233 protein-coding genes, 3 tRNA genes and 1 pseudogene are annotated in these 217,832 nt (G+C 61.6%); 114 read left to right on the forward strand and 123 right to left on the reverse strand.

Annotated features, from left to right (window positions below):
- Positions 1–252: 252 nt before the first annotated feature.
- On the reverse strand, positions 253–537 hold the full coding sequence (locus tag V5N12_RS14215; protein ID WP_332899828.1) for an antibiotic biosynthesis monooxygenase: 285 nt from the start codon (positions 535–537) through the stop codon (positions 253–255).
- Between the two features lie 160 nt (positions 538–697).
- Here V5N12_RS14215 and V5N12_RS14220 point away from each other — a divergent pair, with 160 nt between their 5' ends.
- On the forward strand, positions 698–1,543 hold the full coding sequence (locus V5N12_RS14220) for an alpha/beta fold hydrolase (protein ID WP_332899829.1): 846 nt from the start codon (positions 698–700) through the stop codon (positions 1,541–1,543).
- Here V5N12_RS14220 and arcD read toward each other — a convergent pair.
- Positions 1,540–3,006, reverse strand: a complete 1,467-nt coding sequence (gene arcD / locus V5N12_RS14225) for an arginine/ornithine antiporter ArcD (protein WP_332899830.1) — start codon at positions 3,004–3,006, stop codon at positions 1,540–1,542. The two genes, V5N12_RS14220 and arcD, sit on opposite strands and share 4 nt — an antisense overlap.
- Before the next feature lie 233 nt (positions 3,007–3,239).
- Here arcD and V5N12_RS14230 point away from each other — a divergent pair, with 233 nt between their 5' ends.
- The 4 genes from V5N12_RS14230 (at position 3,240) to V5N12_RS14245 (ending at position 7,771) form a co-directional block, all read left to right on the forward strand.
- Positions 3,240–4,637, forward strand: coding sequence for an FAD-binding oxidoreductase (locus V5N12_RS14230; protein ID WP_332899831.1), 1,398 nt, complete (start codon positions 3,240–3,242; stop codon positions 4,635–4,637).
- 66 nt (positions 4,638–4,703) lie between these two features.
- Positions 4,704–5,099: a VOC family protein gene (locus V5N12_RS14235; protein ID WP_332899832.1), complete on the forward strand. Its 396-nt coding sequence runs from the start codon at positions 4,704–4,706 to the stop codon at positions 5,097–5,099.
- Between the two features lie 123 nt (positions 5,100–5,222).
- A complete protein-coding gene (locus V5N12_RS14240; protein ID WP_332899833.1) occupies positions 5,223–6,635 on the forward strand; it encodes a hypothetical protein in 1,413 nt (470 codons plus the stop codon).
- A gap of 71 nt (positions 6,636–6,706) precedes the next feature.
- Positions 6,707–7,771 (forward strand): WD40/YVTN/BNR-like repeat-containing protein, encoded by a 1,065-nt coding sequence (locus tag V5N12_RS14245; RefSeq protein ID WP_332899834.1) that lies wholly within the window; start codon positions 6,707–6,709, stop codon positions 7,769–7,771.
- Position 7,772: 1 nt separating this feature from the next.
- On the opposite strand, the gene V5N12_RS14250 is transcribed toward V5N12_RS14245, so the two are convergent.
- The 4 genes from V5N12_RS14250 to V5N12_RS14265 form a co-directional block, all read right to left on the reverse strand.
- Positions 7,773–8,618, reverse strand: a complete 846-nt coding sequence (locus V5N12_RS14250; RefSeq protein ID WP_332899835.1) for an ion transporter — start codon at positions 8,616–8,618, stop codon at positions 7,773–7,775.
- Between the two features lie 42 nt (positions 8,619–8,660).
- Positions 8,661–9,848 carry an alpha/beta hydrolase family protein gene (locus V5N12_RS14255; protein ID WP_332899836.1) on the reverse strand — a complete coding sequence of 396 codons (1,188 nt, stop codon included), beginning with the start codon at positions 9,846–9,848 and terminating at the stop codon, positions 8,661–8,663.
- 133 nt (positions 9,849–9,981) lie between these two features.
- Positions 9,982–11,304, reverse strand: a complete 1,323-nt coding sequence (locus tag V5N12_RS14260; protein WP_332899837.1) for a ferritin-like domain-containing protein — start codon at positions 11,302–11,304, stop codon at positions 9,982–9,984.
- Between the two features lie 161 nt (positions 11,305–11,465).
- A complete protein-coding gene (locus V5N12_RS14265; protein ID WP_332899838.1) occupies positions 11,466–12,980 on the reverse strand; it encodes a phosphoenolpyruvate carboxykinase (ATP) in 1,515 nt (504 codons plus the stop codon).
- A 297-nt stretch (positions 12,981–13,277) separates the two neighbouring features.
- Between V5N12_RS14265 and V5N12_RS14270 the strand changes: the two genes are divergently transcribed.
- Positions 13,278–14,417, forward strand: coding sequence for an NAD(P)/FAD-dependent oxidoreductase (locus V5N12_RS14270; RefSeq protein WP_332899839.1), 1,140 nt, complete (start codon positions 13,278–13,280; stop codon positions 14,415–14,417).
- A gap of 1 nt (position 14,418) precedes the next feature.
- Here V5N12_RS14270 and V5N12_RS14275 read toward each other — a convergent pair whose 3' ends face one another.
- Complete coding sequence (locus V5N12_RS14275) at positions 14,419–15,078, reverse strand: helix-turn-helix domain-containing protein (protein ID WP_332899840.1); 660 nt, start codon at positions 15,076–15,078, stop codon at positions 14,419–14,421.
- A 141-nt stretch (positions 15,079–15,219) separates the two neighbouring features.
- On the opposite strand from V5N12_RS14275, the gene V5N12_RS14280 reads away from it, so the two are divergent.
- Positions 15,220–16,782 (forward strand): spermidine synthase, encoded by a 1,563-nt coding sequence (locus tag V5N12_RS14280; protein ID WP_332899841.1) that lies wholly within the window; start codon positions 15,220–15,222, stop codon positions 16,780–16,782.
- Between the two features lie 18 nt (positions 16,783–16,800).
- Here the strand turns inward: V5N12_RS14280 and V5N12_RS14285 are convergent, their stop codons facing one another.
- The 3 genes from V5N12_RS14285 to V5N12_RS14295 all read right to left on the reverse strand — a co-directional run bounded on the left by V5N12_RS14285 (position 16,801) and on the right by V5N12_RS14295 (position 21,128).
- Positions 16,801–17,889, reverse strand: a complete 1,089-nt coding sequence (locus V5N12_RS14285; RefSeq protein WP_332899842.1) for a sulfite exporter TauE/SafE family protein — start codon at positions 17,887–17,889, stop codon at positions 16,801–16,803.
- A 328-nt stretch (positions 17,890–18,217) separates the two neighbouring features.
- Entirely contained in the window at positions 18,218–18,412 is a 195-nt protein-coding gene (locus V5N12_RS14290) for a cold-shock protein (RefSeq protein ID WP_332899843.1), read from the reverse strand.
- A gap of 343 nt (positions 18,413–18,755) precedes the next feature.
- On the reverse strand, positions 18,756–21,128 hold the full coding sequence (locus V5N12_RS14295) for an amino acid permease (protein WP_332899844.1): 2,373 nt from the start codon (positions 21,126–21,128) through the stop codon (positions 18,756–18,758).
- A gap of 157 nt (positions 21,129–21,285) precedes the next feature.
- Between V5N12_RS14295 and V5N12_RS14300 the strand changes: the two genes are divergently transcribed.
- Complete coding sequence (locus V5N12_RS14300; RefSeq protein WP_332899845.1) at positions 21,286–22,137, forward strand: alpha/beta fold hydrolase; 852 nt, start codon at positions 21,286–21,288, stop codon at positions 22,135–22,137.
- A 74-nt stretch (positions 22,138–22,211) separates the two neighbouring features.
- On the opposite strand, the gene V5N12_RS14305 is transcribed toward V5N12_RS14300, so the two are convergent.
- Positions 22,212–23,321, reverse strand: coding sequence for a glutamate-cysteine ligase family protein (locus V5N12_RS14305; protein ID WP_332899846.1), 1,110 nt, complete (start codon positions 23,319–23,321; stop codon positions 22,212–22,214).
- Positions 23,322–23,837: 516 nt separating this feature from the next.
- Here V5N12_RS14305 and V5N12_RS14310 point away from each other — a divergent pair.
- Positions 23,838–24,686, forward strand: a complete 849-nt coding sequence (locus V5N12_RS14310) for a type II CAAX endopeptidase family protein (RefSeq protein WP_332899847.1) — start codon at positions 23,838–23,840, stop codon at positions 24,684–24,686.
- Positions 24,687–24,921: 235 nt separating this feature from the next.
- Positions 24,922–25,362 (forward strand): NUDIX hydrolase, encoded by a 441-nt coding sequence (locus V5N12_RS14315; RefSeq protein WP_332899848.1) that lies wholly within the window; start codon positions 24,922–24,924, stop codon positions 25,360–25,362.
- A gap of 10 nt (positions 25,363–25,372) precedes the next feature.
- Here the strand turns inward: V5N12_RS14315 and V5N12_RS14320 are convergent, their stop codons facing one another.
- Complete coding sequence (locus V5N12_RS14320; RefSeq protein WP_332899849.1) at positions 25,373–26,392, reverse strand: deoxyhypusine synthase; 1,020 nt, start codon at positions 26,390–26,392, stop codon at positions 25,373–25,375.
- 87 nt (positions 26,393–26,479) lie between these two features.
- Here V5N12_RS14320 and V5N12_RS14325 point away from each other — a divergent pair, with 87 nt between their 5' ends.
- Positions 26,480–26,689 carry a hypothetical protein gene (locus tag V5N12_RS14325; protein WP_332899850.1) on the forward strand — a complete coding sequence of 70 codons (210 nt, stop codon included), beginning with the start codon at positions 26,480–26,482 and terminating at the stop codon, positions 26,687–26,689.
- Position 26,690: 1 nt separating this feature from the next.
- On the opposite strand, the gene V5N12_RS14330 is transcribed toward V5N12_RS14325, so the two are convergent.
- The 6 genes from V5N12_RS14330 to V5N12_RS14355 all read right to left on the reverse strand — a co-directional run bounded on the left by V5N12_RS14330 (position 26,691) and on the right by V5N12_RS14355 (position 32,155).
- The gene (locus tag V5N12_RS14330; RefSeq protein ID WP_332899851.1) at positions 26,691–27,452 is read right to left on the reverse strand and encodes a Nif3-like dinuclear metal center hexameric protein; all 762 of its coding nucleotides are present in this window, start codon (positions 27,450–27,452) and stop codon (positions 26,691–26,693) included.
- Positions 27,453–27,673: 221 nt separating this feature from the next.
- Positions 27,674–28,474 (reverse strand): agmatinase, encoded by an 801-nt coding sequence (gene speB, locus V5N12_RS14335; RefSeq protein WP_332899852.1) that lies wholly within the window; start codon positions 28,472–28,474, stop codon positions 27,674–27,676.
- Positions 28,475–28,852, reverse strand: coding sequence for a translation initiation factor IF-5A (locus V5N12_RS14340; RefSeq protein WP_332899853.1), 378 nt, complete (start codon positions 28,850–28,852; stop codon positions 28,475–28,477).
- A 42-nt stretch (positions 28,853–28,894) separates the two neighbouring features.
- Positions 28,895–29,962, reverse strand: a complete 1,068-nt coding sequence (locus tag V5N12_RS14345; protein ID WP_332899854.1) for an aminotransferase class I/II-fold pyridoxal phosphate-dependent enzyme — start codon at positions 29,960–29,962, stop codon at positions 28,895–28,897.
- A 162-nt stretch (positions 29,963–30,124) separates the two neighbouring features.
- Positions 30,125–31,783: an ABC1 kinase family protein gene (locus V5N12_RS14350; protein WP_332899855.1), complete on the reverse strand. Its 1,659-nt coding sequence runs from the start codon at positions 31,781–31,783 to the stop codon at positions 30,125–30,127.
- A 15-nt stretch (positions 31,784–31,798) separates the two neighbouring features.
- Entirely contained in the window at positions 31,799–32,155 is a 357-nt protein-coding gene (locus V5N12_RS14355; protein WP_332899856.1) for an Hsp20/alpha crystallin family protein, read from the reverse strand.
- A gap of 90 nt (positions 32,156–32,245) precedes the next feature.
- On the opposite strand from V5N12_RS14355, the gene V5N12_RS14360 reads away from it, so the two are divergent.
- The 3 genes from V5N12_RS14360 (at position 32,246) to V5N12_RS14370 (ending at position 35,622) form a co-directional block, all read left to right on the forward strand.
- Positions 32,246–33,463, forward strand: a complete 1,218-nt coding sequence (locus V5N12_RS14360) for a molybdopterin molybdotransferase MoeA (protein WP_332899857.1) — start codon at positions 32,246–32,248, stop codon at positions 33,461–33,463.
- Positions 33,451–35,343, forward strand: coding sequence for a molybdopterin biosynthesis protein (locus V5N12_RS14365; RefSeq protein WP_332899858.1), 1,893 nt, complete (start codon positions 33,451–33,453; stop codon positions 35,341–35,343). The genes V5N12_RS14360 and V5N12_RS14365 overlap by 13 nt, the downstream gene beginning before the upstream one ends.
- Before the next feature lie 66 nt (positions 35,344–35,409).
- Positions 35,410–35,622, forward strand: a complete 213-nt coding sequence (locus V5N12_RS14370; RefSeq protein WP_332899859.1) for a hypothetical protein — start codon at positions 35,410–35,412, stop codon at positions 35,620–35,622.
- Here the strand turns inward: V5N12_RS14370 and V5N12_RS14375 are convergent.
- The 12 genes from V5N12_RS14375 to V5N12_RS14430 all read right to left on the reverse strand — a co-directional run bounded on the left by V5N12_RS14375 (position 35,619) and on the right by V5N12_RS14430 (position 43,310).
- A complete protein-coding gene (locus V5N12_RS14375; protein ID WP_332899860.1) occupies positions 35,619–36,293 on the reverse strand; it encodes an HAD family hydrolase in 675 nt (224 codons plus the stop codon). The two genes, V5N12_RS14370 and V5N12_RS14375, sit on opposite strands and share 4 nt — an antisense overlap.
- A 40-nt stretch (positions 36,294–36,333) precedes the next feature.
- Positions 36,334–36,705 carry an LWR-salt protein gene (lwrS, locus tag V5N12_RS14380; protein ID WP_332899861.1) on the reverse strand — a complete coding sequence of 124 codons (372 nt, stop codon included), beginning with the start codon at positions 36,703–36,705 and terminating at the stop codon, positions 36,334–36,336.
- Positions 36,702–36,977 (reverse strand): 4a-hydroxytetrahydrobiopterin dehydratase, encoded by a 276-nt coding sequence (locus V5N12_RS14385; protein ID WP_332899862.1) that lies wholly within the window; start codon positions 36,975–36,977, stop codon positions 36,702–36,704. The genes lwrS and V5N12_RS14385 overlap by 4 nt, the downstream gene beginning before the upstream one ends.
- A gap of 49 nt (positions 36,978–37,026) precedes the next feature.
- Positions 37,027–37,461, reverse strand: a complete 435-nt coding sequence (locus tag V5N12_RS14390) for a CBS domain-containing protein (protein WP_332899863.1) — start codon at positions 37,459–37,461, stop codon at positions 37,027–37,029.
- Between the two features lie 102 nt (positions 37,462–37,563).
- Entirely contained in the window at positions 37,564–38,883 is a 1,320-nt protein-coding gene (gene hemA, locus V5N12_RS14395; protein ID WP_332899864.1) for a glutamyl-tRNA reductase, read from the reverse strand.
- Positions 38,876–39,532, reverse strand: a complete 657-nt coding sequence (locus tag V5N12_RS14400; RefSeq protein ID WP_332899865.1) for a precorrin-2 dehydrogenase/sirohydrochlorin ferrochelatase family protein — start codon at positions 39,530–39,532, stop codon at positions 38,876–38,878. Before V5N12_RS14400 ends, hemA begins: the two co-directional genes overlap by 8 nt.
- Positions 39,529–40,584 (reverse strand): siroheme decarboxylase subunit beta, encoded by a 1,056-nt coding sequence (gene ahbB, locus V5N12_RS14405; RefSeq protein WP_332899866.1) that lies wholly within the window; start codon positions 40,582–40,584, stop codon positions 39,529–39,531. The genes V5N12_RS14400 and ahbB (V5N12_RS14405) overlap by 4 nt, the downstream gene beginning before the upstream one ends.
- A gap of 43 nt (positions 40,585–40,627) precedes the next feature.
- Positions 40,628–42,076: a DUF7289 family protein gene (locus V5N12_RS14410; protein ID WP_332899867.1), complete on the reverse strand. Its 1,449-nt coding sequence runs from the start codon at positions 42,074–42,076 to the stop codon at positions 40,628–40,630.
- A 157-nt stretch (positions 42,077–42,233) separates the two neighbouring features.
- On the reverse strand, positions 42,234–42,632 hold the full coding sequence (locus tag V5N12_RS14415) for a DUF5778 family protein (RefSeq protein ID WP_332899868.1): 399 nt from the start codon (positions 42,630–42,632) through the stop codon (positions 42,234–42,236).
- 89 nt (positions 42,633–42,721) lie between these two features.
- A complete protein-coding gene (locus V5N12_RS14420) occupies positions 42,722–42,916 on the reverse strand; it encodes a cold-shock protein (RefSeq protein ID WP_332899869.1) in 195 nt (64 codons plus the stop codon).
- 2 nt (positions 42,917–42,918) lie between these two features.
- Positions 42,919–43,113 carry a cold-shock protein gene (locus V5N12_RS14425; RefSeq protein WP_332899870.1) on the reverse strand — a complete coding sequence of 65 codons (195 nt, stop codon included), beginning with the start codon at positions 43,111–43,113 and terminating at the stop codon, positions 42,919–42,921.
- A 2-nt stretch (positions 43,114–43,115) separates the two neighbouring features.
- Positions 43,116–43,310, reverse strand: a complete 195-nt coding sequence (locus V5N12_RS14430; RefSeq protein WP_332899871.1) for a cold-shock protein — start codon at positions 43,308–43,310, stop codon at positions 43,116–43,118.
- A 130-nt stretch (positions 43,311–43,440) separates the two neighbouring features.
- Here V5N12_RS14430 and uppS point away from each other — a divergent pair, with 130 nt between their 5' ends.
- Positions 43,441–44,364 (forward strand): polyprenyl diphosphate synthase, encoded by a 924-nt coding sequence (gene uppS / locus V5N12_RS14435; RefSeq protein ID WP_332899872.1) that lies wholly within the window; start codon positions 43,441–43,443, stop codon positions 44,362–44,364.
- 75 nt (positions 44,365–44,439) lie between these two features.
- Positions 44,440–45,327, forward strand: coding sequence for a DMT family transporter (locus V5N12_RS14440; RefSeq protein WP_332899873.1), 888 nt, complete (start codon positions 44,440–44,442; stop codon positions 45,325–45,327).
- A gap of 42 nt (positions 45,328–45,369) precedes the next feature.
- Here the strand turns inward: V5N12_RS14440 and V5N12_RS14445 are convergent, their stop codons facing one another.
- Positions 45,370–45,978 (reverse strand): undecaprenyl diphosphate synthase family protein, encoded by a 609-nt coding sequence (locus V5N12_RS14445; RefSeq protein WP_332899874.1) that lies wholly within the window; start codon positions 45,976–45,978, stop codon positions 45,370–45,372.
- Between the two features lie 98 nt (positions 45,979–46,076).
- Here V5N12_RS14445 and V5N12_RS14450 point away from each other — a divergent pair, with 98 nt between their 5' ends.
- Positions 46,077–47,396 (forward strand): DUF92 domain-containing protein, encoded by a 1,320-nt coding sequence (locus V5N12_RS14450; RefSeq protein ID WP_332899875.1) that lies wholly within the window; start codon positions 46,077–46,079, stop codon positions 47,394–47,396.
- Positions 47,393–47,800, forward strand: coding sequence for a GNAT family N-acetyltransferase (locus V5N12_RS14455; RefSeq protein ID WP_332899876.1), 408 nt, complete (start codon positions 47,393–47,395; stop codon positions 47,798–47,800). Before V5N12_RS14450 ends, V5N12_RS14455 begins: the two co-directional genes overlap by 4 nt.
- On the opposite strand, the gene dnaG is transcribed toward V5N12_RS14455, so the two are convergent.
- Positions 47,789–49,084, reverse strand: a complete 1,296-nt coding sequence (gene dnaG / locus V5N12_RS14460) for a DNA primase DnaG (RefSeq protein WP_332899877.1) — start codon at positions 49,082–49,084, stop codon at positions 47,789–47,791. The genes V5N12_RS14455 and dnaG overlap by 12 nt on opposite strands.
- Positions 49,085–49,276: 192 nt before the next feature.
- Between dnaG and V5N12_RS14465 the strand changes: the two genes are divergently transcribed.
- From V5N12_RS14465 to V5N12_RS14480, 4 genes are all read left to right on the forward strand, one after another.
- The gene (locus V5N12_RS14465) at positions 49,277–49,624 is read left to right on the forward strand and encodes a tRNA-binding protein (protein WP_332899878.1); all 348 of its coding nucleotides are present in this window, start codon (positions 49,277–49,279) and stop codon (positions 49,622–49,624) included.
- A gap of 76 nt (positions 49,625–49,700) precedes the next feature.
- Entirely contained in the window at positions 49,701–49,922 is a 222-nt protein-coding gene (locus V5N12_RS14470; protein WP_332899879.1) for a DUF3311 domain-containing protein, read from the forward strand.
- The gene (locus V5N12_RS14475; protein WP_332899880.1) at positions 49,915–51,381 is read left to right on the forward strand and encodes a sodium:solute symporter family protein; all 1,467 of its coding nucleotides are present in this window, start codon (positions 49,915–49,917) and stop codon (positions 51,379–51,381) included. Before V5N12_RS14470 ends, V5N12_RS14475 begins: the two co-directional genes overlap by 8 nt.
- Positions 51,381–52,289, forward strand: a complete 909-nt coding sequence (locus V5N12_RS14480; protein ID WP_332899881.1) for an HFX_2341 family transcriptional regulator — start codon at positions 51,381–51,383, stop codon at positions 52,287–52,289. Before V5N12_RS14475 ends, V5N12_RS14480 begins: the two co-directional genes overlap by 1 nt.
- Positions 52,290–52,299: 10 nt before the next feature.
- Here the strand turns inward: V5N12_RS14480 and V5N12_RS14485 are convergent, their stop codons facing one another.
- Positions 52,300–53,019, reverse strand: coding sequence for a DUF1405 domain-containing protein (locus V5N12_RS14485; RefSeq protein WP_332899882.1), 720 nt, complete (start codon positions 53,017–53,019; stop codon positions 52,300–52,302).
- A gap of 123 nt (positions 53,020–53,142) precedes the next feature.
- On the opposite strand from V5N12_RS14485, the gene V5N12_RS14490 reads away from it, so the two are divergent.
- Positions 53,143–53,535 carry a hypothetical protein gene (locus V5N12_RS14490; protein ID WP_332899883.1) on the forward strand — a complete coding sequence of 131 codons (393 nt, stop codon included), beginning with the start codon at positions 53,143–53,145 and terminating at the stop codon, positions 53,533–53,535.
- A 53-nt stretch (positions 53,536–53,588) separates the two neighbouring features.
- Here V5N12_RS14490 and V5N12_RS14495 read toward each other — a convergent pair whose 3' ends face one another.
- The gene (locus tag V5N12_RS14495) at positions 53,589–53,777 is read right to left on the reverse strand and encodes a hypothetical protein (protein ID WP_332899884.1); all 189 of its coding nucleotides are present in this window, start codon (positions 53,775–53,777) and stop codon (positions 53,589–53,591) included.
- Positions 53,778–53,920: 143 nt separating this feature from the next.
- Between V5N12_RS14495 and pdxS the strand changes: the two genes are divergently transcribed.
- Entirely contained in the window at positions 53,921–54,829 is a 909-nt protein-coding gene (gene pdxS / locus V5N12_RS14500) for a pyridoxal 5'-phosphate synthase lyase subunit PdxS (RefSeq protein WP_332899885.1), read from the forward strand.
- Between the two features lie 69 nt (positions 54,830–54,898).
- Here pdxS and V5N12_RS14505 read toward each other — a convergent pair whose 3' ends face one another.
- The gene (locus V5N12_RS14505; RefSeq protein WP_332899886.1) at positions 54,899–55,777 is read right to left on the reverse strand and encodes a homoserine kinase; all 879 of its coding nucleotides are present in this window, start codon (positions 55,775–55,777) and stop codon (positions 54,899–54,901) included.
- Positions 55,778–55,877: 100 nt separating this feature from the next.
- Between V5N12_RS14505 and V5N12_RS14510 the strand changes: the two genes are divergently transcribed.
- Positions 55,878–57,185, forward strand: a complete 1,308-nt coding sequence (locus V5N12_RS14510) for an NAD(P)/FAD-dependent oxidoreductase (RefSeq protein WP_332899887.1) — start codon at positions 55,878–55,880, stop codon at positions 57,183–57,185.
- 53 nt (positions 57,186–57,238) lie between these two features.
- On the forward strand, positions 57,239–57,445 hold the full coding sequence (locus tag V5N12_RS14515) for a hypothetical protein (protein WP_332899888.1): 207 nt from the start codon (positions 57,239–57,241) through the stop codon (positions 57,443–57,445).
- A 13-nt stretch (positions 57,446–57,458) separates the two neighbouring features.
- Here the strand turns inward: V5N12_RS14515 and V5N12_RS14520 are convergent, their stop codons facing one another.
- Entirely contained in the window at positions 57,459–58,049 is a 591-nt protein-coding gene (locus tag V5N12_RS14520) for a DUF6149 family protein (RefSeq protein WP_332899889.1), read from the reverse strand.
- Between the two features lie 121 nt (positions 58,050–58,170).
- On the opposite strand from V5N12_RS14520, the gene V5N12_RS14525 reads away from it, so the two are divergent.
- Positions 58,171–59,433 (forward strand): NAD(P)/FAD-dependent oxidoreductase, encoded by a 1,263-nt coding sequence (locus V5N12_RS14525; RefSeq protein WP_332899890.1) that lies wholly within the window; start codon positions 58,171–58,173, stop codon positions 59,431–59,433.
- A gap of 60 nt (positions 59,434–59,493) precedes the next feature.
- Positions 59,494–59,883, forward strand: coding sequence for a DUF7124 domain-containing protein (locus V5N12_RS14530; protein WP_442904984.1), 390 nt, complete (start codon positions 59,494–59,496; stop codon positions 59,881–59,883).
- A 27-nt stretch (positions 59,884–59,910) separates the two neighbouring features.
- Here V5N12_RS14530 and V5N12_RS14535 read toward each other — a convergent pair whose 3' ends face one another.
- The gene (locus tag V5N12_RS14535; protein WP_332899892.1) at positions 59,911–60,168 is read right to left on the reverse strand and encodes a hypothetical protein; all 258 of its coding nucleotides are present in this window, start codon (positions 60,166–60,168) and stop codon (positions 59,911–59,913) included.
- 90 nt (positions 60,169–60,258) lie between these two features.
- Between V5N12_RS14535 and V5N12_RS14540 the strand changes: the two genes are divergently transcribed.
- The 3 genes from V5N12_RS14540 (at position 60,259) to carB (ending at position 64,316) form a co-directional block, all read left to right on the forward strand.
- Entirely contained in the window at positions 60,259–60,789 is a 531-nt protein-coding gene (locus V5N12_RS14540) for a DUF5815 family protein (protein WP_332899893.1), read from the forward strand.
- Positions 60,790–60,860: 71 nt separating this feature from the next.
- Entirely contained in the window at positions 60,861–61,088 is a 228-nt protein-coding gene (locus tag V5N12_RS14545) for a hypothetical protein (RefSeq protein WP_332899894.1), read from the forward strand.
- Between the two features lie 135 nt (positions 61,089–61,223).
- Complete coding sequence (gene carB, locus V5N12_RS14550; RefSeq protein WP_332899895.1) at positions 61,224–64,316, forward strand: carbamoyl-phosphate synthase large subunit; 3,093 nt, start codon at positions 61,224–61,226, stop codon at positions 64,314–64,316.
- On the opposite strand, the gene V5N12_RS14555 is transcribed toward carB, so the two are convergent.
- Positions 64,310–65,221, reverse strand: a complete 912-nt coding sequence (locus V5N12_RS14555) for a prenyltransferase (protein WP_332899896.1) — start codon at positions 65,219–65,221, stop codon at positions 64,310–64,312. The two genes, carB and V5N12_RS14555, sit on opposite strands and share 7 nt — an antisense overlap.
- A gap of 105 nt (positions 65,222–65,326) precedes the next feature.
- Positions 65,327–66,397, reverse strand: a complete 1,071-nt coding sequence (gene carA, locus V5N12_RS14560; protein WP_332899897.1) for a glutamine-hydrolyzing carbamoyl-phosphate synthase small subunit — start codon at positions 66,395–66,397, stop codon at positions 65,327–65,329.
- A 102-nt stretch (positions 66,398–66,499) separates the two neighbouring features.
- On the opposite strand from carA, the gene V5N12_RS14565 reads away from it, so the two are divergent.
- Entirely contained in the window at positions 66,500–66,913 is a 414-nt protein-coding gene (locus tag V5N12_RS14565) for an Lrp/AsnC family transcriptional regulator (RefSeq protein WP_332899898.1), read from the forward strand.
- Here the strand turns inward: V5N12_RS14565 and V5N12_RS14570 are convergent.
- Positions 66,910–67,623, reverse strand: a complete 714-nt coding sequence (locus V5N12_RS14570) for a CehA/McbA family metallohydrolase (RefSeq protein WP_332899899.1) — start codon at positions 67,621–67,623, stop codon at positions 66,910–66,912. The genes V5N12_RS14565 and V5N12_RS14570 overlap by 4 nt on opposite strands.
- Before the next feature lie 54 nt (positions 67,624–67,677).
- On the opposite strand from V5N12_RS14570, the gene V5N12_RS14575 reads away from it, so the two are divergent.
- The 6 genes from V5N12_RS14575 to V5N12_RS14600 all read left to right on the forward strand — a co-directional run bounded on the left by V5N12_RS14575 (position 67,678) and on the right by V5N12_RS14600 (position 72,844).
- Entirely contained in the window at positions 67,678–68,574 is an 897-nt protein-coding gene (locus V5N12_RS14575) for a diacylglycerol/lipid kinase family protein (protein ID WP_332899900.1), read from the forward strand.
- A gap of 30 nt (positions 68,575–68,604) precedes the next feature.
- On the forward strand, positions 68,605–69,537 hold the full coding sequence (locus V5N12_RS14580) for a diacylglycerol/lipid kinase family protein (RefSeq protein ID WP_332899901.1): 933 nt from the start codon (positions 68,605–68,607) through the stop codon (positions 69,535–69,537).
- 23 nt (positions 69,538–69,560) lie between these two features.
- A complete protein-coding gene (locus V5N12_RS14585; RefSeq protein ID WP_332899902.1) occupies positions 69,561–70,151 on the forward strand; it encodes an NUDIX hydrolase in 591 nt (196 codons plus the stop codon).
- A gap of 75 nt (positions 70,152–70,226) precedes the next feature.
- On the forward strand, positions 70,227–70,928 hold the full coding sequence (locus V5N12_RS14590) for an SDR family NAD(P)-dependent oxidoreductase (protein WP_332899903.1): 702 nt from the start codon (positions 70,227–70,229) through the stop codon (positions 70,926–70,928).
- Positions 70,929–70,960: 32 nt separating this feature from the next.
- Positions 70,961–71,404, forward strand: a complete 444-nt coding sequence (locus V5N12_RS14595; protein WP_332899904.1) for an MOSC domain-containing protein — start codon at positions 70,961–70,963, stop codon at positions 71,402–71,404.
- A 42-nt stretch (positions 71,405–71,446) separates the two neighbouring features.
- Complete coding sequence (locus V5N12_RS14600; protein WP_332899905.1) at positions 71,447–72,844, forward strand: NAD-dependent succinate-semialdehyde dehydrogenase; 1,398 nt, start codon at positions 71,447–71,449, stop codon at positions 72,842–72,844.
- 13 nt (positions 72,845–72,857) lie between these two features.
- Here the strand turns inward: V5N12_RS14600 and V5N12_RS14605 are convergent, their stop codons facing one another.
- A complete protein-coding gene (locus tag V5N12_RS14605) occupies positions 72,858–72,971 on the reverse strand; it encodes a rubrerythrin-like domain-containing protein (RefSeq protein WP_332899906.1) in 114 nt (37 codons plus the stop codon).
- Between the two features lie 98 nt (positions 72,972–73,069).
- Between V5N12_RS14605 and V5N12_RS14610 the strand changes: the two genes are divergently transcribed.
- Positions 73,070–74,656 carry an acetolactate synthase large subunit gene (locus V5N12_RS14610; RefSeq protein WP_332899907.1) on the forward strand — a complete coding sequence of 529 codons (1,587 nt, stop codon included), beginning with the start codon at positions 73,070–73,072 and terminating at the stop codon, positions 74,654–74,656.
- On the opposite strand, the gene V5N12_RS14615 is transcribed toward V5N12_RS14610, so the two are convergent.
- Both V5N12_RS14615 and V5N12_RS14620 read right to left on the reverse strand, forming a co-directional pair.
- A complete protein-coding gene (locus V5N12_RS14615; RefSeq protein WP_332899908.1) occupies positions 74,653–74,943 on the reverse strand; it encodes a hypothetical protein in 291 nt (96 codons plus the stop codon). The two genes, V5N12_RS14610 and V5N12_RS14615, sit on opposite strands and share 4 nt — an antisense overlap.
- Positions 74,943–75,986, reverse strand: a complete 1,044-nt coding sequence (locus V5N12_RS14620) for a zinc-binding dehydrogenase (protein ID WP_332899909.1) — start codon at positions 75,984–75,986, stop codon at positions 74,943–74,945. The genes V5N12_RS14615 and V5N12_RS14620 overlap by 1 nt, the downstream gene beginning before the upstream one ends.
- A 136-nt stretch (positions 75,987–76,122) precedes the next feature.
- Here V5N12_RS14620 and V5N12_RS14625 point away from each other — a divergent pair, with 136 nt between their 5' ends.
- Both V5N12_RS14625 and V5N12_RS14630 read left to right on the forward strand, forming a co-directional pair.
- The gene (locus V5N12_RS14625) at positions 76,123–76,569 is read left to right on the forward strand and encodes an ester cyclase (RefSeq protein WP_332899910.1); all 447 of its coding nucleotides are present in this window, start codon (positions 76,123–76,125) and stop codon (positions 76,567–76,569) included.
- A gap of 50 nt (positions 76,570–76,619) precedes the next feature.
- Positions 76,620–77,273: a MogA/MoaB family molybdenum cofactor biosynthesis protein gene (locus tag V5N12_RS14630; RefSeq protein WP_332899911.1), complete on the forward strand. Its 654-nt coding sequence runs from the start codon at positions 76,620–76,622 to the stop codon at positions 77,271–77,273.
- Here V5N12_RS14630 and V5N12_RS14635 read toward each other — a convergent pair.
- Positions 77,270–77,707 carry a DUF6884 domain-containing protein gene (locus V5N12_RS14635; protein WP_332899912.1) on the reverse strand — a complete coding sequence of 146 codons (438 nt, stop codon included), beginning with the start codon at positions 77,705–77,707 and terminating at the stop codon, positions 77,270–77,272. The two genes, V5N12_RS14630 and V5N12_RS14635, sit on opposite strands and share 4 nt — an antisense overlap.
- Before the next feature lie 143 nt (positions 77,708–77,850).
- Here V5N12_RS14635 and V5N12_RS14640 point away from each other — a divergent pair, with 143 nt between their 5' ends.
- Complete coding sequence (locus V5N12_RS14640) at positions 77,851–78,333, forward strand: SRPBCC family protein (RefSeq protein ID WP_332899913.1); 483 nt, start codon at positions 77,851–77,853, stop codon at positions 78,331–78,333.
- A 43-nt stretch (positions 78,334–78,376) separates the two neighbouring features.
- Positions 78,377–79,075, forward strand: a complete 699-nt coding sequence (locus V5N12_RS14645; protein ID WP_332899914.1) for a 5-formyltetrahydrofolate cyclo-ligase — start codon at positions 78,377–78,379, stop codon at positions 79,073–79,075.
- Here V5N12_RS14645 and V5N12_RS14650 read toward each other — a convergent pair.
- On the reverse strand, positions 79,072–79,389 hold the full coding sequence (locus V5N12_RS14650) for a cupin domain-containing protein (protein ID WP_332899915.1): 318 nt from the start codon (positions 79,387–79,389) through the stop codon (positions 79,072–79,074). The genes V5N12_RS14645 and V5N12_RS14650 overlap by 4 nt on opposite strands.
- A gap of 114 nt (positions 79,390–79,503) precedes the next feature.
- Here V5N12_RS14650 and V5N12_RS14655 point away from each other — a divergent pair, with 114 nt between their 5' ends.
- Positions 79,504–80,319 (forward strand): aldo/keto reductase, encoded by an 816-nt coding sequence (locus V5N12_RS14655; protein WP_332899916.1) that lies wholly within the window; start codon positions 79,504–79,506, stop codon positions 80,317–80,319.
- On the opposite strand, the gene V5N12_RS14660 is transcribed toward V5N12_RS14655, so the two are convergent.
- On the reverse strand, positions 80,316–80,765 hold the full coding sequence (locus tag V5N12_RS14660; RefSeq protein ID WP_332899917.1) for a pyridoxamine 5'-phosphate oxidase family protein: 450 nt from the start codon (positions 80,763–80,765) through the stop codon (positions 80,316–80,318). The two genes, V5N12_RS14655 and V5N12_RS14660, sit on opposite strands and share 4 nt — an antisense overlap.
- A 91-nt stretch (positions 80,766–80,856) precedes the next feature.
- On the opposite strand from V5N12_RS14660, the gene V5N12_RS14665 reads away from it, so the two are divergent.
- On the forward strand, positions 80,857–81,528 hold the full coding sequence (locus V5N12_RS14665; protein ID WP_332899918.1) for an MBL fold metallo-hydrolase: 672 nt from the start codon (positions 80,857–80,859) through the stop codon (positions 81,526–81,528).
- Between the two features lie 3 nt (positions 81,529–81,531).
- Here V5N12_RS14665 and V5N12_RS14670 read toward each other — a convergent pair whose 3' ends face one another.
- The 4 genes from V5N12_RS14670 to V5N12_RS14685 form a co-directional block, all read right to left on the reverse strand.
- Positions 81,532–81,849, reverse strand: coding sequence for a DUF7126 family protein (locus V5N12_RS14670; protein WP_332899919.1), 318 nt, complete (start codon positions 81,847–81,849; stop codon positions 81,532–81,534).
- A complete protein-coding gene (gene guaA, locus V5N12_RS14675) occupies positions 81,849–82,766 on the reverse strand; it encodes a glutamine-hydrolyzing GMP synthase (protein WP_332899920.1) in 918 nt (305 codons plus the stop codon). Before guaA ends, V5N12_RS14670 begins: the two co-directional genes overlap by 1 nt.
- A complete protein-coding gene (locus V5N12_RS14680) occupies positions 82,766–84,406 on the reverse strand; it encodes a CTP synthase (RefSeq protein ID WP_332899921.1) in 1,641 nt (546 codons plus the stop codon). Before V5N12_RS14680 ends, guaA begins: the two co-directional genes overlap by 1 nt.
- Before the next feature lie 68 nt (positions 84,407–84,474).
- Positions 84,475–85,071 (reverse strand): alpha/beta hydrolase, encoded by a 597-nt coding sequence (locus tag V5N12_RS14685; RefSeq protein ID WP_332899922.1) that lies wholly within the window; start codon positions 85,069–85,071, stop codon positions 84,475–84,477.
- Between the two features lie 55 nt (positions 85,072–85,126).
- On the opposite strand from V5N12_RS14685, the gene V5N12_RS14690 reads away from it, so the two are divergent.
- Both V5N12_RS14690 and V5N12_RS14695 read left to right on the forward strand, forming a co-directional pair.
- Positions 85,127–85,933 (forward strand): PspA/IM30 family protein, encoded by an 807-nt coding sequence (locus tag V5N12_RS14690; protein ID WP_332899923.1) that lies wholly within the window; start codon positions 85,127–85,129, stop codon positions 85,931–85,933.
- 43 nt (positions 85,934–85,976) lie between these two features.
- Positions 85,977–87,014 (forward strand): hypothetical protein, encoded by a 1,038-nt coding sequence (locus V5N12_RS14695; protein ID WP_332899924.1) that lies wholly within the window; start codon positions 85,977–85,979, stop codon positions 87,012–87,014.
- Here V5N12_RS14695 and V5N12_RS14700 read toward each other — a convergent pair.
- Together V5N12_RS14700 and thrS are read right to left on the reverse strand one after the other, a co-directional pair.
- Positions 87,011–87,472, reverse strand: coding sequence for a hypothetical protein (locus V5N12_RS14700; RefSeq protein WP_332899925.1), 462 nt, complete (start codon positions 87,470–87,472; stop codon positions 87,011–87,013). The two genes, V5N12_RS14695 and V5N12_RS14700, sit on opposite strands and share 4 nt — an antisense overlap.
- A 79-nt stretch (positions 87,473–87,551) precedes the next feature.
- A complete protein-coding gene (gene thrS / locus V5N12_RS14705; protein WP_332899926.1) occupies positions 87,552–89,474 on the reverse strand; it encodes a threonine--tRNA ligase in 1,923 nt (640 codons plus the stop codon).
- A gap of 228 nt (positions 89,475–89,702) precedes the next feature.
- Here thrS and V5N12_RS14710 point away from each other — a divergent pair, with 228 nt between their 5' ends.
- On the forward strand, positions 89,703–91,538 hold the full coding sequence (locus V5N12_RS14710) for a threonine--tRNA ligase (RefSeq protein WP_332899927.1): 1,836 nt from the start codon (positions 89,703–89,705) through the stop codon (positions 91,536–91,538).
- Positions 91,539–91,548: 10 nt separating this feature from the next.
- Here the strand turns inward: V5N12_RS14710 and V5N12_RS14715 are convergent, their stop codons facing one another.
- The 5 genes from V5N12_RS14715 to V5N12_RS14735 all read right to left on the reverse strand — a co-directional run bounded on the left by V5N12_RS14715 (position 91,549) and on the right by V5N12_RS14735 (position 96,145).
- Entirely contained in the window at positions 91,549–92,565 is a 1,017-nt protein-coding gene (locus V5N12_RS14715; protein ID WP_332899928.1) for an NAD-dependent epimerase/dehydratase family protein, read from the reverse strand.
- A 196-nt stretch (positions 92,566–92,761) separates the two neighbouring features.
- Positions 92,762–93,799: a dipeptide epimerase gene (locus V5N12_RS14720; RefSeq protein ID WP_332899929.1), complete on the reverse strand. Its 1,038-nt coding sequence runs from the start codon at positions 93,797–93,799 to the stop codon at positions 92,762–92,764.
- Entirely contained in the window at positions 93,796–94,809 is a 1,014-nt protein-coding gene (locus V5N12_RS14725; RefSeq protein WP_332899930.1) for a DUF1611 domain-containing protein, read from the reverse strand. Before V5N12_RS14725 ends, V5N12_RS14720 begins: the two co-directional genes overlap by 4 nt.
- Positions 94,810–94,869: 60 nt before the next feature.
- Positions 94,870–95,754 carry a Vms1/Ankzf1 family peptidyl-tRNA hydrolase gene (locus tag V5N12_RS14730; protein WP_332899931.1) on the reverse strand — a complete coding sequence of 295 codons (885 nt, stop codon included), beginning with the start codon at positions 95,752–95,754 and terminating at the stop codon, positions 94,870–94,872.
- A 31-nt stretch (positions 95,755–95,785) separates the two neighbouring features.
- Complete coding sequence (locus V5N12_RS14735) at positions 95,786–96,145, reverse strand: DUF5802 family protein (protein WP_442904947.1); 360 nt, start codon at positions 96,143–96,145, stop codon at positions 95,786–95,788.
- 98 nt (positions 96,146–96,243) lie between these two features.
- Here V5N12_RS14735 and V5N12_RS14740 point away from each other — a divergent pair, with 98 nt between their 5' ends.
- On the forward strand, positions 96,244–96,870 hold the full coding sequence (locus V5N12_RS14740) for a DUF1405 domain-containing protein (protein ID WP_332899932.1): 627 nt from the start codon (positions 96,244–96,246) through the stop codon (positions 96,868–96,870).
- A 17-nt stretch (positions 96,871–96,887) separates the two neighbouring features.
- Here V5N12_RS14740 and V5N12_RS14745 read toward each other — a convergent pair whose 3' ends face one another.
- The gene (locus V5N12_RS14745; RefSeq protein WP_332899933.1) at positions 96,888–97,649 is read right to left on the reverse strand and encodes a TrmB family transcriptional regulator; all 762 of its coding nucleotides are present in this window, start codon (positions 97,647–97,649) and stop codon (positions 96,888–96,890) included.
- Positions 97,650–97,978: 329 nt separating this feature from the next.
- On the opposite strand from V5N12_RS14745, the gene V5N12_RS14750 reads away from it, so the two are divergent.
- Positions 97,979–98,641 carry an ArsR/SmtB family transcription factor gene (locus V5N12_RS14750; RefSeq protein ID WP_332899934.1) on the forward strand — a complete coding sequence of 221 codons (663 nt, stop codon included), beginning with the start codon at positions 97,979–97,981 and terminating at the stop codon, positions 98,639–98,641.
- Here the strand turns inward: V5N12_RS14750 and V5N12_RS14755 are convergent.
- The gene (locus V5N12_RS14755) at positions 98,638–99,096 is read right to left on the reverse strand and encodes a hypothetical protein (RefSeq protein ID WP_332899935.1); all 459 of its coding nucleotides are present in this window, start codon (positions 99,094–99,096) and stop codon (positions 98,638–98,640) included. The two genes, V5N12_RS14750 and V5N12_RS14755, sit on opposite strands and share 4 nt — an antisense overlap.
- 282 nt (positions 99,097–99,378) lie before the next feature.
- On the opposite strand from V5N12_RS14755, the gene V5N12_RS14760 reads away from it, so the two are divergent.
- The 3 genes from V5N12_RS14760 to V5N12_RS14770 all read left to right on the forward strand — a co-directional run bounded on the left by V5N12_RS14760 (position 99,379) and on the right by V5N12_RS14770 (position 102,504).
- Entirely contained in the window at positions 99,379–100,275 is an 897-nt protein-coding gene (locus V5N12_RS14760) for a twin-arginine translocation signal domain-containing protein (protein WP_332899936.1), read from the forward strand.
- Positions 100,276–100,363: 88 nt separating this feature from the next.
- Positions 100,364–101,605, forward strand: coding sequence for a Glu-tRNA(Gln) amidotransferase subunit GatD (gene gatD, locus V5N12_RS14765; protein ID WP_332899937.1), 1,242 nt, complete (start codon positions 100,364–100,366; stop codon positions 101,603–101,605).
- Positions 101,596–102,504 carry a GNAT family N-acetyltransferase gene (locus V5N12_RS14770; protein ID WP_332899938.1) on the forward strand — a complete coding sequence of 303 codons (909 nt, stop codon included), beginning with the start codon at positions 101,596–101,598 and terminating at the stop codon, positions 102,502–102,504. Before gatD ends, V5N12_RS14770 begins: the two co-directional genes overlap by 10 nt.
- Here the strand turns inward: V5N12_RS14770 and V5N12_RS14775 are convergent.
- Genes V5N12_RS14775 through V5N12_RS14785 form a run of 3 tightly spaced genes read right to left on the reverse strand, consistent with a single transcriptional unit; the run spans position 102,491 to position 105,210 of the window.
- The gene (locus V5N12_RS14775) at positions 102,491–102,769 is read right to left on the reverse strand and encodes a ubiquitin-like small modifier protein 1 (protein ID WP_332899939.1); all 279 of its coding nucleotides are present in this window, start codon (positions 102,767–102,769) and stop codon (positions 102,491–102,493) included. The two genes, V5N12_RS14770 and V5N12_RS14775, sit on opposite strands and share 14 nt — an antisense overlap.
- Before the next feature lie 48 nt (positions 102,770–102,817).
- Entirely contained in the window at positions 102,818–103,978 is a 1,161-nt protein-coding gene (locus V5N12_RS14780; protein ID WP_332899940.1) for a TrkA C-terminal domain-containing protein, read from the reverse strand.
- A complete protein-coding gene (locus tag V5N12_RS14785) occupies positions 103,975–105,210 on the reverse strand; it encodes a potassium channel family protein (protein WP_332899941.1) in 1,236 nt (411 codons plus the stop codon). Before V5N12_RS14785 ends, V5N12_RS14780 begins: the two co-directional genes overlap by 4 nt.
- A gap of 96 nt (positions 105,211–105,306) precedes the next feature.
- On the opposite strand from V5N12_RS14785, the gene V5N12_RS14790 reads away from it, so the two are divergent.
- A complete protein-coding gene (locus tag V5N12_RS14790) occupies positions 105,307–106,479 on the forward strand; it encodes an NAD-binding protein (RefSeq protein WP_332899942.1) in 1,173 nt (390 codons plus the stop codon).
- Here V5N12_RS14790 and V5N12_RS14795 read toward each other — a convergent pair.
- The 5 genes from V5N12_RS14795 to V5N12_RS14815 form a co-directional block, all read right to left on the reverse strand.
- The gene (locus V5N12_RS14795; RefSeq protein ID WP_332899943.1) at positions 106,476–107,957 is read right to left on the reverse strand and encodes an HPP family protein; all 1,482 of its coding nucleotides are present in this window, start codon (positions 107,955–107,957) and stop codon (positions 106,476–106,478) included. The two genes, V5N12_RS14790 and V5N12_RS14795, sit on opposite strands and share 4 nt — an antisense overlap.
- A gap of 37 nt (positions 107,958–107,994) precedes the next feature.
- Positions 107,995–108,720: a nucleoside phosphorylase gene (locus tag V5N12_RS14800; protein WP_332899944.1), complete on the reverse strand. Its 726-nt coding sequence runs from the start codon at positions 108,718–108,720 to the stop codon at positions 107,995–107,997.
- 45 nt (positions 108,721–108,765) lie between these two features.
- Entirely contained in the window at positions 108,766–109,635 is an 870-nt protein-coding gene (locus V5N12_RS14805; RefSeq protein ID WP_332899945.1) for a carbohydrate kinase family protein, read from the reverse strand.
- A gap of 38 nt (positions 109,636–109,673) precedes the next feature.
- Entirely contained in the window at positions 109,674–110,501 is an 828-nt protein-coding gene (locus tag V5N12_RS14810; RefSeq protein ID WP_332899946.1) for a DUF63 family protein, read from the reverse strand.
- A gap of 151 nt (positions 110,502–110,652) precedes the next feature.
- On the reverse strand, positions 110,653–111,612 hold the full coding sequence (locus V5N12_RS14815; RefSeq protein ID WP_332899947.1) for a ribose 1,5-bisphosphate isomerase: 960 nt from the start codon (positions 111,610–111,612) through the stop codon (positions 110,653–110,655).
- A 72-nt stretch (positions 111,613–111,684) separates the two neighbouring features.
- On the opposite strand from V5N12_RS14815, the gene deoC reads away from it, so the two are divergent.
- Positions 111,685–112,329: a deoxyribose-phosphate aldolase gene (deoC, locus tag V5N12_RS14820; protein WP_332899948.1), complete on the forward strand. Its 645-nt coding sequence runs from the start codon at positions 111,685–111,687 to the stop codon at positions 112,327–112,329.
- A 52-nt stretch (positions 112,330–112,381) separates the two neighbouring features.
- A complete protein-coding gene (locus tag V5N12_RS14825; RefSeq protein ID WP_332899949.1) occupies positions 112,382–113,635 on the forward strand; it encodes a tRNA (N(6)-L-threonylcarbamoyladenosine(37)-C(2))-methylthiotransferase in 1,254 nt (417 codons plus the stop codon).
- Positions 113,636–113,655: 20 nt separating this feature from the next.
- Here V5N12_RS14825 and V5N12_RS14830 read toward each other — a convergent pair whose 3' ends face one another.
- Complete coding sequence (locus V5N12_RS14830) at positions 113,656–114,576, reverse strand: cation diffusion facilitator family transporter (RefSeq protein WP_332899950.1); 921 nt, start codon at positions 114,574–114,576, stop codon at positions 113,656–113,658.
- A gap of 54 nt (positions 114,577–114,630) precedes the next feature.
- Positions 114,631–115,173, reverse strand: coding sequence for an HIT family protein (locus tag V5N12_RS14835; RefSeq protein ID WP_332899951.1), 543 nt, complete (start codon positions 115,171–115,173; stop codon positions 114,631–114,633).
- Positions 115,174–115,452: 279 nt separating this feature from the next.
- Between V5N12_RS14835 and V5N12_RS14840 the strand changes: the two genes are divergently transcribed.
- Positions 115,453–115,653: a DUF7835 family putative zinc beta-ribbon protein gene (locus tag V5N12_RS14840; protein WP_336360021.1), complete on the forward strand. Its 201-nt coding sequence runs from the start codon at positions 115,453–115,455 to the stop codon at positions 115,651–115,653.
- 53 nt (positions 115,654–115,706) lie between these two features.
- Here V5N12_RS14840 and map read toward each other — a convergent pair whose 3' ends face one another.
- The gene (gene map, locus V5N12_RS14845; protein WP_332899953.1) at positions 115,707–116,597 is read right to left on the reverse strand and encodes a type II methionyl aminopeptidase; all 891 of its coding nucleotides are present in this window, start codon (positions 116,595–116,597) and stop codon (positions 115,707–115,709) included.
- 343 nt (positions 116,598–116,940) lie between these two features.
- A complete protein-coding gene (locus V5N12_RS14850; protein ID WP_332899954.1) occupies positions 116,941–117,798 on the reverse strand; it encodes an isoaspartyl peptidase/L-asparaginase in 858 nt (285 codons plus the stop codon).
- 96 nt (positions 117,799–117,894) lie between these two features.
- On the opposite strand from V5N12_RS14850, the gene icd reads away from it, so the two are divergent.
- A complete protein-coding gene (icd, locus tag V5N12_RS14855; protein ID WP_332899955.1) occupies positions 117,895–119,148 on the forward strand; it encodes an isocitrate dehydrogenase (NADP(+)) in 1,254 nt (417 codons plus the stop codon).
- 342 nt (positions 119,149–119,490) lie between these two features.
- Positions 119,491–119,952 carry a putative immunity protein gene (locus V5N12_RS14860; RefSeq protein ID WP_332899956.1) on the forward strand — a complete coding sequence of 154 codons (462 nt, stop codon included), beginning with the start codon at positions 119,491–119,493 and terminating at the stop codon, positions 119,950–119,952.
- On the opposite strand, the gene V5N12_RS14865 is transcribed toward V5N12_RS14860, so the two are convergent.
- Positions 119,949–120,290, reverse strand: a complete 342-nt coding sequence (locus V5N12_RS14865; protein ID WP_332899957.1) for a cupin domain-containing protein — start codon at positions 120,288–120,290, stop codon at positions 119,949–119,951. The two genes, V5N12_RS14860 and V5N12_RS14865, sit on opposite strands and share 4 nt — an antisense overlap.
- A gap of 78 nt (positions 120,291–120,368) precedes the next feature.
- On the opposite strand from V5N12_RS14865, the gene V5N12_RS14870 reads away from it, so the two are divergent.
- Positions 120,369–120,890 carry a DUF5817 domain-containing protein gene (locus V5N12_RS14870; RefSeq protein WP_332899958.1) on the forward strand — a complete coding sequence of 174 codons (522 nt, stop codon included), beginning with the start codon at positions 120,369–120,371 and terminating at the stop codon, positions 120,888–120,890.
- Here V5N12_RS14870 and V5N12_RS14875 read toward each other — a convergent pair.
- On the reverse strand, positions 120,885–121,010 hold the full coding sequence (locus V5N12_RS14875; RefSeq protein ID WP_332899959.1) for a hypothetical protein: 126 nt from the start codon (positions 121,008–121,010) through the stop codon (positions 120,885–120,887). The two genes, V5N12_RS14870 and V5N12_RS14875, sit on opposite strands and share 6 nt — an antisense overlap.
- Before the next feature lie 112 nt (positions 121,011–121,122).
- Positions 121,123–122,334, reverse strand: a complete 1,212-nt coding sequence (gene hmgA / locus V5N12_RS14880; protein ID WP_332899960.1) for a hydroxymethylglutaryl-CoA reductase (NADPH) — start codon at positions 122,332–122,334, stop codon at positions 121,123–121,125.
- 80 nt (positions 122,335–122,414) lie between these two features.
- On the opposite strand from hmgA, the gene V5N12_RS14885 reads away from it, so the two are divergent.
- Entirely contained in the window at positions 122,415–122,921 is a 507-nt protein-coding gene (locus V5N12_RS14885; RefSeq protein WP_332899961.1) for a GNAT family N-acetyltransferase, read from the forward strand.
- A gap of 37 nt (positions 122,922–122,958) precedes the next feature.
- Positions 122,959–124,488, forward strand: coding sequence for an amidohydrolase (locus V5N12_RS14890; RefSeq protein WP_332899962.1), 1,530 nt, complete (start codon positions 122,959–122,961; stop codon positions 124,486–124,488).
- 2 nt (positions 124,489–124,490) lie between these two features.
- Here V5N12_RS14890 and gpmI read toward each other — a convergent pair whose 3' ends face one another.
- Positions 124,491–126,005, reverse strand: a complete 1,515-nt coding sequence (gene gpmI, locus V5N12_RS14895; RefSeq protein WP_332899963.1) for a 2,3-bisphosphoglycerate-independent phosphoglycerate mutase — start codon at positions 126,003–126,005, stop codon at positions 124,491–124,493.
- Between the two features lie 94 nt (positions 126,006–126,099).
- On the opposite strand from gpmI, the gene V5N12_RS14900 reads away from it, so the two are divergent.
- Both V5N12_RS14900 and V5N12_RS14905 read left to right on the forward strand, forming a co-directional pair.
- Positions 126,100–127,014 (forward strand): sodium:calcium antiporter, encoded by a 915-nt coding sequence (locus V5N12_RS14900; protein WP_332899964.1) that lies wholly within the window; start codon positions 126,100–126,102, stop codon positions 127,012–127,014.
- Positions 127,015–127,059: 45 nt separating this feature from the next.
- On the forward strand, positions 127,060–128,298 hold the full coding sequence (locus tag V5N12_RS14905) for a DNA double-strand break repair nuclease NurA (protein ID WP_332899965.1): 1,239 nt from the start codon (positions 127,060–127,062) through the stop codon (positions 128,296–128,298).
- Here V5N12_RS14905 and V5N12_RS14910 read toward each other — a convergent pair.
- Positions 128,295–128,633: a DUF7113 family protein gene (locus tag V5N12_RS14910; protein WP_332899966.1), complete on the reverse strand. Its 339-nt coding sequence runs from the start codon at positions 128,631–128,633 to the stop codon at positions 128,295–128,297. The genes V5N12_RS14905 and V5N12_RS14910 overlap by 4 nt on opposite strands.
- Positions 128,634–128,772: 139 nt before the next feature.
- Between V5N12_RS14910 and V5N12_RS14915 the strand changes: the two genes are divergently transcribed.
- Together V5N12_RS14915 and V5N12_RS14920 are read left to right on the forward strand one after the other, a co-directional pair.
- Entirely contained in the window at positions 128,773–130,563 is a 1,791-nt protein-coding gene (locus V5N12_RS14915) for an ATP-binding protein (protein ID WP_332899967.1), read from the forward strand.
- A gap of 42 nt (positions 130,564–130,605) precedes the next feature.
- Positions 130,606–131,034, forward strand: a complete 429-nt coding sequence (locus V5N12_RS14920; protein ID WP_332899968.1) for a universal stress protein — start codon at positions 130,606–130,608, stop codon at positions 131,032–131,034.
- Between the two features lie 10 nt (positions 131,035–131,044).
- Here the strand turns inward: V5N12_RS14920 and V5N12_RS14925 are convergent, their stop codons facing one another.
- The 3 genes from V5N12_RS14925 to V5N12_RS14935 all read right to left on the reverse strand — a co-directional run bounded on the left by V5N12_RS14925 (position 131,045) and on the right by V5N12_RS14935 (position 133,389).
- Positions 131,045–131,509 carry an ester cyclase gene (locus tag V5N12_RS14925; RefSeq protein WP_332899969.1) on the reverse strand — a complete coding sequence of 155 codons (465 nt, stop codon included), beginning with the start codon at positions 131,507–131,509 and terminating at the stop codon, positions 131,045–131,047.
- Positions 131,510–131,652: 143 nt separating this feature from the next.
- Positions 131,653–132,087 carry a hypothetical protein gene (locus V5N12_RS14930; RefSeq protein ID WP_332899970.1) on the reverse strand — a complete coding sequence of 145 codons (435 nt, stop codon included), beginning with the start codon at positions 132,085–132,087 and terminating at the stop codon, positions 131,653–131,655.
- Positions 132,088–132,285: 198 nt separating this feature from the next.
- Entirely contained in the window at positions 132,286–133,389 is a 1,104-nt protein-coding gene (locus V5N12_RS14935) for a KaiC domain-containing protein (protein WP_332899971.1), read from the reverse strand.
- 111 nt (positions 133,390–133,500) lie between these two features.
- On the opposite strand from V5N12_RS14935, the gene V5N12_RS14940 reads away from it, so the two are divergent.
- Together V5N12_RS14940 and mptA are read left to right on the forward strand one after the other, a co-directional pair.
- The gene (locus V5N12_RS14940) at positions 133,501–134,325 is read left to right on the forward strand and encodes an NAD(+)/NADH kinase (RefSeq protein WP_332899972.1); all 825 of its coding nucleotides are present in this window, start codon (positions 133,501–133,503) and stop codon (positions 134,323–134,325) included.
- A gap of 50 nt (positions 134,326–134,375) precedes the next feature.
- A complete protein-coding gene (gene mptA, locus V5N12_RS14945) occupies positions 134,376–135,305 on the forward strand; it encodes a GTP cyclohydrolase MptA (protein ID WP_332899973.1) in 930 nt (309 codons plus the stop codon).
- 1 nt (position 135,306) lies between these two features.
- Here the strand turns inward: mptA and V5N12_RS14950 are convergent, their stop codons facing one another.
- Positions 135,307–135,933 carry a universal stress protein gene (locus tag V5N12_RS14950; protein WP_332899974.1) on the reverse strand — a complete coding sequence of 209 codons (627 nt, stop codon included), beginning with the start codon at positions 135,931–135,933 and terminating at the stop codon, positions 135,307–135,309.
- 160 nt (positions 135,934–136,093) lie between these two features.
- Between V5N12_RS14950 and V5N12_RS14955 the strand changes: the two genes are divergently transcribed.
- Complete coding sequence (locus V5N12_RS14955) at positions 136,094–136,315, forward strand: DUF7511 domain-containing protein (RefSeq protein ID WP_332899975.1); 222 nt, start codon at positions 136,094–136,096, stop codon at positions 136,313–136,315.
- An 11-nt stretch (positions 136,316–136,326) separates the two neighbouring features.
- Here the strand turns inward: V5N12_RS14955 and V5N12_RS14960 are convergent, their stop codons facing one another.
- Together V5N12_RS14960 and V5N12_RS14965 are read right to left on the reverse strand one after the other, a co-directional pair.
- Positions 136,327–137,130 (reverse strand): TrmB family transcriptional regulator, encoded by an 804-nt coding sequence (locus V5N12_RS14960; RefSeq protein ID WP_332899976.1) that lies wholly within the window; start codon positions 137,128–137,130, stop codon positions 136,327–136,329.
- A 44-nt stretch (positions 137,131–137,174) separates the two neighbouring features.
- Entirely contained in the window at positions 137,175–138,806 is a 1,632-nt protein-coding gene (locus V5N12_RS14965) for a DUF255 domain-containing protein (RefSeq protein ID WP_332899977.1), read from the reverse strand.
- A gap of 76 nt (positions 138,807–138,882) precedes the next feature.
- Here V5N12_RS14965 and V5N12_RS14970 point away from each other — a divergent pair, with 76 nt between their 5' ends.
- The 7 genes from V5N12_RS14970 (at position 138,883) to V5N12_RS15000 (ending at position 142,805) form a co-directional block, all read left to right on the forward strand.
- Positions 138,883–139,413: an FxsA family protein gene (locus V5N12_RS14970; protein WP_332899978.1), complete on the forward strand. Its 531-nt coding sequence runs from the start codon at positions 138,883–138,885 to the stop codon at positions 139,411–139,413.
- A gap of 58 nt (positions 139,414–139,471) precedes the next feature.
- Positions 139,472–139,545: transfer RNA gene (locus tag V5N12_RS14975), tRNA-Ile, on the forward strand.
- 383 nt (positions 139,546–139,928) lie between these two features.
- On the forward strand, positions 139,929–140,249 hold the full coding sequence (locus tag V5N12_RS14980; protein ID WP_332899979.1) for a cupin domain-containing protein: 321 nt from the start codon (positions 139,929–139,931) through the stop codon (positions 140,247–140,249).
- A 38-nt stretch (positions 140,250–140,287) separates the two neighbouring features.
- Positions 140,288–140,485 (forward strand): hypothetical protein, encoded by a 198-nt coding sequence (locus V5N12_RS14985; protein ID WP_332899980.1) that lies wholly within the window; start codon positions 140,288–140,290, stop codon positions 140,483–140,485.
- 40 nt (positions 140,486–140,525) lie between these two features.
- Positions 140,526–140,963 (forward strand): universal stress protein, encoded by a 438-nt coding sequence (locus tag V5N12_RS14990; RefSeq protein ID WP_332899981.1) that lies wholly within the window; start codon positions 140,526–140,528, stop codon positions 140,961–140,963.
- Positions 140,960–141,433, forward strand: coding sequence for a pyridoxamine 5'-phosphate oxidase family protein (locus V5N12_RS14995; protein WP_332899982.1), 474 nt, complete (start codon positions 140,960–140,962; stop codon positions 141,431–141,433). Before V5N12_RS14990 ends, V5N12_RS14995 begins: the two co-directional genes overlap by 4 nt.
- A 76-nt stretch (positions 141,434–141,509) precedes the next feature.
- The gene (locus tag V5N12_RS15000; RefSeq protein ID WP_332899983.1) at positions 141,510–142,805 is read left to right on the forward strand and encodes a hemolysin family protein; all 1,296 of its coding nucleotides are present in this window, start codon (positions 141,510–141,512) and stop codon (positions 142,803–142,805) included.
- A gap of 97 nt (positions 142,806–142,902) precedes the next feature.
- Here V5N12_RS15000 and V5N12_RS15005 read toward each other — a convergent pair whose 3' ends face one another.
- The 4 genes from V5N12_RS15005 to V5N12_RS15020 all read right to left on the reverse strand — a co-directional run bounded on the left by V5N12_RS15005 (position 142,903) and on the right by V5N12_RS15020 (position 149,187).
- Positions 142,903–144,591 (reverse strand): asparagine synthase-related protein, encoded by a 1,689-nt coding sequence (locus V5N12_RS15005; RefSeq protein WP_332899984.1) that lies wholly within the window; start codon positions 144,589–144,591, stop codon positions 142,903–142,905.
- A gap of 28 nt (positions 144,592–144,619) precedes the next feature.
- Positions 144,620–146,437: a glutamine--fructose-6-phosphate transaminase (isomerizing) gene (glmS, locus tag V5N12_RS15010; RefSeq protein WP_332899985.1), complete on the reverse strand. Its 1,818-nt coding sequence runs from the start codon at positions 146,435–146,437 to the stop codon at positions 144,620–144,622.
- A 310-nt stretch (positions 146,438–146,747) separates the two neighbouring features.
- Positions 146,748–148,139 carry a helix-turn-helix transcriptional regulator gene (locus tag V5N12_RS15015; protein ID WP_332899986.1) on the reverse strand — a complete coding sequence of 464 codons (1,392 nt, stop codon included), beginning with the start codon at positions 148,137–148,139 and terminating at the stop codon, positions 146,748–146,750.
- Positions 148,140–148,548: 409 nt separating this feature from the next.
- Positions 148,549–149,187 (reverse strand): DUF7344 domain-containing protein, encoded by a 639-nt coding sequence (locus tag V5N12_RS15020; RefSeq protein WP_332899987.1) that lies wholly within the window; start codon positions 149,185–149,187, stop codon positions 148,549–148,551.
- Between the two features lie 416 nt (positions 149,188–149,603).
- On the opposite strand from V5N12_RS15020, the gene V5N12_RS15025 reads away from it, so the two are divergent.
- The 5 genes from V5N12_RS15025 to V5N12_RS15045 are packed head-to-tail and all read left to right on the forward strand — an operon-like array spanning position 149,604 to position 155,883.
- Positions 149,604–150,953, forward strand: coding sequence for a nucleotide sugar dehydrogenase (locus V5N12_RS15025; RefSeq protein WP_332899988.1), 1,350 nt, complete (start codon positions 149,604–149,606; stop codon positions 150,951–150,953).
- A gap of 2 nt (positions 150,954–150,955) precedes the next feature.
- Complete coding sequence (locus V5N12_RS15030) at positions 150,956–151,960, forward strand: glycosyltransferase family 2 protein (protein WP_332899989.1); 1,005 nt, start codon at positions 150,956–150,958, stop codon at positions 151,958–151,960.
- Positions 151,960–152,979 carry a DUF354 domain-containing protein gene (locus tag V5N12_RS15035; RefSeq protein ID WP_332899990.1) on the forward strand — a complete coding sequence of 340 codons (1,020 nt, stop codon included), beginning with the start codon at positions 151,960–151,962 and terminating at the stop codon, positions 152,977–152,979. Before V5N12_RS15030 ends, V5N12_RS15035 begins: the two co-directional genes overlap by 1 nt.
- The gene (locus V5N12_RS15040; protein ID WP_332899991.1) at positions 152,976–153,905 is read left to right on the forward strand and encodes a glycosyltransferase; all 930 of its coding nucleotides are present in this window, start codon (positions 152,976–152,978) and stop codon (positions 153,903–153,905) included. Before V5N12_RS15035 ends, V5N12_RS15040 begins: the two co-directional genes overlap by 4 nt.
- A complete protein-coding gene (locus V5N12_RS15045) occupies positions 153,898–155,883 on the forward strand; it encodes a DUF2206 domain-containing protein (protein ID WP_332899992.1) in 1,986 nt (661 codons plus the stop codon). Before V5N12_RS15040 ends, V5N12_RS15045 begins: the two co-directional genes overlap by 8 nt.
- 14 nt (positions 155,884–155,897) lie before the next feature.
- Here the strand turns inward: V5N12_RS15045 and V5N12_RS15050 are convergent, their stop codons facing one another.
- Positions 155,898–156,938, reverse strand: a complete 1,041-nt coding sequence (locus V5N12_RS15050) for a hypothetical protein (RefSeq protein ID WP_332899993.1) — start codon at positions 156,936–156,938, stop codon at positions 155,898–155,900.
- A gap of 81 nt (positions 156,939–157,019) precedes the next feature.
- Between V5N12_RS15050 and V5N12_RS15055 the strand changes: the two genes are divergently transcribed.
- Positions 157,020–157,658 carry an HAD family hydrolase gene (locus tag V5N12_RS15055; protein WP_332899994.1) on the forward strand — a complete coding sequence of 213 codons (639 nt, stop codon included), beginning with the start codon at positions 157,020–157,022 and terminating at the stop codon, positions 157,656–157,658.
- On the opposite strand, the gene V5N12_RS15060 is transcribed toward V5N12_RS15055, so the two are convergent.
- The 6 genes from V5N12_RS15060 to V5N12_RS15085 all read right to left on the reverse strand — a co-directional run bounded on the left by V5N12_RS15060 (position 157,659) and on the right by V5N12_RS15085 (position 165,370).
- Positions 157,659–158,660 carry a glycosyltransferase family 2 protein gene (locus V5N12_RS15060; protein ID WP_332899995.1) on the reverse strand — a complete coding sequence of 334 codons (1,002 nt, stop codon included), beginning with the start codon at positions 158,658–158,660 and terminating at the stop codon, positions 157,659–157,661.
- A gap of 50 nt (positions 158,661–158,710) precedes the next feature.
- A complete protein-coding gene (locus V5N12_RS15065; protein ID WP_332899996.1) occupies positions 158,711–159,286 on the reverse strand; it encodes a metal-dependent hydrolase in 576 nt (191 codons plus the stop codon).
- Entirely contained in the window at positions 159,286–160,344 is a 1,059-nt protein-coding gene (locus tag V5N12_RS15070; protein WP_332899997.1) for a DUF1616 domain-containing protein, read from the reverse strand. Before V5N12_RS15070 ends, V5N12_RS15065 begins: the two co-directional genes overlap by 1 nt.
- Positions 160,341–162,668 (reverse strand): oligosaccharide flippase family protein, encoded by a 2,328-nt coding sequence (locus V5N12_RS15075; protein ID WP_332899998.1) that lies wholly within the window; start codon positions 162,666–162,668, stop codon positions 160,341–160,343. Before V5N12_RS15075 ends, V5N12_RS15070 begins: the two co-directional genes overlap by 4 nt.
- A 156-nt stretch (positions 162,669–162,824) precedes the next feature.
- Positions 162,825–163,739 (reverse strand): hypothetical protein, encoded by a 915-nt coding sequence (locus V5N12_RS15080; RefSeq protein ID WP_332899999.1) that lies wholly within the window; start codon positions 163,737–163,739, stop codon positions 162,825–162,827.
- Between the two features lie 68 nt (positions 163,740–163,807).
- Entirely contained in the window at positions 163,808–165,370 is a 1,563-nt protein-coding gene (locus V5N12_RS15085) for a hypothetical protein (protein WP_332900000.1), read from the reverse strand.
- Between the two features lie 358 nt (positions 165,371–165,728).
- On the opposite strand from V5N12_RS15085, the gene V5N12_RS15090 reads away from it, so the two are divergent.
- Genes V5N12_RS15090 through V5N12_RS15105 form a run of 4 tightly spaced genes read left to right on the forward strand, consistent with a single transcriptional unit; the run spans position 165,729 to position 169,027 of the window.
- A complete protein-coding gene (locus V5N12_RS15090) occupies positions 165,729–166,505 on the forward strand; it encodes a DUF4129 domain-containing protein (protein WP_332900001.1) in 777 nt (258 codons plus the stop codon).
- Entirely contained in the window at positions 166,502–167,104 is a 603-nt protein-coding gene (locus tag V5N12_RS15095; RefSeq protein WP_332900002.1) for a DUF7269 family protein, read from the forward strand. Before V5N12_RS15090 ends, V5N12_RS15095 begins: the two co-directional genes overlap by 4 nt.
- The gene (locus tag V5N12_RS15100) at positions 167,094–168,347 is read left to right on the forward strand and encodes a DUF58 domain-containing protein (RefSeq protein WP_332900003.1); all 1,254 of its coding nucleotides are present in this window, start codon (positions 167,094–167,096) and stop codon (positions 168,345–168,347) included. The genes V5N12_RS15095 and V5N12_RS15100 overlap by 11 nt, the downstream gene beginning before the upstream one ends.
- Positions 168,344–169,027, forward strand: coding sequence for a DUF7519 family protein (locus V5N12_RS15105; RefSeq protein WP_332900004.1), 684 nt, complete (start codon positions 168,344–168,346; stop codon positions 169,025–169,027). Before V5N12_RS15100 ends, V5N12_RS15105 begins: the two co-directional genes overlap by 4 nt.
- Here V5N12_RS15105 and V5N12_RS15110 read toward each other — a convergent pair.
- Entirely contained in the window at positions 169,008–169,973 is a 966-nt protein-coding gene (locus tag V5N12_RS15110; RefSeq protein ID WP_332900005.1) for an AAA family ATPase, read from the reverse strand. The genes V5N12_RS15105 and V5N12_RS15110 overlap by 20 nt on opposite strands.
- A gap of 428 nt (positions 169,974–170,401) precedes the next feature.
- Positions 170,402–171,244, reverse strand: coding sequence for a DsbA family protein (locus V5N12_RS15115; protein WP_332900006.1), 843 nt, complete (start codon positions 171,242–171,244; stop codon positions 170,402–170,404).
- A gap of 188 nt (positions 171,245–171,432) precedes the next feature.
- Here V5N12_RS15115 and V5N12_RS15120 point away from each other — a divergent pair, with 188 nt between their 5' ends.
- Entirely contained in the window at positions 171,433–172,257 is an 825-nt protein-coding gene (locus tag V5N12_RS15120) for an alpha/beta hydrolase family protein (protein WP_332900007.1), read from the forward strand.
- Here the strand turns inward: V5N12_RS15120 and V5N12_RS15125 are convergent.
- Positions 172,254–173,441: a GNAT family N-acetyltransferase gene (locus V5N12_RS15125; protein WP_332900008.1), complete on the reverse strand. Its 1,188-nt coding sequence runs from the start codon at positions 173,439–173,441 to the stop codon at positions 172,254–172,256. The two genes, V5N12_RS15120 and V5N12_RS15125, sit on opposite strands and share 4 nt — an antisense overlap.
- 101 nt (positions 173,442–173,542) lie before the next feature.
- Here V5N12_RS15125 and V5N12_RS15130 point away from each other — a divergent pair, with 101 nt between their 5' ends.
- Together V5N12_RS15130 and V5N12_RS15135 are read left to right on the forward strand one after the other, a co-directional pair.
- Positions 173,543–173,740 (forward strand): hypothetical protein, encoded by a 198-nt coding sequence (locus V5N12_RS15130; protein WP_332900009.1) that lies wholly within the window; start codon positions 173,543–173,545, stop codon positions 173,738–173,740.
- Between the two features lie 41 nt (positions 173,741–173,781).
- The gene (locus V5N12_RS15135) at positions 173,782–174,039 is read left to right on the forward strand and encodes a hypothetical protein (RefSeq protein WP_332900010.1); all 258 of its coding nucleotides are present in this window, start codon (positions 173,782–173,784) and stop codon (positions 174,037–174,039) included.
- Positions 174,040–174,316: 277 nt separating this feature from the next.
- Here the strand turns inward: V5N12_RS15135 and ahbB (V5N12_RS15140) are convergent, their stop codons facing one another.
- Positions 174,317–175,354 (reverse strand): siroheme decarboxylase subunit beta, encoded by a 1,038-nt coding sequence (gene ahbB, locus V5N12_RS15140; protein WP_332900011.1) that lies wholly within the window; start codon positions 175,352–175,354, stop codon positions 174,317–174,319.
- Between the two features lie 78 nt (positions 175,355–175,432).
- On the opposite strand from ahbB (V5N12_RS15140), the gene V5N12_RS15145 reads away from it, so the two are divergent.
- Positions 175,433–176,311: an SDR family oxidoreductase gene (locus tag V5N12_RS15145; RefSeq protein WP_332900012.1), complete on the forward strand. Its 879-nt coding sequence runs from the start codon at positions 175,433–175,435 to the stop codon at positions 176,309–176,311.
- A gap of 2 nt (positions 176,312–176,313) precedes the next feature.
- Here the strand turns inward: V5N12_RS15145 and V5N12_RS15150 are convergent, their stop codons facing one another.
- Entirely contained in the window at positions 176,314–176,817 is a 504-nt protein-coding gene (locus V5N12_RS15150; protein ID WP_332900013.1) for a GNAT family N-acetyltransferase, read from the reverse strand.
- Positions 176,818–176,900: 83 nt separating this feature from the next.
- Between V5N12_RS15150 and V5N12_RS15155 the strand changes: the two genes are divergently transcribed.
- Positions 176,901–177,965 (forward strand): anthranilate phosphoribosyltransferase, encoded by a 1,065-nt coding sequence (locus V5N12_RS15155; RefSeq protein ID WP_332900014.1) that lies wholly within the window; start codon positions 176,901–176,903, stop codon positions 177,963–177,965.
- A gap of 54 nt (positions 177,966–178,019) precedes the next feature.
- On the opposite strand, the pseudogene tnpA reads toward V5N12_RS15155, so the two are convergent.
- Positions 178,020–178,467: pseudogene (gene tnpA / locus V5N12_RS15160) on the reverse strand (IS200/IS605 family transposase).
- A gap of 43 nt (positions 178,468–178,510) precedes the next feature.
- Here tnpA and V5N12_RS15165 point away from each other — a divergent pair.
- The 7 genes from V5N12_RS15165 to V5N12_RS15195 all read left to right on the forward strand — a co-directional run bounded on the left by V5N12_RS15165 (position 178,511) and on the right by V5N12_RS15195 (position 183,482).
- Positions 178,511–179,827, forward strand: a complete 1,317-nt coding sequence (locus V5N12_RS15165; RefSeq protein WP_332900015.1) for a transposase — start codon at positions 178,511–178,513, stop codon at positions 179,825–179,827.
- 88 nt (positions 179,828–179,915) lie between these two features.
- Entirely contained in the window at positions 179,916–180,431 is a 516-nt protein-coding gene (locus tag V5N12_RS15170) for a peptidylprolyl isomerase (protein ID WP_332900016.1), read from the forward strand.
- A 31-nt stretch (positions 180,432–180,462) separates the two neighbouring features.
- Complete coding sequence (locus V5N12_RS15175) at positions 180,463–180,801, forward strand: ferredoxin (RefSeq protein ID WP_332900017.1); 339 nt, start codon at positions 180,463–180,465, stop codon at positions 180,799–180,801.
- Between the two features lie 52 nt (positions 180,802–180,853).
- Positions 180,854–180,938: transfer RNA gene (locus tag V5N12_RS15180), tRNA-Leu, on the forward strand.
- An 871-nt stretch (positions 180,939–181,809) separates the two neighbouring features.
- Positions 181,810–182,175 (forward strand): HalOD1 output domain-containing protein, encoded by a 366-nt coding sequence (locus tag V5N12_RS15185; protein ID WP_332900018.1) that lies wholly within the window; start codon positions 181,810–181,812, stop codon positions 182,173–182,175.
- Between the two features lie 130 nt (positions 182,176–182,305).
- Positions 182,306–182,938: a hypothetical protein gene (locus V5N12_RS15190; protein WP_332900019.1), complete on the forward strand. Its 633-nt coding sequence runs from the start codon at positions 182,306–182,308 to the stop codon at positions 182,936–182,938.
- 43 nt (positions 182,939–182,981) lie between these two features.
- Positions 182,982–183,482 (forward strand): DUF5813 family protein, encoded by a 501-nt coding sequence (locus V5N12_RS15195; protein ID WP_332900020.1) that lies wholly within the window; start codon positions 182,982–182,984, stop codon positions 183,480–183,482.
- Positions 183,483–183,488: 6 nt separating this feature from the next.
- Here V5N12_RS15195 and V5N12_RS15200 read toward each other — a convergent pair whose 3' ends face one another.
- Positions 183,489–183,719, reverse strand: coding sequence for an Lrp/AsnC family transcriptional regulator (locus V5N12_RS15200; RefSeq protein WP_332900021.1), 231 nt, complete (start codon positions 183,717–183,719; stop codon positions 183,489–183,491).
- Position 183,720: 1 nt separating this feature from the next.
- Complete coding sequence (locus V5N12_RS15205; RefSeq protein WP_332900022.1) at positions 183,721–184,404, reverse strand: potassium channel family protein; 684 nt, start codon at positions 184,402–184,404, stop codon at positions 183,721–183,723.
- Positions 184,405–184,503: 99 nt separating this feature from the next.
- Here V5N12_RS15205 and V5N12_RS15210 point away from each other — a divergent pair, with 99 nt between their 5' ends.
- Together V5N12_RS15210 and V5N12_RS15215 are read left to right on the forward strand one after the other, a co-directional pair.
- Positions 184,504–184,734: an Lrp/AsnC family transcriptional regulator gene (locus V5N12_RS15210; protein WP_332900023.1), complete on the forward strand. Its 231-nt coding sequence runs from the start codon at positions 184,504–184,506 to the stop codon at positions 184,732–184,734.
- A 63-nt stretch (positions 184,735–184,797) separates the two neighbouring features.
- A complete protein-coding gene (locus tag V5N12_RS15215; RefSeq protein ID WP_332900024.1) occupies positions 184,798–185,118 on the forward strand; it encodes a hypothetical protein in 321 nt (106 codons plus the stop codon).
- On the opposite strand, the gene tmk is transcribed toward V5N12_RS15215, so the two are convergent.
- On the reverse strand, positions 185,115–185,696 hold the full coding sequence (tmk, locus tag V5N12_RS15220) for a dTMP kinase (protein WP_332900025.1): 582 nt from the start codon (positions 185,694–185,696) through the stop codon (positions 185,115–185,117). The two genes, V5N12_RS15215 and tmk, sit on opposite strands and share 4 nt — an antisense overlap.
- Positions 185,697–185,801: 105 nt before the next feature.
- Between tmk and V5N12_RS15225 the strand changes: the two genes are divergently transcribed.
- The 5 genes from V5N12_RS15225 to cofG all read left to right on the forward strand — a co-directional run bounded on the left by V5N12_RS15225 (position 185,802) and on the right by cofG (position 190,575).
- Positions 185,802–186,689 (forward strand): complex I NDUFA9 subunit family protein, encoded by an 888-nt coding sequence (locus V5N12_RS15225; RefSeq protein WP_332900026.1) that lies wholly within the window; start codon positions 185,802–185,804, stop codon positions 186,687–186,689.
- A gap of 169 nt (positions 186,690–186,858) precedes the next feature.
- Positions 186,859–188,034, forward strand: coding sequence for a tubulin/FtsZ family protein (locus tag V5N12_RS15230; protein ID WP_332900027.1), 1,176 nt, complete (start codon positions 186,859–186,861; stop codon positions 188,032–188,034).
- Entirely contained in the window at positions 188,003–188,782 is a 780-nt protein-coding gene (locus V5N12_RS15235) for a hypothetical protein (RefSeq protein WP_332900028.1), read from the forward strand. The genes V5N12_RS15230 and V5N12_RS15235 overlap by 32 nt, the downstream gene beginning before the upstream one ends.
- A 32-nt stretch (positions 188,783–188,814) precedes the next feature.
- Positions 188,815–189,417: a 2-phospho-L-lactate guanylyltransferase gene (gene cofC, locus V5N12_RS15240; protein ID WP_332900029.1), complete on the forward strand. Its 603-nt coding sequence runs from the start codon at positions 188,815–188,817 to the stop codon at positions 189,415–189,417.
- Between the two features lie 36 nt (positions 189,418–189,453).
- Entirely contained in the window at positions 189,454–190,575 is a 1,122-nt protein-coding gene (gene cofG, locus V5N12_RS15245; RefSeq protein ID WP_332900030.1) for a 7,8-didemethyl-8-hydroxy-5-deazariboflavin synthase subunit CofG, read from the forward strand.
- On the opposite strand, the gene cofH is transcribed toward cofG, so the two are convergent.
- Positions 190,547–191,920, reverse strand: coding sequence for a 7,8-didemethyl-8-hydroxy-5-deazariboflavin synthase subunit CofH (cofH, locus tag V5N12_RS15250; protein WP_332900031.1), 1,374 nt, complete (start codon positions 191,918–191,920; stop codon positions 190,547–190,549). The two genes, cofG and cofH, sit on opposite strands and share 29 nt — an antisense overlap.
- A gap of 148 nt (positions 191,921–192,068) precedes the next feature.
- On the opposite strand from cofH, the gene V5N12_RS15255 reads away from it, so the two are divergent.
- From V5N12_RS15255 to V5N12_RS15265, 3 genes are read left to right on the forward strand one after another with little or no spacing between them, the layout of a single operon-like run.
- On the forward strand, positions 192,069–193,088 hold the full coding sequence (locus tag V5N12_RS15255; RefSeq protein WP_332900032.1) for a phosphoribosylaminoimidazolesuccinocarboxamide synthase: 1,020 nt from the start codon (positions 192,069–192,071) through the stop codon (positions 193,086–193,088).
- A 37-nt stretch (positions 193,089–193,125) separates the two neighbouring features.
- On the forward strand, positions 193,126–193,314 hold the full coding sequence (locus tag V5N12_RS15260; RefSeq protein WP_332900033.1) for a hypothetical protein: 189 nt from the start codon (positions 193,126–193,128) through the stop codon (positions 193,312–193,314).
- Between the two features lie 48 nt (positions 193,315–193,362).
- Positions 193,363–194,277, forward strand: a complete 915-nt coding sequence (locus V5N12_RS15265) for a hypothetical protein (protein ID WP_332900034.1) — start codon at positions 193,363–193,365, stop codon at positions 194,275–194,277.
- Position 194,278: 1 nt separating this feature from the next.
- Here V5N12_RS15265 and V5N12_RS15270 read toward each other — a convergent pair whose 3' ends face one another.
- Positions 194,279–195,226 carry a formyltetrahydrofolate deformylase gene (locus V5N12_RS15270; RefSeq protein WP_332900035.1) on the reverse strand — a complete coding sequence of 316 codons (948 nt, stop codon included), beginning with the start codon at positions 195,224–195,226 and terminating at the stop codon, positions 194,279–194,281.
- Between the two features lie 159 nt (positions 195,227–195,385).
- Between V5N12_RS15270 and purS the strand changes: the two genes are divergently transcribed.
- Positions 195,386–195,637 (forward strand): phosphoribosylformylglycinamidine synthase subunit PurS, encoded by a 252-nt coding sequence (gene purS, locus V5N12_RS15275; protein ID WP_332900036.1) that lies wholly within the window; start codon positions 195,386–195,388, stop codon positions 195,635–195,637.
- On the forward strand, positions 195,634–196,305 hold the full coding sequence (purQ, locus tag V5N12_RS15280) for a phosphoribosylformylglycinamidine synthase I (protein WP_332900037.1): 672 nt from the start codon (positions 195,634–195,636) through the stop codon (positions 196,303–196,305). Before purS ends, purQ begins: the two co-directional genes overlap by 4 nt.
- A 336-nt stretch (positions 196,306–196,641) precedes the next feature.
- Here the strand turns inward: purQ and V5N12_RS15285 are convergent, their stop codons facing one another.
- A complete protein-coding gene (locus tag V5N12_RS15285) occupies positions 196,642–197,712 on the reverse strand; it encodes an archaeosine biosynthesis radical SAM protein RaSEA (RefSeq protein WP_332900038.1) in 1,071 nt (356 codons plus the stop codon).
- A 90-nt stretch (positions 197,713–197,802) separates the two neighbouring features.
- Between V5N12_RS15285 and V5N12_RS15290 the strand changes: the two genes are divergently transcribed.
- Positions 197,803–199,056 carry a M20/M25/M40 family metallo-hydrolase gene (locus V5N12_RS15290; RefSeq protein WP_332900039.1) on the forward strand — a complete coding sequence of 418 codons (1,254 nt, stop codon included), beginning with the start codon at positions 197,803–197,805 and terminating at the stop codon, positions 199,054–199,056.
- Here V5N12_RS15290 and V5N12_RS15295 read toward each other — a convergent pair.
- Entirely contained in the window at positions 199,039–199,434 is a 396-nt protein-coding gene (locus V5N12_RS15295; RefSeq protein WP_332900040.1) for a VanZ family protein, read from the reverse strand. The genes V5N12_RS15290 and V5N12_RS15295 overlap by 18 nt on opposite strands.
- A gap of 144 nt (positions 199,435–199,578) precedes the next feature.
- Here V5N12_RS15295 and V5N12_RS15300 point away from each other — a divergent pair, with 144 nt between their 5' ends.
- Positions 199,579–201,516 carry an aldehyde ferredoxin oxidoreductase family protein gene (locus tag V5N12_RS15300; RefSeq protein WP_332900041.1) on the forward strand — a complete coding sequence of 646 codons (1,938 nt, stop codon included), beginning with the start codon at positions 199,579–199,581 and terminating at the stop codon, positions 201,514–201,516.
- Between the two features lie 27 nt (positions 201,517–201,543).
- Here V5N12_RS15300 and V5N12_RS15305 read toward each other — a convergent pair whose 3' ends face one another.
- The 14 genes from V5N12_RS15305 to trmY all read right to left on the reverse strand — a co-directional run bounded on the left by V5N12_RS15305 (position 201,544) and on the right by trmY (position 212,074).
- On the reverse strand, positions 201,544–201,951 hold the full coding sequence (locus tag V5N12_RS15305; protein ID WP_332900042.1) for a hypothetical protein: 408 nt from the start codon (positions 201,949–201,951) through the stop codon (positions 201,544–201,546).
- A 43-nt stretch (positions 201,952–201,994) separates the two neighbouring features.
- Complete coding sequence (locus V5N12_RS15310; RefSeq protein WP_332900043.1) at positions 201,995–202,363, reverse strand: hypothetical protein; 369 nt, start codon at positions 202,361–202,363, stop codon at positions 201,995–201,997.
- A complete protein-coding gene (locus tag V5N12_RS15315) occupies positions 202,364–202,621 on the reverse strand; it encodes a hypothetical protein (RefSeq protein ID WP_332900044.1) in 258 nt (85 codons plus the stop codon).
- Entirely contained in the window at positions 202,621–202,902 is a 282-nt protein-coding gene (locus V5N12_RS15320; protein WP_332900045.1) for a ubiquitin-like small modifier protein 1, read from the reverse strand. The genes V5N12_RS15315 and V5N12_RS15320 overlap by 1 nt, the downstream gene beginning before the upstream one ends.
- 38 nt (positions 202,903–202,940) lie before the next feature.
- The gene (locus V5N12_RS15325; protein ID WP_332900046.1) at positions 202,941–203,327 is read right to left on the reverse strand and encodes a hypothetical protein; all 387 of its coding nucleotides are present in this window, start codon (positions 203,325–203,327) and stop codon (positions 202,941–202,943) included.
- A 36-nt stretch (positions 203,328–203,363) separates the two neighbouring features.
- Positions 203,364–203,819: a hypothetical protein gene (locus V5N12_RS15330; protein WP_332900047.1), complete on the reverse strand. Its 456-nt coding sequence runs from the start codon at positions 203,817–203,819 to the stop codon at positions 203,364–203,366.
- Positions 203,820–203,855: 36 nt separating this feature from the next.
- Positions 203,856–205,607: an archaeosine synthase subunit alpha gene (arcS, locus tag V5N12_RS15335; protein WP_332900048.1), complete on the reverse strand. Its 1,752-nt coding sequence runs from the start codon at positions 205,605–205,607 to the stop codon at positions 203,856–203,858.
- A complete protein-coding gene (gene tgtA / locus V5N12_RS15340; protein ID WP_332900049.1) occupies positions 205,600–207,105 on the reverse strand; it encodes a tRNA guanosine(15) transglycosylase TgtA in 1,506 nt (501 codons plus the stop codon). Before tgtA ends, arcS begins: the two co-directional genes overlap by 8 nt.
- A 52-nt stretch (positions 207,106–207,157) precedes the next feature.
- Positions 207,158–207,700, reverse strand: coding sequence for an NUDIX hydrolase (locus V5N12_RS15345; protein ID WP_332900050.1), 543 nt, complete (start codon positions 207,698–207,700; stop codon positions 207,158–207,160).
- A 30-nt stretch (positions 207,701–207,730) separates the two neighbouring features.
- On the reverse strand, positions 207,731–208,522 hold the full coding sequence (locus V5N12_RS15350) for an inositol monophosphatase family protein (protein WP_332900051.1): 792 nt from the start codon (positions 208,520–208,522) through the stop codon (positions 207,731–207,733).
- 38 nt (positions 208,523–208,560) lie between these two features.
- Positions 208,561–210,231: an ArnT family glycosyltransferase gene (locus V5N12_RS15355; protein ID WP_332900052.1), complete on the reverse strand. Its 1,671-nt coding sequence runs from the start codon at positions 210,229–210,231 to the stop codon at positions 208,561–208,563.
- Between the two features lie 191 nt (positions 210,232–210,422).
- Positions 210,423–211,139, reverse strand: a complete 717-nt coding sequence (locus V5N12_RS15360; protein WP_332900053.1) for a hypothetical protein — start codon at positions 211,137–211,139, stop codon at positions 210,423–210,425.
- A gap of 221 nt (positions 211,140–211,360) precedes the next feature.
- Positions 211,361–211,433, reverse strand: a tRNA-Pro gene (locus tag V5N12_RS15365).
- 44 nt (positions 211,434–211,477) lie between these two features.
- The gene (gene trmY / locus V5N12_RS15370; protein WP_332900109.1) at positions 211,478–212,074 is read right to left on the reverse strand and encodes a tRNA (pseudouridine(54)-N(1))-methyltransferase TrmY; all 597 of its coding nucleotides are present in this window, start codon (positions 212,072–212,074) and stop codon (positions 211,478–211,480) included.
- 85 nt (positions 212,075–212,159) lie between these two features.
- Here trmY and V5N12_RS15375 point away from each other — a divergent pair, with 85 nt between their 5' ends.
- On the forward strand, positions 212,160–214,472 hold the full coding sequence (locus V5N12_RS15375) for a hypothetical protein (protein WP_332900054.1): 2,313 nt from the start codon (positions 212,160–212,162) through the stop codon (positions 214,470–214,472).
- Here the strand turns inward: V5N12_RS15375 and aglM are convergent, their stop codons facing one another.
- Complete coding sequence (aglM, locus tag V5N12_RS15380) at positions 214,473–215,765, reverse strand: UDP-glucose 6-dehydrogenase AglM (RefSeq protein WP_332900055.1); 1,293 nt, start codon at positions 215,763–215,765, stop codon at positions 214,473–214,475.
- An 89-nt stretch (positions 215,766–215,854) separates the two neighbouring features.
- Between aglM and aglF the strand changes: the two genes are divergently transcribed.
- Positions 215,855–216,592 carry a UTP--glucose-1-phosphate uridylyltransferase AglF gene (gene aglF, locus V5N12_RS15385; protein ID WP_332900056.1) on the forward strand — a complete coding sequence of 246 codons (738 nt, stop codon included), beginning with the start codon at positions 215,855–215,857 and terminating at the stop codon, positions 216,590–216,592.
- A 9-nt stretch (positions 216,593–216,601) separates the two neighbouring features.
- On the opposite strand, the gene V5N12_RS15390 is transcribed toward aglF, so the two are convergent.
- Both V5N12_RS15390 and V5N12_RS15395 read right to left on the reverse strand, forming a co-directional pair.
- The gene (locus V5N12_RS15390) at positions 216,602–217,465 is read right to left on the reverse strand and encodes a hypothetical protein (protein ID WP_332900057.1); all 864 of its coding nucleotides are present in this window, start codon (positions 217,463–217,465) and stop codon (positions 216,602–216,604) included.
- 193 nt (positions 217,466–217,658) lie between these two features.
- Positions 217,659–217,832 (reverse strand): phosphate acyltransferase (locus V5N12_RS15395; RefSeq protein WP_442904985.1); only part of this gene is annotated, 174 nt, incomplete at its 5' end.

The following is a 217,832-nucleotide window of genomic DNA, read 5'->3' on the forward strand; positions in this document are numbered from 1 at the left end:
TTATTTATACTGCTGTGAGAGACGGGTGGCGGTGACGTGTCGAACTGGTGCAAACACTATCGAGTCGCCAACACACAATTCGCATTAATATCACTCACTGGTTTGCAAACCGGAACTAAATACACTGGGGTCTGAATCGCGTTGGGGAGGAACTTGCGATTGGCGACCAGGAGAATCGAGTGCCGTGGCGGCCTGTACTGGCTCCGAGCGAGTGGATGTGAACGGTGGAAAAATTCGAGTGTGGCGTAGTCACTACGATGCGAAGCGCTCTACGTGGGTGAGGTAGGAGATTTCCGGCTTCCCAACAACACCCGCCCGCTCCATGACCTGTCGCAGGTCGTCCGACTCTGCAAAGCCGCGCGCGTGGGCTTCGGTGTCGAACTCCATGAGGATGGTCACGTCGTTCGGGTCGTCGTCACTGCAGAACAGTTCGTGGCTTTGTTCCCCGTTTTTCTTGCGAGTCGCTGCGTGTTCGTCGAACGTCTTTTTCCACGTTGGATAGTCCTTCACTTGGTGATGGACGAGCATGTGTGCCATGTGGTATCACCAATAAATACTATGACGAGACGAGAGAAAAGCCGCGTTTACGGAAAGTCGGACACTCGCTACGACAAGACAGTCCACACGACACGCCGCCGCGAACCACGCACAGCGACTGCCCCCTACGCCTTTTAGCCCGTGTGACGAACACCCACGCATGCCCCGAACTGACGAGTTCGTCACGGTCGCAGACACAGAGATACACTATTCCTCGTGGGGAAATACAGACGACCCGCCCGTCGTGTGCGTCCACGGCCTCTCGCGTGTCGGGCGCGACTTCGACCCGCTCGCCCGGCGCTTAGCAGACGACTACTGGGTGGTGTGTCCCGACATGCCCGGCCGCGGCCTGAGCGAGTGGCCAGCCGACGACGCGACCTACGGCCCTGAAGCGATGGGGGCGCTCCTCGTCGCGTTCTGTGACGCCCTTGACATCGATACGATGCGCTGGGTCGGCACGTCGATGGGTGGGATGCTCGGAATCGGTCTCGCCGCAGGCCCGCTCGCAGACCGCATCACCCACCTCGTCGTGAACGACGTCGGGCCAGCTCCCAGCGAAGACGACGCCGCAGACGAGGGGTTAGACCGCATCATCGAGTACCTCACCAATCCGCCGTCGTTCTCTCGGTTCTCCGAACTCGAAGCCTACTACCGAGAGACGTACGCGACTTACAGCGAGATGACCGACGCAGAGTGGCGACGATTTACCCGCGAATCGATGCGACGGCTTGAAACGGGAGCGTTCACCCCCGCCTACGACCCGCGCGTGGTCGAACCGCTCTTGACCGCAGAACCGCCAGCAGACCCGTGGGCGATGTGGGAGACGATTGAGGCAGACTTGTTCATCCTCCGGGGGAAAACCTCGGACATTCTCGCTGCAGAAACGTTCGAGGAGATGAAAGCGCGCCAGCCGGATGCAGAGACGCTCGAAATCGACTCGGGGCACGCCCCGTCGCTGAACACGCCCGAGCAGATTCGGCCGATTCGCGAGTTTTTCAGGGGTTAGTCAGCGGGCTGAGCGGTGCCTGTTTTCGCCGTCCGCTCGGAGAGACCCCATCCCGTCGCCGCGATGGTGAACAGAATGAGCGGCGAGAGGAAGCCGAAGAAGTAGTACGGCGCGTAGCCCGCGAGGCCGAAGCTCCCGGCGAGCGTCGGCACGCCCGTCGCTTGGGCCATGAACAGCGCGCCTGCGTGCCACGGGATGAGCGCGCCGGTTGGCGTTCCGGCGGCTTCGATGGCGCGAGAGAGGTCTTCGCTCTCGAGGCCGTACTCCGCGTACACATCACGGAGGGTCAGGCCGGGGACGACGATGCTCATGTACTGCTGGGAGGTGAGCAGGTTCGTCACGATGGCAGCTGCGCCCGTTCCAGCGACGAGGCCGCCGACGCTCGTGACGCCTTTCGAGAGGTGGTAGGCGAGCACGGCGAGAACGCCCGTGCGTTCGAGCAGGCCACCAAGCGAGAGCGCGGCGACGACGACGGTAATCGTCCACGCAGAGCCGGTCAGCCCGCCGGTTGCGAGCAGGCCGTTTACGAGTTCTGAGCCGGTTTCCGGGCTCGTACCGTTCATGAATATCGTCCACGCCCCGGTGAAGGATGCGCCTTGGACGACGATGGTGGTGAACACGCCAGTGAGCACGCCCGCGACGAGCGTCGGAATTGCGGGATAGCGTTTGAGCGCGAGGCCGAAGGTGACGAGCAGCGGGAGGAACACGAAGGGGCTGAGCGAGTAGGTGCCCGCGAGCGCGCCCTGAATCTCGGCGATTTGGCCGGCGGGGATGGAGCCGTGCGAGCGCAGGCCCAAAATGGCGTAGCCCACGAGTGCGAGGCCGAACGCCAGAATCGTGCTGTTTCGCATCGCCCGGATGTGGTCGAACAGGTTCGTGTTCGTGACCCCGGCGGCGAGGTTCGTGGTGTCAGAGAGCGGCGACTGTTTGTCACCGGCGTAGGCTCCCGAGAGAATCGCGCCGACAGTCATCGGGGCGGGGACGCCAAGCCCGGAGCCGATGCCGACGAAGGCGACGCCGAGGGTGCCCACCGTGGTCCACGACGAGCCGATGGAGAAGGCGACGATGCCCGCGAGCAGCGCGGTGACGGGCAGGAAGATGACCGGCGTGAGCAGGTCGAGGCCGAAGTACATGAGCGCGGGGATGGTGCCGGCGCTGACCCACGTCGCAATCACGGCGTAGATGATGAAGATGATGAACAGCGCCTGTTTGCCCATCAGCAGGCCGCGGGTCAACCCGTCTGCGAGTGCGTCCCAGCTAAAGCCGAGGTAGAAGTGTGCCAGCGCGCCGACGAAGATGATGCTCCAGAGCAACGGCACGTGCGGTGAAAGCTGAAGCACCGCGGAGCCGATGCCAAGGAACACGAGCACGGCGAACACGGGAAGCAGCGCGATGCCGAGCGACGGTCGCAACTCGGGGTCGATGTCGTCGTACCCGAGCGGGGTGAACGATGGTGAACTCATTAGCAGGCCGTATGCAGATGGTGCATAAAATACCTTTGAAATATACACACAGGGCATGAGTTATGGTGGCACTTCTCACGAGAACGGCCGCCACGAACCACCCATATAACAAAGAAAAATCACATTTTATTCCCCAGAATACGCGGCCAGAACCGAATACTAACAGATATTCCAGATTGTATGACTAGTAAGCAACATTCTATTTCTCCGTATTCAGCGAAGTATTACGGGCTATGGCAGTTCGAGAAGTACGTATCGACGAAAGTGCAATCGAGACGCTCGCGATGGGGTTCCAAGGGGAGCTGATTCGACCGGGCGACCCGACATACGACGAAGCCCGGACGATTTGGAATGCGGCTATCGACAAGCACCCCGGGCTCATCGCCCGCTGTGCTGGCGTGGCAGATGTCATCGGTGCGGTCAATTTCGCCCGCGAACAAGACCTGCTGGTGGCGATAAAGGGGGCTGGGCACAACATCGCGGGGAACGCGCTGTGTGACGACGGGCTGGTCATCGACCTCTCGGGGATGAACGCGGTGCGGATAGACCCCGAAGCGAAGACGGCGCGGGTCGAACCCGGTGCGACGCTCGGTGATTTCGACCACGAGGCACAGGCGTTCGGGCTTGCGACGCCCCTCGGCATCAACTCGACGACGGGTGTGGCTGGCCTCACCCTCGGCGGTGGGTTTGGCTGGCTCACCCGCAAGTACGGCATGACCATCGACAACCTGCGGTCGGTCGACCTCGTCACCTCCGCCGGGACGCTACTCCACGTGAGTGAAGCCGAGCACCCAGACCTGTTCTGGGGGATTCGCGGTGGCAGTGGGAATTTCGGGGTCGTGACCTCATTCGAATTCGACCTCCACGAAGTCGGCCCAGAAGTGCTCTGTGGCCCAATCGTCTACGACGCGAAAGATGGGAAGTCGGTGATGCAGCAGGTGCGCGAGTTCAACAAGACCGCGCCCGACGAACTCTCGACGTGGCTCGTCTTGCGCCAGGCACCGCCGCTTCCGTTCATCGACGAAGCGGACGTGGGCAAGGACGCGGTCATCGTCGTTCCGTTCTACACCGGCGACATGGCCAAGGGCGAAGAACTCATCAAGCCGCTCCGTGAACTGGGCACGCTTCTCGGCGACGGCGTCGGTCCCGCTCCGTACGAAGCCTTCCAACAGGCGTTCGACCCGCTGCTCGAACCCGGGCTTCGCAACTACTGGAAGACGCACAACTTCGCCGAGTTGAGCGATGAGGTCATCGACCTCGCGCTCGACTACGCGGCAAACCTGCCGACGCCGCTGTCGGAGATTTTCTTCGGACAGGTCGGCGGCGCAATGGCACGCGTTTCGGCGGACGCAACCGCGTATCCACACCGTGACGCGAGGTACATCATGAACGTCCACACGCGCTGGGACAACCCCGCGCTCGACGACACCTGCAAGGTGTGGGCGCGCGAGTACTACAACGCCCAAGAACCCAACGCCCAAGGCGGGGCGTACGTCAACTTCATCAGCGAGAGCGAAGGCGAAGAAGCGCTCGCGTACGGTGACAACTACGACCGTCTCGCGGAACTCAAGAAGGCATACGACCCGCACAACCTGTTCCGGGTGAACCAGAACGTGAAGCCGATGGCCTGAGTCTCAACAACCATTTTCACGCCACAGCTTACGCTTATCTGCCTGCTCTGAGTTCCACCGCGTGTCATGCTCACCGACGTAACCCACGCGACCGTTCTGGTCGCAGACGTAGATGAAGCACTCGAGTTCTACACCGAGAAATTCGGCTTCGAGAAGCGCGCGGACGAGGAGTTCGCCCCCGGCATGCGCTGGGTGACGGTTGCGCCCGAAGGCGGAAGGACAGAGCTCGTCCTCCAAGAGCCAACCGAGGACTTTTTCGGAGACGAAGCCGCGAAACTCCGCGAGCGAATCGGACAGGGAACCGTCACCGTCCTCGCCACTGACGACTGCCGCGAGACGGTTGCAACGCTCGAAGGAAACGGCGTGACGGTGACAAGCGCGCCCGAAGACGTGCCGTGGGGCGTCTCTGCGATGGTCGAGGACTGCTACGGCAACCCCTACAATCTCGTCGAAGAGCGCTGAGCCGAGGCACCCAGATTTAGTCAGAAGAAAAGACAGTATTGTAAACAGTGATTTTATCGTTGTTTCCACCCTCTCTAGTGTGGTGAACTGCCGGTGAGTACCAGAAAACTCCTGAGTCTGTTGGTGGTAGGACTGCTGCTGACTGGGACAGTCGGCGCTGAAAACGCGCTCGTTGCGACCCACCGGACGGTACTCGACCCCGGCTTCGTCAAACAGAGCCTCGCAGAGGAAGGCGGCTACGACGTGCTTTCTGCCGCCGCCATCGAAACGCTCGGCGGCCCCACCGCGGGCGAGTTGAACGACAGCGAGATGGGCGTTGTCGCCTCACTCACGGCGGAAGCCTACCGCGAGGCGTTGCTCGACCCGGCGTATCTTGCGGCGCAGACGAATGCCAATATTGATGATACGTATGCGTACCTCCACGGTGATGCGACAGAACCGCGCCTCGCGATAGACCTCGCGCCAGCGCAGGCGTCGTTCGCAGAGAATCTCGAAACGAGCATCGTAGAGACGCCGACCGCAGACCTCGTGGGCGACCTCGACCTGACGGCCGCAGCCCTCCCGTTCGACACCGCCCTCCTCAAAGACGCAGAGACGAGCGAGGCGGGCTTCCTCGCCGCACGCGCGGAGGTGCGCGAAACCGTGCGCGAACAGGTGATTCAGCAGGCAGTCGGACAGGCGTTTGCTTACGCCACGGACGACCAACTACTCGCACTCGTCATCGTAAACTACGATCCGGACGACTACACCGCCACTGAGAAGGAACGAGCAGTTAGCGCGCGGCGACCGGCCATCGAAGCCGCCCTGCGCGAGCGCGTCGAGGCAGACGACGAGCGTGTCGCGGCGCTGACCGACGAGGCACTCTCCGCGGTGCAGACGCAAGCCGTCGCCGCAGTTGAGGAGACAGTGCCACCGGCGGAGATTGACCCGGCGCTGGTCTCTGCCTCAGCAGACCTCACGCTGGTCGTCGTCACCGGACTCACCGACGAGACCGTGACCTACAACGAATTTAAGACGGATCTCACGGAGTCGAAGTCAGTCCTCGCACAAACGATTGCCACAGAGATGAACGACCAGCTCGTCGCGGAACTCGGCGGGACGGAACTCGTCCTCACCGACGAGATGCCCGCAGAGTCGAAACAGGCATTCGAGAACGCCCGCACGGTCGTCACCGTCCTCGACCGCGGTGTGGTCGTCCTCGCGGGCCTCATCCTCGTGCTGGTGGGAAGTCTCTGGTTCGTCGGCCGCTCTGGCGTGACATTTCTCTCCACTATCGGCGGGGCGTTCGTGCTCGCTGGGGGCGTTTCGTTCGTACTCGGGTCAGTCGCCATCGCACAGCTCGGCGCGGCGCTTGCGGGCAGCGACGTTCCAATCCCGGCGCTCGCAGACCTCGTGGTCGCGCTCGTCGGGCGAGTGACCGGCGTGTTCACGAGCCAGTCGCTCGTCCTCGTTGGCCTCGGCTTGGTGTGCATCCTCGGGGCTGTGGTGTTGCACTATCGCGTCGATGCGATAGGTCGCTCGAACGCGGCCACGTAAGTCAGAGTACGGTGAGCAACACAGACTAGCTATTTTGCCCGTGGCAACGTTTCTCTAGGTGGGCTGGGGAAATGGCGATTGACACACCGAGTCCGCCACGAGTTGGCGACACGACGATTCCAGACGCACTGACTGCAACCACGTTCCTCGCAACGACGGACGGGGGTATCGCACGGGCCAGTTTCGAAGACCGCGAGTGGGGGGTCTCACACGAGCTTGTCACCAAAGACGTGCGCTGTCTCGCAGTAGACCCGACCACTCCGGCGATACTGTACGCCGGAACGCAGGGAGACGGGGTGTATCAATCGGTAGACGGTGGCGAGACGTGGGAGTTTCTTGGCCTCGACGGCGTGGTCGTGAAATCGCTCGCGGTGAGTCCACACGACCCGGCGGTCATCTACGCCGGGGCGAAACCCGCGGCCATCTACGTATCGAGAGATGGAGGACTGACGTGGACGAAGCCACCCGGCTTTGCGAAGATTCCCGGCCGTCGGCTCTGGTTTTCACCGGCCGAACCGCCGTTCGTGACGGCGTACGTCCAAGCGATTGCCCTGTCGCCAACCGACCCGACCCTCGTCCTCGCAGGGATTGAGTTCGGCGCGGTCGTCAGAAGCACCGACGGTGGCGAAACGTGGACTGGGCACCAGCAGGGTGCGATTCGCGACTGTCACAGCCTCGCGTTCCACGCCACCGACGGCACCCGCATGTACGAAGGCGGTGCCGGGTTACGGGGGCGGGCAGGAGCGACGAGCACCGACGGCGGAGAGACGTGGATTGCACCGACGAACGGCCTCGACCGGTCGTACGGCTGGGCGGTCACAGCAGACCCCGAAGACCCAACGACGTGGTATCTGTCGGCTTCGACCGGCCCGTTCGCGGCTCACGGCGAAGAAAACGCCCGCGCCTACATCTACCGCTGGCAGGAAAATGGGCCGTGGGAACGACTCGCCGGAGGCTTGCCACAGCCGTCGTTTGCGATGCCGTATGCGCTCTGTACGCTCCCGGGCGAACCCGGCCTCGTCGTCGCGGGGATGAGCGACGGGTCGGTCTGGTACTCGGCAACCTCCGGCGACGCGTGGGAGCGACTCCCGTTCTCGCTCGGGTCGATTCACCGGTCGCTCGTGCTCGCGCGCTGACTCACTCCCGCGAGTCGTACTGCTGGTAAATGACGTGCCCGCAGGCTTTGCAGTGGGAGGCGTCCCGGTCGTGGTAAGCAAGCCCACAGTTCTCACAGACGACGTTGACGCGCTCTTTGTACGTCCACTCTTTGATGATGCGACTCGCCTGCCACGGGATGATGGTGATGCCGACGATGATGGCAGAGACCGTCACCCAGCGCCCGGCGTCGGTGATTGGCGTGATGTCCCCGAATCCGACCGTCGTGAGCGTGACGACGACGAAGTAGAAGGCGTCGCCGAAGTTGTTGACCGTCGGGTTCAACTCGTGTTCGAAGCTGTAGAACAGCCCGGCTGAGACGAAGAAAATGGTCAGGACGGTGAGCGCGAGCTTCATCGCCCGCAACGAAGAGAGCGACACCGTGCCGAAGAAAAACTCCTCGTCTGCGGTAAACCGGTAGAAGCGAAGCGCCCGCACCACCCGGAGCACTCGCAGGAAGCCGACGTTGAACACGACGAGGTCGACGGTCGGAAACAAGAAGATGAGCAGCGTGGGGGCAATGGCGAGCAAGTCAATCATCGTGTAGGGGTTGAGCACCTCTGCGAGTCGATTTCGGGCGCTGTAGATGCGAAGCAGGTACTCACCGAGGAAGACGAAGCTGATCGCCACTTCAAGCTGGAACAAGATGGGCATGTACGGCTCTGCGAACGCGTAGGTTTCAAGGATAAACAACGCGATGAAGACGAGAATCAGTGAGAGGAGCGCGACGTCGATGGTCTTCCCGACGAGCGTCTGGTGGTCAACCAGATAGAAGCGAACCCGCTCGCGGGACGTGAGCTCATCGACAGCCGAGGCGTGACCAGCCATACCTGTCTGTAGCCCTGCGAGGGCTAAATAGCATGTTCCCGTTCAGGTGAGCGTCTCGTCAAGCCAGTCGTAGATGACGCCGTGGGCGAGCGGGAGATTCCCCAACTGACAGTGGTCTGCTGCGCCCTCGTGTTCCTCGAACACGCGCAGGGTGGTCGGCCCGGCTATCGCGTCCACGAACTCATAGACGAGCGGGAGGGGAATCAGGTGGTCGTCCTCCCCAGCGAGCGCGAGCGTCGGACAGGTGATTCGATGAGCGACGTCTCTGAGTGAGTAGGCTTTGAGCGTAGAGAGGAGGCCAGCCATGTCCGTGCCGAACACCCATTCTGCGTTCTGCCGTTGCCACCGCGACCCGGCATCGACGCGGGCAGCAAGCGCCGCGACGCCGTTTACGAGCGCACCCGGCAGGTACGTGAACAGGCTTGCAACGGCTTCCTGTCCGTAGGCAGACGCCGCCCAGAGGTCGTAGCAATGGTCGAACGCGATGCACGCCGCCACCCGGTCGTCGAATGCGGCGGCCCGAGGTGCGTAAAAACCGCCCATGCTGACGCCGAGCAGCGCAATGTTCGACGCATCGACGACGGGTTCCGTCTCAAGAAAATCGAGCACCGGCCCGACGACCGTTTCCCACTCCGTTCGCGCCCGCATCGACTCGTATCTGAGCAAGTCGCCCTGTCCGGGGCCGTCGAAGATGAAGCAGGCGTAGCCGCGTTCGAGCGCCGCGGGCACGCCACACAGGAAGTAGAGTTCTTCGGCTATCGAGTCGAAGCCGCCGAGACAGACGAGCGTCGGGCGAGGCTCTTCGCTGTCGTCGGGCGCGAACAGATACCCCGAAATCGCCGTGTCCTCGAAGGGAAGTTCGACCGTTTCGACGGGCGTGTCGAGGAAGTCGAGTGCGGCGCGGAACGTCTCACGGCTGCGGTCGTAGGTGGGCAGGCGTCGCGCGTCGTCACCCGCTAAGAAGAACTCTGCCGTCCGGTAGTAGGTGTGCGCTCGGAAGAACGCGCCGCGGGCGGTCTCGTCGCGTCCCTCGTCACGGGCGCGTTCTGCCTCGCTCGCCACCCGGTCTGCGGTGCGTCGCCACTCGGTGTGCCACGACTCGAACTCGCCCTCCTTGATGCGGTCTGCGGTGGCGAGACACTCGCCGAGCGAACTCCCCTCGTAGGGCGCGTACGCAGTGGCTCTGAGCGTCTGGTAGTCGAACGTCTCGTCGGCAAAGTGGACGCGCATACCGTACCTACACGTCACTGAAGCAAAATGATTCGTGACGGGTTTCGAGAAAAAAGTGGCGACGTGGCGTGGTGGGGGCCACGTCGCCGGAATGGCACACAGGTGGTCGCGGTGGCGACCGGGTCGGGGAGGATTACTCCTCTACGATGAATTGGCCGGCTATTTCAACCACCTCCTCCATGCCTTTTGGCTGGTCGACGGCCTCCGGGAACGGGTTCGCCACGTTGAGTTCGTTCAGGAAACTCGCGTGGCGTGCCTCGACGCTGTGGATGCCCGCGGCGGCCGCGAACACGTCGTCGTTCGAGACGGAGGTTGCTGCGCCCGCGTAGGCCGCAACGCCCGTGTTTTCGAGTGCCTTGCCTACGGCGAGGAACTCAGAAGGCGTCTCGTAGCCGAAGTCGTAGTTCGCTTCTTCGACGGGCGTCCCGCCGAGTTTCTCGATGGTGTCGGCAATCGCCGTCACGTGAGCCGCCTCGTGTTCGCCGATGGCGGCGAGGCGGTCTGGAACCGTCATGCGGAGTTCGTCGTCGTAGTCCGAAAGGACGCTCGCGTTACGGAGTTCGTCCGCGCTGAACGTCTCAAGGCCTTCGCGGTAGAAGACGGCCTCTAAGTGTTCGAGCGTGAGCGCGTAGTTCAGGATGTCCACGTCGCTCGTGCCGTCATCTTCCTTTCGCATCGGCGTCTCCATCGAGTCACCGCGCGCAAGCGCACTGCTGTCGTTCGGGTTCTCAGTGATGAACCCGCCAGCGATTTCGATGACTTCCTCCATCGACTTCGCCTCGTCTACAGCCTTCGGGAACGGGTCTTCGGAGTTGACGAGATTGAGGAAGCTCGCGTGGCGCGCTTCGACGCTGTGGATGCCGAGGGCGGCGGTGAGCACGTCGTTGTTGACGATAGACGGCGCAGCACCCGCGTAGGCCGCAACACCCGTATTTTCGAGTGCCTTGCCAACGGCGAGGAACTCAGAAGGCGTCTCGTAGCCGAAGTTGTACTCGGCTTCTTCGACCGGTGTGCCACCGAGTTTCTCGATGGTATCTGCGATGGCTGAGACGTGAGCTGCCTCATGTTCGCCCGTTGCTTTCAGGTAGTCTGGAACCTGCATCCGGAGAGTCTCGCTGAAGTTGCTCAGCGCGTCGGCCTGCACGAGTTCGTCATCCGCGAACGTATCGAGACCATCACGGTAGAACGCGTTCTCCAGGTGTTCGAGTGTGAGCGCGTAGTTCAGGATAGCAACGTCCGGGTTGGCGTCCATCGAGCCGTCTTCGGTTGTGGTCATGGTGCCGTCAGTCGTCGTCATGCCACCGTCTTCGGTCGTCGTGGTCGTTCCCTCGCCACCGGAGCTGCCGCCCATACAGCCAGCGAGGGCGACGCCGCCGATGCTGGCGATGGTGCCGAGGACAGTGCGGCGCGAACTGAGGGCGCGACGGTCAGTTGGGGTTGGGTCGGAGTCTCTCATAGTGCTGTATCAGAACGGAGCGCGAATCGACACATGAGGGTTTGCCGAACTGTGACACCACTGGGACACCACTCTCACCCAAATTCGTTTGAAACTGGCCGTAATCGACAGCGAATGCTGTCGCTCATCGGTGGGAGAATGGGAGAGATAGAGGAGGAAAGTTAGTAGACGGCGTCGAGAATCGCGTTATCGAGGTCGTCGAACTGCGTCAGGTGGGCGAGGCGCTCGCCGCGCAGGTCGACGTTTTTCTGCTCGAAGTCCTCGACGTGGTCTGGGACGTAGAACTCGGTGATGTCGATGCCCGGCACGTTCGTCGGGATAGTGAGGCCGGTTTGCTCGTCGCGCTCCCAGTCGACGGTTCCGCGAGCGATTTCGCGGAGGATGGTGACGGACTCGGTCACGCCGATGTCCTGTGCGTTCGCGCCGATGTGGCCCGTGTTGAGGACGTAGCATTCGACGCCAAGGTCGGAGACGAGTTCGCGAAAGCGGTTGCCCTCCTCGCCTTTCGAGCCGATGATGAACGGGTTAGTGCCGACGACGCGGATGGACTCGCCTGCTTTCGATGGGTCGCCCGCGCTGGTCTCGATAGACTCACCGAGCATGAACGCGACGGCGGCCTCTTCGGGCGTGAGTTTGGCGACCGGCGGCATCACGGGGTTGCGCGTGATGAAGAACACCTGGTCTACTTCGGGCAGGTCAATGTCTGCGTCTGCGGAGGCGAGTTGGTCGCGGACGATGATGGCCCGCCCGTTGCTGGTGTGGAGGTCGGAGTCGAAGTCAACCGTGCCGTCCGTGTCGACATCGACGTTTTCTAAGATGGCCGAGTCGTGGGTGACGGCGTCGTACATCGCTGGCTGTTCGGCTGCGTCCAAGCCGATGGTTTTGACGAACAGGCCGTTGCCTTCACTGCCTGCGACGGTGCCGTCGGGGAGGAGCGCACACACGTCGTCTTGGAGCATCGAGGCTTCCTCGTCGCCGTCGAGCCAGAGGCCGTGGGCGGTGAGGGTGGATTTACCCGTCGCAGAAAGCCCGAGGAACAGTTGGCCAACGTCGTTCAGGTCGCCGTCGTCGTCTTTGAGCGTGACGCGCTTGCTGCCCGCGTGGAGGCCGAGGCCGCCTGCTTTCTTCGCGTAGTACATGTGCAGGCGGAGGAACGACTTTTTCGCCTCGCCGGTGTAGTCGCTGCCGAGAACCGCGGTGACACCCTCGTCTGGGAGGATGCGAACGGCGATTTCGTCCCACTCTGGAAGCTGGATGGTGACGAAGTCGGGGTCTGCGTCGTCCGCGACGGGTTCGAACAGTTTCGCCCACGCGAGCGCGATACGGGCGAACTCCTTTTGGACGTACAGACGGCATCGGTAGGAGTGGTCTGTGTGTCGGCCCATCAGGCGGTCTACACAAATCATCGCTTCCGTTTCTGCGTAGTCGACGGCCGCATCGAGGTAGGCGTAATCCTCGTCGTCGAACTCCGCGTCAACGGCGTTTTTCGTCTTGTCTGCGTTCCGCGAGCGCTCCTCGCTCACGTAGGACGGCGACCCGAACTCGGTCGTGATTTCGTCTCCGCGCGCAAGCTCGCGGAGTTCGTCGAGCGATGGGTTGTAGAGGACGTTGTCTGCCTCTTTTGGATTCGGAAGTGCTGTTTTGAGCGACTGGGCTGATGTAGCCAGGTCCGTCATTATTCAATCAACAGGAGTTGAACGCTATAACTATACAAGGTTCACGGCCGATATCGTTAGCGAGAGAGTGTGTAACACCCAAATACAACGATTTACAGAGATTGGAAGGTGCGGACTGAATCGACCCGACTCGCGGGAAATCGAACACGATTGTTCGGTAATTTCTGAACGTTTGTGAGCGAAAATCGAGCATTTTTCGAGAATTTCGATAGAATCGGTCGTGTGTGTCACCACCACACACACGAATCGAAATCGCCTTCCCGTAGCGTTTTATTGCATCTCGTCTTGTGTCCACATATGTCACGACGTGACTCCCGTGTGGTCGTCGTCGGAGCCGGCGTCTCCGGGCTGGCCATCGCCCGCGAGTTGGCTCCCGACCACGACGTGTTGGTGTTCGATAAAGGCGGCGTCGCAGCCGATACCTCCTCGCGCGCGTCGGGGATGATTTCACTCTCGCTCGAACCGTTCCCCGACGAGTGGGCGACGTTCGCGCTCTCACAGTTTCGAGACCTCGATGGACACGGCATTTTCTCGTTTACCGACCGCGACACCGTCCGCCTCGTCCCCGAAGAAGACGCAGCAAAGTACACCTACCAGGCACCCGAGGGTGGCGCGTATCTCACGAAAGACGAACTTCGCGCGCGCTACCCCGACGCCTTCGCAGACCTGTCGGCTTACGGCGGGGCACTCCACTACGACGGCACGGGCTACTTAGACGCCCTCGATTACACGATGACGCTCAAGTGGGCCGCAGAGCAAGCGGGCGCAGCCGTGTTCCGCGACCACGAGGTCACCGGCCTGCGCGTCGAAGACGATGCGGTGGTGGGCGTCGAAACCGAGTACGGCCCCATCGACGCAGACCACGTCGTCTACGCGACGGGCTGGAAGACCCGCGACCTACTCGCGGACTACGTCGAACTCCCCGTCAAGCCGCTTCGCTGGAACGCCATCGTGGTCGAACCCGACACGCCGCTTCCCGAAGCTGCCCCGATGGGCTCAGAGCCGACAATGCGCGTCTACTGGCGCACGACCGACCGCGGCGACGTGCTCATCGGCGGCAACGAACACCTCCTCTCAGACCCCGAAGGCACGCCAATGGGCGTCCAAGAGTCGTTTCGAGAGGTGGTGACCGAACGTGTTGCACCTCTGCTCGCGGGGGTCGAAGACGGCGACATCCGCCGCGAGGACTGCTGTCCGACCGCCGACTGCGCCTCGCCCGACGGCCTGCCGATCATCGACGCACCCGCAGAAGTCCCCGATGGGCTCGCGTTCGTGACGGGCCTCCACGGCCGCGGCGTCATGCTCTCGCCCGTGACGGGCCGGGCAGTTCGGTGTCTCGTGACCGGGGAAGACGCCCCGTTCCCGATGGAACCCTTTGAACTCGGTCGGTTCGAAGACCGGTCTCCTGACTTCGAGTACCGAAGCCACTGGGACTGACTCACTCGTCTTCGATGTGGCCGATGACCAGCGTATCTTCGAGGAGCGATTTCATCCCACGGCGAAGGCGCTCTGAGAGCGCTTGATGGGAGACGTCGAACTCGTCTGCGAGGTCTTCGAGCGAGGTCTCACGAGGGATTTCGAAATAGCCCGTCTCGACCGCGCGAATGAGCGTGTCGTACTGGTTCTGGGTGAGTCCGTATCGGCCAACCGGCTCCTCATCGAGCTCTCGAATCGAGTGAACCTCGAACGAGAGGTCTGCCGCTTTTGAGAAATCGACGTTCTGTGAGAACAGCTCTCGGTCCGGATACATCACCCGGAGGTTCCACTGGTCGCCCCGTCCGTAGGCGTTCATCACGGTTGCCTTTGAGTCGGTGAGCATACTGAGCAAGAACTGGATTTTATCGACCCACTCCATGCGATAGAGAAATTCGTCACCCAAATCAGCGAGCAGTGTAACCGAATCGACGCTGTCGTCTTCTGCCAACAGCGTCTCTAACCGGTCTTTGTCGACGCCGTGAAACCAGACGAGCGGCATGACGCTTTCTTTGCCGCTCTGGACGATTCGCTCGACATTGACTTCGATAGGGAGGTCAGACCGCAGCACATGGGCGAGCGCGAGTTCGGTTGCGGGAATCGAACCCCGCACAATGACGACCATAGGTCACCGTATCTTGCAGCCGAGTTATACGTACTTGCCACACCTCGCTTCGGATGACAGTTGCAGAGTCCGGAACACGATGATTCAGGACGTGTCTAGTAGCTGTATCCTTTAATGCCACGCTGCGCGTAGGACACAGGAATGGCCCCGCTTCGAACCCGGTTGCCGCCCCCACCCGCCAAGCCCGAATTGGCGGTGTTCGCCTCCGGCATGACCAGTATGGGATTAGAGATTCTCGCAGGCCGCATGATTGCGCCACAGTTCGGGAGCAGTATTTTTACGTGGGGAAGCATCATCGGCGTGTTCCTCGCGGCGCTCAGCCTCGGCTATCTGCGCGGCGGCGCTTCTGCGGCCTCGCGTGCCTCACACAATCGGTTGGTGCGACTGTTGCTCGGAACCGCCCTCTACGTCGCGGTGGTGATTTTCGTTGGAGACACGCTGTTGCGGGCGTCTACGGCGTTCCCGCTCCCGAGTCGATTCGCGTCGCTTCCGGCCATCATCCTGCTGTTTGCACCCCCGACCTACCTGCTCGGGTTCATCAGTCCGTACGCGGCAGAACTCTCCGATAAACAGAGCACTGGGGCCGCCTCGGGGCGGGTGTACGCGATTGGGACGGTCGGCAGCATCCTCGGTGCGTTCGGCACGACGTTCCTCCTCATCCCGTCGCTTTCGATTACCCAAATCGGCCTCGTCCTCGGCCTGATCGCCGTCGGAACGGCCGTCCTCATCGCCCGTCCGGGGATGACGACCGACCAAGCGGTGGGCAGCGCGGCGGTCGCGCTCCTGCTCGTCGCAGCCGCCGGAAGTGGCCTTGCTGGGTTAAGCATCGAAGGACAAATCGTCTACCAGACACAGACGCCGTATCAAGAGTTACAGGTCATTGACTTAGGCGACACGCGGACGCTCTATCTCGACGGCCAGCGCCACAGCGCGATGGACCTCTCTGACCCCAATCGCCACGTCTTCGGCTATACGCGCTACTTCCACCTTCCCCTGTTGATGAACGACGACATCGACAAGGTCCTGTTCATCGGCGGCGGTGGCTTCACCGGCCCCAAACGCTTCGTCGCTGACTACAACGTGACCGTCGACGTCGTCGAAATCGACCCGGAGGTCATCTCGGTCGCAAAAGAGTACTTCGCGGTCGAAGAATCCGACCGACTTCGCATCCACAACATGGACGGCCGCCAGTATCTCAGACAAACGAACCAGACGTACGACCTCATCGTCTTAGACGCCTACCAGAAGGACAAAGTGCCGTTTCAGTTGACCACAGAAGAGTTCATGCAACTGGCAGAAAGCCGCCTGAGCGACGACGGCATCCTGTTTGCCAACATCATTTCAGCGCCACAGGGGGCTGCCTCACAGTTCTACCGGTCTGAGTACAAAACCATCGACGCCGTGTTCCCGCGGGTGTACAGCTTCCCGACAGTCGATGCCACGGTCATCCAGAACATCGAAATTATCGCAACCAAAAACGGGACGCTCATCACCCGCGAGGAGTTGCTCGCGCGGAACACCGAACGCGACATCGGCATCGACCTCAGAAGCGAGATACGGAACTACCGCGCAACGGAGAACACGGCCGATGTGCCGCTGCTCAGAGACGGCCAAGCGCCGATTGACAGCCTGCTCGACCCGCAGGTCGACCAGCGCTACGTGATTCAAGAGACGAATCGGACGAACGCGACGGCGACAGGCTAAAAAACGGCGTGACGGCGGTTACAGACCGCCCACGGAGATGAGGAACAGCGCAACCGAGATGGCGGCGAACAGCACGCCAACACCCTTTTTGATGACGTCCGTGTCGAGCCGCGAGGCGACGTACGGTGCGATTTGGCCGCCGGTCACGGTTGCGGGAACCGTCCAGACGACCATGTTCCACGGTGTTGAGGCGAGGTCCATCGCGTGTCCGCCGATCAGTCCGCCACCGAAGACGTGGACGAGCGAGGCGAGGACCGCCGTCAGCGCGACGACGATGTGGTTCGTGCCGATGGCGACTTTCACGGGAATCTCAGAGCGGAGCATCGAGATGATGCCGAGTTCGCCAATCCCGAAGCCTGCGAGGCCCTGGAACACGCCACCGATGCTGTAGTTGCCAAAGCGTTCGAGATACCCAGAGCGCTTATAGCGGAAGGTGTTGCCGTCGCGGTCGACGCGGGTTACGGTGCCGTCGTCGGTGACCGTGACACCCGCCGGGCCGAGCTTGTCGTCGTCGTCGGGGAGGTGCGTGCCACCGTCTGCACTGACCTCGGCGTCTACGTCTGCGTGCGCGCCATCCGGCTCTTCGTGGCTCAAGTCTGCTTTGAACAGCAGATACGCCGCAACAACGAGCGCGACGCCGAGCAGGAACTGAAAGATTGGCTCTGGAATCACGAACGACAGGAGTGCCCCGCCGATGACGAACGGCACGGAGCCTCCAACGAGCGTGAGCGCGAGTCTGCGGTCTACGAGTCCGTACTGGATAAACGCGAGTGCGGAACTCGACAGGCCAAAGGACTCACTGATGAGGCCAATCTTCACGATGGTTTCCGGTTCCAATGGGAACGCGAACACCGGGAAGATGAAGATGAGAAACGGCACGAACAGCGCCGAACCGCTGATGCCGACCGTGTTCACAATCGTCGCTCCGAGGATGAAAAACGGGAACAGCCACCAGTATTCGAGCCAGTAGCTCGTCCCCGCATCCGCGGGGGTCGGAGCGGCGAAAACCACTCCGAGGATGAACAGGACTGGTGCGGCGAACACCAGAACGTGTTGGTACTTGAGGAAGGTTCGCTTGAGTGTGCTTGCGTCCGGAGCCTCGCTCATGTCGGTGCTCGGGAGCCAATGGTTCAGCCCTAAAAGAAGTTTCCTTTGAGAAGTGGCAGAATTCGCCTATTGAGGGGGTGAACAGCCGGAATTCGGACGAACTATCATGTAAAGTTCGGGGTGAAAAGCGTACCCATACCACGCCAGAATCGAGGGAGAAACCGGGCGAGATTACCGGTCAACACTGACGAGAGCGATACCGGCTTGCTGCTCGCCAGTGGCCGGTGCGGAGATACGACCCGCGACGAACGCGGTTGCTCGCGGTGTGTGGTGTTCGTAAAGAAACGAAGTGTTTTGCTGTCGCCCGAGGGCGACTGAGAAATCCGATTTACGCGCGAACGATGTTCGTTGCGCGTGGGCCCTTTGGGGCCTGTTCGATATCGAATTCGATTTCGGTACCTTCCGTAAGGTCCTCACCGCCGACATCTTCCATGTGGAAGAAAACGTCGTCGTCAGACTCGTCCGTCGCGATGAAACCGTAGCCGCCCGTGTCGTTGAAGAAATCAACTTTACCGTTTGCCATTACAACTCAACAAAGACCGACCACACGGATAAGGGTTGTGTATTTGTACGTAAAATTCGAGTTTTGCTGGACAAATATACTGTGGGGAGGAGTTTTTGCGGAATTTTAGCCAGCATCTCGAGAGAATTTCGAGATCGTGTCCGTTTCATCACATTGGCAGTCGGGTTCTGTGGTATCCCCAGTTCACGAACTGTGCGAGGTGCGCCAACAGGCCACACAGATACTCTCGCACTGGTTTGGCAGGCAGGAATCGGCCCACTGAAGCCGGTCGGTCAGAAGCAATTTGCACCGCAATTACTGTCCGTTCGTGCACCCCACCCTAACTTCTCGACATACCCGCGTGTTACCGACGGCCAAGGAGATCACCGAGACGAGAGGAGACGTCCAACTTCCGTTTGGTCATGATGACGGTGGTGGGAATGCGTTGTCCGATGGCTTCTGGCACCGCGCCGAACAGGAGGCGTTGGAAGAACCCCTCGCGCGTCGCGCCGATGATGGTGAGGTCGTGGTTTTTCGCCTCGGTAACGATGCCTTCGACGACATCGGCGTTCTCTACAAGCAGCGTTTCGACCGGGGTGTCCTCGAAAGTCGCCGCGGCGGCCTCTAGCAAGGCGGTGGCCCGCTCGCGCTCTTCTGCATCGGCGCGCGGGTCGATGACGTAGATGACGCGCGTGACCGCGCCCGTGGCGTGTGAGATGGCACGCGCAGTCTCTGCGGCGAGGTGCGCGTGTGGCCCGCCCGCGGTTGGGAGTAAGATTGAATCGACCTGTCCGTCCGCTCGCGGGCCGATTTTCTCGACGTACACGTCACAGTCTGCGTTCGTGATGACGTCATCGACGGTCGAGCCGAACACCACGTTCCGCCGATTCGACCAACTGCCCCGCCAACCGACGATGACGGCGTCACTCTCGTTCTGGCGAATCGTGTTGAGAATCGCGTGGGCGGCGTCGTGACTGACGCGAACCACTCCGCTCGCCGGGACGCCCCACTCGGCTGCGAACTCGATTGCGCGCACCAACACCGCCCGGCGCTGTTCTGCCAACCCACGGCCGCTCGAAAGCGGTGTCTGATGGGGCACGGTGACCGCGCTGACCACGAACACCTCGCCGTCGTTTTCAGCCGCGAGCGTACACGCGGTGCGCATCAGCTGTTCGATGTTCGCAGGGTTGGCGATGGGGACGACCACTTGGTAGCCGCGTTCCGGTCTCGCTGCGGTGTAGTCTGCGATTGCGGTGGGCGTTTCTGCCTCAATCCGCTCGATAGACGGTGCGCTGCCGATGACGGCGAACCAGAGGCCAACGCCGATGAATTCTGCAACGAGGCCAATGGCGAAGCTCCGCGGTTCGACGTTTGCGAGCAAGACGAGGTTTGCGGCGATGGCGAGCAGCGGCACCCACGGCGCTGCAGGAACTCGAAAGGGTCGCTCGATGGTCGGGAACTTGCGTCGAGAGGCGATGATGGCGACGTTCACGATGGTCAGCCCGGAAAGGAGCAGGAAGTTCGCAAACCCAGCGAGCGTTTCGAGACCGAGGTGGAGGCCAAACGGTGTGGTCGCGGTTTCGCTCCCCGGTACGCCACCGAAGATGACGGTGAAGATGACGACGTAGATGAGGATGAACCCGCCCGTGAGCATCACCGTCTTATATGGCGTGTTGAGCCGCGGGTGGAGTTCCTCAAACTGCGCCGGGAGGTGGTCGCGCCGGGCCATCGCCAGTTTCACGCGCGAGCCGGCCATAATCGTCGCGTTCGCCGCAGACAGCATCGAGAACAGCGCGCCGACGATGATGACGTAGAAGCCAACGCTCCCGAGGTAGTACTGGGCGGCAAGTCCCATCGCCACCTCGCCGTTTTGGCCCACGAAATCGCGGGCGGCCTCGTTGCCACCCAAGGTGAGTTGGTCAGAAAGGAACGACAGGAACCCAACATCGTTTACGGCAATCACGATGACGAGGACGACGAGCGTGTAGATGAGCGTGACAAAGCCCATGCTGAAATAAATCGCGCGGGGAACCGTCCGAGCGGGCGACTGGATTTCCTCTGCGTTCGTCGCGATAGCCGAGAAGCCAAAGAAGGTGATGAACACGAGCGCACTGGTCAGCCCGATGTCCCTGACGTGGGTGATGTTTTCTGCCATCGACGCCGTGATGGTGCTCGAATCGATTGCCTGCAGCCCGCCGTAGAGAAACAGCACGATGAGCACGATTTTGAGGGCGGTCACGACGATTTGGAAGGTGTTCGACTCCTCCGTCCCTTTGAGGTTAAGCCCGACGAGCAAGAGGAGGATGACGACCCCGGCGACCCAGAACGGGATTGCTTGGGGGATGTTGAGCACTGGATAGATGAAGCGGAAAAACCACTCCGAGAAACTGGCGAGATAGAACGCCGCACTGGCTGGATAGCCGAGAATCATCGTCCAGCCCATGATGTACGTGAGGTCGGTGTCGAACGTCTCTGCGACGTACATGTAGCCGCCGCCACTCTCCGGATAGATTGAGGAGAACTCACCGTACGCGGCGGCGGTAAAGGCTGCGACGACCGCAGCAAGCAGGAACGCGACGATAGCGGCGGCTCCGACCTTGCTCACCGCTAGCCCGGAAAGAACGAAAATACCCGCCGCAATCATCGTTCCGATGCCGATCGCAGACGCCCCAATGAACCCGATTTGACGGTCAAGCTCCTCCTCAACCACTCTCTCGGGCGTAGATTCCTGACTCATGGCACTCGTCGTCTGGCTACCGGTGATAGCCAACGTGAAGAATACCCAGTAGTACGAACCCAGAGTATAGATAGATTCTGTGACGTTTTTCACCGGTACGCTGTTTGCAGCGAGCGGGTCAACAACGGCTATTGCGCCGGCACGCGTAGTCGAAGAGATGACACCGCCCCACGCAGAGCCACCCGAGGGCCACGCCACGCTCAACACGGGCTACGTGACTGTGGGTGGCACTCGCCTGTTCTACCGAACCGCCGGAAGTGGTACACCACTCGTTTTCGTGCATGCGGGCGTCGCGGACAGCCGCCTGTGGAACGAGCAACTCGACACGTTCGCTGCGGACTACCGCACCCTCGCCTACGACCTGCGCGGGTTCGGCCGGTCGGAACTCCCGCCAGCACCCTACGCCCATTACCGCGACCTCGCTGCCGTGCTCGACGCGCTCGATGTCGAAGCTGCGCATCTCGTCGGCGCGTCGATGGGCGGGGCGGCCGCCCTCGATTTCACCCTCGACCAACCCCATCGCGTCAGGAGCCTCACCCTCGTCGCACCGGGGTTAAGCGGGTACGAAGTCCACGACCCGGATCTCCGCGCCCGCTGGGGCGAAGTCGAAGCGGCCTTCGAGGCAGGCGATTTCGAGCGGACGGCGACCATCGAGAGCGAGATGTGGCTCGCCGGGCCATCGCGCGCGCTCGATGCGGTGGATGAAGCGAGTCGAGAACTGGTTCGGAAGATGCTGCTCCAGAGCTACGAACTGTCCACCGACAACGCGAACGAATCGGAGGGCGAGCCGCCAGCGATTGGCAGATTGGGTGACGTTTCGGTGCCCGTATTACTGATTTCGGGCGCACTTGATGCGCCAGTCATGGCAGACATTGCGTCGGTGTTGGAAGCGGGCTTGGCGGATGTGCAGGTTGAAGTTATTGAAGGGACGGCGCATCTGCCGTCACTGGAGAAGTCTGGGGAGTTCAATGCGTTGTTGCGGTCGTTTTTAGAGCGAGTCTCGCTGTAGCCAGAGGGCAACCCCAGAGGAAAATCTTGTGCAGGGATGCAGACAAAATGGTGGCGGAGCAACTCCCCGCATTGTCAGTCGATATCGACCGACCGGTGACGGACCTCTTGTTCGAGCAGGTCGGCACACTCCAGTCGTCGGTTCCGGGCCGCCTCGGCGGTGATCGTCGGCCCGTCGTCGACGTGCTCGGTGAGCGGGTCGTACGCCGCGATATCGAATCCCATCCGTTCGAGGTAGCCACGGACCGCTTCAGAGTCGAGACCGTCCTCGATGGCGTCGTCGACGTATTCGAGGACAGTGTCGAAGGACGGGAGGACAACCTCCGCCTCGGTCCACCGGCCGGTCTCGCCCTCGATACGCACCTCGCCGTCGCGGACGGTGGCGGTCACGTCAGCCAACCGGTCGGCCAGCTGGACGACATGGCCCGGCAGTGCCGCGTCTGGCGAGCGCCATTCGACGGTACCGAACTGCTTGCGGAACTGAACCGGTGTCCAGACCGCGCTCTCTGGGTCGAAATTCGCCTCGACGGTTGCCCGGTCGATACCCGCGTCCAGCGTGGCGGCGACGAACTCCTCGTAGCGACGCTCCAGACGGCGCGTCCACTCTCGCTTGTCGTCGATGTACGACCACAGCAGTCCCTGATGTGGCATGCTGTCGTACGCCTTCCGTCGGTACAGTTTCGAGCGCGCGCCCGTCGCCAGCCGTTCTCCCAGGTAGTATGGCGAGGAGTTGACCAGCGCCAGCGCTGGATCGAGCGCGACGAACGCGTTCATCTGGTCGACCTCGTGCCCGGGTTGCTGTTCTACGTGTATGTGCGTCCCGGCACAGTGGCGGACGTATTCGAAGTCCCCGCCGACCACCGCGTTTTGGATGCGCGTGCGTTCGCTGGGTATCTCGGTGACCTCCTCGCCAGCCAGCGGCGTCGCCAGTGGGACAAGTCTCTTGCCAGCCGCTTCGGCCCGGTCGAGTACCACTCGCAGCTGCGCGAACAGTTCCTCGCGGAGTTGCCTCGTCGTTTCGCAGGGCGTCGTCTTGATTTCCAGCAGCGGGCGGACGAACTCCCGTTCGACCCTGGAAGACGCCGACACCAGTTCGCCCGGCTCGGTCAGTTCCCCCTGCTTGTCTACGACCCAGTATTCGACCTCGATACTCCGCCGAATCGGTTGTGGAGTGTGTGATGGCACGATAGAGACCAGTCAGGTTGAACGGCCTTCCTCGCGTGGTCCACCGTCGCTACACCCCACCCACAAACATATGCTAACAATTGACACGGTTGCATGTAGTGACGGTGGTCGTTAATAAATAGTTTCTGTGTGTAACCCCTGATATAGGGTATTAATAAATACATTTATCCCATTATCGCTGTCTGACAAGTAGTTTATAGGGAATTGTCGAGGAAAATAGCTCATTTGTCCAGACCGACTCTCAGCAGGAAACGCGCCTGTGTATCGTCGTGTTCGAACAAGGGATTGACGAGGCGGTGCTTGAACTCGACAACCTGCCAGAACAAAACGGGCGAGAGTATATAGCTAGAAAACAACTCCCGGCACTCACGACTCGCACGCAATCCAGAGAAGGGACGGAATCATCTCAGAATTACGAGCGTGGCACGCATTTTTCGAGGAGGGTACCGAGTGGCTTGGATGCGACCAAACCGCCGCGCGCAGCAGTTATAAGCTCTCAGTAGTCGAACTAGCGGTGTGAAAGCCGGTGCCCTATCAGCCGACTCTGCCGATGTCGGATGGCGAGGGATTGTCGCGTTCCTCGTGCTCACATTCGGGTTCTCGTGGGGGATGTGGGTGCCACAAGCACTTGTCGCCGAGGGGGTCCTCGAAAGTGTTCCAACGCTCCCCAGTATCGGCGCGTTTGGCCCGACCCTGGCCGCGTTCGTCCTCGTAACGTATGCGAACGGGGTCGGTGGAGCAAGGCATCTCGCAAGGCGAGCCGTGCAACTGGATTTCCCGAAGCGCTGGCTCACCCCGACACTCGTTCTCGCACCAGCAATCGTGTTGCTCTCGCTTGGGGTGGCAATCGTGACCGAGACGGTGCCGTCATTCCCGTGGGCCGGGAACCTCCTCATCCTCCCCATCGCATTCGTGGTCATCCTGTTGTTGGGTGGCCCCGTTCAGGAGGAGTTCGGCTGGAGAGGATACCTGCTCGGGCCGTTGCAAGCACGGTTTTCTGCACTCGGCGGTGGGATTGCGGTGGGACTCATCTGGGCACTCTGGCACGTCCCGCTGTTCTACATCCCGAGTGAGACGATTTACTATCAGAGCTCGTTCGTCGGGTTCACCGTCTCGATAACCCTGCTCTCCGTCCTCATGACGTGGGTGTACAACAACACGAACGCGAGCCTCCTGCCCGCACTGCTCTTCCACGCGACGTGGAACTGGTCACAGGGGATGTTTCCAATTCTCGAATCCGACCCTGCAAGCCTCACGATGGTCGTCCTGCTCGTCGTTACGACCGGCGCAATCGTCGCGTACTGGGGGCCACGTAGGCTTCGGCGTGGTGGCGATATTGTGGCTACTCATCCGTCTGAAGGATAGGGTTCTGTGAGATGGCACTCGGTGGCTGTTATTGCGGTTTTCAGAGGCTAACTTGTTGGTGAGATGTGTTGGTTAGAAAGCAGGCCTCGGCACTCATAGGGCTCCGCATCACCAACTGCCTAGGTTGGTTCGGAGTCGGTGCCTCGTCATTGGCCACCTGCAGTTATCCAGCGAACGAGCAAGTCAGTTTTCTTCTGGGGAACATTTTTCGAGGCGACCTGAGAACCAGCGAGCGATGAGCTGGCGCAAGATTCGGCCGGTGGTGCTCGGACTCGTGCGGCGAAACGACGAGGTGCTCGTGGGACGGGGGTACGACCCCGAGTCGGACGAGGTGTTCTGGCGGCCGCTCGGCGGTGGGATGGAGTTTGGCGAGCGAAGCGAGGATGCGGTCTGTCGGGAGTTCAGAGAAGAGTTGGACGTGGAGTTGGAGAACGTGGAGTTCCTCACGCACATCGAGAACCGGTTTTCGTTCGACGGTGAGCGGGGACACGAGATTGCGCTGGTCTACGAGGCGGACGTGGCCGACGACGAGGTGTACGAGCGCGAGGCGATGACCGGCTACGAAGAAGAATTAGACGAGGAGTTCGAGGTGCGGTGGCTGCCGGTTTCTGAGTTTGAGGAGGGTGAGCGCATCCTCTATCCCGAGGAGCTGTGTGACATGGTAAAAGAACCGTAAAAGATCGAGTTCAGTCCTGTTGAATCTTCTCGCGTGCGCCTGCAACCACGAGTGGAAGCGTAATCGTCGCGTCTGCGTACACCGAGACGTTTCGCGCGGCTTTCTCCAACTTGCCCCACGAGCGGGCTTCGTCGAGCGTTGCCCCGGAGAGGCCGCCCGTGTTCGGCGCGTCCATCGTGAGTTGGACGGCGTAATTGTAGGCGTCGGGGACGACTAGCATCGTCTGGAGGACGAAGTTCTTCGGGACGCCGCCGCCGACGACCATCGCGGCCGCCTGCTCTGCGTCGAAGGCGATGTCGGTGAGGCCGGTCATGTCCGAGAGCGCGTCGAGGCTGAACTCGTTGACCTGCGAGTACATCCACGCCTGCAAGCCGAGCACGGAATCTTGAATCGCGGGGACGTAGATTGGCACGTCGTTCTCGTAGGCGGCGGCAGCGATACCTGCGTCCTCCTCGATGCCCTCGCGTTCGTTGACCTCGGCGTTCGCGCGGCCGAGTTCTTCGGTGAGTTCCTGAATGGTCACCGTCCGGTCGATGTTCGGGAACACTTCGGAGCGGAGGTGGCCTTCAAAGGCAGTAAAATGCTCCTGGGGGAGATAGACGTTGTAGATGCGGTCGACCCACTCGTCGCGGAGTTTCTCGTCGAAGTCGCGTGGGGTGGATTCGCCGTCATGGTCGCGGCCGTGGTGGTGCTTGCCGCCGATAGCCTCGATGGCGTCGTGGGTGAGGTTCGCGCCGGTCGTCACGAGCACGTCAATGTGGCCGTCGCGGATGAGGTCGGCCACGAGGTTTCGCATCCCCGTGGGAACCATCGCGCCTGCGAGGCCGAAGAAATTGGTCACGTCATCGTTGCCAATCATCTCAGCGTAGATGTCCACGGCTTCGTGGAGGTCTGCTGCGCCGATTCCGGCGTGACCGTACTCGGAGACGAGCTCGCCAACGGTCATGCCCGCCCACACGTCGGTGTGGCCGATTGGGTCGTGGTGGAACTCCTCTCTGGGTGGGAGTTCGTGATCTGCGTCGTCGCTCATTGTCACAGGGTGTGGGTTGCGAGGGTTTGAACGGCGCGGTCTGTGGCGGCTACAACGCTTATGGGATGGTAGCAAGACTCATGCAATATGGCACCTGCCGCCCTCCCGTTGTCGGTGCTCCCGCCTGCCCCCGACCTGTTCCTCATCGTGCTGTCGGGCGTGGTGGTCTTTGGCATCCCGCTCGCCGTCGGCCTCGTGTTCATGCGCGGCGTCGATGAGGAGCGAACCCTCCCCGATGAGTCTGTCCACGACTTAGAACAGCAGATAGACCACCTCGAATACGGCCGCAATCCGTAGGCTAGAGTCCCGTCGGTTCACCGATGAACGTCGTCTCCAGTCCCCACTGTTCGGTGAGGCTCTGGAGCGCACGCACCCCGAACGTCTCGGTTGCGTAGTGGCCAGCAAGCACGACGTGGATGCCCGCTTCCTTCGACTCGTGGTAGGCAGGCTGCTTCCCCTCGCCCGTGATGAGCGCGTCTACGCCCACCGCTTCTGCTTCCGGGAGCCAGTCGGTTCCGCTCCCGGTGATGATGCCGATATGCTCGATTTCCTCCGGGCCGTGGTCGAGTATCTGCACGCCCTGCCCACCGTTGTCGAGGCCAACGAGTGCCTCTCGGAGGTCAGTCACGGAAAGCGGGTCGGGAGCCGTCCCGCGAAGCCCGATGTATTCTGCAGCCTCCGCACCGAATCGCTCGCGGTCTTCGAGCGCAAGCAAGTCTGCGATACCGGCGGCGTTGCCGAGTTCTTCGTGCCCGTCAAGAGGGAGGTGTGAGGCGTAAAGGGCGATGTCGTTCTCCACGAGCAGGCGAATGCGCTCGTAGGTCGCGCCGGTCACGCGCTCGATACCGCCCCACGAGAGGCCGTGGTGGACGACGAACATGTCCGCCCCTTCGTCGGCCGCAGCTTCGATGGTCGAGACGGCGGCGTCCACGCCGAAGGCGACGGTTGAGACGTCCTTCTCTTCGGGGCCGACCTGCAATCCGTTCGCGCTCACGTCGAACGCGTAGTCTTCGGTGCGAAGGCGCTCATCGTAGCGCGAGACGAGGTCAGTGAGTTTCATGGATTCAGATTAGCCACCAACGTTAAGAAATGCGGCGATGATAAAGCGACTACCCGCCTTCGCGGGTCGGACAACGGAGTTGATTCCCAATGGGTAAATTCCGCAAAGCCGCATTCGTTTGGCGTCGGTTACCTCGACGAACAAAGAATCGGATTGTCCGAACAGCACGGGGACTCGCACGCCGGGTGACTCCCGGGTCATAGCCGGCCACGTTCCCGTTTTTAGGCCGAATCGGCGTGTGAGAAGACGAATTCTCTGCACAGTTTCGCCCCGAGCGTCGCCGCCTGCCCGTCGTCTCGGTCGTTCACCTCAACCACGTCGAAGCCGACGGCATGGGGGGCGACCGCTCTAACAACATCACGCATCTCACGCGGTGTGAGGCCGTACGGTTCCATCGTCCCCGTCCCCGGGGCGAAGCCGGGGTCTGCGGCGTCGATGTCCACACTCAGATAAACCGCACCGTCGCCCTCGTACGTCCACTCGGCCACGTCTTCGGGGGGAATTACGGTCACGTCGCCGTCTGCGGCGCGCTCCCACTCGGCTTTGTTGCCCGTTCGCGCGCCGAGGATGACGGCCTCGTCTGCGACTTCGAGGGCGTGGCGGGTGACGGTCGCGTGGCTGAGTGGGTTTCCAGCATATTCCTCGCGGAGGTCAAGATGGGCGTCGAGACAGACGAACGTGTCGGGGGCGGTTGCTCGCACGCCCGCCACGGTCACCGTGTGCTCACCGCCAAGGAGGATGGGAAGCGCCTCGTCACGCTCGATATCGGTAACCATCCCCTGTAAGAAGTTGAGGTAGTCAGCCGCGTCGTCCCACGCGTGGAGGTCGCCCTCGTCTGCAACCTGCAAGTCAGTAAAATGCGCGTCCGTCCGGTGGTCGTAGTCGTCAAAGTTCTCCGCGTACTGCCGGATGCGTCCGGGGCCGAATCGGGCCCCCGGCTGGAACGAAGTAGAAATGTCAAGCGGCGCGCCGAGAATGACGTACGAAGCGTCGGTGCGAGAAGCCAGCGCGCCCGGGAACATTTAGATAATTTTGCGCTGGTCGTCCATCTCGAGGTATTCGATTTCGTCTTCCGGCGTCAGCGTCTTGTCGCCGGGAACCTTGATGGAGAAGGTTTCGTAGGTATCGAGGTCCATGACCTGAGCGACGTCGGAGCTTTCGACGCTCACGACCTGTCCCTGTTTTCGCTCGATAATTGGAATCCAGACTTTTGCGTCGACTGGCTGGGAGAAGCTACGCTTTTTGCTGTCGAAGACGCCCTTCCCCTCGACACGGGCCTTTGCACTGCCGTGCTTGCCGGGCTTTGCCGTGCTGTAGGAAGTGATGAGACACGGAACGTTGTTGATCATTACGTAGCTACCTTCCTGGAGGTCGCGGACCTCGCCTTGTTGCTTCGCCATGTGTCTGCTTTTTCCACGAGACTGTATAAACGGTTTGGAACGCTATTCGTGCCGCCGGAGACAGGTTTCAAGCCGTGAGAGGCCCTCTCGCAACTCCGCCGTGGGCAACCCAAATCCCAGTCGAAATCGGTCTGGATAGCCAAAGAACTCACCCGGCGCGAGCACGACGCTCTCTTCTCCCACGACCGCCCGACAGAACTCCTTTCCGCTCGAAAACGCGTCGGGAATCTCGATAAACGCGTTCACGCCAACCGGTTCGAACCACGACAAGTCCCACGCATCGACGAACTCTGCGACGAGCGCACGGTTCGTGGCGGCAATCTCGCGGCTCTCTGCGAGCAGTTCGTCTTCGCGCTCGAACGCTTGCCGGGCGACGTGTTGGCCGAACTGGGAAGGCGAGATGGTCGTGTAATCTTTCCAGTGCCACGCCGCTTGCACGACCTCTGGCGGGCCGACAATCCACCCAAAGCGCAGGCCTGCGAGGCCGTACGCCTTCGAGAGGCTGGCCGTGCTGATGGCGCGTCGGCCGAGGCTCGCCGCTGGCGGGTGCGGATTCTCTGCGAGCAGCCGGTAGACTTCGTCTACGAGCAGGTAGGCGTCGTGTTCGACGGCGAGGTCGTACAGCGCAGCCATCGTCTCCGCGTCGTGGTATTTCCCCGTGGGGTTGTTCGGGTTGTTGACGACGATGAGGCGAGTGTCCTCGCGAATTGCCTCGGCGACGGCGTCCACGGAGAGTTCCCACGTCGGCGCGTCGAGTTCGACCGTCGTCACCTCGCCAAAGGCGTCCGGAATCGCATGAAGTGACTGATAGGTGGGCGTGACCGTCACCGCGTGGCCGCCCTGTCCAAGGAGGGCAAGGAACACGAGGAAGTTCGCCTCCTGTGCGCCACAGGTGAAGATGACTTCGTCCACGCTTCGGTCGTAGCGGGCGGCGAGCTGTTCGCGCAACTCCTCGTCGCCGTTGGTCGGGATGACGTACCCGAGTTCCCCGGGGTCGGTGTCGAATCGGCTCGCCGGAAGCGACCGAATCCCGCTCTCTGCGAGCATGATGTCGGCATCCGCTTCGTACCGGGCGAACCAGCGTTCGAGGCCGAACGAGTCGATTTCCATACCCAGAGTAACAGCCGAGTCGGAGAAAAGTAACGGGGTTTGGCCAAGCGTTTTTAGCCAAAGGCGCGGCCAGCGACGCCATGTCCTGACTGACAACCGCGAAGCGTCCCGCGGGTGTACGACACACCGCTTCGCGCCCACGACCGTGTCGTCTGTTCGCCCCTATTTGCCCTGGCGCTGGCGAAGGTTCTGTCGCGTAAACTGCGGGGTCGCCCGAATCCCACGACGTTTGCGAAAGGAGAGATAGAGCAACCCAGCGATGGCGAGCGAGAACACGCCCGCCACCGCGCTCGATTCGGGCGTCGCAAACGCGTAGAGCACCGCGGTCGCAATCAGCCCAACCGAGAGCAACATGCCGTAGATAAGCCGCTTTGCGAGGCGCGTGAGGTGACCATCAGAGTCCTCGATATCCGCACGCACGTAGAAGTCATCGCGGTTGACACGGTCGAGCGCGCGTTCGAGCTTCGGTGGCGTACGAAGCCCCGACCACGCCGCCTGTTTCACCTCGTCGCTGCGGTCTTCTAGGAACTGCTTGACCCCCGCCTCGCGGTAGCCCTGCTCGGTGAGATACTGCGTCGCAACCGAGATAAAGTCGAAATCGGGGTCGAGCGTCACGCAGACGCCCTCTACCACCGTCGCCACGCGCAACACGAGCGCAAGATTCGACGGCAGGCGAAGCGGGAACTCGTAGATGGTGTCTTCGACCTGGCTCACGATTTGCTGGACGCGATACTGTTCGATGTTCTCACCGCGTGCATCAGCGATGGCGAGTTCCATCACGTCGCCCATCACCCGGCGGTCTGCATCCGGGCTGAGCGTCCCCATCTCGATGAGCGCGTCGAGGATGCCTTCGATATCTTGGTTCGCAACCGCGATGTAGAACTCGATGATTTTCTGCTGGACGAACTCGTCTACCCGCCCGCTCATCCCGAAGTCGTAGAAGACGATTTTGCCGTCCGGGCGCACCGCGAGATTTCCGGGATGTGGGTCTGCGTGGAACACGCCATCGTCGATAATCATCTGCAGATAGATGCGCTGGAGGGTCTCTGCGAGCACCGAGCGGTCGACGTTCATCGCGTCGATGTCTTCGATATCGTTGATTTTCGTCCCGCTCACGTACTCCATCGTGAGGACGCGCGAATCGGAGTGCGATTCGATGACGCGAGGAATCACGATTCGGTCTTCGTCTGCGAAATTCGCGCGAATCTCCGTGAGCATCTGCCCCTCGCGGCGGTAGTCCATCTCCTCGCGAATAGTTCTCGCAAATTCGTCTGCAAGGTTTTCGAGCGAGAACGCCCGCGCCGTGCCGGTAAACCGCATCAGCACCGGCAGACTCCAGCGGATGACCCGCAGGTCGGCTTCGACGAGGTCTTCGATGTTGGGTCGGCGCACCTTGACGGCGACGGCTTGGCCGTTGAGTTCGGCGTAGTACACCTGTCCGAGGCTCGCGCCGCTGATGGCGTCTGTCTCGAAGGTATCGAACTCCGCGTCTATTGGGCCGAGTTCGGTTTCGATGACCTGTTTGGCCTCCGGCCACGGCGCTGGCGGGACGCTGTCTTGGAGTTTGGTGAACTCGTGTATGTACTCCGGTGGGAGAATATCCGGGCGCGTAGAGAGCAACTGGCCCAGCTTGATGAACGTCGGCCCGAGTGTCAGCATCGCATCGAGGAGCGCCTGTGCTCGCTGGCGGCGAATCTCCGGGGTGACGGTTCTACGCCCACCGAACAGCAAGAACCGGCGTCGGTCACGCGCGTATGCGAGGAGCAGCGGTAAAAACTGTCTGGCGACGGTGAAAAACCGTCGGTACGGACGAAGGTTCACTGACTTTGGAACCCCCTATTCGTCACTGATGGGAATGCTCGTCCCGGGAGCGGCACGCCATTTCGGGAGGGTGATTTCGAGCACGCCGCGCGACACAGACCCCTCCGCTTCCGTCCCGGTCACCTTCGGCGGGAGCGGCAGGTCTACGTCGAGGAACATAGAGCGATCTTCCCGAAGATACCGGTATTCGGTCGGGAGGTCCTTCTCTCGGCGCGCCTCGATGTGGAGTCGTCCGTTCTCAACACGCACATCCACGGTGTCTTTCGTGACGCCGGGGAAGTCAATCACGAGGAGGTACGAGTCGTCGTTTTCGAGGAGGTCTGCGAACACTGCGTCTGGAAGGTCTCGCAGAGCATCGCGCAGCGCTGACATACCCATGGCTATGGACGCAGGAGCGAAAAAGCCCCCGGTAGCGGGAATTCGCCCGGGTGCTTTTTGTCGGCCGCGACGTAGGGGCCAGCCATGAGCGACCTCCTCCGAGACGCCGGGTTCAAAGAGCTCACCCGCGTCTCCACCGCCCGCACCCGCCTCCGGGACGTAACCACACGACACGAGCGGACTGTCCGCCGTTCGCTCGTCGAGGCAGACGGCTGTGTGCTGGCCGAAGCCGTGACGAGCGGGCAAAACGTGCCTCACTACGACCGCGCGGCGATGGACGGCTTTGCGGTCAGAGCTGAAGACACGTTCGGCGCCTCAAGCAGAGCGCCGAACCTCCTACGCGTGGCCTCAGACGAAGTCGCGCCCGGCGACGCCGTCCGGGTGCACACCGGGAGCGAAATCCCGCCCGGCGCGGACGCCGTCGTAATGGTCGAACACGCAGAGCTGGTTGGCGACGACCTCGAAGTGTTCGACGCCGTGGCAGAAGGCGAGAACGTCGCTCCCGAAGGCGAGGACGTCGAGGAGGGCCAACAACTCTACGAAGCGGGCCACCGACTGCGCCCCTCCGACCTCGGCCTGCTCAAATCGACCGGCGTGCGCGAGGTCACGGTGTACGAACTGCCGCGCGTGGCCGTCATCCCGACCGGCGAAGAACTTGTGGAGGAAAACCCCGAACCCGGCGAGGTCATCGAGACAAACGGGCTGACGATTTCGAGACTGGTCGAACGCTGGGGTGGCGATGCGAGCTACCACGACATCGTGACCGACGACGAGACAAGCCTCCGCGAAGCGGTCGACAATAATCTCGATTCGGACATCATCGTCACGACCGGCGGTTCGTCAGTCGGGGAGCGCGACCTGATTCCAGAAGTCATCGCAGAAATCGGTGAGGTGGTCGTCCACGGCGTCGCGCTCAAGCCCGGCCACCCGGTCGCCCTTGGCGTCGTTGCTGACACCCCAATTATCATGCTGCCGGGCTATCCCGTCGCGTGCATCATCAACGCCGTCCAGTTCCTCCGCCCGGCGCTCAAGTGGGCTGGCGGGCTGCCACTCGATTCGTTCCCGACGGTCGAAGCCCGCCTCGGGAGAAAGATACACAGCGACGTGGGCGACCGAACCTTCGTCCGCGTACGCCTCAGCGAGGAAGACGGCGAGCGCGTGGCCACCCCGACGCGGGCGAGTGGCTCCGGCGTGTTGTCGAGCGTCGCGCTCGCAGACGGCTGGGTCGAAGTGCCAGAATCGAGTGAGGGGATTGCGAGCGGGGACACCGTCGCGGTACAGAACTGGGAGTGGCTCGCGTGAGCAGAAAAGAGTTCCACGACCTCGCCACGCCGAACGAGGCCCACGACGCGATTGCGTCGCTGGAACTTGGCGGGCGCACAGAAACCGTGTCGCTCGCAGCGTCTCGCGGTCGGGTGCTCGCAGAGCGCATCGACGCCCACCTCGACGTGCCCGGTTTCGACCGCGCGAGTATGGACGGCTACGCGGTGAAGGCGCGCGACACCTTCGGCGCGGACGAAGCGAATCCGGCGGTGTTGTCGCTCGTCGGTGAAGTGCACGCAGGCACAGAACCAGCCGTCTCGGTTGGCGAAGGTGAGTGCGTCGAAATCTCGACCGGCGCGGTGATGCCACCCGGTGCGGATGCCGTAGTCATGGTCGAGCGCACCGACGAACGCGACGGCGAAATCGCGTTTCGAACCGCCGTCGCGCCCGCTGACAGCGTGATGCTCGCAGGAGCAGACATCGCGGCCGGAGAGCGCGCCCTCGGCCCCGGAACCCGCATCACGCCCCGCGAAATTGGTCTGCTGTCGGCACTCGGGATAGATGAGGTTCCCGTCCGGGCAAAGCCGCGCGTCGGCATAGTCTCGACCGGCAACGAACTCGTCCGACCGGGCGAGTCGCTCAACAGCGCCGCCGGGCAGATTTTCGACGTGAACAGCACCACCATCGCCGCGGGCGTCGAGGACGCGGGCGGCGAAGCCGTGTTGTACCCCCACGCGGGCGACGACTACGACGAGATGGAGCGATTGTTGACGAAGGCGGCGAACGAGTGCGACCTCGTCCTCTCCTCTGGTTCCACGAGCGCCTCGGCGGTGGACGTCATCTATCGCGTCATCGAAGACCAGGGCGAACTGCTGCTTCACGGCGTGGCCGTAAAGCCGGGCAAACCCATGCTCATCGGCCGCCTCGAACACTCTGCGTACATCGGGCTGCCGGGGTACCCGGTGTCTGCACTCACCATCTTCCAAGCCTTTGTCGCACCCGCCATCCGCGCGGCGGCAGGGCTTCCCGAACCCGCGGCGGCGACTGTTTCTGGAAAAATGGCCGTCCGCGAGCGCTACGCCGAAGGCCGGATGCGACTCATGCCCGTCGGCTTGGTCGAAGACGGCGCGGGCGACCTGCTCGTCTACCCGGTGGACAAAGGAAGCGGCGCGACGACGAGCCTCGTCGAAGCAGACGGCGTTGTTGAAGTACACCCCGACACCTCGTTTCTCGACATGGGTGAATCCGTGTCGGTGTCGCTGTTCTCGCCGGACATCGTCCCGCCGACCGTATTCGGTGTGGGCGAAGACGACCCCGCACTTTCTCGGATACTCGACCATGTGACACGACCGCGCTATCTCTCGATGGGGAGCCGTGAAGGCCTCAGACGGCTCCGCAACGGCATCGCCGATGTTGCGGTAACGTCGATGAGTGGCGAACCGGAGTTCGACGGCGTCTCGCTCGGGTCGTGGACGCGCGAGTGGGGGCTCGTCGTTCCGGCGGGGAATCCGAACGAAGTGACCGGGCTTGCAGACCTCGTCGACCGCGACCTCCGGTTCAGCAACCGCTCGACGGCATCCGGGCTCAGAACGTCGCTCACGGAGGCGCTGTCGGCGCTCGCAGCCGACCGCGGCCAGACGCGCCACGACCTCGTAGCGGCGATTGTGGGCTTCGACCACACCGTGAAAGCCCACGAGAGTCCGGCACGGAAGGTTGCGACCGGTAGTGCAGATGTCGGCCTCGGCCTTCGGGTCACCGCCGAGAAACTGGAACTTGGCTTCGTCTCGCTCGGAACGGAGACGGTCAACGTGTACGGAAATCCTGACCGTGTGGAAAAACCGGGTGTTCGCGCGCTATCTGAAGCGATTGCGGCGGCGGATGACGTTTTCGCCGCGTTGTCCGGCTACGACCGGCCCTAACCGGCCGCCGAAGTTTATAACCAGTCGTGCGACGTTATACCATACGCCGGATTCCGGTGGTGGCACATGAGCTGCGCGCATCCACTTGAGGCGGAATACCTGTACCCCTCAGACACAGAAGTGTTAGGCATCGAACATCGAAACGGTGACGTCGTCGTCGTACTGGCACTCCCGTGTCCAGAGTGCGGTCACGACCTGCGTGTCAATTCGACGGTCACAACGGTCGAAGAAACCGTGATGGGGGCGCGACTCGAAGACCCACAAGACACCTACGACTAATCTTCTGCGGGCGGCTGTTTCGAACGATTCAGTGTGCTGTTTTTCCACAACTCCTCGAACGACGTGATGCGATAATCCCCGAGAACGCACTCACCGCGCCGGTGTGGGTCGTGGCGTTCGACGTGAATCCCGTCAAGCCCAGCGTTCCACGCCGCGCCGATGTCGTTCGAGCCGTCGCCGGCGAGCACGCCGTGTGCGTCAGGTGACACACCGAGTTCGCGCATCGCGAACGACACGGGGCCGGGGTCTGGCTTCCACCCTAAATCATCGCTACAGCAAACGATGGTGTCGAACCAGTCACCGATGTCGAGATGCGCGAGCACCGGGTGGGCGAGAAACGGCTGACAGTGCGTGACGAGGCCAACCGGCGTCGAAAGGTCTGCGACGAAGGTGGCATCGTCGTGGAGATACGTCGCCTCGGCGCGAGCCGTCGGGTCTTCGACCGCATGAAACGCCGGCCAGAACGCCGCCGGGTCGATGCCCCACTCGGTGAGTTTGTCCTCGCGCTTCCCGCCGAGGCCGTGCCAGAGGATTTCTGCTTCTCGGTCTGAGAACTGCCGGCCGAGGCGGTCGCCAACCCGGTCGAACACCTCGCGGGTGTAGCGCCACTCCACGTCGATGAGCGTGCCGTCTAAATCAAACAGCCAAAAGTCGTAGTCAGCGACGACCATTCACGGAACCTACGACACGGGCCGATAAGTCCTTTTCCGCTTACGTAACCTGAATCGAACTGCCGAGATACTTAGAGACCACTTCGTCCACCGAATCCGCGTTGAACAGGTCGAGATGGCCGTGAATCTCGTCTTTCAGCGCGTCGAGATACGCAGTCGAGGTCTGGAGACCTTTGAACTCGACGCCGACGACGCGCAGCGAAAATGCGTCTTCAAGGTCGCGTGTGAACGCGGTTGCGTCGTTCAGGTTGCCACGCCAGAGGTAGTCTCTGAAGAACAACCAGCCGTCTTCACCCGGTTGTGCTGCATCCTTGTAGAGCTTGACCGACATCTCCGCGGGTGATAGCGTGAGGTCATCACGGGCGCTCTCTGGGCGAACGCGAATCTCGAACACGTAGCGTGCGTGGCTCACTGCTCGTCGTTGAACCGCCCCGCGAGGTGCGTATCCTTCTCGGTGATGCCGCCTTCTTCGTGGCTCGTGAGCCGCACTTCGACCTGCTTGTAGCCGATGGTGATTTCCGGATGATGGAACTCATCATCGGCGATTTCTGCGATGTTCGTGACGAACTCGACGCCATCTAAGTAGTCGTCGAACTCGTAGGTGCGCGTAATCTCGTCGCCGTCTCGCTCCCACCCACTCGGGAGTCGGGAGGCGATTTCGTCTTCGGAGAGCAGGTCTGCCATACCCTAACCACTCGCTCGATTGAAATAACCGTTTTTGCTAGTGGTGTGCCTACGGAAGCGCGTATGGCGGCGACTCAGACCGAATAACCTCTGAGAGGTCGTGGAGCTCGTCTTCGAGTAAGACGATAATGTCATCGAGTGTCAGAATGCCTGCAAGCTCTCCGTTGTCCATAACGGGCACCCGTCGCACCCCGCTCTCGCGCATCGTCCGGCAGACGTCGAAGACACCGGCGTCGGCATTCACGGTGATGGTGTTGCCGTTCATCACGTCCACGGCGGTCAGGTCACGTGGGTTCTTGCCCGCGGCGACGATTTTCATCGCCAAATCGCGGTCGGTGACGATGCCGATTGGTTTCCCGCGCTCTTCGATGACGACACTCCCGACGGTTCGCTCTCGCATCATCGTCGCGAGTTCTGTTACCGGCGTCTCCTTCGTCGCAGAGACGAGTTCCTCTCGTGGCCGCGCAATATCTCTGATTGTCATACCATTCCTCTCCGGTCGCCGCGTCGTGCGGCCGAACGGTCGGAGAAACGTACGCTTTCGCTGGAGAAATAGCTAATTCACCACCGGGCGATAGTCGGAAAATCAGTCGTCTTCGGCGCTCGTCGCGGCGGAATCAGGGCGGTCAGGCTCGGACATCGCTTTGACGAACGCCGGTGGCTCTGCGCCGAACTCGGGATTGAACAGCTGGAGTGCCGTGTTGATGGTCGTCCAGTCGTCCTCTTCTGCGGCGTCGCGCAGGCTTTTGGTCGGCGCGGCGAGCAACTGGCCGACCAGCGAGTTGGCGAGCGATTCGACGACCTCGCGCTGTTCGTCAGTCAGGTCGCCGGTTGCCTCAAGTTGGGAGAACGCCGTTTGCAACTCGCGGGTCTTCAGGTGGTCTGCGCTCTCGTACATCGCCGCAATCACGCGGTCTGCCCGTTTTCGCTTGTACTGGGCGAGTAAGTGGTCGAACTCGCGGTCGATCATCTCAGAGACGCGCTGGGCGGCGGCTTTGCGCTGTTCGTGGGCCTCGTCGGTGACCGATTCGAGCCGGTCTAAGTCGAAGATGGTGATGCCCGGAAGCGACGACGCAGAAAGGTCGACGTCACGGGGTTGGGCAAGGTCGATGATGAGCGTCTCCGCTGCCTTCGAGAGCGTCTTCTCAGAGAGCACCGGTTCCGGGCTACCGGTCGCGGTGATGATGAGCGATACGTCTGCGACGACGGCGGGAACGTCATCGAGTGAGATGGCCGTCGCCTCGGTTTCGAGCACCTCTGCGATGGCTTCTGCTCGGGGGACGGTTCGGTTCGCAACGTAGAGCGTCGAAACGGTGTCTGCGAGTGACGTGGCCGCGAGCGACCCCATCTCGCCCGCGCCGATGACGAGGGCGGTGGCGTCTTCGAGGTCGCATTCGCGGGCGGCGAGGGACGTAGCCGCGCTCGCAAGCGAGACGGTTCCTTCGTTGATTTCCGTCTCCGTGCGGGCGCGCTCGCCGACGTGGATGGCCTTGGCGATGCCATCGTCGAGCAGGCGGCCGAGGCCGCCAACGCCGCTCGCGTCGAGATAGGCGGTGCGCAACTGGCCGAGAATCTGGTCTTCACCGATGACGAGCGACTCTAAGCCCGCTGCCACGCGCATGAGGTGGCGCAGGCTGTCTTCGTGGGTGAGCGAGACGACGGCGTCCTCAGGAACGGCTTCGACGTAGTCTGCGAGGATGCGGCCGCCGAGTTCGGGCGTGGCCGTGACGACGTACGCCTCTGCGCGATTGCACGTCTGGAGGACGAACGCCTCTTTGACGCCCTCCTCCGCGAGCAGCGACTCAACGCCGGTTCGCTGGTCGTCTGCACACGCCGCTTCAATCGTCTCTACGCACGCGTTTTTGTGCGACACGCTCACGCCCGAGATGACGCCTGCCTCACGCATCAAAATCACCGCCAACGACTGTTTCGTCTATCACGCTCTGTGCCTCGTTGCGCGCTTTTGCTTTCCCAGTACCTAAAGCCTTCCAAACGCGGTCAGATTTGACCACCGCGCGGATGGCCTCGCGGCGTGCCTCGGGGGCGACGGCCGCAGACTGGAGTTCGAGCCTGAGTTCGCCCGTCAGTTCTGCCATCGCACCGGCACCCGCGATGTCGGCTTCGATGCGCTGTCTGAGCAGTTTCGAGAGCGCCGGACTCGCCCCGCCGGTGGAAATCGCCACCGTCACGGGGTCGTCGTGGACGGTCGCGGGCACGACGACGCTGCCCGCCGCGCGTTCGCCCGACTGGTCGGTGCGATTGACGAGCGTCTGGCGTTCTCCGGCCGCCGCCGCGATGGCTTCGTTCAACGCGGGTTCGTCCGTCGCGGCGACGACGAGCACCGGTTCGACGCGGTCTAGCCACTCGCCAACGTCGGGAATCGACGGCGCGGCACGAATCCGCGCGGCTCCGCCAAACGAATCATCGGAAAATTCCGGGCTGACCACGACCACGTCCGCCTCGCGGGCGAAGCGTCGAGCCTTGCGCGCGCCGACGGAGCCGCCGCCAAACACGAGGACCGTCTCGCCGCTGAAGTCATGGAACAGGGGTATCATTCGGTGTTTGCGGTTGCGCGTTCGGTGATACGGATGCCCGTCTTCTTCAAGATGCGCGAAGAGAACAGCGTATCCCAGTCGTCGTCGCCAACGTCCCAGAACTCGCTCATGCGTTCTTTGACGAGGCCGATGTGTTTCTGGCTCTCTTCTTCGGTGCGGCCGTGGGTCATGGCGAAGAAGTTGTACGGCCAGACACCCTCGTGGCGGGGGCGTTCGTAGCAGTGGGTCACGAAGTCGAGGCTCGCAATCGCGGGGCCAACCTCTGTGAGTAGTTCGTCGGGGACGTTCCAGACGGTCATGCCGTTTTCCGTGTAGCCGAGTTTGTAGTGGTTCGGGATGACGCCGACGCGCCGGATTTTGCCCTCTTGGTTGAATCGCTTGATGGTCGAGACGACCCACTCGGTGTCTTGGCCAATGGCCGCCGCCACGTCCGCATACGGCGTCGCAGTGATGGGGAGGCCGCCTTGAATCTCGACCACGAGGTCGCGCTCTGCGGGCGTGAGCGTGGTGCGGGCTGTGGGCGTCACATCCGGGCCGAGGTGCGAGAGGTCTACGTCACCCTCGGAGAGTGGCCCGGAGAGCAGGAACTTGGCTTCGACGCGGAACTCCTGTTGTTTCGGGAGGTTGTACGTTTGCTGGCCGGTTTTTGCCTCGATTTCTGCGAGCACTTCCTCGACGCGGGCGGCGTCGCCAACGGAGACGACGAACCACATGTTGAGATGCGGGTGTTCGCGCTCGTAATTGTGCGCGACTTCCCGAAAGGAGTTGACCTGTTCTGCGACCTCGTCGTAGCGCTCTGGCGGGGCGTGCATGGCGACGAGCGTTGCGGTTCCGCCGATGGCTTCGGCGTTGATGAGCGCCCCAAAGCGCGTGAGGACGCCGCGCTCGTCGAGCGATTGAATGCGTGAGAGAAGGTCGACAGCGGAGATGTCAATACCGCGCTCGCGGAGTGCCGCGGCGGCGGGTTCAAACGGCCGTTCGGTAACGGGAAACCCGCCCTGGAAGGCGTTGACGATGGCGCGGTCAGTCGGGCCGAGGTCCGCCTCTGTCATGCCTGCCATTCAGCAGGCGGCAGGCATAAGCACCTCGCTTGGGTCAGCGTAGCTCGACGTCGACTGTGTTCTCCGTGATGTGGAGGAAGTAGAGCGTGTAGCTGCGCTGGTCGTAGTGGATGGTGCCCTCAGAGATGCTTTCGTTGATGGTTTGCGCACTCTTATCAACGACCGTGAGGTCGATGTCTGGGCCAACCTCACCGAGATAGTTGCTCAACACCAAGCCGAGTTCGGTGTCTTGCCCTTCGTTGAAGGCGTCGCTCGCAGCGCGGCGGTCTGCGTCGAGGCTCACGCCGCTTGCGCCACCGACGACGTCGTTGCTGCTGATAGACGAGTAGTCCATCGTGACGTCCATCGAGTTGAGATCGGCGTACAGGTACGATTCGTCCGCTACGCCGTCGTTGTCGGCGTCGTAGCACGAGGTTTTGAACGCCTCGTCGATCTGCCAGCCCTCGTAGGTAGAGCCGTTTTCGTAGTAGATGGTTATCCCAACCCACTTCTTATCGCAGGCTTCCCCGTCGTCGGGCGCGTTGCCGGTGCTTCTGAGGTGAATCTCGAACTCCTCATCGACTTGCTTCGAGACGAACGACCACTTCAGGTTGTTGTACCACGCGCTGTCGCTGTCGTCTGGGTACATCGTGACCGTGAACTCAGAGAGCGGGTGGTCTTCATCCACCGCCCGGAGGTGGAGCGAATCACCCTCTTCAGGCATCCGGAACCAGCCCATGTCGTACGGAACCGTCAGGTCGAGCGTTACGGTCTGGGTCGCCGCATCGACCGTCACCGTCCCCTCCGTGCGGGTTTCGAAGTACTGCGCCCAGCCTTCGTAGTAGCGCGACTGGACGACGATCGTCATCGACCCCTCTGCACCGGGGTTCGACCACGGCTCACCGTTCGCGAGCGTCCGGCTCGCGTCGGGGAACACCGTTTGACCGGTCGCCCCGCGCGTGGCTTGGATCTGTGCATTGTCACCGGATACCGATCCGTCACCCGTCACCCGGATGACCGGAACGGTGAGCGTTGCCTCGCGGTAGTGGAACTCGGGCGCAGAAATCATGCGCGCCTGGCCACTCTCATCGAGCCGCCAGATACCGCCGCCTTGATAGGCGATTTCGGTGTCACCCTGTCTGTAGACGAGCGCGCCGAGTTTGTTGTTGTACAGCACAGTGTCGTGGCCGTCTAAGTCGGTGTGAATAATCACCATCGAGCCTTCGTCTTCGTCGACGAACAGCTCTCCCTCGCCGGTGTTGCCAAAGGCGACCGTCTGGAGGTCAGATTCTCCGAGCGTGACCGCGCTTGCTCGCATATCGAACACCCCCATTGCGGTCTCCGCTTTGCTCACTTCCGCCGTGGCTTGAACACTTGCAATCCCGCCAGATGCGGTAATCACCATGAAGCTGACCATCGCAATGGACAGCACCGTGACGAGCAAGAATCCAAGTAGCTCCGACTGCGCCCGCTGTTGGGCCCCCATTCCCCCCTTCGTTCCCATGTAAGTTCCCCGGACATACCTATGCGTGAGATGGTCATTGTTACAAGCGTATTTCCGCTGACTGTTCAGGCGTTAATCGACTCCTACCCGAAGTGAGGAAGACAGCGCAGGCTCTCGGTTTCAGTGCCTAACAGCGAAATAGTCGCGTCGTGGGTGGTTAGCCGAGCACGCCCGTGACCTCGAAGCCGAGGTCGCGGATGTCGTCGAGGATTGCCTCGTGGTTATGCGCCGCCTCGTAGTAGATGACGATGTGGAAGGTGCCCTTCCGAAGCAGTTGTTGGCACTCCCAGACGAACTCGTCTTCTTCGATGGTCAACCCTTGGTGTTGGTTCGAGGAAAACTTCGGGTTATCGTTGCCCGAATAGACGTAGGTGTCGCCTGCAAGGCCCGCGTGGGTGGCGATGATGTCACCGACATCGAGCGTGGCTTGGTGCATCTCGATGTCTTGGTCGCTCGTGAGGCCGGTGTGGACGATTGCCCCGTTTAACTCGATATCACCCGGCTCTAACAGCGCCTTCGTTCGCTTGTATAAGTCCTCGTCAAGCACGTCGCTCATACCCCGCAGTCAGCACTGGGGGGGTTTACACGTCACGGTCGCCACTCGGCGGGTGTGAAAATGTGAAAATATTTCGTTCGAAAGCCGCCTTACAGCCGCTTTACGTTCTTCGCACGAGGGCCTTTGTCGGCCTGCTCGATGTCGAATTCGACTTCCTGCCCTTCTTCGAGGTCTGGGCCGCCGACGTCTTCCATGTGGAAGAACACGTCGTCGTCGGAGTCTTCGGTCTTGATAAAGCCGTAACCGCCAGTGTCGTTGAAGAAGTCAACCGTGCCTTTCGCCATGGTTAGAGTCTCTCCAAGTTCTTTGCGCGTGGGCCTTTGTCAGCCTGCTCAATATCGAACTCCACTTCCTGTCCTTCCTCAAGGTCAGGACCGCCGACGTCTTCCATGTGGAAGAATACGTCGTCGTCTGCGTCGTCCGTTTTAATGAAACCGTAGCCGCCAGTATCGTTGAAGAAATCAACCGTACCTTTCGCCATGATTAGAGCCGCTCCAGATTCTTTGCGCGGGGACCTTTATCTGCCTGCTCGATGTCGAATTCGACTTCCTGCCCTTCCTCTAAGTCCGGGCCACCGACGTCTTCCATGTGGAAGAATACGTCCTCATCAGAGTCGTCTGACTTGATGAAGCCGTAGCCGCCGGTATCGTTGAAAAAGTCAACCGTACCTTTTGCCATTGCAACCGTTGTGAGTAGTCCCACACATAAATACCTGCGCACCTGTTTTCGACTGTCCATCGTGACTGTCAGCACGTTCGACTGGTTAGGTCACAAGACTCATAGAGTCAGAGCAAGACCACTCAGGTGAATGCGCACGTGGGTTCGGTCGCAACTCAGACGGACGTACGAGCGACTGCTTGAACGCGAGATTTCGGGCGTGCCAACGCACGTCGCCGTGATTCAAGACGGGAATCGTCGCTACGCAGACGCGAACGGCGACGAGACGACCGACGGCCACCGACAGGGCGCAAAAACCACCGAGAACCTGCTGTTTTGGTGTGACGACCTCGGCATCGAGGAACTCACCCTCTATGCCTTTTCGACCGAGAATTTCAACCGCCCCGAAGAGGAGCGTGAAGCCCTCTTCGACCTCATCTGTGAGAAACTCACCGAGTTCGCAGACGCAGACCGCATCCACGAAAACGAAGTGCGAATCCGCGCGATTGGGCAACTCGACATGCTGCCCCCACGCGTCCAAGAGACCATCAACTACGCTCACGAGCGAACCAAGGACTACGACCGGCTTCGGTTGAACATCGCGCTCGCCTACGGCGGGCGGGCAGAACTCCTCGAAGCCAGCCGCGACGTGGCACGCGCGGTCCAAGCCGGTAGCCTTTCGCCCGAGGACATCACGGTCGAAACCCTCGAAGAACGCATCTACGACGGCCCCGCCCGCGACGTAGACCTCATCATCCGCACCGGGGGCGACGAGCGCACGAGCAACTTCCTGCCGTGGCACGCAAACGGCAACGAGGCTGCCGTGTTCTTCTGTACGCCCTACTGGCCGGAGTTTTCGAAAATCGACTTCCTGCGCTCGATTCGTACCTACGAAGCCCGCGAAGCCAGTTGGCGGCGCACCCGCGCCCAGCGCGCCGTCGCGCTCGTCAAATCCTTCGGCGGGACGGAACTCGACGAAGCAAAGCGCATCATCACGCGCTTCCGTGACCACCTCCCGAGCGGCGAGCTAGAGGGTGTCGAAGCAGACGACCTGCGCGAGACACAGGTCGAGTAATTCCCCGCAACCGAGAGCAATAATTATCCGGCGACCATCAGCGCACTCGTGAACCACCGTTTTCGTGCGATCGGCATGTTCGCAACCCTCGCGCTCTGTTGGGGCTTTTCGTTTCTGGCAATCGCCGTCGGCCTCGAATCGCTCGAACCTGTGCTGTTCGCGGCGTTTCGCTACGACACGGCGGCCATCTTGTTGCTCGCCTACGCCCTCATTTCGCGGGCGACGTGGCGACCGACCAGCCGCGCGAATCTGAGTGCCGTCCTCGCAGGCGGGCTGTTTCTCGTCGCCGCGAATGGGATGTTGTTCATTGGCCAGCAGACGGTGCCAAGCGGCGTCGCCGCCATCATGCAGAGTCTCATCCCTATCCTGACCTCGCTCTGGGCGTTTGGCTTGCTCCCCGAAGAGCGCGTCTCGGCCGTCGGCGCGGTTGGCATCCTCCTCGGCTTTGTCGGCGTTGGCCTCATCATCCGTCCCGACCCCGGAAACCTGCTTGGCTCCTCAGTCGTTGGCCGACTCATGATTCTCATCCAAGTGTCGGGCGTCGCCCTCGGTGGCGTCCTGATTCAGCGCGCGAATCCAACGCTCGATAAATCCGCCCTCTCGGGCTGGTCGATGCTCATCGGCGGCGTCATCCTCCACGCGATGAGCACCGCCATTGGCGAACCGTTTTCGCTCCCCACGACGCTCGAAGCGGCCGCCGCCGTCGCGTATCTCGGCGTCATCGCAACCGCGCTTGCCTTCATCATCTACTTCACGCTCCTCGAAGTGCGCGGCGCGCTCGAAGCCTCACTCGTGACCTATCTGGTGCCCATCGTCGCCACGATTACCGGTGTCGTCGTCCTTCACGAAACGCTCACCGCGCTCACGGTCCTCGGTTTTCTCGTCGTGTTTGCGGGGTTCATCGTCCTGAAACGTGAGGCAATCGCCGAGCTGGTGGGCGAGATACGGGGTGCGGTGGCGTAATTCGTCTCCTTGTTGCTCACAGGGTTCGCAACAACGTTCGCCCTAGCGGCCGAATCTCCGCTGGCGGTTCTGATAATCCAACACCGCGCGCAGGTAGTCGCGCCGCCGGAAGTCTCGCCAGTTCACGTCCGTGAAGTAGAGTTCAGAGTAGACTGACTGCCAAATCATGAAATCAGAGAGGCGCTCTGCGCCGGTTTTGATGACGAGGTCGGGGTCGGTCGGGAACACGAGGTGGTCTTCGATGACCGCCTCGTCGATATCGTCCGGAGAGAGGGCCCCCTCAGCGACGCTCTCTGCGGTGGCCTGAACTGCCTTTGCGAACTCGTGTTTCCCGCCTAGCCCGATGCTCACCTGTACCGGTGTGTCTGCGCGCTCGGTGTCGTCGCGGCCTCTGACAGCGAGCGGGCGCGGACTCTGGAGTTGGGAAAAGGCACGCTGGAGCGCCGGCACCGCGGCGGGGTCTAGGACGCTGATGTACACCATGATTCGCTCTGCACCGAGTTCGAACGCCCACCCGAGGAAGGATTCGAGCGTCCGGTAGGCCCCGCGCTCTAAGAGGTCGCGCTCCGTGAGGACGACCGCTACCCGTTCGGGGACGGGCGCGTCGTGACGGCGGATTCGCATGGCGAGGTAGCGGTCGTACAGACCCATTGTCCGCACGTTTCCATGGCGAGGGGGTAAAACTCACGGGTTGGCGCGCTGACCGTGGTTCAGGAAGGTTAAATAAGCGACGCCGGAAAAACGGAGACGTGACTTCGACCGTCCGACGGGCCGGCGCATTCGCCCTCGTTGGAATGCTTTCGCTCTCCGCGCCGGTGCTGGGACAAGCCGCCGCCCTACCATTCGTCGCGATTGCGGTGCTCGCGTTGTTCGTCGTGAGCGAGGGCACCCTGTTCGAACTGTTCGCCCGCCCGGGCGACCATCAGGACAAACGACTCTACGGTCTCGCTTCGTTTTCGCTCGCCGCCGCGGGCCTCGCCATCCTCGCCTCGCTGTTTGCTCTCCCCGTCTCCGTGTTCATCACGAGCGTGTTGATTCTCGCCTTCGGGAACCTCACCCAGGAGCTCCTGCGCCAGTACAGCGACAACCCCTTCATGGCCACCGTGGGCTTTTCGACCGGCGGCTTTCTCGCGGGCCTCCTCAGCCAAGTCGGCCTGACCGCTGCCGAGATTTCGATGACCACCGTCCCCGTCGCCGCGTTTCTCGCGGCGAGTGGCGCGTTGCTCGGGGCGCTCCTCCGCGCCGTGCTGTTCGAGCGCGACGATCCGCTCGTCATGCTCACGATTGGCTTCCTCCTCTGGCTGTTCGTCGACCTCGGCATCGAGGTGACCGGCCAGCAAATCGTCCTCGCGCTCACGCTCACCGTCGTCCTCGGCTACGTCTCCTACGCGCTCGAAACCGCGTCGATTCCGGGGATGCTCACGGGCGTCCTGCTGAGCCTGCTCACCATCGTCCTCGGCGGTCTTGGCTGGTTCGCCATGCTCATCTCGTTTTTCGGCATCGGCGGCCTCTCGACGAAATTCCGCTACGACGAAAAACAACAGCGCGGCATCGCAGAGGAGAACGACGGCGCGCGCGGGAGCGGGAACGTGCTCGCAAACTCTGCGGTGGCCATCGCCGCCGTCGTCGGCTACGCCGCGAGTCCGGCGCTGACGACGCTTTCGCCCGATCTGTTTCTCTTTGCGTTCGCCGGGTCGATTGCCGCCGCAATGAGCGACACCCTGTCGAGTGAGATTGGCGGCCTGTTCGACCAGCCGCGACTCATCACGACGCTCAAACCCGTCCCCGCCGGAACCGACGGCGGCGTGACGTGGCAAGGCGAGGTTGCGGGAGTTGGTGGGGCCGCGCTCATCGCGGCGATTGCGTTCGTGCTGTTCGACACCGTCAGCACCACGGGCGCGAGCATCGTCGTCCTCGCAGGCGTGGCCGGAATGACCGTCGATAGCCTTCTTGGAGCCACCCTCGAAGGGGTGAATCTCTCGAATCAGGGCGTCAACTTCCTCGCAACGCTCGCGGCAGCCCTCGTCGGCGTCGGACTGGCACTCGCCACCAACGCCATCGTGCTATGATTCGGCGAGCGACCGACGCAGACCTGCCCGCACTCCGGGCGATTCAACAGGCCTCCCTCGATGAGCCGTGGCCTGACCTGCTTGCAACCACCGCAGACGGCCCCCTCATTCTCGTCGCAGAAGACCCCGAGCCGGTTGGCTACCTCGTTGCGATTCCCGGAGAGGCAGAGACGTATCTCGCTGAGCTGGCGGTGACGCCCGCTGCCCGGCGAAAGGGGTACGCAACCGAATTGCTCGAAGCGCTCAGAGAGCGCACCGCGGGCCGAGTCGAACTCACCGTCCAAGAATCAGACGACGGCGCACGCGCTTTCTACGACAGCCACGGCTTCACGGTCGCAGAACGGCTCGAAGACTACTATAAAAGTGGCGACGGGTTGCTGCTCGTCTCCGAGTCAGGCGAGTAGCTGGTTTGCGGTGCGAATCCGTACGGCTGCGGGCTTTTTGACGAACTCGCCTTCGCTCTTTGCGACGATTTGTTCGACGCCGCGCTGGGCAGCCACGTCGAGCACTTTCTGCCCGAGTTCGCCGTCTAAGACCACCGCGTGTGGCGCCACGTCCGCGTCCTTAATGAGGTCGAACGCATTCGCGGCGGGTGCGTCTGCCACCGTTTTGAAGTCCCCGTCGAGCAGGCGAACCGTCCCGGTGTCGTCGCCAATCACGGCTTTGACGTGTCCGAGCAGCGTTTCGGGTTCGGGTTTTTCTGTGGGTTCGGCTTCGACTTCGACGGCCGATTCTTCGACCGGTTCCTCGGCAGTTGTCGCGTACTCGACGAGCGGTTCGTCGGTTTCTCCGTCCACGTCCTCGATGACCGGAGCGGGGGTCTCCGGTGAGACGGTCGTGACACTGCCGTCGGTCACGGCCACTGTTTCGGGGGCGGCGGGGGCGTTTTTTACCTCGTCGTAGGGCACCTTCTCGCGCAACGCGGCCATGACCTCGTGGCGGTCTAAGTCCTCGACCGAGAGCCCAGAGGGCGCGAAGGCGACGTAATCTAAGTCGCCCACCTGCGAGAGTTCCTTGAGGATGAGTTCCCCGCCGCGGTCGCCGTCTAAGAAGGCGGTGACGGTTTTCTGTTTCGTGAGTTTGGCGACCGCTTTCGGCACGTTCGTCCCTTCGACGGCAATCGCGTTTTTGATGCCGTATTTGAGCAGCGTGAGCACGTCTGAGCGGCCTTCGACCACGATGATGGCGTCGCTCGTCTCGACGCGCGGCCCCGCGGGAAGGCCTTCGTACTCGGTGATGTCTTCGACGCGAATCGAGCGGCGGACTTCCTCGATGAGCTCCTCACTGGAGAGGACGCTGTCGTCGAAGGCGCTCACGAGCAGGTCTTTCGCGCGGTCAACGACGCGACGGCGCTTTGCAGCGCGCACGTCTTCGATGTTCGAGACCTCGACGGTCGAGCGACATGGCCCGACGCGGTCGATGGTTTCGAGCGCGGCAGCGAGGATGGCCGTTTCGACCTTGTCGAGACTGCTTGCGATGGTGATGTTGCCAAACGAGTTGCCTCGTTCTGAGTCGATACTGACGTCTATCCGGCCGACCTTCGATGAGTTCTGGAGGTCGCGGAGGTCTAAGTCGTCGCCGAGGAGTCCCTCGGTCTGGCCAAAGATAGCCCCGACGACGTCACTCCGTTCGACCACCCCGTCGGCGGTGATGTCTGCGTGAATGAGGTATTTTGCTGAATCCTCCATGAGTGATGAACTGCCCCTGCGCGGGGCTGGATGATGATGAGACCATGAGTGCGGTCATGGACACCTAGATACGTTCGCTACGCGCGATTCATATACCTTGTCGTCGCCGCAGCCATCGCGCTCGCAGTGGTCGATTTTCGACAGTTTTCGCCGGGCAAAACTACACATTCGCTGCCCGTGAGAGCCTTGCACATGGGTATCGACCAATCCGACATCGACCCGGCACAGTTTCTCACAGACGTAGAGATGCGCATCGGTGAAGTCATCGACGTGAACCCGTTTCCAGAGGCGCGAAAGGACGTGTACAAGCTGCGCGTTGATTTCGGTGACACCGTCCTCCAATCCGCCGCGGGACTCACCGACAACTACACCCAAGCCGAGTTGCTCGGCCGCCAAGTCGTCGCCGTCGTGAATCTCGGTACTGTCAACATCGCGGGCTTCGAGAGCCAGTGTCTCGTGACCGGCGTGGACGACGAATCGGGCAACGTCGTCCACCTCCAGCCCGAACGATCCGTCGAAAATGGCACTCGCGTATATTGAAGGAAATTTTTCTTCAAAATAGACCTTTGGTCAGAATTAGCAACGTTTAGATACTAGTGAAAGATATTAGTCGGTAATGAACGGCAATAGTTTGACGTACATTCTGTGGACAGTGGTCGCCCTCGCCCTCGTCGCGCTTTCGGTTCCATGGTTCCTCTGGGGCGATTCGCGGGTCGCCTTCGGCCTCCCGTTGTGGATTTGGTGGCACATTGGCTGGATGGGCGTGACCGCCGGCGTGTTCTACGTTTTCGCCCATCGCGCGTGGGGCATCGGCGTAGAGGGGGTGACCCATGGCTGAGACCGGCCTCCAACTCGGTATCATCGGCGGCTACCTGCTACTCACGCTCGCCATCGGCCTCGTCGCCTACCGGCTGACCGACAAAACCGCGGAGGACTACTACCTCGCCAGTCGCACCTTTGGCACCGTCGTCTTGCTGTTCACGACGTTCGCAACCCTCCTTTCGGCGTTCACCTTCTTCGGCGGCCCGAACCTCGCCTACGCCGCCGGTCCCGAATGGATTCTCGTGATGGGCCTCATGGACGGCGTCCTGTTCGGGATTCTCTGGTACGTCATCGGCTACAAGCAGTGGGCCGTCGGCAAAGCCCACGGCTACGTCACCCTCGGTGAGATGCTCGGCGACCGCTTTGGCTCGAAGGCGCTCCGGGTATTCGTGGCCGCCATCAGCATCTTCTGGCTGTTCCCCTACGTCATGCTCCAGCAGAAAGGCGCGGGGACGGCGCTCGTCGCGCTCACCGACGGCGCGGTGCCCTACTGGGTTGGCGCGGGCGGCATCACGCTGTTCATGATCGCCTACGTCGTCGCCTCCGGGATGCGCGGGGTGGCGTGGACCGACACCATGCAGGGCGCGTTCATGCTCCTCATGATCTGGGCCGCGGTGCTCTGGATTCTCGCCGCCCTCGGTGGCCCGAGCGCTGCAACCGCCGGGATGGGCGCGGCGAACCCCGAGTTCCTCTCGCTCGGCGGCGGCCTCTACACGCCCCAGTTCATCATCGGCACCGCAATCAGCATCGCCTTCGGCGTCACCATGTTCCCGCAGGTGAACCAGCGCTTTTTCGTCGCCCGCTCGAAGACTGTGCTCAAACAAACGTTCGTCCTCTGGCCGGTTCTCGTCGTCTTGCTGTTCGTCCCGGCGTTCATGCTCGGCGCGTGGGCGGTGGGCCTGAACCTGAACGTGCCAGAGGGTGGCAACGTCCTCTCGGTGCTGCTCCGTGACACCACGCCCGCGTGGTTCGCCGCGCTCGTCGTCGCCGGGGCGATGGCCGCGATGATGAGTTCCTCTGATTCGATGCTCCTGTCGGGGTCGTCGTACCTCACCCGCGACATCTACCGCCCGCTCGTGAGCGCGGCGGGGAAGCGCGAGGACACGATTGCCCGTGTCGGCGTCGCCGTGTTTGCCACGCTCTCGTTCGTAGCGAGCATCTACACGCCCGGGACGCTCATCGAAATCGGTGAGACCGCCTTCGGTGGGTTCGCCCAGCTCGCCCTCCCCGTCATGGTCGCGCTCTACTGGGCGCGGACGACGAAGTGGGGCATGCTCGCGGGCATCATTGGCTCGCAAGCGTTCTACCTCGCAAGCGTGTTCATCCCGCAAGTACCCGCAACCATCATGACGTGGGACACGTCACTGTACGGCATGGCGCTCGGACTCGTCCTCACCGTTGGCGTGTCGCTCATCACCACCTCCGCTCCGACAGAAAAGCGGTCGGTCTACTTCGAGGAGGTTCGCGCCGACTGATGGCGCGCGCTGAGACTAGTTATAACCAAACGCACGTCGTTCCCGTCGGCTTCGACTACGACCGACTCATCGCGCCGCTCGTGCGCGACCAGCACACCGTTGACCGGGTGATTCTCCTAGAGGGCGCGGTGGGCAGCGAGGCGAACGTCGCCTACAGTAAGCGCCTCGCAAAGAAGTTGGAGCGCGATTTTTCGAACCTCCTCGGCGCGGAGACCGAACGCCTCGTCATCGCGGACGTGTACGATTATGATACGGCCTTCGAGCAGGCCTACGACCTCGTGAACGAGGAACTCGATGCTGGCAACGAAGTGTGGGTGAACCTCTCTGCGATGCCCCGCACCGTGAGTTTCGCCTTTGCGATGGCCGCCCACTCGGTGATGGTCGAACGCCAAGAAGACCGCGAGCGAATTCACACCTACTACACCGCCCCCGAGAAGTATCTCGAAACCGAGCTGGCCGAGGTGTTGCGCCGGGGTACTGACCTCGTCACCGAACTGCACGACGCAGAAAACGACCGCGTCTCGGCGTGGTTAGACGAAGCAGAATCGCTCCTCTCCGAGTTCGACGAGCGCGGGACGACCATCGGCGCGAAATCCGTCGAGGGCAGCCACATCGTGGAGTTGCCGGTGGCATCGTTTTCGAGCGTCAAACCGTTCGAAGAGGTGATTCTGTTCAAACTCGGTGAAGACGGCGAGTTCGAGAGTGTGAGCGAGTTGGCCCAGGCGCTCGCCCGCGATTTGGGCGAGGAGTATTCCGATAGCTTCCGCTCGCGGGTGATCTACACAGTAGACCGCCTCGGGCCGGGCGGGAAGGGCTACATCGAGCAAGAAGAGGAGGGGAAATCCTACCGGACGAAGCTATCCAGAATCGGGACGCTGTGGGTGCGCGCCCACGCAAACGGTGACTAGGCGTCGAGTGTTAGGCTTCGAGTTTTTTCACGCGGGTTGCGAGCGCGAGAAACGTTGCGAGCACGGTGAGTGTCACCGCACCTGCGGCGGCGATTTCGTGGCCCGGACTCGCGTGTTGCACCACGCCGTTGACGATTGGCTCGACCGCTGGTGGGAGCAAGGTGTGGTGGGCGTTGCCCACAATCGGGATGAAGTAGTCCACGATGTCGTTGAGCAGATACCACCCGGCGGCGACGGCGACGGCCTTCACCGGGAAGTTGGTGATGCGATGGAGGAGAAAGCCTTCCACGACCATAGCGAGGTGGCTCCAGAACAGGAAGTTGTACATCGCCCAGTGGAGGTAGCCGAACTCGGTCATGAACGTCCCGAGGACGAACGGCGTCCACGCGCCGAGTTTCAAACAGCCGAAGAAGGCCAGTGCCGAGAGGTAGTCGTTCTGTCTACCAAGCAGCCATGCTCCGAGTGCGAGGGCGATGAACAGGGTAGCGACGGGGCTGTCGGGCACGAGCGGCCACATCACGACCGGTTCGAGGGAGAATTGGAACAGGTAGTAATAGAAGCCAAAGGCCGTCCCCGCGAGGTTGATGAGGACGATGAGCCACGCGATGCGCAGGCCGAAGTCTTCGAGCCATTTCGGGAGGGGCGCAACGTACCACGGCAGGTCGTCGGGTTCTGGAACCGGTTTAGAGAAGAGGCGAGAAAGCAGTCCGCGCCCGGTTTCTGAGGACATTGGGCACAGAAAGGGACGGGTGGGGCAAAAACGCTACTGATGGGATGATTGGGCGAATACATCCGTCAATACTGGAAATTTGATGAGATAATTATTTTGTGTCTGTTGAGTTAGTGAAAATAGATGGTCTCTCGCAGGAGGTGTGTGAAACACGTGGGTTGTGGGGTTTTACTCCTTTCAGCCGGCTGTTTAGACGCTGAGTTTACTTCAACGAATTACTCTGCGTTTCTGGTGATATCGAACGAGAGTAGCGAATCTACTACGATAAACGTGAAAATTGCAGAGATTGACCACGGTGACGAGCAGAAGACGAGAGTTGACAGAGAATTCTCCGTAGCAGCAGATAGCGCCGTGAACAAGGAATTGTTCCAGTACGAATCGAGCGATTTCGAAGTCACCGTCGATGGTGAGTCAGACACCACAAGTCGCAAAATTAGTGTCGGAAAAGAGAATTTGGATATTGAAATTGTCGTGAATGCAGAAGCAGAACTTACAATGAAGCTACAAACCCACTAATCGTCATCCGCAGAATGGGACGGGTGGGGCAAAAACGCTACTGATAGGCGAGATTAGTCGGCGTAAAAGAGAACGCGCCGACACTCAGTGCAGACGTAGGCGTTGACGTTCGTCGCGCCTTTGTAGCCGAATTTTCCCAACACACCGCTGCCTTCGCGGAGGCGAATCATGTCGCCGTTCACGTCGGTGTCGTACTCGACGGACTGGAGCGTGCCGTCGCAGTCGGGACACGGTTTACTCATACCCCCTCATTCACCCCGAGCGCGAAAATCGTTCTGCCCGCTCTCGTGGGAATAAAAGATGGCCGGACGACACCACTGCCCGCCTCGTGCGTTGGGGTGACACAATCGGTACGCATTAACCCTCCCAACCGCTAGAGTCGCGTATGCCTGAGGAGACCAATCTTGAGGAACTAAAGCGCGGCACCGAACTGGTGAAGCGTGGGTTCGCAAAGATGCAGAAAGGCGGCGTCATCATGGACGTCGTCAACGCAGAACAGGCCCGTATCGCAGAAGACGCCGGTGCGGTCGCCGTCATGTCGCTCGAAGCCGTCCCCGCGGACATCCGCAAACGCGGCGGCGTCTCGCGGATGGCAGACCCGGCGCTCGTCAACGAAATCATCGACGAAGTGTCGATTCCGGTGATGGGCAAAGCCCGTATCGGCCACACGACCGAGGCACAGATTCTCGAAGCCATCGGCGTGGACATGATCGACGAGTCCGAGGTGCTGACGCCCGCAGACGACGCCTACCACATCGACAAGCGCGAGTTCACCTCGCCGTTCGTCTGTGGCGCACGCGACCTCGGCGAGGCGCTCCGGCGCATCAACGAGGGCGCGGCCATGATTCGAACGAAAGGTGAAGCCGGCACGGGCGACGTGAACCAGGCCGTCAAGCACCAGCGCGCCATCCGCGGGGCAATCCGCGAACTCGAAGGGATGACCTTCGAAGAGCGCGAGGCGTACGCCCGCGAAATCAGCGCGCCCGCAGAACTCGTCCACGAGACCGCAGAGATGGGACGGCTTCCGGTCGTCAATTTCGCCGCAGGCGGCATCGCAACGCCCGCAGACGCGGCGCTCATGATGCACCACGGCTGTGACGGCATCTTCGTCGGCTCCGGTATCTTCGGCGCAGAGAACCCCGCCGTGATGGGCGAGGCAATCGTCGAAGCGGTCAACAACTGGGACAACCCAGAAAAGCTCGCAGAAATCTCGTCGAACATCGGCAAGGGCATGAAAGGCGAGGCGAACGTCGACCTCCCCGAAGAGAAGAAACTGCAGGGTCGCGGCGTCTAACCTCCCACCTTTTTTCTTTCGTGGTGTGCGGTCAGTGGCGATGAGAGCGACGGCTGCGAAGCCAAAAGTTCAGCGGAAAATCGTCGCACCGCGCCCCATCTTCGTCTGGAAGGCGCGGGCTTCGACGCCCTCGCGGGCGAAACCTTCTATCATCGCGTTCGCAATCTCGCGCTGGTCGCGTTCGTAGCAGGCGGCGATGACCGTCGGGCCAGCACCGCTCACAGTGACGCCGGTCGCGCCCGCGTCGAGGGCGTTCTCGCGGACGGTGTCGTAGCCCGTGATGAGTTCGGCACGGGCAGGCGTGACGACGGTGTCGTGCATGCCCCGACCCACCAGTTCCGGGTCGTTTCGGGCCATCCCCGCGGTGAGGGTCGCGGCCTTGCCAACGGTGTCGATGAGCTGTGAAACCGACGTTTGCTCCGGAACGACGCGGCGGGCGTCACGCGTCGAGACCACGATGTCGGGCAGGCAGGCGACGAGCGGGATGGTGGCGTCGATTTGGGTGATGCCGTCGGGGGTGGCGATGGTGAACCCGCCCAAGATCGAGGGAGCGACGTTGTCGTCGTGGGCGTCGCCGGAGACGACGGCCTCGCCTTTCGCGGCAATCGGGACGAGTTCTTTGCGCGAGAGGCCACGGTCGTACAGTTCGTTGAGGCCAACCGCGGCGGCGGCGGCGCTCGCGGCCGACGACCCGAGGCCGGAGGCGGGTCGAATCCCCTTGTCGATGTGGATGTGGGCGGGTGCGTCGAGGGCGCGCGCGACGGCCCCGACCGTGTTCTTGTCCGGGTCTTCGGGGATGTACTGCGCCCCGGCACCCGTCACTTCGATGGTCGTCCGGTCTGCCTTCTCGACGCGGACGATGTCAGCGGGCCGTTCGAGCGCCACCCCAAACACGTCGAAGCCACTCCCCAGATTCGCACTCGTCGCAGGCGCTCGCACGGTAAGCATGGCACAGGGTTGTGTGAGGGCCTGTTTATAATTAGCGGAGCGTCGTTTCGCCTGACAGGAAGCCAAAACGTACATCTGCGCCGGTCAAATAGCTCCGAGCATGATAGGGGTCGTCGGCGGCGGTATCGCCGGACTCGCAGCGGCGTATCGCCTGCAGAACCACGGTCACGATGTCCACGTCTTCGAAGCGAGCGATGACGTGGGCGGTCTCGCGGCTGTCTACGAGACGCGCGGCGACCGCATCGAGAAGTTTTACCACCACCTTTCGGCCTCAGAACAGACCATCATCGACCTCATCTCCGAGTTGGGCCTCGATGACAACCTCGAATGGCCGATTGGCAAAAACGCCTACTACGTCGATGGCGTTATCCACCCGCTCGACAAGCCGTGGGAGATTGCGGCCTACCCGCACATGAGCGTCTACGACAAGTTCCGCCTCACGATGCTCACCATGGAAATCGACGTGCGCGGGGGCGTCCCGAAGTTCGACACCTACGAGAATCTCGAAGACTTCGAGGACGTGCCCATCAAGGAGTTCCTCATCGAGCACACCACCCGCGGCGTCTACGAGAACTTCTTCGAGCCGTTGCTCGACGCCAAGTTCGGGAGCAAAAAGGAGGACGTGTCGGCGGCGTGGCTCCTCGGGCGCATCAAGTTCCGCGGCGAGCGCGACCTGCTGCGCGGCGAACCGCTTGGCTACCTCATGGGCGGCTTCGGACAACTGCTCGACGCGCTCGTAGACGAAGTTGGCCGTGAGAACATCACGACCGGCGCGCGCGTGACCGAAGTCGCGTTCGACGATGAAGTGCGCTCGATCACGGTCGAAACCGAAGAAGGAAGCGAAGAACACGATGTCGATTCGGTCATCGTCGCGTCGATGCCGAACGTCTTAGAGGACCTCACCGGCTACACCTGCGACATCGACTTCCAAGGGACGGTGTGTTCGGTCATTTCGATGGACGAGAAACTCACCGACACCTACTGGCTCAACATCGCGGACGACGCGCCGTTCGGGGCACTCATCGAGCACACGAACTACATCCCGCCCGAACGCTACGGCGGCGAGCACATCCTGTATGCGCCGATGTACATCCAAGAGCCAAGCGAGCGCCTCTGGCAGGCGAGCGACGACGAGGTCGAGGAGATTTGGCTCTCTGGCTTAGAGGACCTATTCCCCGACTTCGACCGCGAGTCGGTCAACTGGATCAAGACCGCGCGCAACCCACGGACTGCGCCGGTCTACGAACGCGGCTATCTCGACATGGTCGTCCCCTACGACCTCGGCGACGAAGTTGCGGATGGCATCTACTACGCCGGGATGGCGTCGAAAGCGCAGTATCCAGAGCGCTCGCTCAACGGCGGCATCGTCGCCGGATTCGAGTGCGCGGACGCGATTCACCAAAACTGACTGGTGTGTTACCGTGACTCACGTTTATATTGATGTGTCGAGTATTCGACGGTGTGGCACGCAATAAGACACTACCCGCCATCTTCGCCCTCATGAGCGTGGGCGTTCTCCTCTATAGCATCGTGATTATCCAGGAGTTGTTACTCGGCTTTGCGTTCGTCGCCATCGGAGTTTTCGTCTATCTTTCGGTGCGCTTTCTTCGCGCGTTCGAAGAAATCGCTCGCGCGCTCAAACGCATTGCCGAGCAGGACCGAACCTGAGAGATGTTGACAGTTAATTGTCGTTTCCGCGCAGTCCGGGCGCGTCGCTCACATCAACGTTTTCTGGCTCCGCAACATCGCCCCCTTTTCTGAGGTCTCCGTCGCCGTCTTCTACGTACACGTCGTCTGCGAAGCCAGCGATGGCGTTTTCGTACTCGGCAGTTTCGCGCTTTTCGAGCGTTTTCGGCGCGTCGGGAATGCCGTCTGCGGGCGTAAACGCGCCAAGCGGGTCGTCGATGGTGATGTCGTAGGTTTTGAAAAAGTTCTCGTAGCGGCGGTAGTGGGCTTCGAGTTCGTCGCCGGGAATCTCCATCATCTCGGTCCAACCGTGGTTGAAGAAGTCGAAGTTGGCTTGGATATGCGTGAGTTCACGGGCCTCTGCCTCTGGGAGCCCGGCTTCGAGTCCGGCGACGTAGGAGTCCATCGTCGCGTCGAAGAAGGCATCAAGGTGCGCCCGACGCTCTTCGCGCTGGCCCTCGGGAGCCTTATTGAGGAAGATACCCGTATGGAGGTCTACGAGTTTGCCCGAGACGACGTCCCCAACGACTGGCATGGTCAGCGCCTGTTTCGCAGCGAAGTGGCGGACGTTCTGACGGAGTTTCATTGGCGGGGCCTTAGGACTGGTCGGTAAAAACTGCTCGCCTGTGTCAGCCTTGCCCACGGCGAAATTTGCACAGTCATGAAGATAGCAATTCACATTAACCCCCGAAACGAACCTTCCTGCCATGACCGAGGCGTACGTCATCATCGGCGACGGGATTGCGGGTAGTTCCGCAGCCGAAACAATCCGGCAGGAGCAACCGGATGCGGAAGTCATCGTCGTCACTGATGAGGGTGAGGCGCTGTATAACCGCATTCTGACAAAAGAGTTTGCCAAAGGAAAACTCCCTGAGGCACCAATCTCGATTCACGACGAGAGCTGGTACGACGAGCGAGATATCACGCTCAAGCTCAACACGCTCGTCACGAGCGTCGACCGCGACGCAAAGGAGATCGTGACCCACGAGGGCGAGACCATCGAGTACGGCAAACTCCTCCTCGCCACGGGCGGGACGCCAACCCAACTGCCCGTCGAGAACTCCGACGCTGAGGGTATCCATCATTTCTGGACCTTCCAGGATGCCCGCAACATCCGTGACCACGCAGAGCAGGCCGAAACCGGCGCAGTCATCGGCGCGGGACTGCTCGGTATCGACCTCGCGGCCATCTGCGCCGCCCAGGGCGTCGAGGCGAACTACCTCATGCGCGGCAACGCCTGGTGGCGTTACGCCCTCTCAGAAGATGGTGCAGACATCATCCACAAAGCACTCGACGAACGCGGCGTGACGCCCGTTTTCCAGTCCGGCGTTGACCACTTCGAAACCGACGAGAACGGCAAGGTCGTCGCCACCGTCGACCCGAACGGCGAGCGCTACGAGAGCGACTTCGTGGGCATCGCCATCGGCCTCGACTTCAACACCGAACTGCTCGTCGAAACCGGCCTCGAACTGGACGACGGCATCGTCGTCGACCAGTACATGCGCACCGACGACCCGGACGTGTACGCCGCCGGTGACATCACCCGCTTTTACGATGTTATCCTAGAGGAGTACGCCCAGAACGGGGCGTGGGGCAGCGCGAAACAGCAGGGCATGGTCGCGGGCAAGAACATGGTCAAAGAGGCGAACGGCGAGCCAGCAGAAGCGGACTTAGAAGAGTTCCGCTGGGTCTCCTCGTACTCGATTACGCACTTTGACTTCCCGTTCCTCTCCTTTGGCCACCCAACGCTTGGCGACGACGAAGCCGAACGGAAGTACTCTGACACCGAGTGGCGGCGAATCGCGTTCAAAGACGGCAAAATCGTCGGTGGCGTCCTGATTGGCGACCTCTCGCCACAGGGCAAGTACAAGAAGCTCATCCGCGAGCAGACGGTCGTTTCTGACCAGAAGGACATCCTCTTAGAGAAGATGTTCGAGCCGGAGAAGCTCGCGACGCCGACCGAACAGTAAAAGACCGAAGCCGTTTTCTCGCGCTCTACCTGAAGGTTGGATATGAGTACCGACGGCGAGATGACCCTCGCATTCGAGCTCGAGGCCTTGAAAGAGCTCGCAAAACCCTCGGAGGCGTTCGCGGACGCCCGAACGTGGAGCAAATACGTGGGCGTCGTCTCCGAAAAACCAACGTACGTCGTGACGAATTTCACGCGCAAAAACCGCATCCGTCAGGACTTCTTCTCCGGCCCGCGCGGCAAAGAAGAGAGTTTGGAGAACGTCAAACGGCAGTTCGACACCGCGCGTCACGTCCTCGTCGGAACCGACGACGAGGACAAGGCGCTCGCAGAGAAACTCGGGTGGGAGTTCCTCCACGTCGAAGACGCCGCAGCCGCCGCAGACTGGCCACTCGCAAAAGACCAACCCGACGACGAAACAGAAGAACCAGTCCGCGACGACTGGCCCTGAGACGAGACTTTTCGTTGGCCGACTGCGTTATCGCTCTCGAACCCACCGAATCCCCTTCTCTAGCAGGACGCCGCTTGCTGCAACGGAGAGGCAGACAAAGAGAAACGCAGCGAGAAGTTCGACGCTCTGGCTCGTGGTGAGGCGGGACGCACCCATTGCGAGGGCAAACAGCACTGAAGCCATCAGAAGAATCGGGACGACGTAGAATTTGAACGCCCAGTGGTCGTCCAAGAACAGCGAGGTTCGGTAGACGGCGGACGCCACGGCATCACGAACGCCTGACATACCCAGACGCACGCACAACGGTTGCTTAGCGTTTGGGGTGGACGGGTCGTACCCGCGGCGTTTTTACGGCAGAGACCCAAAAGAGCGCGTATGTCAGAACCGCGCGTGCCCGGAAGCCGGGACGCCAGCCTCACGCTCCCCTGTGGGGAGTCTGTCGATGTTCGCAGCCTCGACATGGGGATGCGCGAGTTTCGCTGTGACTGTGGCGAAGTTCACGCGCTCGTGATGGACGTCCACCCACTTGGGCGGTTCGTCCCCGAGTTCCTCGAAACCATCCTCCAAGAGACCATCGACACCACCTCCGGGGCCGACTTTGGCACCCTCCACATGATGGGCATCGTCAAAGAAGAGTTCCCCGAGAAAGTCGTGAGCAAGGACGTCTCGAACGACGGGCAGGTTGGCTGTTCGATGCTCTGGGTGAGCGACTTCGACGACCGCAGACTCCACGAAATCGTCGTCGAGCTGATTGTCGAACTCATGGAACACGCCGTGAGCCACGCAGAAGACGACTCCGCGATGAGCGAGTTCGAAGAACAGATGCTGTCGTTCGATGTGGCAGCGTTCGTAGAAGAGTATCGCAGCCAGCGCGATTTCCACTCGGCGTCCGACCAGCCGGTTTGAGCGGCCAGTTTTCATCAGGTTGCTTACCGCTTTGACTAGTACCTTTGTAGGAAGAACACGTACACTGACCTATGCGACAGCAGGGGGGTGACTTCGAGCGGATTCGGGCAGTGTTGGCCGAAGTCGAGCCAGAGGGGGCATTGACGGCAAAAGAGATTTGTTCGATTCTTTCGGAGCACGGGGAGGAGTTCGAGAGTGCCCACCGCGTGGCGACGGTGCTCGGCCGTCGCGCACACGGAGGGGATATAGAGGTCATCGAGGGCCAACCCTACCGGTACCGAATCCCGGAAGTTGCCTGACACGAGAGGAGAATTTGCCAGCCACACCGAGTGACAGCCCCACGCACCGCATTATTCGAATTTCGAAATTTGGCTTCGCTATTCGTAATTTATCGCCGGACTTATTACGATGTACGGACTTGAGCCGAATAACCAATGACCGACGGAGACGACCGGACGATTCTTTTGATCGGGAGTGGGCCAATTCAGATTGGGCAGGCCGCGGAGTTTGACTACTCCGGCGCGCAGGCGTGCCGTGCACTCAGAGAAGAGGGGGCCCGAGTTGTTCTGGTAAACTCCAACCCGGCGACCATCATGACCGACCCGGAGATGGCAGACGCCGTCTACATCGAGCCAATCAACACCGAGGCGCTCACCGAAATCATCGAAAAAGAGCGCCCCGACGGCGTCATCGCTGGGCTAGGCGGCCAAACCGGCCTGAACGTGACCGCGGAACTCGCAGAGGAAGGCGTCTTAGAGAAGTACGATGTCGAGATTATGGGAACGCCCCTCGACACCATCTACGCCACCGAAGACCGCGACCTGTTCCGCCAGCGCATGGAGAATATCGGCCAACCCGTGCCGCGCTCGCAGACCATCGACGACATGGACCAACTCGAAGACGCCGTCGACGCCGTTGGCGGGCTCCCCGTCATCATGCGGACGACCTACACCCTCGGCGGGAGTGGGTCGGGCGTCGTCGGTGAGATGGACGAACTCAGAGAGCGCACGCGCAAGGGGCTTCGTCTCTCGCGCAACGGCGAGGTGCTCATCACCGAATCCATCGCGGGCTGGATCGAACTCGAATACGAGGTGATGCGCGACGCGGACGACTCGTGTATCATCATCTGCAACATGGAGAACATCGACCCGATGGGCATCCACACCGGCGAGTCCATCGTCGTCACCCCGAGTCAGGTCATCCCCGACGAGGGCCACCAGGAGATGCGCACCGCCGCGCTCGACGTCATCCGCGAACTCGGGATTCAAGGCGGCTGTAACATCCAGTTCGCGTGGCACGACGACGGGACACCCGGCGGCGAGTACCGTGTCGTCGAAGTGAACCCGCGCGTGTCTCGCTCCTCTGCGCTCGCCTCGAAGGCGACGGGCTATCCGATTGCCCGCGTGACTGCGAAAGTAGCCCTCGGCAAGCGCCTCCACGAGATCGAAAACGAGATTACCGGCGAGACGACGGCGGCGTTCGAGCCAGCCATCGACTACGTCGTGAGCAAGATTCCACGGTGGCCAAAGGACAAGTTCCCCGAAGTTGATTTCACCCTCAGCACGGCCATGAAATCGACCGGCGAGGCGATGGCCATTGGGCGCACCTTCGAGGAGAGTTTCCTCAAAGCGCTTCGTTCGACGGAGTACGAGCCAAGCGCCGACTGGGACGAGGTAGACGACGAGACGCTCGAAACCGACTACCTCAAAACGCCGACGCCAGACCGCCCGTTCGCGTTGTTCGAGGCGTTCAATCGCGGCTACACCGTCGACCAAATCTGCGAGCTCACGGGCATCCGCGAGTGGTACGCAGAGCGCTTCGAGCGCATTGCAGACGCGACGGTCGCCGCCCAGAACGGCAACTTCGCAGAAGCCGCACAGACAGGCTACACGAACGCCCAAGTCGCGGCCATCGCCGGCGTCGGCGTCGGTGAAGTCGAATCGGTCGCCCCAGAGCGCACCTACAAGCAGGTGGACACCTGTGCCGGTGAATTCGCCGCGAGTACGCCGTACTACTACTCGGCGCGCGACCCGGTAAGCGAGATGCGCCACAACGAGGTGAAAGTCAACGAAGATGTCGAAAGCGTCGTCGTGGTCGGCGGCGGCCCCATCCGTATCGGCCAGGGCGTCGAGTTCGACTACTGTGCGGTCCACGCCGTCCGCGCGCTGCGCGAGATGGGCATCGAAGCCCACGTCGTGAACAACAACCCGGAGACGGTGAGCACGGACTACGACACCTCCGATGGCCTCTTCTTCGAGCCGATCACCGCAGAGGAAATCGCGGATATCGTCGAACGCACCAACGCCGACGGCGTGATGGTGCAGTTCGGGGGCCAGACCTCCGTGAACGTCGGCCACCCACTCGAAGCAGAACTCGAACGCCGCGGCCTCGACTGTCAGGTCCTCGGCACTTCCATCGACGCGATGGACTTAGCCGAGAACCGCGACCGCTTCAACGCGCTGATGGACGACCTCGGCATCGCCCAGCCAGAAGGCGGCACGGCACGCTCTGAGGAGGAAGCGCTCGCCCTCGCAAGCGACCTCGGTTACCCCGTCCTCGTGCGCCCGAGCTACGTGCTCGGTGGCCGTGCGATGGAAATCGTCGACGACGACGAGGAGCTGAAGACCTACATCGAAGAGGCGGTTCGCGTGAGTCCAGACCAGCCGATTCTCGTAGACCAGTTCTTAGACGGCGCGGTCGAACTCGACGTGGACGCCGTGGCCGACGGCGAGGACGTGCTCATCGGCGGCATCATGGAGCACATCGAGACGGCGGGGGTTCACTCCGGCGACTCGGCGTGTATGATTCCGCCGCGCTCGTTAGACGATGAGTTGCTCGCCCGCGTCCGTGAGGTGACGGTTGACATCGCCCGTGCACTCGAAACCGTGGGCCTGCTCAACGTCCAATTGGCGGTCAAGGATGGCGAAGTGTACGTCCTCGAAGCCAACCCGCGCTCGTCGCGCACCGTCCCGTTCGTCTCAAAGGCGACGGGCGTCCCGATTGCGAAACTCGCCGCGAAGGTGATGGGCGGCGCGACGCTCGCAGAATTAGACGTACAGGAGCAGGTCCCAGAACACGTGAGCGTCAAAGAAGTCGTCCTGCCGTTCGACCGCCTCGAAGGCAGCGACCCACGCCTCGGCCCCGAGATGAAATCGACGGGCGAAGTGATGGGCTCTGCGCGCTCGTTTGCCAAAGCCTACGAGAAGGCACAGGCCGCCGCTGGCCAGTCGCTTCCGGAAGGTGGGAACGTGGTCGTCGACCTCGACGTAGACGGCTTCGACGCGTTCTACGACGTGGTCGAGTTCGATGACGTGGCCGCCGCGATACGCAACGGCGAGGTCGACCTCATCGTCTCCCGCGATGTGAAAGCGCTCCAGATGGCCGTCGAAGAGGACATCCCGTACTTCTCGACCGCAGAGAGCGCGAACGCCGCGCTCGAAGCGCTCGCGGCCCGCGACGACCCACTCGACGTAGAAACCGTCGAGAAGCGGCCAAAGCAGGTGCGCAACTGGGGCACGCCTCAGTAAATCAGGTAGAACCCGGCGACGTGGAACCACGCGGCGCTCTGGGCGACCGCGAGGACGCCCATCGCTAGCACGGTCGGTAACGGACTTTCTGTTTTGGTGTACGTGCTCGCACCCCACGCGAGCAGCGGCACGATGGCGTAGCTCGCAAGCGCCACCGGACGCGGAAGCACAGACCCCGTGAGCGCCGCGAGCGAACCGAACGTGGCGAGGACGAAGACGAGATACAGGCGACGGAGCCACGTCGCAGAGAGCCGCGTGGCGAGGGTGTGTTTGCCGACTTCGGCGTCCGCTTCGCGGTCTGGCCACATCAGCGCGAGCAGGTTGACGAACACGAGCAGACAGAGCGGTGCGGTGGCGAGCGCGGCCGCACGGCTGTAGGTTCCAGAGGCCACCGCGACGCCGTACTGGGGCAAGAGAATGCCGCCGAGGAGCGCGTGTTCGAGTTCACCGAGGCCGCGCCACGCGAGCGCGAGTGGTGGGAGCGAGTACGACCAGCCGAGCAGCGCGCCGAGCGCGAGGATTGCGACGGCGTGCAGCGGGAGCCAGCCGCGCACGTAGAAATAGCCAGCCGCGACCGCGCCGACGGCCAGCGAGGCGCAGGCGGCGTACAGCGCAACACTCGGAGACAGCTCCGTCTCGGGGAGTGCGCCACTGCCGCCAGAAAATCGGGTACGCGTCGTCAGCGCGTCCGTCTCGTGGTCTGCGTACTCGTTCGCGTAGTGAATACTCACGGCGACGGGAACGAGCGCAGCGAGACCAGCCGCGAGCGAGAGCCGATCGAAGACTGCGCCGTGAGCGAACGCAATCCCTGCACCGAGGACGTACACCACCGCCACGAGTAGGAGGTGGATGGGACGGCTCATCACGAGGACAGCCCACGCGATGGTGGACGGAGCGCGGTCCATACCGGGGGAACCAGTCACGACTAAATAGTGTCTTCGAAACTCGTAAAACCACGTTTTCACGGGCGTCAGCACTCAGCGGGTGAAAATACCGAAAGAAGGGGTGGATTAGTCGCAGGTGACGAGACGGCGTGTTGACTTCGCCATCGCGAGCACGTCGTCGAAGAACCCGAGCGTGTCGAGTGGGCCGGGGTGGGCTTCAGGGTGGTACTGACGGGTGAGGATGTCGAGTTCCTCGTTTTCGAGCCCCTCCGGCGTGTCGTCGTTGACGTTAATCTGGGTCACGTCGAGTTTGTCGCCGGGGTCTGCGACCGTGTAGCCGTGGTTCTGCGTCGTCATGACGACCTGCTTCGTCTCAAGGTCGAGGACGGGCTGGTTCACGCCGCGATGCCCGAAGGCCATCTTCTCGGTCGTGCCGCCGAGTGCGCCCGCAACGACCTGTTGGCCGAGGCAGATGCCAGCGATTGGCAGGTCACCGACGAACTCGCTGACGAGTGCCTGTGCGTCGGTGAAGTTCGCGGGGTCACCCGGTCCGTTCGAGATGAACAGGATGTCAGCGTCGACGGCCGTCACGTCTTCCGGCGTCGCGTCGTGGGGCAAGACGTGGACGACGGCGTCGCGCTCTGCGAGCGAGTCGATGATGCTGCCTTTCGCGCCACAGTCAACGAGTGCGACCGACGGGCCGTCGCCGTCTGCGTTCACGACCTTTGGTTCTGTCACGCTTACCTGTGCGCCGATGTTCGTGTGCTCGCTCATCCCCTTGCACTCGCCGAGTGCTTCGAGTGCTTTCTCGGGGGAGGCGTCCGGTCCAGCGGAGATGCCACACTTGATGGCCCCGCCTTCGCGGATGGTGATGACGAGGTCGCGCGTGTCGATGTTATCGACGGCTGGAACGCCCTCGTGGGTGAGCCAGTCTGCGACGTCGTCGGTGAGCTCACGAGCAACGACAGCACGAGGGTGGACTCGGTCGGACTCGAATCGTTCCGCTCGGACGCCATAGTTACCGATGAGTGGGTATGAGAAAGTGAGGATTTGTTCCTCGTACGAGGGGTCAGTGAGACTCTCCTCATAACCAGTGTACGCTGTTGTAAAGACCAGTTCCCCGCGGGCTTGACCCGGAGCACGCGACCGCGCCTCAACGACGCGACCGCCCTCCAGTGCCACGTAGGCGTCCGACATTACGAGATACGTATGAAAGCCCCCACCATAAGTGTTGCTTTCGTAGAATCGCTACGAATTTCGTAATCGTCAAGTGTTGCCACAGTGTAGGTGCTAATCTCCATGGACGCGCTTGACCGAGAGATTCTGAGTATTCTGCGCCGCGACGCCCGAACGCCGTACACCGAGATTGCGTCAACCGTTGGTACGTCTGAGGGTACCGTCAGAAATCGCGTCGATCGGATGACCGAAGACGGCGTCATCGAACGGTTCACCGTCACCACCCGCACGGGCAACATCAAGGCGATGATAGAGGTGCGCGTCGCCGTGGACGTGGACACGCGCACGGTGACGGACAAGATGGCCGAATGGGAGGAAGTGGACTTCGTCTGGCAGGTATCGGGCGAAGAGGACATCGTCCTCATCGTGGACGCCGCAGACACGCAGGGGGTAAACGAACTCATCACGCAGGCACGCGAGATGGACGAGGTCGTGCGGACGAAAACGCGGCTGATTCTGGACGAGCGTCTTGGTTAATCTGACTCACTCGGAGAGTCGCCCGGTGGGTCGCCAATCCCCGGCGTCGCGGCGTCCGGCGGCGTCATCCAGCCTTTGTGGCCGTGCGTAAATTTGTAGCCGCGGTGAGCGAGGCGGTTGATGAAGTTGATGGAGACGTGCGGTTCGACCCGGCCGTCGCGGATTGCCGCAACGATATTTTCTGGCGTCGGAGTCTCGACATCGACCGTCGTGTAGGCGCGCCCGACTTCGACCGGGTAGTGTGCGTCTGAGCCACCGACCAGCGGGAGGTCACGCTTGCGCGCGAGTCGCCGCACCCACTCGTGCGTGCGCGGGTGCTTGCCGTTTATCTCGATGGCGTCGAAGTCGGCTTTCACGTCGCGGACAGTACTGTTTCGATACGGGTGGGCGATGATGGCCGCACAGCCGCGAGAATGAGCGATATCGACCACTTCTTCGGGCGTGAGTTCGCCCGGCGTCGTCTCGGTTGGGGGGTTCGGTCCGACGACGAGAATGTGCCCCTTCGACGACGAAACTTCGATGCCCGGGAGGATGTCCACCGACCCGTCGAAAGGGGTGTAGTAGTCGTGGTTGGTCGTCGCCACCGCGTCCAACCCGCGCAGCTCTGCGGCCTTCGTGAGCAGGCGAACCCCGAGGGGGTCAAACGCGTCCCCGAGCGTTCGATAGCCGTGGAAGAATCGTGTGTGCGAGTGAAGGTCGATGGCGTACACAGCTATCGATGGGGGCCAACAGCCCTTTTGTCTTCTGGCGTCTGAATAGTGGCAATGTCCCGTGTTCTCATCTGCAACCCAAACAGCGGGAGCGGCGACCACGCGCCACAGGTGCGCGAACTGGCCGACGAACACGGCTTCACCCTCCACGAAACCGAACAGGAAGGCGATACGGTCGAGTTCGCTCGCGAGTTCGGTCCTGACGCCGACATTGTCGCCGCGTGTGGTGGCGACGGCACAATAAACGAGGTCGTCACCGGCCTCTACGAAGCCGACTGCCTCGACACCACGACGCTCGCCGTGATTCCCGCTGGCACGGGCAACAACTTTGCCAGCCAACTCGGCATTCCGAATATCGAAACCGCCTTCGACCTCGTGGACGCAGGCGAGGTGCGCCACATCGATCTCGCGCTCGCAAACGGCCGTCCGTTCGTCAACTCCTGTGTCGCGGGGCTGACCGCCGAGGCGAGCGCAGAGACCACGCCCGAGCTCAAATCGAAATACGGCATCCTCGCGTACGTCTTCACGACGTTCCGGACGATGAACGACTACGAGGGGATGCGCCTCGCCATCGAAACCGACAACGCCATCACCGAGTCGTGGTCGGGCAAGGCCGTCGTCGCCCTCATCGGCAACGCCCGGCGCTTCCCCGCAAGCGGTGGCACGCAAGCAAACGTCGAAGACGGCCTGCTCGACGTGACGATTGCAGAAGAACGACCGACGATGGAGCTGATGGGCGAGGCGGCAGTATCTCGGTTTTTGGGGAGTGAAACCGCCCACCTGCATCGGCTGAAAAGCAAGTCGCTCACCATCTCCGTTCTCGACGGAACCACACACTTCAGCTTGGACGGCGAAATGCTCGAAACCGACCACTTGACCATCGAAACGCTTCCACAAGTGCTCTCGGTGTTCGTGGGCGAGGGATACGAGCCAGTGCCGGATGAGGCGTAGACCTTTCACACCGCCGCCTGATTTTTGCCCATGAGCGACGCGCGACGGATTATCGTCCGAAACCCGAACAGTGGCGACCGAAAGCGCAGCAAGCGAGCGAGTGAATTGGGCAAGAAACGCGGTTACGAGGTGTGGAACAGCACGAAGAGGGGTGAAACCCACACCCTCGCGCGAGACGCGGCGGCGGAAGCGGACCTCGTCGTCGCCTGCGGGGGCGATGGCACGCTGAACGAAGTCGTCCGCGGTGTCGAGGAGGCCGAGGCGCTTTCCGACGTGGAACTCGGCGTGATTCCCGCAGGAACGGGGAACGATTTTGCTGACAACATCGGCATCAAAAGCGTCCCCCACGCCTTCAGGGTGCTCGAAAACGAAAACGTCCGGACGCTCGACCTCGGGTGGGCAGCAGACCGCCCGTTCATCAACTCGTGTGTCGCGGGCGTCACCGCCGAAGCGAGCGCCGCAACGACGCCCGCCCAGAAACGCCGCCTCGGGGTGCTTGCCTACGTCATGAACACGCTCCAGCAGACGCAGACGTTCGACGGGCTACAAATTGACGTGCGCGCGAGCGAGAACGGCGACGTGCTCTGGCAGGGCGAAGCCATCATGCTCCTCATCGGCAACGGACGGCGCTTCCCCGGCGAGCAAATAAAACAAGCGAACATGGAAGACGGCTTGTTGAACGTCGTTATCCTCAAGCGCGTGCCGACGATTGATTATCTGACCCACGGGGCGGCAAACCGTCTGCTCCAGCGCGGAGCCTCGCATCTCACACGTCTCAAAGTGCCCCAACTCACGCTCACCCACGAAGGTGACCCCGTCCACTTCAGTCTCGACGGTGAGATGCTGAAACTGAACACGCTGTCTGCGCAAAGTCGTCGCGGTGCGATGCGATTCCACGTCGGTCCGACCTACGACCCCTCCCCCGAAGAGTGGGGTGTCAAACCAAATCCGAAGGGTGTTTGAAAGGGGTCGTTGTCTGTAGCATCATGAGCACCACGAACTCTCCTGAGGATTCTGCGGCCGAGGCCGAGGGCGAACGCCACAAAAATGCCATGCAGGACGTGATTGCGGTCGACGAAGACGACAACGAACTCGAACTCGTCAACCGACTCGACGCCCACATGGGCGACGGCATCCGACACCGAGCGTTCACCGCGCTCGTTTTCGACGAAGACGACAACATCCTGCTCGCCCAGCGCGCCTTCGGTAAGCGCCTCTGGGACACCCACTGGGACGGCACCGTCGCCTCCCACCCCGTCGATGGCCAGACCCAAGAGGAAGCCACGATGGAGCGCTTAGAAGAGGAACTCGGCATCACGCCAGACCAGTACGACGACCTCCGGGTCACGGACAAGTTCGAGTACAAGCGCTACTACGAGAACGAAGGCCTCGAATGGGAGGTCTGCTCGGTGCTCAAGTGCACCCTCCAAGACACCAGCCTCGACGTGAACGACGAAGAAGTGGCCGGGCTGATGTGGGTTCCATACGAGTACCTCCACGAGAACCCACGGTTCTACCGCCAACTGCGTCTCTGTCCGTGGTTCGAGATTGCGATGCGGCGTGATTTCAAACAGTAGCACCTGCACCTTTTTGAGCGCGAGAGATGAACGCTCGCGCCACACGCTTTTGCTGATTCCGTGCCTCTTTCAGCCATGAACGAACCCGAACTCTACGACACGCTCGACGGGCAGGTCGCGCTCGTGACCGGGGCCACACGTGGTATTGGCGAGGAAGTGGCGTCGATACTCGCAAGCCACGGCGCGACCGTCTACGCCGGGGCACGCGACGTGGACGACGTGACCCTAGACACCCAGCATCCGATTCGCCTCGACGTGACCGATGTAGGCGAAATTCAGGCCGCCGCAGACCGACTCCGCGACGAACACGGCAAACTCGACATCCTCGTGAACAACGCTGGGGTGGTTGGAAGCGGACGCGCGCTCCACGAAATCGACATCGACGCGCTCGACCACACGCTTTCGGTCAACCTGTGCGGGGCGACGTTGGTGGCGCGGGCCTGCCTCCCACTCCTGCTCGAAACTGACGCGCCCCGCATCGTGAATCTCTCCTCGGGGATGGGCGCACTCGGTGAGCGCATGTCCGGCGGCTATCCGGCCTACCGCATCTCGAAAACCGGTATCAACGGCCTCACGGCATATCTGCACGGCGAGTACAACCGACGTGGGCTGCTTACAAATTCGGTGTGTCCGGGCTGGGTGCGCACCGACATGGGCGGGTCAGGGGCGTCTCGAAGCGTCGAAGAAGGCGCGGACACGCCGGCGTGGCTCGCGCGCTTCGCGCCGGGAAGTCCGTCAGGTAAGTTTTGGCGTTCGCGGAAAGTCATCGACTGGTAAACACCTAACTCGATTCCCGTCGCCCATTACGTATGGCCGGACGCGTCACTGACATCCACATCGCCCGCGAGAAAAGCGCCCCCGTCGAAGCCGTTGACTCCGCCGATGCTGTCGCCGGTGGGGGACTGCGCGGTGACCGCCACTTTCTCCCCGGCGACGAGAAACCAGACCTGACGCTCATCGACGGGGCCGCATTCGCCGCGGCGGGCGAGGACCTCGGCGTCGAACTCAAACCCGGCGAACACCGGCGCAACGTGACCGTCTCCGGCATCGACTTAGACTCCCTCATCGGCACGGAGTTCACGATTGGCGAGGTGCGCTGTCAGGGACTCGCAGACTGCCCGCCGTGTGCCCACCTCGAATCACTGACCGCCCGCGACGGGCTGCAGGTCGCCATGACAGACCGCGGCGGCCTCGAAGTGCGCATCCTCTCTGACGGCGTCATCCGAGTCGGTGATACGGTCGAGCCGCTGTAGGCCGCCAGCAGAGTTACCCGTCTGTTTGTTCAAGCATAGCACATGCAACGCGTGAATCCAGCCACCGGCGAGCCGCTGAGTACAATCGACGAACACAGCGACGACGAGGTGGACGCGGCACTCGATACCGCGATGGACACTTTCGCGGAATGGCGAAACGTGGCGATTCGAGAGCGCCAACAGTTGCTCTCGAACGCCGCAGACGTGCTCCGCGAGAACAAACAGGAGTACGCAGACGTGATGACCAGAGAGATGGGCAAACCCATCGCCGCCTCCGTCTCCGAGGTCGAAAAGTGCGCGTGGGTGTGCGACTACTACGCCGAGCACGCGGGCGAACAGTTACAGGACAAGGTCATCGGCAGCGAGCCACACGCCCAGTCGAAAGTCACCTACGAGCCACTCGGCGCGGTGCTCGCGGTCATGCCGTGGAACTTCCCGTTCTGGCAGGTGTTCCGATTTGCCGCCCCGCACCTGACCTCGGGGAACGTCGGCCTGCTCAAACACGCCTCGAACGTCCCCGAGTGCGCCCTCGCCATCGAAGATGTGTTTCGGAAGGCGGGCTACCCCGAGGGCGTCTTCCAGACGCTCCTCGTCGGCTCTGCGAAAGTTGGCGATGTCATCGCAGACGACCGGGTTGCCGCCGTCACGCTCACCGGGAGCGAGGCTGCCGGGCGCTCGGTAGCCGAAACGGCAGGTAAGAACCTCAAGAAGACCGTGCTCGAACTCGGCGGGAGCGACCCGTTCGTCGTCTTAGACGACGCGGACGTGGCGACCGCCGCGAAGGTCGGCGCACGCGCGCGAACCATCAACTCAGGGCAGTCGTGTATCGCCGCAAAGCGCTTTATCGTCCACGAGGCGGTCTACGACGAGTTCCTTTCGCAGTTCCTCACGGAACTCGAAGCCTTGACAGTAGGCGACCCGACCGACAAGGAGACGGACATCGGCCCACAAGCCCGCAAGGGCCTGATGGAGGACCTCCACGAGCAAGTGACCGCGAGCGTCGAAGCGGGTGCGATCGTCGAACTCGGCGGGGAACCGATGGACCGAGACGGGTATTACTATCCACCGACGGTGCTCACGGACGTTCCGGACGGGTCACCCGCAGCCGAAGAGGAGATTTTCGGTCCCGTCGCTTCGGTGTTCAAGGTCGCAGACGAAGCCGAGGCGATTCGCGTGGCAAACGACACGAATCTTGGCCTCGGCGCGAGCGTCTGGACTGCTGACCTCGCACGCGGCGAGCGCGTGGGCCATCGCATCGAAGCGGGCTGTGTGTTCGTAAACGAACTCGTGAAATCCGACCCACGCCTGCCGTTTGGCGGCATCAAAGACTCGGGCTACGGACGCGAACTCGCCCGTGAAGGGATGCTCGAATTCGTGAATCAGAAAACGATGTGGATTCAGGACGCAGACGGCGACGCGGAATTGTCACTCTCCGAGTAGCCCACGGAAAGATTCACTCGCGGCGAACGGTAATGTTCTGCATCACGCCGCCACACTCGGGGCAGGCGGTTCCGGCTGTGGCCTCCATACGATGCCCACAGTCCATACACTCGAACGTTTGTGTCATATGGTAACATAACACACTTTGTGATATTAACTATTTGGCGGGGTCTGCCTGACTCTCTGGGCCGGTGGAATGATGGCTCGGTGGGACAAACGTGCGGTATGAAAGCGTCTGACTTACTCATCGAGTGTCTCGCGCTGGAAGGGGTGGAGTACATTTTCGGCCTGCCGGGGGAGGAACTCGAAGACGTGCTGTTCTCGCTCGAAGCGTCGTCAATCGAGTTCATTCCGACGCGACACGAGCAGGGGGCAGCGTTCATGGCGGATGTCCACGGCCGGTTGACCGGCGAGGCGGGCGTCTGCCTGAGTACGCTCGGTCCCGGCGCGACCAACCTGCTCACGGGTGTCGCGGACGCACACCTCGATAAAAGCCCGCTCGTTGCGATTACGGGACAGGGTGGCCGAGAGCGCCTGCACAAAGAGAGCCATCAGGCGCTCGATATCGTCCACATGTTCGAGCCAGTCGTGAAGTGGAACACGCAGATTAGCGAACCAGAAGTCGTGGGCGAATCGGTCAGGAAGGCGTTCAAACTCGCAGAGTACCAAAAGCCCGGCGCGACCCACCTAGAGTTCCCCGAAGACGTGGCGGGAGAGGAGACGGACGCGGAACCGCTCGAACAGCGCGGCCGGGTTCGCCGGCCAAACCCCGACGAGGCGTCGGTCGAGCGCGCGACAGAGCTTCTCTGTGGAGCCGAGAAACCGCTCATCCTCGCTGGCAACGGTGCGGTGCGAACCCACGCTGGCGACCTGCTCGAACGGATTGTCGAGCAGACGAACATGCCCGTCGTCGCCACGTACATGGGCAAAGGCGCGATTTCTGACGCCGACGACCACTCGCTGATGACGCTCGATTCGGGTGCGAACGACGAAGCCCACGCCGTCATCGAGCGCGCGGACGCGGTGCTCGCCATTGGCTACGACATCGCAGAACACGACCCAGCGAACTGGAACCCCGACCTCGACAAGGAAGTCGTCCACCTCGACCACGAGCCAGCAGAGGTGTATGAACACTACAACCCCGACGTGGAGTTGGTCTGTGACATCACGGCGGGGCTTCGGGCATTGGACGCCCACCTCGACGGCTGTTCGACGGACGACGACTGGTACGCCACCGAGCGGGAGACGCTCGTGACGGAAGTCGAGACGAAACCCGACGCGGACGCCGAGTTCAGCGTGGCTGGCACCCTCCCATATCTCCGCGAAGCCATGGCCGACGACGACGTGCTCATCTCCGACGTGGGCCACCACAAGATGGTCATCGCCCAGAACTTCCCGGCCTACGAACCGAACACGACCATCATCTCGAACGGGCTTGCGACGATGGGAATTGCGGTCCCGGGAGCCGTTGCCGCAGACCTCGCGGTGGACGCGAACGTCGTTGCGGCGACGGGCGACGGCGGCTTCCTGATGAACGCCGCAGAAATCGAAACCGCAACCCGACTCGGCTGTGGGTTCACCATCATCGTGTTCAACGACGACGATTACGGCCTCATCTCGAAAAAACAGCGCGACCACACCGGCGAATCGTTCGGAACCCATCTCACGAACCCCGATTTCGTCACGTTCGCGGAGAGCTTCGGCATCGACGCCTACCGCCCAAACTCGTGGGACGAACTCGAAACCGTGTTACAAACAGTCGTCCGCGCAGACGAGATGGCGCTGGTCGAAGTGCCCTACTCACGGAGTTAGGGACGCGTCGTCGCCCACACCGCAAGCGACCCGAGCAAGAACGCTGGAATGAGCGGCAGAAACAGGTAGGTGTCCCGATACGAGAGGCCGAGGCCCACGACGAAGTCTTGAGCCATCGGCAGGAGTAAAATCGCACCCGGAATGACGAGAAACGAGACGATGATGACGCCCACGAGAATCCAGCCTCGCCAGCCGAACTCGCGGTCGTCTGTGGGCTGTTGGGTCGCGTTCGCGTCGCCACTTTCCTCGAAGGCGGCCGGGTCGTGGACGTATCGGTCGTCGGCCATTACTCGTAGTGGGCGTCTGGAACGACTACAACCTTCCCAAATCCGTTTCGGGTTTCGAGCAGCTTGTGGGCGCGTTTGATGTCGCTCATCGGAAGCACATCGCGGACGTGCGGGCGGAAGGTGCCGTCCCAGACGAGCGGGAGCACGTCGTCTGCCTCGCCGGGCGTCCCCATCGAGGAGCCGAGAATCTGGAGCTGGTGCCAGAAGATGCGGTTCAAGTCGGTTTCTGGATGACGCCCAAGTGTGGCTCCACAGGTGACCAGCCGGCCGTTTTTCGCGAGACTCTTTATCGAATCTTGCCACGTCGGGCCGCCGACGTGGTCTACGATGACGTCCACGCCGCGTTTGTCCGTCATCTCGTAGATTTCGCTCGCGTAGTCGGTTTTCTCGTAGTTGATGACGTGGTCTGCACCACACTCGGCGGCGAGTTCGAGCTTTTCAGGGCTGGATGCCGTCGCGTACACCTCCGCACCGGCGTATTTGGCAATCTGGACGGCGGCGTGGCCAACCCCGCCGCTCGCGCCGAGGACGAGCACTTTCTCGCCGGGTTCCAACTCAGCGCGGGTGATGAGCATGCGCCACGCCGTCTGAAAGACGAGCGGTGCAGCCGCCGCCACCTCCCACGAGACGTGATCTGGAACCGGGACGAGGTTGGTTTCAGGGACGGCGGCGAGTTCGCTGTGGACGCCGCGGGTGTGCTCGCCAAGGACGCGAAAGTCCACACAGAACGACGGGTCGCCGTCACGGCAGAACTCACAGACGCCACACGAGAGTCCGGCGGTGACCGCGACGCGGTCACCGGGTGCAAAGCGCGTTACGTCCTCGCCAACCGCGTGGACGACGCCCGCACCGTCGCTCCCGGGGATGTGGGGAAGCGGGAGGTCGAGGCCGGGCAGCCCGCGGCGCGTCCACACGTCGAGAAAGTTGAGCGCCCCTGCCCGCATTTCGACCACAACCTCGTCGCGGTCGGGTTCGGGGTCTTGGAGTTCGTCGTACTGTAACACATCACGGTCGCCGTGTTCCTCGAAATAGACCGCCTTCATACGTCACAGACTCCCGTGGGAGGGCAAAACAGTACGGTCTGCGGAAAACGTTGAGAATCCGCGAAACTGGAGAGTCTCGGCCGCGAGCAGAGTAGCATATCGTGTGCGGTGACGTAGATTCAACTGGGTGAGAGCAATGGCTAGTAAAGCGACACGCCCGGCAGCATCGAACGGTGAGATTGCGCGAGAACTCTGGACGAGCATCAACGAGGGGGACTTCAGCGTCGTAGACAAGTACGTTTCAGAAGACTACGTCGAACACGACCCGAATGCACCCGAGGAGATTCGCGGCCGCGAGGGGTTCAGACAGAACATCGAACAGTACTTCGCCGCCTTCCCGGACATGGAAATGACCATCGAGGACCTCATCGAAGAGGACGACAAGGTGGTGACCCGCTGGTCTGGAACCGGCACCCACAAGGGTGAGTTGCTGGGCATCGCACCGACGGACAAGCCTATCAGCGTGACGGGCCTCGAAATCGAGCGCTACGAAGACGGCATGCTCGTAGAAGCGTGGTCGTCCTTCGACGCCCTTGGCCTCATGCGTCAACTCGGTGCAATCCCCGACGAGATGGGAGCGTAACCCTCCGTTTTTCCCGGACAGTTTTTGTCATTCCGTGAGTAGTGACGCCAATGACCGAGAAGAAAAACCCCGACACAGCACATGGCCACGAGAAGGAAACGGACCACGACGGGCACGCACACGACGACGACCACGGGCATCACGAACACGGCCACGACCACCACGAACACGGCCACGACCACCACGAACACGAACACGGACACCACGAACACGACCTGAAGTCGGTGAGTGTCGCCATCGTCACGGTTTCGACGTCACGATCGCTCGACGACGACCCCGCCGGAGACGCGATTGCAGAAGCGTTCTCTCACGCCGGGCACTCGGTCGCAACCCGCGAGCTCATCGGTGACAAGTTCGATGGGATTCAGCAGACGGTCGACCGCCTCGTCGGCCGCGACGACGTGGATATCGTCGTCACGAGCGGCGGCACGGGCGTCACCCCCGACGACGTGACCATCGAGGCGATCACGCCGCTGTTCGAGAAAGAACTTCCCGGCTTTGGCGAACTGTTTCGCCAGCTTTCGTTCGGTGAAATCGGCACCCGTGTCGTCGGCACGCGGGCGACTGGCGGTATCGCAGACGGCGTGCCCGTGTTCGCACTCCCGGGCAGCGAAAACGCCGCACGACTCGGCTCCCACGAGGTCATCGTCCCCGAAGTGAGCCATCTGGCCGGGCTTGCAAAACGAAGCGAACCCGACGCCTAAGGCGGCGTTACGAGCCGTGTTTCGTCCGACTCAATCGCGTCCGAATCAGGTTGCACGACGGTAACGCCCGCATTTTCTGCCTGTCGATACACCGGTTCAAGCGCCGCCTTGCAGTAGTCGTCGGTGAGAACGACGACCCGCGAATACTCTGGGCTCTCGTCGTCAAAGAGCACCGCCCGCAATTGCTGTTGGAGCCGTTTGACCCACTGCATCTCCTCGAACGGGCCAAACGCCTCGTGCGTGAGGTCGTAGCTCTCGATTTCCCGCTCTGGGCTGACAATGTCGTACTTGGGTGAGACGACGACCCACGCATCGCAGGTCTCCTCTGCGTATGCGCGACGCGACTCGAATGTGGCCCCAGCATACTGCGTCCGAACCGCACGGGCCCCACCCCGTTGTTCGATACCCCCTTGGACGATCCCGATGGATGCCATAGCTGGACAACGTTGGGTATCGCGTAAAAAACTAATGGACGCCAACACGAACAGCCAGGAAAACGTGAATTTTCGCGAGGTTCGAATATTACTCGCGGTATTTCACGGAAACAGTCATTCTCTCAGTCAGCGTAGGTGCTGGTATGGCACGGGTAGAATCATCAACCACGATTCGGGCACCGCAGGAGTACGTCTGGGAACTCGTGTGTGACGTGAGCCGCTATCCAGAGATTTCATCTGCGTTCACAGAGCGCGTGACCTACGTGAGCGACGGGCCGGTCGGGAAAGGAACCGTCTACCGCGAATACGGTGGCGTCGGGCCGATGAAAGACGAAAGCGAGTGGGTGATAACCGAGTTTACGGAGCCGACGCGACAGGTACACGAAGGCGACCTCGGCGTGATGCATCCGATACTGACCATCGAGTTAACGCCGATGGGCGAGGAGACGCGGCTGTTTCAGGCACTCGACTTCGAGCTGCTGCCGCGGATTCGCCCGGTCGGACGACTGCTCGAAGCGCTGTTCGTCAAACGCACGATGCAACGCGGCCTCGACGATACCGTGGGGAACGTCAAACGGATTGCAGAGCGCGAGTACGAAGCCGAGTCGAAGCGGTCGGTGACCTGACTGCAAGCGCCAATCGTTTTTGCGCGGTTCCGGTAGGGTGAGCATGGACAAACAACGCATCCGCGAGCGCGTCTGGGACGCCCTCGAAGCCGAGGGCATCGCTCGGTTTCCGTTTCCGCCACACGGTCGGATTCCGAACTTCGACGGCGCGCGCGACGCCGCAGAGAGGCTGGCTGGCACTCCCGAATGGCAGGGGGCGACGGCCATCAAGTCGAACCCAGATTCCCCACAACTCCCCGTTCGGCGGCGGGCGCTCGCGGAGGGAAAGACGGTGTACATGGCCGTCCCACGCTTGCGCGACGAGCAATGTTTCGTCCGCTTAGACCCGGCGACCATCGACGACACCGACCGCGCCGCCGCTATCTCGCACATGGACGAATACGGCGAGCAAATCGGCCCGGATGAGATAGATAGTATCGACCTCATTGTGTCCGGAAGCGTCGCCGTCACGGAGGAAGGGGCACGTATCGGCAAAGGCGAGGGCTACAGCGACTTGGAGTACGCCCTGTTGCGCGAACTCGGATTGGTTGACGACGACACGCCCATCGTGACGACGGTTCACGAACGACAAATTGTGGACGACGCAGTGGAAATCGAAGCACACGACGTGCCGATGGACTGCATCGTGACCCCGGAGCGGGTGATTCGTCCCACTGGCGGGCAGAAACCTGCGGGTATCGATTGGGCGCTACTGGACGAGGAACGAATCGCAGAAATTCCCGTTCTCAAGCGGTTTTGTTAGCTCGGGAACGGCGCGAGCGTCGCGGTGAAGTACACCACGTCCTCGGTATCGTTTCGCGCGCCGTGGAGGACGCCGCGATCGTGGAACACGACGCCCGGGGCTTTGACGCGCTCTTCTTCGTCGTCTTGAATCACCGTTACCGTCCCCTTGACGACGTGAAACACGTTCGAGGAGGTGTCGTGGGGATGGGGTTTCAACACCGCACCGGGGCCGAGGGCGAACAGTTTGACGAGCGCGTCATCGGAGACGACTAACTCTTCGGTGATGATCTCACCCTCTTCGGGGTCGGGTGTGGTAAAGCGGTTGAGCGACATGGCAGAACCCACGCGCGGGTCGCCCTTAGCGTTTGGCTGTGGCGTATTCAGAAAAACCGGACAGTCTCACGGGGCGAAAAAGCGGTTAGGCCCTTTGAGCGCGTTAATGGCTGCATGGAGTACGTGGTCGCACAGGGGGCAGCGGTTCCGAAAATCGGACTGGGGACGTGGCAACTGCGCGGGACGACCTGTCGGCGCGTGGTCGAGGACGCTCTCGACCTTGGTTACCGGCACATCGACACGGCACAGAACTACGGCAACGAGCGACAGGTCGGCTCCGCGATTGCAGCCTCGGGTGTTGACAGAGACGAAATTTTTCTGGTCACGAAGCTCTCGCCGCGCAATCTGGGCGCGAAACGAGTGGCTGAGACGACCAAAGAAAGCCTCGCGCGCCTCGGCGTCGAGTATATTGACTGCCTACTCATCCATCGGCCGAACCCGCTGATTCCCGTGCGCGAAACGCTCGATGCCATGAACGACCTCGTCGAAGAAGGCGTCGTCCATCACATCGGCGTGAGTAACTTCAGCCAGTCACAGCTCATGGAAGCGCGCGAGCAGTCGCTCGAACCGATTCTGACGAATCAGGTGCGCTACTCGCCGTTCGACCGGAAACAGGCGTTGGTCGAATACTGCCAGATTCACGACGTGGTGTTGACCGCATATAGCCCGTTTTTACACGGTGGGATTCTCAGAGATAGCACGCTCTCTGGAATCGGGCTTCGCTACGAGAAGTCGGCCGCACAGGTCGCGTTACGCTGGCTCATCCAGCAAGAGAACGTCGTCACCATTCCGAAGGCGTCGTCATACCCACACCTGAAACAGAATATCGAGGTGTTCGGCTTCTCGCTCACCGATGAAGAGATGGCGCGTATCGGCCGCCCCTCTGCCGCCAAAACGATTTCCAGCACGATTCGAGGCTTTCTGACCTAAGTGCCGCTTCCTTTCCGGCCGGTTTTCGCTTCGATGTCGAGGACGTATCCCCTGATTTCGCCCATCGGGTCGGCTTCGGAGAACAGACTCGGATGCCACGCGTTGTCGGCCATCGTGTCGCGGGCGTGGGCAACTTCGTCGTCGCGCACCTCGCGCAACCGACCCGTCACGATGACGCTCTGCCAGTCGAACTTGGAGTTGACCTGATAGACGAGAAAGCTGGCCGTGTCCGTCGTGTCCACGAAATCGAGTTTCTGTGACGCAACGCCGAGTTGGAGAAACAGGAAATAGAGGTGGTCACCGTCGTAGCCAAACGAGACGGGCACACCGTAGGCGTCGCCGTCTGCGGCGAGCGACAGCGTGCCGTAGCCCTGACTTCTGAGAAAGAAGTCGATTTCTGTCTCCTGCATCACGCCCCCCTGTTCGGTGAAATCCTCTCCTGACATCGTCCTACCTGACAGTACATTGGAGCGCAGTGCGGTTAAACGAATATCTCGGGCGAAACTGCCACGGGGCTAGAGCGCGTTTTCTCACGTAATGGTCAATCGACTCGGAACGATTGGATGGTGGTTCGACCTCCGCGGCGTCAACGCCTATCTCGTCTGCGACGGCGACGCACTCACGCTCATCGACGCAGGCAACCCGTGGGACGCAGACACCCTCCGCGCAGAAATTGAAGCGACGGGCCACACTGTGCGCGACGTAGACCGCGTCCTGCTCACCCACTACGACCTTGACCACGTCGGCACGCTCGCTCGACTCACCGAACTCGACGCGCCCATCTACATCGGCGCGGACGACGCCCCCTACCTCCAAGGTGAGGACCGACCGACGTGGCGCAATCGAAAGGCCGCCCTCCAGCGCCTCGCCGGAGCCATGGTCAAACCAGTGGCGACGGTCGAACGCATCGAAGACGGCGACGAAATCGGCAGCTTCACCGCCTACCACACGCCCGGCCACACGCCGGGGCACGTCGCCTACGTGAGCGAGGACCTCTCGGCCTGCTTCCTTGGCGACCTCGTCATGGAGCGAAACGGTCGGCTCGAACCCTCGCCGTACATGCTCAGCTACGACGACGTGGCAGTTGAGCAGAGTATCAAGGCACTCGCGGCGCACGACTTCAAGTTCGAAATCGCCGCAATGGGCCACGGGGTGCCTTTTGTGACGAAGGGTGCGGCCCGCCTCGACCTGCTGGCGGCGACCCTTTGAGAATTAGACCAGTTCTTCTGCGACCGTTTCGACGGCGAGCAGGGCTGGGTCGATGATGAGTCCGGCCTGCCCGCGGACGAACTCCGGCACCGAATCGTCCGCGTAGACGACGACGCGAAGCGACTCGTTCAGGTCTTTTGCGACCGGAATCGACGTGGCCTGTGACACGTCCGTGAGGACGAGCAGGTCACAGTCGGTGATGCCCGCGTCTTCGAGCGCGGGGCGGTTTGCGATACCATCGAGATAGGTGACGGAGACACCCCTTCCTTCGAGGGCGTCGCCAAGTGCGTACTCGTCTTCGCCGACGACGATTGCATTCATTATTCGTATTCGATGGTAGCAGGCGGTTTGTGGGTTACGTCATAGACCACGCGCGAGACGTTGTCGAGCGTGCCCGTGATGCGCGATTGGATGCGCTGGAGCGTCTCCCAGTCGAGTTCCTGTGCCCGGGCGGTCATGCCGTCGCGGCTCTCGACCGAGCGGACGGCCACAATCCAGCCGTGAACGCGGTTGTCGCCTTTGACGCCGGTTGCCTTGCCAATGACGGCGGCGAGCGCCTGCCATGGCTCGTACTCTTCTAACTCCTCTTCGACGATGAACGTCGATTCGCGCGCGACGCGCACCTTCTCCTCGGTGACTTCACCGATGATGCGCACGGCGAGGCCGGGACCGGGGAACGGCATGCGTTCTGCGATAATCGATTCGAGGCCGAGGTCGCGGGCCACCTCGCGGACTTCGTCTTTGTAGAGGTCGCGGACGGGTTCGACGATGCCCTCGAAGTCGACCACGTCGGGGAGGCCGCCGACGTTGTGGTGGGACTTGATTTCCCCGTCAGATTCGATGCGGTCGGGGTAGATGGTACCCTGCACCAGATAGTCCGCATCGACTTCGTTTGCGACGGTTTCGAACTCGCGGATGAACTGTGCGCCGATGATCTCGCGCTTCTCTTCGGGGTCTGTGACGCCCGAAAGCGCATCGAGGAAGCGGTCTTGGGCTTCGACCACGCGGAGGTTCTCCATGAACGAGAACGTCTCGCGGATTTGCTCGGTTTCGCCCTTGCGCATCAGGCCGGTGTCGACGTACACGGGCGTGAGTTGGCCACCGATAGCGCGGTGGGCGAGCGTGGCGGCGACCGAAGAGTCCACGCCGCCCGAAAGGGCAATGATGGCGTGGCCGTCGCCAACTTCGTCTTGAATCTCTGCCTCGGCTTCTGGGATGAATTCGTCTACGGTTACCATTAGGCTTCAACCTCCGTTTGCTGCGCTTCGAGCACTGCTTTCACGAGGCCGACGAACGGCGGACTCGCCCGCCCGGGGCGGGATTTGAACTCGGGGTGGAACTGCGTGCCGAAGAAATACGGATGGTTTGCGAGTTCGACGATTTCCATCCGGTTTTTCGCCTTGCCCGAAAAGACGAGGTCGTCGGCTTCGAGCTGGTCGATGTACTTCGGATTCACTTCGTAGCGGTGGCGGTGGCGTTCGACACAGGACGTGCCGCCGTACACCTCGCTTGCGAGTGTGTTCGGGGAAATCTGGGTTTCGTGTGCGCCAAGGCGCATCGTTCCTCCGAGGTCTTCTAAGTCGTACTGCTCTGGGAGTAGGTCGATGACCGGGTGGGGCGTCTCCGGCTCCATCTCCGTCGAGTCTGCGCCTTCTAAGTCGAGGACGTTGCGCGCGTACTCGATGACGGCGAGTTGGAAGCCAAGACAGAGGCCGAGGAACGGGATATCGTTCTCGCGGGCGTAGCGGATGGCCTCGATCTTGCCGAGGGTGCCGCGCGACCCGAAGCCACCGGGGACGACGATGCCGTCCGCGTCGCGGAGGCGTTCCATGTGGTTGTCGGCCATCTCGTCTGAGTCAACCCAGAGGATGTCTACATCGACGCCCTGGTCGAGTCCGGCGTGTTTGAGCGACTCGTGAATCGACATGTAGGCGTCTTCGAGGGCGTACTTGCCGACGAGCGCGATTTTGACGGAACCGTCGGTTTCCTGAGTAACGAGGTCGCGCCACTCGTTGTTGCGCTCTGCTTTTGGGAGGGCGTCGTCTGCGAGGGCGAGGTGCTCCATGACGTACTCGTCAAGGCCTTGCTCTTCGACCATCAGCGGGACGTGGTAGATGTCTTCGACGTCGGCGTTAGAGAAGACGGCCTCCGTCGGAACGTCGCAAAAGAGTGCGATTTTCTCCTTGGTCTCTGGTTCGAGTTCGGTCTCACACCGGCCAACGAGGATGTCCGGCTGCAGGCCAATCGAGCGAAGTTCTTTGACACTGTGTTGGGTTGGCTTCGTCTTCTGCTCGCCGTTTTTCGAGTATGGAATGAGCGTGACGTGAGTGAGAAGGACGTCGTCTTCGTCCTCTTCGTGGACGAACTGGCGGAGGGCTTCTAAATACGGCATGCCCTCGATGTCGCCAATCGTGCCGCCCACTTCGACGATGCACACGTCGTGGCCGTCTGCCGCCTCGCGGATGCGCCGTTTGATGTCGTCTGTGATGTGCGGGATGATCTGGACCGTCTTTCCGAGATAGTCCCCAGCGCGCTCTTTTTCGATGACGTGCTGGTAGGTTTTCCCCGTAGTGATGTTATGGTCGAACGTCATGTCGATATCGAGGAAACGTTCGTAGTTGCCCAGGTCTAAGTCCACTTCGCCACCGTCTTCTAAGACGTACACTTCGCCGTGCTGGTAGGGATTCATCGTCCCGGCATCGACGTTTAAGTACGGGTCAATTTTGACCGCGGTCACGTCGAACCCAGCGTTCGAAAGCAGTCGGCCAGTGCTGGCGGCGGTGATACCCTTCCCGAGTCCGGACATCACACCCCCGGTAACGAAAATGAACTTGTTCCCGAGTGTCGGGTCGTAATCCGTTTCGGGTTCCGTCGGCATACTGACTGTCCGCAAGCGTTCTTCAAAACCATTTCGGAGCGACGGAGCCACCGAGAGGGAGTCACACACTACAGATGTGGAACCAAAAAGTCACAGACGCAACGGGAAACTTTCTGGGTTTGCCCGACGAAAAAGTGGTCAGCACTCAACTCATCAACACGATAGCCGAGGGCGCGCGCTCGGTCGACAACTGGCTGCCAGTTTGCCGTCGTGTCGCGCGTGGCGTACACCACCTGCGTCGGTGCTGAAATGGTTTCGAGCGCGGTGGCCGTGTCGAAGCCCGCGGGCAGGGACCCAGCCGGCGCGAGCGCGCTCACCGCCGCGAGGTCGTCTCGGTTTGCCGCCGTGAGTAACGCGATAGCGCCGCCAAACGAGAAACCGAAGAGTCCCACGGTCTCGTAGTGGTCGTGGGCCCACGCGATGGCGTTGCGAGCGTCTTCGCGTTCGCCACGGCCTTCGTCCCACGCGCCGTAGTCAAAGCGCAGGGTGGCGACGCCGTGGTTTGCGAGTGTGTCTGAGACGGCGGTGAGGCGAGAGTCGGTTCGACGGCCACCATGTTGGGGGTGGGGTGGGCACGCGACGACGACGCTCGTCGCATCTGGGACGGCGTCGTGGCTCGCGCGCACGTCGCGGCCACCCGGAACGAGAACGGGGTCTGCTTTCATTACTGACTGTTAGTGAGGTGAGAGTTTTTAAGGCCGCGCATGGCCAATAGCATCCATGGGAATCTTCTCGCGCATGTCGTACGTCATCCGCTCGAAACTGAACGCGCTGCTCAACCGGGCCGAAGACCCGACCGAGACGCTCGATTACTCCTACGAGCAGATGCGTGACGAGCTACAGGACGTAAAACGAGGAATCGCAGACCTCACCACACAGAAAAAGCGCCTCGAAATCCAGAAACGCCGCCTAGAGGAGAACGTCGAGAAGCACAACCGACAGGCGCGTGAAGCCGTCAACCAAGACCGCGACGACCTCGCCCGACAGGCCTTAGAGAAGAAAAAACAGAAGATGACCCAAATTGAGGAACTCGAAGGCCAGATTGCGAGTTTGCAGAACACTCAGGACAACCTCGTCTCGAAGAAGAACGAACTTCAGAATCGCATCGAGGAGTTCCGCACCCAGAAAGAGACCATCAAAGCCCGCTACGAGGCCGCAGAGGCGAGCACGCGCGTCTCCGAGGCGATGACGGGCGCGGGCAAGGAGATGGAAGACGTGTCCCGCGCCATCGAGCGCGCCCGCGAGCGCACCGACGACATGGAAGCCCGCTCTGAGGCGCTCGACGAACTCCAAGATTCGGGCGCGTTCGAGGACGCACTCTCCGATAAGGACTCCATCGACCGCGAACTCGAATCGCTGTCCACCGACAACGAAGTCGAAGCCGAGTTAGAGACGCTCAAAGCTGAAGCCGGGAAGGGAACGACGAGCGCAGAATCCGAGACGGACGCCGAAGCAGAGACCGAAACTGAAGCAGTAGACCCCGAAGTCGAAGCCGAACTCGAAGACATCAAAGAAGAAGACAACTGAGCGGCCACCAACCCTTTTGAGGCGCACGGAGTTTCTCGGTTAGATGAGCAATGGAAGCGGCGAGCCGAGCGACACGATGCGAGCCCGCGTCCCCGAAAACCGCGCCAAACTCTGGTTTCTCATGGAGGCGAATCGCTGGCTGGTGGCGGGCATGTTGCTCGCCATCTTCTTTTTCGCCCTCGTGGTGCTCGGCGCGCTCGACCCGAGCCTGATTCGCGGAACGATGGCGAACAAAGATCCGACCGAGACGCTGTTTCAGGCCTTTGTTACGGCCATCATCACCGGCGTGACGCTCGTGGTGACGCTGAACCAGCTCGTGCTCTCACAGGAACTCGGCCCGATTGGTGACCAGCGCGAGCGCATGGAAGGGGCGATGCAGTTTCAAGCCGACGTCGAGGACACGCTCGATACGCCGGTGAGTCCCGCAGAACCCGCCCGCTTCCTCCAGTCAATTATCGAAGCGACCGGCGAGCGGGCACACAGACTCGCGGACGGACTCAGCGGCGACCTCACGGATGACGAACGCGAGGAGATTACCCGCTTTATCGACAGTGTGACTGAAAACGCAGACGAGGTAGCAGACCGCCTCGACGACGCCCAGTTCGGGACGTTCGACGTGCTCTCTGCGGCGCTCGACTTCAACTACTCGTGGAAGGTGTACGAGGCCCGACGCATCCAGAACACGTACGACGAGCAGCTCGGCAAGGACGCAAACGACGCGCTTGACCAGCTCCGCGAGGCGCTCACCTTCTTCGGCCCCGCGCGTGAACACTTCAAGACGCTCTACTTTCAGTGGGAACTCATCAACCTCTCTCGGGCGATGCTGTACGCGGCCGTCCCTGCGCTCATCGTCGCCACGGCGTCGATTATCTATCTCGATGCGAACGCCGTGCTCGGGACGTTCCTCGGCCTCGACAATCTCATCTGGGTCGTGAGCGCGGCGGCGGCCATCTCGGTCGTGCCGTTCGTCATCCTACTCGCGTTCATCATGCGGATTGCGACGGTGGCAAAGCATACGCTCTCGATTGGCTCGTTCATCCTCAGAGACACCGAAGGCAGTCACAAAACGGGTGGCAACTAGGCGGCGACGGGTTCTCGAAGCAGTATTTCGAGTTCGTCCGCCCGGCCGGCCGTGAGCGGGCCGGGGGCGTGCCACCGCACCTCGCCGTCACGCGCGACGAGGAAGGCGTGCATCGAGTGTTCTGAGAGAATCTCTAACTCCCAGCGAAACGGTCGTTTGTCGATGAACGCCGTAATCGTGCGTTCGCGCATCGTTTCGTCGTCGCTGTCGGCGCGCAGGCCGCCGCCGAAAAATGGGCGGACGAGGCGATAGCTGCGACTCAACACGGAGAGTTCGTAGGACTGGAACCTCTCGTGGGTCGCACGGAGATTTTCGACGAACGGTTCCCAAGAGTCTACGTCTGTCTGCTGGTCGCGGCTGAACACGACGAACACGAGGTTCAGGTCGCCCTCGAAATCTGCCGGCAGTCGAAACTCCTTGCCTGCTTCAGTTGATCCGGTTACGGTTGGAAATTGCAACGCAATACACGTCGTGGCGGGGGTGCCAGACAGGTGAAGATTTGCGGGGAAACAGGATAAACGTGCCTGCGATTCGGACTTATGCGAGGAAATCAGGTTCGAGGCGTTTTTCTTCCTGTTCAGATTCGAGGTGGGCTTGGAACTCGGCTAACTCCACACCGTTTCGGTCGCGCTCTTTCCGGTCGCGCACCGAGATGGTGCGGTCTTCTTCCTCGTTGCCGCCGATGATGATTTGGTACGGCACGCGGTCGGTGTGGGCCTGCTGAATCTTGCGCCCGACCGTCCACGAGCGGTCTTCGATGGTGACGCGGAAGTCGCCGAGGCGGTGTTTGAGTTCTTTCGCGTACGGGATGTTGTCGTCGCTGACGGGGAGGATGCGCACCTGTTCGGGGGCGAGCCAGAACGGGAATTTGCCGTTGTAGTGCTCGATGAGCACCATGAAGAAGCGCTCGAAGGAGCCGTAGAGCGCGCGGTGAATCATCACCGGGCGGTGGTCTTCGTTGTCCTCGCCGGTGTAGGTGAGGTCGAAGCGCTCTGGCATGTTGAAGTCGAGCTGGACGGTTGGACCGTCCCACACCCGGCCAAGCGCGTCCTCGAACGAGAAGTCGATTTTTGGCCCGTAGAACGCGCCATCTCCGGCTTCGACGCGGTAGTCGATGCCCGACTCGTCGAGCACGCTTTCGAGTTGCGTCTCTGCTTGCTCCCAAATTTCGTCGCTGCCGACCGATTTCTCGGGGCGGGTTGCGAGGGCGACCTTGTACTCTAAGTCGAACGTTTCTAAGACCTCGAAGATGAGGTCCATCGTGTCTTCGACTTCGGATTTAATCTGGTCGGGACGGACGAACAGGTGGCCGTCGTCGATGGTGAACGCCCAGACGCGCGAGAGGCCGGAGAGTTCGCCGCGTTGTTCTTTGCGGTACACCTTTCCGTTTTCTGCGTAGCGAACGGGCAGGTCACGGTAGCTCCACGACCCCTGCTTGAAGATGGTCGCGTGGCCGGGGCAGTTCATCGGCTTCAGGCCGTACTCCTCGTCGTTCACATCGAGGAGGAACATGTCGTCCACGTAGTTGTCGTAGTGCCCCGACTGCTTCCAGAGTTCCGTGCGGAACAGGTGGGGCGTCTCGACGTAGTCGTAGCCGAAGCTCTCGTTCAGCGACTGGCCGTAGCCTTCGAGTTGTTGCAGAATTTTCTTCCCGTTCGGGTGATAGAGCGGGAGGCCAGGGCCGGTGACTTCCGGAATCGAAAAGAGGTCGAGTTCCTGGCCGAGTTTGCGGTGGTCGCGCTCTTTTGCCTCCTCGCGCTGTTCTAAGAATTTCGTGAGGTCTTTTTCCGACTTGAACGCCGTCCCGTAGACGCGCGTGAGGGTGTCGTTTTCTTCGTCGCCGCGCCAGTAGGCCGAAGAGATGTTGAGGAGTTTGAACGCGCCGATTTCACCGGTCGATTCGAGGTGCGGGCCTTTACAGAGGTCTTTGAACTCGCCTTGCTCGTAAAAGGAGAGTGGGTCGTCGCCCGCGGCCTCGGTCTCCAAAATATCGCGTTTGTACGGGTTGTCCTCGTACAGCGAGAGGGCTTCTTCCCGGGAGAGTTCGACGCGCTCTATGTCGAGGTCGTCTGCGATGATGGAGTCGGCTTCCGCCTCGATGGCGCGCAGGTCGTCGCTATCGATGTCAACGCCGGTGATGTCGTAGTAGAAACCGTCGTCGGTCCACGGCCCGATGGTGAGTTTGGCATCGGGGTGGATGCGCTGGAGGGCTTGGGCGAAGACGTGGGCCGCAGAGTGGCGCAGGACGGAGAGATATTCGTCGCTCTGGGGTGTGACGATGACGAGCCGGCAGTCTTCGGTGAGTGGCGTTTCTTTGTCAACGAGGTCCCCGTCAACGACGCCAGCGACCGTGTCTCGGCCGAGTCCGGGCCCAATTTCGAATGCCACGTCTTCGACCGTCGACCCCGACTCCATGTGGAGTTCGGAACCGTCGGGTAACGTGACGACGATTTCGCTCATGGCCGAGGTAAGAAAGAGACGGAAAATAAGTGTGTTGAGACGCGCCCACGCCCAAAGCGTGCGAAAAGCTGTCAACCCACGACAGGTTTATGCCGGACGGTCAAGTTTGCCTAGCTATGAGTGTGTTGTTCCGGACAACACGTGGACTCGCCTCCTTCTAAGTAGCCGCGCCGCTGGCTCGCCGTTTGCCACGACTGCCCACATCCACGTATCCACCCCAAACCACTAATGAAACTCCTGTTCATCCACGCAGACCACCTCTCGTTCGAGGCGAAAAAAGAAGCCGGCCGCGACATCGCGGAAACCGACGGCGTCCCCATGGAGGGGCGCATGGACGACTGCGTCACCGTGTTCATCAGCGTCGAATCCGGCGACGCAGCAAGCGTCTCCGGCGTCGTCGCGAACGCCGCCGCAGAACTCCGCGACGTCACGAGTCAACTGAACGCGGACAAGGTCGTCCTCTATCCCTACGCCCACCTGAGCGACGACCTCGCGCCGCCAGACGTCGCAAAGCGCGTCATGCGCGAACTCGAAACCGAACTGAAAGACGACTACGACCTGCTGCGCGCACCCTTTGGCTGGTACAAGGCGTTCGAAATCTCGTGTAAGGGCCACCCGCTCTCTGAGCTCTCCAGACACGTGAGTGCCCACCGAGACGAAGAAGAAGACGCCGAACCGCGCGAACCGAGCGAGTGGCGCGTGCTCACGCCTGATGGCGAACTGCTGGACCCCGTAAGGGAAAAGGCCCAGTTCAGCGAGGACTTTCGGGCGCTCATCGCCGCCGAAGTCGAGGGCGTCACCGCGAGCAAGGGACAGGAACCGCCCCACCTCGCGCTGATGGCCGAGAAGGAGTTCGTCGGCTACGACGAGCTTTCAGATGTTGGCAACCTGCGGTGGTATCCGCGCGGGAAACTCGTGCGCGACTCGCTGATGCAGTACGTGTCTGACCTTGTTATCGACTACGGCGGGATGCCCGTCGAGACGCCCATCATGTACGACTTGGGCGCGCGCTCAATTAGCGAGCACGCAGAGAAATTCGGCGAACGCCAGTACCGCTTCGAGTCGGGCGACCGCCGCATGATGCTCCGCTTTGCCGCCTGCTTCGGCCAGTTCTCCATCATGCGCGATATGCACATCGCAGCGAACGACCTGCCGCTGCGAATCTACGAGATGAGCACCTACTCGTTCCGCCGCGAACAGCGCGGCGAGGTGCTCGGCCTCAAGCGCCAGCGGGCGTTCACGATGCCCGACATGCACACCGCGACGAAGGACATGGAGCAGGCCAAATCCGAGTTCGAAAAGCAGGCGAAACTCGGCTATGCGACGGGTGAGGACTTGGGCGTCTCCTACGAGGGTGCCTTCCGCATGACCCGCGCGTTCTACAACGAGAACCGCGCGTGGGTTGAGGGCGTGGTCGCAGACCTCGGCAAACCCGTCCTGCTCGAACTCCTGCCCGAGCGCCACCACTACTGGTCTGCGAAAATCGACTTCGCCGTCATCGACGGCCTTGGCCGCCCCATCGAGAATCCGACGGTGCAGATTGACGTCGAAAGTGCAGCACGCTTCGACATCGAGTACAGCGACGGCCAGCAAACCCACCACCCGAACATCCTGCACTACTCGCCAAGCGGGAGCATCGAGCGAGTGATGGCCGCCCTGCTCGAACACGCCGCGACCGAGGAGGTGCCGCGCCTGCCGACGTGGCTCTCACCGACGCAGGTCAGGTTCATCCCCGTGAGCGACGACCACGTCGCCTCCTGCGACGAGCTGGTCGAAAAACTGGCGGCGGCGAAGATTCGCGCCGACGTAGACGAACGCGCCGAAACCGTCGGCAAGCGCATCGCAAAAGCCGAACGCGACTGGGTTCCCTACTACGTCGTCGTTGGCGACCAAGAACTCGAATCAGGCGAGTTCAAAGTGAACCGCCGCGCAGCGGGCGACGAGGTGCGCCAGTCGTTCGCGGCGCTCCGTGAGGCAGTCGATGCAGAAATCGGTGACCGGCCGCGACGGCCGCGGTATCTTCCGGCGCACGTAAGCGCGCACCCGCACTTTACGGGGGCGTAAGCGACGACGCTCAGACGGTGCGCCAGATGACGGATTCAGAATGCTCGCCGGTCCATGTTGGCTTCCCCCGCCGGTCGGTGAGCCGGCCCTTTTGTTCCCACTCCTCTACGATGTGGGAGAGGCCGTCGCGGTAATCACCAAAGTGAGGCCGCCAGCCCGTTTCCTCGCAGAACGGGTCGTTCGTCGTCGGCATCGGGTTGCTGAAGAAGTCAACAGCCTCTTTCAGGGTGAAAAAGCGAGCGAGCCACGCGGGGACGCGCCGTGGTTCCGCTGCGCCGAGCAGGCGCGCGAACTCACTGAGGTACGCAGCAGTCGTGACCGGGTTGTCGTCGGTGACGTGCCAGAGGCCGTTGGTTCTGCGATCGATAGCCGTCGTGAACGCGCGGGCGGCGTCGTCTGCGTGCAGACACGAGAGCGTTGCGTCTTTCCGACCGAGGAGGCCCCCGCCGATTATCGGGAGTTCGCCTTCGAGCAGCCCTTGGGCGATGAGTTGGGTATGGGCAGCATCGGGGGCGTACAGCCAGCCACAGCGAAGAATGCTCACGTCGTATGCGTACTCCATGCGCGCATCGATGGCGAGGCGCTCTGCATCGACCTCTGATTGGGTAATCGCGGTTGGATTCCAGTCGTCTTCTTCCGAGAACTCCCCGCCATCCGGTCGGCGAGCAACCCAGACGAGGCTCTGTTGGACGTACTGGTCTGCGCCGATGTGTCCGGCCGCTGCGGTGAGGTGTTTCGTGCCTTGGCGTCGAATCTTGTCGTTGCGCGCCCAGTCCTGTTTCGTCGGTGAGCGCGTCTTTGGAACTGCAGAGGCCGCGTTCACCACCACGTCCGCGCCGTCTGCGGCGGTGAGCAGCGAATCAAAATCAAGGACGTCTCCGCGTCGTGGGTCACCGCCGGCGTCACGAATCACCGCATCGTTTCGCGCAGACCGACTGAGGCCAACAACCTCGTGACCCTCGCGGGCCAGTTCAGAGACGAGTCTCCGGCCAAGGACTCCGGTCGCCCCAGCAACGAAGACGTGCATACACGTGAATTGTGCTACAATTATAAAAACGCACACATTTCTCGAACTACCTGAAATGTCCAGCTAGAGGTGCTAATTCGAGTTGATAGATGTGTTGTTTGACACAATATGTTGTTATCATTAAGTTACAGCCGTAGTGACAACAGCGTGTAACAACACCTGAAAGAGACGCAGAAAACCGAGAGAACGGTCGTGGTTAGTGGGGGCGTGCGCCGGTTCCAGGCCGTGTGGGGTCAAGTTCGAGTGTACCCGCGGGCATCGAAATCCCGTCATATCTATCTTCTGCAAGGAGCAGCGAGCCGTCTATGTCGGCGTAATCGAGCAACGGAGCCAACTGCGCCGCCGCCGCAATCGAAGCATTCGACTCAATCATACACCCGAGCATCACTTCGAGGCCGTGGGCGCGCGCAGTGTGAATCATCCGCTTCGCTTCGCGGAGGCTGCCACACTTCATCAACTTCAGATTCGCAATGTCCACGCGGTCTGCAATCTGCGGGATGTCCGCGAGGGTGATACAGGACTCGTCTGCGGCGATGGGGAGCGGCGAACGTTCGTAGACGAATTTCAGGCCTTCGGGGTCTTCTGCGGGAACCGGCTGTTCGACGAACTCGACGTCGTAGTTGTTGAGCACGTAGGTCATCTCGACGGCTTCACGGGGTGTCCAGCCCTCGTTTGCGTCGACGCGAATCGTCGCGTCCGGGGCGGCCTCTCTGACCGTCTCGATGATCTCCTCGTCGCGGTCGGTGCCGACTTTGACCTTCAGGATATCGTAGCCCGCATCGACGGCCTCGCGGGTCTTCTCGTGCATTCGCTCTTTCGTGTCGATGCCGATGGTGAACGACGTATCCGGTGCGGAAGACGCGTCGAGGCCCCAGTAGCGATACAGCGGCAAGTCTGCGCGTTTTGCGGCGAGGTCGTGGAGCGCGATGCTCACCGCGACGCGGGCGGCCGGGTTCAGATTCACGCGCGCCTGCATTTTGCGCTCGATTTCATCGAGGGCGTGGGGGTCGCCCACCTCCTCGACTACTTCGAGCAGCGTCGGGAGGACGGCTTCGACGGTGGCTGCGGTCTCGCCGTAGTGTTCGGACGGTGCAGCCCCTCCAACGCCGACGTTCCCGTCGTCGTCTTCGATGCGGACGATGACGTTCTCTGCCACCTCTTGGGTGCCCCGGGCGATGGTGAACGGATTTTCGAGCGGGAGCGAAACGCGCTCGAAGGAAGCGTCGAGGCTCATAGGACCTCGTCTAAGATGGTGTCCGGGTCGAAGCGGACGGGGTCGGTCGCGGGTGCGTCGATGGCGTCTGCGAAGTCATCGACGGCGGCCTGTGCGTCTTCGTCTCCCTCGACAGAGCGCGTGTTGAGCGCCCCGGCGACGACCTCGGTCTCGTGAACCGGGCGCGCGAGGTCTTCGTAGAGCTGCCGATAGGTGCTGAAGTCGGGGAGGGCAAAGGATTCGTAGCCGTGGATGGCCTCGCGCCCGGCAGCGTGACAGAGGACGAGTTTGTCCGCCATCGAGCCGTGGAGGATGCCACAGGTGACCGCGGAGTAGGCGGGGTGGATGATGGTACCCTGCCCTTCGACGAACAGGTAGTCGTGGTCGTTGCCCTTTTCGAGAATCATCTCCTCGACTGCGCCCGCGGTGAAATCAGAAACGACGCGGTCGACGGGGTTGCCCCAGCCTTCGATCATGATGCCGGTCTGGCCCGTCGGGATGAACTCGGCGTCGATGCCGCGGTCTTGCGCCGCACGGGCGAGTTCGAGCGAGACGGTCATTTTCCCCACCGAACAGTCGGTACCGACGGTGAGGATGACTTCCGCATCCACGGAATCAGCGATTCCCTGTGCGACGGTCAGGTCGTCGTGGGGTTTGCGCACGTCCCAGATGTCCGCGCCGTGTTCTGCGGCGAGTTGGGCGAACTCCTCGTCGTCTTCTAAGAAGTAGTGCAGGCCGGAGATGACGTCCTTGCCCGCTTTGAGCGCAGTGCGCACGTCGTCGCGCCACGTGTCGTCGAAGCCGCCGCCGATGGGCGCGATGCCGATGACGAGCGCGTCGTAAGAATCCACATCGTCGATGCTGGCGACGACGGGCGCGTCTTGCACGTCCGGCACCGTGTCGTGGACGCGCGTGCCGGGGCTGTCTCGGTCGAGGACGGCCACGACGGTGTCATCCGAGTACCGCAGGATGCCGAGTGCAGTTTTCGCTTCGTCGGGGAACTTCTCGTGTGCGAGTAGGGCAATGTCCATACCGACTGTTCGTACGAGGGGTTCCTTAATTCTCGCGGAGACGGAGACAGGCGAGCGCGGTCAGACACTCGACAGTCTGGTCGTCCAAAAGTCGCGAAAGGCGTCCGCGAGCGCCTCTTCGGGCTCGCCCGTGGCGTCGACCGTCCGCGTCGCGTCTGCGTGGGGCTTGAATTTTCCCAACACAGTTCGCTCGCCGACGACGATGAGGCGGTCTGCATCGGTCTGTTCGACCGCCTCCAAACAGCGTTCGACGTGGTCTGCAATCTGCCCCTCGCGGATGCGCTCGAAGCGTCCCTGCGAGAAGCCGCCTTTCGAGTGGTTGCTCTTTACGTCCGTCTCGAAGCCGGTGAGCGAGACGCGCTCGCGGCCCTCGTACTCACCGAGGGCGAACAGGTCAGACCGGACGAGCGCGAACGCGAAGGTTCCCGTCGGCTCGAACCACGCACGGTCGAACGCGAAGTGGTCGTCCCACGTCGCGTGTGCATCTGGCACCAGTGGTGGTTCGAGCGCGACGCTCACGAGGCCCGCATCGTCGCCGAAAAAGACGCAGGGAGCCGCCCGCGAGACGAGTGCGGCGCGGTCGCCGAGCAGGTCGGTGAGTTCAGTGGGCAAGTCGTCTGTCACCACTGCAGAGAGCGCGCCCTCCGGCCCAGTCTCGACCGATTCGAGTCGAGTGAGCACCTCTGAGAGACGGTCGCCGCGGAGGCGCTCCGCTGTGCGAACCGAGAGCGACTGCTCGCCGTCGGGTTGGCCGAGTTTGCCTTCGAGGCCCGCAATCTGGTCTTCGAGGCGGTTTACGCGCTCTTCTGCTTGCTGGCGGGCGTGGGAAGCGTCGGCGCGGCGTTCCTGTTCGGCCGAAAGCTGGCGTTCGAGGTGGCGTTTTTCCGATTCGAGTGCCTCGATTCGCTCCTTTAGCTCCGTGCGGCCGAGCAGGTCGTCAAACATCGGTCGAACTCGGGGACGAATCCCCTTAAAATCAGGCGACTGTGCCGGCGATTCTGAGCAGTTGCTGGGCGCGCTCGCCGTGAGCGAGCCACACCTCGCGGCGCTCTGGTGGATTGTCGAGCCTGAGTGCCTCGTTCAGCGATGCGGGGACGGCCAGGGTGTACTCCGGGACCCCCGCGTCTCCGTGAACCGAAAAGTGGCAGGTGCCGAGTTTCATGACGAGCGGGTAGTCTGTGCGGGCGACCCCCGCCGTCGCGTAGACCTGTTCGTTCACCTGCTCGTGTTGGGAGTGGTGCATCAGTGCAACGTCGCCGTCGTACGGTTCAACGTAGAGCTGGCCGACGTAGTAGCCACTTGAGAATCGCTCAAACATACTGGTATGTGTAATCATACCATAGTTTGGCTGATAAGTGTTTGCCGGCACGTTTATGTTGCCGTGCAAACACGGCACACGACACGCCTTTGACGGCGCGGCCCACCACTTTGAGTATGATTCCGGTGCGCTACGCGCGTTACTACCTCGAAAACGCGCCGAGCCTCACATGGCTCATCTTCGCCAACTCCGTTGCCATCCTCGTCGGCATCCGGTTTTACGTCGAGACGATGCCCGATGTTTCGACCTTCCTCTGGCCGTTTTACACCGATTCGCCGGTCGCCGTGTTCTTCGCCACCCTCTCGCTCATGGCGCTCGTCCCGAACCTCGGCAAACGACTCGACGAGGCACCCCAAAACCTCGCACTGTGCTATCTGCACACGATTGCGTTCGTCTGGCTCGTCAAGTACGGTATCTGGACGGCGCTCGCACTGAATCTCGGCTTCTCCCAATACTTCCCCGAGGTGTGGGCGTACTTCGGCATCATCCTCACCCACCTCGGATTCGTCGGTGAGGCCTACCTCATGCCCCACTACGGCAAAACCACCCGCGGGGCGCTCGCCGCCGCCCTCGGCCTGATGTTCGTAAACGACTTCATCGACTATGGGCTTGGCCTCCACCCGCCGCTTCGCTACGAACCCGGGCTTGCGTTGCCCGTCTTGACCGTGATACTGTCCGTGCTCACGGTCTGGCTCGCCTCGCGGGCGTTCGACCGGTACGACGCGACCGCAACCCAGCACTGACGCCGTCGTCTCGTCACTCACTCTTGTGGTAGTCGCTCTGTCGAAATGAGACGGCGGGCGATAACGACTAATCCATTTCTCAGACCGCTCGCGTAAACCGCGTGCTCTTCGGTCGCGTCCACCCCCGTTTCTCCATCCGGCTGGATGGAGCTCACGAAGAGGTTCGATTTATCGGTGAGAAGGAGACGCCCAACCGCTGCTTCGCCCTCTATATGTGGGCCTGTCAGCCAGTCCAACCCGGATTCGAACACGCGTATCGAGGGAAGCTCTTCTGAGAGTTTCGCGATAACCGACGGTGAGGATCCCCCAACGATGACCATGACACCACGGTCTTGTGCCGATTCGAGGCGTTCGAACAGCCTGTGGGAGAGCATCGCTTCGTCAGCGAGCACGAGGACGATTTCGGCGTCCGCACTGTCGATAAGTTCGATTGTCCGAGATTCGATTGCATTCCGATTGTTTAGCGTCCACACTTCCGCAGGTTCCGAGTCCGATTTCGTGACTGGTTTGCTGAGAGTGCTCAACGACTGTTGGAGCGTGTCGATTCGGTCCAGATACTGCAGTCGAAGGGTTTCGGTTGCCTCCACAACGGAGACGGCTCGAAAGCGGCGAGGATTGCCGTGTTGGACGGATACCAACCCCTCTGCCTCCAACACCCGAATCGCGTCGTACACTCGCGTTCGAGGGATGTCTGAGAGCTCGCTTATCTCCTTTGCAGTACCAGCAAGATTAGTGTGACTGTCACTGAGTTGCGTAAAATCCGGATTTGGGTGAAACAAACTCCTATAACGTGGGGCTGCAATGATCCATTGCGTACTCCGTCACAGGTGCGCATCTTCGACGTGGGGTCGAAGAGGGGTATTCGCTTCGGAGAAGAGGGGGTTAAGGAGGGGGTATTCGCTTCGGAGCTGGGGGAGACACGGGGTCCACTGTTTGTCCACTGATTCACGCCGTGCGATCATCGGATGGTCGATTCGAGTGAATTGGTGGGCGTGTAATTCGTCAATACGTCAATGAGTTTGCGACTGCTACGCAGAGCGGTTCTACTCGCCGGACCGACTTCGGCGGTGAGGTATGCTTTTCCCCACAGGCTACCAAAGAGTGACTAATGGACTCGGCCGCTCTGCTTGACTTACTCGGAAACGAAAATCGCCGGCGCATCCTGCGATTGCTCGCACGCAAACCGTGCTACGTGACCGAAATCAGCGAGTACCTCGGGGTCAGCCCAAAGGCCGTCATCGATCACCTCCGCAAACTCGAAGACGCCGGGCTCGTCGAAAGTCGCACCGACGATCAGCGACGCAAATACTTCCACATCGCCCGGAACCTCCGGCTCGAAGTGAACGTCTCACCCTACAGTTTCGGCACGAAAAGCGCCTATCCAGCGAGTTCGAGCCTCGACATGACGACGACGTGTCGCCACCTCACCCTCGACGTGAAAACCGCGAGCACGAACAGCGACACCTCGGTCGAAGAAGTCGTCTCGGAACTCGCCAGCTTAGAGCAATTAGAAAGCGAGCTGTCGATGGCCCAACGCTGGGTACAGGGCCGCCTCACCGACGTGATGGACCGGCTCTCTGAGTACGTCGGCGATGCGAACGCCCGGCTGTTTACCGACATCCTGCGCGCGATGGCGGGCGGTGCGGACACGGTCGCCAAAATCTCAACCGTCATCGAAGCTCCCTACCCCATCGTCGAAGATTCGCTCTATCAACTCAACGAGCGCGGCCTCGTGTACTTCGACAACGGCGTGTGGAAAATCGCGGATTAAAGCTCTCTTGTGAAGCCGTCTTTCAGGTCGCGTCCGACGTAGAAGCCAGCGATAGCGAGGCCGAAGCCCGCGCCAGCGCTGAACACCGCGAGCGGGACGCCAAGCCCCACCGCGGTCAGGAGTAGGTTTCCGAGAAGCGCACTCACGCCGGAGACGAGTGCCCCCGCCGCACCGATTTCGAGGTAGCGACGACCGTCTGCGAGAAGGCCGAGCACGAACGCGACGACTGTGAGTCCGGCGAGGCTTCCAATCGAGCCAAACGGGAGGACAGCTCCGCCGACGAACAGCCCGACGAGCGTGCCGACGAGTGCGAGGAGGAAGAATTTCGGGTCGAACAGCCGCGTGAGCCGGGGTGCGCGCGGGCGAAGGCGCGAGAGGCGACTCGTGTCCGACTCATCTTGCTGGCTCGCGTGCGTCGGGCGCGTTCGCGTGAGTTCGTCTGTACGCTCTGCCATAGCGGGTGATTCGCGCGCCGAGAATAAGGGCCTTGTGCGGCGGACGCTTGACGCGAGGCGTCCATAGTAGTAGTCGCATAACCGCTGGTTCTCGGCTGCCTACTAGTTGGAAGTTTGTAATTAACTAATGGAGCAGTCGTGGGAGTTGCGGATAGTTCCGCTCCGGAATCCACGAAGATGACGGCGTTAATGGGAGCTTTGACCGGACAGAGCCGGTTTGGAAGGCTCCTGCCGGGCCGAGAGAATATGTTGGGACGGATAGGGGGGAACTGGAGAACAACAATGAATTTCACTCGACGGCAGGCACTCAAGGGTATCGGGATGGCAGGGATTGTGGGCGGCGTAAGTGCATTCGCACTGAGCGGCTCTGCATCAGCAGCGATGACAAGCGAGATAACGGCATCGAATCCCGGCGTAGTTCGCAATGATGACGGGAACATTACCGAGGTATACGTGGTTCCAAAGGTGTACACGGAGTGGCGCAACTTCGACGAAGTGCCACTGAAGCTCCGGTACATCCTAGAAGCAGGCATCGACGGGCAGGGCTACTCGCCCGTATATCGCGAGACGCCGTGGCTGTTTACGGATAACAATGACAAACTCGGCACCGCGACCCACGGCACCACCGACCGATTCCCGGACGCAGGCCGCGTGCCGCTCGCAACGGGGAACTCTGCGTTTTACAACATCAACGGCAACGGCGACTTCGTCTCGCCTGACGACGGGAGCGTCATCGTCCCACCGAAAATCGTCCTCTACAAAGAAGGGGAGGGCGCGTACTACGACGAACCGACCGACTACGACGGGCACACCGGTGGATCCGGGATGGACCACTGGACGGGGGCGAGTCTCGGCAGTGACTCAGGCGACTACGCCAACGGCAACTACGGCGTTATCGGCAATACGGACATGCTCGACCAAGACACAGACGGCGACTCGAAGACGACGACCATCTGGCTCCGGTTCTCGACCGTTCTCCTCGACGGCGCGTCTGAGTCGCTGATGCAGGCTGAATATCCGGCGTACAGCGGTTCTGCTGGCTACACCTACGAACGCCTTCGAAACATCGCCGGGAGCAACCCGTGCGTCTCCGTCTCGGAGACCTCGTTCGAGATAAGCGTCGAGAACGAACCCGCGGAGATGGGAAGCAACGCAAGGGCGAATCCGGGCGTCAACTAACCAAACCAGCGGCGTTTTTCGGTCGTTTCTGTCCAGCCATCATGTGAAGATGGCAGGGTTCAAGTCCAGTCACGCGGTAGCGGGGCGTATGAACCCAGGGGACCGCGTCCGTGTCGAACGCGGCGGCCAGACCTACGACGGTGTGTTGCTGCCATCGACCACCCACGAGACGCTCGTCGTCAAGCTAGACGGCGGGTACAACGTCGGTATCAACCGCGCAGACGCCGAAGTCGAAGTACTCGAATCTGACGTGTATCAAATCGAACCGGGCCAAACGAGCGACGTGTCCGAAGTCGAATTTGATGAGGACCTGCCGACCATCGCGCTCATCTCGACCGGTGGCACCATCGCCTCGACGGTGGATTATCGCACCGGCGCGGTGACCGCCCAATTCGACGCAGAAGACGTGCTTCGCGCCGTCCCCGACCTCGCAGGCCGGGCAAACTACCGCGGGCGCGTCGTCGCAAACATCCTCTCTGAGAACATGACGCCCGACGTGTGGCAAGACCTCGCCCACGCCATCTACGAGGAAATCGAAAACGGCGCAGACGGCGTCGTCGTCATGCACGGCACCGACACGATGCAGTTCACCGCGAGCGCGATGGCGTTCATGCTCGAAACGCCCGTCCCCATCGTCTTCACCGGGAGCCAGCGCTCTGCAGACCGCCCCTCTTCTGATAACGTGATGAACGCCGTCTGTGCGGTCGAAGCCGCGAAAAGCGACTGCGCGGAAGTGCTCCTCTGTATGCACGCGACCGAGAGCGACACGACCTGCGCGCTCCACGAGGGCACGCGCGTCCGGAAGAATCACACCTCCCGGCGCAACGCCTTTGAGACCATCGGCGCGGCCCCGCTCGGCGAAATCGACTACGACACAGAAGAACTCACCTTCCGCCGCGAGTACACGAAACGCGGCGAGCGCGACCTTGACATCGCGCCCGACATCGAAACCGACGTCGAACTCATTAAGTTCACACCGGGCATGGACACTGCCTTCCTCGATGTGTTAGAAGGCAAAGCAGGCGTCGTCATCGAGGGCACGGGCCTCGGCCACGTTCACACCGACTGGATCGACAGCATCGAATCGCTCGTCTCCGACGGCACCGTCGTCGTCATGACCAGCCAGTGTCTCGCCGGGCGCGTCTGTGACCGCGTCTATGACACCGGTCGCGACCTGCTGGATGCGGGCGTCGTCGAAGGCGAAGACATGCTCCCCGGCACGGCCAAAGTCAAGCTGATGTGGGCGCTCGCCAACGCAGACGACGTGGCGGGCACGATGCAGACGCCGCTCGCAGGCGAGATTACGCCGCGGTCTGTGCCATGGAACTGACGGTCAGAGGAATCCGCGACACCGACGTGGACGCCATCGTCGCCTTCACCCAAGAGACGTGGGCAGACCGCGAGGTCGGCGACCACATCCCGCGCGTGCTCGAAGACTGGATTGACACCGAGGGCGACACCCAGAAAACGTTCGTCTTAGACGCGGGCGACGACATCGCGGGTCTCTGTCAAGGCGTGCTGCTCTCGGACCACGAAACGTGGGCACAGGGCATGCGCGTGAACCCAGCCTTCAGAGGAAACGGCGTGAGCCGCACGCTCACGAACGCGCTGTTCGACTGGGCTGCAGCACAGGGCGCGACCGTCGCGCGGAACATGGTGTACTCGTGGAACATTGGCGGCCTCGGCCAGTCGCGCGCCACGGGCTTTTCCCCCGCCACCGAGTTCCGATGGGCGAAACCCGAACCCGACGCAGACGCACAACCCGACCTCACCGTCGAAGCCGACCCGGCGGCGGCGTGGAGCTACTGGAACCGCTCTGAGGCGCGCACGCACCTCGTCGGCCTCGGTCTCGATTTGACCGAATCGTGGGCGGTCTCGGAACTCACGCTCGAAAAGCTGCGCACGCTCGCGTCCGACGACGCCGTCTTCGCGGTCAAAGAAGAGGGCACGCGGGCGATGGCCTACCGCAATCGCACGTTCGAGCACACGACCGACGAGGGCGAAACCCGGAGTTACGCCGAGTACGGCGTCGGCGCGTGGGAGGACGCACAAGCCGCGCGCTCGCTGTTCGCCGCACTTAGCCGAGACGCTGCCCGACAGGGCGCGGACAACGCGCGCGTCCTCATCCCTGAAACCGTCCGTCACGTAAGCGACGTGGCGACCGCTCGGGTCCCGGTGAGCAGTGAACCTGATTTCGTCCTCGAAGCAGACCTGACTACCCGCCGCTGACCGGCGGGAACAGCGCGAGTTCGTCACCGGCTTCGAGCACGGTGTCGAGCCCTTCACTTTCTGCGAACGGACTCCGCCCGTTTCGCAACAGCCGAATGTGTTCGTGGAGCGTGCCGTCTTCGTCGTACACCTCCGCGCGGAGCGCCGGGTGCTGTTCGATGAGGGCGGTGAGGGCGTCACCGAGCGTGTCGCCGGGTTCGGTGGCCACGCTGACTTCCCTTTCCCCGGCGGCTTCTGCAAGATTCGCAAAGAGCTTCCACTGCATGCGGGTGTCTACCGGACGCGACAGCAAAAAGGCTCGCCGTCAGGGCGTTCACTGGGAGGGTTGTTTCGACGGGCCCGTGACCGCTTCGAGTCGCCGAAGTTCGTCGGGTCGGACGATCGCGTAGATGGTGTCACCGGCTTCGAGAACGTGACCGCGGGCGGGAATCGCCGTGACGCCACCGGACTGTGGTTTGACGGCGACGACGGTGGTGTCGAGGGTGCCGAGGGTCGTCCCGACGAGCGCACTCGACTCGTGGACGGTGACCGCCCCCATCGTCTCGTCTGCCACGCGAAGCAGGGAGGCGAACTCGCGGTCTGGCAACGGTTCGGATGGCATCGTGATGAGGCGATAGGACTCCTCGGCCGAGAGCCGGTCTGTGTCCGCCGCGTCGACGACGACCGTGACGACATCCTCGACGGCGGCCCTGAGTTCTGCGGCCGTCACGAGTTCCGGCTCTGGGCCGGGTGTCCAGATTTGGACGAGGTCGCCCGCGCTCGCGCCGTGGGCCGGGTCTGCGCGGATGGCGACGGCGGCTTTCCCCGGCGGTAAGGTTGGGCCGAGTCCGGCCGCCCGACTCCCGATGGCGAGGAACGTGACCGCTCCGCTTTCGTCCAACTCGATGTCGACGTGGCCGACGCTGTAATCTTCTTTCAGCCGGGAGACGAGACGGGTTTTCAGTTCACCAACGGTGAGCCGACGCGGGAAGACAAGTGAAATACCCGCGAGTTTCTCCTTGGTCGCGTCGTCTACCGGGTCGTAGCCCTCGATATCTTGGATATCGTCCGGCAACGTGACCGTAATCGTCCGGCCGACCGACTGGACGAGTTGGCTCATCTCGCGGTTCAGGTCTTTGACCCCGGAGATGGCGAAAAATCGCACGGCGAGGTCATCGCCAATCTGGTGGCCAAGCGACGCGCCGAAGCCGCCGACGACGAACGACGCAATCGTAACGATGGCGTTCGTTTCGAGCCCATCTAAGTTGCCCGCGGTGATGACTTGCTTTAGCGCCAGGTCGGTGTTGAGCCAGAGCGACACCGCAGCGAGGCCAACGAGAATGGCGACGTTGAGGGGAGGCTTCTGGCGGGAGTACCAGCGGTAGACAAACGTGAGCGCGAGCGCACTCGTGAGGGCGAGCAGCCCCATTCCGACGACCGATAAGAGCGCACTGAGGTCAAACAGCACCTCCAACAGCTCTGAGATGACCGTCACGCGGCCACCTCCGCGAACCCGGCGAGCGCGTCGCGGGTACCGACGACGAACAGTTCGTCACCGGCGGCGAGCATCGTCTCGCCGCGTGGGGCGAACACCCACCCGCGTGCGGAGCCGTTGGTGTCCGCCTTCGGAGAGCGCTTGACCGCGAGCACCGCCACGTCGTAGGTGCTTCTGACCGCAATGTCGCCAAGCGTCCGTCCGTCGAGGTCACCACCGGTTCTGACGGTGAGTTTCTTGAAACGCTTGCCCGCCCGGCGGAGCAGTGAGACGAGTTCGTACTCCCGGCGGGTGCCGCGCGCTTGCGTGACGACGCGCCCGGTTTCGATGCCGAGCAATTGTTTTGCGTCCGTGCGGTCTACCGCGACGGTGATACGGCCCTCACCGCCGGTCGTTGTCGGCGCGTGTGGCGCGGGAATCGGGGTTTCGTCGTCTTCTGCGGGCGTTTCACCCGGTGGCTGGTCGCTACCCCCGTCGGACTGGGCGGCGACGACTGGCCCGGTGACCGAGCCAGCGGTCGTCTGTAACACCACTTCGTCGCCGCGGGCGACGCCGGTCGGAAGCAGCGCCTCGATCGAGATGGCACGCTTGCCCTTTGGCACCCGGCGGGAGAGTCGGCCACTCGGTGGGGCGGCGTTCACGCTTGCTTTTGCATTCGCGTCGACGGTCACCGAGACGTCCGCGAGGTCGTGGTCGTTTCGCAGCCGGTCTGCGAGACGGGTTTCGAGTTCCGAGAGCGGGAGGTCTGGCGGAACGGTGAGTTTCGACTCTTTGATGGCCTTTCTGAGGTCTGCCGACAGCGGCGGATACCCCTCCATGTCGCCAACGGGGCCGACGATATCGAGTTGGATTTCGCCGCGAACGCCGACGCGATTGAGCACGTCGCGCGAGAGTTTCTGCTCGCGCAGGCGTTTAAGCGAGAGGCGCTTTGGGAACTCCGCGCCGAGTTTGTCGCCCATCGAGTGGGTGTAGAGCGTAATCATCATCACGACGATGGCGGCGACGAGCAACATTGGCGAGCTCTGGACTGCCGGGTCAATCAGCCCGAGCAGGCCGCCGTTGATGCCGGCGATGGCAACCCCGAGGGTGACGACACCGAAGCCGGGGAGAGTGACGCCGGTGAAGTATTTGAACAGAAACCCGAGCGTGAAGGCGATGAGACCGGGAAGCAGTCCCGTCAAGAGCCCGAGGTAGATGCCAAACAGCACCTGAAGCGGAAGGGCCTGAACCATACGTGTCCCACTCATCGTGTCACTTTACCATTACCGGAACACTGCACCGAAACACAAGTCGAGGTTTATATACTGTCACGAAACAAACAACGGTACATGAACCGGAGGCGCTCGTGGTACAGCATTCGTCTTGCGATTTTGTTGACCTTCGCAGTGGCGTTGCTGTCGTTTGCGACGGGTGTGGCGAACATCGCGACGCCGACTATCGTTCCCGGGCCACTCAGCCCCTACGTCCACGACACCGTCCAGCAAACGGCCGGGTTTACGGGCGCGCTCACCGGGTTCTTACTGGTTCTCAGCGCCGTTGGCCTGCGTCGTGGACTCAGAGCCGCGTGGCTTTCGACGATGGTGTTTCTCCCACTCACCGCAGCACAGGGGCTCCTCCAGTCGAACTCGCTTTCTTTGCCACTCGTCGCGCTCTCGTTGCTCGCGCTGCCGGTCGTGGGGTTCAATCGAAAGCGCTTCACGCAGGACATCTCGCTGAGCACGACCCAACTGGGTGCGCTCACGGCGATTATCGGCGCACAGATTTACGGCACCGTCGGCACCTACGCCCTGCGCGAGCAGTTCGGCGGCGTCAACAACCTCACCGACGCCTTCTACTACACGCTCGTCACCGCGAGTACGGTCGGCTACGGCGATGCGTCACCGACCACGCAGGTCGCCCGCCTGTTCGGGATGAGCGTCATCGTCATCGGCACCGCCAGCTTCGCCATCGCGCTCGGGTCGGTGCTCGGCCCCGCAATCGAAGCACGCTTCAGCAGAGCACTTGGTATCATGAACGAATCACAACTCGCAACCTTAGAAGACCACGTCATCGTCCTCGGCTACGGCGAACTGACCGAACCGATTTTAGAAGAATTACAGGAGACGACCGCGTTCGTCGTCATCGTCCCCGACAAAGAACACACCACAGAACTCGCAGAGCGCGACTACAAAGTCATCACCGGCGAGCCATCAGACGAAGCCGTCCTCGAACGCGTCGGCATCGACCGCGCGCGGGCGGTGGTCGCCGCGACCAACTCAGACGCAGAAGACGCCCTCTCGATTCTCACCGCGCGCCAACTCAATCCGAACATCAGAATCGTCGCCGCAGCAACCGAACGCGAGAACATCCGGAAGCTAAAACGCGCCGGAGCAAACACCGTCATCAGCCCGGCGGTTATTGGCGGGCACTTACTCGTCCAGTCAGCGCTTGGCCAGCGCGGCATGGAGGACTTCGCAGACCGCATTCTGGACGTGGACGAAGAGCACACAGACGCCGTCTAATCGAGGGCTGGCAACGGGTGTTTGCCGCGGTCGACGATGACGACGTCACTTTCGAGTTCGTGAATCCGCTCGAACGTCGGCGGTGAGATGAGCCGCGAGGCCGCAGAGCGGTCGGTGCTCGCGCCGAGGAAAATCGCGTCGTACTGCGGGGCGTTCGCCGCAAGGAAGGTTTCGATGGTCGCCCGCGAGACCCGCGTTTCGAGGTTGCCTTCGAAGGCGTCGACGAGGTCTGCGAGCATGTTCTCTGCGGCGCGGCGTTGGTTGGGCGCAGTGATACAGTTAGCCACACTCACCCGACCCGTGCGCCCGGCCAACCGAAGGCCGAAGTCAATCATCGCGTGGGCCACGTCGCTTGGCTGGCGGATGGGGACGAGAATGTGCTTCCACCGGGTTCGCCCACCAACAGAGCGGTGGACGGCCACGTCAACCTCGCTGCGAAACAGCGTGCGGACGAACGGCGACAGCGCGCCGTGTCGCTCTTCGTAGGGCGTGACAATCAGGTCGCAGTTGGTCGATTGTGCCGTCTGGATGACCGTCTGTGCGGGCGAGTTGCCATCCACTGCGACAACGACTTCGACGGGAACCCCGACTTTCGTCCGGAGGCGATTCGCCCACGCCTCCAAGTCGGCCGCGGCATCGGTTGCGGCTTTCGTCTCCGCCTGTTCTTCGAGGCTCTGTTCTTCACCGCCGTCGGTGAGCACCTGTGCGTCGTGGTCGAGCAGTTCAGCTTCGGCCGCCGCGATGGCTTCGTCGTCCACGATATCGAGGAGAACGACCTTCCCCGCGTCGTGGGCCGCAGCGAGTCGCGCGCCGAACATGGCAGAGGTCTCCGGCTGTGCACCCCGCATCGGGACGAGAACGTGGTCGTCGCCTTTCGTCGATTGATACAGGAATCGGGCTCTTCGCTCGTAGAACTGCTGTTTCCAGAAGACGAACGCGAGGGCGACGATTGCACTGGAGGCGGCAACCGAGAGGACGTAGTCGAACTGGGTCGAACCAGCGACGAGGGTGAGCAGCGCAGTCGAGAACGCAGAGGGTTCTTCGATGTCGAACACCCACGTCGAAAGCGCCGTGAGAAAGATGCCAAGCCCGGCGCTTATCGCACTGACCGACTGGCCAGTCGGCGCTGGCGTGAACGGGCTGATGGCGACGAGTTCGAACGCGCCCCAGCCACAGAGCGCGCCGATGGTGAGTCCGGCGACGAACTTCCCGGGCTTCGAGTACTTTCCTTCGGGGTCTGCAAACAGCGTGTAGGTGCCAGCGGCGAGTGGGGGGAACAGGAGGAACGAGAGTTGTTCGAGCGAGTTTGAGATGGCGGTAACGGTGGCGATGAGTAACGGGACGAGGACGACAACCGTGAGGTGAATCAGGTTGCGCGTACTCTCGACCCAGCGTCTGAGGTCTCGAATCCGGCGGCGCTCTAACCGCCGAAATCGAGCGTAGTAGGTGGCAGCGCGTTTCCGCACCGTATCGAGCATTGCCAGACGTTCGAAAGTGGCCTTGAAAGGCCTTTCTCTACAGCGAAGTCGTCGCGGTGAGCGCGATGCGGATGGCTCGTTCGACGTTGTTTTTCGCCTTGTCAGGCAGTTCTTCGCCCTCGGTTTCGCCCTTCTGTGTGCCTTCGACGAGGTTGCCGTCCACCGTACAGATGGCTCCGGCGCGCAGGCCCTTGCGGCGGGCGAGGGTGAACACGGCGGCGGCTTCCATCTCGACCGAGAGGAGGTTCGCGGCTTCCCACGCCTTTACGAACTCGTCGGTTTCTGCGTAGAACGCGTCGTCGGAGGCGATGGGGCCGACGTGCACGTCTTCGTCGTTGGCTTCGGCAGCGTTGACGAGCTCCGTGAGCACGTCGTAGTCGGGGACGGCGGGGAACTCAACGTCCTCGTAGCGCTTTGAGGTGCCTTCGTTTTTCGCCGCACCGGTTGCGACGACCATGTCCCCGATTTCGATTCCCTGTTGCAATGCGCCCGTCGTGCCGACGCGGATGAACGTCTCGACGCCGACGCGAGAGAGTTCTTCGACGGCGATTGCGGCGGAGGGACAGCCGATACCCGTCGAACAGATGGTGAGTTCGCGGCCGTCGAACTCGGCGTTTACGACCTTGTACTCGCGATTTTCGGCGACGACTTCCACGTTCTCACACTGCTTTGCAATTCGGTCTACGCGGCCCGGGTCGCCCGGGATGAGTGCGATGTCGGTCACGTCGCCTTCGGAAACGAGGAGGTGGGGCTGTTTTGCCATACGCGCAGTTTTTGGGGCGCGGCAAAAAATACGGCGGGTTCGCGCTCAGTGCGCGGCGAGGAACGCTCTGACGCGGGCTGGCGTGAGCGAGATGCGTGCGCCGACCTGCTGGCTCGCAAGCGCGCCACACGCCGCGGCGAATTCGAGCGAGTCGGGGAGCGAGGAGGCAGCCAGTTGCGAGTGGATGAACCCCGCGGCGAACGCGTCGCCCGCGCCGGTCGAGTCGGTGGTTTCGATGTCGAAGCCGGGATGTGAGGCGAGTTTCCCCTCCGAGATGAGCTGTGCCCCGCCCGCTCCGAACTTGGTGACGACCACTCGGTCAGGGACGTTGAGATCGAATTTTTCAGAGGCTTGCTCCGCTTCGTGCCGGTTGAGAAAGAGGTAATCGACGTGCGGAAACGTCGCGGAGAAGTCACGAGAGGCGACGCGCCGACCCGGGTCGAAGCTGACGGGAACGTCCGCATCAGCCGCGAGTTCAGCGAGGTGGGCTGCGGTGTCCGGGCGCTGGCTCGTCAGGTGGAGGTGGTCTGCGCTCCTGACGTACTCGGCATCCACGTTTTCAGGCGTGACGGCTTCGTTCGCGCCCTTGTTGCCGAGTACCATCACCTCGCCTGTTCGGTCGACGACGAGATATTTCACGGCCGTGTCACCCTCGACTGAAAGGAGGTGTGAGAGGTCGAGACCGACCGCAGACAGTTCCTCGCGGGCGAGAGTACCGTTTTCGTCGGTGCCAACGCTGCCGATGAGTCCAGCGTCCGTGCCAAGCCCGGCGAGGGCGACTGCGGTGTTGGCCGCGCTCCCGCCGCCTGCCTTTTGTTGGGACTCGATGAGCGCCTCGCCGTCGGGTTCGGGGAGGCGGTCTACGCGCAGAGTCAGGTCCCAGTTTACGTGGCCAGCACAGATGACGCGGGGCATTAACACCGCCACTTCGGACGGTGAGACAAAAAACCTGCTTACCCGAGGACGGTGAACAGGAGTAGGTTGTGCGCGCCGGGGCCGAGACCGACGGCGGCGATGAGCGCGAGCAACAGATAGCCCTCGCGCGGGCTTTCTCGCACCGTCTCTGCAAGGAACGCGACGACGACGGTGGCGAGCGCGACCTTCACGAGGACGAACAGCCACACTGTGCCGAACAGGTCGGCCGTGGGCAGCGCGGCGGCGAACTCGATGATTGCCCGCGAAAGCGGCGTCTGCTCGCCAAAGCCGAGCGCGTCGATGCCAACGGCCGTCGAAACGCCGTCGAGCGTGTGGCCGAACACGACGAGCGCCCCCGCGCTCCCGGTGGTCGTGGCGATGTCAGGAAGCCCCACGCGAATGCCCGCCCAGACGAGCGCGGCGAGGACGCAGGTGATGAGGAGGCCAACGGCTGGCCAAAAGAGCATCAGCCCACCCTCACTCCCGCCAATAGCGAGGGTCGTTCCCGCGACGAGGACAATGCCGAGTTGTCCGGTTGCCGCGAGGATGCCCGGAGTCGAGCGCAGCGACCACTCGTCTGCGGGGCGGTCAGCCGAGACGGCCCAGATAGCACCCGCGATGATGAACGTCGAACCGTAAACGGTCGGTGAGCTAAACAGCGGCGCGATTGCCGAAGGCAGGCCCTCAATCTGATAGAGGACGTACAGACTTGACCCCACGACCATCCACGGCGCGAAGGCGACGACGAGGTGGCGCGTGACCGGTGGCTTGCGCCGATAGAGCGCACCGCCGACGATGGCGAGGGCGACGAAAAGAACCAACAGCACAGGGAGCGGCGGAATCGAAAACCCGTCCGGAAGTACCATAGCCACACTCGTGGCCGGGAGCAGTAAACGCGTTGCGGTCTTTTAGATGGAGTGTCGTCCCGGTTCAGCCAGCAGTTACCAAGTGTTCTGGATTCCGAGTGGCCGCGTTAGGAAAGAGACGAGAGGTCCCAGAGGAAAGACGAGACCCCTCTCAGGGTACTTCCCACGGGTTGATGACGCGCTCGCCAAACAGTTCGCGCATCAGGATGACGATGCTTTCGGGCGGGAACTGGCCGCGTTCGGTGACGATGGCATCGACGTAGCGCGGCGGTGTCACATCGAAGGCCGGGTTGTTGATATGAATATCACCAATCTCCGCGCGAACGTCGTCTGCGAGCACTTCGGTCGCGTCGCGCTCTTCGATTTCGACGGTGTGGCCGGTCATCGTCGCCGGGTGGAGTTTGATGGTCTGGGCGGCGACCATCACCTGCGTCCCCATGTCTCGGGCGTTCACGGCGAGGCCGCTCGTACCGATTTTGTTGATGACCGAGCCATCCGCGGCGATGCTGTCCGCGCCGACGAGAACGTGGTCGACGTCGTTCAGGTAGTGGCGGGCGGCGTTATCGACGATGAGCGTGACGTCGACGCCCAACTCGGCCAGTTGGCGGGCGGTGATGTGGCCCTGATTTCGGGGACGCGTCTCTCTGACGTAGGCGGTGAGTTCTTTGCCGTCTTCGACGGCCGCGCGCACACAGGCGATGACGTCCGTCGAGTGACAGTGAGTCATGATGGTGTCGCCGTCGCGCAGCCGGTTGCCGCCAAAGCGCCCGAGGTCGTCCTGGGCGCGTTCGAGTTGCCCACAGAAGGCGGCGACGCGCCGCTCTACTGAAGCTTTGAGTTCCTCGACCGTCGTTCCCTCCATTCCGAGCAGGACGTAACGAAGCGCGTTCGGGAGGCTGACGGCGGTTGGGCGGGTGTCGTGGAGCACGCGTGCCGCGGCGCGGAGTTCGGCGCGAAACGCGTCGGGGGTGGTCGCGGTGCTCGCTTCTGCCTGTGCGCCGAGGGCGCGCGCGGCGGCGTCTGCGATGGTCGCTGCGCCGCGAATCTCCATCTCCGCGATGGCGGTGGCCGTTTCGGTCACCTCGGTGTGGAGCGTATCGGGCGTGGTCATGACATCTAATTGGTATCCGGCGGGGAAAAGTCGATGGGGCAATTTTTACTCCGAGGGTGTTTGTGGTGCACTATGAACGCAGACCGCCTCGCCTCAATGCTCGACCACACGGTACTTGGTCCGGAGACGACCTTCGACGACGTACTCGCCGTCCTCGACGACGCGCGCGAGTACGGTATGAACGCCTGCATCCCGCCGTGCTATGTCGAAGAAGCGAGCGAGTACGCCCCCGACGTGACGCTCGCCACGGTGGTAGGATTCCCCCACGGCCAGAACACGACCGTCGCAAAGCGCGACGAAGCCGAAGACGTGTGGGACGACGGCGCAGACGAGATTGACATGGTCATCAACATCGGTCGGCTGAAAGCCGGCGAGTACGACGCCGTTCGCGCCGACATCGCGGAAGTCGTCGCCGCCGTCCCCCTGCCGGTGAAGGTCATCATCGAGACGGCGCTACTCACCGACGATGAAAAACACAAAGCCTGCGAGTTGGCCAAAGAGGCAGACGCCGCCTACGTCAAGACCTCGACTGGGTTCGCAGACGGCGGCGCGACGGTCGCTGACGTTGAACTGATGGCCGAGTACCTCCCCGTCAAAGCGAGCGGCGGCGTCGGTAACTGGGAAGAGGCCAAAGCGATGATAGAAGCAGGCGCAGAGCGCATCGGGGCGTCCTCCGGTGTGGCCATCATGGAGAGTTATCTCGTCGCACAGGAGTAGCCACGCAATCCGTCGCGTTTTTGCCTCCCCGGCCGTTAGCGTCGCCAAGCGAATGGCCCGCTATCACATCGAGACGTACGGGTGTACCTCGAATCAAGGCGAGAGTCGCTACATCGAGCAGGCGCTCCGCGACGGGGGACACTACCGCGCAGAGGGCCCCGAGGACGCCGACGTCGCCATTTTGAACACCTGTACCGTCATCGAAAAGACCGAACGCAACATGATTCGGCGGGCGGAAGAACTCCAGTCAACGACGAGCGACCTCATCGTCACCGGGTGTATGGCGCTCGCACAGGGCGAGGAGTTCGAAGACGCCGGTATCGACGCACAGATTCTCCACTGGGACGAGGTGCCAAACGCCGTGCTCAACGGGGAGTGCCCGACGCCGACGCCCGACTCGAAGCCGATTCTCGATGGGACGATTGGCATCCTCCCCATCGCCCGCGGCTGTATGAGCAACTGCTCGTACTGCATCACGAAGTTCGCGACGGGCAAAATCGACTCGCCTTCTGTCGAGGAGAACGTCCGCAAGGCTCGTGCGCTCGTCCACGCCGGTGCGAAAGAGATCCGCATCACGGGTCAGGACACGGGCGTCTACGGCTGGGACAAGGGCGAACGCCAACTTCACACCCTGCTCGACGAAATCTGCCAGATTGAGGGCGACTTTCGCGTGCGCGTTGGGATGGCGAACCCGAAGGGCGTCCACGGCATCCAAGAGGAACTCGCAGCCGTGTTCGCCAAACACGACAAGCTCTACAACTTCCTGCACGCGCCCGTCCAGAGCGGGTCGAACGACGTGCTCGGGGACATGCGACGCCAGCATCAAGTCGAGGAGTACGTCGAAGTCGTTGAGACGTTCGACGATGCCCTTGATTACTGGACGCTCTCAACCGACTTCATCGTCGGCTTCCCGACGGAGACGGACGCAGACCATCAGATGAGCATGGCGCTCCTGCGCGAAACGCGCCCCGAGAAGGTGAACATCACGCGCTTCTCGAAGCGTCCCGGCACGGACGCCGCGAAAATGAAGGGCCTCGGCGGGACGCTCAAGAAAGAACGCTCGAAGGAGATGTCCACGGCGAAGCACGAAATCGTGGGCGAAGCCTACGAGGAGATGGTTGGGACCGTCCAACGTGATTGCCTCGTCGTAGAGCAGGGGACGGCCGACTCCGTGAAGTGCCGGGACGGAGCCTATCGCCAGATTATCGTCCAGAATGCCACAGACCACGGCATCGAACCCGGCGACTTCGTGGACGTGGAAGTTACCGGACACCAGACGGTGTACGCCTTCGGAAAACCGCTGTAAGTTTTGCTTAACAGACCGTTTCAATCGTCAAACCGCCGGAGCAGTCGGTTGGTTTCCTCGTCTTCCTTCCATTCTCCCAACTCTTTCGGGTCGATGTGGACGAACACGTCGTCAACCTGAGCAATGTCCCTGATTGAAGAGACGACGGCCGTCTCGATGTCGTGGGCTTCAAGGAGCGTCAGGTCGCCTTCGACTTCAATGTGCAGGCTCACGTCGATTTCCGGGCCGACGTAGTGGGCGACGACCTCGTGTGCGCCAGACACTTTCGGGTGGGCGAGCGCCCGGCGGAGGATTTCGATGCGCAGTTCTTCAGGGGGAGCCGCGCCGACGAGGTAGGCGACGTTGTCACGGACGATTTCGATGCCGGTGTACAGAATGCCAATCGAGACGAGGCCAGCGGCGAGCGGGTCTAAGATGGGGAAGCCAATCGACGCGCCGACCACGCCCACGAGTGCGGCGCTCGCCGTGAGAATGTCATTTCGGTTGTCGAGCGCGGTTGCGGTGACGGCGGGCGAGTGATACCGACTGCCCACGTCGAGGCAGTAGCGGTAGAGGCCGAATTTGATGACCGCCGCCCCCGCGAGCACGGCGATGGCGTAGGGGCCTGCGGGCGGTGAAACGGTGCCCATCAGCACCGACGACACCGACTGGACGAGAATGAGCACACCTGCGACGAAGATGCCGATGGCGATGACGAGCGAGACGAACGGTTCGATTCGCTCGTGGCCGTGGGGGTGTTCGAAGTCAGGCGGTTGGGTGGTGAGGTAGAGTCCACCGAGCACGACCGCCGAGTACACCGCGTCTGCGAGACTGTTTACGGCTTCGGAGCCGACGGCCAGCGAGCCAGTCGAGTACCACACCGCCGCCTTCGTCGCCATGAGCAGCAGGTTTGCCCCCAGAATAACGAGGCCAACCCGGCGGATTGCGGCGGCGCGCGACATGGAGTCGTGGTTGGCGACCCGAGCGTATAGTGGCTTCGGCGTGCGATTGTGGGCTTATTCGATGATGACGGGGCCGTTTTCGCGTTCGACACGTGTCCCGTCCTGTGCAGCGAACGCGTCGTGGAGGTGGTCGTAGGTCTCGGAGAGTGCTTCGACGATGACTTTCGTGTCGCTCACGAGCGGCATGAAGTTCGTATCACCGTTCCATCGCGGCACGACGTGGGTGTGGAGGTGGTCGCCAATCGACCCACCCGCGGCGGGGCCGAGGTTGAGCCCGGCGTTGAACCCTTGGACGCCGCCCATCGCGGTTTCGAGTGCGTCGAACGTGCGCTGTTTGAGTTTGGCGTGGTCGAGGAGTTCTGCGTCGGTGAGGTCGCCGTAGTCGCCGGTGTGTGTGCGGGGAATCACCATCACGTGCCCCGGGTTGTAGGGGTAGTTGTTACAGAGGACGAACGTGTGTTCGCTCGCCGCGACGACCAGATTCTCGCGGGCGTTCTCACGGGTCGGGAGGTCACAAAAGACACAGCCGTCTCCAGTGTCGCGCTTGTCCTCGCGTTTGATCCACTCGATGCGCCAGGGGGCAAACAGCTGTTCCATGCCGCTCGTGGTGGCGCAACCGGGTTAAATCCCCGGCAGAGTGGGCTCTGTCGATTGATTGCGATAGTGTAGCACACTGGCGGCAAAACGCCTATATAAATATTACGACCATATGGTGTTTAACCACCCCCAAAACACTCTTAGCTCGGGTTGTAAACGCTCTAAAGGCCTATGGAACAGTCATTTGCCCCATTCGACCCCCGTATGGCGAAAACCGTCTGAAACAAGGTGCAACAGATTAGGGTTTTTATGCTCTCCCCGGTGCCAGTACCAGATACGATGTCAACCCAGAACCGAACCCCAGGCGACATGACCGAAGATTGCAACGCGTGCGGTCGTGACACGCCCCACAAAGTCGCCCTGAAGCTCCTCACGGAGAGCGACAAACCGGAGAACGCGAAATTCTCGCGCGAGCCCTACCGCGTGAGCACGTGCATGAACTGTGGTCACGAGACCACGCTTCGGATGAACAACGCATAAAAATCGATTCCTCGCTGACGAACGGTCCTCCAACCGTTCTACATCTTTCGAGATTACGCCGTCGTAATCTCACACCCATCTTCGGTGACGATGATGGTGTGCTCTTTTTGACTCACGAGGTGACCGTCTGCTTCCTTGAGCACCGGGTAGCCGTGGACGATGCCGTTGCGCTTCAGGCGACGGAGCGCCATCTCCGCGCGGTCGGTGTCGAGCCAGCGGATGGCAAAGGGAAGCGTGCGGAACTGTTCTGTAATCTGGTCGAGTGCTTGGCGAGCCTGCCGGTTGCGAATCGGGCGCTCGTGTTCCAGCGCGAAAATCTCCTCTTTGCTCCCTTCGCGCACCTTGCCGCTGCCGTCGGTGGCGAACGGTTCGATGGCGACCACGTCACCAACTTCGAGTTCGACGCCCGTCGAAACGGCTCGGTTCGGAATGGTCGGCTGGGTGTGCTGTTGCCAGTGGTCGAGACCGTGACCCGTGAGATTCACGACGGGGTTGAACCCGTAGCTCGTGATGACGTCTTCAATCTCCGCGCCGAGTTCGCCCGTGCTGACGCCCGGCTCGACGAGGTCGAGAGCGGCTTCGAGCGCCTGCTCTGGGGCTTCTTTGAGGTCAGTGTGACCCGAAAGGTCAACAGTAATCGCCGTGTCTGCGAGCCAGCCATCGATGTGGACGCCGATGTCTAAGTTAATCATCTCCTCGCCGAACACCGACTCGTCGCCGATTTTCGGCGTGGCGTGTGCGGCTTCCTCGTCGATGCTGATGTTCACCGGGAAGGCAGGCTCGCCGCCGAGTTCGCGGATGCGATTTTCTGCGAACGTTGCGACCTCTAAATGTTTGACGCCAACTTCGACTTTATCGGCAGCCTCTTCGCGGACCTGCGCGAGGATGCGGCCTGCCTCTCGGTTCTTCTCGTACGATTCCGAAGAAAGATCGATATCGCTCATACCGGCTTTTCGCCGGAGCGGTCCAAAGGGTTTGCGACTACTTGGTCTCGACCCACGAACACTCGTGGCACGTCATGAGCCCCTGTACGTTTACGAGTCCACTCCCGCAATCTGGACATGCTGTCCGCTGTTCCCCTCGTTTCACTGTTAGTTGTGCCATGAGAGGAGGTATGAGATTCGTCGATATTAAAACTGCCCCACGACGATTGTCGAAAGTCAATCACAGGTGGATGAGTGTCGAAATAAATGATGAGAGACCGTAGGGTTGCGGTGGACGGAAGTCGTCTCAGAATATCTGTCAGTCGAATCAGAGCCCGGCGGCGAGGCAAAGATACGCGACTGATTACTCGCCTGCTTCGCTCACCTGCATCGCGTCTGTGTTGTACGCGCTTCCGACCGAACCATCCGCACCGAGGACGATGACGCCCGCTTCAGAACCCGTGCGTTCTTCGAGTTCTCCGATTGCCAGTTCGGCTGCATTTTGCGCTGTCTCACCCGCTTCGAGCAGTCCAACGGCCCGCCGAGTGAGGGTGACCTTCGCAATGTCTTCGCCCGCGCCCGTCGCGCTCGCGCCGCCTGCGGGTGAGGCGTAAAAGCCGCTGCCAATCTGGGGGACATCGCCAACCCGTCCAGCGAGTGCGAGCCAGCGCCCGCCCGTCGAGGTTGCGGCGGCTACGCGGCCGTCTGCTACGGCGACCGCGCCCACAGTGTCGTGGCCACCGAATTTTTCTGTACTCCAGTCGAGTTGTCCGCGAACGTCAGTGGCTTCGGGGACGTGTTCGAGCTCGGCCCACTTCTCGCGTATTCTGTCGCTGCGGAGATCAACCGCAGTCTCGATACCAAAGGCGGCCGCAAGGTCGACGGCGTGGACGCCCGAGACGAGGACGTGTGGCGTTTCTTCCATCACCACACGAGCCACGTCGATGGCGTGGCAGACGCCGGGCATGGCCGCTGCAGCTCCGGCATCGAGCGTGTCGGTCATGAGACCCGCGTCCGTCCGGACGATGCCGTCTGACTGGATAGCGCCGCCGACACCCGCGTTGAATCGGGGCGACGATTCGAGGATGTTGACGGCGGCGACAACGGCCGAAATCGAGTCTACTTCGGCTGCGCCTGCAGCGGCCGCTTCATCGAGAACTTGTTGGCGGGGTTCGGGTGCTTCTGGGGGGCTGCCAGCACCACCATGGACAACGATTCGCATACCCAAAACACGCACCCGGCGACAAAATCCCCTTGGCTCTCGCGGCGAGACGAGAACAGCAGGGCTTTTACTGTACTAACCTGAGGCTTATGTGTTATGAGCTACGAGAAGGTCGACGTTCCCGAAGACGGGGAGAAAATCACCGTCTCGGACGGCAAACTGGAGGTACCTGACAACCCAATTATCCCAATTATCCACGGCGACGGGATTGGGTCTGACGTCGGGCCAGCCGCGCAGAAAGTGCTGCAGGCTGCCGCACAGGCAACCGGCCGCGAAATCAACTGGATGCGCGTCTACGCCGGTGAGAGTGCACGCGAAAAGTACGACGAGAACCTTCCAGACGACACCGTCGAAGCAATCAAAGAGTTCCGCGTCGCAATCAAGGGTCCGCTCACCACCCCTGTTGGCGCAGGCTTCCGCTCGCTGAACGTCGCGCTCCGCAAGAAGCTCGACCTCTACGCAAACGTTCGCCCAACCTACTACATCAAGGGCGTCCCATCACCGGTCAAGCACCCAGAGAAGATGGACATGGTTACCTTCCGTGAGAACACGGAAGACGTCTACGCGGGCATCGAATGGGAAGCGGGCACCGACGAAGTCGAAGAGGTCAAAGAGTTCATCGAGAACGACATGGGCAAGACGGGCATCATCCACGACGGCCCCGTCGGCATTGGCATCAAGCCAATCACCGAGTTCGGAACCAAACGCCTCGTCCGCGAAGCAATCGAGTACGCCATCGAGGATGACCGCGACTCCGTCACCCTCGTCCACAAGGGCAACATCATGAAGTTCACCGAGGGTGCCTTCCGTGACTGGGGCTACGAACTCGCAGCCGAGGAGTTCGGCGACGTTACCATCACCGAGGACGAACTCTGGGAGGAGTACGACGGCGAAGCTCCAGAGGACAAAATCGTCATCAAAGACCGCATCGCAGACAACATGCTCCAGCAGATTCTGACCCGCACCGACGAGTACGACGTCGTTGCGACGATGAACCTGAACGGCGACTACATGTCCGACTCCGCCGGTGCACAGATCGGCGGCCTCGGCATCGCCCCCGGTGCAAACTTCGGTGACAAACTCTGTCTCGCAGAACCCGTCCACGGCTCGGCACCAAAGTACGCCGGCATGGACAAGGTCAACCCAACCGCGCTCATCCTCTCAGGCCGCCTGATGCTCGAATACATGGGCTGGAAGGACGCCGCACAACTCGTCCGCGACGCCGTCGAAGAAGCCGTCTCCACCGGTCGGGTCACCTACGACCTGCACCGCCAGATCGAGGGTGGCCAGAAGCTCGCAACGAGCGAGTTCGCTGACGTCATCGTCGAAGAAATCGAGAAGCTCGCATAGACTCGCTTCCCTTTCCCTCGAACGTAGTTCGAGGAAATCGAAAAACTGGCTTATGCCAGTTTTTCGGCTCGCCGGACGCAGTCCGGCGGTGTTCACAATCTCGCGAAGCGAGTTGTGAGGGAGTCAGGCTCTGCCTGACGACTATGAGAAGCTCGCGTAAGCTCACAAATTCACGTTTTCTTTTTATTTCACCGCTGAGCCGGTAGTGTGGCGTGCAGAGAAGCATTCTGGACAGTTCGAAAACGGCTGCCGACAATACTGAGATGCGTGTGAAAATGCGCATCGCGTGGCGGCTACCTGCTGACGCGGTGCACGTATCGTGTCGGCGGCCATACTCCTCCTATGGCGTCAACGTTCAGGTGGAAAATGGACCCGTCGTGGGACGGATACAACAGCCTCGACCCTGAAACCCACAAGACGCTCGCGGTATGGGCCGCAGATTGCGCCGAGCATGTTCTGTCGTACTTCGAGGATATGCACCCCGACGATGACCGCCCTCGGACGGCTATCGAAGCGACGCGGGCGTGGGTTCGCGGCGAACTCACTGTGGGTGAGGCAATCACTATTTCCCGGGCGACACACAAAGCCGCCCGCGAAGCAGATTCACTCCCCGCGTGTGAAGCAGCCCGCGCCGCAGGGCACGCCGTCGCAACCGCGCACGTAGACGGCCACGCGACAGGGGCGGCGAACTACGCAATCAAGGCCGTCATCGCTGCAGCTGACGCCGAGGCTGGCGACAAAGAATGTGCGTGGCAAACGCGGAAGCTTCCGCCCGAACTCCGTGAAGTCGTGACCACCGATTAATCTTCCATCCACGGCACGTCGAGGCGTGGCGGGCTGAAAATGTCGAGGCCATCGACGGGCACGTCGCCACGATTCTCTGCCGCGTGGGGTTCGTCGCCGGGAACCACGTATGATTCGCCCGCTGAAACCGAGATTTCTTCGCCGTCAACGAGGAAGATGAGCGTCCCTTTCGTTACGTAGCCGGTCTGCTCGTGGGGGTGGCTATGTTCTGGAACTTTTGCGCCGGGTTCGATATGGAAGTGCTGAATGCTCATTTTCTCGCCCGCGGCGAGTTGTGCGAGGTGCACGCCGTCGATTGCTTCAACTACATCGCTGTCTGAGAGGGAGACTGCGTCCATGTGCGTGAGACGGTAGCAACCACCAAAAGCGTGGCCCCGGGCGGTGGATTCAACTGCTCGCACCGAGTGTGTGTTCATATGTATGCGGTCGTCGGTTGTAGCAACTGTGGCGCGCTGAAAGTCGTCGAGGGACGCCCGAAGACGACGAACTGCACGAGCTGTGGCAAACGCCTCCAGTACAAAAAGTTGAAGAAGTTTATTACGACCGACGACGCGAACGAGGCGCGCCAACACCGCGCCCAGATGCTCGCAAACCGCCAAGGCGAATCAGAGGCGTTCGCCAACGTCGATTCCTTCGGCGAGATGGAGACGTACACGAACGAGGCGGTGGTCTCGGATGAGGAGTACCTCGAGGGCTCGGGACTTGACGCCGCAGAAATCACCGCAGCAGGCGAGCAAGCGACCGCGAAACGCGAGACGATGAGCAAGAAAGACACCGTGCTCGCGGCGCTCTCGGAACTCGACGCGCCCACCGAAGCCGACGTTGTCGAGTTTGCCGAACAGCACGGCGTCTCACGGGGCTACGTCGAGACGGCGCTCACCCGACTCGTACAGGCCGGAGAAGTGAGTGAAAATCGTGGAGTGTACCGGTTGTTATAGCTGGCCAACCGCCTGCCAGATGGTGACGGCCGTTGCGATGATGCCGAGCAGGAGCTTCAACAAGCGCAACAGGCGGTAGGCGCGCGATGCCGCTGGCTGGTCGGGACATGATTCGGACATGGTTCGTACCTCTGTGGAAACGCCCGCTGGTGCTCGCCAGCAGGCGCTATTATTCCAATTTCGACTGTGATACAATAAACGAGAGCCGTAAGCAGGGTGAAAGTGAAACTGGTTATCTGCCTAACTCGGCATGTGCCGAAGACAGGTGTCTCGACGCCAGTGCCGACAGAAGCGAGAGTTCGCCAGCTAGTGCGCCAGTGGCAATCACTTCCGCCAACGCGTCGGCGTTCGCACCCGCTGGGTCGCCACCGCCGCGGAGGCCGAGCACGGAGAGGCCCTCTGCCTGCGTCGGGAGCTTCGTTCCGCCGCCGACGGTGCCGACTTCGAGGCTGGCGAGGCTGATACTCGCATACAGTTCGTCTTCGCGGGCTTCTGCGGTGACAATCGCATTGGAGCCTTCGACCACCTGTGCGGCGTCTTGGCCGGTTGCGAGGAACATCGCGGCAACCGTGTTCGCAGCGTGGGCGTTGAACCCGAGGCTTCCGGCTTTCGCGCTGCCCACGAGATTCTTCCGCGTGTTGACCTCGGCGATTGCCTCCGGCGTTGTCTTGAATCGCTCTTCGACCGATTCGCGCGGGATGCGCACGTCGGCGACGACGGTGCGCCCACGGCCCTCGATGGCGTTGATGGCGGCGGGTTTCTTGTCCGTACAGAGGTTGCCAGAGAGTGCGACGAGCGAGGCGGGTGTCTCTTCTTCGACAATGGCGCTCGCGGCTTCGGTGGCGATGGTCGCCATGTTCATCCCCATCGCGTCTTTCGTGTCGTAGCCAAAGCGCAGGAAGACGTTGTCGCCAACGACGTAGGGCGTCACGTCAACGAGTTCGCCGTGGCTGGTCGTCTCCTCTGCGGCCTCTTTCAGCTTGTCCGTGTTCGCGCGCACCCACTCGACGACTTCGACGGATTCTGCTACATCCTGCACCCGAAACACGGGCGCACGGGTCATCTTCGACTTGATGACGCGGGCGGTCGAACCGCCTGCGGCGCGGATGGCGGACAGCCCGCGATTGACGCTCGCGAGCAGTGCGCCTTCGGTCGTCGCAAGCGGGAGGTAGTAGGTTCCCTCGGCTGCGCCGCCATTGATGGGCACGGGGCCAGCGACGCCGAGTGGGACCTGGATTGCGCCGACCATGTTCTCGATGGCCGATTCGGCGTCTTCGGCGTCGAAGGCGTACTCTCCAGCCATCGTGAGGTCTGCGCCGGTTTCTTCTTCGACGTACAGGCGGCGGGCGGCGGCGGCGGTGTCCGCGTCTGCGTGCTGTTCGAGTTCGTGAAGCCGAATGTCTCCGTCGCGGACGCGGGCGACGAGGTCGGCAGGCTCGGTCATGTTCCTGCCATGACGGGCCGGGCGCGTAACGATTGCGCTTCGCCCGTAGATTTTTGTCACCGAAACCTGTCACTCAGTCTATGTCCTCACCCGTCACCATCCGGGCCGCCGAACCGGAAGACGTCGCCGCGATACAGCGTGTGGCCCGCGCGTCCTACGAAGCCGCCTATCTGGAGATTATTGGGCAGGAAGAACTCGAAGCGGCGATGGACGCGTGGTACAACCGCGAGAAGGTGCGCGATGCGATTGTAAATCCGGAGACGATCTACGTCGTCGCCGAAGCCGACGAGGTGGTCGGTTATGCTTCTGGAGGCGACGCAAGCGAAGTCGCAACGGGCGAACTCTACAGCATCTATGTCCATCCCGACTGGTGGGGAAAGGGCGTTGGCACGCAACTGCTCTCGACCATCGAAGCTGCCCTCCGCGAACGAGGTCTGTCGAAACTTCGCCTCGAAGTGTTCGCAGAAAACGACGTGGGACGCGCGTTCTACGAGGCGCGCGGTTTCGAGCGCGTCGGGGAGCAGGAGACTGACTTGTTTACGGGGCAGGTAGTGGGAATTGTCGTGTACGCAATGGCCCTCGACTAGCCCGACTTTTTATCGCCACGGCCACAGAACAGGGGGTATGACCGAGGCAGCCGACCACATTCTGATAAACGCGGAGGTTCACACGCTTACCGACCCGGACGAAACGGCAGACGGCGTCGCCATCCGCGATGGACGCATCATCCGTGTCGACCGCGCCTACGAACTCGATTTTTTAGCTGGTGCGGAAACAGAGGTCATCGACCTCGACGGCGGCGTCCTCCTCCCTGGCTTCATCGACGCACACACCCATCTGAACATGGTGGGCCGCCGCCTCGTCCACGCCGATTTAGCGGGCGCAAACAGCCCCGCAGACTGTATTTCACTGCTCGCAGAATCCGCCCGTGAATCGGGGTGGATTCTTGGCTACGGCTACGACGAAAGCGAGTGGTCAGAGTCGCGCTATCTCACCCGCGAGGACTTAGACGCGGTGAGCACAGAGCGCCCCGTCGCCGCCTTCCGCGAAGACCTGCACGTCGCGTCGCTCAACTCCGTCGCCGTGGACCAGTTCCTCGACGCGATGCCGGCAGAAGACGTTCTCGCAGAGGGTGGCGAACCGACCGGTGTCGTCGTCGAATCCGCACTCGACGTGATTTTTGAGGCCACGGAACCGGACGCCGCGGAAATGCGCGACCTCCTCGAAGCAGCCCAGCGCCACGCGAACGCTCGCGGCGTCACGGGCGTCCACGACATGGTTCGAAAGTCGACCGCTCCCGAGGTGTTCCGCGACCTCGATTTGGAAGACGAACTCACCTTGCGAGTCCGGCTCAACTACTGGTCTGACCACCTCGATGCGGCCATCGAGACCGGCCTCCGGACGAATCACGGCTCCGAGATGGTCGAGACGGGAGCCATCAAGTCCTACACCGACGGGAGTTTCGGCGGGCGCACAGCGAAACTCACAGAAGCCTACGCCGACGCCGACACGACCGGCCAGTGGGTCGTCACACCCGACGAACTCGACACCGTCGTCGGCATCGCAGACCGTGCTGGCTTCCAAGCCTGTGCCCACGCGATCGGCGACGAGGCGATTACGGCAGTGTTGGACGCCTACGAAGAACAGTCAGCAGACCCGGCAGCCGCCCGCCACCGCGTCGAACACGCAGAACTGCTCACCGACGAACACATCGATCGATTTGCAAATCTTGGTGTCGTCGCCTCCGTCCAGCCGAACTTCCTGCGCTGGGCCGACGAGGGCGGCCTCTACGACACCCGCCTCGGCGAGGAACGCCGCCGCCAGTCCAACCGCTACGCGGACTTACTGGACGCGGGCGTGCCACTGGCCTTCGGCTCTGACTGTATGCCCCTCGCCCCACTGTTTGGTATCCACCACGCCGTGAACGCGCCAGACCCCTCCCAGCGCCTCTCGGTCACGGATGCGCTGCGCGCCTACACGTCGGGCGCGGCCTACGCCGGGTTTGCCGAAGACCGACGGGGAACCATAGAGAATGGGAAACAAGCAGACCTCGTGGTGCTCGATAAGTCGCCGTGGGAACAGCCAGAAGCAATCGAGGACATCGACGTGACGATGACGCTCGTCGACGGCGAAGTGGTGTACGACGGTCGGTAGGACTACGCCAACAGCGACTCGCCGGTCATCTTTGCGGGTTTCTCGATGCCGATGAGCGAGAGCAGCGTCGGCGCGATGTTCGCAAGCGTGCTGTCCGCGATGACGGTGCGGCCGCCGTCGGTATTTTCGGGCGTGAGGTAGATGAGCGGCACCCGGTTCAGCGTGTGCGCCGTGTCCGGGTTTTCTTTGGTTCCCATGTCGTCTGCGTTGCCGTGGTCTGCGGTGATGAGCACGTGGCCACCCGCCTGCTGGACGGCTTCCACGAGACGACCGAGCTGTGCATCCACGGCTTCGACCGCTGTCACGGCGGCGTCGTAGTCGCCGGTGTGGCCGACCATGTCGGGGTTGGCGTAGTTGCAGACGAGCACGTCAGGGTCGTCGCTCTCGATGACCGAGAGGGCTGTATCCGTGACTTCTTTCGCGCTCATTTCGGGTTTGCGGTCGTAGGTCGGCACGTCCGGACTCTGGATGATTTTCCGAATCTCACCGTCGAATTCGACTTCACGCCCGCCGTTCAGGAAGTAGGTGACGTGGGCATACTTTTCGGACTCCGCGAGGCGAAGTTGGGTGAGTCCCGCCGCAGAAACGACTTCTCCGAGCGTGTCTTCGGGCTGGTTTGGCGGGAACGCCACGGGGACGGGGAACGTCTTGTCGTACTGTGTCATCGTGACGAGATACGTTTCGGGTGGCTGGGTCTCGAACTCCCATTCGGGGCGGATATCCGCGAGCAGCCGGGTGAGCTGGCGGCCGCGGTCCGAGCGGAAGTTGAAGAAGATGACCGCGTCGCCGTCTTCGAGGGCGGGGCCGCCCTCAATGAGGGTTGGCTCGACGAACTCGTCGGTATCCCCGCGTTCGTAGGAGGCTTCGACTGCTTCGACGGCGGAGGCGGCGGTGTAGGGCGCGTCTCGGTTCACAATGGCGTCGTAGGCGCGGCGGGTGCGCTCCCAGTTCTGGTCGCGGTCCATCGCGTAGTAGCGCCCTGTGACGGTTGCAACGTCGCCGGTTCCGGCTTTCTCGGCGTGGGCTTCGAGGTCTGCGAGGAATCCTTTGCCACCCTTCGGCGCGGTGTCGCGCCCGTCGGTGAACGCATGGGTCACGGCCTCCAGTTCTCGGTCTGCGGCGATGTCGATGAGCGCGTGGAGGTGGCTCTGGGCTGAGTGGACCCCGCCGTCGGAGACGAGGCCCATGATATGGACGCGGCCACCAGATGCCTCGGCGTGGTCGAACGCGTCCTGAATCGCGTCGTTGGTGGCGAACGAGCCGTCTGCGATGGCGTCTTCGATGCGGGTGAACTCCTGCATGACGACCCGGCCCGCGCCGATGTTGAGGTGGCCGACTTCGCTGTTCCCCATCTGGCCTTCGGGGAGGCCAACCCGACGGCCGGAGACGGTCAGTTCGCCGTACGCGCCGGCTTGCTTGAGGCGGTCGAAGTTCGGCGTGTCCGCGCCTTTCACCGCATCCAGCCGGTCGTGGCTGCCGATGCCCCAGCCGTCTAAAATGATGAGCGCCGCTTTCATGTGCGTGGAATTTTCGGCCACGGTAAATAGCGTGCTGGTCGGGAAGGACTAACCTGTCGGCTGCCGTAGCCAGTCCTATGCTGGAGGCTCGTGGGTGTTAGTCGAGATACTGCTGTTTCTCGGTGGCCTCGCGCTGCTCGTTTACGGCGCGTCACGGGCCGTCGCGGAGGCGAGCAACCTCGCGCTCTACTACGGGGTGTCGCCGTTTTTCATCGGCGTCACGGTCATCTCGATTGGAACCTCGGTGCCGGAGATGGTCACGTCCGTCCTCGGGGCGCGACTCGGGGCGGGCGACATCGTCGTCGGAAACATCGTCGGCTCCGAAATCGCCCAGATAACCCTCGCCATCGGCATCGTCGCGCTGATTGCGCCCGTCGTCGCCACCCGCCGCGAGGTGCTCGTGTACGGCGGCGGAATGGTGCTCGCGATGGTCATCATGCTGCTCGCGCTCGACGACGGTGCGCTCACCTTCTCAGAAGGCGTGTTGATGATGCTCGCCTATGTCGAGTTCATCTACATTCTTTATACGAACGCGGGCGGCGAGGAGATTGCAGAAGAAACCGTCGAACGCCAGTCACCCCGCGAGACTATTCCGTGGATTGTCCTCGGACTCATTTTCGTCGTCGTGGGCGGGCAGCTAATGGTCTCGAACGCCATCTCGCTCGCCCGACTCGTTGGCATCTCCGAGTACCTGATTGGCCTGCTCACCGGCCTCGGCACGACCGCACCAGAAATCGCCGTCGCGGGCATCGCCGCCTACCGCGGGAACGGCGGGATTTCGGTGGGTGCACTGCTCGGGAGCAACATCACCGACCCCGTGTTCTCGCTCGGCGTCGGCGCGCTCGTCGCGGATGTAGTTGTGGACACAACCGCCATCTCGACCTCGCTCATCTACATGCTCGGCGTCTCGATTCTCGTCCTCGCGCTCATGTACTGGCGGCGCGGCCTCGGGCGGTGGGAGGCAATTGTCTGTATTCTGCTCTACCCCGCGAGCCTCCTCTTTTCCTGAGCGATTACCCCGGTGTTTTTCTCGCGGGCCGCAGATGAACGGGATATGACACTCGACCCGGTCCACTTCGACGGCATCGCCGACCTGGCCCGCCGGATCGAGCAGGACGTGGATGCGAGCGACCACCGCGCGTTCGCAGAGACCGTCTGGAACGAGTTTTTAGACCCGCTCTGGGACGGCAACACCAAAGTCCTCGAACCGCTCGACGAGGTGGCCAGAAAGCGCGTAGACATCGCGGACGTTGCCCTCTGTGACGACCGCTTTCCCACCTGCCATGGCATCGACTCTGGCACCATCAACCCGACGACGTTCAAAAACGGGCTGGTCATCGACGTCGCCCAAGCCGCGATGAGTGCGGTTCCCTCGGATTTAGAACTGCACCGCTCGCGGACGATGGTCGCCACCGTCCACACGAACGACACGGCAGGCACCTTCGACGAAGACTGGTCGATGTTCGACGACGGCTACAGCCGCGCCCGTCTGTTCAAAGTCCCCCGCGTCAATCGCTACGAGGGAGCCGTCGTCCACGCCCTCGCGCTCTATCTCGCAGAGAGCAAACACGCCCTGTTGCAGGCGGACGTGGTAGAAGACTTACTCGTCCTCGACGGTCCCATCTACCCGAAAGGCCTGTTGAACTGGGAGAACCGCGACCCCGAACTGCGTGAGTTACTCGTAGAGGACAAACGCCCGCGCGACGTGGTAGAAAACTACGTCCGATTGGTCGAGCGCTTTGCAAACCGCGAAATACCGCTCATCGGCTTCGTGAAAAACTCCTCGACAAAGGCCATCACGAACGCCGTCCGCGGAAAGGCAGAAGCCCCGTGGGTCAACGACGCCGCCTTCTTCGCAAAGGTGCTCGAACGCCACGCAGACGGCGAGCGCCTAACCGACTGCCTGACGTTCACGAATTGGTTCGTCTCCCGCGGCGGTGCAGACGAGACGTTTTCGGTGAAAGGCGACGCCCTCGGCATCGACCGCGACCGCCCGGACGAGGACTACGAAGTGACGTTCTTCATCATCTACGACCCCCGCCAAGACCTCGTCTACAAGGTGGAAGCGCCGTATGCGTTCACGAAAAACGAAGAACTACGCGAGCGACTCACCATGCAGTTGCTCTGTGACGTGGCGCGCAATCGCGGGCCGCCAAAGGTCATCGGGAAGGCAGACGAGCTCGCACGCATCAGCCAGCAAGAAAAAGAGTCGCTCAAACAGAAACTCGAACAGACGTTCCACGCAGACCGCGAGCGCACCTACGACGACGTGCGCTGGGGACTCGATTACTAAGTTTCCGGGCGGACTTTCGACAGTTCGAAGTCCACGTCGCTAGAGGAGAGACCGACTCGCGCGAACTGCGTGCGGATGTGGTCGTAAGCATCGCGGATGGCTTGCTCGCGCGTCTCAAAACCGTGTGGCGAGGGCGCTTCGAAGGCGACCCGGCGCTCTTCGTTGTTGATGGTTTGGACCTGTCCGCCGCTTTCGACCTCGTAGAAGGAATCACACACCCAGACGTAGGGCGCACCATCGTCCGGCGCACCGCGGTAGGTCGGCGGACGCTCGCCGCGCTCGTACAGCGTGCCGGTCAGCGTCGTCCCGCCTGCGTGGCCGCGAATGAGAAGCATTAGATATGATAAGTTCTCGGAACATATACGGTTGGCTGTACATCTAGAAAATAACGAATTGGATTTTTGAATAGTTACCACGGCACACAGTCGGGACGCGGTGGGAAACGGATTTGTGGGAATGGTGTGATGGGGGCATATGACCGACCTCGGTGACTTCAACGAGTTCGACCCCGACGACGGGGACGTTGAAGCAACGACCGCGACGGAGAGCGATTTTGAGGCCGTGACCGTAGACGGCGTGGGGGCAGACCGCGGCATCGGCACACTCGCCGTCTCCGCGGGCCTCTCGATTGGCGAAGACCGCGACGAGACGTGCCTGAGAGCCTACGTGACGGCGAAAAACCGCTCTGACGTGCGCATCGGGAAGTATCTCCTCATCTCCTACCCCGACGGCGAGAGCCTCTTTTGTCGGATTACGACCCTCGAATACGCCCAGGAGTACTACACCGACGACGCCACCGAGATTCACGCCCGCCGCGCGATGCGTTCGACTGGCATCGACGAACACGACTACAAGTTCATGGCCTCGCTCGAACCCATCGCCGTGCTCTACGAGGACGACGGCGAGTTAAAGCGGCGAATGACCGACCGCGTGCCGAAGCCGGAAACCGTCGTGCGCGAGGCCACCGACCAGACCGAAATCAAGACGGGACTCAAAATCCCGGAAGAGGGTGTTTTCCTCGGCCACCTCTCGGTCGGTGGCGAGAAGGTCCGGACGGGCGCACAGCCGCCGACTATCGACTACCGCGTCAAGGACAACTACGAGTCGGGTGACCCGCTCGTGTTCCGCCACACGCTGATTGCGGGCGGGACAGGGTCGGGGAAGACCCACAGCGCGAAAAACGTGCTCCGTCAGTATCTGAGCGAGGCGCGCACCTACCCAGTCGAAGCCGGGAGTGCGCAAGAACGCCGGATGGCCGTCGTCCAGTTCGACCCGCAAGACGAGTACGCCCAGATGCACGACGACAACCCGGAGATGACGACGGAGTTCGCCCGGCGGTGTGAACGCGAGAACATTGCCCACGGCGGCCACGAGGACACCATCGCGTTCATCCCGAAGGTCGAAGGGTCGAGTTACGCCGCAGACCACCACCGCGCAGAGCAAGTCGAGTTCACCATCCCCTTCTCGCTCGTGCGAAACAACCGCTGGCTCGTCGCAGGCGGGAGCTTAAACGACAACCAGTACAACGCCCTCGACTTCCTCTTAGACCGTTACTTCCGAACCGGCTCTACGCACACCTATCGCGGCTTCCTCTCGTTCCTCGACGACCCGGCGCTGCGCGAGGAGTTAGACGAAAGCGGGCGCGTCCACGAGGCAACCTTCGACGCCGTCCACCGCCGGGTGCGCTCGTCTGCGTTCAACAGCGTGTTCGATCAGGACGCAGAACCGATTACCGAGCAGATTCACCGCCTCGTGCGGGCAGGCGGCCTCACGGTGATTCCGACCTACCACGTCACCAACAGCCGGGCGACGGAGGTCATCGTCCTCGCAGTGGCGAGCCTGCTCATCGACCAGAAGCTCTCGAACGACCCGATGTTCGACCGCATCAAGGAGACACCGCTCGTCGTTGGGATGGACGAGGCGCACAACTTCCTCGCGGACGCAGAGAGTGCCCAAGCGCGCAAGGTGATCGGCAAGTTCACCGAAGCCGCAAAACAGGGGCGCAAAGAGCGCCTTGGGCTGTTTCTCATCACCCAAGACCCACAGGACATCGCCGAACCGGTGTTCAAGCAGGTGAACACGAAAATCGTGCTGAATCTCGGTGACGTAGACGCCATCAAGAGCGTGAACATCCCCGCGAATTTAGAGAAGAAAGTGCCCTACATGGAGAAAGGCCAGATGGTGATTTACTCGCCGGACAACTCTGAGCCGGTCGAGTTGATTGGCCTTTCGAAATGTCTCACCCGGCACGGCCGGGGCGCGTAGGGGTAACGAGTCTTTTTGACGGCTGGGGACGTATCAGATGCTATGGGAAAGCGCCTGCTGATTCCGATGGACGGCTCAGAGCAAGCTGTCCACGCGCTGCAATTCGGGCTCAAAGAGTTCCCGAGTTCGGACATCACCATCCTCCACGTCATCAACCCGATGGACACCGGCTTTAGCCCACAGGCGTCGCTCCCCGGCTACGCAGAGGAGTGGTACAAACAAGCAGAAGAGACCGCAGACGAGATATTCGCGGAGGCAGACGACATCGCCGCCGAGTTCGACCGCGGGGTCGATGCCGACCAAGTCGTCGGGCGGCCCGCCCGCGAAATCGTCACCTACGCGAAAGAACACGACATCGACCAAATCGTCATGGGCAGCCACGGACGGACCGGTGTCTCGCGTATCCTTCTCGGGAGCGTCGCAGAGAGCGTCGTCAAGCGGTCGCCGATTCCGGTGACTGTGGTTCGCTAAAAAGGGGGAGTTACATCCCGATTTTCTGCAGGTCGTCCGGGAGGACGCCGAGCTGTTGGGCGTAGTTCAAGCTGTCGTCGATGACCCAGAACTCCGCGAGTTTGCCGTCTTTGATGCGGTGGAACGCCACGCCAGACGAGCGGTAGTGCTTGCCGGTCGGGTCGATGCCCGCGAGTTCGCCACGGGTGAGTTCGCCGTTAAAGGTTCCCTCTTCCATGAATCGAAGGACGACGACGTCGTCTTCTGCGATGAGTTCTTTGGCTTCGACGGTGAAGTCGGGGAAGGCCGTCCGCCACGCTTCGATGTGTTTCCTGAAGCCGTCCGGCCCGGTAGCGACCGTGTTGCCGTCGTCATCGAGGACGCGGATGTCGTCGTGGGCGAGTTGTGAAAGCGACTCGAAGTTCCCCTCGTTCCAGCACTCTTTGAGCGTGCGCTCTACGATTTGTTTGTTCTCTGTGGCTGTTGAAATTGCCATATTGTCCCTCCGACCGTCTCCACGGCGTGCCACATCCGCAGAGACGTATAGGAGAGTTCGTCGGCTGAGACGATAGCCGTAATTCAGGGGTTTGGGAGGGTCACAGCGGTTGTCGCAAGCGGTTCTTGGAGACGGATGTGTCGTCACTCAAGTGTCGAGGAGTTTCGTTCGAACAGTCGGCTCCGTCCCGCCAGTTCGAGCCGGGCAAGCAAAACACCCACAACCAACGGAAGCGGCCAGAGCGTGATGTAGAAATAGAGCGGTTGCGGCGCTGTCCCCCATACAGTATTACCCAGTGAGAGGACGTACTGCCATTGCCTGACCGTCGCCCACGCAAAAATCGTCGTAATGCCCACCGTGGGCGTGTAGAGTCGAGGCACGAGGAGGGTGTACGTTGCAAAACCACCGACGAGCGTCAAACCGGGGAGTGTCCACAGAATGAACAGGTCGAACACGGGCGTGTAGATGCCAAGGGCTGACCGAATCCAGAGGACACCGATGGCGTGAACGATACCGACGAGACCTGCAATTCCAATGAACCGACGGTTTTCGGACGATCCATGCAGGACAGTGAGCATACAGAGAATTGTCGGTGTGTTAATAAATAGATAGTCACACAAGCAGTATGGATACTAAAAACTGGAGGGAGTTTTCGCTGTGCGGTTGCAGTCTCCCTCCACCAGTGCACCCGGAAACGCCGTCGGCGTTTCCGGCCTTTTTCATGGAAGTTTTTGCCAGCGGGGGTCGCGGATGCGACCCCCCGCAGCAAAAAGTTCCTAGAAGATATTCGCCTGCTGGTACACGCTAAGACCGGTGCCCGTAATCTCGTAGGGTTTGGTCTCCCGGGAGTGGTTCGCATTGCGGATTTTCTGGATTTCGACGGCCAGTCTGGTTTCACGGAAGTCGGAGGGCCGGACGTACTGCAGGATGAACACGGCGTCGGTGAGGTATTCGACGATGCCGTGGCGCGAGGCGTAAGGGTTGTCGTCGCTGGCTTCGCTCGTGAGCATCGTCGTGATACCGGCGTGCTTGAGCGCGCGGGTGAAGTTGAAAATCTCGGTGCGGCGCTTTGCCTGCTGGTCGTACATCATTTCGAGCAGCGAGACGGAGTCAAGGACGAACCGCGAGGCACCGAACTCGGAGATGAGTTCGGGGAGTTCAGACCGGATGTTGTCGAGGCTGTTTGCCATCTCGACGGGGTCTAAGTCGATGACGGCGAGTTGGCCGGTTTCGACGTACGTATCGAAGTCGTAGCCCTTCTCGACGGCGGTGTTGATCACCTGCTCGCGGCTTTCTTCTAAGGTGATGTAGATGGCCTTTTCGTCGTTTTCGAGGCCGTGGTGGAGAAACTGGAGGGCGAAAGTGGTTTTACCCGTCCCGGCGCTCCCGATGGCGACCATCAGCGAGCTTTCGGGAACCCCGCCTTGAATCATGTCGTCTAAGCCGAGAATCCCGATGTCGATGCGCGGGATGTCCGAGTCGATGTCGTCGTCTTCGAAATCTGTGCCACCCGAGCCACCGGGAGCGGTTCCGAAGGCGCTCGCAAAGTCGTCGTCGAACAGCGAGTCGTCGCCAAGCCCGAACGAATCGTCACCGCCCATGCCGAAGTCGGCGTCGCTGCCCATCCCGAAGTCATCGCTATCCAACCCGAACTCGCCGTCGGCGCTCTCGGTCAGGTTGAAGCCATCTGCGTCGTCAACCCCAAACGAGTCGGTTGCGGGAGGGGCGTCTTCGGGTGACGGGTCGTCTTGTTCGTCGGGTGTATCGTCTGTGGTGGTCGATTCGGTGGCTTCGTTCGCGTCTGTGTCGGCTGCATCAGCAGAGAGGCCGCGTTCGAACCAGTCGTCATCCGCAGACTCAGGCTGTTCGTCGTCGCTCACGAACACCACCTCATGACTGGCCGCTGAGACATACGCTGACCTCGCGCCGATGCCTGATTAATGTTGCCCGAACGTGGGCAGATTTTTACACCGCCGGACGAATCGCCTCACATGAGAGTCGGTATCGTCGGCCAGCGCGGAAACCCACGGGCAGCGTCGCTCACCGACGAGATTCGAGAGAGCCTCCTCGCTGAGGGCGTCGGCGTTTGGGTTGACAAGGAGATGGCCACAGCCCTCGACATAGAGGGTCACGACATTCCGTCGATGAACGAGTGCGACCTCGTCGTGAGCATTGGCGGTGACGGCACGTTCCTGTTCGCCGCCCGCGGTGCCGAAGCCACGCCTGTCATGGGTGTGAACCTTGGAGAGGTGGGCTTTCTCAACGCGGTTTCGCCGGAGGAAGCAGTCGAGGCCGTGTCGAAAGAAGTCGCACACCTGCGCGAAGCAGGCGAGATACGCACCCGGTCGATTCCCCGCCTGCAAGCCGAGGGAGAGGGGTGGTCGCTCCCGCCCGCGCTCAACGAAATCGTCGTCCAAGGCGACCAACGCGGCCACGGACAAGGCCTCAGCATCGAAGTTCGAGTCGATGGCGCGCTGTACTCGGGCGGGCACGCAGACGGCGTGCTCATCGCCACGCCAACGGGGTCTACGGCGTACAACCTGAGCGAGGGTGGCCCGCTCGTCCATCCGTCTGTTCGGAGCCTCGTCGTGACCGAGATGTGTGCCACCGAGTCGATGCCGCCGCTCGTGGCGGACGTCGAAAGCGAGGTCGTGATTCGCGTCGCGGATGCGGACACCGCCGTCGTCATCAGCGACGGTCGGACGAAAGAGTACGTCACCCCGCCCGCAGAGATTCGGGTGTCGGTGGCAGAGAGTCCGATGCACGTCGCAGGGCCGCCACTCGATTTCTTCAAGGCACTCGGCAAGCTCGACTGAGATGTCACCTATCGTAACCCATAATCGCGCGCGGGTTCTTACTGCGGACAATGGCCCATCAACTGCCTGACGTACAGGCGACAAGCCCGGACGTCACCGTGGGGCTGAATCGCGTTGGCGTTACTGGCGTCGAGAAACTCGTCAAACTCGCTCGGAAAGACAAGCGGCCAATCGTCCTGATGGCCAATTTCTCCGTGTTCGTAGACCTCCCGAGCTGGCGGAAAGGCGCGGATATGTCTCGCAACATGGAGGTGATAGACGAGGTGCTAGAACAGGCCGTGAGCGAACCGGCCTACCGCGTCGAAGACGTGTGCGGCGACGCCGCAGAGCGCCTGCTCAAGAAGCATAAGTACACGAGTCGCGCCGAGGTGCATATGGAGGCCGAGCTCGTCATCCGTGACCGCACGCCTGCGAGCGACTTAGAGACCCAGAGCACCATCGACATCATCGCCTCTGCGGAGGCGACAGAAGAAGGTACCTTCGAAGAAATCGGCGCGCGCGTCGTCGGCATGACGGTGTGTCCGTGCTCCCAAGGCATGTCTGAATCGCGCGCCCGCGACACGCTCGAACAGCTTTCCGTGGACGAAGACACCATCGACGCCTTCCTCGAAAAAGTTCCACAACCGGGCCACTCCCAGCGCGGACACGCCACGCTGACCGTCAAATGCCGCGACGCGCCGAAAGTAGACCTCATGGACATCGTCGAGGTGGCGCGCGATTCGATGAGCGCGCGCATCTATAACCTCGCAAAGCGCCCGGACGAAGACCACATGACCTACGAGGCACACGCGGACGCGAAGTTCGTCGAAGACTGCGTGCGGGCAATGGCAGAAGACGTGGTCGAACGGTTCGACCAACTCCCCGACACGACGGTCGTCACGATGAAACAGTCGAACGACGAGTCCATCCACCAGCACAACGCCCACGCAGAACGGGTCGCAGAGATGGGCAGCCTCCGCGCAGAAGTAAACGGCGACTAAGTTAGCGAATTTTTGCGACTCTGGCGTTGCCCGAGGTGGCGTCGATGTGGACGTTGAACGTGTCGCCATCGCTTTCTGCCCGCACGATCCACGTGCTGCTCTCTTGGTAGGGTGTCTCGGGTACCGTGGTGAGGGCGATTCCTTCGCGTTCGAGGGCGTCTCGCGCCACCTCGATGGCCTCGTCGCCGGTGGTCACGGCCTTGTTCGGACGCATGAGTTTCACGGTCAGCACGGGCGTGTTTCCGGTGCGGATGACGCGCTCGGTCACGCTGCCAAGGAGATAGCGGTCGAACCCGCGTCGTCCGTGGGTCCCCATGACGATGAGGTCGGCGTCGATTTTGTCCGCGTAGGCGAGGATTTCTGCGTGCGGTGCCCCGCGAAGGACCGCCGTTGTGACTGCAACGTCTCGCTCTGCGGCGAGCCCGGCGACGCGCTCGGTCGCGGCCTCGGCTTCGTCTTCAAGCGACGAGAGCACCTGTTCTACGTTGCGCGCTGGAATGTCCGCATCGTCTACGACAAAGCAGGTGTAGAGTTCCCCACCGCTGAGCACCGCAAGGTCAAGGGCGTATTCGACAACCCGAGTCGTGAGTGGGCTGCCGTCTGTGGGAACGAGAATTCGGTCATACATAACACTCACAGAGAAGCAGGCAGCGGACAAAACACAGGGAGACGATTCTCAGGCCGTAAGAATACGGGTAAACAGTTACGTTCTCAGAGAGTGACTATCAATATAGTTGTCATTCGGTGGGCCGCAGATGCGAGCAGTTCCGGAGGACACGGGGGAGACAATGACGAAATCACAACCGAAAGAGAACACGCACGCTGCAGGGGAGGGTGCGCTGTTACCGGCGACCGGTATCGAATTCGAACTACAATCCGTGCTCGTGCGGTACCAGCACGCACCGGACGAACTAACCGTGTTTCCGCGGGACAGAAGCGAGGCAGACGTGTACACGACGTGGATTACGGCGAGCGAAGGGTCGTACGTCGACCTGAGCGAGATGTGCTGAGTCTCGTCGCCTCAAAACGAGAGGGGGCGTGCAGTCTCCCAACGGGGGGAGAACTCATTCGTGATACCGGTTGCGAAGCTCCGGTCTTTTAAATCTATCATCGCAAAGATTTCTTCGGTGTCGAGCGGATGGGGAACCTCGATGACGACTTCCGTGCCGTCGATGACGTTGAACGTCCCGCTCACGTCGTCGCTCGTCCGCACCTCGAAGTCGGGGTGCGAAGAGAGCGTTGCGGCGTAGTGGTCGCCTACGGATTCGGGCAGGAGGTCGACCAGCTCGGGGCGCATCAACACCTTGACCGAAACGCCGCGGTCGAGGGCGTTTTGGAGCTGTTCTGCGACGAGCGCCCCGATTTCTCCGATGTCGAACTGCTGGCCGAGCGTCGAGGCGACGATGATGATGGTGTCGTCTGCGGCCGCGAGGCGTTCGAGCAGCAGGTCAATCGTCTGCGTCGGCCCGACCGCCGCCGTCCAGAACGTTTCTTCGACGGGCTCTGCGGCATCAAGTTCGTGGGCGAGTTCGTCGACGATGTCCTCGTACTGGTCTTTTTTCTGGTCGAGTTCGCGCTTTTTGTCATCGAGGAGTCGGTCGAGCGCGGTGGTCGGTTCGACGGCGACGTACTTTTTCGGGCGACTCGCGCTCTGGCTGCGCACGAGGTTGTACGTCTCGATGCTGTTCAGAATGTCGTAGATGCGACCCATCGGCACGTCGCTCGCCCGCGACAGTTCCTTTGCCGTGGTCGGACCGGTCTGCAAGAGCGCGCGATACGCCCGCGCTTCGTACTCAGACAGCCCCAAATCTCTCAGGCTCGCCATATACACCCTGTTTTGGCGGGAGGGGGTATAAACGAAGGGGCAGTTTACTCTTCGTCAGTCTGTTCAGTGGCCGTCACGGTGGCTAGCAACTCATCGGGGGTTTCGACAGTGTGGCGCTCGCCGTCGATGGTCACACGCGCCGTCCCCGGTGCAACATCACTCTCGGGGATAACGATTTTCTCGTGGTCGGGGAGTTGGAGTGCGGCGAGGTGCAGTGGCGAACCAACTGCGCCGACGGAGACGGTGAGCGGTGCGTCGGTGAGCCGAGCAGCCGTCGTCGCGTAGCCGGCGACCTGCACGTTCATGCGGTCTGCCGCCCCCGCGAACGCCTCGATGGCTTCCCGAGCGACGGTTCGGTAGGTGTCGTTGTCGGTGAGGAGTGCGAGGTCGAGCAGCGCGTCTGCGAACTCGGCGTTCGCGTCGAGCGGGCGAAGCGGCAGCGAGAGCAAGCCAAGACCGTCCGTCGGCCCATCGAGGAACGAGGTGCCGTCGCGGCGGTGTTCGATGGTGTAGTCCGCGACGGTGCGGGCGAGCGATTCGTACTCGCCGAGCACCTGCATCGCCGTAGTGAGCGCGTCGAGGACGCGCGCCTGGTCTGCGAGCAGGCCACTCTCGCTTTCCTCGCCGTCGAAATGAGCGACTGCGCCGTTGTCTGCGATGAGGGTGTCAGAGAGGTAGCGAAGCGCGCGCTCGGCAAACGCCTTTGACTGCTCGTGGCCCGTCGCGGCGTAGAGCGTGAGCAGGGCGTCGATGGCGAGGCCGTTCCAGTCGGCAAACGCCGTCTCGTCAACCTGTGGCTCGTCGGCGTTCGCGCGGTCTTCGAGTGGCAGGCCGTAGTACTCGTCATCCGGGCGCTGGCTTCCGGCAAAGGCCTCGCCGTTCCAGAGTGTCGTCGTGAGGAACTTAGCCGAGGTTTTGGCCGTCTCCTTGTACTCCTCGTGGCCGGTGTAGCGGTAGGCAGTGGCGAAAGTGCGCACGAGGGCGGCGTTCACGTCGAGGACTTTCTCGCGGTGGGGATTAGACCAGTCTGCGTCCGCTGCAAAGCGGAAGAAGCCGCCGTCGAAGTCGTCGTAGAGGTGCGACTGGATGGCGTCTAAGGTGCGGATGGCCTGCTGTTGTTCGCGCTTTAACGCGAACTCGATGGTGCGTGCGAGCGGGAATTTTGGTGCGTCGCCCCAGCCGCCGTGTTCGGTATCGAACTCACCGGCGAGTTGGGCGAACAGTTCGCCTTCGATGGTTGGAGAAAGCGGTGCCTGCGGCGTGTCTGCGTCCTGTAGCGCCCGGGGGACGCGACCGGCCGAGGTGCCCTTGCTGTCCCACGCGCGGCGCACGCTGTCGAGCACTTGGCGCATGCCGCCTTGGGCAAGGAATCCGGCTCCAGAGATGAGTTTGCCCTCCGGGGTGAGGAACACGGTCGAGGGAAAGCCGCCCATGTTGTAGCGGTCGCGGATGCGCGGGTGGCGGTCTACGTCCACGCGCATCGGCACGAAACCGTCGTTCAGGTGGGCGGCGATGCGCGGCTCTGCGTAGGTCTCTGCGTCCATCTCGTGGCACCAGTCACACCACGTCGCCGAGAGGGCGAGCAGGAGGGGCTTTTTCGCCTCCTCGGCCTCTGTGAAGGCCGCGTCGCCCCACTCGCGCCACTCGACCAGCGTCTCGACTGCAGGGTCGTCCATGCGCGGGCCTTGGGAAGGGTCGGGCAAAGGGGTTCTCATCCGCAAGTATTTCACGCTGCCACCGTTATGCCAACCCATGTTGCTGCGGATTGCAGCCGTCTTGCTGCTGATTCCCGTGCTCGACGCGATGCTACTGGTGGTTCTCGCCGGAGAAATCGGTGGCGTCGCAACCGTCGCGCTGGTCGTCCTCACCGCGCTCATCGGGATGCTCCTCGTGCGCGCCGAGGGCCGCCACACGCTCAGAAAGATAACCACCAAGCTCGAACGCGGCGAACCGCCGACCAACGAGCTGTTAGACGGCGGCCTCCTGCTCGTCGCGGGCGCGCTGTTGCTCACCCCCGGCATCGTCACCGACCTCGTGGGCTTCATCTTCATCATCCCGATTACGCGCATCCCGATTCGGATGGCCGTCAAACGCTGGTTCGTGACGCCGTACCTCGACAAGCGCATGGACGGCTTCGTCACCGGGAACGTCTACACCGCTGGCTTCCCGAACGAAGACGACTTCGACGGCTCCGACGACGACACCGTGGACGTAGACGGGTTCACCGTCGAGCGCGAGGACGACGATGACCGGCGCTCCTCGGGAAGTCACGACGCCCCATAGGGCTGGAGAAAAGAAACGCTTAAACACAACACCGCGCAACGATAAAATGCGCCAACCTGGGCCAATAGCTCAGTCAGGTTGAGCGCTCGGCTGATAACCGGGAGGTCCGCGGTTCAAATCCGCGTTGGCCCACTACGGGCGACATTCGTCGCCATGGTGGTTGGGCCGCAAACTCCCCAGCCACCTAACTTTCGGATACTACAATTTCGGTGAGTGGAAACGTCGTCAAATCGGACGACAGAGTGCGACAATCCCGTCTATTCTGAACACCTATCTCCGCGAGAAAAACACCGCAAGTCCCACCAGTAACAACCCTATTCCCCACCAGAGCGAGTCACCCGGAAGTACCACGAGAAGGAGCGTCACAATGCCCGAAGAGATGAGTGACCAGCCAATCGTCGTTTGATACGACATAGGCCGTCAAGTGTCGCCAGCGCCATCCCTATTTGGCTTGTGTGTGCAAGGTCGTCTCACGCCCGCTTTATCGCGTTTCCAGCCGTAGCGTTCTAGGACACATGCCAATCGTCAAAGCCGAAGACGCGAGAGCCGAATCGTTCCGGGGAACCAACTTCGAAGTGCTCGCGGTTGGCGAGAACTCGATGGTCACGAAGATGCACTTCGAGAAGGGGACGGACGTGCCGACCCACAGCCACGAGAGCGAGCAGAGCGGCTACGTCGTTTCTGGAAAGTACCGCCTCACGTTCGGTGAGTACGACGAGGTGCTCGAACCCGGTGACAGCTACTCGATTCCCGGCAACGTCGAGCACACCTACAAGGTGTTCGAATCGGGTATCGTCATCGACGTGTTTTCGCCACCCCGTGCGGACTACGTCTGACCAAAACCTACGAATACCAACCCGTCTTACACTCGCGTATGGCTTCAGGAACGTTTGGCTGGGTGGTCTGGGCGCTGCTTCTCGTCCTCTCTGTGGCGTTCATCTGGGAGGATGCGGTCGTGTGGCTACGGCAGGGCACCGTCCCCGGAATCGAATTTTTCCTCGTGGGACTCGTGAGCCTCGGGCTGTTGTTCGTGTTGCTCCGCGAGATGCCCCGGCCGGTAAAGCGTCGGTAGGGTGGGCGACGGCTATAGTGGTCGGCGTCGTACATGACGTATGGCAATCACCTCAATTCTCGTCCCGACGGACGGCTCACCCATGGCCGAACGGGCGCTTCGCCACGCGGTAGAGGAGTATCCCGACGCCGCAATCACCGTGTTTCACGTCCTCGATTTCCGCGGGAGCGACAGCTATCCCGGCGGCTGGGGTGAAGCACCCGGGACGTGGGAGGAGTGGCTGGAACACGCCCGCGAGGAGGAGCAGGCGCTGTTCGAGCAGGTGCGGGCGGTTGCCGCGGAGTACGACCACGACATCGAGACGGATTCGATCGTCGGCCAGACGACGCGAGCGATTCTCGACTACGTCGAAACCCACGACTTCGACCTCGTGGTGATGGGCAGCCACGGGCGCACGGGCGTGTCGCGCATCCTTCTCGGCAGCGTCGCAGAGACAGTCACCCGGCGGTCGCCAACACCCGTGGTGGTCGTCAGGTGACCACGGTTTCTGGGGCGTGGTCGGAAGCTGAGATTGCGGCATTCCTCGCTGAGATAGTCGTTCCTGTCCGGCTCGCGTGTACCACGCCCGGCGGCGCACTGTGGATGCTCTCGCTGTGGTTTCAGTATGAGGAAGGGAGCTTCTGGTGTGCGACCGGGAGAGACGCCGACGTGGTTCGCTACCTCAACTCGTCGCCCGAGGTCGCCTTCGAGGTGTCCACGAACGACCCACCCTATCGCGGCGTGCGCGGCCGGGGCGTGGCGACGATTACGCCGGATACAGAAAAATCACTGCTCACCGACCTCTTAGTGCGGTATCTCGGTGGCACCGAGTCGTCACTCGCCCGGAAGCTACTCAGCGCAGCCCGCGAAGAGGTGCGCATCGAAATCGTCCCGGAAAAACTCTATTCATGGGACTACAGCGAGCGCATGGCCGATGCAGTGGACGCACAGTCGGAGAACTCGACGTGAAATCGACTCCGCATCGAGTCAGATAGAAAACAAGTAGGTGAACTGTGTTTTTACCTGCTCCGGACGAACCCGAACTATGGTCGTCATTACTGCGCTCACACTCGCAGGCCTCTTCGCAATTGTTGTGTTGGTGCTTGCAAGCGCATTCTTTTCGTCTGCGGAGATTGCTATCTTTTCGCTCGAAGACCACAAGGTCGAAGCCGAGGACGGAGCGCCTCCCGGCGACGAGGATACCCGAAAACGCACACTCAAGCAGTTGCGAGACAATCCACACCGGCTCCTTGTGACGATTCTCGTCGGAAACAACGTCGTCAACATCGCCACTGCGAGCGTGGCGACAGGGCTGTTGGTCACGTTTCTCCCGGCGGGGTCTGCGATTACCGTCTCCACCATCCTCGTGAGCTTCGTAGTCCTCGTGTTCGGGGAGATTACGCCGAAGTCCTACGCCATCACGAACGCCGAATCGTGGTCGCTCCGGGTGTCTCGTCCGCTTGCCACACTGCAAAAACTGCTCTACCCCGTCGTCGTCAGCCTCGAAATGCTGACGAGCGCTATCGCTACCCTCGTCGGCGGGAGTACGGAGTACGAATCGCCCGCAGTGACGCGAGAAGAAATCACTGCACTCGTCCGGTCTGCCGGTCGTGCGGGCGTTCTCGACAGCGATGAACAACAGATGATTCAGCGAATTTTCCGGTTTTCGAGCATCACGGCCCGCGAGGTGATGGTGCCGCGTATCGAGGTCTTGAGCGTCCCGCTCGACACCTCGTGTGCGGACGTCGTTTCGCTCTGTGCGACCGAGCGGGTGACGCGCGTGCCCGTGTACGCGGACACCATCGACCACATCACCGGCTACGTTGACCTCCGCGACGTGGTCGGAAACCAAGACGAGGGAACGCCGCTTTCGACCTTCGTCAGACCCGTTCTGCACGTCTTCGAGGCGCGAGAGATAGACGAAGTGCTCACCGACCTCCAAGACGAGCGACTGGAATTAGCCGTCGTCATCGACGAGTTCGGAACGACGGCGGGCTTGCTCACCGCAGAGGATATCGTTGAAGAAATCGTCGGTGAAATCTTCGACGCAGGCGAAGAGCAAGCAATCGCCACCCTTCACCGCGGGTCGGTCACGGCACGCGGCGACGCGAAAATCGAAGACGTAAATCACGCCCTCGACGCACAGCTTCCGACCGAAGACGGGTTAGAGACGATTGCGGCGTTCATCTACAACGAGTTGGGCAGACCCGCAGAATCGGGTGAGATACTCACCTACGACGGCCTCCGAGTGACGGTTGGGGCAGTCGAAAACAACCGCATCCTCCGCGTCAGAGTCGAACGAATAGCGACGGATGGGGAGCGCACGCAGACGCCGGAGTGAGGCAGAGAGACACAGCAAGACACGGACACGCCACTCGAGCGAATCGCTCTGACGATGCCGAACACAATGCGAGACGAGCGAAGGAACTGATCGAAAATCAGACGCGCGGCGGGGCGATGACCTCTTCTGGGGTCAGCTGGGATTCACTGGTCGAAAGCCGCATCCACCGGCTGATGTCGTTGATGCGGAGTTTCATCCGCACGGGCAGCGAGTGCACCGACGTGTAGCCGGGGAACAGCTTCTGGTCTAAGTTGTACCGGTCGTAGACGACGCGGCGGTCTGGCCACGGGTTGCCTGCGGCTTCGAGGCCGGGGACGACCCGCCGGAGGAACGTCTCGACTTCGTTCAACTGCGAGGAGTCGTGTGGGCGGTCTGGTGGCCGGTGTTTCAGCATGTCCGGGTCGAGTTTGCGCAGCGCCTTCAAGTACGTCTGCTCGTTACGGTGTTCCGGCGGCGTCTTCAAGTGCCACTCGATGAGTTCCTTGTCGGCGGCGATGAAGGCGTCCAGATAGTTCGACGCGAGGTGCGTGTGGAACGCCTGAGTCGGCATCGCGCGGACGGTGAACAGTTCGATAGCGTCGTACACCGACTCACAGCGGTCGGTAAAGCGGCCGAACTCGGAGCGAATCTGCTCGCGGATGAACGTTGAGGCGTCGTTTGCGTCCACCGACGCGCTTGTGAGGTCTAAGCTCTCGTTGCTGCTGAACATCCCGAGCGTCGTTGCGAGGTGCTCGATGGGGTCTGGTTCGGGGTCGAGGCGCTCGCGCGGGACGGTTTTCCCGAGGATTTCGATACCGTCGCGGGGCAGGAAGTGCCCGCGCAGGAGGGTGTCGAACAGCAGGCCGTGGAACAGCGTATCGACCTGCATCTCGTCGTCATAGCCGCCGTGGTGGATGTGGAGCGACTCTTTGACGCCGTTGGTGTGCTTGATGACCTCGTCGCCGGTGTTCAGGTACTTGTCGTCGGTTTCGAGCACCGAGTGAGACGCGTCGTACTGGTCTGCGAGGCGTTTTGCCACCTCAACTTCGGGCGTCCCTGTCGTGCCGATGGTGAACGTCTCGTCGATTTCGGGCAGTTGCGAGAGGATACACCGCGAGTCGTAGCCCGCACTCAACAGGAGGCCTTTGCGGCCGGGCAGGTGCGAGCGCCGCCGAATCGCGCGCTGGAGGCGGCGGGCGAGTTCCTCCGCGTAGTCGAACTCCTCTGGCTCGTAGACGAATCGACGCAGGGTGTCGGTGCCCGTCTCGGTGAGGTAGCCGTCGAAGGGCACCCGCCGGAGCTGGTCGAAGACGGTGCGACCGTCTAAGACGAAGCCGAGATGGAGGAACTCATAGAGGGATTTCTGGGTGACTTCGGGCGTCTGGATGGGGCGGGCGACCTGCGAGGCGTCGGTGCCGAACACGCGCTTGCCGGGGGCGTCCGTGTAGAACACTTCCCACGAGCGAATGGTGTCAACGGCGATTTTCGCCTCGCCGTCGTGTTCGATGAGGATGACCGACGAGCCGTTGTTCTCGCCGAAGGCCTCGTCGCCGTCTTCCTTGTACCGCTCGAACAGCCACTCGGCTGGCGGCTTCGTAACCGGGTTTGGTGGGAACACTTCCCCCCAGATGACACAGAGGCCGTCGTCACCGTTGTAGATGGATGTCCGGCCGTCGATGCCGAGGCCGATGTCTCTGACACCGACGGTGACGACGTCGCCACTCAACACGCGGTCGAACTCGTATTCCGAGCGATAGCGCGTGAAGTCGTCCCGGTCACCGAACACACCGAATAGTTCTTTTTTCATTGTAGTCCCTCCTGAGAGCTTTTGCTGATTACTCGACCGTGACGCTCTTTGCAAGGTTCCGTGGCTTGTCGATAGACCGCTCTAACGTTGCGGCCATGTGGTAGGACAGCAGTTGGAGATGGACGTTAGAGAGGAGCGCCGAGAGTTTCGGATGGGTGTCAGGTACGGCGAGGTGGGCGTCTGCGACCTCGATTTCGGCGCTTGGCTCCTTCCCAACGGTGATGACCGGCGCGCCTCGGGCGGCGGCCTCTTCTGCGTTCTGAATCGTCTTCTCGTCTTTCTCACCGGTAAGGATGGCGAACACCGGCGTTTTGTCTGTGACGAGCGCGAGCGGGCCGTGTTTGAGTTCGCCTGCGGCGAAGCCCTCTGCGTGCTCGTAGGTGATCTCCTTGAACTTGAGCGCGCCTTCTAACGCCGTTGGGTGGCCAAGGCCACGGCCGATGAAGAAGAACGACTCGTCGTCGACGTAGTCCGCCATGAGCTGTTCTGCGCGGGTGGTCTCTAACACCTGGTCGAGGTGGCGTGGGAGTTCTTCGATGCCGCGAAGCAGTTCCTTGCGATCTGCGGTTGGCTCGCCGCCGTCTACGTCTTCGAGGATGCGCTCTGCGAGGAGCGTGAGCGTGACGGCCTGCGAGGAGAACGTCTTGGTCGCGGCGACCCCAATCTCGGGGCCAGCGCGGATGAACAGCGCGTCGTCTGCCTCGCGGGCGGCCGACGAGCCGACGACGTTCGTCACGGCGAGCGTGCGGGCACCGCGCTCTTTGGCGAGGCGCAGCGCGCTCATCGTGTCTGCCGTCTCACCACTCTGGGTGACGGCGATGACGAGCGAGTCCTCCGTGAGGAGTTCTGACTGCCCGTTGTACTCGCTGCCGAGGAACGGCTGGGCGTGGACGCCGCCCTCTGAGAGCTGGTGTGCACCGTACATCGCAGCGTGGTACGAGGTGCCACACGCGACGAACTGGATGTGGTCTACGTCCGAGAACGCGCCTGCGGGGAAGTCTTCGAGCGTGACCTGCTCGTTTTCGACGTCCACGCGGCCTTTGATGGTCTTCGAGAGGGCCTCAGGCTGCGTGAAAATCTCCTTTTGCATGTAGTGGTCGTAGCCATCTTTCTCTGCGTCCTCTGCGTCCCAGTCGACCTCTTCTACGTCGCGCTCGATTGGGTTGCCTGCGAGGTCGGTTACTTCGACGCCGGCTTCGTTTACGATGACCACGTCGCCCTCTTCGACGAACATGACCTTGTCCGTGAAGTCGAGGAATGCCGGAACATCGCTCGCGATGTAGTACTCGCCGTCGTTGAGGCCGACGACGAGCGGCGAACCCTGTCGGGCGGTGTAAATCTTCTTTTCGCCCTCGGGGAGCATGGCGATGGCGTAGCTGCCTTCGAGTTTCCGAATGGTCTGGCGGAACGCTTCGTCCGTCGTGAGACCGTCTGCTTTGAACTCCTCGATGAGGTGCGGGATGACTTCCGTGTCCGTCTGGCTCGTGAACGTGTGCCCCTTCGCCTTCAGCTCGTTACGCAGGGCTTCGTAGTTCTCGATGATGCCGTTGTGGACAACGGCGATGTCGCCCGTGCAGTCTTCGTGGGGGTGGGCGTTGTCTTGGGTTGGCTCGCCGTGAGTCGACCAGCGGGTGTGGCCAATGCCGACGTTGCCGTTCGGGGCGTTGTTCCCGATGAGGTTCTTCAGTTCCGAAATCTCACCAGCTTCTTTGCGGATTTTGATGCCCGTGCCGTTCTGGATGGCAATCCCGGCTGAATCGTACCCGCGATACTCTAAGTTTTCGAGGCCGGTCAGGATGTCGTCGAATGCATCGTCGCTGCCGATGCGGGCAATAATGCCACACATTATCCGACCCTCCCATCATGGGCTCGGACACGTGGCTGTCTCGACTGGGCTGTAAGAAGCTGCGGTGAGACATCGACCGCAGTCGTGGCGGAGGTTGGCTGTCGATTCATGGATGAATTGGATGAGTTCATTTGCATGGTTGGGTGGGGCCAGTGGGCGACCCTTGAACTACCCTTCCGACTATGCCTCCCTTACTATACACCGGCTAAGCGGCCGTTTATTTATCATCTAAGCTTACCACTCGCGGGCGTGAAAGAGGCTATACATGAACAACGATGGTATTCAGGCCGCAAACAGTCTCCAAAAACAGTCAGTCTTCAAGCTGTGATTTTGCCGCCTCGGGTTCGTGGCCAGAGAGCGTGACGATGTTGCCCCGCCCGATGCGGAAGCGGCTGATAGCGCCGTTTTCTTCCATCTTCGAGAGTTCGCGGCTGACTTTTGCCTTCGACCAGCCAGACTCGTCGACGATGTCCGTCTGTTTCATCTGCCCGCCACGCTGGGTGAGCAGCTGATTGATGAACGTATCCGGCGGCACAAGGTCTGCATCCGGGATGGACGGTTCGGCCGCCTCCACAGGCTCTGGGTCGGAACCGGTGTCTGCGGCTTCTGTCGGAACTGCCCGACTGAACGCGTCTTTGGACGCGCCGACCGGAATCACTTCTTCGCGTTGCCACCATGCGAGGCCAGCGATGCCGCCTAGGCCAAGCAGCGTGCCGGTTCCGAGCAACCAGACTGTGAGGCCGTTGAGTGGGTCCGTCCCCCAGTCAACCTCGGTGCGGTCTGACAGCCCGTCGCCGTCGGTATCGGCGATGAGCAGGTTCGTCCCGAGTTTCGCTTCCACGCCGTCGGTGAGTCCATCGCTGTCGGTGTCTGCGTTGAGTGGGTCTGAATCGGTCTTGGCTTCAGTGGCGTCGTCAAGCCCGTCACTGTCGGTGTCAACCCGCGTTGGGTCGGTGCCGAGCGACTGCTCTTCGCCGTCGGTCAGCCCGTCATTGTCAGTATCTGGGTCAAGCGGGTCGGTGACCTCTAACTCCTCGCCGTCGGTGACGCCATCCCCGTCAGTGTCGGGGTTGAGCGGGTCCGTTCCGCGTTGGAGTTCGATGCCGTCGCGGGCACCGTCGTCGTCTGAATCGGCCTTGTTGGCGATGGTTTGGTACTGCGTGACCTCCTCGCCGTCGGTGAGGCCGTCTTGGTCCGTGTCAGAGGCGGTGTAGTCGAGGCCGAGGGTGACCTCTTTTTCGTTGGTCAGGCCGTCGTCGTCTTCATCGCCACCTCTCTGCATCACGTAAATCGGGATGGACTTGCTGTCGATGAGTTTGCGGTCGAACGACTGAATGTTGTACAAATCGATTTTCAGATCGTGTGGCCCCGTCTTCTGGCCATTGAGGTTCGCCACCGACAGCGACACGCTTCCTGCAGCGTTCTGTGTTGATTTGTCTCTGCAGGCGAGTTCGGTCGTCGTGCCGTTGGTAGATTCGACTTGTGATAGACAGATTCGATAGCTCTGGATGTCTTCGCTCGGTGTAAAGGTCACGTTAATCGTCTGTGCATCCGCTTGCCAGACGTACGTCGTGCCGTTTTTCGTTTCGACGATTCCCGCGCCAGTGTGCGTTACGTTCGTGATGCCAGCGGCAGCGTCTTGTTGGTTGGTCGTGGCAACAGCACTCCCGGCAACGCTAGAGAACAGAACAGCACAGGCCACAAAAAGCAGCACTACGTATCGCACTGACTCAGTTTTCATACCCGGGCTGCCCTCCAGCGAAACAGCCTGCCCGCAGGCCGTCTCGACGCGGCGTCACCAACGAAAACCCGGCGCTCTTGGCGAACGTCAGACCCGTTCCAGAGTGCCGTGAATAGTGGTTCATTGTGTTTGTAATCTCGTCCACGCAACGGTGAGTTTTGGCCCCTAAATGTACCGTCCCCACGGCGGAACCGTTTATTACTGGTTCAAAGGTGGTGAGAGGTTAATATATTTCGTCTGGAAGCCCCAACCGTCACAGATTACAGATGGTCTGTTTCTCGTATTAGTCTTTTGGAAAATATAAGGAAACACGAATGTAATGATTAGTAGATATGAAAACGAAGAAAGTCGGCGCGAAAACAGAGAGCAGTTACGGGATTCGGGCCATAACCGCCTGCCCCGCCGCACTCAGGGCGAACGCGGCGACGACGAGGACAACTATCGCAAACTGAGGAATAATCGAAGCCGGGATGAGGCCTGCAGAGGAGGCGAGCAGCGTGAGCGTGCTCAGCCCTGAGAGGCCGAGGTAGTAGTCGCTCCACTCGAACTCGTAGTCACCGAACGGTGCGGCGGACGACGTCGTTTCGACCGGTGCGGTGGTGTCTGCCTCGGCTTCGGCTGCGAGCTGGGGGATGTCGATGTACTCACAGAGGTCTGCGACGTGGGGCGTCGTCTCGATGAGGCCGCGACTCTGGTTGTAGTTGATGACACCTTCGTCGTCGAGCTTTGGGAGGTGGGTCTGGTAGAGGGCGATGTAGACGCGCTGGCGCTCGTCAGAGTGGAGTTGTTCGACCGTGGTGTCGTTCTCCCATGCTGCGACCTGCTCTGCCACATCTCGCATCTCGACGGTGCCCGTCTGCTCGTTCAGGTACGCAAGGGCCATCCGTCGACGTTCGTTCTGGAGGAGGTGGAACGTGTTGTCTTTCGAGAGGGGAGCAACGGTCTCTGTGGGGTCGCCGCCGAATTCCGGAGAGAGAGCGGCGTCAGAGTTCTGGGGTTGGGTGCTCATGGTTACTCCACTCTATCAGCGGTTCCAAGATAAAGGGGGTCGGTGTTTGCAGTAGGTTACGTCGTGTTTCAAGCGTTTAATTCGGTTGTAAAACCGTTGTTAAGCGTTCAAAACCCCAGAATTCGACATGGCCTGTTTTTAACCGGCAAATATTGCATTTATCGTGCGCAGGGATGGCTTACGGAGGGGCAAAGCCGCGGCATCCTCTCACACGGTCAGCGACTTAGCTGCCGTATAATAAGGAGGTTAGCCAGTTGAGCGAAGTACAGAGCCCGATTGCTGGGGACAACCCGGCACGGGAGATCGAGAACCATGAAAGCAAAACAAAAACTCCTGGCCATTGTCGGTGTGGTCGGAATCGTACTCGCGATGAAACGCCTCAGCTCGTCCGAAGAGCCAACCACGGAGGCCGCGGCATGAACTCCACAATTGACGACCTCGAGATTCAACAGTCGGCCGCAACCCAGAGTGCGGACGTCACAGAGGGAGCGACCATCGCCGTCGTCGGTCTTGGCTACGTTGGCCTCCCGCTCGCCGTCGCGTTCGACCGCGCGGGCCACTCCGTCATCGGCTTCGACATCAGCGAGCAGAAAGTCGAAACCCTGAACGGCGGGACGGACACCACCGGTGACCTCGGTGACGCCGCCATCGCAGCGAGCGAAGTCGCGTTCACGACCGACCCAACGGCCATCAACGAAGCCGAATACGTCACGATTGCCGTGCCAACGCCAATCGACGACCTGAAAAATCCGAATTTGGACTTCGTCGAGAGCGCCGCGCGCACCGTTGGCAAGCACATGTCCACCGGCACGACCGTCGTGCTCGAATCGACCGTCTACCCCGGTGCGACCCGCGACGTCGTGATTCCCGCCCTCGAAGACGAGTCCGGCCTGCGAAACGGCGAGGACTTCTTCGTCGGCTACTCCCCAGAGCGCGCAACCCCCGGCGACGAAGAACACGGCCTCGCGCAGGTTGTGAAAATCGTCTCCGGCCAGAACGACGCCGTCTGTGACGACCTCGCAGACCTCTACGGCACCGTCGTGGACGCAGGCATCCACAAGGCCCCGTCCATCGAGACCGCAGAGGCCGCAAAAGCCGTCGAGAACGTCCAGCGTGACATCAACATCGCACTCGTAAACGAGCTGGCGATGATCTTCGACAAGATCGGCATCGACACCCACGCGGTGCTCGAAGCCGCCGGGACGAAGTGGAACTTCCACGACTACCGCCCCGGCCTCGTCGGCGGCCACTGCATCCCCGTTGACCCGTTCTTCCTCGCCTACCGCGCAGAACAGGAGGGCGTCTCGCCCGACCTGACGCTCACGGGCCGCGAGGTCAACGAGCGCATGCCCGCTCACGTCGCAAACCAGACCATCAAGGCGTTAAACGAGAGCGGCAAAGTCCTCAAAGACAGCCGCATCCTCATCCTCGGCCTCTCCTATAAGCCGGACGTCGCGGACATCCGCACCTCGAAGGTCACGGAAATCATCGGTGCCTTAGACGAGTACCAAATCGACATCGTCGGATTCGACCCACACGCAGACTCGGCGGCGATGCGCGACGCCTTCGGCATCGACATTCAGGACGAACTCGACTTCACCGACATCGACGGTGTCCTCCTCACGACCGGTCACACGGCGTTCAAGGACATCGACCTCGGTGACATGGTCGGCCAGATGACCGGCACCCCCGTGGTCGTGGACGTGGACAACTTCTTCGACCCAGCGGATGCGGCTGACAAGGAGTTCACCTTCCGGAGGGTCTGAGCATGTATCGGGGGCACACGGTCGGCGTTGTCGTGCCAGCGTACAATGAGGAAGGCTTCGTCGGTGACGTCATCGACGAGATTCCAGCGTACGTTGACCGCATCTACGCTGTCGATGACGCCTCCAGCGACGGAACCTGGATGGAGATTCGTGAGGCAGCAGCCCGCCTGAACCGCGCCGAAGCAGATACGGCGCGCGTCGCGGACGGCGGCCTCGCGTTCGACCGTCGTGTCGTCCCGATACAACACGAGATCAATCGGGGAGCCGGTGGCGCCCTCAAGACGGGCTACCGCCGCGCACTGGAAGACGGCGTTGACGTGACCTCCACGTTGGACGCCGACGGCCAGATGGACCCCGACCGACTCACCGACCTTCTCGATCCCATCGTTGCCGGAGAGGCAGACTATACGAAAGGAAACCGGCTCGCAGAGCCCGCGTTTCTGGACGCGATGCCTCGCTTCCGGCTAGTTGGAAACGTGATGCTCTCGTTTCTGACGAAAATTGCGAGTGGCTACTGGCAAATCGCCGATTCACAGAACGGCTACACCGCCATCAGCCACGACGCGTTAGAAGCCGTTGACATTCCGAGCCTCTACGAATACTACGGCTACTGCAACGAGCTTCTGGTGCGACTCAACATCCACGACATGCGGGTCGCTGACGTGGCGATGCCCGCAGAGTACGGCGACGAGGAGAGTTCCATCGACTACACCAGCTACATCCCAAAGGTGTCTGGCATGTTGTTCCGGAACTTCCTCTCCCGGCTCAAAAAGAAGTACCTCGTGACAGGATTCCACCCGCTTGCGCTGTTTTACCTCGCGGGTCTCGGAACCCTCGGCCTCACGGGTATCTTCCTGCTCGCCACCCTCGTGACCCTGTTCACCGCAGGGTCTGCGCTCGTGGCGTTTGCCACGACCATCGTGACAGGGCTGTTCGCAACGCTGTTCATCCTGCTTGCGATTAGCTTCGACCACGCCGCAAACGAGCACCTGGAGGTGCCCGCCTGATGCGGGTGATGGTCACTATCCAGCATCCGGCCCACGTCCACTTCTTCCGCCACGCAATCGCGGAGTTGGAGGACGAAGGCCACGACGTCCACGTCTTCGCCCGCGACAAGGAGATGGCCCTCGACTTGCTCGACCGCTTCGACATCGAGCACGAGGTGCTCGCTGGGACGGGCAGCGGCCTCTCCCAGCTCGCCCGCGTGCAAGCCGTCTACGAGGCGCGTTTGCTCAAACGAGCCCGCGACATCGAGCCGGACGTCATCACCGCAATCGGCGGGGTGGCGGCGGCCCACGTCTCGCGGCTCGTCGGTGCGAAGAGTCTCGTGTTCTACGATACGGAACACGCGACCATCATCAAGGGGCTTGCCTACCCGTTCGCCCACCGCATCGCAACCCCCGACTGCTACCGCGACACGATTGGCCCCCACCAGCGACGCTACCCGAGCTATCACGAACTCGCCTACCTCCACCCAGACCGTTTCGAGGTGGACGAGTCGAAAGTGCCCGAAGTTGCTGAGACGGACGACAAACTGGTCGTCCTTCGGCTCATCGAGTGGGGCGCGTCCCATGACGTGGGCAAGGGTGGCTTCGACGACGTCGAAGAAGTCGTCTCACGGCTCGAAGCCACGGGCGCAGAGGTCGTCATCACCGCGGAGGGTGACTTCCCCGACTCGCTGGCCGCAAAGCAGATTTCGGTGGCTCCCCACGAAATCCACCACCTGCTCGGCGCAGCCGATTTATTCATCGGCGAGGGCGCGACGATGGCCGCCGAAAGTGCGGTGCTCGGCACGCCCGCCGTTTACGTAAACTCCCTCACCATGGGCTACACAGACGAATTAGACGAGGAATACGGCCTCCTGTTCAACTGCAACGGCGAGAATCGCCACGAAGAGGCGCTCGAAACGGCCGTCTCGCTCCTCGAAGGCGACACCGACTGGGCGGCAAAACGCGAGGCGCTGCTCGCAGACAAGGTCGATACGACCGATGTCATCCGCGAGCAGTTACGGGAGGTGACCGCATGAAGGCCCTGCAACTCGTCACGACCCCGCGCCCGTTTTTCGACCAGCAAGTCGCGGGCTTAGAATCCCGGGGCGTTTCTGCCCCGGTTCGCACGATGCCTCGTCCCGAAGACGGGGGTCGCGGTCCCCGAGAGCTGCTTGAATACGTCCCCGACGTGCTCTCAGCCTCCCTCGGCGGTGCGGACGTGGTGCACGCGAACTTCGGCCTCACCGCCCCGTTCGCACTCGCTCAGCCGCGTCGCCCCGTCGTGATGACGTTCTGGGGCACCGACCTCATGGGGCCAACGTGGCTCCAGAAACTCTCAGAGCAGTGTGCCCGCTACGCCGACGCGGTGGTCGTTCCCTCGAAGACCCTCTCCGAGCGCCTTGATGTCGAGCACACCGTGATTCCCTTTGGCGTCGATACTGACCTATTCCGGCCAATCGACCGTGCCGAAGCGCGCGAGCACCTCGGCTGGGACGCAGACGAAACCGTGGTGCTGTTTCCGTACGACACCGACCGCGACGTGAAAGACTACCCGCGAGCGAAGCGCGTGGTCAATGCCGCGAACGGTGACATCACCCTCAAACCGATTTCAGGAGTTGACTACGACGAGATGCCGTACTATTTCAACGCAAGCGACCTCGTGCTCGTCACCTCGAAACGCGAGAGCGGGCCGATGGTCGTGAAAGAAGCCGCGGCGTGTAACGTGCCCGTGGTCTCGACCGACGTGGGATTCGCCCGCGACGTGCTCGAACCGGTGGCGAACAGCGTTGTCGGCCGAACTGACGACGAACTCACCGCTGGCATAGAGGCGGTTTCAGGCGCTGAGACGCGCTCTGATGGCCGCGAGACGATTGACTGTCTCAGCATCGACGAGATGACCGACCGACTGCTCTCGGTGTATCACGACGTGACCTGCCCGATGGCGGAGGTGCGCCATGGGTAGACTCAAGCGAATGTTGGCCTACCGCCACTTCGACAGGGACGCCGCCATCCTCGGCTTGCTGCTGGCGATTGCGCTGTTCCCGCTGCGTTTTTTCGCCTCCCAGATTTACATCAAGACGATTCCGCTCGTCCTCGGGACGGCGTGTATCCTCTACTTGCTGACGCTGCGGTTCGAAGGCGGCGACACGGCGGGCCACCCGACGTTACCGGTTGGCCTGTCACGCATCCTCCCGAGTATTGTCTTCACCGGCATCGCGGGACTCATCATGATTGCGTCGCTCGGCGGCGGACGCGTCTCGGTGTTCTTCGACGTGTCGAGCATCATCGGCGTGCTCATCCTGTTTCAGATACTGTTCGCGCCGGACGAAGACATTCGGCCACGGTGGGTGCTCGCCCAAATCGTTGCGTTCGCCGTCGTCCTCCGGCTTTCGGCGCTGTTCACCTCGCCGGGCTACATCGGCATCGACATCTGGACGCACATGGAGCAGATTGCGCGACCGGTTTACGAACAGCGCAGCTTGGCTGCGATTTCAGACGACAAGCACTACGCTGCGCCGTTTTTCCACCTGCTCGTGGTCGGCGTCGCCATCCTGCTTGAGGTGTCGCTACGCGACGCGCTCTACCTCTCACTCGGACTGGCGATGCCGTTTGCGGTGTTGCTCATCTACTCGACGACGCGCCTGCTCGTCGCCACCCGGTGGGCGCTGTTCGCCGCCGCCATCTACGGCGTCGGTGACTACGTGCTCGAATGGGGGATTCACCTCATTCCGACGAGCCACGGTCTCCTGCTGTTTCTCGCCGTGCTCTACGCGATGGTGCGGGTGATGCAGACCGAACACGAACTCAAGGACCTCGTGTTGCTGTTGTTCTTCAGCATCGCGCTCATCCTCACCCACCAGGTGTCGTCGTTCATCATGATGGTGGTCGTTGGCTCTGCGGTGGTCGCCCAAATCATTCTGCGCCTTGACCTGTTCAAGCCCGACGCCGTCCGCCCCGACGCCGTGAGCTTCACTCCCGCGGTGAACCTCTCTGGCCTCTTGGTGTTTGACGCTGGCTTCATCACGTTCATGTGGTCGTTCACCCCGTATCGCGGCAATTCGTTCCTTGAGACGGTGTTGAACTACCTGACGAGAACCCTCGCAGACACCGCCGGATTCCTGAATCTCGCAAGCGGGAGTGGGGCGGGAAGCTCTGCCGGCGCAGGGTCCGGCCCGACGATCGTCGAACAAATCGCGCTCTATGTGGACACGATTGGCTTCCTCCTCTTGCTGTTTATCGCAATCGTCGGGTGTCTCTACATCCTCCGCCGAGAGCGCTCTCGCCACTCGGTGTTCACCCTGCTCATCGCGAGCGTCATCATGCTCGTGTTCGTGCTCGGGCTGCCGATGTTCGGGATTCGTAACTTCATCCCACAGCGCTGGTTCGCGTTCCTCTACGCGCCGCTCGCGATTATGGGCGCAATCGGCGTCCGGCACATGTCCTTTAACCTCTATCCAAAGGTCGTGGTCGCCGTCATGCTCATCTTCGTCCTCATCTTCCCGGGGATGATGGTTATGTCGAGCCACGGGGCGATTGACAACCCGGTCTTCGACCAAGACCGTGCCCGACTCAGCTACACCGAACAGGAACTCGATGCCGTCTACACGGTTGGGGCGATGACCGGCCGTCCGGACTCAGAGGAGATTCGACCCAATGAGGTGATCTACACGGACCATCCGTACCAGACGGTGTTCTTCCGGTCTGATACCTACATGGCCGACGCGGCCGTCGTGAACGATACCGGCCCCGTCACCCATGACGTGGTGATGTATCGCGCGGCCCAGAACGAGGAAGCGACGTTCTTCCAGAACTATCCGGAAGGCAGCAACGTGAGTGTGGCGAAAATCCGTAACATTCCACAAGACCGCCTCTGTCGCGTCGGCATGGATAACCTCTACTCGAACGGCGACGTGGTGCTCTGTTCGAACGGGGCTATCTGACCGCAGATTCGTTTCTACGGTTCCTGCGTGAACCAGTAATCGAGCGCGTAGTACTCACCGTTGACTTCGAAATAGAAGTGTTTCCCCGGGCCGCGTTGGCCCGCCTCGGTGAGTCGATTGAGCAGGTGTCTGGTGATAAGCGTCGCCTCGTTGGTATCCTGAATTTTGAGATGGCCGTCTTCGAGCAGTGTTGCCAGGTGGACTTGTTCTTCTTTTAGTAACGAGTCGGTGTCGATGTGGGAGACGAACTCTTCGGGAAGAGAAAACTCCGAGCGCGACGATGATTTCTTGGTAACCGAATACCGGTAGTGTGGGTATTTCGTGGCGTACCTCGCCACCTTGCTTGAGACGCGCCATACCTCGTCTTTGTACTCGACGTGAAACGAGCCTGATTGCGTGTACACAGAGTCGCGTACTGCCTGATGCGAGTCGAATTCGTACCAGAAGATCATCGAGCCACAACGTACTTCGTCGAATATCGAATCAAATTCCGACGTAACTGACTGGTCTATTGTCGAAAGCGAGGAAAATGGGATGGCTTCGCTGCGAGCGTGCTCGCGCTCTACGTCGGGGGTGTCGGGACACGTCGTGACGGCAGTGAAGGAAATCTCGTATTCGAGTGGCTTTGGGTCACCGAGTTCCTCGCGGTCGATGCGGTAGTACGTCTCGTCAGTTTCGACGAACGTGACTCGGCCGAGACTCGACCGCTCCGTGGCAGTGACTTCGAACGTCTCGCTTTCGAGCACCTCTGTGACCAGCGCCTGTGTCCTGCTGTCGAAGGCACCCACCCGCCAGAACAGCGATTCGAGAATACGAGAGTCAGACCGTGGTGTGGCCGACATGTGGAGCCAGACAGGCTCCGGTGTCTGCGTTTGTGTCGTCGTTTGCGGCGTCGTCGGCTGCGTCTCGGTGGGTTCGTCCGTCGGAATGGGAGCTGGCGTCACAGTCGTTGCCGCGTCGTCGTCACCAGTGTCGCGGGTGGCACAGCCTGCAAGACCAGTCGAGAGGGTGAGCGCCCCGGCTTTCAAGAGCCGACGGCGGGAGAGCGGAGTCAAGAATGTTAACTCGTTTACACCTAGAAATAAGTTTTCTGTCTGTGGGATACTGTTTTCCCCGCGCCCGAGAGACACCCCGACATGGAGAAAGCCCTCTACTTCGACCTCGACGGCACGCTACTCCAGTACGGCAACTACCAAGCCATCGTGAAAGAAGCGTTCGAGGAAGTGGTCGGACGCTGTGACCCCGCGTGGCACGAGATTCGACACACTGCCTTCTTCGACGCGTTCGAGGCATTCGACCCGAACCCCTACGAGGTGGGGATGGCCGCCGTGGTCGAGCACGCGAACCTCGACGTGTCGCCAGAAACGCTCGCGGAAGCGTGGCTGGAAGCTGAACTTGCAGGAACCGAACCCACGCCCGCAGCCCACGACTTGCTCTCGGAGTTGGCAGGCGAGTACCAACTCGGCGTCCTCACGAACGGCGTCACCCACGTCCAGAAACGCAAACTCGCCCACCACGGCCTCGACGACTACTTCGATACCATCCTCTGCTCCTACGACGTGGACGCACACAAGCCCGACCCGAGGATGTTCGAGATGGCAAAAGAGCGACTCAGCGCGGATGCGTACGTCATGGTTGGCGACGACCGCGATGCGGACATGCGCCCGGCTGTCGAGACGGGGTTCATGCCGATTTACGTAAACGAGGGCGCAGAACTGCCGGTTGAAGTGCGCGGCCTCTCAGGGCTCGCCGCGCTCGCGGGGCTGTTCGGGTAGTTAGTTTTCGGGGTCTGCGTTCGACCCACCGGTGAGGAGGACGAACAACACGAGGACGGCGACGAGGCCGACACCGGCGGCGAGGACGGCCTTGCCCTGTCCGTTCTCGCGGATGCCGTTTTGGGTCGCCCACAGAATGCCGGGGTAGTGGCGGGCGCGGGCGTTCGACCGGACGAAGTACTGGAGACCGGTCATGAGGTTGCCCTCGTTGAGGTAGAGTTTGGCGAGCACGAGGTTGTGGCTGCCGCGCACGTCGTGGCCTTTTGCCTCTAAGTCGTCGACCACGTCAGCGAATTTTTCAAGATATTTCTCGTCTGCCTCGCGGACGATGTCCGCGGGCGGGTCGCCCGATTCGTGGCGGACAACGAGCGGTTCTGCGACGTGGGCGAGTTTCCCCTCGCGCAGGACGCGCATCAGGAACTCGGGGTCTTGGAAGCGTCGGAAGGTGGTGTCGAAGCCCTCGATTTTCCGCGCCACGTCCGTCCGAACCATGAGCGTCGAACCCGCGCTCGTGTGCAGCCGGTCTGCGAGTACCTCTTCTACGAGTTCGTCGCCCCCTTCGGTCGGGGTTTCGGGGTCGGATTTCGAGAGGAACGAGGCGGCGAGCGAGCGCATCGGGCCGCTCGTTCCCTTCGTTTTCATGTCCACGTCACAGTAGACCGCCACCCAGCCGTCGCCTTTCGATTCGAGATAGTCCACTTGTCGTTCGAGTTTGAGCGGGAGCCACTCGTCGTCCGAGTCGAGGAAGGCGACGTATTCGCCTTCTGCGTGCTCGATTCCGGTGTTTCGCGCAGCGGGTGCGCCCTGATTTTCCTCGTGTTCGATGAACTTCACGCGGTCGTCGTCGTAACCGGTGACGACCTCCTTCGTGTCGTCCGTCGAGCCATCGTCCACGACGAGCAGTTCGAAGTCGTCGTAGGTCTGGGCGAGGACGCTATCGATGGCGTGGGTCACCTCTTCGCTGCGATTGTAGGTTGGAATGACGACGCTTACGGTGGGCATCAGTGAGAGAACACAGACACTCCCCCACCGTTATTATCGGGGGATTAAGGTCAGTCTGAGCGAGCGTAGCGCACCATGTCTGCGAGCACGGGCGCGCCGTCGTACACCCAGAGGGCGATGACGCCGAAGACGAGCGACAGTTCGAAGACGACCAGCGGCGTCAGGCCTTGGGTGGCGAGGTGGTGTATCCATCGGAAGAAGTACACCGCCGCCCGCCCGATGAGGCCGCCTTGGTCGGTGCTGTAGGCGGGCAGCGAAACGACCGGCCAGAGCACGCGGCCGACGATTAACGGCTCGTTGAGCAACAGTGGCTCGTAGATGAGGTCGCCCACGAGGTGTGAGAGGTGCGCGATGGTGTACGCCGCCACCAGCCGACGGTTCCGGCCGTTCGTGAGCAACAACGCCCCCGCGAGCAACGGGCCCATGATGAGGATGGAGTGCATGACGCCGTGGCCTGTCGGCGTGAGGCCGAACGTCCAGCTCAGGGGCTTATCGACGAGGTCCGGTGCCTGAGAACCCAGTGCGACGAGGAACGCCGCGGCACCGTCGGGTGAGCGACGGTAGACGGCGTGGGCGAAAAGCGAGTACAACAGGTACGCGAAGGCGAGGTGTTCCCACGGCCACATTAGCTTGGGCGTGCGTAAACGGCCTGCGTGGATAGCTGTTGTGACGTGCCCGCGGGCGGTTCGATGTCGCCGCCGCCATTTACCGTCACCCAGCGGTGGATAGAGCGGTAGGCGTTGTCCGCGGATGGGTTCTCGGGTACGTCGCCCTTGTAGAGGTAGAACGCCATCCGGAGGTTCCCGCCGGTCAGCGTCGGCTCGACGGTGACGTTCTGGGTGGCGTTCTCACCGTCTGCAACCGTTATCTCTTGGCGGACGAGTTCCTCTTCTTCGACCACCTGTAACTCGCCGTTGTCGGCCTGCTCGACGCGCTGGAGTTCGCCAACCACGGTGTAGGTCACCTCTTCACCCTCGTGGTTGTTGATGCCGATTGGCACGTCTGCGGGCTGTCCGGCGGCGAACGGGCCGGGAGCCTCTTCTGACTGGCCGGTCGGCACGGAGGCGTAGTAGAGCGCCGAGAACTCCTCAGACTGCGGCGGGACGGTGGCCGCAAATCCAGCGCTCGCGGCGACCAGCAGCAGGCTGACCGCGAGCAGGATGGTCGGGAGTTTCGACCGACTCGAACCGAGCGACCCGGTGTGGCTCGCGGAGTCGGTGCGCATCCCGAACGACGGGCGATACTGGCGCTCTGCGGGCAAAAGAAGGCGGAGCACGAGCGCCACCACTGCCAACAGGAGCGTGAGCGCGCTCACGCCGAGGAGGATTGGCGTGACTTCGAGCGCCCACACGAAGTTCAGGACGAAGACGACGAACGGCACGAGCGCGAGGCTGGCGACGATAGACAGTCCAATGCGCTCGACCGGACTCATTCCGTAGTTGCTGGGGAGCTTTCGCAGTCCCTTTTTTGGGTCGTCGCGGTCGTGGGTTCCTTCTTCTGGAATGCGACCGGGATAGAGGGCAGAAATCATCGCATAGCCCGGCAGCACCAAGATGAGCGGCAGTCCCACGAGGATGCGGAGGGTTCCACTCACGTCCGCGACGAGGATGGCGGCATCGGCAAACAGCGTCAGCGCCACGACCAGCAACAAGTCCGTCGGAAACGGCGTTCTCGACTCGCTCATTGATTCTTCACAGACTCCTCTCTACCTTTATTATCGGCCCCGTAAGCGGCCTCGTCGCCGCGCCGTATGCGACGCAGTCCCACTCCTAAAGTGGCGAGGCCAATCCCGGTTGGGACGCTAAACCCGGCCGTCGAGTTCGTACTGGACGTCGTTGACTCCGTCGTCGAACTCGTCGTAGAGGACGTGGTTGTCGTGTTCGTCAATTCAGTTGTTGACGCCGTCGTCGTATTCGTCGTGGTGGTTGTCGTCGAGGTTGTCGAAGTCGTGGTCGAAGTCGTCGTGGTTGGCTCTGCAGTTGTGGTGGTCGTCGTTGTGGTCGGCTCCGCGGTCGTCGTCGAGGTGGTCGTCGTCGGCTCTGCAGTTGTCGTCGTGGTGGTCGAAGTCGTCGTTGCGGTCGTCGTTGGGTCTTCGGTGGTCGGGCCGTCGGTTGGCTCGTCCGTTGGTTCATCCGTCGGTTCTGCGGTCGTCGAGGTGGTCGTAGCCGTGGCTGTCGTGGTTGCGGTCGTCGTCGAGGCTGTCGTACCGCCACCGTCGTCTGTTTGCGTGGTATCCTGCGTGGTCGCTGCGGTTGACGTGGCGGTCGTGCCGTCGGTTTGCGTCGGCGTCTGTGTGGCCGCCGTACTCGTATCGTTGGTCTGGTTCAGCCCGGGCACGTTCACGTCGGGGCTATCGACCGGGCCGAGGTCTGGCCCCATGACGGCGAAGGCAATTCCCGAGATGAACAACACCATCCCGATGAACACGAGGATATACTGAAGCGAGTCGTTCCCGAACAGTGACCCACTGCTAGCATAGCGATCGCGCAGACGAACGACGGGCCCGGCGATGCTGCCGGGCAGCGCAGACGAGAGGATGTCGAGCACCTCACCGATGCCGAGTGCGCCCGTGACGAACGCGAAGGTGAGGAAGATGACGAGGCCGACCGGCGGCACGACAAGGAGCGTCACGATGTCGCCGGAGACGAACGGCACGAGGTTCTGTGGGATGTAACTCGGCAGCGCGAGGATGGGGATGGCCGCGAGGCCGGTCGTGAGCGCGATACGCCCGAGTCGGGCGTCAGAGAGCGGGTTGAACCCGATTTTGCGCGCAGACCAGATGTGGAACACGAACATCGACGCGTAACCGGTGCTCGTCGCAATCGCCGCGCCGTTCATCCCGAACCGTGGGATGAGGATGATGTTCAACACGAGGTTGATGATTGCGGCGCTTGCCGTGGCGATAATCGGCAGTTTCAGGTCGCCTTTCCCCTGACCAATGGCGAGGATGGGGCGCGCAACGGCGAAGCCGAGCGCCCCGGGAAGGAGGAGCAAGAGTGGCTCGACGGCGGGCGTCGCTTCTGCACCGAAGTACACCGGTACAGCAATGTGGGCAATCGAGTACAGCCCAAGCGCCATCACGGCGGTGAGCAAGAGGGTGTACCGCGTCGCGCGGGCGGCGAGTTCTGAAATCTGCCCCGTCCGGTTCTGTGACCAGAGTTTCGAGGTTGAGTGGACGAACACCATCTGAATCGAGGTGGGGACGAACCACAGGAACTCAGCGAGTTTGAGCGCCGCCTTGTAGTGGCCGACCTGCGTGCTGTCGGTGAGCGCCCCAAGCAGGAGGATGTCGATGTGATAGAGCGACATCAGACAGAAGATGAGCACAATCGAAAGCGAGTTGAACGCGACCAGTTCGCGCCACGGGAAGCCCCGTGGAGTGCGCCGAACCACGTTCACCAGCGTGCTCTTGCGGTGGACGACGATGAAGCCGAGAAACATCACGAGCGCACTGCCGAGTACCTGCCCGGCGAGCGCGCCCATGACCCCGTAGCCGTAGTAGACCGCGGGGATGGCGATGACGACGAACGTCACTTCATACAGGATTTTGAGCGGCTCAGAGTAGCGTTCGAGGCCGAATCCCATGAGCGTCCGTCTGACGAACGTCCGAAACTGCGCGACGATGACGAGCACCGCGAGGACGTAGAAGTACGGAACGAAATCCGCGCCGAAAAAGCGTGCGACGAGGCCGGTTTCTGCGAGGAGGACGAGCACGCCCGCACCGGACAGGGCAAGCACGAGTCCCATGCGAAAGTAAAAGCCGATGACGTAGCCACTCCAGTTGTCGATGGAGCGGTCTTCGGGGATGTATTTGCGAACCCCGTCTGCGACCCCAGAGCTCACGAAAATCATGAACATCATGAAGATGGAGAGCACGAAGGCGTACTCACCGTACTGGGCGGGGCCCATGAGACGATAGAGGATGGGCGTCGTCGCGAGCCCAAGGACGAGGATGAAAACCTTCGACCCGAAAATCGAGAGAAAACCGCTCAGAATACTACGTTGCACACTATCACCTTTAGCTTGGCTTCGGCGGCGAGCGCACGCTGTTGGACGCGGGACGTGCGGCGACTCATTCGCTTCTCGCTTGTGTTCACGGGGTGTTTATTATACGGGGGGTAAGGTTGGATGGTTGCTGGGTTAGGCGGTAAGAAACGCGCGTGGCTATGCGTAGCCGAGGTCTTGCAGGCGCTCTTGAACCACGTCTGCGGTTTCGTCGCGCGTCGTAGTTTCGGAGTCGTCACCGACGGTTATCTCCTTTCGCTCTCCGTTCTGGTAGGTGTGCCACGGGATGGTGGTGAGTTCGGGCGTGTGGAGTTCCGTCGGGTGGCCGTACTCCTTCATCGGAATGGGCGAGGAGCGCTCTCCGATCATCTCGGCGTGGTCTGCGGTGACGACAGTCTTGCCCTGCAGGGTTTCTAAGAGGTCTTCGACGATTGGCATACAGAGGTCGAAGTTCTCCTCGTAGGCCTGCCAGAGGATTTCGTCGTCGAGCGTCACCTCGCCGTTTAATACGCGATTCCAGAAGTCGAGGCTGTCTAAGTCCATGTGCTTCTGGCCGGTCTCACCGATGAACGGGTAGTGGGGCTGGATGAAGTGGCCGACGATTTTCTTGTTCGGGTACGTCTCTGCGGCTTGCTTCATGCGCTTTGCCACGGTCTCCGGGCGGACGGTGCGGAACTCATCGTCCCAGCCGTCGTCCTGCCAGATGTGTTCGACGGCGTGAAACTGCACGTCCACGCGATCGCGTTTTCGGTAGAGCTGCGGATTCGCGGTGATGTACACCGTGTCGCGCAGGTCTGCGCCGTCGAGATACGTGTCGAGCCACTCGATGGTGGAGGACACTTTCGATTTTTTCTGTTCGAGCGTCCCGGGGAGAGTGTGGCGCTGGGCGAAGGTGTCGTAGCGACACGCATCGAGGATGATGAGGTTGTCCCAGTCCTCTTCGAACATCTCGACACCGTCGTTTTTCCCCTTCTTCTTGCGCGAGCGATAGTAGTACTTGTTCAGCTCACGGACGACCAGATGCGGTTCACTCAGGCCGCGGCGGATGCGGTTCGTCAGTGCGGACTTCTGCATGGATGGTTCTCATCAACCTACCACCTTTCTTATTCGCCGCATAAACAGGGAACCGAGCGCGGCGTGTGTTAGCTGGTGTCGTTGCCGTACATTCGCAGGCCAGAACAGCCTTTGTCCCAGACACCGCGTTTGATATCGCTTTTCTTGATGGTTACGTCAGAACTCTGGTCGTTTAGCTTGACAGCCTCGTAGCCGGTCATCGACTGGGCGTCCATGCCCTCCATCCAAATGCCGGAGCCATTTACGACGAACGGGATGTGCGAGGCGGTCTGTTTGCCCTTATACACGAGCGTATTGTCGCCGTTCAACACCATCGCCCGGCGGTAGTGTTCGCCCTGTTGGTTGAAGTTCACGACGCGGAACTCACAGTCGTTGCGGTTACACCGCAGAGCGTGTCGCCACACGTCGCCCTCGGCGTCGCCGGAGATATCGACGTACTCACAGAGAACTTTCCCGGCGTCAGAGCCGTTGATTTGGATGGCGTTGCCACCGCGTTGTATCTCGATGTCTGAGCGGATGATTTTCGTCGGCCCGGCGCTCGACTGGACGACGACGCCGTGGCAGGTTCTGTCGCCGACGGTCACGTCGAGATGGCTGAGGAAGGCGCTGTCACAGTCGTTCATCACCGTGAGCGCGTGGCCGTTCGGTTTCTCCAGTCGAATCGTGGTGTCGACCACGTTCATGTTGGGGCCTTCGTCCAGCCGAATACCCCGCTGGTTCTGGTTTTCGTCGTGTTGCTGGTCTACGACGATGGTCGCGTCGGTAACGAGACAGTCGTGGCCGCCGAGGCGGATGCTCGCCGCCTCGCTGTTGGCATAGCGCCCGCCGTTTACGATGACTCGACCGTTGGTGAGCGCGTAGAGGCCGTTGTCCGGCCAGTCGTCGAGTTCGCAGTCTTTGTACTCGATTTGGCCTTCGTGGTAGCGCGTGGACATCAGCCCGGAGGGGCCACGCCAGATGTCGCCCGGTGCGTTCTCGGAGAACGCGCCGCCGTAGTTCGCGCGAAAACGCTTGACCATGCCCTTGCCATCCGGGGAGAGAATGTCGAACAGTCCCGGGCCGTAGGTGCCGCTGTCGTGGCGGCCGACGACGGTGATGTCGTCGACGAACAATCCGTCTCTGACCTGTGCTTCGATGACGCGAATGCCCGTGTCGTCGGCCCGAAGGTCGACGGCAAACCCTTGGACGCGCAGGTCAACGCCGGGGTCGTAGTTGACGCCCAACCGGAACAGCCGATACTGTGGCCCATCGAAGTTGTGGTAGTTCGCGGGGACGAGCGTGGCGTCGTCGCCTACCAGCCCGAAGTTCCGGAAGTCAGTAAAGCGGAACTGTGAGTCCATGAAGTACCGGCCCGGTGGGAACTTGATGAGCGTGTCATTCGCCGCATACTGCTCTAAAATCGGCGTGATGGACTCGTTGCCCGAGTTGTCCGCACCGCCGTCGTCGACGATGTCGATGACGCGGTCGTACTGGTCATCGACGTGCGAGGCTTCTGCTTTGCCCGACGCCAGGAGTGTGGCACCTGCAGCCGTTGCGCCGACTGCCCCAAGAAAGGTTCGTCTGCCAAGGCTAGTGGAGTCATTCGATTCGCGGTTCGAGTCTGTCGAGGGAGTCGTGTCGCGCGTGGTCATTGCAAACCCTAATGGTAGATTTCCGGCTCGCGTATGGGGTATGAGTGGAGTAGCGACCCGGGCAAAGTATCGAAATACCTTATTTTACTGATTCCATGACAGTAATTCACACGGGAATTACTCGTCACCCTCACGAAACCACCGGCACCACAAAGTTGTTATGGTGTGAGTATCATCCTGACAGCCGCGGTTTTGAGTGTGCCGATTCACGGTTACGAAGTGCATGGTAGCACACAACACGTTCTTGCAGAACGGCCTGATTATCGGCCTCATAATAATGGGTGTCCTGTCCCTGTCTCGCGATATATATGGGAACGCCGGGACGGCGAGTTGTACGTGACGGTGGGGCTGGATAAAAATGGATACGGATAGACTTCTCTCTGCGGTCGTTGCGGTGCTTTGCATCCTCTCGGTTGGCTTCGCCTCGACGACGCTCGACGATTCGGTGACCACGAAACCAGAGGACGTCATCAACATCGACTATGACAAACTTCCAATAAATCCACAGGAAGCAGAGGAGTTCAAGGGCGATGACGTGACGACTGCAGACCCGGAGTCCACCGGCACGCCCACCGCAGAGAGTAAAACAGAAACCCAAGGGAACACAGCGACACCAGGCGAGGGTGATGCAGAGCTAAGCGATCCACAAGCCGGCGGTGCAAATCAGCAGACAGAAGCGACGGGACAGGGGTCAAGTCCACAGATTGTCGGAGAAAGCCTGCTCGACAAATTCCTCTCGTTTCTCATGACGCTCTTGCCGTTCGTGCTCATCGGTGCCGTCCTCGCGGTCGCGGTCAAAAAGCGCGATACGATAGCTGGCTGGCTCGAACACGCGGAGCGAAACGACCCCGTTTCGACCCAACCGACCGTGGTTGCCCGCCCCGAAAACGAAGTGTATCAAGCGTGGCACGAAGTCGCGAGCGCAATTCCGTACGAACAACGCAAGGCGATGACGCCCGACGAAGTCGCGGCCGCGCTTCGGGACGAAACCGACCTCGACGATGAGCTACTCATGGAGCTGACGAAGACGTTCAAACGCATTCGCTACGGCGGTGCGCCGGTGACCGACGACGACCGCGCGCTCGCCGCACGGGTAGAAGACCAACTCACCGCACAGCGGGTGGCTGAGAAATGAGCTTCCGTCGTGTCGTCTTTGGCGTCCTCGGCGTTGGCATCTTCCTGCTCGCGTACCTCGCGACGGGCAACCCCGACCTCGCCGGCGCACTTCCGGGCGAGGCGTTGGTTTCGGCGCTCGGGAACGACTACCTCGTGCTCGTGGTCGTCGCCGTCCTCGCCGCCGTAATCACCCTGTTCGTGACGGTTTCTGCGCGAAACGGCGCGCGCGACCACACCACGCCGCCGGAAGCAGAACAGGTCACGGACGTTCCGCTCGCCGGTGACATCTACGACGACCTCATCTCGAACTCGCCGCTGTGGGCGCTCACCCACCGTGAGGCGTGCGACCTCGCAAAACAGCAACTGACCGCGACGGCCGTGCGAGTCGTGCAAGCAGAGCGCGGGTGTACCCAGACAACGGCCAAAAAACAGGTCGCCCGCGGGACGTGGACCGACGACCCCTTCGCCGCCCGCTTCCTCGGGAGCGAGGCCCCGCCGTTAGAACCCGAACAGTGGCTGACCACGGCCATCAGGCTGGAGACACCAACCCAACGGGGTGCCCGCCACGCGGTGACCGAACTCGTCGCCCGCGCCGGAGGTGACGGCCATGCTGCGTGAGACGAAACGCTGGCGGGGCGTCACCGCAATCAGTCTCCTCACCGCGATGGGCGGACTCCTCGCGAACCGGCCGCTGTTGTTGCTCGTTGCCACCGTTGGCATCGTCTACCTCGTCTACCCGCGCGTGACCGGCACGCCAGACGGAACGCTCGAACTCGATCGGCGGCTGAGCACTGACACGCCCGGCCACAACGAAGTGGTCGACGTGACGGTAACGCTCAGAAACACCGGCTCGTCACTCCTGCCAGACGTGCGCATTGTAGACGGCGTCCCCGAGACGCTCACCGTGACCGCGGGAACGCCCCGCCACAGCGCGACGCTGCTCCCCGGCAGAGAGACCACGTTCACCTACTCGATTACCGCAAAGCGCGGCGCACACCCGTTCACGCCCGCAACGGTCATCTTGAACGACATCGCGGGCGCACGCGAGGTGGAGACGAACGTCGCAAGCGAGACAGAACTGCGCTGTGACGCAGAGGTCTCTGAGATGCCACTTCGCCAGCAGACAACCCAACTCTACGGGCGCGTGCTCACCGCAGACGGCGGCAGCGGCGTCGAGTTCCACCAGACCCGCGAATACCGCCCCGGCGACTCCATCCACCAGATCGACTGGAACCGCCACGCGCGGACTGGCAAGCTCTCGACCATCGAGTTCCGCCAAGAGCGCGCCGGTCGCGTCGTCGTCCTCGTCGATGCCCGCGAACAGTCCTACCGACGGGCGACGGAGGACGACCCACACGCGGTCGCATACGCGCGCTACGCCGCAGAACAGCTGTTCGAGTCGCTGCTCGCCTCGCGTGACCAGGTCGGCCTCGCGGTCGTCGGCCGCGAGTTCGCGTGGCTCTCCCCGGGCGCTGGAAACGACCACCGCATCCGCGGGAAAACCCTGCTCGCAACGTCGAACAACCTCGCTCCGCGGCCACCCGAGCGAGACGCCTTCGACGACGCCCAGTTCACCGAGCTGCGCACCCAACTCACGGCCTCGACGCAAGTGGTCGTCCTCTCGCCGCTGGTCGATGACGACATCGTGAGCGAGGTCAAACGCCTCGACGCCCACGGCCACCGCGTAACGGTGCTCAGCCCGTGTGTCACGGGCGGAGACACCCTTGGCGGAGAAGTCGCCCACATAGAACGCGTCCAGCGGATTCGACAGCTTCGCGCCGGTGAGATTCCGGTCATCGACTGGAACCCAGACCGGCCGCTTGAAGCCGCCTTAGAGGACATCGGGAGGTGGCGGCTATGAGCGCACCCGTGCGGAAACCAACCCGCATCGCAAGCGTCGCGGCGGTGCTCGCGGGCGCGCTCCCGGCGTTTTTCATCGTCGAGTTGCCCGCGATTCCGACCGCGCTCGTGTTCATCGTCGGGGGACTGTTCGTCGCCGGGCTTGGCGACGAGGCACGAACCCACGGCTATCGCTGGCTCGGTCACGGTGTCGTCGCCATCGGCGTGCTCGTCGGCCTCGTCGGCGTCGCGCGCGGCTTCGCCGCCGCCCCGAGTCCGCGGTTTATGGTCGTCGTTGGTCCGACACTGCTCGGCGCGTGGGTGCTCGGGCTTGGTGTCATCCCGTTGCGAAAGGGGTCGCGCTGGCTCGTCAAGGCGGGGAGTTTCTTCCTGCTCGCAGGCGTCGTCATGGCTGGCGTCGTCCAGATGGGCGACCTCGGCACGTTCCTGCTCGCGACCATCGCGCTCGTCGTCGCGTGGGACGCAGGCGACCACAGCATCACCCTTGGCCAGCAACTCGGTCGAGGCGCACAGACCGCACAGGTCGAAGTGACGCATCTCGTGGGCACCGTCGGGGCGGGAGTCATCGCGTACCTCGCTACAAAAGCAGTCGATGGGTTCGGGACGCCCGGCGTCCCGTTGTCTGCGTTGCTCGGATTACTCGTCGCGGTGCTGGTGTTGCTTATCGCGTTGCATAGGTAATCGTCGGCACGTCCACCGACGACAGCACCGCCTCGATAACGTCGTATTTTTCCACGCCGTTCACCCGCGCGTCAGCGGTGAGCACGATACGGTGGTCGAGGACGGGGTGGGCGACGCGCTTTACGTGTTCTGGCGTGACGTACTCCTCGCCGTCGAGGACGGCGCGAGCGCGCGCGGCCTCGAACAGGCGCTGGGTCGCACGTGGGGACGCCCCGACGGTGACGCGTTCGTCTTCTCGCGTCGCGCGCGTGAGGTCGACGATGTAGTCTTGGACGTCTTTTTGCACGCGCACCTGCTCTGAGACGCGCTGGAGGTCGAGCACCTCCTGGGGCGAGCAGACGGTGTTGACGGTTGGGCTCCGGTCTTCGCGCGATTCACGGCGGGCGAGCAGCTCGCGTTCGCCCTCGCGATTTGGGTAGCCCATGCTCGTCTTGATGATGAATCGGTCTTTCTGCGCCTCGGGGAGCGGGAACGTCCCCTCGTTTCGCTCTGCGGGGTTCTGCGTGGCGATGACGAAGAAGGGGTCGGGGAGTTTGTGGGTCTGGCCGTCCACTGTCACCTGTTTTTCCTCCATCGCTTCGAGCAGCGCGGCCTGGGTCTTCGGCGAGGCGCGATTGATTTCGTCTGCGAGGACGACGTTCGCGAAGATGGGGCCTTTCTTGAACTCAAAGTCCCGGTTTTTCTCGTTGAAAACGTGCGTGCCAGTCACGTCGGCCGGGAGCAAGTCGGGGGTAAACTGGATGCGCGAAAACGAGAGTCCAAGCGCCGTCCCGAGACTCCGGGCGGTGAGGGTCTTTCCGGTGCCGGGAACGTCTTCTAAGAGGACGTGCCCGCGGGCGAGCAGTCCGGTGAGGACGGTGTCTAAAAACTCTTGTTCGGTGATGACCGCATTTCCAATCGTGTCGGTCACGCGACGGCTCAACTCGTATGCCTCGGCAACTCGCATGTAGAGTGCCTTCGACGCTAGCCCTTTTATTATCAGTTGGCTAAATCAGTCGGAAAACCGGGCTGTCGCTCGTGGCGATAGGATGCGTGGGAGGTGGGTGGCCGGAACGTGGGTACACACGCGAACCCGGGCAAAGTTCGCGGATGGAGCGTCCGACCGGCCCACGTGACAGAAGTAACAGCCACGCAGTGGCGAACGCGACGCACCGGGCAGATACGTCGCCTCGCGTGCAGTAGGTGGCAGAACACATGGTTCGGAACCACCGCCCGCGTCAACGCCACAGGCGCGAGAGATGTACGCGAACGCCCCGGGCAAAGGCGTCGAGTACGATCGCACCGAAACGGACGTTGGATGGCGGGTTTATTTCAAACCGCATTCCGAAGTTAATTACGAGACAGTATAAGTATTACTGCCGGCAGTCGCGGCGCTTAGTTTTCGATTGCGGCTTCGATTTGGGCGCGCGTCTTTTCTGCGTCCACGGTCGGACGAACCATCGTCCCGTCCTCGAAGACGAGGCGAGGCACCGTAGAGACGTTGACTTCGGCCGCGGCTTCGGTCGTGGCTTCCACATCTTCGAGGTAGGTCTCTTGGTCGAGTGCCGTGGTGAACGCCTCGACGTCTGCGATGCCCGCTTCCACTGCGAACACTTTCATCTGTTCTTTGGTACCCCAGTCGAAGCGTTCCTGTGGCTGGTTTTTGAACACGTACGCGAAGTACGTCCAGTAGTTCTCGGGGTCGGTGTCCCACGCCGCAAGCCCGGCCTGTGCGGAGAGTGGGGCGTCCTCACCGAGGAACGGCTCGCCACCGAGGAACGCGAGCGCGCGGTACTCGATTTGAAGGTCGCCGGGTTTGACGTACTCGCGGACGATTTCGTCGAGGAAGCCGCCAACGGCGAACTCCTGGGTGTACGGGCACTTCCAGTTCCCGTAGAACGTGATTTTCGCGTCGGCGTCACTCGACCCCATGACCGCGTACGTGGAGTCGGTGTCTTCTACGGGCGCATCCATGAGCGCACCGGCTGGTTTCACGATTTCCTCGCTCTTGCGCGTGACTGCCTGCGTGGAGTCGCCGTTGCCCTCGTCCGGAGACTGGTCGATGTTTTCGGCCGTCGTCGTCGCCGTGGTCTGCTGGCTTTCAGCGGCCGTCGTGGTCTGTTGTTCTTCTTGGTTGTCAAGTGCATTGTCCGTGAGGCTCGCACAGCCCGCAAGGCTGAGCAGCGCGGCGCTACCGGTCAGCTGGAGGATTCGACGTCTGGATTTTTTCTCTGTCATATTCCGTAGTGACAGTGCTACCCCCATTATTATCCGTCAGCTAAGCCCGGGTTTCAGGGCGTCTGCGTACCGTTCGCACACAGCCGACTGTCGTCGGGTGGCAGCCACCCGTCTGAAGAGACGAATTCGGGCGAATGAGTCCGGTTTAGGCCCCAGATAATAAGGGAACTCGGGGACGGAACTTGGTTATGACCGGGACCTATCCGACCCGCAGACGCCTGTTGTTGGCGTCCGGGTCGGCGCTCACCGCCGCACTTGCGGGGTGTGCGTCACAAGGAGGTGGCGACGGCACCACGACCGACACAAAATCGGCGGTCGATGCCTCGGCAAATGCACAAACGGCTACGCAGACGGCCACGAGCGACACCGACAGCGCAGCAGAAAGTCAGACCAACGCCACAGAGACGATGACACCGGACCCCGCGTCGTTCGACGGCGAGTCGGTGACGTTCACCACAGACGGCGACGCCGAGATTCAGGGCACCCTCTATGGCGACGGCGACTGCGGCGTCGTCATGGTCCCACAGACTAACTTCGACCGCGAAAGCTGGCGAGAACAGGCGCAGTTGCTCGCCGCGACCGGACACGCGGCACTCCCCATCGACGAAGGTGACGAGCCGCCCGCAGCCGTCCTCGCCGCGATGGCCTACCTGAAAGAAGCCGTCGGCGTCTCGAACGTCGTGCTCATTGGCGGCAGCTCCGGCGGCGAGGCGGTCGTCCGCGCAAACGCACAGGCAGAAGACGGCGCGGTCGCTGGCGTGATGGGCATCTCCACCGCCGGTGGCGGCGAGGTCGCAGGCGACCTCCAAGGGCGAAAGCTGTTCATTGTCGGGAAAGACGACGACAAGCGCTTCGTCGATACCGCAAAACAACTCCACGAGAACGCCCCCGACCCGAAACGCCTCGTGATTCTGGACAGCGACGCCCACGCCCAGCGCATTTTCGACTCACCCCACGCAAACACCCTCACCGACCTACTGCTCTCGTTCGTCGAAGAGTCCTGCGGCACTTAGAAGTGCTCGCGCAGGTAGGTCTGGGCGCGCGGGAAGGCATCCGAGAGCACCGCGAGCGCGGCGTCAGAATCGGTTGTGAGTCCGCCGTAGCGACGGGCTTGGTCGGCCGTGAGATACCCCACCGTGAGCTGTGAGAGTGTGGCGATGTCCACGGAAACGTCCGCCTCTGCCGCCGACTGCGTACACGCTGCCTGCCCGTTTTCGACGGTGAACGCGAACCGGCCGTCGTTCCACGGCGCAATCGGGTCACTCACGTCGAGAACGATGCTGCCGGTTGCATCCTCGGGGTAGGGCAGACCTGAGAGTCCGGTTTCGACAGCCGTGAGCCGGAACATCGGCCCCGTCAGCACCTCGCAATCGAGCGCGCGCGGGTCTGTGACGCGGTCGAACAGCGACGTATCGACCGCGGTGTGGAGTTCTATCTGCTTCATCTGCGAGAGATGGTGGTAGAAAAAGCGCAGGAGCTGTGTGAATGCCGCGTCGTCGCGGTAGGCAACGTCCCACGCCTTGAGCGTGCGCTCGTAGTCGCCTGCTTTCTCGACGGTGTAGACAACGGCGGCGCGGAGGTCACCGTCGCGTTCCCAGCCGTAGACGTAGGTGTCGGCCCAGGTGGGGTCGAAGATGCGATGCTCCCACCACGTATCTGAGCGGCGCATGGCGAGGTTCCAGCCCGCGGCGAACTGCTCGTGGAGGTCGCGGAGGGCAGGGAGGTCGTCGGTCGAGAGTTTGCGGAAGGTTCCACTCGCCTCCGGGAACGCGTCCGCGAGGGCTTCGGGGGCGAACTCCCACTTCGTGCGCTTGCTGCACGTTCCCCAGCCGTACTTCCGGTAGAACTCGTACTCAAACGGCCAAAGCGCAGAGTAGTCAATGCTCTCGTCGCGGAACTCTGCGAGCATGTCGGCCAGCATTTGCTGGACGTAGCCCTTCCGACGATGTTCGGGCGGGGTCGCAACGCTCGAAACACCGCCGACGCGAACCCACTCGCCGCGCACGGAGAGCGTGAAGTCGTGCCACCCGCCGATTGCGAGAAGGTCGTCACCATCGTAGAGCCCGCGATTCTTGCGGTCGTAGGGTTTTCGCTCCTCGAAAGAGTCATCTGTCGGGTGGTCTTCGGGGCTGAAGGCGTACTGGCCGATGTCGAAGAAAGCTCGCTCGTCTGCTTCGGGTATCGGGCGGTAGTCCATAAGAGACGTTGGATGGCTCACATAAAAAGCGAGAGGAAACCGTGTGATTCAGGCGTATCGAGTGCCTTGGACACCCATGAAGCAGCCACTGGAGGTGCGCGATGGCCTCTGAAAAGGTCAGGCTCGGAGCCGTGCTCATCGTCGGTATCCTCGGTTCAGGCCTCGCAGACTACTTCCTCACGACGGCTGGGTATCCGGGTCTCGGACGCACTGTCTGGGCGATTGGCTACGCGACGATGGTACTCGTCATCTGGTACATCTGGATTCGGCCACTCGACTTCTCGGGGCCAACCAGCTAACGGAAGTTTAAAGGCCTAAACAGCGGGAGTATCGACCAAGAATGTACGCGTTACCGATGCAGGTGGTTGACACTTTCTTGCTCCAATACAATCTGGGGCAGGCAATTCTCTTCCTGTTCATTATGGCGACGCTGGGCGTCCTTCCCCTCAAATCGCAGAAGGTCCTCGCGCTCCAGACGACCATGTTCGGGGTTCTGTTCATGATCATCCCGGCCATCGACGGCCCGTTCCACTTCGCGCTGCTCGGGCTCGTGCTGTTACTGATTGGCCCGATCCTGCTCACAACCGCAAAGCGATAAGAACAGCACTTCGATTCCACCCCGACGATTTCTGCGATTCGCACGGAGTCGTAGCCGTGCCCTCACACAACGCGTTACTCGCTTTCAACCAACTCTTCATACCGCACGCCAGTCTGCTTCCCGCTTTTTTCCTCGTCGGGTACGCGTTGCGAACCACTCCTCGAAAAACGTCGATGCACTCTTGCGCATCGTGCTTTCGTCCGAGTTACTCACGAAAACGTGGGCGAAAAAGGCCGCCACTCCCACGTGTCGTGGCGGTACGACTGCGTGAAGTGTTCTACTCCGACTCAACCAGTTCCGCATACTGCGCGCCCGTCTGCTTCAGCGTCTCCGTCGAATAGAGCCGTTCGTGGTCGAACGGGAGCACGTCGCGCGCCAACTCATCGATTTTCTCGTCTACGGCGTCGGGGTCGCGCCCATGAATCATGGTGAACAGGTTGTACGGCCACCCCTGTTCCGGGCGGCGCGGGCGGTGATAGCACAGCGTGACGTAGGGCAGGCCACCGGCTTCGAGCCCGCGGGCGTCCAACTCGTCGTCGGGCACGTCCCAGACGACCATGCAGTTCGCGTCGAACCCGGTCACGATGTGGTTTACGACACAGCCAATGCGCTTGATTGCGCCGTCTTCGGTGAGGCGGTTGATGGCGTCGATGACTTCCTCGGTGCTGGCGTCGATGGCCGCCGCGATGTCGGCGTATGGCGTTGCCGTGAGCGGGAAGCCGTCTTGGATTTCGAGGAGGAGGCGCGCATCGAGATGAGAGAGTTTGCCCGTCGCCTGTTCTGAGATGTTGGTCGCTTCGATGTCCGTGGCAATCCCACTTTCACGCGCAAAGCGGTCTTGGTTCACCACGGGGAACTCAAGGTTGATGTAGAAGTCCGTGAGCATCGGAAGGTTGAGTACCTCACACCCGGTTCGTTCCTCGATTTCCGCGAGGATGCGGTCGCGGGTCTCCAAGGAACCGGCGGTCACGACGAACCACATGTTCCACTCGTGGGCGCGCCGATAGTTGTGGTTCACCTGCTGGTAGCCATTGATAATCTCGGCCACCTCCTCGAAGCGGTCGTCTGGCGCTTTGACCGCCGCGAGCGTCGAACTCCCGATGACAGGTGGGTTGAGCACTGCGCCGAAGCGCCGGAACACGCCTGCTTCGCGGAGGGTTTTCACCCGCGCGAGGGCGTCTTCCTCGGAGATTCCGAGTTCCTCGCCGACCACGCGAAAGGGGCGTTCGCAGACGGGGAAGCCACTCTGGAACTCGTCTACGAGGCGGGCGTCCACGTCGTCGATGCTGGCGCGCCAGTCAACCGGCCTACTCATTGGCTGAAAATAGGACTCTGGAAATTACCCTTTGTCGGTCTGGAATGGCGTTAACTGGGTGAAGCCCAAGTGTCTGGTATGAACCGTCCCGACCGCTCTAGCCAGACAATCATGGTCACTGGCGGCACGAGCGGCATCGGTCGAAAGACGGCTCGTGGCCTCGCAGAGCTGGGGTCGTCCGTGGTCATCACCGGTCGAAATCGAGCGCGCGGCGAAAAAGTCGTTGCGACGATAGAACGCGAAACCGACGGCAGTGCCCGATTTCTGCGGGCGGATTTCTCCTCCGTTACCGAAGTTCGACGCCTCGCCAATGAGTTCCGAGACCACGCAGACCGACTCGACGTGCTCGTTCACAACGCCGGGACGTTTGAGGGGAAACGAACGCTCACGGAAACTGGTGTCGAGAAAACCCTCGCCGTCAACCACCTCGCGCCGATGGTGCTCACCTACGAACTCGTGGACATGCTCGTTGAACGTGAAGGGCGCATCGTCGTCGTCTCCTCTGACGTTCACCGCAATGCCACCCTCGATTTTTCCGACCTCTCACTTTCGCGGTCGTACTCGGGGATGAAGGCCTACCGGCAATCAAAATTGGCGAACGTGCTGTTCACCTACGAACTCGCCCGGCGGCTTTCTGGGACGGGCGTGACCGCGAACGCAGTGCATCCGGGCGTCATCCCGCAGACGGGGCTGACGCGCAACTCCTCGCTGTTCGCGCGACTTGGATTCAACGCGCTGCGATTGATTCCGGGCGTGACCACCTCGGAGCGCGGCGGAGCGCAACCAAGCATCTATCTCGCTGTCTCACCCGAGGTGGACGGGGTGACAGGGAAGTACTTTGACCGCAAGAAAGCGGTGCGGAGCGCGCCGGTCACCTACGAGAGGGATACTCAGCGACGGCTCTGGGAGTGGAGTGTGGAGCAGGCTGGCTTACCCGAAACACTGCCGCACAATTAATCTCAAAGCCGTTTTCCCATCACGACCATCTCGTTGCCGCCGTCTAAGACGAACGGGCGGTGGATGACCTCCCAGCCGAGGTTCTCGTACATCCGGCGGGCCGCGACGTTGCCGACGTGGGTCGTGAGGACGCTCGTCTCGTGCGGGAGGTCACGAAGCAGCGTGTCGTGGAGCAGTCGGCCAATCCCCTGTCGTCTGGCCGGTCGCGAAACGCCGAGTTCCACGAACTCGAAGCAGTCGGTGAGCCAGGTCTCAGACACGTCTTTCGGCATCGCTGCGCGGAGTGCCTCGTGGTAGTACTGGCCCGGCTTTGAGGTGTAGCCATAGACGTAGCCGATGACCTCGTCTCCGTCGACAGCGAGAAATCCGCGGTAGCCCGGATAGCTCGTATGCCGCTCGAAACGGTCGCGCACCGCAGTTTCGTCGTTCGAGAAAATGTGACAGTAGAGCACAATCGCTGCCTCAAAGTCCGGCGTGTCGGCAACCAGCGGGTGGAGGCCAACCATGCGGGAACTTCGTGGGGTAGAACAAAGGGCGTTTCCCCACCGCAAGCGGGACGCTTTTGCTCGCGGATTCCCAACCCGCGACCATGACGAACACGACCCAGGAGTTCGGCGACTGGCCACTCAAGCGCCTCATGACGGAGGTCGTCGGCTCGGGGCACAAGTCCGCAGACGACATGACCCGCGAGCAGGCGCGCGAGGCCTTCGCGCGGATTCTCGCCCATGAACCAGACCACACGACGCTCGGTGCGTTCTGGCTCGCAAACCGCTGGAAGCGCAATACGCCAGCGGAACTCGCCGCGTTCACCGACGTGATGGTCGAAGAGTCGGTCGAGGTCGCAGAACCGACGTGTGACCCCGTCGATTGTGGTGCGAACTACGACGGCAAGCACTCGACTGCGCTGCTCGGCGTGGGCGCGGGACTCGTTGCCGCCGCGGCAGGAACGCCCGTCGTCGTCCACAGCGGCGACCGCGTCCCAACGCAGAAGGCGACGGCCTACAAGCACGTCTTAGACGAATTGGGCGTACGAACGGACCTCTCGCCACAGGAAAGCGCCGACATGGTGGACGACACCGGCTTCGGGTTCTACTACCAGCCGAACTTCAACCCCGGTATTCAGAGCCTCTGGGAGCGCCGCGACATGATGGGCGTGCGCACGTTCGTGAACACTATCGAGACGCTCGCGAATCCTGCGAACGCAGATGTGCACCTCGGGAGTTTCTACCACCTCGCGTTCGCAAAGCGCATCATCGACACCTTCCAAGAGTGTGAGACGCAATCCCTCTCGCGGGTCGTCATGTTCCAAGGGATGGAAGGCTACGACGACATCCGGCCCGGTTCGACGAAAGTCGCCGTCTGGGATGAAGGCGACTTCTCCGATTTCGAAATCGAGACGGCGAACTACGGGATGGACTTCGTGAGCGAGGACTTGGAAGTCGAGAACGTCGATGCGGACTCTGCGACCATCACCCGCGAGGTGCTTGCGGGCGAGCGCGACGACCAGTTCGCGGATGCAATTGCGCTGAACGGCGCGTTCCGTATCTTCGCGCGCGGCGACGTCGAAACGCTCGACGACGGCCTCGATCTGGCCCGCGAAGTGCTCGACGACGGCAGCGCGCTCGCCGTCTTAGAAGAACTCAGAGCGTTCTAAAGAAAACAGCGAGAGTTCCACGGGTCACCTGACCCGTGAATCGCGTACACTCTCTTAATGTTCAGTCTCCTCGATGTGCCGACGAATCACATTCTCGGAAACTGCACCAGTCGTTCCGACGTAGTATCCATCCTTCCACAAAGCACTCTCCCAGAAATACCGCTGTTTGACTTCCGGGTGGTGTTTCAGAATTATTCGACCTGAGTAGCCCTTGAATTGTTTAGCAATCTCAGCAAGATTCCACTTCGGGTCAGCCTCCACGAACAAGTGGACATGGTCGTTAGCAAACTCCATCGCCACAATCTCGTAGCCGAACCGTTCAGCAGTCCCTTGGAACAACTCTGCAAGTTCCTCCCGAACCAACTCCAACATCCTGTGCCGATACTGAGTGGAGCGAAGCTCCGCGAGGTACGCAAAGCTCTGCTTTGCGTGACTTCGAACACCAAACGAAATGATACCCACACAGACTAATCGAGTATAAATGACTCCGATACTCTCTCATCCCAATCCCTATTTTTATTATCATTTAATCTGATAGTCAAGGCATGGGTATCGAAGAAGTCACGAAGACCGCACGCACTCGACTCTGCATCGAGTCTGGTGAGCGGTCGTGGCTCAAAGATGCCCGATTCACCGCACGAGACATCTCCAACGACACACTCCGACTCAAACAGCAAGGCTACTCACGCACTGAGATTCAACGCGAAGTTGACCGGAATGGTTTCCTTCGGAACAACAAGTGTGCGGTCGTCGGGAAAGCCCTGCAAGCGTGGGACTCCTACAAAGAACTTCTCAACTGGTGGTACGACCAAGACGACACCAACGTCGGAAAACCGTCACCACCAGCCACGGACAAGAACGGAGCCTACCCACTCGTCATGGCACACGCCGAAGGATACCGACTCACCTACAACAACGAGGGCGACCGCGTAGCGTTCCGTGTGAGTCCGAAGCCGTACAAGAAGGTGACCGGCCACCTCCGAGGACGACCGGACGACCTCGCGTTGATTGAGAAAGCCTTGACTGAAGACGAGTGGTCGTTGGGGCAGGCCGAACTTCTGTACCGAGATGGCGTGTACTACCTACACGTCACGGCCAAAACAGAAGTCGAAGTGCCTGAACCCGAAGATGCTGACACACTCGTTGGCGTGGATATTAACGAGCGCAACATCGCCCTCACCGCTCTTAACCGTGAGACGATGGACACGCTTGGAACACTCGTGCTTGACTACGGCTCGGTGAAAGCCGAACGCCAACGCTACCACACCATCACGAAACGCTGTCAAGAACACGGCCAACACTCCATCCACCACCAACTCGGTGACAAAGAAGAACGCTACACGGAGTGGATTCTTCACCGGCTCTCCCGAGTCGTGGTCGAGTTCGCCCAACAGTTCCCGAATCCAGTTATCGTGTTCGAGGACTTGAGCGGGATTCGAGACGCCATCAAGTACGGAACGTACATGAATCGGCGTCTGCACAAACTGCCGTTCCACAAGTTAGAACAACAAGTTCGCTACAAAACCATGTGGAACCAGATTCCGTGTGAGACGGTCGAGTCACCGTACAACTCGAAGTCGTGTTCGTGCTGTGGTCATCGGGGCTATCGTCAGGGACGACGGTTCCGTTGCACGAATGATTCGTGTGAGGTTCAACAAGACCATGCTGACCGGAACGCGAGTGTGAATGTGGCGTGGCGAGCGTGGGCGAAACACGCTGGTATTGACGTAGATTCAGTTACTTACCGGACTCGCAAAACCCAGCCGTTTGTTCGAAAGGTGAGCCTGTCTGGGTCGGGGCGCTCTGTAAACCGCCCATCCTCATCCCGCGACATCGCTTCGCGTGGAGTGCTATCGACATAGGCTGAGGGAACAAAAAAGCCACGGGTCACCCGACCCATGGTCGTTTACCACCGGCATCGTTTTCCCGCGCGCTTGCTAGGATAGGTGCATGAGCGACAACCCAACCGCCAAGATTCAGACGAACCACGGCACCATCGACGTCGAACTGTTCAAAGACCGCGTCCCGAACACGGTCGACAACTTCATCGGCCTCGCAACCGGCTCGAAATCGTGGACCCACCCCGAGACGGGCGAAGAGATGGACGAGCCACTCTACAACGACATCCTGTTCCACCGAATCATCGAGGACTTCATGATTCAGACCGGTGACCCAAAGGGCGACGGCACGGGCGGCCCTGGCTACACGTTCGACGACGAGTTCCACGACGAGCTCAAACACGACGCAGAAGGCGTGCTCTCGATGGCGAACCGCGGTCCGAACACGAACGGCTCGCAGTTCTTCATCACGCTCGCCCCACAACCCCACCTCGACAACCGCCACGCCGTGTTCGGCAAGGTCACCGACGGCATGGACGTCGTCCGCGAAATCGGCAACGTCGAAACCGGCCCGCGCGACCTGCCAAAAGAGGACGTTGTCTTAGAGCAGGTGCAGGTCTACCGATAGACGCAAATTCACCGACCACTTTCTGCCTACAATGAGTGACGACGGACCGATAGACCCGAGTACCATCGGGGAGGCCGATGCGCCGCCGATTGCAGAGAAGCCATATAAGATCATCTTCGAGGCCAACAAGTGCATCGGCGCGGGCAAGTGTGCCGAGGTCTCTGCGAACTGGGACATGGACATCGTCACCGCACTCGCAAAGCCTGTCTCCTACTTCATCGCAGAAGAGGAGTTAGCCCACAACCTCAAGGCGGCAGAGGTGTGTCCCGCAAAGAAAGACCGCGGCGTCATCCACATCGTTGACCGCCGGACGAACAAAGAGATCGCACCCGACCCCAACGGAGACGGAACGTTGTCCGTCGATTGGTAGACGCAGACCGAAACCCACTTTTCACCCTGGCCAACAGATAGGGTGTAGACGCGCGAGGGTGGCTGAGCTAGGCCAAAGGCGGCGGACTTAAGATCCGCTCTCGAAGGAGTTCGGGGGTTCAAATCCCCTCCCTCGCATTTCTTGCTGCGAACATCGTCGTGAGCAGCAGCAATCGTACGGTAGGGGTTTGAATAGGGAGTAAATCTTTGATTTACGACCGAAGTTCAAATCCCCTCCCTCGCATTTCTTGCTGCGAACATCGTCGTGAGCAGCAGCAATCGTACGGTAGGGGTTTGAATAGGGAGTAAATCTTTGATTTACGACCGAAGTTCAAATCCCCTCCCTCGCATTTCTTGCTGCGAACCAACCGGTGAGCGACGAAAATCAGATTGGAGGATTTGAACGAGCGAGCGAACGGAGCGAGCGAGTGGCTTCAAATTACGATGCGGCTCTGCCGCATCGACCTTCGCAAACGCGTTGCGTTTGCTCAGTCCCCTCCCTCGCAGTTTCTCGGCATGGATGGCCCACTCACGGTAGAAGTACCTTACGGCCATCCGACACAAATCGGGCGGGAAATCGGAAGTCGGACACGTCCAAGAGAGGGTGCGAGAGCGAAGTGAAGCGAGTTTCGACGCGAAGCCAACCTGTAGAAAACGGCGAAAATAGTGTAAATTTGATGTTTTAGAGGCGAGTTGATTTCCAATATATGTCATAAGAATAAAATAGTCGATGGGCGTGAATGTACTGGAAATAAGGTGGTGGCGTTGTGTAATCTAATTAACTAGACATAGTTAGCTGAACAGATTTTACGAGAGAAGGGGGTGATAGAAGGCAAGAGAAGGACGAAATACGGATTTCCAGTCTTGGATTGGGAAAGGGAGCGTAGCCAAGTAAACACAACCTATTTAGAATATTGAAAGTCTCGTTTCAGGGTTGATTCGGTGTTGTCAATATTCAATAGCACATGTGTCCGAATGGAATACATTTTTGAGGGTGGAGGAATATGTCATGATTAGTTTCGGTGAGAGGATGTCAAAACCGCTCGATGCTACCCCAGAATCTGTTTCCCTCGGTCTAGAGGACGGTATCTACTACGCTTACCACGATATGGAGGAAGACGGACTCACGTTTACGATTACGAAGGCGATGTCCGAGGTCACCGGCAAAGAGCTCCACGAAGTCATCCCTCGCTTCGCAGAGTACGTCGACCCAGACGCGCTCAATCGTCTGTTCAAGTCGCGTCCTGACCGCGACCACTACAAGGCCGGGCCGCTCTATCTCACCATCGAAGGCCACGAAGTGGCGATTTACAGCGACGGAGAGATTCAAATTCGGCCAAACGGCTGGTACGCAGAGCGCGTCGAAGAGCTGTAATCTCGGCTTTTTTATCGAGTTTCATAGGGACAGTCGAGTGGGAACACGGTTTATCGGATGGTATCGGCAAACACACCCCACGGCGTTTAGCCACCGGATAAGGAAGTGGCCACACCCACAAGGGAGGGCAATGACACACAAGAGTCGCCGTCGATTCGTACAGCTTGCAGGCAGCGCACTGGCAGTCGGACTCGCCGGCTGTTCGTCGCAAGGTGGCGAATCAGAAGGTGACGAAACGACCACCACCGAAGAGGCCACAGAAACAACGAGCGCGGCGACCACCACGAGCCAAGAGTCGACGGGCGCAGAAACGACCACCGAGGCGACGACCGAAGACGAACACGAAAACGAGAACGACAGCGACCACCCCGATGAGCACGAAACGCCCGGCGAGGGTGAAGAGGAGATACACCAACACGGAACACTGTATCTCGAAATCGATGGCGAGCGAGTTGACTTCTCACAGGAGAAGTTCTTAGACGGCCCGCTCGAGTTCCACTTCCACGACGACGGCAAGCAGTACGAGTGGCACAACGAGAAGTCCTACATCACGCTCGCGGAGGCGCTCAACTACATCCCGGACATCTCTTATGAGAATAGCGGCAGCGACCACATGCTCACCGTCGAAGGGACGACCTACGACACGACTGAGGGCGCGGACATCACCTTCGCAGAGCGAGACACCGAAATCGACCCGACGACCTACGAACTCGAAGAACTCGACATCTACTGGGTGAAAGTCCAAACCGACGCGAGCAGCTAACTGACACAACGCCCTTTTCTCGCTCTGATTCCTACAGTGGTCCATGACTGACGACGTTTCAGAGCGCGCCGTGCGCGCGTTCGACGCCCACGACGATTTCACGGCGGAAGACGGACAATTTGTCTCGACGGCGAGCGAATTTCCGGCCCACGTCACCGTCGAAGAGACAGACGACTGGGCGCTCGCCTATCGCGTCACCGTCCGCGCACCGATGCTGTCTGCGGTGACCGAGGATGACGTGCACGAAGTCGTCGAAGCGGGCTGGTTCGAAACTTTCGAATTGCGCCTCGAAGACGCACCCGGTGCCGTCGTCCAAGACATCGAGCTTTCCGAGTTCGATGTACGCCCCCGCAACGGGGACGCCGTCGTGACCTTTGTCTTCGAGTTCGGCAACGCCGGCACGGCCCCCGAACTCGCCCACGCACTCATCGACTACGTCGAAGGGACGTACATGGAAGGCATCATTCCGGGCTACACCTACCGCTCACCGGTTGCAGAGATGGTGTCGCGGGCCCACCAGTCGAGCGGCGGGTCACCGCGCTAAAACAGCTTAGTCCATCGCGATGTACGTCTGGGTGTCTTCAACGCCACGAATGGCTTGAATCTGGGTCGCGGCAACGTCTTTTACCTGTGCCGGTGTCTCGACATCAACTTTGGCGATGAGGTCTACGTCACCCGCGACGATTGAGGCGCTTGTGACGCCCTCTATTGCTTCGATTGATTGCTTGAGTCGGTCTGCTTCGCCAGTGGTCGCTTTGACCATCACGTATGCTCGTACCATTTTAGTTTCCTCCAGGGGTTGCCGGGGCGGCGTCGCCCACGATGATGCGTCGCACGTCCTCTAACACATCGAAGTCGGTGAGAACGACGAGGCGATCGTGCAGTTCGAGTGAGTCGTCGGGCAGTGGCAGCCGCAGGCGGCCTTCTTCTTTGCCGAAGGCGATGAGGCGGGCGTGAGACGGCAGTTCAAGCTCACTAATCGAGTAGCCGAGCATCGGCGAGGCGTCCGTAATCGTCAGCTCGACCACCTGCAAGTTCTGGGCGATGTCCGCGATGGCGCGGATGTTCCCGCCGACGAGAGCGTTTTTCGCCCCGATTGCACCGAGGCGTTCGGGGTAAACGATTTCATCCACCTCGTCTGCGTACTTGCGGTAGATGTCTTCGCGGTAGTCCTCGTCAATACGCATGATGGTTCGACAGCCGTGGTGTTTCCCAATCATGCAGGCGATGAAGTTGACGTTTAAATCGCCAGACAGCGCGCCGAGGGCGTCGGCGTCTTCGATACCGGCGGCCTCGAGGTTCTCCTCGACCGAGCCGTCTCCCTGAATGACCTCAAAGCCCATCCCGCGGGCGCGCTCCACGGCCGTTTCGTTTTCTTCGATGAGCGAGACTTCGTGTCCTTCCTCTCGCAACACACGCGCCGTCCGGAGACCAACACGACCAGCACCAATGATAACGAAGCGCATACGCACCCATACGCCGAGGTGGGTGAATAATGTTACTCACAACACAGTCTGTGCTCGAACAAACCTTTTTACCCTGACCCGTGGTATCACACGTCGGTTATGGTCCACGCGTTCATCATGATGAAAACGGCCGCGGGGAAGTCTGAGAAACTGCTCGAAGATATCCTCGACATGGAACACGTCTCGGAGGCCCACATCGTCGCGGGGAATTACGACATCATCGCAGAGGTGGACGCCACCGAGGTGTACGAAGTCATGCACACCGTTTCGTCCGGCCTGCGCGCGATGGAGGGCGTCTCGGATACGAAGACGTACATCTCACTCGAATAGCTGCCGACCTGTTTTGCGACCCTGTTCCGATACGCCAAAGCCTCCTGAGTGCCTAGCCCGGCTATGGTCTCGACTGTGGGGCTCATTGGACTGCTCGTCATCATTGGCGTCAACGCACTCGTCGCCGCGCTCATGACGCGGTTTTTCCGCGTGCGCCTCTCGACGACGTGGGGGACGGTGCTCTATTCGCTCATCCTAATACCCATCGTGCTGGTGGTCATCACGCTCGTCTTGAGTGGCGTGGCTCGCCTTGGCCCCAACCTCGGAAGCGTCGGTGCCGTGATGGCCGTGGCCGTGGCTCTCCCGTTCGCACTCGGCGTAGCCTTTGATTTCTTCTGGATGCCCGCACCCGACGAGGTCGAACTGCCCGATACGGCGCGTTAGGCGAGAAGGTCGTCGACAATCGATTCGACTTCGTCGAGCACGTCTTCTGGCGGTTTTGAGGCATCGACGCGGTAGAATCGTCCCGGCGACACGTCGATGAGTCGCTCGTAGTTTTGCTGGACTTTGGAGAGATACGCCGCCTGCTCGAACTTGTTGGTCGCCCCGCTTCGCTCCGCGCCCGTTTCGGGGTCAACGTCGAGGTAGATGGTCGCATCCGGCTCGCGGGTAAAGGGCAGGTGTACCCCGCGGATGTACTCGACGGGACGCTTGATGATGCCGTCGAGCGTCGCCCCCTGATAGGCATAGCGAGAGTCGCAGTAGCGATCAGAGATGACGATGTCGCCGTTTTCGAGCGCGGGGCGAATCACCCGCGAGAGGTGGTCTGCGTGGTCTGCGGTGTAGAGAAAGAGTTCTGCGACGGGGTCTGCGTCGTCGTCGTGAATCGATTTGTAGACGGCGTCGCCGTACCACGAGTCAGTGGGTTCGCGCGTGAAGACGGCCTCCGGGACGGCGTCGTGAAGCGCCTCCCAGACGGTGGTTTTCCCGCTGCCGTCTAATCCTTCGAGCGTGATGAGCATATGCGGCAATTGCCCGCCCGCGAGAAAAGGGTTCTCGAATGGCGTCCCGAGGAGCACGCTCAGTTAGGGACCACCCTTTTCACTGTCTCGCGCCTATCAACGAGCATGAACGTTCTCGTCACTGGTGGGACTGGCTTCGTCGGAACGCACCTGTGTGCCGAACTCGCTGCCCGCGGCCACGACGTCACCGCCCTCGCCCGATCGCCGGACGATACTGGCCTCCCCGACGGCGTCACCACGGCGGTCGGTGACGTCACCGACTACGCTTCCATCGAAGGCGCGTTCGAGGGCCAAGACGTGGTTGTAAACCTCGTCGCACTCTCGCCGCTGTTCAAGCCGAAAGGCGGGACCAGTCACGAGCGAGTCCATCTCGGCGGCACCGAGAACGTGGTGAAGGCCGCGAAGGCCCACGGTGTGCCAAAACTTGTTCAGCAGAGCGCGCTCGGCGCAGACCCGAACGGGCCGACAGCGTACATCCGCGCGAAAGGCAGCGCAGAACAGGTCGTCAAAGACTCCGGGCTCGATTGGGTCATCTTCCGGCCGTCGGTCATCTTCGGTGACGGCGGTGAGTTCATCTCGTTTACGAAATCGCTCACGACGCCGGTCGTCACGGCCCTCCCGGGAGCCAACTCAGCGAAATTCCAGCCCATCTGGATCGACGATTTCACGCCGATGCTCGCGGACGCCGTCGAGGATGACGCGCACGTCGGACAAATCTACGAGATTGGCGGCCCAGAAGTGTTAACGCTCGGAGATGTTACCCGACTCATCTACCGGGCGAAGGGCAAATCGGTGACCGTTGTCCCGGTGCCGATGGCGCTTGCGACGCTCGGGATGACGATGGCAGGTCCGCTCCCATTCGTCCCATTTGGGCCGGATCAGGCCCGCTCCCTGCGATTCGATAACACAACCTCGCAAAATGATATTAGCGCATTTGGTGTGAGTGAGCGTGAATTAACAACGCTCGAAACGTATCTGAGTGAAAACCAATAAATCGAGAGGTGTCCAGTAGAGTGTAGGATTATTCTGACTGCATTAATTCACTCCTAAATCGACAGACAGAGGCCCATTTTGGGTATGAAATTCTTTTTACAAGTACTTTCCGCATCACAAACTTTATATTATTGTTGCCACTGTATTCTCTGCAACGAATGGGCAAATTATGAAACTCGCGATGATAGGGTTCGGACAGGCAGGAGGTAAGATTGTAGACAAATTCCTGGAATACGACCAGCGAACGGGGAGCGGCATCGTCCGCGCCGCTGTCGCTGTGAACACGGCGAAAGCCGACCTGCTCGGACTCAAGAACATTCCACAAGAACAGCGCGTCCTCATCGGCCAAGCCCGCGTCAAAGGCCACGGCGTTGGGGCCGACAACGAACTCGGCGCAGAAGTCGCAGAAGAGGACATCGACGAAATCCAAGGTGCCATCGACAACATCCCCGTCCACGAGGTAGACGCCTTCCTCATCATCGCGGGTATGGGTGGCGGTACCGGCAGTGGTGGCGCACCAGTGCTCGCAAAGCACCTAAAGCGCATCTACACCGAACCCGTCTACGGCCTCGGCATCCTGCCGGGCGCAGACGAGGGTGGCATCTACACGCTGAACGCCGCTCGCTCGTTCCAGACGTTCGTCCGCGAGGTGGACAACCTCCTCGTATTCGACAACGACTCGTGGCGCAAGACCGGCGAGTCCGTCGAGAGCGGGTACAGCGAGATTAACGACGAAATCGTCCGCCGCTTTGGAATTCTCTTTGGCGCGGGCGAAGTCGAAGCCGGCGGCGAAGTCGCAGAGAGCGTCGTTGACTCCAGTGAAATCATCAACACGCTCGCTGGCGGTGGCGTCTCCACCGTAGGCTATGCGGCAGAAGAAGTCGAAAAGAAATCTTCCGGTGGCTTGCTCTCGCGGTTCAAAGGCGGCAACAACGAACAGGTAGACACCGCCCACACCACCAACCGCATCACGAGCCTCGTCCGCAAGGCTGCCCTCGGCCGGCTCACGCTTCCGTGTGAAATCGAGGGCACCGAACGCGCACTGCTCGTCATGAGCGGTCCACCGCAACACCTGAACCGGAAAGGGATAGAGCGCGGGCGGAAATGGCTCGAAGAGCAGACCGGCAGCATGGAAGTCCGTGGTGGCGACTACCCTGTCTCTGAGTCGCGCTACGTCGCAGGCGTGATTCTCCTCTCTGGCGTGACGAACGTCCCACGCATCAAAGAGCTCCAGCAGATTGCCATCGAAGCACAGGACAATATCGAAGATATCCGCCGACAGTCTGAAGCAAACCTCCAATCCCTCGTCGAAGATGACTCTGATGAACTTGAGCCACTCTTTTAAACTCCTCCTCGTCGTATCGCTCGCGGTTTCGCTCGTGGCGGCTCCAGCGGCCGCCGTGTCCGTCGCAGAAAACGGCGTGCCACAGGAAGCCGAAGTCGGCTCCGAAGTCACGGCCACGTTCACGCTCACGGAACTCTACAAAGATTCGAGCAACGAGTGGACGCTCGCGGGCGAGACGGAGCTAGAAAACGTCTCGTGGACAGTCAAAAAGTTCGGCTTAGACGACAGCCAACTCGACAAGGAGTCCTTCGGCGGATCTGCGTTCACGGCTGACGTCGCCGCAGACGACGACGTGACGCGCGTCGAAGTCACGGTGACGGGCACGGTTCCAGCCGTCGAGAACTTCACCTACAGCCCGAAAGAGACCTTCCAACTCGCAAGCCTCTCGCGCCAGCAAGGCGACAATACGGAGGAACTGGAGAGCTGGGACGTCCACCACTACACGAAAGACAGCACGGAGGCTCGACAGGCAATCGCGAACGCAGAGAGCGCCATCGAGCAGGCAGGCGGTGACGAAGACGCAGAGAAACAAGTCACGCGTGCCATCTCTTCGTACAACAACGGCAACTTCGAAAACGCGGCGGACATCGCCGCGGACGCAGAGGAGTCCGCTTCGTCAACGAAGCAGTCGAATGAGCGCAACGAACTGCTCCTCTACGGTGGCATCGGTGCGGTTGCCCTGCTTGCCGTGGTGGGTGGCGTCTTCTACTGGCGCTCCCAGCAGGACACCTACGACAAACTCCGATAATCGCTTGTACGCCGGGGGCACACCTAGAGGAAATGCGCGTCCTCGTGCCCTACGCGGAAGCAGAACCCAAAACGCGCCTTTCTCCACTTCTGTCAGCCACCGAGCGCCGCGCCTTCTCGCGCGCGATGCGCGATGACGTGCTCTCAGCCATCGAAGACGCCGGTGGTGAGCCAACCGTGCTCGCGCCCGAACCGCTCGACTGTGACGTGCCCGTCATCGTAGACGACCGCTCGCTCTCAGCGGCGGTGAACGCCCACCTCGAACCGAACACAGCCGTGGTGATGGCAGACCTCGCGCTCGCGACACCCGACGCCCTCTTGCGGTTGTTCGACGCACCGGGCGACGTGGTCATCGCGCCCGGACTCGGCGGTGGGACGAACGCGCTCGTCTCGCGCCATCCCGACTTTTTCGTCGACTACCACGGCGCGTCGTTTCGTGACCACCGCGAGATTGTCAGCGAGTGTGGAGCCGACCTGACCGTCCTCGACTCCTTTCGCCTCGCGGCGGACATAGACGAGGTAGCAGACCTCGCGGAAGTGTTGCTCCACGGCTCTGGGCGTGCCCACGACTGGCTCGTCGAGGCGGGTGTGCGCATTGACACGGGTTCAGGCCGCGTTTCGGTCTGCCGGGAGTGACAGCCTTTTTGTGCCAGACGCGAGAGTCGAAGACAGATGATTCCCGGGGCGAGCGAGTACGACATCGACATCGCGTTCGACGACCGTGCGGTGGAGCGACTGCTCGCCGTGACGCCGGCTGACGTCGATGCGGCCCCGGAACTGAGCTTTGCGAAAAACGTCTTTCTCCCGCTCACGACCGCCTGCCGGTACACCTGCACCTACTGCACCTACTACGACGTGCCGGGACAGGCGACGCTCATGACGCCCGACCAGATACGCGAGCAGTGTCGCCTCGGCGCGGACGCCGGGTGTACAGAAGCCCTGTTTACGTTCGGAGACGACCCGGACGACCGCTACACCGAGATTCACGACCAGTTAGGCGAGTGGGGCCACGACTCGATTCACAGCTATCTGCGCGACGCCTGCGAAATCGCCCTCGACGAAGGCCTGCTTCCGCACTCGAATCCGGGCGACCAGACGCCCGCACAGATGGAACTCGTCGCCGACGTGAACGCGAGCATGGGTGTCATGCTCGAAACCACCGCCGAAGTGCAAGCCCACGGCGGGCCGCGGGCGAAATCGCCAGGACAGCGCCTCGCCACCCTGCGAACCGCCGGGGAACTCGGCGTCCCGTTCACGACGGGCATTCTGGTCGGCATCGGTGAGACGTGGCGCGACCGCGCCGAGAGCCTGCTCGCCATTCGCACGATGCACGAGCGCTACGGGCACATCCAAGAGGTCATTGTCCAGAACGTGAGTCCGAACGAACGCTGGCGAGAAGACGGCCCCTCGCTCGATACGATGCGCCGCGTCGTGGCGATGGCGCGCGTCTGCCTTCCCGAGGAGATTTCGGTGCAAGTCCCCCCGAACCTCGCGCCCGTCCGCGAGTTGCTGGACTGTGGCATCGACGATTTAGGCGGCGTCTCGCCGGTCACGGACGACTACATCAATCCGGATTACAAGTGGCCCGCACTTCGCGAACTGGAGGACATTGCGGGAGAGGCGGGTGTGCCCCTCAGAGAGCGATTGCCCGTTTACGAGCGCTTCCTCCCTGCCGAAAACGAGGCTGAGAATCATTGGCTCTCGGCACAGATTACGGAGGCGATTCGAGAGGAGAGCGAGGCGGGTGAGCGCTACCGGCGGGTGCTCAATCAGCCGTCGGCGTCTTCTTTGTGAACATCGGCGTGCCGTCCGCCTTGGGCCCTAACATCGGTCCGGCGGGGCGCACGTCGGGGTCGATGCGGCGTTTTTGGCGGTAATCGGTCGAGCGTTCGACTGGGACGCGCCCGATGCTCGTAATCATGTCCACGTACTCGTCGAAGGTACGGACTTCGCCATACTGACCACCCGCGCGCTTGGTGATCTCTTCTGAGAGAATCGTCCCCATGAAGTCGTTCGCCCCGGCGTTCAACATGGCGAGGCCGTGTTCGTCGCCGTACTTGACCCACGACGACTGGATGTTGTCGATGTTGTCGAGGTAGAGCCGCGAGACGGCAATCATGAGCAGGTCTTCTGCGCGACTCGCGCCCGCATCGACCAGTCCCTTCTCTGTGAGTGGGGTGTTCTGGTGGATAAAGGAGAGCGGGACGAACTCCGTGATGTTCCCTGTTCTCTCTTGGAGGGCACGGATTTTCTCGAGGTGGAGAATTCGGTGCATCTCGTTTTCGACGTGGCCGTACATGATAGTCGCCGTGGTGTCGAGGCCGACGTTCGCGGCGGCTTCCATCGCGTCGAGCCAGCCTTGCGTGTCGATTTTTCCGGGGCAGATGGCCTCACGCACTTCGTCTACGAGGATTTCTGCGGCCGTTCCGGGGACGCTTGCGAGGCCCGCGTCTTTTAGCTCGCGGTAGATTTTCTCGTAGGTCCAGTCGGTTCCGCGGCTGGCGTGATACGCCTCTTCCGGCGTCATCGAGTGGAGGTGTGCGCCGTCTGCGCTCATCGCTGCCATCTGTTCGACGTAGGTGCCCGGAGAGACGTTGTAGGCTTCCGGCGGTTTGTAGTTGACTGGCTCCTCGGCGCTTGCGAGAATCTCGTGGTGTTCATCGTTGAGCGCGAAGCCGGGGTGCAGGCCCGACACCGAACACACCTCGTAGATGCCCATTTCGAGGGCGTCGCGGACGATTTCCCGCGATTCGGCGGGCGTTTTCGTGAACCCACCCATCTCGCCTTGGTAGTCGGCTTCGAACTGCCCGGCCGGGTCTTTGAAGTTGCAGAACAGACAGCCGACGTTGCACGCCGTCGTGACGTTGTTGTTGAGGTTGGCGACGAAGGTAACGTCCTCGCCACACACGTCTGCCCGTCTGCGGTCTGCGGCCTCCAAGACGAGTTCCATCCGTTGGAGGTCGATGGTGTCCGTCTCCGTGCCCGTGGTCAGCAGTTCGACGCCGTCGGCGACGCCCAATCGCTCACCAGCGCGGGCTTTGGCGAGGGCGTTTTCGAACGACTGGTCCGTCTCAGGCAGCTGCTCAAAGTCAAAGAGCCCGCGCGGAACGTTCGTTCTCGTGGGGAAGGCGTCGGTCATATTCACAGGTCTTTCTCCGAGAGCATAATGCAGGGGGTTGCGGTAGGGCGCAGTGAATATGCGCGATTGTGCATATTTCACCACCCATTCGAGAGGAGTTGGACACGAGAGTGAAAGTTTCATTACGGACGCCCACACGGGTAGGAGTATGACGAGCGTCAAGGAGTTCCGTATCGCGGAGGCGGCCACGCCCGACTCACTCGGCCGAGGCGCGTTCTACTTCACCGACGACTATTCGGTGTTCGACTGGGGGAAGATGCCAGACCAGATTCCCGAGAAAGGCGCGAGCCTCTGTGCGATGGGCGCGTTCAACTTCGAGTTGCTCGAAGCCAACGGAATACCGACCCACTACCGCGGCGTCGTCGAAGACGGCGAGACGATCGCGCTCGCAGACGCCACCGAGCCACCGCGCGAAATGGCCATCGACCTCACGCAGGTTCCAGACCTCCCGAACGACGGGCGCACCTACGACTACGACGCCTACCACGACGCAGCGGGCGAGAACTACCTCATCCCGCTCGAAATCGTGTTCAGAAATACGGTGCCGATTGGGTCGAGCCTCAGACGCCGTACGGAACCCGCAGACCATGGCCTCGACTTCGCCGAGTGGCCGGACGAAGTCGTCACCCTTGCAGAGCCAATCATCGAGTTCTCTACGAAATACGAGAAAGGCGACCGGTATCTCGACACCGAGGAAGCCGCCGAAATCGCAGGCGTCGCTGACCTTGATGCAATCGCACACGTGGCCCGCGACGTAAACCGCCTCGTGACCGAACAGGCCGCGAGCGCCGGACTCACCCACGAAGACGGGAAAATCGAGTGTCTCTATTTCGACGGCGAGATTCGCGTCGCGGACGTGGTCGGCACGTTCGACGAGAACCGCTTTAGCTACGATGGCCAGCAACTCTCGAAAGAGGTCATCCGCCAGTACCACAAGCGCACCCAACCCGAGTGGGTCGAAGCCGTAACCGAGGCGAAAGCAGAGGCGAAGCGCCGCGACATTGCCGACTGGAAGTCGCTCTGTGACGTAGACCCCACCCCGCTCTCTGCCGACGTGCTCACCGTCGCACAGCACATGTACGCCGCGGGCACGAACGCTTACATCGACCGTGACCTCTTCGCCGCGCCGTCGCTCGCGGAAGCGGTTGCCGCCGTCCGCGACCTCTGAGACCAACGCTTTTACGCCCGGTTTTTGTCCACCACCTATGGAGTGGCAGGCGTACCTCGACCGCATCGACACCGGCACGGGCGGTCGGTATCACACGGGCAACCTGGTGACCGACGCCACGGTGTTCGACGCCGTCGCGGGCATCGACGCACTCGGCGCAGACGACAATGAGGTACTCAACGGACTGCGAGCCCGCTACGCGTTTCACACGATACGCGACACCTGAATCTGCCAGAACGCTTTTGCCGTGGCTCCCCCGTCACAGCACACATCAATGAACCGCTCACGGCGGGAGTTTTTGCGGATAGGGACTGGGGGTATCACGGCTGGTCTCTCGGGGTTCGCCGGCTGTCTCGACCGGTTGGATTCCCTTCCGGGAACCGACGAGGGAGACTACCGGACGTGGCTGCCCGCACCCGAAGCTGTCGGCGGCGAGCGCGCCTATCAGTTTTTCCGTGTCCGACCGGCGAAAACACTAGAGTTCGAGGCGTCGCTCACCGAAGACGCCGTCGAGAAGCTGCTGGCGTACGGCGATGGCATGGAGCAGCTACTCGGCCTCGATGCGTCCGAGGTCAACGAACTCATCGTCGGCCCGCCCTTCCGCGTCGGCCAGACATCGGTCGAGCAAGACGCCATCCGAAGCGAGCTGTCTGCCAAACAGTTCAACGAGCAGGGAACCGTCGATTCGTTCAGTATCTTCACGAGCGAGCAAGCCGAAACCGCGGTGGGTGTCGCAGACGGCACCGTCATCAGCGCGAACACGGACGATGGGTCACCACAGAGTATCGTCGAGGCTGTCGTCGAGACGCACGGTGACAGTGACGCACAGTATCAGACGGTGAACGAGGCGTTCGGGATGCTGAGCGAAGGTTTGAACAACGGTCACTTTCTCACCGGCACAGTCCACCAGCCCCACGAACAGACGGCTCCCGAGCAAGCACAGTTCGAGGGCGCGGTTGGCTGGGGTCTCTCTCGGACGTTCAAGAAGACGGAGAGTCCGGGCCAGTGGCTCATCGTCTTCGAGAGCGAAGCGGTCGCGGACGAACAGGCGGTCAAGGCGTGGGCTGACGCCTCGCTCGCGGACGTGAACACCGTCCAAGTCGCACAGGCCGGCCGCACCGTGCTCGTGACCGGAAAAGAGCCGACAGAGAAACTTTCGATTCGAGAGACGCTGCCGACGGTCGAGTGAGTCAGTCGTCGGCGAGGATGTTTGCGAGGCCGTCTATGGGGCGGTCTGGGTTCGCGGCGTCTGCGGCTTCTGGAAGCCCGAGTTGGTAGCCCTCTGCCCCATCACGGAGGTTGGTGCGGCCCCAGTGCACCGTCACGTCGTCGTTTAGGTGCAACTGGACGGCTTCGAGGAGCGCGTCGGCTTCGAGCGGCTGACCTTTGCGCTGTAAGTCTTCGACTTCGGCGTCGTCTGGCACCGAGAAGGCTCGCTGGGTGATGATTGGCCCCTGGTCTAAGTCGGTCGTGACGTAGTGGGCGGTCACACCCGCGACGCGGACGCCCTCTTCGATGGCCTGTCGGTAGGCGGCCGCGCCGGGGAACGACGGCAGCAGCGAGGGGTGGACGTTGATAATCCGGCCTTCGTAGCGGAAGACGACGTTCGGTGAGAGGATACGGATGTACCGGGCGAGGACGATGAGGTCTGCGTCGTAGTCGTTGAGGAGTGAAAGAATAGCGTCCTCGTCGGGCGTCCCCTTCTCGTCGCCGATGTCGTAGAACGGGATGTCGTAGTAGTCGGCAAGCGGCTTCAGCGCGGCGTGATTGGAGATGATCACGGAGATGTCCGCGCCGAGGTCGCCGCTTGCCCACGCTTGCAGGAGCGCTTCGACGCAGTGGGATTCCTTCGTCGCGAGGACGGCAATCTGCTTGGTCTCGCGGTCTGCGGGGAAGCGCACTTTCACGTCCACGCCGAGTTCGTCGCCAAGCGCGTGGAGTTTCTCGCGCAGGTCGTCTTTGGTCGTGGTCATCTCCGCGGCATCGACGTGCATCGTCATGCGGAAGATGCCCTTCCTGACCGCCTGGTCTAAGTCTTCGATGTTGATTCCGTGGTCGAACAGCAACGACGTGACGCGGGCGATGAGCCCTGTTTTGTCGTCGCCAACGACCGTGAGTTCGGTGAGTTTTCGAGTCATCTAGCTACCTCGATGCGTCGATAAGAGACGCTCATTGCACAAAATCAACAGCGCCGAAGTATATGGGTATTGGTCACCGAACCCGAGTAGGTGTACAAAAACGTGTATAGACAAATCATTCCAAAAGGTCTTTTGCGCATGACCGCGCAACCTCAACCGATGACTGCCTACACCGCGACCGTCACTGTGCGGCTCAAGCAGGGTGTGCTTGACCCGGAAGCCGAGACGACCAAACGCGCCTTAGAGCGTCTTGGCTACGAACTCTCCGCGCTGCGCTCGACCGAGCGCTACGAGATTGACCTCGAAACGGCAGACGCAGACGGTGCCGAGGCACAGGCCGCGGAGATGGCAGAGCGCCTCCTCGCGAACCCCACCATCCACGACTACGCGGTTGAGGTGACCGAGCGGTGATTGCCATTGTCCAGTTCGGCGGGAGCAACTGCGACCGCGACGCCCTGCGCGCGTTTACCGAACTCGGACTGGACGCGCAACTCGTCTGGCACGAAGACGGCCTCCCCGCGGACACGACCGGAATCATGCTCCCCGGCGGCTTTTCGTACGGTGACTATCTCCGGGCTGGCGCGATGGCCTCGCGCTCGCCCATCATGGACGAGGTGAGGGCGGCGGCGGAAAACGACGTGCCCGTCCTCGGCGTGTGCAACGGCGCACAGATTGGCTGTGAGTCGGGGCTGACGCCGGGCATGTTCACGACGAACAAGAGCGCCCGCTTCCAGTGTGAACACGTCTATCTCCGGGTTGAAAATGCGGACACGCCGTGGACGCGCGCCTACGACGAAGGCGAAGTGATCGAGTTGCCAATCGCGCACGGCGAAGGCCGCTTCGAAATCACGGACGAGGAACTCGCCGAGCTCGAAGCAGACGACCGCATTCTGTTCAAATACTGTGACGAGGATGGCAACGTTACTGAAAAGGCGAATCCGAATGGCTCAAAAGCGAATGTGGCAGGAGTTAGTGGGCTCAAGCCATCAGTCGCGGTACTGATGCCACACCCCGAACGCGCCTCGTTGCCAGACATTGGCAACACGGACGGACAGGGCGTGTTGTTGGGTTTCAACTAAGCGGAACACAGGGCAGCCACCCGTGCTCCAGGGAACGTTATGGCAGGACCTCCATCGGTCTATCCGTGGCGATCCATTGGTCAGAGTTCTCACCGTCTCGAATCTCGATCCAGCCGTTAGACCAGACGAGAAGTTCGTACCGCGTCGTAGCTTGTCCCATTTCCCCACACTCTCCGGCACCCCGAGCGAATACAGCGACCTACCCATGTCAACACCGTACTCTGTTCGGCCGTGCCGTATGACACAGGAGGACAATGAGCGCCTTTGTTATAGGCCACCTGTCCCGTGCTAACGATTGTTTACAAAAGTGGTAGGACTTCCTTACTGACGGTTTATTCAGTTCGTGAGTGGCATATTGAAACTCGTCTCGTGCGCCATCACGAGTTCCCACGTCTCCTCGCAGTCACAGCTTACCTGGTCGAACACCGATGGGTCTTGACGCAGGTCGAAGTCCTTGATGGCGAGCTGGACGCGGTCGTCACACTCCCCGCAGTTGTGCGCGCCGCGCTCTTGACCGTGACCGACCGGGTCTGAGACGACGATGGCGTCTACGTCTGCGGTTTCGCGCAGAATGTGGGCGACGCTCCAGAGCCACGGCGGGCGGTAGCCCGAGTTGTGAAACAGCTCATTGACCATCGTGTAGCGCTGGACGTTGGTCGGGTTCATCGAGACGGTGTGGGCGTACTCCGCACACCGCTCGATGGAGGAAATCATGTCGGAGACGGCCTCTGGCTCCGAGAGAAACGGCGGCTTGAACAGGAGGTAGGCTTTGATGCCCGCACCCGCGCGGTCTGCCTCCTCGCTCGCGGCGATGAAGTCCTCGAAGTCGAAGTACTTGTTCACGCAGTCGCGGCGCACGCGGTCGGTGGCGGTTTCGAGGCCCACCGCGATGTCCGTGTTGAGGCCCACGTCAACGAAATCAGCCACGCGGTCTTCTTTGACGAAGTCTGGCAGACTCTCTAAGACGATGCGCTTTCTGTCTGCAAAGGTCTCTGCGATGGCCTTGCGGCTCTTTGCGGAGACTTCGCGTTCGTCTAAGAAACTGCCGGAGGTGTAGATTTTGATGAGGTCAGCTTTCTCGTCTGCGCGTTCTTCCTCGTGGTCGAGACACACCTGAATCTGGTCCATCAACTGCTCGTGGGTGACGCTGCCGCCTTCGACGGATTCTGAGACGTAGCCACACATCGTACAGCCACCGGCGCGTGCCCAGCGACAGCCGCCCGTGTTCAGGATGATGGTCAGCGACTGGTAGACGCCGTCCGGCGTGTTGTCCTCGTCAAGCCAGACGCGCGTGGGTTCGTGCGGGTCGTAGGTACGCTGTTTTTTCGCGCGAATCTCGCGCATCACCTTGTTGTGGGCGTCCATCCCGCGCCCCTGTTCGTACACGTCGGGGCCCTGCTTACTCATTACCCGGACTATCGGCCCCGGGGCTAAATCGGCTTCGTCTGCAACCGCCCTTCCGAACCTTTCTTTGAAAGGCGGCAAGTATGTCACCCAATGACCGCTCGGTTGGCTCTCGAATCTGACCTCCGCCAGTTCGTCTCCCGGCTCCTCCGCTTTGACACCACCGCCCCGAACGAGAAAACCGCCCAACAGTGGGTCGAAGACACCCTCGACTCGTGGGGCTTTGAGACCTACACGTGGACGGCGGATGCAGAACGCCTCGCTTCTCACCCCTCGTTCCCGGACGACCCCGCAGAACTCGACGTGGCAGCCCGCCCGAGCGTCGGCGGCGTCCTCGAATTTGGCGACCCCGACGCAGGCCCAACCGTCGTCTTGAACGGCCACGTCGACGTTGTTCCCGCAGAAGGCGAATGGTCGTCAGATCCGTTCGAGCCGACGTGGAACGACGAGCACCTCACCGCGCGTGGAGCCGCGGACATGAAATCCGGCCTGTCTGGGTGTATTTTCGCCGCGCGAACGCTCGCTGAGCGCGACACCGACCTGAACGGGCGCGTCGTCGTCGAAAGCGTCGTCGGTGAGGAAGAAGGCGGCATCGGCGCGGCCGCGGCCGCCCTCGACAACCCCTACCCCTTCTCCCGCGACATGGCGCTCATCGCAGAGCCGACCGAGTTGCGCCCCGTCCTCGCCGTCGAAGGCAGCGTGATGAAACGCCTCGAACTCGCCGGACGCTCCGCACACGCCGCCCGCCGCTGGCGCGGGGAGTCCGTTCTTCCGCACTTCGAAGCCATCCGTCGCGCCTTCGAGGACCTCGAAACGGAGCGCGCAGAACGCATCACGCATCCGCTGTACGAGCGATTCGAGAACCCGTGGCCAACCTCGTTCGGAACGGTCCACGCCGGGTCGTGGGCTTCGACGGTTCCCTCAGAACTCACCGCGGAGGTCAGGATTGGCGTCGCGCCCGGCGAAACCGTCGCCGCGGTCGAAGCCGAGTACGACGAGCGCCTCGCTGAGGTGGTCGCAGAAAACGAGTGGCTGCGCGAACACCAACCCTCATTCGAGCGCTTCTCGATTCAGTTCGAAGCCGGAGAGATTAGCGAAGACGAGCCGATTCATCAGGCGTTACAGGCGGCGATGGCCGACGCTGGCCTGTCGAACCGCGAGCCAATCGGTGAAACCTACGGCGCAGACTCGCGCCACTACATCGAGGCTGGAATCCCGACCGTGCTGTTCGGGCCGGGAACCATCGACCAGGCCCATTTCCCCGACGAGACGATTGATTTCCGCGAGGTCGTCACCGCGACGAGCGTGATTGCAGACACCGTCTCGCGGTTACTGCAGGCGGAGTAGCCTGCGCCCGAGGAGCACCCACGCGAGGATTCCGATGGCCGCACCGACGGAGTTCGCGGCGATATCCGTGAGGTCGAAACTGCGGGCTGGAAGCGGGTACTGAATGAACTCGATGGTGATGCCGTAGCCGAGCGCGAGGCAGAACGCGGCGAGGTTGCCGTGGCGATATTTGTTGAGTACCATCGCGAGCACCCCGGCCTGTCCGGCGTAGGCGAGGGCATGGAGCCACTTATCGAGGTGAACGAGGCCGAGTGGCCCCCACGCGTGAAGGCCAGACCCGCTTGGCGGTTTTATCACCGACATGAAGAGGATAACTCCGGCCACAGTGAGGGGAAGCACGTAGCGGGCTCGGCCGACTTCCAAACGGACTGGCTCCATTGAGAAGGGAAACCACAGCCAATGACAAAATACTGGTGCATTCACGCGCCCTGAACGTTTCTCGAAAGGCGTAACCGGATGTCGTTACGTTCTCGTAAAAACTACCAACACCTCTCAGTGCGTATGTAAGTGTGAGACGTTACCATGAGTGATATTGGCGGCTTTCAAGACCATGTTGCGAGGATTGACCTGTCATCTGGGTCAGTTGCTTACGAGGGGATAGACGAGGAGGATGCGCGCAAGTATATCGGTGCGCGCGGGCTCGGCGTCAAGTACGTGTTTGAACAGGGGCCGGACGTAGACCCGCTTGGCCCGGACAACCTACTGGCGTTCATGAACGGCCCGCTTACGGGCACACAGACTGTGATGAGCGGCCGAATCGCGGTTGTCACCAAATCACCGCTCACGAACACCGTCACCGACTCCCACCACGGCGGGTGGAGCGGCGCACGCCTGAAGTGGGCGGGCTTCGACGGTTTGCTGTTCGAGGGGAAAGCAGAGCACCCCGTGTATGCCGTCATCGAAGACGGTGAGGTCACGCTCAAAGACGCCTCCCACATGTGGGGCTGGGGCGTCCACGACACCATCGACGAACTCGAAGACGAGGTCGACGGCCAGCGCGGCAAGAACTTTAGCTGTATGGCCATCGGCCCCGGCGGCGAGAATCAGGTGCGCTACGCCTGCATCGTCAACGAAGACGACCGCGCGAGCGGCCGCGGTGGCACGGGCGCGGTCATGGGGTCTAAGAACCTGAAGGCAATCGTCATCAAATCGACGACGAAGATGCCAAAGCCGAAAGACCCGGAGACGTTCAAGAAGGGTCACCAACAGGCGATGCAGGTCATCCAAGAGTCAGACGTGACCGCCCCGAACGAAGGCGGTCTCTCGCTGTACGGCACGAACGTCCTGATGAACCTCACCGAAGAGATGGACGGCCTCCCAACGCGCAACGGGCGGTACACGAGTACCGCGAGCGAGGCGCGCGAAAGCCCAAGCGACCCGAACATTGATTCGGAGAAAGTGTCCGGTGAGAACGTCCGTGAGAACATCCTCGTCGACGAACCAACCTGTCACTCCTGTCCGGTCGCGTGTAAGAAGGAAGTCGAGGTGCAGGTCATGCACAAGGGCGACGAGATGAACGTCCGCATGGAGTCGTTCGAGTACGAATCGGCGTTCACGCTCGGGCCGAACTCGATGAACGACGACCGCGACAAAGTTGCGGTCATGATAGACCAGTGTAACAACCTCGGACTCGACACCATCGAGACGGGCAACATGATTGCCATGGCGATGGAGATGACCGAAGAAGGCAAGTTCGACGGCAAATTCGAGGGCATCGAATGGGGCGACGCAGACGAGATGATTGACCTCATCGAGGACATCGCCGTCCGTAACGGCGAACTCGCAGACCTGCTCGCAGGCGGAGCAAACCACATCGCAGAGACGATGGACGCCCACGGCAACTCGCTTGCCGTCAAAGGCCAGACCATCCCGGCGTACGACCCACGCTGTATGAAGGGCATGGGCATCGCCTACGCCACCTCGAACCGCGGGGCGTGTCACCTGCGCGCCTACACGCCGTCTGCTGAAATTCTCGGCCTGCCCGAGAAGGTAGACCCGTACGCGTGGGAGGGCAAAGGCGAACTCACGATGGCGTTCCAAGACCTTCACGCCATCTCCGACTCGTTCGACATCTGCAAGTTCAACGCCTTCGCGGAGGGCATCGAGGAGTACGTCCTCCAGTACAACGGGATGACCGGCTTCGACGTGACCGAAGACGAGTTGCTCGAAACCGGCGAGCGCATCTACAACTTAGAGCGTTACTACAACAACCTCGCAGGCTTCGAAGGCGAGGACGACTCTCTTCCCGGACGCTTCGTCGAAGGCCCAGACGCCATCCCCGGACAGGGCGCTTCTGAAGGCCAGCTCTGTGAACTCGACCAGATGAAAGAAGAGTACTACACGGCGCGTGGCTGGGTCGACGGCGTCGTCCCAGACGAGAAACTCGAAGACCTCGGCATCGACATCGGCCCCGGCACGGGCGTGAGTTCGTCCGGCGGCGCAGCACCCGCAGACGACTAACTCACTCGTTCTTTCTTTTGCGCTGCCTCAGTAAACGACTCGCTGGCGCATGTCCCGACGGATTGCACCGAGCGCCGTTGCCGTGCCGACGAGTGCGATGAGCGACGGGCCGAACGTCGCCGGATTCAACCAGTCGAACGTCGAATAGTACGAGAGGTAGTAGTACTGGTCCTGATATTTTACCACCTCGGGGTAGTCGATGTCGTCTTCGACCGTCACGACTTCGCCACCTTTCACTCGTTCGAAAATCGCCTGCTCGGTCGGAGCCAGCTCTTCGTAGTAGGCCGTGGGCTTGTGTGGCGACGGGGTGTCTCGCGTTTCGACGTACTCGACGTGATAATCCATATCGGCAAACGGGAAGAACAGCGCCACACCGGCGAGCGCGACGCAGGCACCGACGAAGAGGAGGGTGAAGTTAATCGTCGATTGCTTCATACTCGCAGGTCAAACAACGGCGATAAAAGCTTTCTGCCGGGTGTCAGACCGTTTCTTTTCCGATGACGATACAGTCGCGGATGTCGAGGGCGGCGTCGAACTCAAAGCGGCGGTCTTCGCGTCGTCCGACGCGGAGCAGTTGTTCGTTGTGCGCGCGGCGGACGGCGTCCATCTCGCGGTCGTTCATATCCACGCGATGGGCGATGACCGCCCACTGCTCGTGACCGACGAAGAAGAAACAGGCCTCCTCGGTCTCGAACACAAGTTCGAAGCGGTCTCGAAACTCGTCGAGTTTCGGCCCAATCTGCGCCTGGACGCGGTCTACCAGCGGGGCGAGGTTGTGGGCGGGGACGCTCGCTTTCGCGCCCGCGATGAGCAACACCTGTCCTTCGATTGGGTCGCCGTTTGCCATCTACCCACCTGCACGCATCGCTTTCTGCGAGAAGCGCTCGACCAGCTCCTCAAGGACGGATTCGTCGCCAGAGAAAACCACGGTCACTTCGGTCAGTTCGAGCGACGGGCCAATACTGACTTTCTCACTCGAAACGTGTGCGGTCCAGTCGGCGGCAACGATCGTCGCGTCATCGTCGCCGGGTTCGCCGCCGAGATTCTGCAGATAGTGTTTGGCGAGGCGTTCTGAGATACCGCGAAACGATTTTTCGCGTTGCATCAGCCACCTGCGACCGGTGGGAAGACGCTCAGTCGGTCGCCCGCTTCGAGTTCGGTGGCGATGCCCTTCATGTGGAGCACTTCCCGGCCGTTTTTGAGGACGCTGAGCTGTGGGCGGATGTTTCCGTCGCCGTCTAAGAGACTGCCGGAGAGGCCGTCAAACTCGGCTTCGAGCGATTCGAGCACTTCGCCGACGGTCACGTCGTCGTCGAAGTCGCGTTCGATGATTTTCGACCCGACGGCTTCTCTGAAGGTGGCGAAGAATCGAAGTTCGACCTGCATTACCCACAGACAGTGGCGCAAGCCGTATAAATATGGACCTACCGGCCACCGAACCGAATCCCGTCTTCGACAATACGGGCGTTTCGCTCTCGGTCAAGTTCGGCGGCGAGGGCGTCGTGGTCGTACAGTTGTGTGATGAGCGACGCTTGGAGGTTGCGCCACGCGATGGCGTAGATGGGCGACTGGCCCCACGCGCGGAGTTCGGGGACGAAGTCGTCGTATTTCTCCAGTCGGGCTTCCATGCGGTCGATTGCTTCGAGGACGAAGCGCGCAGCCTCTGCGTCGTCTTCTGCCTCGGCTATCGCGCGATTGATGCTCGACTCCCAGCCTTCGACGGCGCGTTCCATGTCTTTGGCCGCGTTCTGGCCGTCTTCGGGGAGCGATTCGACGATCTGTGCGGGCAGGGCGAGTGACACGTCGTCCATGCCTGAAGGTGACATGGCGCGTGTAAAATGGTTGTGCTACCCGTGTGTCAGAGCGGGAGCACCCGTCCGGAACGTCGCAAATGCTGCGCCAGCAAAGACGAACAGCGTGAAGGTCAATGCACGGAGGATGGCGGTGTAGACACTCCCCAGGATGGGGAACGCCAATTGGAGACCCGATTGTCCGTCGAGTGCGACGAACGTTACAACCGCTGTGCCGAGCAGTAAGCCGACGAGTGCACCCCCGAAACAAGAAACGAGCACGTTCTTGTACGCGACAGCCACGTCGACGCGCGTTCCCGTTACGTAGCCGAGGACAACTGCGAGAACTGGGCTGACGAGAAATCCGAGAATGGAGACGACGAAGGCTGCACCACCGAGTTGCGAAAGTGGCTGATTGAGAAGAATTTGGAGGTACTGTGAAACCGTCATTATCGCACCGGCAAAGCCGGCCAAAACGAAGGAAAAACCTGCAAGCCGTCTTTCGAGAGCCATGGAGGCACCACTCAGGCCCCCATAATTAAAACTGACCTAAACTTCTTCGACGTGGCGAATCTGCACCGCGATGCCGCGCGTGCTCGTCTCCATCTCGCGGCCGCTCATCTTGGCGACGCCGACGGCGAACGCCTGTGGCCCCTGAACCACTACGTCGTCGCCGACGCGGATGTCGTCGCTCGCGGTGACGACGCCCGGTGCGAGCACCGACCCTTGGGGCACGAAGTTGTCGATTTCGACGGTTTTCGTCGGCACGTCGCTTTCGAGCCAGTGGCGTGCACCTTCGAGGGTGAACGAGAGCGTCCCGTAGAGGGGCACCATCGCGGCCAACTGGGTGCCGTCAGCGGTGTGGGCCCGGAGTTTCGGATACCGGCCCTGAATCGAGAGGTCGGGGAACAGCTCGTCGCCCGCGCCGTCGCCGAACTGGTAGTCTGCGAGCGCCCGAAGCGTGTTGTGCTGGCGCTCGCTTTTCAGGTACTTCGACTCGCCGTCCAACGTCTGCATGAGGTTGCCGATAGATTCGGGCGTCGTCGGGTGGTCTTCGACGGTGTACTCGATATCCAAGTTGAGTGCGTCTTCGACGCGTTCGACGATGTCGCGGTATCCCTTCTCCGGGACGTGGGCGATGATGCGCGGGTAGTCGTTGCGTTCGAGATACCGTTTTAGCACTGCTGCGACGAACTGTTTTTCGTCCTCGGACCAGTGGCCCGTGACGACCGAATCGTAGTGCTGGGCGGGGTAGGTGGTTTCGAGTTCCTGGGGCACCACGCCAATCGGTGAGGTCATCGAGACGAGGTGGGCGCGGAATTGAATCGCGTCGTGGTACTGGCCGTGGCTCTGGGATTCGCTGTACGGCTTGCGGGCAGAACACGGCACGAGCACGAGCGGGTTGTCGAAGCGATTGTTGTAGCGACTCGTCACCCGGTCTGCGAACCGCTGGATTTCGACGCGTTTCAAGGAATCTTCGGTCGCCGCGAGCAGTTCGGTGCGCCGAAAGAGTGGCGTGTGCGCTTCCATGTAGGCGTACTCCTGGTCGAATCGACGGAAGGCGGAGGTGAGCCACGCTTCGTGGCGAGCTTGGCCTTCGATGTAGTCGCGCAGGCGGCCGCGGCGGATGCGCTGGCGGACGATGCCCAACTGGGCGCGAAGCGCATTGACGTTGTGTTCGGCGCAATCTGCGCGCGTGAACTCGGCGAGCGGTTTCTGACAGGCCGCACACGCACACGGGAGTTCCTCTAAGTCCTCGAGGAAGTGCTGGCCGTCGGTGGTAAGATAGAACCCTTGGGTGCCCTTGATGCGCGCTTGGGTGGCGTCCACGAGGTCAACCCCGGCGTAGACGAGCATGGCGACGTTCGCGGGCGTGGCGACTCCCGACAGCATGAGTGCGGTGTCTGCGGGCGTCGTTTCCTTCATCGCGATGATGGCGTCGACGAACGCGGCGGCGTGGCCGATGACGCGTTGGGCTTCAGAGAGCACGTACACGTCAGCGCCGAAGTCGTCCACCGAGTACTGGGAGACGACGGCTGCACTCGGGAAGTCCACGTCTGGATACTCAGGACCAAAGGAGTCTGCGACTTCCGGCGCGGTGCCGCCGGGAAGCCCTCGATACGGGAGAATCGTCACTTTCGACGGGTCGCCTTCGGGGAGGTCACGCTCTTTTGGCCAGCGACTCCCCGCATCGACCACCACGTCGTCTGCGAGCGTCGGCGTCGTCACCGACTCGGTGAGGCGAAGTTCACCGACGCGGGCGGCCCCATCGCGGTGGTGTACCTCGAAATACTCAGTCATGGGTTTCCTCCGTCTCGTTGGCGTTTTTGTCCATCGATTCTAAGTCAACAATCTCGACACCGTCGGGGAGTCCGGCGACGATGTCCGCGGGCCAGCCCTTGTGGGCGACCGTGAACTCCGTTTCTGGATTCGCCGCGACGAGTTTCTGAACGCCGACGACGGCTTGGCGGTAGGCTTCGTCGTCGATGCGTGTTGGTACTTCTGCGGTGAGTGGGTACGTCTCGCGCAACGCCATCGGGAACGGACCAAACGGCGGGAGCAGCCGCCACGACTCGTCGTAGTTGTCTGAAGAACCAGCCTCGGTGAGGAGGACGTGGCCCTCCGGCGACAGCCGAGAGAGGCGCTTGTGGTGGCGGACGACTTCCGGGCGGTACGCGCTCTCGCCGGAGAGGTAGAAGAAGGCGTCTTTGCTCGACGGGTCGGATTCTTCGAGGAGGTCTGCGTGGGCGAGCATGGCGCGGTAGCCGTCGAGCATTGCCGGATGCGAACGGGCGCGCGTCTCGACCAGTTCCATCAGCGTCCCGCGGCGGATGGCCTGCTTGATGGTGCGAATCTCCTCGAACGAAACGTGGAGGTTGTGTTCTGCGAGCAGGCGTTCGCGTTCCTTGTTCGAAACCTGTTCAAGGTCTTCGGGCGTGTGTTCGGCACAGACGGGACACGAACACGGGAAGTAGTCGAGTTCGTCGAAGTGCTTGGTCCCCCGCACGGTGAGATACCGGCCGTCGCGGGCGTAGAGCGCGTAGGCCGCAGAGTCGAAGAGGTCACAGCCGAGGGCGACGGCGAGGGCGAACATCATTGGGTGGCCCGCACCAAAGAGGTGGACTGGGGCGTCCGCGCCGAGGCCGTCTTTCGCCGCAGCGACGGCATCGACCATGTCGTCGAACCGATAACCGTTCATGAGCGGAACGACCGCTCCCACGGGGAACACGTCGAGTGAGGTGCTGTAGGCGTGTTCTGCGGCGGCTTTCCGGAGGTCGGGATACGTCGAGCCTTGGACGGGCGCGTTCACGAGCATGTCGCCAACGTCCACCGTCTCGGCAAATTCGAGTCGTGCTTGGGTGGTAGCGAGTTCCGCTTCTGCCTGCTCGCGGGGCACGTCGGGGGGCGTCGGGATGTCCACCGGCGTCCCGATGTCCGAGCCGATGTCGTGTTGGAATTGGAGGATTTCCTCGGTATCGACGCTGATTTCGCCGTATTCTGCGAGTTGGAACGACCCCGAATCGGTCATAATCGCGCCGTCGAAGTCGAGCAGCTCGTGAAGCCCCACGTCGAGGGCCTGCTCGCGCACGTCGTCGCTCTTGTAGATGATGTAGCTGTTCGTGATGAGAATTTCCGCACCGAACTCAGAAGCGAGTCGGGACGGAGCCACCGTCTGGCGGTTCGGGTTCACCACGGGGAGGAGCGCCGGCGTCTCCACCGTGACGCCCGCCCGGGGAACCGAAAGCCGCCCGATGCGGCCCGCGGCGTCTGTATCGCGGACCTCGAAGCTGTCGCGCATTGTCCGAAACTTCGACGGAACAGGGATACACATTCCGTTCTCAAAGCGCGACTCAGGCGAAGCGTTCGTAATAGAGCGTCCCAAGCACCGCCCGCCCGTCCCGGATTTCGCCTGATTCGATGGCCGCGAGGAGGTCGTCGTAGGATTCGATGACGACGCGAATCGACTCGTTGAAGTCGAGATTCTGCTCGCTCGCAGGGTGACAGTCGTAGGCGACGAAGTAGTGATGCACCGCGTTCGCGATACCGTTTACCGGTTCGACGGTGGTCAGGTGGGCAACACGGGCAGCCTCGTGGCCCGTTTCCTCTTCGAGTTCGCGGTGGGCCGCGGCCGCTGGGTCGTCGTCTTCTGGTTCCATCGTCCCCGCGGGAAGCCCACGATTCACGCGCTTTACCGCCTGTCGCCATTCCTCGATGAGCACCACATCGCCGTCCGGGGTAAACGGGAGGATAACGACGGCGGGCGGCTCTGAGAGGTAGTCGAAGTCCGACTCCGTCCCATCAGGAAGGCGTACGTCCTCGTGGGTGACGTCGAAGCCGGGGCAGGTGTAGGCGGTTTCTGTGGCGAGCGTTTCCCATTCGAGTGGGTCGGTCATTGCTCGCTCTTCGTCGAGTGCAGTGAAAAATCAGGGGATAATCGAGAGGAGGGTGTCGTGAACCTTGCCGTTCGAGGCGACCACTCCCTCCGAGTCCCATCTCCAAGGATTGCCGTCGATGTCGGTCACTGTCCCACCGGCTTGCCGGACGAGGTGAACGCCCGCGACGGTGTCCCACGGCGAGAGCCTGACCGCGGAGACCGCACCGTCTAACTCGCCCGCCGCAACCATCGCAAGCGAGACTTGGCCCGTGCCAAAGCGCCGGAGGTCGCCGAAGGCTTCGAGCAGGTTGCGAGACACCTCCGCGAACAGCGGGCGGTGTTGGGGCTGGAGGCCGAAGGTGAGCGAGACGGTACACAACTCGGGGTCGTCGCGGTCGCTCACCGTCACTGGCTCGTTGTCTCTGAGCGTCGTGTCCCCAGCAACGTACTCGTCACCGAGGGCGGGCAGGCGCGTGATGGCGGCCTGTGGTTCGCCGTCTTCGACGTAGGCGATGCAGGTCGCCCAGACGCGATTGCCATGGGTGAAGTTGTTCGTCCCGTCGATGGGGTCGATTACCCACGCGGGACCTGTGTCAGGTATCTCTTTCAGTTGGTCGCCTTCTTCCCCGACAATCGTGTGGTCGGGAAACGAATCGCGGATGACCTCGACGACGCGATTCTGGGCGTCTACGTCCGCCTGCGTCACGGGGTCCATCTTGCTCGCCTTTGGGGTGATAGAAAGGGGCGTCCGGAACGCAGAGAGGGCAACGTTGCCGCCTGCGGTCGCGGCCTCGCGGGCGACCGAGAGCACGCGGTCTACATCGGGTGGCGTAGCTGTCACGTCATCCACGACAACACCAATCGGTAAAAACGCACGCCCTACGCCGCGGTTCCCGCGGTAGACTCGTCCGAGTTATCGGTCGTCTGTGAGGGGGATTGTGCGACCTTGTAGATGAGCACGCCCTCGTTCTCGTAAACGAGGTCGTAGCGCGGTGCCTCGTACAGCGAGTCTTGCATTCCGAGTTCCGTGTGGCGTTCTTTCCCGCGAACCGTGTAGTCGCCTTTCGGGACGTAGAGGTAGTCAGGCTGGCGCTCACCGAAGGCAAGCAATTGCGTGACACAGCTTGCGCTGCCACAGTTCGAGATGGCCTTGTAATATTCGACCTCCCAGTAGTAGGTGTGTGAGGTCGTCCACTCGACCCCCCACGGCCCGACGAGGATGGTCCTCTCGGTGAACAGGGGCACCCACTCTGCGGTGTCGCCCATCACGACAAACGTTGCATCCTGCGGCGTGTTCGACTGCATCCACTGCATTGCCTCGCGGTCGTGGTCGTCCATCGTTGCTGGCTGGGCGGCGCTGTGGTCGTACTCCGTCTGGAGCGTGCTCGTGGCGAAGGCGACGCCCGTCCCGACCGCGGTGAGCATGACAAGCGCGACGAGCGCGAGCGACACGCCGCGATAGAGGTCGCCGCGCGACGTGCGCTCGCTGAGGAACGTTTTGACCGCGGGCAACACGCCATCGTAGACGAGGAAGGCGACGAGCATCGCGCCACCGACGAACAGGAAGCGGTCTTTCCCGATGAGGTAGCTCGCGCCAATCGCCCAGATGGCGAGGAAATACCGTTTTTTCCAGAGCGCGTAGCCCGCGGCGACGAACACTGCGAGGTAGAACACCGATATGATGTCCTTCTCTTTGATCGGGATGATGAACTGCCGGTAGATGCGGTGCCAGCCACCGCCGAGGCCGTGGTGGGTGCCAGACGCCTGCAGGAAAATTTCTGGCCCGTGGGTGGCGAAAATCTGGAGCCACCACGGCGCGGCGATGAGGATGCCACCGCCCGCGACGATGGCACCGTACACGAGTCCGTAGAACGACCGGTCGAACACGGCGTAGGCGAGCAAGTAGCTAAAGGCGAAAAACACGGTGTACGTCGGGTGGGTGAGCACTTGGATGCCGAACAGCGCCATCCCGGGCACAATCCACCGACGGTCGCCCGTCTGGAACAGCCGAATCCCGGTATATGCTCCAACCAGCGCAATCATGAACGCTGGAGCGCGGACGATGCCGCCGGCCGAAAGGTGCCACCGGAGCACCGCTGGCGTGCCCACGAAGACGATGGCCGCGAGGCCCGCCTGGCGTTTTGAGTCGAGCAGGTGGCGCGCGAGGAAGTAGTACGGCACCATTATGAGCGTCATGACTGCACCGGGGATGAAGCGCGTGAGCGTGATGGCATCGACGCCGAACAGGTCACGGATCACCGCGTAGACGTAGAACATGAACGGTGGGTAGGCGAAGGGAACCCCCGACACGGTGTACCCCGGAATGCGTTCGGGGAGCGCGTAGCCGTTTGCGACAATCGCATCGGAGATGGCGATGTACAACCCGCCGACGTAGGCCGGGTACTGGTGAGTCGCGAGGTAGGACACGTAGACGGTGGCCGCGGCAAGGACGGCGAGCGAGAGCCATGTCACGTCTGTCCAGGTCACCGTGTGGTGACGCCAGTCTGGCAACAGCGAGTTGCGGGTGCGCGAGCGAGGCGGTGTTGACATGGCTAACTCGTCACCCCACGTGAGCGTACGACAAGGAGGGGGGAGGCGTGGGGGCAACGAAGACCACTCTGGGCGAACAGAGTCATTGGATATGTACAATCAAAGAAAGCCCATTATTATGGGCGGCGTAAGGACAGAATCGTGAGTGGTCAATCCGGTGTTATCTTGCGGTTTTCTCCACGGTTGCACCACTATAGTTCGACGTGTGAAAGGTTTGCATCAAGCTCGTCTACGTGCTCATTGAACGCCTCGATAAACCCCCGGAAACCCTCTGCGTGGCGCTTTACGTCCGGGGCAGACGGTGGTTCGTACTGCGAGACGAGATACACCCCGCCTTCGCCACCGACGCGAAGGTACGACGCCCGGTCGCCCTCCCACTTCAACTCCCAGCGCTTTCCTGAAACCGTGGTTTTCCACGCGCCGTAATCCGTCCCATTGAATCGGTGGAGCTGGGCGGAAATCGCATCCGCCGTCTCTCGAATCGTGCGTACGAGACGATTGCGCTCTTCGACGACTGACGCCGTGGACGCAACCTCGGGGAAGTCCGTGTCAACCTCGTCAAGAATGCCCTCGAACGACGCGACGTGGTCGTTGAACGCCCGGACGAACGCGCCGTAGTCCTCCATCGCCAGCGCGAGGTCGTCGGGCGCGGGCGGCTGTTTGGTCGACACGACGTAGATATCGCCCTTCTTGCCCGAGTATCGCAGATAGTCGAGGTTGCCCGCTTCGTACTTGACCGTCCAGTCACCGTTGCTCGTCGAAAACGTCTCTTGGCCGTAGTCGCCGCCTTTCAGCAAGGCGAGTTCGCGCGCAATCGTCCCCGCGTGTTCGTACACCGCACTGACGAGTTCGTCTCGCTCCGCTGCAACATCGTCTGCCTCTGTGATTTCCTCGTCGAGTCCGTCCATTGGCGACAGTTGGGCGCTTTCGCGTAAAAGGCGTTGGTAAGGGTGGAGTGGAAGTGTAGGGGTGAGGGGAATGTACTACGCGCTTGGGCCAGCACAGATTCGAACAACGCCCAGACGTGCTCGCTTCGCTGCGCGCGACTGGTCTCGTTCGAACTGCTTGGCTGCATTTTTCACACCGCACAGACCGCTCGCTGCGCTCGCGGTTGTGAGCGGTGGAAAAATGGGCCAGCGCAGATTCGAACTGCGGTTACGGCCACCCGAAGGCCGAAGGATACCAGGCTACCCCACTGGCCCGCATCTACGTTTGATGCTCGCCCACCTGTTAATCGTTGCGGACGTTAGTACGTCTCGAACCCTTCGGTGTCGAGGAAATTGTGCGCGACGGTGATGGTGTGGTCTGCATGGAGAATCTCTGGGCCAATTCGAACGCGCAATTCTGCCGCTTCCGAGAGCAGGGCGGCCTCTTCGTCGGTGAAGTCGTGGTGGTCGGAGAGGACGAACACCGGGTTGTCGGGCACGTCCACGGAAGCAATCGGGTCGCCGTCTTCGTGGAGTTCGATGACCGTCCCGTCGCCCGCGACGGTTTCGAGAATCGGCTCGAAGCCACGCCGCGAAAGATACACGCCGGGCGAAGCTTCGGCTTCCATGTGTCCGATGGCGTTTTGCTTTTCTTTGAGTGCGTTTCGGACGAGGGCGGCCGTTGAGCGTTCGTCCGGGTTGAGGCGACGGAGTTCGCTCCCCTCGAAGCGAATCGTCAGTTCGTCCTGCAAGACGAGGTAGACGCGAACGTCTTTGCGGATGTCGTGGGAGAGGAAGAACGCAGAGTTGACACACCGACAGAGCACGTCCAAGCGGCCCGCACCGCCCGCGAGGTCGTCGAGGGAGAAGTCGGGCGTCGTCGGCGCGTCGTGGCCGAGGATGATGAACTGGCGCATTGGGAACACAAACGACCCGAACCCGTCATACATCCGTCGAACGCACCCGGCACATTTATTCGAGTTTGTCAGTATCTCCGTGATAATGACCGACGTGCGCGAGGAGACCGCAGCGCTGCTCGAAAAACGGCCCGAGATGGCCGATTCGCTGGAGCAACTGCTCGCAGTCGATGCGCAGCAGGCGACGTGGACGTTTGGCGACATCCCGCTCGACTCCGGTGCGTTCGGCGAGGTCGTCTCTCGCAACATCGTCGAAAAACACGACGGTGGCTACCGCGTGGCAGACCGGAAAGCCGTGAAAGCTGCCCTCAACGGTGAGACCACGACCGAGCGAACCACGCCGGCTGTTTCGTTTTCGCTTCCCGCCTTCGACAGCCGCGCCGCCACGCTCCTCGCCGGTGCGCTCGTCTTTCTCGGCGCCGTCCGCTCGATATTTGTTTCCAGCGTGTTCCGCGACGGCCACGTCGTCCTCGGCGCGAACGACCCCTACTACTACCGCTACTGGGTCGAACAGGTCGTCACGAACACGAACGGCGTATTCGACTTTTCCGGACTCTCTGCTCTCCCCGACGTGGTTGCCAAGGGCGAACCCCTCCTCGTCGCAACCCTCTGGTGGGTGTCTTCGTTGTTCGGCGGCATGGACGCGACCGGCCCCGTCCTCGCGCTGTATCCCGTCGTCGCTGCCGTCATCACGGGCGCGCTCGTCTACCTGCTCGCCACGGAACTCACCGACGACCGGCGCGTTGGCCTCGCGAGCGTGCTACTGCTTGCGCTCATCCCCGGCCACGCCCTGCGCACCAGTCTCGGCTTTGCAGACCACCACGCCTTCGATTACCCGTGGCTGGCGCTCACGATGCTCGCCGTCGTCATCCTCGCCCGCCATGGCGCGTTCTCCGACCTCAAAACCCGCCCGAAAACGTGGCTCGCAACCCTCGCCCTCGGCGTCGGCGTCGCCGGGCAAACCCTCGCGTGGGAGGCCGGACCGCTGCTCATCGTCCCGATTGGCTTCTACGTCGCCTTCCGCACACTCTCAGATGTGCGCGCAGGCCAGTCGCCGCTCGCATCCAATCTCGCGCTTCTCCCGGGACTGGCACTTGGAGCACTCCTCACCGCCTTCTTCCACACCAGTTTCGGCTGGCACACGACGCAGGTCGCCTCTGCTCCAGCGCTCCTCCTCGTCGCCGTTTTCGGCGTACTCGCGATTGGCGAGGTGAGCTATCGAGCACAGCTCTCGACTGCGGTGCTCGGCACGCTCGAAGCAGTCGGAGCGATTGTCGGCGTTCTCGCCTTCCGGGCACTGCTTCCAGAGTACTGGGTGCGCTTGGTTGGCCAAATAAACCGGCTCATCTCCCCACAGGACATCGTCGAGACGGAATCGCTGTTCAACGGCGACTCGATGGGCTTTCTGCTCCTGTTCGGCTTCATCCTCGCACTCGCACTCCCCTACATTGGCTGGGCGACGCTCACGAGCTATCGAAAGCACCAGCCCCAATGGATCGTCGGCGCGGTGTACGCGTGGTACTTCTTCGTGCTCGCGGGCTTCCAGATTCGGTTCGTCGGCGAGATGGCGGCGATGACCGCGGTGTTCGCCGCGCTCGGTTTCGTCCACGTCGCAGAGCGCGTCGAACTCGCACGCAGGCCGGTTCCGTTTCGAGAATCCGTCTCACAGACGCGCGAATCAATCGAGATTCCAGACGGGAAAGCGATTGCCTCGCTCTGTGTACTCTTTCTCATCATCGCAAGCCTGAGCCTCGTCCAAGTGCCGGTCAAAATGGATCAGGTGACGACCGACGGCGAACTGTTCGAGACCGCACAGGCCATCGACACCTATGCAGAAGAACAGGGAATGGCGTACCCCGAGACCTTCGTGCTCAGTCGCTGGGGGAAAAACCGGATGTTCAACTACTTCGTGAGCGGCGAGTCACAGTCCTACGGCTACGCCCAATCGACCTACACGCCGTTCATGCGCGCGAGCAACAGCAGCGACTGGTACGGACGGCTCTCGAATCGCGTCGGCTTCGTCGTGACCGAAGAGTTAGACTATCCACCGGGCACGATGCAAAACCGACTCCACGAACACTTCGGTAGTGAGAGCCAAGCCGCGCCGGGCGTTGCCCACTACCAAGCGATTTACAGCACCGAAAGCGGCGAGACAAAGGCGTTCAGACTCGTCCCCGGCGCGACGATTACCGGGCAAGCCGCGCCGAATGCCACCATCTCACTTTCGACGCCGGTGACCATCGACGGCGCGTCGTTCGACTACGAACGAACCGTCACAGCGAACGCGAACGGAACCTACCGCGTCACCGTCCCGTATGCGGGCGAGTATTCGGTAAATGGTGAGACGGTCAGCGTGAACGAGACGGCCGTCGAAAACGGCGAAACCGTGGCTGCGTAACTACCACGTCAACCCTTCGTAGGTGATGCCCTCGCGCGGGGAAACGATGCGCCGCCCATCGATTACGACTGGCGTTTCCATCGCGTCGAACTCCAAGTCGAGCGCCGCAAACTCGTCCCAGTCGGTGACGACGAGCGCGCCGTGTGCGCCGGCAAGCGCGGCCGCCGCAGAGGAGGCGTACTCAATGTCGGGGAAGCGAGCGCGCATGTTGTCGGTGGCGACGGGGTCGTAGGCGACGACCGTCGCACCGCGGTCGAGCAGGCCTTCGATGGTCGGAATCGCCCGCGACTCGCGGATGTCGTCGGTGCCGGGCTTGAACGCGAGTCCAAGAACGGCCACGCGCTTCCCGCTGACATCGACGTGGTCGTCGAGCAGCGAGAGCATGCGGCCGGGTTGGCGGTCGTTTACGTCCACTGCGGCCTGCAACAGTTGCGGTTCGTAGCCCGTGTCGCGGGCGGCGGCGATGAGTGCGGCCACGTCCTTCGGGAAACACGACCCACCCCAGCCGACGCCGCTTCTGAGGAAGTGGGGGCCGATGCGCTCGTCTAACCCAATCGCGTCTGCAACCTCGTAGGCGTCCACGTCGTAGGCCTTACAGATGTTTCCGAGTTCGTTGATGAGGCTGATTTTCGCCGCGAGGAAGGCGTTGTTCGCGTACTTAATCATCTCGGCCTCGCGCAGGCCCGTCTTGACCACTGGCGCGTCGGTTCGGTCGATGAGCGGCCCGTAGAGCGCTTCGAGGAGGTCGTAATCGCGGGCTGCCTCCGCGCCGAAGACGAGCTTGTCCGGGTTCAAGAAATCAGTGACAGCAGAGCCTTCCCGAAGGAACTCCGGATTCATCGCAACGCCGAAGTCCTCGCCTGCGACTTTCCCCGAGGCTTCTTCGAGCAGTGGACGGATGACATCGCCCGTTGTCCCGGGTGTCACGGTACTTTTCACGACGACGAGGTGGTAGTCGTCTTTTTCCGCGAGCGCGTCACCGAGCGAGCGCGTCCCTGCTTTCATAATCGAAAGGTCGATAGAACCGTCGGGATTCGACGGCGTGGTGAGCGCGAGAAACGTCACGTCCGTCTCGCGGACGGCGCTGTAGTCGGTCGTTGCTCTGAGCGACGTTCCCGCGTGGGTTTTCACGAGGTCGGCCAGTCCGGGTTCGTGAATGGGCGCGACACCGTCGTTGAGTTTCGAGACGACGGTCTCGTCGATGTCGATGGCCGTCACGTCGTGGCCGAGGTCTGCAAAGCACGCGGCGATTGTGGTGCCAACGTACCCGCTCCCCACGATGCTGAGATTCATTACAGATACTTGTCCGTAATCTGTCTTGAGGATTTGGAATAGTCAGTGCAGTGAGAGGGTTTTTACTGTAAGAGAGCACACACGGTGGTATGCAAGCAGTCGTGCTCGCGGCGGGTAAGGGAACCCGACTGCGACCACTCACAGACGATAAGCCGAAAGGGATGGTTGAGGTGGCGGGAAAACCAATCTTGACCCACTGTTTCGAGCAACTGAAGAACCTCGGAGCCACCGAGTTCCACGTCGTCGTCGGCTACAGGAAAGAGGCCATCATCAGCTACTACGGCGACGATTTCGAAGGCATCCCAATCACGTACTCACACCAGCGCGAACAGAACGGCCTCGCCCACGCGCTGTTGACCGTCGAAGAACACATCGACGACGACTTCATGCTCATCCTCGGTGACAACATCTTCCGGGCGAACCTCGGAGATGTCGTGAATCGCCAGCGCGAAGAGCGCGCAGACGCTGCCTTTCTCGTCGAAGAGGTGCCGTGGGACCAAGCCTCTCGCTACGGTGTCTGTCGGACGAATGCCTACGGCGAGATTATCTCCGTGGTCGAAAAACCCGCAGAACCCGAATCGAATCTGGTCATGACCGGCTTCTATACGTTCACGCCGGCGATTTTCCACGCCTGCCACCTCGTCCAGCCGTCGAATCGCGGCGAGTACGAGTTGAGTGAGGCAATCGACCTGCTCATCCACTCGGGGCGCACCATCGATGCGATTCGGATGGAAGGCTGGCGCGCGGACATCGGCTATCCAGAGGACAGAGAAGCCACGGAAAAACGGATTCTCGAAGAAGAAGGCAAAAAGGCGAAAACGGAGTAAGCGAGTCGATTAGTTTTCTGGCAGGTCTACGATGATGTAGTGGTGTCCTGAGCTGAAGTAGCGAGCTTTCGCGTGGACAAGTTCCATCTCCGGATTCTCAGGTGCGGTGTACTCACCGTTTGGCATCTGGTAAACTGCGAGGGTAAACCAGCTGTGAGAGTCGGGTTCTCCTTCGAAGAGTGGGCCACAGTCCTCGTGAACGTAGAAGTTCATGCGGACCGCGGTGTCGTTCACTTCGACGCTCGTGAAGTCAACGCACTCCTGGATATACTCATCTTGCCATCCGGTGTTCTGGACGCCTTCGGTCCCACCGGTGACGGTGTTGCCGTAGAGCATGTAGACGAGTTGGTCGTTGTCGATGTAGGACCAGTTACGCGTGTCGTTGAACGATTGGTACGGCCGGCCCGTGGCGAGGTAGACGTGGTAGTGGCCCGTCTTCGTGTCAGGCGAGTACGTCGGTTCCACCGGCGTTGGGGTTGGAGTTGGCGTGGGTTCTGCCGTCGTCGTTGGAGTCTGCGTCGTGGTTACCGGCGTTTCAGTCGTGGTCACTGGCGTCGCAGTGGTGGTCGTTGAATCGTCGGAGTCAGACGAAGAGTGCCGCGAGCGTTTTCGCTCGGTCGTCGTCACCGGCTCTTCGGTCGTAGTTGTCGGATCTGGCGATGCCGTGTGCTCGGTCGTCGTGACCGTCGTCGTGGTCACGGGCGGAGTCGTCGTAGGTGCGCTCGTCGTCGGGTCAGGGGTGACAGGGTCGTGTGTCACAACGTCATCGAACACGAGGTCCTGGTCGGACGTATCCGGGCCACCAAAGCCCGACAGCCCGACGGTGAAACTCACGATGATGAGGAGCACGAACGCTCCTACTACAATGCTCATTGTTCGAAATGGAGTCGGCATACCTGACTTTCGGGAGTAGAAGATATTGTTACAGACTGGATACACACCCTGACATGACTGTTAGTTGGATGTTACAGTCGTTCCGGAAAGACAGTTTTTCAGAGGGGTTTTCGAGTGACTGCGACGGGCCAGTTGATGCCTACCAGCGTGAAACCGCCACCTGACCGACTCCTCAGCGGGTGTCTTGTGCATCAACAACCGCAACGGATGCCAGATTGACCACGTCTTTGACCTCGTCGCCGCGCTGGAGGACGTGGACGGGTTTGTCCATGCCAACGAGCATCGGCCCAATCGCCTCTGCGCCGCCGAGGCGCTGGAGGAGTTTGTACGCGATGTTCCCCGCCTC

Origin of the sequence: Haladaptatus sp. CMSO5 (assembly GCF_036689885.1) — an archaeon.
In the GTDB taxonomy this organism is placed as follows: domain Archaea; phylum Halobacteriota; class Halobacteria; order Halobacteriales; family Halococcaceae; genus QDMS2.

What these genes read in the sequence shown, in the direction of transcription:
- V5N12_RS15290 (WP_332900039.1), top strand. Translation starts at nt 197,803, where the DNA reads ATGACCGCTCGGTTGGCTCTCGAATCTGACCTCCGCCAGTTCGTCTCC.
- V5N12_RS15345 (WP_332900050.1), bottom strand. Translation starts at nt 207,700, where the DNA reads ATGACCGACCCACTCGAATGGGAAACGCTCGCCACAGAAACCGCCTAC.
- V5N12_RS14810 (WP_332899946.1), bottom strand. Translation starts at nt 110,501, where the DNA reads ATGGTACTTCCGGACGGGTTTTCGATTCCGCCGCTCCCTGTGCTGTTG.
- V5N12_RS15200 (WP_332900021.1), bottom strand. Translation starts at nt 183,719, where the DNA reads ATGGTACGAGCATACGTGATGGTCAAAGCGACCACTGGCGAAGCAGAC.
- V5N12_RS14410 (WP_332899867.1), bottom strand. Translation starts at nt 42,076, where the DNA reads ATGGGAACGAAGGGGGGAATGGGGGCCCAACAGCGGGCGCAGTCGGAG.
- V5N12_RS15185 (WP_332900018.1), top strand. Translation starts at nt 181,810, where the DNA reads ATGATTAGTTTCGGTGAGAGGATGTCAAAACCGCTCGATGCTACCCCA.
- V5N12_RS14535 (WP_332899892.1), bottom strand. Translation starts at nt 60,168, where the DNA reads ATGTCAGGCGTTCGTGATGCCGTGGCGTCCGCCGTCTACCGAACCTCG.
- purS (WP_332900036.1), top strand. Translation starts at nt 195,386, where the DNA reads ATGACTGCCTACACCGCGACCGTCACTGTGCGGCTCAAGCAGGGTGTG.
- tmk (WP_332900025.1), bottom strand. Translation starts at nt 185,696, where the DNA reads ATGCTCATCACGCTCGAAGGATTAGACGGCAGCGGGAAAACCACCGTC.
- V5N12_RS15265 (WP_332900034.1), top strand. Translation starts at nt 193,363, where the DNA reads ATGAACCGCTCACGGCGGGAGTTTTTGCGGATAGGGACTGGGGGTATC.
- V5N12_RS14655 (WP_332899916.1), top strand. Translation starts at nt 79,504, where the DNA reads ATGGAGTACGTGGTCGCACAGGGGGCAGCGGTTCCGAAAATCGGACTG.
- glmS (WP_332899985.1), bottom strand. Translation starts at nt 146,437, where the DNA reads ATGTGTGGCATTATTGCCCGCATCGGCAGCGACGATGCATTCGACGAC.
- V5N12_RS15135 (WP_332900010.1), top strand. Translation starts at nt 173,782, where the DNA reads ATGTACGCGTTACCGATGCAGGTGGTTGACACTTTCTTGCTCCAATAC.
- V5N12_RS14250 (WP_332899835.1), bottom strand. Translation starts at nt 8,618, where the DNA reads ATGGCTGGTCACGCCTCGGCTGTCGATGAGCTCACGTCCCGCGAGCGG.
- dnaG (WP_332899877.1), bottom strand. Translation starts at nt 49,084, where the DNA reads ATGGAGGATTCAGCAAAATACCTCATTCACGCAGACATCACCGCCGAC.
- V5N12_RS15305 (WP_332900042.1), bottom strand. Translation starts at nt 201,951, where the DNA reads ATGAAGCAATCGACGATTAACTTCACCCTCCTCTTCGTCGGTGCCTGC.
- V5N12_RS14510 (WP_332899887.1), top strand. Translation starts at nt 55,878, where the DNA reads ATGATAGGGGTCGTCGGCGGCGGTATCGCCGGACTCGCAGCGGCGTAT.
- V5N12_RS14730 (WP_332899931.1), bottom strand. Translation starts at nt 95,754, where the DNA reads ATGTTTGACGACCTGCTCGGCCGCACGGAGCTAAAGGAGCGAATCGAG.
- uppS (WP_332899872.1), top strand. Translation starts at nt 43,441, where the DNA reads ATGCGCACGTGGGTTCGGTCGCAACTCAGACGGACGTACGAGCGACTG.
- guaA (WP_332899920.1), bottom strand. Translation starts at nt 82,766, where the DNA reads ATGGTAACCGTAGACGAATTCATCCCAGAAGCCGAGGCAGAGATTCAA.
- carA (WP_332899897.1), bottom strand. Translation starts at nt 66,397, where the DNA reads ATGTCGGACGCCTACGTGGCACTGGAGGGCGGTCGCGTCGTTGAGGCG.
- V5N12_RS14785 (WP_332899941.1), bottom strand. Translation starts at nt 105,210, where the DNA reads ATGGTTCAGGCCCTTCCGCTTCAGGTGCTGTTTGGCATCTACCTCGGG.
- V5N12_RS14725 (WP_332899930.1), bottom strand. Translation starts at nt 94,809, where the DNA reads ATGGACATTGCCCTACTCGCACACGAGAAGTTCCCCGACGAAGCGAAA.
- V5N12_RS14540 (WP_332899893.1), top strand. Translation starts at nt 60,259, where the DNA reads ATGTCAGAACCGCGCGTGCCCGGAAGCCGGGACGCCAGCCTCACGCTC.
- V5N12_RS14520 (WP_332899889.1), bottom strand. Translation starts at nt 58,049, where the DNA reads ATGAAACTCCGTCAGAACGTCCGCCACTTCGCTGCGAAACAGGCGCTG.
- V5N12_RS14295 (WP_332899844.1), bottom strand. Translation starts at nt 21,128, where the DNA reads ATGAGTCAGGAATCTACGCCCGAGAGAGTGGTTGAGGAGGAGCTTGAC.
- carB (WP_332899895.1), top strand. Translation starts at nt 61,224, where the DNA reads ATGACCGACGGAGACGACCGGACGATTCTTTTGATCGGGAGTGGGCCA.
- V5N12_RS14940 (WP_332899972.1), top strand. Translation starts at nt 133,501, where the DNA reads ATGAGAGTCGGTATCGTCGGCCAGCGCGGAAACCCACGGGCAGCGTCG.
- hmgA (WP_332899960.1), bottom strand. Translation starts at nt 122,334, where the DNA reads ATGACCGAGCCTGCCGACCTCGTCGCCCGCGTCCGCGACGGAGACATT.
- V5N12_RS15090 (WP_332900001.1), top strand. Translation starts at nt 165,729, where the DNA reads ATGGATACGGATAGACTTCTCTCTGCGGTCGTTGCGGTGCTTTGCATC.
- deoC (WP_332899948.1), top strand. Translation starts at nt 111,685, where the DNA reads ATGAACGCAGACCGCCTCGCCTCAATGCTCGACCACACGGTACTTGGT.
- V5N12_RS14660 (WP_332899917.1), bottom strand. Translation starts at nt 80,765, where the DNA reads ATGTCAGGAGAGGATTTCACCGAACAGGGGGGCGTGATGCAGGAGACA.
- V5N12_RS14470 (WP_332899879.1), top strand. Translation starts at nt 49,701, where the DNA reads ATGAACGGCAATAGTTTGACGTACATTCTGTGGACAGTGGTCGCCCTC.
- V5N12_RS14735 (WP_442904947.1), bottom strand. Translation starts at nt 96,145, where the DNA reads ATGATTACACATACCAGTATGTTTGAGCGATTCTCAAGTGGCTACTAC.
- V5N12_RS14645 (WP_332899914.1), top strand. Translation starts at nt 78,377, where the DNA reads ATGGACAAACAACGCATCCGCGAGCGCGTCTGGGACGCCCTCGAAGCC.
- V5N12_RS14805 (WP_332899945.1), bottom strand. Translation starts at nt 109,635, where the DNA reads ATGCCCCGCGTCATCTGTGCTGGCCACGTAAACTGGGACCTGACTCTG.
- V5N12_RS15295 (WP_332900040.1), bottom strand. Translation starts at nt 199,434, where the DNA reads ATGGAGCCAGTCCGTTTGGAAGTCGGCCGAGCCCGCTACGTGCTTCCC.
- V5N12_RS14980 (WP_332899979.1), top strand. Translation starts at nt 139,929, where the DNA reads ATGCCAATCGTCAAAGCCGAAGACGCGAGAGCCGAATCGTTCCGGGGA.
- V5N12_RS14440 (WP_332899873.1), top strand. Translation starts at nt 44,440, where the DNA reads ATGTTCGCAACCCTCGCGCTCTGTTGGGGCTTTTCGTTTCTGGCAATC.
- V5N12_RS15175 (WP_332900017.1), top strand. Translation starts at nt 180,463, where the DNA reads ATGAGTGACGACGGACCGATAGACCCGAGTACCATCGGGGAGGCCGAT.
- V5N12_RS14930 (WP_332899970.1), bottom strand. Translation starts at nt 132,087, where the DNA reads ATGCTCACTGTCCTGCATGGATCGTCCGAAAACCGTCGGTTCATTGGA.
- V5N12_RS15215 (WP_332900024.1), top strand. Translation starts at nt 184,798, where the DNA reads ATGGTCTCGACTGTGGGGCTCATTGGACTGCTCGTCATCATTGGCGTC.
- V5N12_RS14835 (WP_332899951.1), bottom strand. Translation starts at nt 115,173, where the DNA reads ATGGAACAGCTGTTTGCCCCCTGGCGCATCGAGTGGATCAAACGCGAG.
- V5N12_RS14485 (WP_332899882.1), bottom strand. Translation starts at nt 53,019, where the DNA reads ATGTCCTCAGAAACCGGGCGCGGACTGCTTTCTCGCCTCTTCTCTAAA.
- speB (WP_332899852.1), bottom strand. Translation starts at nt 28,474, where the DNA reads ATGTTCCCGGGCGCGCTGGCTTCTCGCACCGACGCTTCGTACGTCATT.
- V5N12_RS15165 (WP_332900015.1), top strand. Translation starts at nt 178,511, where the DNA reads ATGGGTATCGAAGAAGTCACGAAGACCGCACGCACTCGACTCTGCATC.
- V5N12_RS15105 (WP_332900004.1), top strand. Translation starts at nt 168,344, where the DNA reads ATGAGCGCACCCGTGCGGAAACCAACCCGCATCGCAAGCGTCGCGGCG.
- cofC (WP_332900029.1), top strand. Translation starts at nt 188,815, where the DNA reads ATGCGCGTCCTCGTGCCCTACGCGGAAGCAGAACCCAAAACGCGCCTT.
- V5N12_RS14270 (WP_332899839.1), top strand. Translation starts at nt 13,278, where the DNA reads ATGTCACGACGTGACTCCCGTGTGGTCGTCGTCGGAGCCGGCGTCTCC.
- cofG (WP_332900030.1), top strand. Translation starts at nt 189,454, where the DNA reads ATGATTCCCGGGGCGAGCGAGTACGACATCGACATCGCGTTCGACGAC.
- aglF (WP_332900056.1), top strand. Translation starts at nt 215,855, where the DNA reads ATGCAAGCAGTCGTGCTCGCGGCGGGTAAGGGAACCCGACTGCGACCA.
- V5N12_RS15205 (WP_332900022.1), bottom strand. Translation starts at nt 184,404, where the DNA reads ATGCGCTTCGTTATCATTGGTGCTGGTCGTGTTGGTCTCCGGACGGCG.
- V5N12_RS14415 (WP_332899868.1), bottom strand. Translation starts at nt 42,632, where the DNA reads ATGAGCGACGTGCTTGACGAGGACTTATACAAGCGAACGAAGGCGCTG.
- V5N12_RS14640 (WP_332899913.1), top strand. Translation starts at nt 77,851, where the DNA reads ATGGCACGGGTAGAATCATCAACCACGATTCGGGCACCGCAGGAGTAC.
- V5N12_RS15085 (WP_332900000.1), bottom strand. Translation starts at nt 165,370, where the DNA reads ATGACCACGCGCGACACGACTCCCTCGACAGACTCGAACCGCGAATCG.
- V5N12_RS14630 (WP_332899911.1), top strand. Translation starts at nt 76,620, where the DNA reads ATGACCGAGAAGAAAAACCCCGACACAGCACATGGCCACGAGAAGGAA.
- V5N12_RS14650 (WP_332899915.1), bottom strand. Translation starts at nt 79,389, where the DNA reads ATGTCGCTCAACCGCTTTACCACACCCGACCCCGAAGAGGGTGAGATC.
- V5N12_RS14910 (WP_332899966.1), bottom strand. Translation starts at nt 128,633, where the DNA reads ATGCTTCTCATTCGCGGCCACGCAGGCGGGACGACGCTGACCGGCACG.
- V5N12_RS14905 (WP_332899965.1), top strand. Translation starts at nt 127,060, where the DNA reads ATGACACTCGACCCGGTCCACTTCGACGGCATCGCCGACCTGGCCCGC.
- V5N12_RS14445 (WP_332899874.1), bottom strand. Translation starts at nt 45,978, where the DNA reads ATGGGTCTGTACGACCGCTACCTCGCCATGCGAATCCGCCGTCACGAC.
- V5N12_RS15055 (WP_332899994.1), top strand. Translation starts at nt 157,020, where the DNA reads ATGGAGAAAGCCCTCTACTTCGACCTCGACGGCACGCTACTCCAGTAC.
- V5N12_RS15060 (WP_332899995.1), bottom strand. Translation starts at nt 158,660, where the DNA reads ATGCCCACCGTAAGCGTCGTCATTCCAACCTACAATCGCAGCGAAGAG.
- V5N12_RS14990 (WP_332899981.1), top strand. Translation starts at nt 140,526, where the DNA reads ATGGCAATCACCTCAATTCTCGTCCCGACGGACGGCTCACCCATGGCC.
- V5N12_RS15035 (WP_332899990.1), top strand. Translation starts at nt 151,960, where the DNA reads ATGCGGGTGATGGTCACTATCCAGCATCCGGCCCACGTCCACTTCTTC.
- V5N12_RS14690 (WP_332899923.1), top strand. Translation starts at nt 85,127, where the DNA reads ATGGGAATCTTCTCGCGCATGTCGTACGTCATCCGCTCGAAACTGAAC.
- V5N12_RS15155 (WP_332900014.1), top strand. Translation starts at nt 176,901, where the DNA reads ATGACGAACACGACCCAGGAGTTCGGCGACTGGCCACTCAAGCGCCTC.
- V5N12_RS14260 (WP_332899837.1), bottom strand. Translation starts at nt 11,304, where the DNA reads ATGAGAGACTCCGACCCAACCCCAACTGACCGTCGCGCCCTCAGTTCG.
- ahbB (WP_332899866.1), bottom strand. Translation starts at nt 40,584, where the DNA reads ATGACAGAGGCGGACCTCGGCCCGACTGACCGCGCCATCGTCAACGCC.
- V5N12_RS14290 (WP_332899843.1), bottom strand. Translation starts at nt 18,412, where the DNA reads ATGGCAAACGGTAAAGTTGATTTCTTCAACGACACGGGCGGCTACGGT.
- V5N12_RS14355 (WP_332899856.1), bottom strand. Translation starts at nt 32,155, where the DNA reads ATGTCAGCGCTGCGCGATGCTCTGCGAGACCTTCCAGACGCAGTGTTC.
- V5N12_RS15315 (WP_332900044.1), bottom strand. Translation starts at nt 202,621, where the DNA reads ATGCAACGCGAAAAATCGTTTCGCGGTATCTCAGAACGCCTCGCCAAA.
- V5N12_RS14970 (WP_332899978.1), top strand. Translation starts at nt 138,883, where the DNA reads ATGTTGCTGCGGATTGCAGCCGTCTTGCTGCTGATTCCCGTGCTCGAC.
- ahbB (WP_332900011.1), bottom strand. Translation starts at nt 175,354, where the DNA reads ATGAGTAGGCCGGTTGACTGGCGCGCCAGCATCGACGACGTGGACGCC.
- V5N12_RS14760 (WP_332899936.1), top strand. Translation starts at nt 99,379, where the DNA reads ATGAATTTCACTCGACGGCAGGCACTCAAGGGTATCGGGATGGCAGGG.
- V5N12_RS14770 (WP_332899938.1), top strand. Translation starts at nt 101,596, where the DNA reads ATGGAACTGACGGTCAGAGGAATCCGCGACACCGACGTGGACGCCATC.
- pdxS (WP_332899885.1), top strand. Translation starts at nt 53,921, where the DNA reads ATGCCTGAGGAGACCAATCTTGAGGAACTAAAGCGCGGCACCGAACTG.
- V5N12_RS15125 (WP_332900008.1), bottom strand. Translation starts at nt 173,441, where the DNA reads ATGGACTACCGCCCGATACCCGAAGCAGACGAGCGAGCTTTCTTCGAC.
- V5N12_RS14420 (WP_332899869.1), bottom strand. Translation starts at nt 42,916, where the DNA reads ATGGCGAAAGGCACGGTTGACTTCTTCAACGACACTGGCGGTTACGGC.
- V5N12_RS14390 (WP_332899863.1), bottom strand. Translation starts at nt 37,461, where the DNA reads ATGACAATCAGAGATATTGCGCGGCCACGAGAGGAACTCGTCTCTGCG.
- V5N12_RS14790 (WP_332899942.1), top strand. Translation starts at nt 105,307, where the DNA reads ATGAACCGGAGGCGCTCGTGGTACAGCATTCGTCTTGCGATTTTGTTG.
- arcD (WP_332899830.1), bottom strand. Translation starts at nt 3,006, where the DNA reads ATGAGTTCACCATCGTTCACCCCGCTCGGGTACGACGACATCGACCCC.
- V5N12_RS15355 (WP_332900052.1), bottom strand. Translation starts at nt 210,231, where the DNA reads ATGTCAACACCGCCTCGCTCGCGCACCCGCAACTCGCTGTTGCCAGAC.
- V5N12_RS15000 (WP_332899983.1), top strand. Translation starts at nt 141,510, where the DNA reads ATGGTCGTCATTACTGCGCTCACACTCGCAGGCCTCTTCGCAATTGTT.
- V5N12_RS14885 (WP_332899961.1), top strand. Translation starts at nt 122,415, where the DNA reads ATGTCCTCACCCGTCACCATCCGGGCCGCCGAACCGGAAGACGTCGCC.
- V5N12_RS14685 (WP_332899922.1), bottom strand. Translation starts at nt 85,071, where the DNA reads ATGAAAGCAGACCCCGTTCTCGTTCCGGGTGGCCGCGACGTGCGCGCG.
- V5N12_RS14370 (WP_332899859.1), top strand. Translation starts at nt 35,410, where the DNA reads ATGAGCTGCGCGCATCCACTTGAGGCGGAATACCTGTACCCCTCAGAC.
- V5N12_RS14840 (WP_336360021.1), top strand. Translation starts at nt 115,453, where the DNA reads ATGTCAACCCAGAACCGAACCCCAGGCGACATGACCGAAGATTGCAAC.
- V5N12_RS14955 (WP_332899975.1), top strand. Translation starts at nt 136,094, where the DNA reads ATGACGAAATCACAACCGAAAGAGAACACGCACGCTGCAGGGGAGGGT.
- V5N12_RS15230 (WP_332900027.1), top strand. Translation starts at nt 186,859, where the DNA reads ATGAAACTCGCGATGATAGGGTTCGGACAGGCAGGAGGTAAGATTGTA.
- V5N12_RS14625 (WP_332899910.1), top strand. Translation starts at nt 76,123, where the DNA reads ATGGCTAGTAAAGCGACACGCCCGGCAGCATCGAACGGTGAGATTGCG.
- V5N12_RS15110 (WP_332900005.1), bottom strand. Translation starts at nt 169,973, where the DNA reads ATGCGAGTTGCCGAGGCATACGAGTTGAGCCGTCGCGTGACCGACACG.
- V5N12_RS15310 (WP_332900043.1), bottom strand. Translation starts at nt 202,363, where the DNA reads ATGGCAAACGGCGACCCAATCGAAGGACAGGTGTTGCTCATCGCGGGC.
- V5N12_RS15100 (WP_332900003.1), top strand. Translation starts at nt 167,094, where the DNA reads ATGCTGCGTGAGACGAAACGCTGGCGGGGCGTCACCGCAATCAGTCTC.
- V5N12_RS14480 (WP_332899881.1), top strand. Translation starts at nt 51,381, where the DNA reads ATGGCGCGCGCTGAGACTAGTTATAACCAAACGCACGTCGTTCCCGTC.
- V5N12_RS14340 (WP_332899853.1), bottom strand. Translation starts at nt 28,852, where the DNA reads ATGGCGAAGCAACAAGGCGAGGTCCGCGACCTCCAGGAAGGTAGCTAC.
- V5N12_RS14670 (WP_332899919.1), bottom strand. Translation starts at nt 81,849, where the DNA reads ATGAATGCAATCGTCGTCGGCGAAGACGAGTACGCACTTGGCGACGCC.
- V5N12_RS15170 (WP_332900016.1), top strand. Translation starts at nt 179,916, where the DNA reads ATGAGCGACAACCCAACCGCCAAGATTCAGACGAACCACGGCACCATC.
- V5N12_RS15120 (WP_332900007.1), top strand. Translation starts at nt 171,433, where the DNA reads ATGACCGGGACCTATCCGACCCGCAGACGCCTGTTGTTGGCGTCCGGG.
- V5N12_RS14490 (WP_332899883.1), top strand. Translation starts at nt 53,143, where the DNA reads ATGGTCTCTCGCAGGAGGTGTGTGAAACACGTGGGTTGTGGGGTTTTA.
- V5N12_RS15065 (WP_332899996.1), bottom strand. Translation starts at nt 159,286, where the DNA reads ATGTGGCCGTGGGAACACCTCGCCTTCGCGTACCTGTTGTACTCGCTT.
- V5N12_RS14800 (WP_332899944.1), bottom strand. Translation starts at nt 108,720, where the DNA reads ATGGCAAAACAGCCCCACCTCCTCGTTTCCGAAGGCGACGTGACCGAC.
- V5N12_RS15325 (WP_332900046.1), bottom strand. Translation starts at nt 203,327, where the DNA reads ATGGACGACGTGTCACTCGCCCTGCCCGCACAGATCGTCGAATCGCTC.
- aglM (WP_332900055.1), bottom strand. Translation starts at nt 215,765, where the DNA reads ATGAATCTCAGCATCGTGGGGAGCGGGTACGTTGGCACCACAATCGCC.
- V5N12_RS14635 (WP_332899912.1), bottom strand. Translation starts at nt 77,707, where the DNA reads ATGGCATCCATCGGGATCGTCCAAGGGGGTATCGAACAACGGGGTGGG.
- V5N12_RS15260 (WP_332900033.1), top strand. Translation starts at nt 193,126, where the DNA reads ATGGAGTGGCAGGCGTACCTCGACCGCATCGACACCGGCACGGGCGGT.
- V5N12_RS14890 (WP_332899962.1), top strand. Translation starts at nt 122,959, where the DNA reads ATGACCGAGGCAGCCGACCACATTCTGATAAACGCGGAGGTTCACACG.
- V5N12_RS14615 (WP_332899908.1), bottom strand. Translation starts at nt 74,943, where the DNA reads ATGGCCGACGACCGATACGTCCACGACCCGGCCGCCTTCGAGGAAAGT.
- V5N12_RS14275 (WP_332899840.1), bottom strand. Translation starts at nt 15,078, where the DNA reads ATGGTCGTCATTGTGCGGGGTTCGATTCCCGCAACCGAACTCGCGCTC.
- V5N12_RS15045 (WP_332899992.1), top strand. Translation starts at nt 153,898, where the DNA reads ATGGGTAGACTCAAGCGAATGTTGGCCTACCGCCACTTCGACAGGGAC.
- V5N12_RS14320 (WP_332899849.1), bottom strand. Translation starts at nt 26,392, where the DNA reads ATGAGCGACGACGCAGATCACGAACTCCCACCCAGAGAGGAGTTCCAC.
- V5N12_RS15115 (WP_332900006.1), bottom strand. Translation starts at nt 171,244, where the DNA reads ATGACAGAGAAAAAATCCAGACGTCGAATCCTCCAGCTGACCGGTAGC.
- V5N12_RS15020 (WP_332899987.1), bottom strand. Translation starts at nt 149,187, where the DNA reads ATGAGCACCCAACCCCAGAACTCTGACGCCGCTCTCTCTCCGGAATTC.
- V5N12_RS15040 (WP_332899991.1), top strand. Translation starts at nt 152,976, where the DNA reads ATGAAGGCCCTGCAACTCGTCACGACCCCGCGCCCGTTTTTCGACCAG.
- V5N12_RS14325 (WP_332899850.1), top strand. Translation starts at nt 26,480, where the DNA reads ATGGCACCTGCCGCCCTCCCGTTGTCGGTGCTCCCGCCTGCCCCCGAC.
- V5N12_RS15145 (WP_332900012.1), top strand. Translation starts at nt 175,433, where the DNA reads ATGAACCGTCCCGACCGCTCTAGCCAGACAATCATGGTCACTGGCGGC.
- V5N12_RS14215 (WP_332899828.1), bottom strand. Translation starts at nt 537, where the DNA reads ATGGCACACATGCTCGTCCATCACCAAGTGAAGGACTATCCAACGTGG.
- V5N12_RS14255 (WP_332899836.1), bottom strand. Translation starts at nt 9,848, where the DNA reads ATGCGCGTCCACTTTGCCGACGAGACGTTCGACTACCAGACGCTCAGA.
- V5N12_RS14915 (WP_332899967.1), top strand. Translation starts at nt 128,773, where the DNA reads ATGACCGACCTCGGTGACTTCAACGAGTTCGACCCCGACGACGGGGAC.
- V5N12_RS14870 (WP_332899958.1), top strand. Translation starts at nt 120,369, where the DNA reads ATGTATGCGGTCGTCGGTTGTAGCAACTGTGGCGCGCTGAAAGTCGTC.
- thrS (WP_332899926.1), bottom strand. Translation starts at nt 89,474, where the DNA reads ATGAGCGAAATCGTCGTCACGTTACCCGACGGTTCCGAACTCCACATG.
- V5N12_RS14385 (WP_332899862.1), bottom strand. Translation starts at nt 36,977, where the DNA reads ATGGCAGACCTGCTCTCCGAAGACGAAATCGCCTCCCGACTCCCGAGT.
- V5N12_RS15070 (WP_332899997.1), bottom strand. Translation starts at nt 160,344, where the DNA reads ATGAGCGAGTCGAGAACGCCGTTTCCGACGGACTTGTTGCTGGTCGTG.
- V5N12_RS14375 (WP_332899860.1), bottom strand. Translation starts at nt 36,293, where the DNA reads ATGGTCGTCGCTGACTACGACTTTTGGCTGTTTGATTTAGACGGCACG.
- V5N12_RS15360 (WP_332900053.1), bottom strand. Translation starts at nt 211,139, where the DNA reads ATGGACGGACTCGACGAGGAAATCACAGAGGCAGACGATGTTGCAGCG.
- V5N12_RS14315 (WP_332899848.1), top strand. Translation starts at nt 24,922, where the DNA reads ATGAGCTGGCGCAAGATTCGGCCGGTGGTGCTCGGACTCGTGCGGCGA.
- V5N12_RS14720 (WP_332899929.1), bottom strand. Translation starts at nt 93,799, where the DNA reads ATGAGCCTCGACGCTTCCTTCGAGCGCGTTTCGCTCCCGCTCGAAAAT.
- V5N12_RS15130 (WP_332900009.1), top strand. Translation starts at nt 173,543, where the DNA reads ATGGCCTCTGAAAAGGTCAGGCTCGGAGCCGTGCTCATCGTCGGTATC.
- V5N12_RS14495 (WP_332899884.1), bottom strand. Translation starts at nt 53,777, where the DNA reads ATGAGTAAACCGTGTCCCGACTGCGACGGCACGCTCCAGTCCGTCGAG.
- V5N12_RS14825 (WP_332899949.1), top strand. Translation starts at nt 112,382, where the DNA reads ATGGCCCGCTATCACATCGAGACGTACGGGTGTACCTCGAATCAAGGC.
- V5N12_RS14265 (WP_332899838.1), bottom strand. Translation starts at nt 12,980, where the DNA reads ATGACGGACCTGGCTACATCAGCCCAGTCGCTCAAAACAGCACTTCCG.
- V5N12_RS15285 (WP_332900038.1), bottom strand. Translation starts at nt 197,712, where the DNA reads ATGAGTAAGCAGGGCCCCGACGTGTACGAACAGGGGCGCGGGATGGAC.
- hemA (WP_332899864.1), bottom strand. Translation starts at nt 38,883, where the DNA reads ATGCGTGAGGCAGGCGTCATCTCGGGCGTGAGCGTGTCGCACAAAAAC.
- V5N12_RS14875 (WP_332899959.1), bottom strand. Translation starts at nt 121,010, where the DNA reads ATGTCCGAATCATGTCCCGACCAGCCAGCGGCATCGCGCGCCTACCGC.
- V5N12_RS15025 (WP_332899988.1), top strand. Translation starts at nt 149,604, where the DNA reads ATGAACTCCACAATTGACGACCTCGAGATTCAACAGTCGGCCGCAACC.
- V5N12_RS14680 (WP_332899921.1), bottom strand. Translation starts at nt 84,406, where the DNA reads ATGCCGACGGAACCCGAAACGGATTACGACCCGACACTCGGGAACAAG.
- V5N12_RS14455 (WP_332899876.1), top strand. Translation starts at nt 47,393, where the DNA reads ATGATTCGGCGAGCGACCGACGCAGACCTGCCCGCACTCCGGGCGATT.
- V5N12_RS14710 (WP_332899927.1), top strand. Translation starts at nt 89,703, where the DNA reads ATGAAACTCCTGTTCATCCACGCAGACCACCTCTCGTTCGAGGCGAAA.
- map (WP_332899953.1), bottom strand. Translation starts at nt 116,597, where the DNA reads ATGAGCGATATCGATCTTTCTTCGGAATCGTACGAGAAGAACCGAGAG.
- V5N12_RS14345 (WP_332899854.1), bottom strand. Translation starts at nt 29,962, where the DNA reads ATGGAAATCGACTCGTTCGGCCTCGAACGCTGGTTCGCCCGGTACGAA.
- V5N12_RS14235 (WP_332899832.1), top strand. Translation starts at nt 4,704, where the DNA reads ATGCTCACCGACGTAACCCACGCGACCGTTCTGGTCGCAGACGTAGAT.
- V5N12_RS14360 (WP_332899857.1), top strand. Translation starts at nt 32,246, where the DNA reads ATGAGCGACCTCCTCCGAGACGCCGGGTTCAAAGAGCTCACCCGCGTC.
- V5N12_RS14755 (WP_332899935.1), bottom strand. Translation starts at nt 99,096, where the DNA reads ATGGCAGAGCGTACAGACGAACTCACGCGAACGCGCCCGACGCACGCG.
- V5N12_RS14475 (WP_332899880.1), top strand. Translation starts at nt 49,915, where the DNA reads ATGGCTGAGACCGGCCTCCAACTCGGTATCATCGGCGGCTACCTGCTA.
- V5N12_RS14860 (WP_332899956.1), top strand. Translation starts at nt 119,491, where the DNA reads ATGGCGTCAACGTTCAGGTGGAAAATGGACCCGTCGTGGGACGGATAC.
- V5N12_RS14425 (WP_332899870.1), bottom strand. Translation starts at nt 43,113, where the DNA reads ATGGCGAAAGGTACGGTTGATTTCTTCAACGATACTGGCGGCTACGGT.
- V5N12_RS14245 (WP_332899834.1), top strand. Translation starts at nt 6,707, where the DNA reads ATGGCGATTGACACACCGAGTCCGCCACGAGTTGGCGACACGACGATT.
- gatD (WP_332899937.1), top strand. Translation starts at nt 100,364, where the DNA reads ATGAACCCAGGGGACCGCGTCCGTGTCGAACGCGGCGGCCAGACCTAC.
- V5N12_RS14865 (WP_332899957.1), bottom strand. Translation starts at nt 120,290, where the DNA reads ATGGACGCAGTCTCCCTCTCAGACAGCGATGTAGTTGAAGCAATCGAC.
- V5N12_RS14525 (WP_332899890.1), top strand. Translation starts at nt 58,171, where the DNA reads ATGACCGAGGCGTACGTCATCATCGGCGACGGGATTGCGGGTAGTTCC.
- V5N12_RS14610 (WP_332899907.1), top strand. Translation starts at nt 73,070, where the DNA reads ATGAAAGCGTCTGACTTACTCATCGAGTGTCTCGCGCTGGAAGGGGTG.
- V5N12_RS15210 (WP_332900023.1), top strand. Translation starts at nt 184,504, where the DNA reads ATGGTCCACGCGTTCATCATGATGAAAACGGCCGCGGGGAAGTCTGAG.
- V5N12_RS14920 (WP_332899968.1), top strand. Translation starts at nt 130,606, where the DNA reads ATGGGAAAGCGCCTGCTGATTCCGATGGACGGCTCAGAGCAAGCTGTC.
- V5N12_RS15080 (WP_332899999.1), bottom strand. Translation starts at nt 163,739, where the DNA reads ATGCAGAAGTCCGCACTGACGAACCGCATCCGCCGCGGCCTGAGTGAA.
- V5N12_RS14580 (WP_332899901.1), top strand. Translation starts at nt 68,605, where the DNA reads ATGAGCGACGCGCGACGGATTATCGTCCGAAACCCGAACAGTGGCGAC.
- V5N12_RS14465 (WP_332899878.1), top strand. Translation starts at nt 49,277, where the DNA reads ATGGGTATCGACCAATCCGACATCGACCCGGCACAGTTTCTCACAGAC.
- V5N12_RS14960 (WP_332899976.1), bottom strand. Translation starts at nt 137,130, where the DNA reads ATGGCGAGCCTGAGAGATTTGGGGCTGTCTGAGTACGAAGCGCGGGCG.
- V5N12_RS15390 (WP_332900057.1), bottom strand. Translation starts at nt 217,465, where the DNA reads ATGAGCATTGTAGTAGGAGCGTTCGTGCTCCTCATCATCGTGAGTTTC.
- V5N12_RS14665 (WP_332899918.1), top strand. Translation starts at nt 80,857, where the DNA reads ATGGTCAATCGACTCGGAACGATTGGATGGTGGTTCGACCTCCGCGGC.
- V5N12_RS14830 (WP_332899950.1), bottom strand. Translation starts at nt 114,576, where the DNA reads ATGTCGCGCGCCGCCGCAATCCGCCGGGTTGGCCTCGTTATTCTGGGG.
- V5N12_RS15005 (WP_332899984.1), bottom strand. Translation starts at nt 144,591, where the DNA reads ATGAAAAAAGAACTATTCGGTGTGTTCGGTGACCGGGACGACTTCACG.
- V5N12_RS15235 (WP_332900028.1), top strand. Translation starts at nt 188,003, where the DNA reads ATGACTCTGATGAACTTGAGCCACTCTTTTAAACTCCTCCTCGTCGTA.
- V5N12_RS14600 (WP_332899905.1), top strand. Translation starts at nt 71,447, where the DNA reads ATGCAACGCGTGAATCCAGCCACCGGCGAGCCGCTGAGTACAATCGAC.
- V5N12_RS14925 (WP_332899969.1), bottom strand. Translation starts at nt 131,509, where the DNA reads ATGGCAATTTCAACAGCCACAGAGAACAAACAAATCGTAGAGCGCACG.
- V5N12_RS14400 (WP_332899865.1), bottom strand. Translation starts at nt 39,532, where the DNA reads ATGATACCCCTGTTCCATGACTTCAGCGGCGAGACGGTCCTCGTGTTT.
- V5N12_RS14230 (WP_332899831.1), top strand. Translation starts at nt 3,240, where the DNA reads ATGGCAGTTCGAGAAGTACGTATCGACGAAAGTGCAATCGAGACGCTC.
- V5N12_RS15300 (WP_332900041.1), top strand. Translation starts at nt 199,579, where the DNA reads ATGAGTGATATTGGCGGCTTTCAAGACCATGTTGCGAGGATTGACCTG.
- V5N12_RS14505 (WP_332899886.1), bottom strand. Translation starts at nt 55,777, where the DNA reads ATGCTTACCGTGCGAGCGCCTGCGACGAGTGCGAATCTGGGGAGTGGC.
- V5N12_RS15270 (WP_332900035.1), bottom strand. Translation starts at nt 195,226, where the DNA reads ATGACTCGAAAACTCACCGAACTCACGGTCGTTGGCGACGACAAAACA.
- V5N12_RS14965 (WP_332899977.1), bottom strand. Translation starts at nt 138,806, where the DNA reads ATGGACGACCCTGCAGTCGAGACGCTGGTCGAGTGGCGCGAGTGGGGC.
- V5N12_RS15150 (WP_332900013.1), bottom strand. Translation starts at nt 176,817, where the DNA reads ATGGTTGGCCTCCACCCGCTGGTTGCCGACACGCCGGACTTTGAGGCA.
- V5N12_RS14330 (WP_332899851.1), bottom strand. Translation starts at nt 27,452, where the DNA reads ATGAAACTCACTGACCTCGTCTCGCGCTACGATGAGCGCCTTCGCACC.
- V5N12_RS14595 (WP_332899904.1), top strand. Translation starts at nt 70,961, where the DNA reads ATGGCCGGACGCGTCACTGACATCCACATCGCCCGCGAGAAAAGCGCC.
- V5N12_RS14620 (WP_332899909.1), bottom strand. Translation starts at nt 75,986, where the DNA reads ATGAAGGCGGTCTATTTCGAGGAACACGGCGACCGTGATGTGTTACAG.
- V5N12_RS14555 (WP_332899896.1), bottom strand. Translation starts at nt 65,221, where the DNA reads ATGGACCGCGCTCCGTCCACCATCGCGTGGGCTGTCCTCGTGATGAGC.
- cofH (WP_332900031.1), bottom strand. Translation starts at nt 191,920, where the DNA reads ATGACCGACGCCTTCCCCACGAGAACGAACGTTCCGCGCGGGCTCTTT.
- V5N12_RS15320 (WP_332900045.1), bottom strand. Translation starts at nt 202,902, where the DNA reads ATGCAGGTCGAACTTCGATTCTTCGCCACCTTCAGAGAAGCCGTCGGG.
- V5N12_RS14220 (WP_332899829.1), top strand. Translation starts at nt 698, where the DNA reads ATGCCCCGAACTGACGAGTTCGTCACGGTCGCAGACACAGAGATACAC.
- V5N12_RS14430 (WP_332899871.1), bottom strand. Translation starts at nt 43,310, where the DNA reads ATGGCAAAAGGTACGGTTGACTTTTTCAACGATACCGGCGGCTACGGC.
- V5N12_RS14605 (WP_332899906.1), bottom strand. Translation starts at nt 72,971, where the DNA reads ATGACACAAACGTTCGAGTGTATGGACTGTGGGCATCGTATGGAGGCC.
- V5N12_RS15195 (WP_332900020.1), top strand. Translation starts at nt 182,982, where the DNA reads ATGACTGACGACGTTTCAGAGCGCGCCGTGCGCGCGTTCGACGCCCAC.
- V5N12_RS15095 (WP_332900002.1), top strand. Translation starts at nt 166,502, where the DNA reads ATGAGCTTCCGTCGTGTCGTCTTTGGCGTCCTCGGCGTTGGCATCTTC.
- V5N12_RS14280 (WP_332899841.1), top strand. Translation starts at nt 15,220, where the DNA reads ATGGCCCCGCTTCGAACCCGGTTGCCGCCCCCACCCGCCAAGCCCGAA.
- V5N12_RS14950 (WP_332899974.1), bottom strand. Translation starts at nt 135,933, where the DNA reads ATGTATGACCGAATTCTCGTTCCCACAGACGGCAGCCCACTCACGACT.
- trmY (WP_332900109.1), bottom strand. Translation starts at nt 212,074, where the DNA reads ATGCGCCAGTTCATCATCCTCGGCCACGACGCGCCGACGACGCCCGAC.
- V5N12_RS14285 (WP_332899842.1), bottom strand. Translation starts at nt 17,889, where the DNA reads ATGAGCGAGGCTCCGGACGCAAGCACACTCAAGCGAACCTTCCTCAAG.
- V5N12_RS14815 (WP_332899947.1), bottom strand. Translation starts at nt 111,612, where the DNA reads ATGACCACGCCCGATACGCTCCACACCGAGGTGACCGAAACGGCCACC.
- V5N12_RS14750 (WP_332899934.1), top strand. Translation starts at nt 97,979, where the DNA reads ATGGACTCGGCCGCTCTGCTTGACTTACTCGGAAACGAAAATCGCCGG.
- V5N12_RS14775 (WP_332899939.1), bottom strand. Translation starts at nt 102,769, where the DNA reads ATGCAGTGGAAGCTCTTTGCGAATCTTGCAGAAGCCGCCGGGGAAAGG.
- arcS (WP_332900048.1), bottom strand. Translation starts at nt 205,607, where the DNA reads ATGACTGAGTATTTCGAGGTACACCACCGCGATGGGGCCGCCCGCGTC.
- V5N12_RS14590 (WP_332899903.1), top strand. Translation starts at nt 70,227, where the DNA reads ATGAACGAACCCGAACTCTACGACACGCTCGACGGGCAGGTCGCGCTC.
- icd (WP_332899955.1), top strand. Translation starts at nt 117,895, where the DNA reads ATGAGCTACGAGAAGGTCGACGTTCCCGAAGACGGGGAGAAAATCACC.
- V5N12_RS15375 (WP_332900054.1), top strand. Translation starts at nt 212,160, where the DNA reads ATGACCGACGTGCGCGAGGAGACCGCAGCGCTGCTCGAAAAACGGCCC.
- V5N12_RS14740 (WP_332899932.1), top strand. Translation starts at nt 96,244, where the DNA reads ATGATTCCGGTGCGCTACGCGCGTTACTACCTCGAAAACGCGCCGAGC.
- tgtA (WP_332900049.1), bottom strand. Translation starts at nt 207,105, where the DNA reads ATGCGCGACAGCTTCGAGGTCCGCGATACAGACGCCGCGGGCCGCATC.
- mptA (WP_332899973.1), top strand. Translation starts at nt 134,376, where the DNA reads ATGGCCCATCAACTGCCTGACGTACAGGCGACAAGCCCGGACGTCACC.
- V5N12_RS15330 (WP_332900047.1), bottom strand. Translation starts at nt 203,819, where the DNA reads ATGGCTCTCGAAAGACGGCTTGCAGGTTTTTCCTTCGTTTTGGCCGGC.
- gpmI (WP_332899963.1), bottom strand. Translation starts at nt 126,005, where the DNA reads ATGAAAGCGGCGCTCATCATTTTAGACGGCTGGGGCATCGGCAGCCAC.
- V5N12_RS14795 (WP_332899943.1), bottom strand. Translation starts at nt 107,957, where the DNA reads ATGCTCGATACGGTGCGGAAACGCGCTGCCACCTACTACGCTCGATTT.
- V5N12_RS14585 (WP_332899902.1), top strand. Translation starts at nt 69,561, where the DNA reads ATGAGCACCACGAACTCTCCTGAGGATTCTGCGGCCGAGGCCGAGGGC.
- V5N12_RS14850 (WP_332899954.1), bottom strand. Translation starts at nt 117,798, where the DNA reads ATGCGAATCGTTGTCCATGGTGGTGCTGGCAGCCCCCCAGAAGCACCC.
- V5N12_RS15225 (WP_332900026.1), top strand. Translation starts at nt 185,802, where the DNA reads ATGAACGTTCTCGTCACTGGTGGGACTGGCTTCGTCGGAACGCACCTG.
- V5N12_RS14575 (WP_332899900.1), top strand. Translation starts at nt 67,678, where the DNA reads ATGTCCCGTGTTCTCATCTGCAACCCAAACAGCGGGAGCGGCGACCAC.
- V5N12_RS14985 (WP_332899980.1), top strand. Translation starts at nt 140,288, where the DNA reads ATGGCTTCAGGAACGTTTGGCTGGGTGGTCTGGGCGCTGCTTCTCGTC.
- V5N12_RS15030 (WP_332899989.1), top strand. Translation starts at nt 150,956, where the DNA reads ATGTATCGGGGGCACACGGTCGGCGTTGTCGTGCCAGCGTACAATGAG.
- V5N12_RS14545 (WP_332899894.1), top strand. Translation starts at nt 60,861, where the DNA reads ATGCGACAGCAGGGGGGTGACTTCGAGCGGATTCGGGCAGTGTTGGCC.
- V5N12_RS14565 (WP_332899898.1), top strand. Translation starts at nt 66,500, where the DNA reads ATGGACGCGCTTGACCGAGAGATTCTGAGTATTCTGCGCCGCGACGCC.
- V5N12_RS15190 (WP_332900019.1), top strand. Translation starts at nt 182,306, where the DNA reads ATGACACACAAGAGTCGCCGTCGATTCGTACAGCTTGCAGGCAGCGCA.
- V5N12_RS15255 (WP_332900032.1), top strand. Translation starts at nt 192,069, where the DNA reads ATGACGAGCGTCAAGGAGTTCCGTATCGCGGAGGCGGCCACGCCCGAC.
- V5N12_RS14715 (WP_332899928.1), bottom strand. Translation starts at nt 92,565, where the DNA reads ATGCACGTCTTCGTTGCTGGGGCGACCGGAGTCCTTGGCCGGAGACTC.
- V5N12_RS14530 (WP_442904984.1), top strand. Translation starts at nt 59,494, where the DNA reads ATGACCCTCGCATTCGAGCTCGAGGCCTTGAAAGAGCTCGCAAAACCC.
- V5N12_RS14695 (WP_332899924.1), top strand. Translation starts at nt 85,977, where the DNA reads ATGAGCAATGGAAGCGGCGAGCCGAGCGACACGATGCGAGCCCGCGTC.
- V5N12_RS14300 (WP_332899845.1), top strand. Translation starts at nt 21,286, where the DNA reads ATGACACCGCCCCACGCAGAGCCACCCGAGGGCCACGCCACGCTCAAC.